Origin of the sequence: Chromobacterium haemolyticum, assembly GCF_009936155.1 — a bacterium.
Classification (GTDB): domain Bacteria; phylum Pseudomonadota; class Gammaproteobacteria; order Burkholderiales; family Chromobacteriaceae; genus Chromobacterium; species Chromobacterium haemolyticum.
Genome location: NZ_AP019312.1, coordinates 739,048 through 962,891 on the forward strand (window position 1 = coordinate 739,048; position 223,844 = coordinate 962,891).

Here is a 223,844-nt window from a genome sequence, read left to right on the forward strand (position 1 = left end):
AGCAGGCTGGCAGCGGGCCCGCCCATGGGCGGGCCCTGCGCTTATTGCAGCAGCGCGGCCGCTTGGCGCGCCATCTCGCCCTCCTCGTCGGTGGGCAGCACATAGGCGGCGCGCGCGCTGGCGGCGGTGGTCAGCCGCCTGGCCTGGGCCAGGTTGGCCGCCTGGTCGGCTTCAAAGCCCAGCCAGGCCAGCTGTTGCAGCACCCGGCCGCGCACCTCCGGCGAGTGCTCGCCCACGCCGGCGGTGAATACCAGCGCGTCCAGGCCTTTCATCGCCGCGGCCAGACTGGCCACTTCGCGCGCCACCCGGTAACAGAACAGCTCGATGGCTTCGCGCGCCGCCGGCAAATCGCTGGCCAGCAGTTCGCGCATATCGGATGACAGGCCGGAGACGCCGAGCAGGCCGGAGTTCTTGTACAGCTCGCGCCGCACATCGGCCACGCTCATGCCGGCCTGTTCCTGCCAGTAGAGAATGACTTCAGGGTCGATATAGCCGGGACGGCTGCCCATCATCAGTCCGTCCACCGCGGAGAAGCCCATGCTGGAGGCCATGCTGCGGCCGGCGTCCAGCGCGCAGGCGCTGGCGCCGCTGCCCAGGTGGCAGACCACCACCTTGGCGCGGTCCAGGCCCAGTTCCGGCAGCCGCCGCGCGATGGCGGCGTAGGACAGTCCGTGGAAGCCGTAGCGGCGCACCCCGTCGTCGTGCCAGTGGCGGGCAATGCCGAAGCGGGTGGCCACTTCCGGCTGCTGAGCGTGGAAGGCGGTGTCGAAGCAGGCGAACTGCGGCAAACGGGCGTCGTACTCTTCGAAGGCGGAAATCACGGACAGGCTGACCGGCTGATGCAGCGGCGCCAGCGCCACGTAGTCCTCCAGCTGGGCGCGGATGTCGGCGTCCAGCCGCACGGCGGCGGTGAAGCGGCCGCCGCCGTGCACCACCCGGTGCACCACGGCCAGCGGCTCCAGCTGCTGGTCGGCCAGGCTGTTGATCACCGCGGCGATGGCGTTGGCGCGGCCGCCGTCGTCCAGCGCGTGGCGGCTTAGCGTCTGGCCCTTGCCGTCCAGCAATTGCAGTTCCGGTTTGGCCTGGCCGAAGCGGTCCACCATGCCGCGCGCCAGCAATTGGCGCCCATCCGGTGCGAAGGCGCGGAATTTCAGCGTGGAGGAGCCGGCGTTGACGGCGAGCAGCACCCTGCTCATGGCCGCGGCCCGCTTTGCCGGCGCTTGTGCGCCAGCAAATTGGCCACGGCGGCGGAGGCGAGGCGGCCGTTGGCGTCGTCGGCGCGGCTGGTCAGCACGATGGGCGCGCGCGCGCCCATCACGATGCCGGCCGAAGCCGCGGCGGCGAGATAGGTCAGCTGCTTGCCCAGCATATTGCCGGCTTCCAGGTCCGGCACCAGCAGGATGTCCGGGTCGCCGGCCACCGGCGAGACGATGCCTTTGCTGTCGGCGGCTTCGCGCGAGATGGCGTTGTCGAAGGCCAGCGGGCCGTCGAGGATGGCGCCGGTGATCTGGCCGCGATCCGCCATCTTGCACAGCGCGGCGGCGTCCAGTGTGGAGCGCATCGCCGGATTGATGGTTTCCACCGCCGCCAGGATGGCCACCTTGGGCTGGGAAATGCCCAGCGCCTGGGTCAGGTCGATGGCGTTCTGACAGATGTCGCGCTTGGTCATCAGGTCCGGCTCGATATTGATCGCGGCGTCGGTGATGAACAGATAGCGCGGATAGGTTTCCACTTTCATGATCCAAACGTGGCTGATGCGGCGGTCGGTACGGATGCCGGTGCCGCGCGCCAGCGCTTCGCCCATGAATTCGTCGGTGTGCAAGCTGCCCTTCATCAGAATGTCGGCGTAGCCTTCGCGCACCAGGGTCACCGCCTGTTCGGCGGCGGCATGGCTGTGCGGCACGTCGACCAGCTCAAAGCGCTTCAGGTCCACTTCCAGTTCGTCGGCCAACTTGGCCAGCCTGGCGGCGGGGGCGACCAGAATGGGAGTGGCGATGCCGTGGTCGGCTGCCTCCACCGCGCCTAGCAGCGCTTCGCGGCTGCAGGGGTGGGCCACGGCCATCGGCAGCGGGCCCAGGCCGACGGCCTGTTGGAGGATGTCGGAAAAAGCGTGTTCGTCGCGAGTCATGGTGTGTCTCCTCAAGCCTTGATGTGGTGGCCGCCGTCGACATAGATGGTCTGACCGGTCAGGCCGCGGGCGGCTTCGGAGATCAGGAAGGCGCAGGTGGTGCCTACGTCCTCGATTTCCACCAGGCGGTTTTGCGGCGCTCGCGCGATGGCATCTTCGATCAATTGGTCGAAGTGGGCAATGCCGGAGGCGGCGCGAGTGCGCAGCGGGCCGGGAGACACCGCGTGCACGCGGATGTTCTTGGGGCCCAGTTCGCTGGCCAGATAGCGCGACACGCTTTCCAGCGCAGCCTTGACCGGGCCCATGATGTTGTAGTTCTCCACCACCTTGTCGGCGCCGTAATAGCTCATGGTGATCAGGCTGCCGCCCTGAATCATCAAGGGCTCGGCCAGACGCGCCATCTCGATGAAGGAGTAGCAGGACACGCGCATCGCCTGCTGGAAGCCGGCTTGGGAACAGTCGGTGACGCGGCCGTGCAGATCGTCCATGGGGCAGAAGGCGATGGAGTGAATGACGAAATCCAGTTTGCCCCATTGCTGGCGAATCGCCTCGAACACCGCTTCCATTTGCCCCGGCTGTTCCACGTCCAGCGGCAGCACCAGCGGCGAGCCCAGTTGGTCGGCCAGCGGACGCACGTATTTTTCCGCTTTCTGGTTCAGGTAGGTGACGGCGAATTCGGCGCCCAGGTCGCGCAGCACGCTGGCGCAGCCGTAGGCGATGCTGTTTTCATTGGCGATGCCGACGATCAAGCCTTTCTTGCCGGCAAGAATGTTGCGAATGCTTTCCATCTGACCCTCTTGGTAAACCATGTGACCTCCGGGATTTGTAGGGTTGCAGGGCAGTATTGCGGGCTAATGAAGCAAAGGGATTTTTGTATTGACGATTCAGTCGGATATAATCGACGATTTGGCGGGAACGAAGGCTTGATCTCAAGGCGCTTCGTCCGCATCTGTCCGACTAGGCATGCCGAGCGTAAGTTCACGCTCGGATAGTGCAGTGCAGCATGAGTTCGGTTTATTATGCCATCATGATTACTGGTGGGGAAGCAAAGCTATGCCAATCTACGAATACCGTTGCGGCGCCTGCGGCGTCGCCAAAGAGCATCTGCAAAAACTCAGCGACGAGCCGATCGCGCAGTGCCCTGCCTGCGGCAGCGCCGAGTATCGCAAGCAGCTGTCCGCGGCCGGCTTCCAGCTGAAAGGTTCCGGCTGGTACGCCACGGACTTCAAGGGCGGCTCGTCCTCCGCGTCGTCGGACAGCGCGTCTTCTGACAGCGGCGGCGGACATAGTTGCGGCACTGGCTGTGGGTGCGCGTAAACCCCGATGACGCCGCAAATCAAAATGACGCTAAAGGGGTATCTGGTCACCGGCTTGCTGGTGTGGCTGCCCCTGGCCGTGACGCTGTGGGTGTTGAACCTGATCGTCACTTCGCTGGACCAGACTCTGAACCTGTTGCCGCAGGAATGGCAGCCGGAGGCCTTGCTCGGCTTCCATCTGCCGGGCCTGGGCGTGGTGCTGTCGGTGCTGATCCTGCTGGGCACCGGCATGTTGGCCGCCAATGTGCTGGGCCAGCGCGTGCTGGACATGTGGGATGCGCTGCTGTCGCGCATCCCGGTGGTGAAGAGCATTTACAACAGCGTCAAGCAAGTCAGCGACACCTTGCTGTCCGACTCCGGCCAGGCCTTCAAGAAGGCGCTGCTGGTGCAGTTCCCTCACTCCGGCATGTGGACGGTGGCGTTTCAGACCGGCCCGCTGCCTGAAGTCGTGTCCGAATCGCTGTCCGACGACGAGTTCATCGGGGTCTACGTGCCCACCATCCCCAACCCGACTTCGGGTTATTTCGTGATGGTGGCCAAGAAGGACACCCGCGACCTGAACATGAGCGTGGACGAGGCGTTGAAATACGCGATCTCCATGGGCATGGTGGCGCCGAACCCGCCGCCGGCCGCTCAGCGTCCACGTCTGAACGACGAACATAATCGGCAGGGCTAGACCGACACCCTGTCTAGCCCTTAACGCCTTTCTTTCCCCCGGGCGGGGAAGCCTCAACGAATTTGAATAAAAGGGTTTACCCAAATGCGTACCGACTATTGCGGACTTATTGACAAGAAATACCTCGGCCAGACCGTCACCGTGAAGGGCTGGGCTCATCGCCGCCGCGACCATGGCGGCGTGATTTTCATCGACCTGCGCGACCGCGAAGGTCTGGTGCAGGTGGTGATTGATCCGGACACCCCGGAAGCGTTTCAACTGGCCGACAGCAGCCGCGGCGAATACGTGCTGTCCATCACCGGCATCGTGCGCGAGCGCCCGGCCGGCACCGCCAACAGCAAGATGATTTCCGGCGAGATCGAAATCCTGGCCAAGGACATCGAAATCCTCAACGCCGCCGCCACGCCGCCGTTCCAGATCGACGACGAAAACCTGTCCGAGAACGTGCGCCTGACCAACCGCGTGATCGATCTGCGCCGCCCGGCGATGCAGAAAAACCTGCGTTTGCGCTACAAGGTGGCGATGGGCGTGCGCAACCATCTGGACAAGCAGGGCTTCATCGACATCGAAACCCCGATGCTGACCCGCTCCACACCGGAAGGCGCGCGGGATTACCTGGTGCCGTCCCGCGTGCATCCGGGCGAATTCTTCGCGTTGCCGCAATCGCCGCAGCTGTTCAAGCAATTGTTGATGGTGGCCGGCTTTGACCGCTACTACCAGATCACCAAGTGCTTCCGCGACGAAGACCTGCGCGCCGACCGTCAGCCTGAATTCACCCAGATCGATATCGAGACCTCGTTCCTGAACGAGGACCAGATCATGGACATCACCGAGGGCATGACCAAGGAGATCTTCCGCGACGTGCTGGGCGTGGAGCTGCCGCAGTTCCCGCGCATGACTTACGCCGACGCGATGTTCTACTACGGCTCCGACAAGCCGGACATGCGCGTGGACCTGAAATTCACCGAACTGACCGATGTGATGAAGTCGGAAGAGTTCAAGGTGTTCCGCGGCGCCGCCGACATGGCCAATGGTCGCGTGGTGGCCCTGCGCGTGCCGGGCGGTTCCGGCCTCAGCCGTAAGGAAATCGACGACTACACCCAGTTCGTCGGCATCTACGGCGCCAAGGGCCTGGCTTACATCAAGGTCAACGACGCCAGCAAGCCGACTGAAGAAGGCCTGCAGTCGCCCATCGTCAAGTTCCTGTCCGAGGGCGGCCTGAAAGCCATCATCGAGCGCACCGGCGCGCAAAACGGCGACATCATCTTCTTCGGCGCGGACAAGGCCAAGGTGGTGAACGAGGCCATCGGCGCGCTGCGCATCAAGATCGGCCACGAGCATGGCCTGGCCAACGGCTACTTCGTCAAGGAATGGCGTCCGCTGTGGGTGGTGGACTTCCCGATGTTCGAGCACGACGAGGACGACGATCGCTGGACCGCTTGCCACCATCCGTTCACCAGCCCGAAGCCGGGTCACGAGGACCTGATGGCCACCGATCCGGGCGCCTGCCTGGCGCGCGCCTACGATATGGTGCTGAACGGCTGGGAAATCGGCGGCGGCTCCATCCGTATCCATCGCGCCGACATCCAGGAAAAAGTGTTCGGCGCGCTGAAGATCAGCCCGGAAGAGCAACAGAACAAGTTCGGCTTCCTGCTGGACAACCTGAAGTTCGGCGCGCCGCCGCACGGCGGCCTGGCCTTCGGTCTGGATCGCCTGGTGACGCTGATGTGCGGCGCGGAATCCATCCGCGACGTGATCGCCTTCCCGAAAACCCAGCGCGCCCAGTGCCTGCTGACCAACGCGCCCAACGCGGTGGACGACAAGCAACTGCGCGAACTGAACCTGCGTCTGCGCCAGAAGGCCGAGCCGTCCGCTTGATGCCGGTTTGATCCGACGATAACGGCCGTTGCGCAAGCAGCGGCCGTTTTTCATTCGGCGGCTCTCGGCGTCCTTGGCTTGAACCTTGCGCTTTTGGCCCAATCTAATAGCGGCCTCATACTTGACGCGAGCGCCTGCCGGGCCGGCATTGCAAAACTTTATCGCAACGATATGGATTTACAATTTGCCGATATCGGCGGGCCTGATTTATAAAGCCTCGCATTCCGCCGCGTTTCCCGACGCCCGATCAGGGAAGCGCAGTCATACCAAGACCTTTAAGGAGATCCGCAATGGCCGTACTCGTTGGCAAACAAGCCCCCTTCTTCGATGGCGCGAAAACCTTCTCCGCCGTGCTGGGCGATGGTCAGATCGTTGACAACTACTCCTTCAAGCAAGCTACCGCCGGCAAGTACGCGGTAGTATTCTTCTACCCGCTGGACTTCACCTTCGTGTGCCCGTCCGAACTGATCGCTTTCGACCACCGTCTGGCCGACTTCAAAGCCAAGAACGTGGAAGTAATCGGCGTGTCCATCGACAGCCAGTTCACCCACGCCGCATGGCGCAACACCCCGGTGGAAAAAGGCGGCATTGGCCAGGTTGGTTACACCCTGGTGGCCGATATTCAGCACGAACTGTGCAAGGCCTTCGACGTGGAAGCCGATGGCGGCGTCGCTTTCCGCGGTTCTTTCCTGATCGACCGCTCCGGCGTGGTGCAGCACCAAGTGGTGAACAACCTGCCGCTGGGCCGCAACGTCGACGAAATGCTGCGCATGGTTGACGCGCTGCAATTCACCGAAGAGCACGGCGAAGTGTGCCCGGCGGGTTGGAACAAGGGTAAGAAAGGCATGAAGCCGAGCGCCGAGGGCGTGGCTTCCTACCTGGCTGAAAACGCCAAGGACCTGTAATTCGTCGTAAACGGATTGCGTCCGACCCTGCCCCGCGCGCCTTGGCCCGCGGGGCTTTTTCTTGCGCGGCCTTGGCCGACTTGGCGCATTGCTCGCTATAACTAACAATAAGTTACCAAGATAACGACAGGCCCGAGCCATGTCTTTGCCGATCAGCCAGCTGGACAGCTACACCATGCTGCATGTGATGCGCTCCACCCACCTGTCTGTGCCGCACGCCTTGTTGGGCGCGGCTTTACTGACCGGTCTGGAATGGGGAAGGGCGCCGCTCGCGGCCGCCTTGCTGTGGCTGTTGCTTTTCAGCCTGCTGCTGCTGAGCCTGTGGGGCACCACTTGGCGCGCCAGCCGTTGCCCCGAACACGACGATTGGCAGATCGCCGCCTTGTACCGGCGTTTTTCAGCGCAGATCGTCGCCGCGGGCTCGGGCTGGGGCGTCGCGGCCTGGATTCTGATGCCCGGCGACGACCTGACATACAGCCTGATCGTGGTGCTGTGGGGCATTGCGGTCAGCGCGGTGCAAGGCGCGATGCTGTCGGCGCGCCGCGAGCTGTTTTACGGCTTCGTCGGTCCGCTCTGGGGCTTGCTGCTGCTGCGTTTGTTTCTCTCTCCGGAACCGGTGTTGCGCTGGGTGGGCGCTTCCGGCCTCGTCTATTGCCTGTCGCTGACGCTGTTCACTTCTTTGTTGCATCGCTTTGCGCTGGAATCCATGGGACAGCGCGCAGAAAACGCCAGCCTGATGCGAGAGTTGACGTTGGAGCAGGCGCAGTTGGATAGTTACAACGCGATGCTGGAGCAGAAAAACATAGAACTGGACGGGGCGGTGGAGCGCATCAGCGAGCTGGCCTCGCGCGATCCCTTGACCGGCGTGTTGAACATGCGTTCCTTGATGCGGGAAATGGAGCGCTTGCTGGAGCATTCGGAAACCCAGGGCGCGCCTTTCGCCATCGCCATCATCGATCTGGACCATTTCAAGCGCATCAACGACAGTTGCGGCCATGCGCGCGGCGACGAGGTGCTGCAACAGCTGTGCGCGCTGGCGCAGCAGGCGCTGGCGGACGGCGAGCTGTTCGGCCGTTACGGCGGGGAGGAGTTCCTGCTGCTGGCGCCTGCCTGCAGCGGCTCCGAGTTGAACCGGCGCATGGAAGCGCTGCGCGGCAAGGTGGGCGGCTGGGACTGGAGGCGTCTGACCGGCGACTTGCCCGTGACCTTGTCCTGCGGCGTGGCCGCCTGGCGGCGGGGCGTGGACCCGCTGAGTCTGCTGCAACAGGCGGACAAGGCGCTGTATCAAGCCAAGGCGCAGGGGCGCGACCGCGTCTGCCTGGCGAGAGAGGCCGAGGCGTGAGGCGGAGACTGGGCATTCTGATGCCGTTTCCCTGGCAAGCGCCTCATCCGCAGTTGGAGGCGGAATTGGTGCGTCAGTTCGTTTCCATGCTCCAGCTCTCGATTCTGCAATCTTTCATCGCCATCCCGCTGTTTGGTCTGCTGATGTTCGGGCATGCGCCCGGCTGGCGCATCTTGAGCTGGGTGGGGATGTTCCTGTTGATGCAATTGCTGTTCGCGCGCCTGGTTTATCGTTTTCGCCGTGACGCGCATAGCCAGGACCAAGTGTTCCGGCATTATCAGGCGCTGCGGCAGTTGATGCTGTTCAGCGCGCTGGTGTGGAGCATGATGATGTGGTTCATGTTTCCCCAGACGGAGGGGCCTTACCGCATCGTGGTGGTGCTGTGGCTGGCCGGCGGCTTCGCCGCGGTCTGCCTGCTGCTGGCCCCGTGCCGCGATCTGCACCTGACGTTTTTCGTCGGTTACTGGATATACCCGCTGTATCGTTTCCACTGCGAGGGCACTTTGCTGTACAGCGCTTTGCTGGTGGGCGCGGTGATCTTCATCCTGGTGCAGTGGGAATTCCTGTCCAGCTTCAATCCCCTGCTGCGCGACACCGTGAGGCTGCGCGAGCGCAATGCGGTGGTGCTGCGCTGCCTGCAAGCGCTGTACGCGGAAAGCGCGGCCAAGCGGGAACTGCTGGAACAGCGCAGGCAGATGTTGCAGCAGGCGGCAGAGCAGATGAATCTGCTGGCGGACTCCGACGTGTTGACCGGCTGCTTGAATCAGCGGGCCTTGCGTTGCCGGATGGCGGAACTGGATCAGTCCAACGAGGCGGTCTGGAGCCTGGCGATGTTGGATCTGGACGAGTTCAAGCAAGTGAACGACCGCTTTGGCCATTTGGTGGGCGACCAGGTGTTGCAGCAGGCGGCGCAGCTCATTGCCTCCTGTCTGGAGGGCTGGATGACGCTGGCGCGCTATGGCGGAGAGGAGTTTGTGGTGCTGGCCCCTGGCTTGGCGCCTGAGAGGCTGGCGGAGAAGATGGAGGCGGTCAGGCTGCGCCTGGCCCAAGCTCAACTGGACGGATTGCCCGACGGCTACGCGCAGACGGTGTCCATCGGCGTGGCGGGCCAGCCGCCGCTGAACGGCAGCCAGCAGGCTTTGCTGCAGGCGGACGCCGCCTTGTACCGGGCCAAAGCATCCGGTCGCAACCGGGTGTGCGTGTGGGATGCTGAGCCGGAGCGGGGTTAGAACCTGTTCACGATCTGCTGCGCGTCGTGAAGCGTTGCACGGTGAGTACAAGCTCAAAATGCTCATGTACCACGTGTACATTCCGCTTTTTCGCTCGTTTTCGCCTTGTCTCGCTCTTGCTCGCGAGATTTTGAACAGGCTCTAAGACAGTCACCGCCGCAAATGTCACGACGCAACGGAAAACCGCCGCGCGGGAGGTGTTTCAGCTCAGCGGCAGCTTGGCCTTGACCGTGCGCATCATCGCGGGCTGGGCGGCGGCGACAGGGTGCAGCCCGTCCGGTTGGAACTGGGACAAATCGGCCTCGAAGCCGGCCACCAGCAAGGGCACGAAGGAGAGGCGCTCGCGTTTGGCCAAGTCGGCGTAGGCTTTGCGGAACTCGGCGCCATATTGCGGGCCATAGTTCGGGGGCAGGGCCATGCCCACCAGCACCACCTTGGCCTTGCTTTGTTTGGCCAAGGCGATCATCTTGGACAGGTTGCCGCGCATCTGTTCCAGCGGCAGGCCGCGCAGCCCGTCGTTGGCGCCTAGCTCCAGCACCAGGATGTCCGGGCGATGGCGCGCCAGCGCGTCTGGCAACCTGGCCAGGCCGCCGGCGGTGGTTTCGCCTGAGATGCTGGCATTGACGATGCGGTGCTTCGCCCCCATCTCCTTGGCGAGCAGGCTGACCCAGCCCTGGCCGGGAGACAGGCCGTAACCGGCGGACAGGCTGTCTCCGAAGACCAATATCGTGGCGGCGGACGCCGGCAACATCAGCAGGCACAGGCCGGCGGAAAGTAGAACTTTGCTTAGTATCGAGCGCATAAATGAATCCAATTGAAACTCAGGCGGTGTTGGCGGCCAGCGAGCTGGCCAAGCAGGTGCATTTCCACGGCGAGCCGCTGAACATCCTGCGCAGCGCCACGCTAACCCTGTATCCGGGCGAGAGCGTGGCCATCGTCGGCGCTTCCGGTTCCGGCAAGTCTACCCTGTTGTCCCTGTTGGCGGGTCTGGATCATCCGTCCGGCGGCGAGGTGTCCTTGTTTGGCCAAGCCTTGTCCGGCTTGAGCGAAGACGCGCGCGCGCTGCTGCGCAGAGACAAGGTGGGGTTCGTGTTCCAGAATTTCCAGCTGATGCCGCAACTGACCGCGCAGGAAAACGTGATGCTGCCGCTGGAGCTGGCCGGCCGCGCCGACGCGCGCGAAGCGGCGCGCCAGATGCTGGACCGCGTCGGCCTCAGCCATAGGCTGGGCCATTATCCGCGCCACCTGTCCGGCGGCGAGCAGCAACGGGTCGCCTTGGCGCGCGCTTTTGTCATTCACCCCGGGCTGTTGTTCGCCGACGAGCCCACCGGCAATCTGGACCCGCACAGCGGCCGCCAGATCATCGATCTGCTGTTCCAGCTCAACGCCGAGCAGGGCACCGCTCTGGTGCTGGTCACCCACGACACCGAGCTGGCCAGCCGCTGCGACGCCATCTACCGGCTGGTGGAAGGCAAGCTCAACGGGGCGCGCTCATGACTCTCGCCGGCCGCTTAACCTTGGTGTTGCGCTTCATCCGCCGCGAACTGGTGTCCGGCGAGCTCACCATCCTGGCCCTGGCCCTGGTAGTGGCGGTGATGGCGATGAGCAGCGTGGCCTTTTTCTCCGACCGCGTAGAGCGCGCGCTGACCACCCAGGCCACGCAGCTGCTGGCCGCGGACTTGGTGCTCAACGGCAATCAGCCGGCGCCGGAGCCTATCCGCCGCGAAGCGGAGAAGCGGGGCCTGCGGCTGGCCGACAACATCAGCTTTCCTTCCATGGTGTTTTCCGGCGGCCAGGCGGCTTTGGCCACGTATAAATCGGTCAGCGACAACTATCCCCTGCGCGGTGAAGTCAGCGTGAGGCTGGCCGACGGCCGCATCGCCAGCGGCAGCTTGCGACCGGCCGCGGGCACTGCCTGGGCCGACGCCAGGCTGATGCGGCGCTTGAAGCTGAAGCTGGGCGACACCCTGGGCGTGGGAGGCGCGCAACTGCGGCTGGCCGGCGAAATCATCCGCGAGCCGGACGGCGCGATGGATTTGTACAACTTCGTGCCGCGGCTGATGTTCAACCGCGCCGACCTCGCCGCCACCGGCCTGATCCAGGAAGGCAGCCGCGCGCGCTGGCGCTTGATGTTCGCCGGCGACGATCGCGGCATCGCCGATTTCCGCCAGTGGCTGGACAAGGCCAAGCCCAAAGACGCGCGGCTGGAAAACGTCGAGGAGGCGAGGCCGGAGGTGCGCACAGCGCTGGAGCGCGCGCGGCGCTTTCTCGGCCTGACCGCGATGCTGACCGTGGCGCTGGCTGCGTCAGCGGTGGCGCTGGTGGTTCGCCGTTACCTGGCGCGCCATTGGCAGCAGGTGGCGGTGTTGCGCTGCCTGGGTCTGACGGCGGGCGAGGTGTGGGGCTTGTTCGTCAGCCTGTTTCTATTGTTGGGTCTGCTGGCCGGCGCTTTGGGCACCGCCGGCGGCTTCGGCGTGCAACTGGCGCTGATGCGGCTGGCCAGCGGTTATGTCGGCGAGATTCTGCCGGATCCGGGCTGGCTGACCTGGCTGGTGGGGCCGTTGGCCTCGCTGGTGTTGCTGGCCGGCCTGGCTCTGCCGCCCTTGATGGGTATACGCGACGTGCCGCCGGCGGCGGTGCTGCGCGATGAATTGACGCCGACGCGTCAGGGTCTGCTGGCGCCCTTGCTGGCCCTGGTGGCGCTGCTGGGCCTGGCCGCCTGGCAAGTTGGCGACCTGGCTGTGGCCGGCTGGCTGCTGGCCGGCATGCTGGGTTTCTTCGCCGCGGTGGGCGCGCTGGCGCTGGGCGTGGTCTATCTGATGCGGCGGCTGCCGCGCGGACGCCGCGTGGGCTGGCGCTTCGGCATCGCCAATATCGCCCGCCGTCACTGGCTGGCGGTGATCCAGATCGTGTCCTTGTCGGTGGGCCTGATGGCCTTGCTGACGCTGACCATTGTGCGCGACGACCTGATCGGCGCCTGGCAACGCAGCGTGCCGGCGGACGCGCCGAATAAATTCGTCATCAATATTCAGCGCCACCAGCTCGACGGCGTGCGCAACGCCTTCGCCGCGGAGGGACGCGCGGCGCCTGAATTGGCGCCCATGGTGCGGGCGCGGCTGATCGCGATCAACGAGCGCCCGGTGCGGCCATCCGCGTATGAGGACGAACGCGCGCGGCGCTTGGCCGAGCGGGAGTTCAACCTCTCTTGGCGCGATGAGTTGCCGCCGGGCAACAAGCTGACGGCGGGCCAGTGGTGGCCAGTTCAGAAACGGATTCCGCCGCAGTTCTCGGTGGAACGGGAACTGGCCGGCACTTTGGGCATCAAGCTGGGCGATACGCTGGTTTTCGATCTGGCCGGCACCGCTTACCGCGCCAAGGTCACCAGTTTGCGCGAAGTGCCGTGGGACAGCTTCCGCGTCAATTTCTTCGTGATCGGCACGCCCGGTCAGTTCAGTCAGCAGCCGGCCAGTTGGATCACCAGCTTCCGGCTGGAGGCGGCGGACGAGGATTTCGTCAATCGCCTGGTGGGCGAGTTTCCCAATCTGACCGTGATCGACGTCGGGGCGATCCTGACCGAGGTGAGGGCGATGATGGACAAGCTGTCGCGCGGCATCGAGGCCATGTTCGGCCTGGCCTTGGCCGCCGGCGTGCTGGTGTTGTGGGCGTCGCTGGCGGCCACTCGCGACGAGAGGCTGTTCGATGTCGGCCTGATGCGGGCGCTGGGGGCGTCGCGGCGGCAGGTGCGCAGCGTGGTGCTGGCGGAACTGGCCTGGCTGGGCGCGTTTTCCGGTTTATTGGCGGCATTGGGCGCGATGGGCATCGGCGCTTTGGCTTCGGTCAAATTGTTCAACCTGCCCTTGGTGTTCAATCCGTGGCTGTTGCCCGCCGGCATCGCCTGTGGCGCGCTGGTGGTGGTGGTGGCCGGTTGGCCGCTCGTCGGGAGAGTGACCCGGACTTCGCCGATGGCGGTGTTGAGAGCGATTTGAGTTTGGTGGTCAAAGCTGAGAGTCAAGCGGGGCGAAACCCGCAAGGAGACGCATGATGGATGCGATAGTACAGGCGGCAATGGCCAAGTGGCCGAACGTGCCCGCCGTGTTTGGCTGGTTGCGGCTGGACGCGCGCGGCCAGTGGTGGATCAAGGACGAGCGCTTGCAGCATGAGGCGATGACCGAGTTTTTTGGCCGCAACTACAGCCGCGACGGTCTGGGGCGCTGTTATGTGCAGAACGGGCCGCAAAAAGTCTATGTGACGCTGGACGCCGCGCCGCTGGTGGCGCGGCGCACTCCGTCGGGTTGGAGCACGCTGCCGTACGACGACGACGTGCCTGCGCGCTCCGCCTGGCTGACGCCGGAAGGCATGTTGTTGATCGAGATCGGCGGCGAGCTGGCGGCGGTGGATGACCGCGACCTGGCCGCGGTGCTGGAAGAAGGGGCGCCGGGCTGGGACGGCGACATGGCCTCGTTGCCGGACAGGCTGGCGCTGGGCAAGGCGGCGATTCCGCTGGGGAAGGAGAGCCTGCCGGATTTGTGGCTGCGTTACGGCATCGTCGGACGGCCCAAAGGCTGAGCCGTTTCACCGTCAAACAAAACCCCGGGCTTGCCCGGGGTTTTGTTTGGTCCGCGGATGGCTTAGAACCTGTTTACGATCTCGCGAACAAGGGCGAAACAAGGCGAAAACGGCTGAGAACGCCGAATGTACATGGCGTACATGAGCATTTTGAGCTTGCACTCACCGTGCAACGCTCCACGAAGCGCAGCAGACTTTGAACAAGCTCTTAGAGCGGACGCGACTCCACCTGCACCAGACGCTTGCGCCCAGCCAACATGCCCATGGCGAAGGTGGCGGCGGAGATGAGTGTGAATAACAGACCCAGCGGCCACAAGCTGTGGGTCTGGTCGCGGATCAGGCCTACGCTGAGCGGACCGAGAGAAGCCAGTGCATAGCCGACGCCCTGGGCCATGCCGGACAGATGAGCGGCCACATGGGGATCCGGCGAGCGCAACGCCAGCAGGCTCAACGCCATGCTGAACAGGCCGCCTTGGCCCAGACCCAGCAGCACCGCCCAGAACAGCAGGCTGTCTGTCGGCGCGAACAGCATGCCGAGCAGGCCGCTGATCACCAGCGCCACGGTGACGGCGATCGGCGGGCGCTGGTCGCGACAGCGCTGTCCCAGCGCCGGCACCAGCAGCGAGGACACCACCTGCACCATGATGGAAATGGACAGCAGCAGGCCGGCGTGCAGCGCGGTCTCGCCGCGGTCTATCAGGATGGACGGCAGCCAGCCGAACACGATGTAGGCCATCGACGACTGCAAACCCATGAACAAGGTGACTTGCCAGGCCAAGGGATCGCGCAGCAAGCCGCGCACCAGCCATTGACCGTGATGGGACGCCTGCCGGATCCGCGTTTGCGGCCACCACACCAGCAAGGCCAGCAGCGCCGGGCTGGCCCAGATCGCCAACGCGCCTTGCCAGCTGTCGCCCATCCAGCGCATTGCCGGTACGGTGAGACCGGCGGCCAGCGCCGCGCCCAGGCACAGCGCCATGGTGTAGACCCCGGTCATCAGGCTGACCTGAGCGGGGAAGTCGCGTTTGACAATGCCGGGCAGCAATACGCCGATGACGCCGATGCTGGCGCCGGCCAAGGCCGAACCGGCGAACAGGCCGAATTGACCGAACTGAGTGCGCAGCAAAATGCCCAGCGCCAGCGTCACCAGGATGAGCGCGATGGTTTTTTCGCTGCCCCAGAGGCGGGCCAGCCGCGGCGCCAAGGGGCCGAACAGGCCGAGACAGGCGACCGGCAGCGTGGTGAGCAGGCCGGCCATCAGGCCGCTGAGCCCGCGGCTGGCGGCGACGTCGCGCAGCACTGGGGACAGGCTGGACAGCGCCGGCCGCAGGTTGACGCCGACCAGGATCAGGCCCAGCAGCAACAGCCAGGGACGGTGCAGCGCGGGACGTTGGCTTTGCACGCCGGCGTCGTCTATCTCGGCGTCGATCAGCGTGTCTTCGACCGGCAAATGATCCGGCACGGATTTGGGGGTGGACATGGGTTTTCCTTCTGCGCTTTTGTTGTTGTCGGAGCGGGCTCCCCGCGCCAGGGGGCCGACTCGAATCTGGCTCAAGCCGCGGCGGAGCGATTGAGCAAACGGTCCAGCGCCTCCAGCAGGGGTCGGGTGATGGCGGCGGCGGCGCGCGCGGCCTCGTCCGGCCGGCGCAGCCGGATGGCTTCGTAAATGGCGTGGTGGGCGGCGAGGTCAGGGTCCGGCAGGGCCTCATCGAGGATGGATTGCTGCACGTGTTGGCGCACCGCGCGCGAAAAATAAGCGTAGAGTTCCGCCAGTGCCTGGTTGCCGCTGGCGTTGGCGACGGCGAGATGAAATTCAAGATCTCGTTCGATGAAGTTTTCCAGAGGCTCCTGCGGCAGCCGTTCTCCACGCCGCGCGAGCGCGTCCGCTATCGCGCTGAGATCCGCTTCCGGGCAGCGGCTGGCGGCCAGCCGCGCAGCGTTTTCCTCCAGCATGCAGCGCACTTCCAGATGTTCGCGCAGGCTGGCGCGGCTGATGGCGCGCATGGCGTCGCCGGGGTTGACCGTGGCGCGCACATAGCTGCCGTCGCCCTGGCGCACCTCCAGCAGGCCGGCGTACAGCAGCACCCGCACCGCCTCGCGCACCGTGTTGCGACTGACGCCTAGTTGTTCCGCCAGTTCCGGCTCGGTGGGAATGCGAGCGCCCAGCGGCCAATCGCCGTCCGCCAGCCGCTTGGCGATGTTTTCCACAGCGATGTCGACCAGCGAGCGTTTATAGGGAAGCGCCGACATGACTTGCTCCTGATTCATCCAATCATCCGATGAATTTTAGCGGGACAATACAGTGCCGACAATGCTAAATGGAAAACAAATAGCAAATATCAATCATGCATAAGTGGAGATGCCGTTGCCGCTGTTGCCGGACAGGCCCAGACCGTTGTTCAGAATCTGGGAGCTGACCGCATAGGGTGCCCCTAGGGAGTAGACCATCGCGTACAGCGACAGCGCGCTGATCTGTTGCGCGCTCAGCTGGATGGAGCCGGACTGATTGACCGTCAGGGAGGAGAGATTGGCGGGAATGGTGTTGGACGCCGGGGTGGCGGATTGTCTCAGTTGCAGGCTGAACTGCATTTTTTGCAAGGCGGTCAGGGTTTGAGGGATGGTGCCGTTGCCGTAGGAGGCGTAGCTATTGGCCAGCCAGTTCAACGCTCGGGCAGCGGTGTAGAGCAGGTTGGCCACGCCTTGGGAGTCGCCGCTGTAAGCGCTTTGCAGGCTGTTGTTGCTCAGGCTAAGGCTGCCCATCTGGCCGAACTGTTGCGGATACTGGAAGTTAAGGCCGATCTGGTTCAGCTTGACCAGCAGCGAGCTGCCGTTGCTGTAACTGGCGGCGGCCTGCTGGTTCATGCTACTGGCCAATTGCTTGGCGATGGGGTCGCGGCTGAGCAAGCCGCCGCTGACCAGCAGCGCGTTCAGGCTGCCTTGCAGGGTGTTGAAGGCGTCGGCCAGCGATTGCGCCTGTCCGTTGAGGCCGTTCAGGTCCAGCTTGACCGAGATATTGGTGCTGCCGGTGGACAGCAGGTCCATGGACACCGAGGAGCCCAGCGAGATGCCGCTGTTGCCGGCGTTGGAGCCCGAGGCGCCGTTGATCAGGTAGTTGGCGTTTTGCGCGGCCTGGGTCTGGGTCAGGTTCTGGCCGCTGCCCACCGCCTGGGTTTGGTCGAAAGCGAGACGGGACAGGCCGTTTTGGTCTGTATTGTTGCCGTCGTTATCGCTGACCAGGATCTGAAAGTTGTTGCTGGCGCCGGTCTGGGCGGCGCTGATCTGCAACTGATAATTGCCGGAGGCATTCTGCACGATATTGGCCACCATGCCGACGCCGGAGCCGTTGATGGCGGTGGCGATGCTGGACAGCGTGCCGTTGTTGATGGACAGCGTGGCCGAACTGCCGCTGGGAGTGAAGCTGGTGGCCGAGGTGGGCGAGGTGTAGGCGTAGCTGCCGGTCTTGATGGTCAGGGTACCGCTGCCCACCGCGGTGCTGCTGGTGTCCGGCAAGGTAAAGGCGGTGACTGCGCTGTGCGCCTGCGCCAGCTGCGACACCGATACGCTGTAATTGCCGTTTTGCGCGCCGGCGGCGGTGGAAACGCTGGCCACCGACGGATTGCTGCTGCTGCCGCTGATGGAGTTGTTGACCGCGTACGGGGAATAGATCTGTTGCAGGCTGTCCTGGAAGACGTTCAGGCTGGACAGCAACTGGCCCAGCCCGGAAATCAGCACCACATTGGGATCGGTGCCGGCGCTTTGCGAGCTGTTGCTGCTGCGGATCAGCGGCACAATGGGCGACGAGCCCAATAAACCGCTCAAGAATTGATTGTTATTGCCGAAAAGCGATAACAGCGGATTGTAATTTCCGAGGATATTGTTTGCCATGGCTCACCCGCAGAATCCCTGTTGCCACCTCTCAGTGTAGGCGAAGAATCAGGAATTTGCCGGCGAGCGGGCTGTCCCGGCGGACAGGCCGCCGGGAAGGAGACTTACTTGGCCGGGGCCGCGTCCTTCACGCATTTCTTCACGAAGCTGGCTTTGGCCGCGCCGGCCAGTTTCTTCTCGGCGGCTTTGGCGTCACAGCTTTTTTGGGCGTTGGCGGCGGCGCCGTCTTTCTCGCATTTCTTCAGGAAGCTGCTCTTGGCGGCGCCGGCCAGTTTTTTCTCGGCGGCTTTGGCGTCGCAGGCGGCGTCAGCCAGCGCCAGGTTGGCGGAAGTCAGGGCCAAAACAGCGATCATCAGGTATTTGCGCATGATTCATCCTTAGTAGGGCGGGTTGTCGGTCCCATGACGGGCGAGAAAAACGATACTCCAAGTTATAGCGCATGAACACTGCATTTTGTTGACGTCATGTAACGGCTTGCATCAATAGATATCAGTATCGTTAGCAAAATCGACAACGGGTCAAAGCGCGAACAGGTTCTCAGTCGTAGCGGCGCTGACGCGTGTTGAGACGATAAACCAGGGCTAGGGTGGAGAAGGCGAACAAGACCAGCAATAGCCCCAGACGGTGCGCGCTGGCGTAGTCCGCCTGCTCCACATGGTTGTACAGTGCGATGGAAATGACCCGGGTTTCCCCTTCGATATTGCCGCCTATCATCAGCACCACCCCGAACTCGCCCACGGTGTGGGCGAAGCCCATGCTGGCTGCGGCGAGCACGCCGGAACGGCAGCTAGGCAGAATGACGCGGGTCAGCCGCTGCCAGCGGTTGGCGCCCAGCATCATCGCGGTTTCGATTTCCTCGCGCCGCACCGCGTTGAAGCTGACAATGAGCGGCTGCAGCACGAAGGGCAGGGAATACAGCACCGAGGCGATGATCAGCCCCTGAAAGGTGAAGGCGAGGCCGGGCCAGCCCAGCCAGGCGGTCAGCTGGCCGATGGGACCATGCGGGCCGAAGGCCACCAGTAGATAGAAGCCCAACACCGTGGGCGGCAGCACCAGCGGCAAGGTTGCGCCGGCCTCTATCACCGGTTTGAGGCGGGAACGCGTGCGCGACAGCCACCAGCCCAGCGGCACGCACAGCATGAGCAGGATCAGGGTGCTGATGGCGGCCAGCCGCAGCGTGAGGGCGATGGCCGCCCATTCGGAAGCCGTCATTGCGAGAAGTCGTAGCCCGCTTTCTTGATCAGCGCGCGGGCCTTGTCGCCCTTGAGGAAGGCGAGAAAGGCCCTGGCCGCCGGGGTGTCGCGCACGAGCAGCGCGTCCTGGCGGATGGGCTGATGCAGCTTGGCGGGCACCAGCCAGTAGTGCTTGGAGATGCCTTGCTCCAACAATTGCGCATAAGCGACGAAGGCGAAGTCGGCTCCGCCGACTTGGGCGAACTGCATGGTCTGGCTGATATTGTCGCCGGTGACGAACTTGGGTTTGAGCGCGTCGGCGAGCTTCAGCGCTGTCAGGGTTTCCACCGCGGCGCGGCCATAGGGCGCGGCCGCCGGGTTGGCGATGGCCAGTTTGTTGAAGTTGCCGCCGCGCAGCGCGGCTTCGCCCGCGTCGTCGCGCTGCTTGCTCCACAACGCGAGTTTGCCGATGGCGTAGGTGAAGCGGCTGTCGGGTTTGCCTATCTTGTCGCGCAGCAATTCGGCAGGGCGTTCGTCGTCCGCGGACAGGAACACGTCAAACGGCGCGCCCTGACGGATCTGCGCGGCCAGCTTGCCGGAAGCGCCGCCGCTAGCCTTGATGTCGTGGCCGCTGGCTGCCTTGAACTCCACCGCGACCTTGTCCAGCGTCTGCTGGAAATTGCTGGCGACCGCCACGGTGACGGTGTCGGCGGCGGCGAACAGCGGGGACAGCAACAGCAACAAGCTCAAGACTTTGCGCGGCATGGTCTGCTTCCTGACAGGGTATGAGGCGACCATTATGCCGCCAGCCCGGGCGCTAGCCTACTCCCCAAACGGTGTAGCCGCCGCCAAGTGTTGGGCCATCTGCCGCGCGTGATGGCGGCTCCAAAGGTCGACGCGCTGTTGCAGCCACTCCGCGTTGGAGGGTTGCGCGTCGTCCGGATTTAATTCTTTTCCCAGCAGGTTGACGCCGCCGGCCAGCAGCAATCCGGACTCCGAGTCCTCCAGCTGGCCTATGGTGGAGACTTGGGCGAGGTAGGGGTCGATGTCGTCTGCGAAGCGGGCCAGATTGAGTGAGGCCTGCAATGGCCGCCGCGCATCCGGTCCGGCCAGTTCCCTCAGCATGTCGCCCACCGCCACGCGCAGCCGGGCGATGCCCGGTCCGGCCGCGTCGGCCACCGGCAGCCCCTCGAGGCATAGCGCCCGGGCCAGGCTGTTGCGGTAGCAGGCGTCGAGCCGGTTATGCTCATCCGCCGCCGTGGCCTGCCACTGGCCGTCCGCTTGGCGGCCCAGAAAGATCAGCGGTTCGATCAGGATGCCGTGATAGCGTTTCAGATCAACGCCGGGCTGCAGGTACAACACCTGGCCGGCATGATCCGGGCTGGGGTGGAAGGCTTCGCTGGGCAGCAGGACCAGATTCTCCGGCTTGTCCCCGGCGTGACCGATATTGGCCAGTAAGGCGGAAGCCATCAGCGCGCAGGCGAGTTTAAAGAAGGGTTTCATCGTGCGGGCTCAATGGGGATTGCGTGGGAGATGGACTGCGGCCGCCCAGCGGCGTTCCATCGATATTGTTGCAACTTTGTGACGAGGCGGACTATCGTCATGCGGTTTATTGCGCAGGCGAGGCCGCGCCGTGCCGCGCCGTCGGCGTCAATTGCTGGCGCAGCAACGGGGACCAATCCTGGATCAGCAATTGCCGCCAGCCGTCGTCCTCGTCGCTGGCTTCGGCTTCGGCCTGTGACTGCATGGTGACGCCGCCGGCGACCACGCCTCGTCCCATCGCGTCTTCCAATTGAGACACCGAGGACACCAGTTGCAGATACGGTTCTATATTGGAAGCCATGCAAGGCAGCTGCAGGGCCACGTGGCTGCTGCTCAACGGTTGGCTGTCTTGGGCGATCCGAGACTGGCGCGCCGCCACCGCGATGCGCAAGCGCAGCACGCCTGGGGTGGCGACGTCGGTCAGCGCGATTGGCCAGGCTTGCAACAGCGCGGCCACTTGGCGGCGCAGGATCTGGTTGACGATTTCTTGTTCCGCGGCTTGCAGTAACTGCCAGCCGCCGTCCTGTTGCCGGTTCAGCAGCAACAGCGGTTCCACGATCAGCGCGTGGTAGTCGTTCAGCGCCGCGGGCGATTGCAGGTAAGTCAATTGCTGCGCATGCCGGCCTTGCCGGAAGGCCGCCATAGGCAGGCGCCATAAATCCCTGTCGGTCTGCCGGACTGCCGCCAATCTGGCCAGCGCCGTCCAGGCCACCAATGCGCATCCCAGATTGAAGAATGGCTTCATGAAAAGACTCGCATCATTTAAGCAGTCCATTTAATCAGGTATAGAACGCGAGCAAAACTATGCAAAATGGAAAGGTGGACAGTTGATTTGGCGCAAACTTTGCTTGATTGCGGGAGGAAGGCCTGACATGTCGGTCAGGCCGGCTTGTCTGGTATCATGCGCGATCGTTCCGCTGCGCTGCCTGATTCTTTCCGTCAAATGATGAAAACACTGTTTCGCCTGATGTTGCTGTGCCTGGCGCTGGGCTGTGCCTGGCTGGCCTGGGTGGTTCTGATTCCGGTTGGTTTGCCGGAAGCCGGTTACAAGCTGACCGTGGGGCCCAACCGCACCCTGAGCCAGGTGGCGCGCGGGCTGGAACAGGAGGGAGTGGTTCGCAGCCGTCAGGTGATGGTGGCCCTGGCCCGCCTGCAAGGCGTGGACCGCAAGATCAAGGCGGGTCTGTATCGTTTCGACGGCCAGGCATCGATGCTGGACATCTTGAACCGCTTGGCGGATGGCCACCCTGACGAGGCCAGCCTGACGGTGATCGAGGGCTGGACCTTCCGCCAGTTCCGTCAGGCGATAGACCGCAACCCGGATATCCAGCACACCGCCAAGGACTGGAGCGACGAGGAGATCATGCGGCGGCTCGGCTTTGGCGACGCCAAGCCGGAAGGCCTGTTCTTTCCCAGCACCTATTTGTTCAGCCCGGGCATAGAAGACGCTGAACTGTACCGGCAGGCTTTCAGCGCCATGCAGCAACGGTTGGAGGCGGCCTGGGCGGCACGCAAGCCGGAGCTGCCTTACCGCACGCCTTACGAACTGCTGATCATGGCCAGCCTGATCGAAAAGGAAACCGGCGAAGACGCCGACCGCCCAATGGTGGCCGGAGTGTTCGTCAACCGTTTGAAGCAGGGCATGCGGCTGCAGACCGACCCATCGGTGATCTACGGCATGGGCAGCCTGTACCAGGGCAAGATAGGCAAGGCTGATCTGCGCCGCGACACGCCTTACAATACGTATACCCGCGCCGGGCTGACGCCGACGCCCATCGCCTTGCCGGGCAAGGCGGCGCTGGACGCGGCGGCTAATCCGGCCGCAACCAACGCCCTGTATTTCGTCGCCCGAGGCGACGGCACCTCGCACTTTTCCGCGACGCTGGACGAACACAATCAGGCGGTGCGCAAATACATCTTGAAGAAAGGACAGTAATGGCGCTAGAGCAGCAACGCGGCCGCTTCATCAGCCTGGAGGGCATAGACGGCGCCGGGAAGAGCACCCATCTGACCTTTATCCGCGATTGGCTGGCGCAACACGGCGTCGACGCCGTATTCACCCGCGAGCCGGGCGGCACTCCGCTGGGAGAGAAAATCCGCGAACTGCTGTTGGCGGTGGACACCGAGGCCTCGCTGGACGCGGAAACCCTGCTGGTGTTCGCCTCGCGCCAGCAATTGCTGCACAGCGTGATCGAGCCCGCGCTCGCCGCCGGCCAGTGGCTGGTGTCCGACCGTTTCACCGATTCCACCTTCGCCTTCCAGGGCGGCGGCCGCGGCGTGCCCTTCGAGCGCATCGCCGAACTGGAGCAATGGGTGCAACACGGTTTGCAGCCGGATCTGACCTTGCTGTTCGACCTGCCGTTGGAGGTGGCGGCCGAGCGCATGTCCAAGACCCGGCAGCTGGATCGCTTTGAGCAGGAAAAAGCCGATTTCCACGTGCGCGTGCGCGAAGCCTATCTGAGGCGCGCCGCCGGACAGCCGCGTTTCGCGGTGCTGGACGCCAGCCGTTCCATCGCCGAGATCCAGGTGGATATCGCGGCCTGCTTGCAAAAACTGCTGGAGGCCGCGTGATGCTGCTGCCCTGGCAACAAGGCGACTGGGCGCGGCTGAACACCGAGCGCGACCGCCTGCCCAACGCCTGGTTGTTCACCGGCGCGGCGGGCATCGGCAAACTGGAGTTCGCCGAACATCTGGCCCAGTCCTTGCTATGCGAACGCCCCCAAGCCGGTCACCGTCCTTGCGGCGAATGCGAAGCCTGTCGTTGGTATCTGCACGGCACTCATCCGGACTTCCGCCGCTTGTCGCCGCTGGGCGATGAGGACGAAGAAGGCAAGGAGGGCGCGGAGGGCAAGAAGGTCAGCCGCAAGCTGCCGGTGATCAAAATCGAGGCGGTGCGCGAGGTGATCGACTTCGCTCATCTGAGCGCCCATCGCGCCGGCCGGCGCATCGTGCTGGTGGAGCCGGCGGAAAGCCTGAATCCGGCCGCCGCCAACGCCTTGCTCAAAATCCTGGAAGAACCGCCGGCGGAGGTCTTGTTTCTGCTGGTGGCGCATGCGCCCCAACGCCTGCTGCCCACCATACGCAGCCGCTGCCGCCAATTCCCGCTGACGCGGCCGGACCAGGCGCAAGCGCTGGCCTGGTTGCGAGAGCAAGGCGTGGCCGACGCCGAACTGGAGCTGGCCCACAATGGCGGCGCGCCGCTGTTCGACCACGATCCGGCGCTGGCCAAGCTGCGTGGCCAGTTTGTTCAAGGATTGGCCCAGCCCAGCTTCGCCAATGTGCTGCAGCTGGCGGAGGCGGTGGACAAACAGAAACTGCCGCTGCTGCTACCCATCGGCTGGCTGATGAAATGGCTGCATGATCTAGCGAGTTTGAGACTGGCCGGTTTGCTCCGCTATTATCCAGATCAGGAGCGCGCCTTGCAGCAGCTGTCGGCGCGCGCCGACATCGCGCAATTGATGGCGTGCCAGCAAACGCTCAACCAACTGGCGCCGTTTGGCCAGCATACGCTGAACACGCGCTTGCAATTGGAGGCGGTGCTGATGGACTATCTCAAGATATTCGCCAGCGGCAAGGCCGCCTGACACTGAGGGTTAGCAAGTATGGACACTTCCGCCACTCGCCCGGACCTCAACCCCAACCGTCCCGGGGTGCTGTCCCTGCACATCAAGGAGCGCAGCGCGCTGTTCGCCGCCTACATGCCCTTTGTGCGCCACGGCGGCATTTTCATTCCCACCAACAAGGAAATGAAGCTGGGCGAGGAAGTGTTCCTGCTGCTGACCTTGATGGACGACCCGCAGCGCATCGCGGTGCAGGCCAAGGTGGTGTGGCTGACGCCGGCCGGCGCCAATAACAGCCGGGTGCAGGGCGTCGGCGTCGAGTTCGTCGCCGGCGACGCCGGCAAGCAGGCCAAGGACAAGATCGAGGCCCTGCTCAGCGGCGTGCTCAACTCCAGCCGACCCACCCATACCATGTGATTGTTTTCGCGACGCGCTTCCGCGCGCCGCAGCCTGATTGACGCAACTATGTTTATCGATTCCCATTGCCACATCAATTTTCCCGACCTCGCCGCGCGCATGCCGGAAGTGCTGGCCAATATGCAGGCCAACCAGGTCAGCCACGCGCTGGTGATCGGCGTCAGCCGTCCCAAATATCCGCAAGTGCTGGCGCTGGCGGAAAGCCACGGCAATTTGTACGCCACCGTGGGCGTGCATCCGGACGATCCGGAGGCGGAAGAATACAGCGAGGACGAGCTGGTGGCGCTGGCCGCGCATCCGCGAGTGGTGGGCATCGGCGAAACCGGCCTTGACTACCACTGGTGCAAAGGCGATCTGGACTGGCAGCATCAACGCTTCCGCGCCCATATCCGAGCCGCCAAGCGCGTGGGCCTGCCGCTGGTGATTCATACCCGCGAATCCGCCGAGGACACCATCCGCCTGATGCGTGAAGAGAACGCTGAAGTGTGCGGCGGCGTGATGCATTGCTTTACCGAAACCTGGGAGGTGGCGCAGGCGGCGCTGGAGCTGGGCTTCTACATTTCCTTCTCTGGCGTGGTGACTTTCAAGAATGCGGCACAGGTCAAGGAGGTGGCTCAGAAAGTACCGCTGGAACGGATGTTGATCGAAACCGACTCGCCGTATCTGGCGCCGGTGCCCTATCGCGGCAAGATCAATGAACCGGCCTACGTCCGCCATGTGGCCGCGCATATCGCGGAACTGCGCGGCATCGATCTGGAAGAGGTGGCGCGCGTCACCAGCGATAATTTTTTCCGGCTCTTCTCCAAGGCCGGTCGTTGAAGCGGAGAAAGCGCATGAAGCGAATCTTGCTGTCCGGGCTGGCCTTGCTGGCCGTCCTGTTGTCGGCCCAGGCTTGGGCCAATTGCGTCAATCTGAACGGCCGCAGCTATTGTTCCGAAGACGGGGGCATCGCTCTGGTGCAGCGCGGACAGGCGATGTGCGGCAAGGGCGAATGCGCGATTGATGAATTCGGCAACGTATTGTGCTCGCCGTATCCGGGCGGCGGGGTGGTGCGCGCCAATGGCGTCACCTACGCCGGCCCCGGCGCCTGCCTGTTGTCGCGGGATGGCAATCCGTATTGCGCCAAGCAGCCGCGCGGCAGCTGCCAGCAAGACGCGGACGGGAATGTCCGTTGCGACGGCGGCTGGGTGCGCGAGAAGGCGGAACGCCCGGAGCGCTGCCGCTGATGTCTTGTTACTTGGAAAACGTCATTGGGCTCGCTTGAAGTCACCATCCTGGGCTGCGGCTCCAGCTCCGGCACGCCGGCCATAGGCTGCGATTGCGCTACCTGCCGCTCGGCGGATCCGCGCAATCGCCGCACCCGCGCCAGCGCCTACATTAAGGTGGCCGGCCAGGGGCTGTTGATCGACACCGGGCCGGACCTGCGGCAGCAGGCGCTGCGCGAGGGGCTGAGCCGGGTGGACGCGGTGTTGTATACCCATCCGCACGCCGACCACCTGAACGGCATCGACGATCTGCGCGCTTTTTGTTATGTGAAAAAGGGGCCGATCACGCTCTACGGCAACGTCTTCACCCTGGACAACATCAAGCGTCGTTTCGACTACGCCTTGCTGCCGCCGTCCAAGATGTGGGACAAGCCGGTGCTGTTGCCACAGCAAGTGGACGGGCCGGTGGACTGCGGCGGCGTCACGCTGACGCCGGTGCCGCTGCAACACGGCTCCTGGCCTTGCCTTGGCTGGCGCGTTGGCGATATGGCCTGGTTGACCGACGTGTCGGACATCCCGGACAGCAGCTTGTCTTTGCTGCAAGGGCTGAAAGTCTTGTTCCTGGATTGCCTGAACCACGACCCCTATCCGTCCCACCTGGGCGTGAGCCAATCCTTCGCCTGGGCCAAACGCATCGGCGCGGAGCGCACGGTGCTGATCCACATGACCCACCGGCTGGAGTTCGCCGCACTCAGCGCCGAATGCCCGCCCGGCGTGGAAGTGGGCTATGACGGCCTGCGCGTCGAGCTGTCGTTTAGCTGATGCCCGTCATGTCAAGAAATCGTTAATAATCAATCGCTTTTATTTCAGGGCTGTAGCGGGATTTTCTGATCCAGCACCGCCACCGCGGTCAGCGCGTTGTCCGGACTGCCGTCTATCAGCTTGTCGGAGTAGCTGAGGTAGGTCAGCGTATTGCGCTTGGCGTCGACGATGCGCACCACGCGCACATGCTTGAAGATGAAGGACGCGCCTTCCTTGAACACCTGTTCCTGCTTGGGCAGCGGCCGCGAAAACTTGATCGCGCCCACTTGGCGGCAGGCCACGGAGAAGCGCGACGGGTCCTTGGCCAGCCCCAGCGCGCCCTTGTAGCCGCCGGTCTTGGCGCGGGAGATATAGCAGGCCACGCCTTGCACCGCCGGGTCGTCAAAAGCTTCCACCACTACCTTGTCGTTGGGGCTGAGCAGTTTGAAGGTGGTGGACACCTCGCCCACCTCTTCGGCCATCACGGGCGCGGCCAGGCAGGCGAGCAGCAACAGGGCTATCTTGTTCATTCGTGTTCTCCAGCCGCGGGAAAGACGCCGGCCGGGAAGGGCGGCCGACGGTCAGCGGATGGAAGCGATTGTAGGGAAAGCCGGCCTTCGCCTCAATCGCCAGCCGCTTTGGCGCGGAAGACCGCCATTTCATCGGCGACGAAGTACTCTATCATCGTGCGGTAGACCGCCGCGGTCAGCGCCGCGTCGGCCCCCAGTTCGCCGGCCAGACGCTCGACGCGGCGCATCACCTGATCGACGCGTTTGCCGCCTTCCACTTCGTCCCGGCTGTGCTTGAACGCCGCCGCCTGACGCACATAAAGGCCGCGCTCGGCGATTAGCGACACCAGAGCGCGGTCGATGCGGTCGATCTGGCCCCGCACCTCATCCAGGTTTTGGCATTGGTAGATATGTTCCATTAAAAAGCCTTTCGGAATCGGTTTCACAGCCTAACAAGCTAGGGCGAGACAAGGCGTAGGCTGCTGTGTGGCGCATGGGCATGCCGGAGTCGTTCCCAACGCCGCATCGCTGAAGCGCGGCAGACGATGAACAGGTTCTCAGTAGTAGTTCAAGCCCATCGCCGCCTTAACCTCGGCCAGCGTGGCGGCCGCCACCGCGCGTGCGCGCTGGGTGCCGGTCTTCAGCATCTCCATCACCGCGGCCGGATCGCGCGCGTACTGTTCGCGGCGGGTGCGGGTTGGTTCCAGCAAGGCCTGCAGGCATTCCTCCAGCTGTTTCTTGATCACGGTGTCGCCCAGGCCGCCGCGGCGGTAATGATCCTTCCATTCCGCCACTTGCGCCGGGTCGGAATGGAATACGTCCAGATAGGTGAACACCACATTGCCTTCCACCTGGCCCGGGTCGGCGACGCGCAGGTGATTGGGGTCGGTGTACATCATCTTCACCGCCTGGCGGATCTCGTCAGGCGTGGCCGACAAAGTAATGGTGTTGCCCAGGGATTTGGACATCTTGGCCTTGCCGTCGATGCCGGGCAGGCGGGAGCCGTGTTCCGGCACCACCGCGCGCGCTTCCACCAGCACCGTTTGATCTACGCTGGCGTTGAAGCGGCGCACGATCTCATTGGTCTGCTCGATCATGGGAATCTGGTCTTCGCCCACCGGCACGATGCTGGCCTTGAAGGCGGTGATGTCCGCGGCCTGGGCGGCGGGGTAGGTGAGGAAGCCGGCGGGGATGTCGCGCTCGTAGCCGCGCTGCTTGATCTCGTCCTTGATGGTGGGGTTGCGCTCCAGCCGCGCCACGGTGACCAGGTTGAGATAGTAGGAAGACAGCTCGGTCAGCTCCGGCACCAGGCTCTGGATGAAGATGGTGCTTTTTTCCGGGTCTATGCCCACCGCCAGGTAATCCAGCGCCACCTGCAGCACATTGTCGCGTACCTTCAGATAGTTGCCCATATTGTCGGTCAGCGCCTGGGCGTCGGCGAGCAGCAGGAACTGACGGCAACGGTCTTGCAAAATCACGCGGTTGCGCAGCGAGCCTACATAATGGCCCAGATGCAGTTGTCCGGTGGTGCGGTCGCCAGTGAGGATGATGTCTTTGGCTGTGATGTTGTCCAGATTCATATTGGTCTCCAGTGAGCTTGCTGGAAACTGCCGATCCGGGGGAGGAGAGGTACTGCTGGAAACCCTATGCCGCCGTATCGGCAGCTTCCGGGTTTTGGGTGTGCAAACGCCGGTGCCGCCTTAGTTCAGGCGCCACCACCAAAAAAAGGATGCGAATGCGGTTGCGTAGTTCATGGGCTTTATCAGAGCACGGCGAGCAAAGCAGCGTCAAGCGTCTTTTCAGGCCAGGACATGCAGCAGGCTGCCGGCCGGCGGCATGAGGTCTTCGGAATAGGGCGAAACATTCTTGTTTCGGGCCGCGCTCTGAGCTTGGCGCAACAGCCGTTCGAAAGACTCACCGTGGGAAGCGGCATCCCTGTTGGTCGTGGAGGATTGCGGGTGAGGAGCGACGAACTCCGCCATTTCCTTGCGCGGGTCGCTGGCGGCGGCGCGGCTGTCAGTCTTGGCGGCGACCGCGCTCACTTGTCTCAACGGCGAGGCGGCGGCCTTGAGTTGCGCGGTGATGGAGAGGATATGCATCGGGGGGCCCGGTTCAAGGGATCAAGATGCTTGTTTGAGAGCGCCTGCTTGCTATATGTTCCGGGCAAAATTGTAAAAAAGTGATAATAAACAAAGTGCTATATGGATATTGTTGTTGAGCTTCTTAGGCGGTGGGCATGAAAACGGCCGGGCGACGCCGGCCGGTTCCAATGGGATACGGGCAAGGCTTAGAGCCGCTAACAAAACCTCGCAGAGAACCTGAGCCAAGGCGCGCCGACGCAGGCAGTACAAGTGGTACGACAAGGAGGCGCAACGCAGGATCAGGAGTTTTGTTAGCGGGTCTTAGAACCTGTTCAAAGTCTCGCGAGCTAGGGTGAGACAAGGCGAAAACGAGCCAACAAGCGGAATGGTCAAGTGGTGCATGAGCATTTCTAGGATGTTTTCAACGCCGTATCGCCGAAGCGCAGCAGATTTTGAACAGCTTCTTAGAAACGCCGGCCCAGCGCCGCCTTGTGCATGATGGTGGAGGCGATTTCCTCAATGGACTTGTGAGTGGTGCTGATGAAGGGGACGCCGTGATGGCGGAACATCGACTCGGCCTCGTTCACCTCGCGTCGGCAGTTGTCCATGCTGGCGTATTTGGAGTCCGGCCGGCGCTCGGAGCGGATATGGTGCAGCCGCGCCGGGTCGATGGTCAGGCCGAAGATCTTGTCCTTGAACGGCAGCAGCAACTTGGGCAGCGTAGGGCTGCCCAGGTCTTCCGGCGTCAGCGGGTAGTTGGCGGCGCGGATGCCGTATTGCAGCGCCAGATACAGGCAGGTCGGGGTCTTGCCGGAGCGGGATACGCCCACCAGGATCACGTCCGCTTCATGCAAGTCCTTCAGTTTGACGCCGTCGTCGTGGTTCAGCGAAAAGTTGACCGCTTCGATGCGGTGATCGTACTTCTCCTCGTTGACCATGCCGTGGGCCTTGCCCACGCTCAGCGAGGCGCGCTGGCCGATTTCCTGTTCCAGCTGGCCAATGAAGGTGTCGAAGAAATCTATCATCACCGCGTTCTCAACCTGCAGCGCGCTGCGCACGTCCGGGTTGATGATGCTGGTGAACACCAGCGGCTTCAGGTGATCCGTTTCCGACACTTGGCGGATAACCTCCGCCAGCGCTTCGGCCTTTTCCACGGTATCGACAAAGGGAATGGTCTCGCGCTTGAATTCCACAGTGTCGAACTGGGTCAGCAGCGTATGGCCCAGCGATTCGGCGGTGATGCCGGTGCGATCGGAAACGAAGAAGGCGGAGCGGAGATGGTGGGGCATGCAAACACCTGTATTGCGAGTGAACAAGGCCGGAACCGCGCCTGCCGCGCTTTGCGGCGCGCCCGGGGTTCAAAGGATTCTATACTCTGAAAGGCCGCGACGAAACCCGCTAGGAGCGCCGCTTAGCCGTGTAGTGCGTAAATTACACGGTTTTGACAATCATTTTCATCAGGAATGTCTGTCAACTTATTGATTCTGTTGCAATGCTTGTCCTTGTTCGGCCGAAAACCCGTGTTGCGCTGCAAAAGACGCTACGCATCTGGCACGTAATTCGGCTAGAATGCGGCCCTATCGTCCCAATCCAACACAGGAAGTGAAGTGATGGCTGAGAACTACGTCATCTGGTTCGAGAAACTGCGCATGACCGATGTGGAGCAGGTAGGCGGCAAGAACGCCTCCCTTGGTGAAATGATCAGCCAATTGGCCGGCTCCGGGGTTCGCGTCCCAGGCGGCTTTGCCACCACGGCGCAGGCTTACCGGGATTTTTTGCAGCACAACGGTCTGGCCGACAAGATCAGCGCCGCACTGGCCAATCTGGACATCGACGATGTCAGCGAACTGGCCCGAATCGGCAAGGAAATCCGGCAATGGATCATCGACACCCCGTTCCCCGCCAAGCTTGACGCCGATATCAAAGAGGCCTGGGATCAGATGGTGGCCGATGCCGGCGGTGCCGATATCTCCGTTGCAGTTCGCTCCTCCGCCACCGCCGAAGACCTCCCCGACGCCTCGTTCGCAGGCCAGCAAGAAACCTTCCTGAATATCCGCGGCCTTGACAACGTCAAGGATGCGATGAAACACGTTTTCGCCTCCCTCTACAACGACCGCGCCATTTCTTACCGCGTGCACAAAGGCTTTGAGCACGACGTAGTGGCTCTGTCCGCCGGCGTGCAGCGCATGGTGCGTTCCGACTGCGGCGCGGCAGGCGTGATGTTCACCATCGACACCGAATCCGGCTTTGAAGACGTCGTGTTCATCACCGCGTCTTACGGCCTGGGCGAAACCGTGGTGCAAGGGGCGGTAAACCCTGACGAGTTCTACGTGCACAAGCCGACGCTGAAAGCCGGCCGTCCGGCGGTGCTGCGCAAGACCATGGGCTCCAAGCTAATCAAGATGGAGTTCACCGACGCCTCGCAAGCCGGCCGCTCGGTGAAGACCGTGGACGTGCCCCCGCTGGAGCGTCAGCAATTCTCCATCAGCGACGCCGAAGTGGCCGAATTGGCCGAATACGCGTTGATCATCGAGAAGCACTACGGTCGTCCGATGGACATCGAGTGGGGCCGCGACGGCCACGACGGCAAGCTCTACATCCTGCAGGCCCGCCCGGAAACGGTGAAGTCGCAGGAAGACCGCAAGGACACGCTGCGCCGCTATCGTCTGAACAGCAAATCGCAAGTGCTGTGCGAAGGCCGCGCCATCGGCCAGAAGATCGGCCAGGGCGTGGTGCGCACCATCAAGGACGCGTCCGAGATGGACCGCGTCAAGCCGGGCGACGTGCTGGTCACCGACATGACCGACCCGGATTGGGAACCGGTGATGAAACGCGCCGCCGCCATCGTCACCAACCGCGGCGGCCGTACTTGCCACGCTGCCATCATCGCGCGCGAGCTGGGCATCCCGGCCGTGGTGGGCTGCGGCGACGCTACCCAAGTGTTGTCCGAAGGCATGCAGGTCACTGTTTCCTGCGCCGAAGGCGACACCGGCAACATCTATGACGGCCTGCTGGACGTGGAAGTGATCGACCTGGAACTGGACAAGATGCCCAAGGCCCCGGTCAAGATCATGATGAACGTCGGCAACCCGGAACTGGCTTTCGACTTCGCGCAGCTGCCGAACGAAGGTGTGGGCCTGGCGCGCATGGAGTTCGTGATCAACCGTCAGATCGGCATCCACCCGAAAGCGCTGTTGGAGTTCGATAAGCTGCCGGCGGATCTGAAAGCCACCATCAGCGACCGCATCGCCGGCTACGCCAGCCCGGTGGACTTCTACGTCGACAAGATCGCCGAAGGCGTGTCCACTCTGGCCGCCGCCTTCTATCCGAAAAAGGTCATCGTGCGCATGTCCGACTTCAAGTCGAACGAGTACGCCAACCTGATCGGCGGTCAACTGTACGAGCCGCACGAAGAAAACCCGATGATCGGTTTCCGCGGCGCCGCGCGCTACGTGGCCGAATCCTTCCGCGATTGCTTTGAACTGGAATGCCGCGCCATCAAGAAAGTGCGCGACGTGATGGGGCTGACCAATGTGGAAGTGATGATTCCCTTTGTGCGCACCCTGTCCGAAGCCGAGCAAGTGGTGGAGATCCTGGCCGCCAACGGCCTCAAGCGCGGCGAAAACGGTCTGCGCCTGATCATGATGTGCGAGCTGCCGACCAACGCCGTGCTGGCGGACAAGTTCCTGCAGCACTTCGACGGCTTCTCCATCGGCTCCAACGACATGACCCAGCTGACGCTGGGCGTGGACCGCGACTCCGGCGGCCCGATCGCCTCCACCTTCGACGAGCGCAACGAAGCGGTCAAAGCCATGCTGCACATGGCGATCCAGGCTTGCCGCAAGCAGGGCAAGTACATCGGCATCTGCGGCCAGGGCCCGTCTGACCATCCGGACTTCGCCAAGTGGCTGGTGGAAGAGGGCATCGAAACCGTGTCCCTGAACCCGGACACCGTGGTGGAAACCTGGCTGTATCTGGCGCGCGAACTGAACAGCTAAGTTCGCAGTTCCGTCGCTTTCAAACCGCCCGCTTGCCGGGCGGTTTTGTTTTGTCCGGCGTTTCTTGCAAGCTGGCGCGGGAACGGATGCATATGCTGGGCGGCATCAACGATTCGACTCATCACCTTTATCAGGATGCACCCATGCGACTCCCATTTCTCCCGGTTTCCCATCAGACACTGGATGTCTTGATCCCGCGCTATCTGAACGCGCCCCAGGCGAAGGAGGCCAGCGCGCTGGCCAAAGTATTAAAGGCTTGCTCCAATCAGGCCGTGGAGCGCGGCAGCTACGCGGACTTGGGCGCTTTGCGCGATGCCATCGCCGCGGAGATCAAACCGCTGCCGGCCAGCTTCGGGCATAAAGACTTAAGATTGAACGCGGAGTTGCAGCTTGCGCTCAAGGGCGTGGACAAGCGAATCGCCAGCGAACAAGCGCATTACCGTCAACAGGCGCGCTATGCTCAGCATGGCTATGCGGCCGATCCGGACTCTTCGCGCCGCTTGTTGGGGGCCCGGGCGAACGCTTAAGTTTGCGTTAAGCCGGCGCTGTTTTAATGGCACCGTCAACCAACACTTAAGGAGCCACAACATGAAAACCATCACCGTTCTGCTCACTGCCGCCGCCTTGTCCCTGCCGTTCGCCGCTCAGGCGGAATTCGCCGGCCCCGGCGTGCCGGCCGCGGTCACTACCGTAGCCGCCGCGCAGAAAGCCGCCGACGACACCCCGGTCACCCTGGAAGGCAAAATCGTGCGCCAGATCGACCACAAGCGTTATGAATTCCGCGACGCCACCGGTTCGATGACGGTGAAGATCAGCCAGAAACGCCTGCCGGCGAAAAAATTCGACCAGAACAGCAAGCTGCGCATCGTCGGCGAAGTGGACAAGGAACTGACTTCGACCAAGGTGGACGCCAAGCTGGTGGAAGTTTTGCCGTAAGCCGCTTTCCCCTGGCCAATGCGACGGGCCCGGCGCTGCATGAGCAGGCCGGGCCCGTGTCTTTATTGGGGGCTTACTGTGACGGGCCTTCGTCCTTCAACTGCTCCTCGTGCTCCAATTCTTGTTGCGCCTCCAGCGCCTGTTCCTCGGCTTCGCGCAGCAAGTGGTTGATCCTTTCGAAGTCGAACAGATCCTGGGTGTTGCGCAGCCGCTCGGCGTAATGAATGATGTTGCTGCCGTCGGCCAGTAGCAGAGCGGGCGCGGTGTAGCCGCTAAGCGGATATTCGCGGATCAACACCCCGTAATGTTTGTGGAAATCGCGGCCGCGCAGCGTGGACAGCAGGGTAACGTGGGGCAAGCCGTGCTCGCGCCGGGCGCGGGCCAGAGAGGACGGCGAATCCACCGTAATCACCGCCAGGCTGATTTGCGGCCAGCGCTCCAGGAAGCGCCGCGTCTCCTGCAGCAGATATTGGCCGCCATGCTCGTATTCATCCAGCGAGAGCAAGGTCAGAATCAGCTTGGGCACGCCGCCCAAGCCTTCCAGCGACACGTCCTGCTTGCCGTCGCCCACCAGCATGAAGCTGGGTAGATAAGCGCCCACTTCAGGGAAGTCCCCCTCCACCGGCAACAACTCATCGCCGTATTGCAACATGAAGTCGCTCATTCTCGTCTCCCTATGCCCATTCTTCTATCGTGGACCACATGACGGCAAAATCAAGCCGCCGTTTTGCTATGAGCATAAAAAAAGCCCGCGTGGACGCAGGCTGTAAGGGCTGGGAAAACAAAAGTTCAGGATTGGGCGGCTTTCGCGGCGGCCAGCTGAGCGGGCAGCGGCGCGGCGGCCGGCTCCTCCGGTAGAACCGGCTCGCCGGCCAGCACGCGGCGCATGCGTTCTTCGTCCAGCGCCTTCTCCCAGCGCGCCACCACGATGGTGGCCACGCCGTTGCCTATCAAATTGGTGATGGCGCGGGCTTCTGACATGAAGCGGTCGATGCCGATCAGCAGCGCCAGGCCGGACACCGGCAGCTTGCCGCCCAGCGTGGCCAGCGTGGCGGCCAGGGTGATGAAGCCGCCGCCGGTCACCGCCGCCGCGCCCTTGGACGTCAGCAGCAGCACGCCCAGCAGGCCCAGCTCCTCCGCCAGCGTCAGCTCCACATTGGTGGCCTGGGCGATGAAGATGGCGGCCATGGTCAGATAGATGGAGGTGCCGTCCAGATTGAAGGAGTAGCCGGTGGGAATCACCATGCCCACCACCGGTTTGGAGCAGCCCAGGTTCTCCAGCTTCTTCATGATGCCCGGCAGCGCGGATTCCGACGAAGACGTGCCCAGCACCAGCAGCAGTTCTTCCTTGATGTAGACCAGGAAGCGCCACAGGCTGAAGCCGTTGAGTTTGGCGATGGTGCCCAGCACAACGAAGACGAAGGCGAAACAGGTGAGGTAGACACAGAGCATCAGGAAGCCCAACTGCTTGAGCGAACCCACGCCGTACTTGCCGATGGTGAAGGCCATCGCGCCGAAGGCGCCGATGGGGGCCAGCTTCATCAGCATATTGATCACGCCGAACAGCGCATGGGAAAACTCGTCCAGGATGTGGACGATGGTCTTGCCGTTGTCGCCCATCTTGGTCAGCGCCAGGCCCAGCAGCACCGAGAAGGTCAGCACCTGCAGGATTTCGCCGTTGGCGAACGCGCCCACCACCGTGTCCGGGATGATGTGCATCAGGAAATCAATGCTGCTCATTTCCTTGGCGTTGGCCGCGTACTTGGCCACCGAGTGCGCGTCCAGCGTGCTGGGGTCCACATTGAGGCCGGCGCCGGGCTTGAGCACATTCACCACCACCAGGCCGATCACCAGCGCCAGCGTGGTGACGGCTTCAAAGTAGAACAGCGCTTTCACGCCCACGCGGCCCACTTCCTTCATATCGCCCATCTTGGCGATGCCCACCACCACGGTGGCGAAGATGATGGGGGCGATCATCATCTTGATCAGTTTGATGAAGGCGTCGCCCAGCGGCTTCATCTTCGCGCCCAGGTCGGGAACGAAGGCGCCGAGCATCACGCCGAGGAAAATGGCCAGCAGCACCTGGAAATAGAGGCGCTGGTAAAGAGGGGTTTTGGTTCGCATCGCGGTCCCTGTAGCGTTGTCTGACTCCGGCGCGGGGAGGGCCGAAGTTGTTATGCAATCAAAAGCGGGCTCTTGATGGCCCATGACTGCGGATGCTAGCAAGAGGAAGAGCGGCGACGAATTGCCGATATCCCTATGCGGGATATCCCCAACACGAACCAAATCACGCCTGCGCGTTGGCATGGCCGCGTCGTTTTGGCGGAGGCAAGGCTCCATCCAAGCCGTCAGCTTCTATGCTTGGAAGACGCATCGTTAGAATCCAGCGGGAGGCTTGCCGCCATGAGGCACGCATTTGTCTACCTAGCCCTGTTGTTGGGCGCGCTCTCCGTCTGCGTCATGGCGGAATCGGCCTCGCCTCGCCTCCGCTTGCTGACCGAGGACTACCCGCCGTTCAACATCGCGCTGGAGGAGGGCAAGATCGGCGGCCTGTCCACCGACATCCTGCGCGAACTGTTCCAGCGCGCCGGCATTCCGTACAGCATGGAACTGCTGCCCTGGCTGCGCGCCTACGCCATCGCGCAGCAGGAGAGCAATAGCTGCGTTTACTCGACCTCGCGCACGGCGAGCCGGGAGGGGCAGTTCAAATGGGTGGGGCCGCTGGTCAGCAATTCCTGGAGCCTGTTCGCCGGCCCCCACAGCCCCACGGGGGTGGCCACGCTGGAGGACGCGCGCGGCTACACCATAGGCAGCTACAAAGGTTCGGGCACGTCGCAGTATCTGGCCGATCTGGGCTTCAAACTGGAGCTGGCGAGAGCGGACGATTTGAATGCCAAGAAGCTGGTGGCCGGCCATATCGATTTCTGGGCCAGCGGTGAGTTCAGCGGCGCTTACATCGCCTCCGCCAATCGCCTGCCCATCCGCCTGCTGTTCAGCTTCAACACGGTGCAGATGTACCTCGCCTGCAACCTGGGGGTGGATGAGCGCATCGTGCAGAAACTCAACAAGACGCTGCTCAGTATGCAGCGCGACGGCGTGGTCGACGCGCTGCGCAAACACTATCGCTAGGGCGCGCGCTCGATGGATCCGAAGCGTGGAGTCTTCTGAGAGCGTGTTTACGTTTTTGCGAGCTAGGGCGGCACAAGGAGTTGTGACGGAAGAAATGGAATGTATAGGGTCAATAAACATTCAAAAGCCGTTCTTAAAGCCCTTTACTAGTCCTCCCGCCGAGGCGCCGCGGATAATTGACCAACTGCTTAATGGAATTGCTTGATATAGGACGCCACGCCGCCCAATAGCATCTCAATCGAGATCGCGGTCAGCACCAGGCCCATCAACCGCTCCAGCGCGGTGATCGCCTGCTCGCCCAGCAGCTTTTGCAGCTTGCCGGAAAACAGGAATACCAGCAGCGTCACCAACATGCAGATGGTCAAGGCGCCCAGCCATTCCAGCATCCGCTCCGGCTCGCGAGTGGACATCAGCAGCACGGTGGCCATCGCCGAGGGGCCGGCGATCAACGGCACGGCGATCGGCACGATGAAGGGCTCGCCGTGCATCTTGTCGCCGCCGAACACGCTGCCCTCGCCGGGGAAGATCATCTTGATGGCGATCAGGAACAGGATCACGCCGCCGGCCACCCGCATCGAATCGTCGGTCAGATGCATCAGGTCCAGGAAATTGCGGCCAAAGAACATGAAGGCGGACAGCACCAGGAAGGCGATCAGGCATTCGCGGTACACCACGCGCCGGCGGCGTTCCGGCTTGACCTGCTTGAGCGCGGCGATGAATAGCGGAATATTGCCCAGCGGATCGGTGATCAGGATCAGCAGGACGGTGGCGGATAGGAAAGAGGTTTGCATGGTGTGTGCTTGCAGCGTTGTAGGGTAACGATGGCGCGCAGGCCTTGTGGCTAAGGCTCTGGCTTTTAAGCGCGCGTCCGGGCGGGATTATCTCATGGCGATGCCGAATGGGTTAGTCCGGATTGCGACGGTTTTATTCGTTTGGCCTGCTTCTCAGTCCTGCCCGCCAGGCGGGGCTGGCGGGCGTTGACGAGATCAGCTCAGTTCCTGCAAGGCTTTATAAGCTTGTTGCAAGCGGCGGGTGAAGGGTTCGAGCAGGCAATACGCCTGCTCTCGGTCCAGATGCTCGATCTCGGACTGATCCAGCAGCGTCAGCAGCCCGGCCAGCGCGCTGCTGATCTGGCCCAGCTCCAGCGAGGCGGCGTGACAGCTGTCGTGGAGGTATTGGCTGCAATGCGTCAGCCGTTTCCATTCGGATTCGAGAATGGGCGGCGCGTCTTGGCGCAGGCACTGCGCGCGCAGTTGCTGGATCAGGCGGTCTAGTTCAATGAAGCTGGGGATGGGGTTCATGGCTGCGCCTCCTGAACCGGGGCGCGGGCTGGCGTGTCGCAGGGCGGGGGATAGCTGAACAAGGGTAGAACCAACATGGGGAACGCTCCTTTTTCGTGGCTCGCCTGCGGGCTCGCTCTCAAACGGGCTGACAGGCGCGTGACGAGGTTGAGAGACCGGGGAAAAAGGAAGCCGGTAGGCCGTAAAGGCCTCCCCGCCACGGCCCGCCGGATGGCGAAGCAATAGCGTTCTGGACGCGACTGCATACGCAGTGGCATCCCCTTTTTCCCTTTATATGGGCTCTCACACCCAGCGCCGTTAAGTGAAACGGCACGCGGCGATTGTTGCCGATGGGCTGGGTGGGGTCAAGCGGCAGCGTCCAGCACAAACCGGCTCAGGGCCTCACTGCCTGGGTGTCTCAGCATTCGCATGTGATGACTTGCTTCGCGGCGACCATGAGCTTAAAGGCAAGTGGTGTGGTGCTGGGCAAACAGGTGGATCGGAAGTTCAAGATCAGCGGCCCGCCAGATTAAGCATCACGCGGCTTGCGCGATATCAATCGACCTACGCATTCATACCACGCTGCCTTGCTTTTTGAAATGATATAGGCATATGGTGTTTGCGTTTCAATGCAATGTAGGCATTCGCTCGTCGGGAGACGTGAGTACCGCATGGTTTTCTGTGCTGCGTGGCTATTTAGTAGTGACCTTCCTCTCAATGCATCAAGGCTGCGCGCTTTCATGAAGGCCGAGCGCTAAATCCTCACCAGACTGTGGTCAGCATATTGCTAATTTGGCCATCGAGGCGCACCACAATCCCATTTGCCTATGGGGGAGGGACTGGGTCATATGATACCCAATGCCCAGAATCGGATTATTTGTAATGCGATAAGCAGGGGGTTCGTAAAAACTACTTTCATTTGCTTATTTAAATAAGTTTAGGATCAAAATGATATTAAATTGCTTATGATGTATTTTTATTCGTGTTGGAGGGACTATGTTAAGGCTTATTCTTTTGTTTCTATGCATGGGGTTTTATGAGCGCTGTATAGCTGATACTACTTTTCCTTCTGCGGGTATGTCTGCGAGTCAGTGCGCTGCTTTTGCGGCTCACATGGTTGGCCTTCCCGTTTATGAAGTGGTAGGCACTGCTGGTGTACATTGCTACGCTATTCGTATAGATAAGTTTACGGGAAAGCCTGATCCAAACAATATTTTGGGTGGTTGGTCTTTTCCTAGTGAAAAATATTGCCAAGAAAGTTATACACTATCGCCAGACAAACAGCGTTGCATTCGCCCCGACTCCCAGCCGTTGAACAGCGGCAGCCCATCTGGCTCCTTATCCTGTTCCGGAGCGAAAAGTCCTTTGCCTTTCATTGCCGACCCCATCAACTACACGGTTGGCAATACCTTCGAACTCGCTACCGACTGGCAAGGCGCCCATTTTTCCTTTACCCGAGCCTACAACTCCCTGGGGGGCGTGGTCAGCGCTTTGGGGCCCAACTGGCAGCATACTTTTGACCGCTCTATTACCCTGAGTGCTGATGGTAAATTGGCCAGCGTACTGCGCGCCGATGGCAAGACCCTGTCTTTCAGCAATACTGTAGCAGGCTGGGTAACATCCTCTGACATCAAGGATGTCCTGACACCGCAGATGGAGGGCGGGGGCCAGTTGACCGGCTGGACCTATCAATCCTCCATTGATGGTTCCATCGAGAGTTATAACTCTGCGGGCAAGCTAACCCAGCTCAAGCAAATGAACGGACAACTGGTCAATCTCACTTATGACGATGCCGGCAAACTGTTGACCCGTATTACGGATAATTGGGGTAATGCGCTGATTCTGGCCCGTGGCCCCAATGCTCGCATCGCTTCGCTGACTGATGGTGCCGGCAATATCACCCGCTACGCTTACGACAGCAATGACAATCTAGCCCTCGTGACCTACCCGGATGGCAAGTCCATCCGGTATCTGTACGAGAACGCCACCTATACTCACCTGCTGACCGGCCTCATCGACGAAAACGGCGAGCGTTATGCCTCCTGGAGTTACGACGGCCAAGGACGCGCCGTTTCCAATGTGCAAGCCGGCGGCGTGGGCAACTACACTCTCGACTACACCTCCTCGACCAGCACCAGCGTGCTGGACCCTCTCAAGGCTACTCGCACCTACAACTTCACCACCATCAACGGCCTCAAGCTGCCCACCGGCACCAGCCAGCCTGGCGGTTCCGGCTGCGCCGCGGCCAGCTCCGCGATCAGCTATGACGATCAGGCGAACATCGCTGCCCGCACCGACTTCAACGGCGTCAAAACGACTTACCAGTACGACCTGAGCCGCAATCTGGAAACGCAGCGGATTGAAGCCGCCGGCACGCCGCAGGCGCGCACCATCTCCACGCAATGGCATGCCAGCCTGGCGCTGCCGCTCAAGATCGCCAGCCCCAAGAAGCTGGAAACCTACGCCTACGATGGCCAAGGCAAGCTGCTGACGTATACCGAGCAAGCCACGGAGGACGCCACGGGCGGCGCGGGCCTGAATGTGACCGCAATAGGGGAGGCGAGAAGCTGGAGCTACACCTTTAATCGTTATGGCCAAGTGCTGACCATGACCGATCCCGTGGGTGCCAAGACCCGCTATGGCTATGACGACAAAGGCAACCTGACCCAGGTCGTCAATGCGCTGGAGCAAGTGACAACGCTGGACCAGTACGACGCCAATGGCCGGCTGGGACGCCTTACCGACGCGGCCGGCATCGTCACCCGCTACCGTTATGACCCGCGTGGCCGCCTGCTGGAAACCAGCCGCTACGCCAGCGCCAAGCCGGACGCGGTGACGACAACGAGCTACCAATACGACGGCGTGGGAAACCTGAACCAGATCGTCTTGGCGGATGGCTCGCTGCTGTCCTACCGCTACGACGCCGCCCACCGCTTGACCGGCATCACCGACGCGCAAGGCAACCGCATCGATTACCAACTGGACAATGCCGGCAACCGCACCCAGATCAAGGTGAGCGATCCGGCGGGCAAGCTGGCCCGGCAGCAGAACCGGGTGTACGACCAACTGGGCCGCTTGCAACAGATCATCGGCATGGCGGGACAAAGCTACAGCTATCAATACGATGCCAATGGCCGGCTGACGCAAGCCAGCGATGCGCTGAACCGGACCACGATCAATCAATACGATCCGCTGGGCCGCTTGATCAAGCAGACGGACCCGCTGGGCGGCGTGAGTCAGTACGGCTACGACTTGCTGGACCAATTGAGCAGCGCAACCGACCCGCGACAGCTGACCACCCGCTACACCACGGACGGCCTGGGCAAGCGGAGCGTATTGGCCAGCCCGGATAGCGGAGAGAGCCGCTATGTCCATGACGCGGCGGGCCGGCTGACGCAAATGACGGATGCCCGCAAAGTGACCGCGCATTACCAGTACGACGCCTTGGGTCGGATCACCACGACGCGTTACCCGGACCAAACCGTCAACTACGTTTGGGACGACAAGCTGCCGGGCTATCTGAGCCGGATCAGCGACCAAAGCGGCACGCTGGCTTACGGTTACGACGCGCTGGGTCGGATCAGCCAACTGACGCACACCTTGCCGGCCGCGGCCTATGCCGGCGCCCCGGGACTGAGCGTCCAGTACGCCTACAACCCCGCCAACCAAGTGCAGCGACAGACGCTGCCGTCCGGGCAAGTGCTGAACTACCAGTACCAGCACGGCGAAGTCAGCGCCATTGCCCTGGGCGACAAGCCCTTGGTCAGCAACATCGTCTACTTCCCGCTGGGCGGAGTGCGCAGCTACCACTACAACGGCGCGCAAGTGTTTGCCCGCAGCCAGGACGCGGATGGCCGCATCAGCGCCACCTCCAGCCCGGCGCTGAACAAGAGCCAGCATTACGACGCGGCGGATCGCCTGCTGCAGTTGCGGGACGAAGGCGCGCCGGCCCGCACCCAGGAATACGGCTATGACCCGCTGGACCGCCTGCTCAGCCAGCGGCTGGGCACAAGCAACTGGAGCTACCAATACGACGCGAACGGCAACCGCACCCAGGCCGGCAGCAATGGCGGCACGCTGGCGCAGACCCTGGCGGCGGACAGCAACCGCTTGCTGCAAATGGGCGGCAAAACCTACCGCTACCTGGAGGATGGCAAGCAAAGCAGCGACGGCCGGCTGGAAGACAGCTACGACGGCGCGGGCCGCCTGAGCAAGACCATCCAGGGCGGGGCGAGCCACAGCTATCTCTACAGCGCCCACGGACAGCGGAGGGTGAAGAACGACACGCGCTATGTGTACGACCAGTGGGGACACTTGCTGGGCGAATACAGTCTGCAGGGGCAGCCACGGATGGAGTATGTGTGGCTGGGGGATGAAGTGGTGGCGGTGTTGAAATACTGAGGGAGCGGAGCATGATGAAAAGAATGATTGCGCGGCTGGCGCGCTTGGGTGGCTTGGCAGCGCTGGTGTTGATCAGCCACTGGGCGTGGGCGGCAACGCCGGAAGTGTTCTATGTCCACAACGACCAGTTGGGGACGCCACGGGCGGTGGTGGACGGCAATAATGTGGAAGTGTGGCGCTGGGAGGGGGATGCCTACGGCGAACAGCCGCCGGAGCAGGACCCCTCGGGAACGGGCCAGGCGTTTGTGTTCAACCTGAGGTATCCCGGGCAGTATTATGATGTCGAGACCGGCAGGATGTACAACGGCTGGCGGGATTATGATCCGTCGACGGGCCGGTATGTGCAGAGTGATCCTTTGGGTTTAGAGGGAGGGCAGTGGTCGACGTATGCTTATGTGGGGGGGAGTCCGGTTTCTTATAGTGATCAAGAAGGGCTCGCCGTGTTTATTTGCTCTCGCGCCGCTGATCTACCTTGGCCGTTGAGTAAAGTGCATCATCAGTGGATTAAAACTGATACTGTGGAAGCGGGTATGGGGGCTACACCAGGGGTCATTCCTGGTCAAAGAAATATTGACTTACCATTCACGCCAACTCAAGTTGTTAATCATTCCGGGCAGTCTACAAAACCGAATGCAAGTTGTGAGAAGGCTCCTCCGAAAGTCGATGAACAGTGTGTCAATGCTAAATTGAGATTAGGCCGTGAGACTGGGAGATGGGCTCCGTGGAATCAGTGCCAATCGTTTGTTAAAGATGTGATTGCGGAGTGTACGAAATGAGAAAGTCCCCAGAAATTATAAAAACATGTCTTTTGGCCTTTGCCTTGCTTGTAAGCTGTCTAGTGTGTTTGTATTCTATCCTTGGCATGTTTCAGGCTATAAATTTAGCTGCTGGACCCAGCTATTCAAGAGATCGGTTGCTTGCGAATGTCAGCGTATGGGGCTTGCTGTCGATTATTAGTCTTTTTCTGATTTACCGTTTTTTAAAGATGCTATATTTTTCATGGAGAAGACGTAATTCATTGGATAGATCGGCATGATTTTGGTTGGCATGTATATGCCGGAGGGTCTCGGTTGGCTTGATAGGGTATGAAAATAAATTATGTGTTGGGGGACGGGTTAAAGCAGAATGGTATTGCCAACACTCTCTTGGTTTTTCAATCTCGCCAAGCTCAAAAGTAGCCAAGCAAAAAATAATTAGCCAGCCCCGCCAAATCGGCGGGGCTTTTTTTGTCCATTGATAAATGCCACCGCTATCTCTACAGCGCCAACGGACAGCGGAGGGTGAAGAACGACACGCGCTATGTGTACGACCAGTGGGGACATCTGCTGGGCGAATACAGCCTGCAGGGGCAGCCACGGATGGAGTATGTGTGGCTGGGGGATGAAGTGGTGGCGGTGCTGAAATACTGAGGGAGCGGAGCATGATGAAAAGAATGATTGCGCGGCTGGCGTGCTTGGGAGGCTTGGCAGCGCTGGTGTTGATCAGCCACTGGGCGTGGGCGGCAATGCCGGAAGTGTTCTATGTCCACAACGACCAGTTGGGGACGCCACGGGCGGTGGTGGACGGCAATAATGTGGAAGTGTGGCGCTGGGAGGGGGATGCCTACGGCGAACAGCCGCCGGAGCAGGACCCCTCGGGGACGGGCCAGGCGTTTGTGTTCAACCTGAGGTATCCCGGACAGTACTATGATGTCGAGACCGGCAGGATGTACAACGGCTGGCGGGATTATGATCCGTCGACGGGCCGGTATGTGCAGAGTGATCCTTTGGGTTTAGAGGGAGGGCAGTGGTCGACGTATGCCTATGTTGAAGGAAATCCGAGTAATGCGATTGATCCATCTGGTCTGGATGCTGTCCTAATTGGACCTGGAGGGATACCACTTCCTATACCGTTGCCGCCGACTCCTGGAATGAGTGGGAGGGATGTGCTTCCTAGCATACCGGGCTATCACAGGCACGATAGAGGCAGAAATAATGCTTGTAAAGCTAGTGATGAGCCTCCTGTTCCCAATGCGACCCCTGGAAGAAAAACCAGAGGAGTGTCAGATATTTGGAATAAGCCGGGAGGAGTGGAGCAAGCGGATAGGGATTTTGATAGTTTAAACCCAACTGGTGTGAAGGACTTACCTGGAGGGTCTCGTGGTGGTAAATTGGCTGATGGGCGGAAATTGGTGGTCAGGCCCTATAGTGGCACAGATGGAAATGGTCCACCAACATTGGAAATTCAAGATGGTAGAAGTAGAATTAAAGTGAGGTATTGGTGATGCAGCAGTTTTCTTCCGTTTTTCATGATAAATTTGGAATGCACTCATATGATTGCGTTGAGCTAAAAGACTCTAGAGATGGCTTGGAAATTATTTTGATAGATGAAAATGATTGCAAGCTTATTGTTAGATTCGAAACGCATCTTGCATACCGGCGTATTGATGAGGGGGATGCATTGTTAACGCTAGCTTTTTTAAAAAAAATAGGTTGTTCTGGTGGTCCATTTTATCAAATTAAAAACTCTAATTTCCTTAGATGGTTTAATCGGGAGAGTTGTGGTATGCATGATGGACAGTCATTAAAGCACTATGCCCTTATTACAATGAATGATGTGATCGATGTGATTACTTGTGATAAGCCGATTTTTACAAGGTAGCTAGTTGCTATAGTCTGCAGAGTTGTAGGTGGTGTGCCACTGTAATGTAAAGCGGAACACTATCGCCAATGCGCTATTGATTTTTCAATCTCATCAATTTAAAAAAACAACGAAGCAAAAAATAACTAGTGAGCCCCGCCAAATCGGCGGGGCTTTTTCTTGCCCATTGATAAATGCCTCCGCTATCTCTACAGCGCTAACGGACAGCGGAGGATGAAGAACGACACGCGCTATGTGTACGACCAGTGGGGACACTTGCTGGGCGAATACAGCCTGCAGGGGCAGCCACGGATGGAGTATGTGTGGCTGGGGGATGAAGTGGTGGCGGTGCTGAAATACTGAGGGAGCGGAGCATGATGAAAAGAATGATTGCGCGGCTGGCGCGCTTGGGAAGCTTGGCAGCACTGGTGTTGATCAGCCACTGGGCGTGGGCGGCGATGCCTGAGGTGTTCTATGTCCACAACGACCAGTTGGGCACGCCACGGGCGGTGGTGGACGGCAATAATGTGGAAGTGTGGCGCTGGGAGGGGGACGACTACAACCAGGTGCGCCCCCACGGTTCGATTGGCCGCATACCACCAGCAGTGTTTGCGGCGCGCTATCGCCAGCAGCGGATCACCGAACTATCAAGCAGTATCACTACCATGCAAACCTAGGACTTCTCGCCTTATCGCTGGTATGGCTGGAGGGGGCAGATCACTGCGACTCTTAGAGGGGGAGGGGCGCTCCATAAAAAACGGCGAGCCATGGCTCGCCGTTTTGCTGTCCGCGCGCGGAGTTATTCCGCGGCGTGATCGTCCTGCTCGATGGCTTCAGCCTGCTCGCCCGGTTTTTCCTTGCGGGCGCTGCCTTCCACCATATTGATGACGAACAGCCGGCATTGTAGCGAGCCGTTGTACAGCGGGGTGCGGCGCTTGGGCGACAGGTGGATCAGCTTGGCCAGACGCAGGTCGCCGCTGAACAGGTTGGCGTGCCAGCCGGCGAAGTGTGCCTTCAGCCAGTCGCCCAGTTGCGGGTACCATTCAGCCAGCTGGTCCAGTTCGTCCATGCGCACGCCGTAGGGCGGGTTGGCCACCAGGATGCCGTTTTCGCCGTTGGGGCGGGCGTCCAGCACGTCCATCGCCTTCAGTTCCACCAGGCCGGCAAGGCCGGCGCGTTCCAGGTTGTCCTTGGCGACGTTGATGATGGACTGATCGCGGTCGGAGCCGTTGATCGTCAGCTTGGTCAGCGGCTTTTCGGCGTGTTGAGCGTCCAGCAGCAGTTTTTCCCAACTGGCGGAATCGAAGCCGCGCAGTTTCTGGAAGGCGAATTTGCGTTGGCGACCCGGCGCGCGGTTGAGCGCGATGTCGGCGGCTTCCACCAGGAAGGTGCCGCTGCCGCACATCGGGTCCAGCAGCGGCTGGCTGCCGTTGTAGCCGGTCAGCATCAGGATGCCGGCGGCCAGGTTTTCACGCAGCGGCGCGTCGCCGGTTTCCTGGCGCCAGCCGCGCTTGAACAGCGGCTCGCCGCTGGTGTCCAGGTAGATGGTGGCGCTGTCTTCGGTCAGGAATACGTGGACGCGCACGTCCGGGTGACGGGTGTCGACATTGGGACGGCCCAGCTGCGCCTGGCGGAAGCGGTCGCAGATCGCGTCCTTCACTTTCAGCGAGATGAAGTCCAGGCTCTTGAAGTGGCAGCGGATGGCGTCGGTCTTCAGCTTGATGCTGTTGGACACGTCGAACCAGCGCGGCCAGTCCACGTTCATCGCCAGGCGGTAGATGTCCTGCTCGTTGCGGTAGCCGCCTTGGGCCAGTTGCAGCAGCACGCGGCTGGCGGTGCGGCTGTGCAGGTTGGCCACCATCAGCAGGTCGCGGTCGCCGGCGAAGGCCACGCCGCCGTCGGCGGTGGCGATGTCGCGCGCACCCAGGCTGCGCAATTCGTCGGCCAGGATGGCTTCCAGGCCGCGCGGGCAGGGGGCGAACAGGGACAGTACGCTGTCGCGCACCTGGGTCAGGCTGGGGGCCTGACGTTCGGACGGCGCGTGGCGCGGCGCTTCGGCGTGGCGGTGTTCGCCGCGGGTTTCCACGCGGTGCTGGTCGCCCAGCGGCTTCAGGCCGCCGGCGTTCGGCTTGCCGAACAGCTGGCGGGCGTCGCCTTCGCGGCGCTCGTGTCGCGGGCGTTCTTCTTGCTGCCAGCTTTGGCGCGGGGCGCGTTCGGCGTCGTCGCGGCGGACGTCGTTATCGCGATAGGACGGTTTGCTGAACAGCTTGCGCGTGCCGCCTTCGCTGCGTTCGGCCGGCTCGCTTTGCCGCCGGTCCTGACGCGGCGCTTGTTCGCTGTCGTCGCGGCGGAAGCGGTTGTCGCGTTCGGCGGATTTGCCGAACAGCTTGCGCGGGCCGTCCTCACCGCGTTCAGCGGGTTCGTTTTGCTGCCACGGCTTGCGGGGCACTTGTTCGGCGTCGTCGCGGCGGAAACGGTTGTCGCGGTCGCCGTGTTGGCGCTCTTGCCATGGCTTGCGTGGTGTTTGCTCGGCGTCGTCACGGCGGAAGTGGTTGTCGCGGTTGGCAGATTTGCCGAACAGTTTGCGCGGACCATCTTCGCGCTGCTCGCTGTGCTGGCGTTCCTGCCAAGGCTTGCGCGGCGCCTGTTCTGCGTCGTCGCGGCGGAAGCGTTGCTCACGGTCGGCGGACGGATTGAACGGCTTGCGCGGCTGATCCACATGGCGTTCGCCGTCGCGCTGTTGCCAGCGGGGCTTGCCTTGCGGCGCGCCTTGTTCGCCGTCCCGTTCCAGATGCAGCGGTTTGCGGCCGGACGGGCCGCGGTCGCGGCTGTAAGGCTTGCGTTCTTGTTCCACGTCCGCCGTGGCGTTCAGCGGTTTGCGGCCGGATGGGCCTCGGTCGCGGCTGTAATCGCGCAGCTCGCGGTCTTCGCGGTGATGGAAGGGCTTCTTGGGACCGCTGCCTTGCGGGCGCTCTTCGCCGTCGCGGGCGAAGCTGCGCGGCTGCCAGTTGTTGCCGCGCTCTTTATTGAAGCGGTCCTTATTGAAGCTGTCCTGGCTTTCGTTGCGCTCAAAGCGCTGCTGGCCTTGCGGCCGGCGGTCGTTGCCATAGGGCTTGTCGCGCCCGGCTTGTTGGTCGCGTCCCTGGTATGGGCCACGCTTGCCGCCGTCGCGCGGGGCTTGCCCCTGTCCTGGACCGCGGTCTTGCCAATTGGGCTTGGCGTTGCCTGGGCGCGGGCCGGAATAGGGCGCGCGCGGCGCGGTGTCGGCCGACGGCGCTTTTTTCTGGACCAGCGGCCCTTTGCCGGCCGGGTTGTCTCCGCCTGCCGGCGAACTGGCCTCATTGTCGCGGCTATTGAAATCGCGGCGCATATTGGCACGCTGGCGGGAACGGAAACTGGACATGGAACTTCCTTGAGTAAGCAGACTTTTAAGCAATTCTTTGATTTTAACTTATTTGTCCGGAGGCTGCTTGGTGACTGCAAGGGTTTCCGCTACCATATCCGGTTCGATTCAAGATGATAAATGATGTTGCACAGCTCATTCGCCGCGCGGCTGACCGCCTGGCAAAAAATGCATGGACGCCATGATTTGCCATGGCAGGTCAGCGACCCGTACCGGATCTGGCTGTCCGAGATCATGCTGCAGCAGACCCAGGTCAAAAGCGTGCTGGAATATTACCCGCGCTTTCTCGCCCGCTTTCCGGACGTGGCGTCATTGGCCGCCGCGCCGCAGGAGGATGTGCTGACACTGTGGAGCGGCCTGGGCTATTACAGCCGGGCGCGCAATCTGCACAAGGCGGCGCAGATGGTGATGGCTGAGTTTGGCGGCAGCTTCCCGGCCGAGCGCCAGCAACTGGAGCGTCTGCCCGGCGTGGGGCGTTCCACCGCGGCGGCGATTGCTTCTTTTGCTTTTGGCCGGCGGGAAACCATTCTGGACGGCAACGTCAAGCGCGTGCTGACCCGCTGTTTCGGCGTTGCCGGTTTCCCCGGCGAGAAGGCGGTGGAGCAGCGTTTGTGGTGCTTGGCCGAAACATTGTTGCCGCAGGATGAGGCGCTGATGAGCGCCTACACTCAAGGTTTGATGGACTTGGGCGCCACGGTGTGCAGCCGCGGCAAGCCGGCTTGTACCGTCTGTCCGATGGTGGACGGCTGCGTGGCGGCGCGCGAGGGGCGCACCGGAGAGCTGCCGACGCCGCGGCCCAAAAAGGCCGTGCCCACGCGCCATACGGTGATGCTGCTGGCCACGCACCAGGACAAGGTGTGGCTGCAGCGGCGGCCGCCTTCCGGCATTTGGGGCGGACTGTTGTCGTTGCCGGAGTTTGAGACCTCGACGCAGGCCGAGGACTGGCTGCAGTGCGCGGGGCAGGGCGACGCGTTGCCGGCCTGGCCGGAGTTGGAACATGTATTCACGCATTATCGTTTGATCATTACGCCGTTGCCGGCGCGCCTGGATGGCTTGAACGGCGGCGCGGCGATGGAAGACAACGGCCAGTGGCTGCCGTTGGCGGAAGCGCCGGACGCCGGTGTGCCCGCGCCGGTGCGCCGGTTGTTGTTGCGCTTGGCCGAGTAGCCGGGCGCTGTCGAAACACGATTTGATTGAGTTACTGGGTTGATATGGTTTCCGTAGTTCGTTCGATGGCTGACACCCTGGCAGACGCGGCTAATCCGCAGCGCTGGCTGGAGGGCTTGTCTTCTTCGCTGAGCGGCGAAGAGCAGGCGATGATCACCCGCGCCTTTGACGAGGCGCGCGCCCTGTACTGCGGCAAGACCATGGCCCAGACCGGCGAGGATTTGTTCAACCACGCGGTGGCCGCGGCCGCTATCGTGGCGGATCTGAATCTGTTGCCGGACGCCATCGTCGCCACCTTGATGTTCGCCGCTTCGGATTACCGCGATGACTGGCAGGCCTGGCTCTCCGAAACCTTCAATCCGACGGTGGCGGTGTTGGTGGAGGGGGTCAACGGCGTGCGCCGCATCACCGAGCTGGCGCGCATAGACAAGCTCTCCACGCCGGAGGAGCGCGCGCGTCAGGCGGAAACCATGCGCAAGATGCTGCTGGCCATGGTGGCGGACATCCGCGTGGTGCTGATCAAGCTGGCCTGGCGCACCCAGACCATGCACTACCTGGCGGAAGTGGCCGACGAGACGGTGCGCCGCCGCATCGCCACGGAAACGCTGGACCTGTTCGCGCCCTTGGCCAACCGCCTGGGGGTGTGGCAGATCAAGTGGGAGCTGGAGGACCTGGGCTTCCGTCATACCGAGCCGGACAGCTATAAGCGCATCGCCAAACTATTGGACGAGCGCCGGCTGGAGCGCATCGATTATATCGACCGGCTGCTGGACACCTTGCGCACGGAACTGAAGAACGCCGGCGTGAAGGCGGAGGTGGCCGGCCGGCCCAAGCACATCTTCTCCATCTGGAAAAAGATGAAGAAGAAAAAGCTGGATTTCTGCGAGCTTTACGACATCCGCGCGGTGCGTATTCTGGTGGAGCGGCTGCCGGACTGCTACACGGCGCTGGGTATTATTCACGGGACCTGGCAGCCGATTCCCGGCGAGTTCGACGACTACATCTCCCACCCCAAGGCCAATAATTACCGCAGCTTGCACACCGCGGTGATCGGTCCGGAGGACAAGGCGGTGGAGGTGCAGATCCGCACTTTCGAAATGCACGAGCACGCCGAGTTCGGCGTGGCTGCGCACTGGCGCTATAAGGAGGGTGGCAAGGGCGACGCCGCCTACGAGGAGAAAATCTCCTGGCTGCGCCAATTGCTGGACTGGCGCGAGGAGATGTCTGACCGCGAAGGTCTGGCCGAGGCGTTCAAGACCGAGCTGTTCGCCGACACCATCTATGTGTTGACGCCGCAAGGCCGGGTGATCGCCTTGCCCTTTGGCGCCACCCCCATCGACTTCGCCTATTCGGTGCACACCAATCTGGGGCACCGTTGCCGTGGGGCCAAGGTGGAGGGGCAGATCGTGCCCTTGTCCACGCCGCTGCAAAACGGCCAGCGGGTGGAAATCCTCACGGCCAAGGAGGGCGGGCCCTCGGTGAACTGGCTGCACGACGGCTGGGTGAAGAGCCATCGCGCCATTTCCAAGATCCGCCAGCACATCCGCCTGCTTAACGCGGACACCGTGCGCGAAACCGGCAAGATGCTGTTTGAGCGCGAGCTGGCGCGCCACAGCCATATGCAGCCCAATCTGGGCGCGCTGGCGGAGAAGCTGGGCTACGACAAACTGGAAGAAGTGTACGGCGCGCTGGGCCACGGCGAGCTCACCACGCGCGTGGTGTCCAACGCCATCGTCAGCTTCGCGCCGCCGCCGCCGACGGACGTGGCGCCGGAAAGCCTGGTCAAGGCCAGCAAGGGCGGCCACGACGCCAGCGGCGTGCTGATCGAGGGCGTGGACAATCTGATGACGGTGCTGGCCAAGTGCTGCAAGCCGGCGCCGCCTGACGGGGTGATGGGCTTCGTCACCAAGGGGCGCGGCATTTCCATTCACCGTACCAATTGCCTGACTCTGAAAAAACTGTCGGTGGAAGCGCCGGAGCGGCTGATCGCCGCGGAATGGGGCGACCAGCGCAGCAGCGTGTTCCCCATCGACATCGAAATCATCGCAATGGACCGCCCCGGCCTGCTGCGCGACCTCTCCGACGTGCTGTCGCGCGAGAAGCTGAACCTGATCGGCGTCAACACCCTGTCGCGCGACACCCGCGCCCGCATGCGCTTCACTGTGGAGGTGCGCCAGGTGCAGGACATCAGCCGGGTGCTGTCGCGGATGATGGAGTTGAGCGGGGTGCAGGAGGCGCGGCGTTTATAGAGGGGACCTCGCAAACCTACTGCGCTGCTCGATAGCGGCGTTGCGCCGTGCTCGCTCCCTCGCCGTACCATTTGTACTATCTCGGTCGCTGCGCGCGGTGCGCCTTGCTCTCGAACCGCTCGCTACGGTTTGCGAGGTCCCCTAATTGCCGGCGCGGCCGAGTTTGCGTTGGCACAAGTTCACCGTCGCTGTGCATTGCTTTGACTTGAAGAAATTTTCATAATGGGTTTTTTGCGCCGCCGCTGTCCGGCGGCGCTGAGGTTTTGGAATGGTTGGCGAGCGCTGCGCCCGGCTTGCCTGGCTGTTCATCTTTGAAAGGTTTGTTAGCTCATGTCCGAACTGATCGCCGCGGCGCGCCGCGCTCTGTCCCTGATGGACCTCACCACGCTGAACGACGACGACACCAATGATAAGGTCGCCGCGCTGTGCCGCAAGGCCAAGAGCGAAGCCGGCACCGTGGCCGCGGTCTGCGTTTACCCGCGCTTTGTGCCCATTGCCAAGAAAACCTTGCGCGAAGCCGGCTGCCCCGAGGTGAAAGTGGCCACCGTCACCAACTTCCCGGCCGGCGACGAGGACATCGCCATCGCGGTGGCGGAAACCCGCGCCGCGATCGCCTACGGCGCGGACGAGGTGGATGTGGTGTTTCCGTATCGCGCGCTGATGGCGGGCAACCGCGAAGTGGGCGCACAACTGGTGGCGGCCTGCAAGGATGCTTGCGACGGCAAGACCTTGAAAGTCATCATCGAAAGCGGAGAACTGAAGGACGAGGCGCTGATCCGCGAGGCCAGCCTGATTTCCATTCAGGCCGGCGCCGACTTCATCAAGACTTCCACCGGCAAGGTGCCGGTGAACGCCACGCTGGCCGCGGCCGGCGTGATGCTGTCCGCCATCCGTGAAACCGGCGGCGCTTGCGGCTTCAAGGCCGCCGGCGGCGTGCGCACCGCGGCCGAGGCGGTGGAATACCTGGATCTGGCCGAGCATCTGCTGGGCGCGGAATGGGTGAGCGCCGCGCGCTTCCGTTTCGGCGCGTCCGGTCTGCTGGGCAATTTGCAGGCGGAAATCGAAGGGGGCGAGGTTAAGCCGATTAGCGGCTACTGATCGTTCGCTGTTTCATCGCCGCTGACAAAACCCCTGATGCCGCGTTGCACCGACTTGTCGTACTTTAGTACTGCCTGCGTCGGTGCGCCTTGCCTCAGGTGCGCTAAGCGGTTTTGTTAGCGGCTCTTAATTCTTGGCCGTGGCCCGGGTCCCGGCCATTATTTATTGCTCGCGGCGCGTTTCGTCGCGGCAGGCGCAAGGCAGGGAGAATGCCATGTTTTTGCCTCAGGAAATCATTCGCAAGAAACGCGACGGCCAGGCGCTGTCGCAACAGGACATCCAGCAGTTCGTCGCCGGCATCACCGATGGCAGCGTGGCCGATAGTCAAATCTCCGCGCTGACCATGGCGGTGTACTTCAACGGCATGGCCCTGGAAGAAAACGTGCATATGGCGTTGGCGATGCGCGACTCCGGCCGCCGCATGCAGTGGAGTGACCTTAATCTGCCCGGCCCTGTGGTGGACAAGCACTCCACCGGCGGCGTCGGCGACGTGGTGTCGCTGATGCTGGGGCCGATGGTGGCCGCCTGCGGCGGCTTCGTGCCCATGATTTCCGGCCGCGGCCTGGGCCATACCGGCGGCACGCTGGACAAGCTGTCGGCGATTCCCGGCTACAATCCTTTCCCCAGCCCGGACGAGTTCCGCCGCGTGGTCAAGGAAGTGGGCGTGGCCATCATCGGACAGACTTCGGACCTGGCACCGGCCGACCGCCGCGTTTACGCGGTGCGCGACGTGACTGCGACGGTGGAGTCGGTGGCGATGATCACCGCGTCGATTCTGTCCAAAAAACTGGCCGCCGGCCTGGACGCCCTGGTGATGGACGTGAAGGCGGGCACCGGCGCTTTCATGCCGACGATGGAGAAATCCGTGGAACTGGCGGAACGCATCGTCAAGGTGGGCAACGGCGCCGGCGTGGCCACCAGCGCGCTGATCACCGAAATGAGCCAGCCGCTGGCCTGGACCGCCGGCAATAGCATAGAAACCCGCGAGGCGGTGCGTTACCTGAAGGGCGACGAGCGCAATCCGAGGCTGCATGAAGTCACCATGGCGCTGTGCGCCGAGATGCTGGTGGTGGGAAAATTGGCCAAGGACGAGGCCGAGGCGCGCGACAAGCTGCAGACCGCGCTGGATTCCGGCCGCGCCGCCGAGATCTTCGGCCGTATGGTGGCCGCGCTGGGCGGGCCGGCCGACTTCATGGAGAACTATGATTCCCATATGGCGCCGGCGCCCATCGTGCGCCCGGTGCTGGCCGAACGCGCCGGCTTCGTCGGCGGCATGGACACCCGCGGCATCGGCATGGCGGTGTGCGCGCTGGGCGGCGGGCGCCGCCTGCCCAGCGACGAGCTGGATTTCCGCGTTGGCCTGTCCCGCTTCGTCGAGCTGGGCCAGCGCATCGACGCCGGCGCGCCGCTGGCCTTTATCCACGCGGCCGACGAAAACAGCTTCGCCGACGCGGAGCGCCGCCTCAAGGCGGCGATCCAACTGGCGGACGCGGCACCTTCCGCGTTGCCGTTGGTCTATCAGAAGATTCGCCAGCAGTAATCCCGGAGCGGCAATATGAAACGAGCCATCATTCTCATTCTGGATTCGCTGGGCATCGGCGCCGCCGCCGACGCCCCGCAGTTCGGCGACGCCGGCAGCAACACGCTGGGCCACATCGCCATGGAGGCGGCCGCCGGCCGCGCCAACATCGGTCGCAACGGCGCGCTGACCCTGCCCAATCTATCCCGCATGGGCCTGGGTCACGCCTGCCGCTTGTCCTCCGGCTATTTTCCGGAGGGCATGGACCCGGCGGAGCCCGCGGCGGCCTACGGCTACGCGCGCGAGCTGTCCAGCGGCAAGGACACGCCCTCTGGTCACTGGGAAATCGCCGGCGTGCCGGTATTGTTCGACTGGGGCTATTTCAGCGACCACGACAACAGCTTCCCGCAAGAACTGCTGGACGCCATCGTCGCCAAGGCGGAACTACCCGGCTATCTGGGCAACTGTCACGCCTCCGGCACCGAAATCCTGGACCGGCTCGGCGAGGAGCATATGAAGAGCGGCAAGCCCATCTTCTACACCTCGGCGGATTCGGTGTTTCAGATCGCCTGTCACGAAGAAACCTTCGGCCTGGAGCGTTTGTACCAGTTGTGCAAGATCACCCGCGAACTGCTGGAGCCGTACAATATCGGCCGCGTCATCGCCCGTCCCTTCGTCGGCGAAGGCAAAGGCCAGTTTGTGCGCACCGGCAATCGCAAGGACTTGGCGGTGGAGCCGCCGGCGGCTACGGTGCTGGAAAAACTGGCCAAGGCCGGCGGCGACGTGGTGTCCATCGGCAAGATCGCCGACATCTACGCCCATGTAGGCATTACCCACAAGCACAAGGCCACCGGCTTTGATCAATTGTGGGACGCCACTCTGAGCGCGATGCGCGATCACCGCGAGCGGCCGGCCATCATCATGGCCAACTTCGTCGACTTCGACTCCAGTTACGGCCACCGCCGCGACACCGCCGGCTACGCCCGCGCGCTGGAGGAGTTCGACGCGCGTCTGCCTGAGGTGATGGCGGCGCTTGGCGACGACGATATTCTGATCCTGTCCGCGGACCATGGCTGCGATCCCACCTGGGAGGGCACGGACCATACCCGCGAACATATCCCGGTGCTGTGTTACGGCAAGAACGTGCCGGCCGGCTCCCTGGGCGAACGCGCCACCTTTGCCGACATCGGCCAGACCGTGGCGGCTCACCTGGGCCTGAGCCCCATGGATTACGGCCAGTCCTTCCTGTGAGACGCGGCTGAATGCAATACGCCTCGGCGTTGACGCGCCGGGGCTCTTTTGAATTTGGAGACTAAAGACGATGGCGACCCCACATATCAACGCCCAACCGGGCGATTTTGCCGAAACCGTGCTGATGCCGGGCGACCCGCTGCGCGCGAAGATGATCGCGGAAACCTTTCTGGAAGACGCCAAGCTGGTGACCACGGTGCGCAATGTGTTCGGCTACACCGGCACCTACCAGGGCAAACGCCTGTCGGTGATGGCTCACGGCATGGGTATTCCGTCCGCCAGCATATACACCACCGAGCTGATCAAGGACTACGGCGTCAAGAACATCATCCGCATCGGCTCTTGCGGCGCGGTGACGCCTGACATCAAATTGCGCGAGCTCTTCGTCGCCATGGGCGCGTCTACCGACAGCAAGGTCAACCGCATGCGCTTTAACGACCACGACTACGCCGCCATCGCCGATTACGGCCTGCTGCGCGCCGTGGTGGACACCGCGGCGGAGCAGGGTAAGCCGGTGACGGTGGGTAATGTGTTCTCCGCCGATCTGTTCTACGGCGTGCAGCCCATTATGCTGGAAGTGCTGGACAAAATGCAGGTCAAGGTCATCGAAATGGAGCTTGCCGGCATCTACAGCGTGGCCGCGCAATACGGCGCGCGCGCGGTGGGCATTCTGACGGTGTCCGACATCATCCCCACTGGCGAGGCCACCAGCGCCGAAGAGCGTCAAACCACCTTCCGCGACATGATGGAAGTGGCTCTGGCCGCGGCGATCAAGCTGTAAGCGTTGCCGATTGTCTGACAGCGCAACGGGGCCTTTAGGCCCCGTTTTGGCGCCTGGAGGCGCAGGAATTGAGATAAAAGACAAGTCCGCTCCCAGTTTGCCTTGCAGTGCGGTGGTGATTTTGCCATTGATTTAATAGTAGTTTTTGTATTTGTGACGTAAAAAGCCACGATTTATAGTGCGATGCACAAAAAGCCTTGCAATGAAGCAAGTCTCTGCAGATAATGAAACCTGCATCAGGACGTGGCATGCAAAGTGTGCGTTTTGGTGTTGTCTCCTCCATCCTCCTTCTTTAGGTGGAACTTGGCGCAACAAAGCTAGATGTTGCGCTTTTTTTTGCCCCGCCTCCGCCAAACCCTTCATTCCAACCGCATTTTCCCCTCTGCGGGAGCGTCGCCGCCCGGTAGCCGGATTTCTGTTGTCTCACAAGGGTTTGACAGCTGGATCGGGGCTGTAATAGAATCCGTAACTTTCAAGAATTACGATGGAAGAGTTCCATGAAGACCTTTTCTGCCAAGCCGCATGAGGTTAAACGCGACTGGTTTGTGGTCGATGCCAACGACAAGGTTTTGGGCCGCCTCGCTGCTGAGATCGCCCGTCGCCTGCGTGGCAAACACAAGCCGGAATACACCCCGCACGTAGATACCGGCGATTTCATCGTCGTGGTCAACGTCGAGAAGCTGCGCGTTACCGGTGCCAAGGCACAAGACAAGAAGTACTACCGTCACTCCGGCTACCCGGGTGGTATCTACGAGCGCAGCTTCACCGAACTGCAAGACAAGTTCCCGGAGCGCGTTCTGGAAAAAGCCGTAAAAGGCATGCTGCCGAAGGGTCCGCTGGGCTACGCCATGATCAAGAAACTCAAGGTGTACTCCGGTTCCGAGCATCCGCACACTGCTCAACAGCCGAAAGTGCTGGAAATCTGATTTTAAGGCGTAGAAATGAACGGTAAATACTACTACGGCACCGGCCGTCGCAAGAGCTCCGTAGCTCGCGTGTTCATGCAAAAGGGCTCGGGCCAGATCATCGTCAACGGCAAGCCGGTTGATGAATATTTCGCCCGTGAAACCGGTCGCATGGTAATCCGCCAGCCGCTGGCGCTGACCGAAAACCTCGAATCCTTCGACATCAAGGTGAATGTTGTCGGCGGCGGCGAAACCGGCCAAGCCGGCGCGATCCGTCACGGCATCACCCGTGCGCTGATCGACTTCGACACCGCGTTGAAGCCGGCTCTGTCCGCTGCTGGTTACGTGACCCGCGACGCTCGTGAAGTTGAGCGTAAAAAAGTCGGCCTGCGCAAAGCTCGCCGCGCCAAGCAGTTCTCCAAGCGTTAATTCGCCGAATTCTGTTTTCAAGAAAACCGCCTGCGTTTGCCAGGCGGTTTTTTCTTTGCCTGTCGTTTTCCCGCTTCTCCCCTTTCATATTGCAAGGCAGCATCGCAGTGCCTACACTGTCGTTTTTGCGACGCTGTTTTATATAAAGGAATGGGCATGATCAAGGTGGGAATCGTCGGGGGCACCGGTTACACGGGTGTCGAATTGCTGCGCTTGCTGGCAGGCCATCCGTCGGCGCGCGTGACTGCGGTCACCTCGCGCAAGGAGGCCGGCATGAAGGTGGCCGACTTGTTTCCCAGCTTGCGAGGTCGCATCGATCTGGCGTTTTCCACTCCCGACGAAGCCCGGCTGCAGGACTGCGATGTGGTGTTTTTCGCTACACCCAACGGTATTGCGATGAACGAGGCGCGCGAACTGCTGGCCGCCGGCGTGCGGGTGGTGGACCTGGCCGCCGATTATCGGATCCAGGATGTCGCCGAGTGGGAAAAATGGTACGGCATGAGCCACGGCTCGCCGGATCTGGTGGCCGAAGCGGTGTACGGGCTGCCGGAAATCAACCGCGAGGCCATACGCGGCGCGCGACTGGTGGCGAATCCGGGCTGCTATCCGACCGCGGTACAGCTGGGCTTCCTGCCCTTGATCGAAGCCGGCGCGGTGGAGCTGTCCAGCCTGATCGCCGACTGCAAGTCCGGCGTGTCCGGCGCCGGGCGCAAGGCGGAAGTGGGCGCCTTGCTGGCCGAGGCCGGAGACTCTTTCAAGGCTTACGGCGTGGCAGGCCACCGCCATCTGCCTGAAATCCGTCAGGGCCTGGGCCGTGCGGCTGCTCAGCCTGTGGGGCTAACTTTTGTGCCGCACCTGACGCCGATGATACGCGGCATCCACGCCACGCTGTACGCGCGGTTGACGGCCGACGTTGATGTGCAGGCGCTCTTCGAGCGCCGCTACGAGGGCGAAGCCTTCGTCGACGTGCTGCCGGCCGGCAGCCATCCGGAGACGCGCTCGGTGCGAGGCGCCAATGTGTGCCGCATCGCCGCGCACAGGCCGCAGGGCGGCGACACCGTGGTGGTGTTGTCGGTGATAGACAATCTGGTCAAGGGCGCGGCGGGTCAGGCGGTACAGAACATGAACTTGATGTTTGGGCTGCCGGAACAGGCGGGGTTGGGCATCGTTCCCTTGCTGCCATGAGACACCCGCGCATGCGCGGAAAGAACTAGTTCGCTTGAAGACTCGCCATCGGCCCCAATATCCGACTAAAATAGTGGGTGAATGCCGCTCTGCCGGCTTGAGAAGGAGTTTGAGAAACCGCAGCGCGCGCAGCCAGGCCGCTGTGGACTGTTGGCGGGTTTCTCGAGGCCCCGGAACTGAATTGCGAGGTTTGACATGACTAATGCTGCAACTGAAATGCCGTCCCCGATCAACTTCAGCCAAAGCGCTTGTTCCAAGGTGCAGGAGCTGATCGCCGAGGAAGGCAATCCCGATCTGAAACTGCGTGTCTTCGTGACCGGCGGCGGCTGCTCCGGCTTCCAGTACGGTTTCACATTTGACGAAATCGCAAATGAAGACGATACCGCTATAGAGAGACAAGGCGTGACCTTCCTGGTGGATCCGATGAGCTACCAGTATCTGGTCGGCGCCGAGATCGATTACCAGGAAAGCCTGGAGGGCTCCCAGTTCGTGATCCGCAATCCGAACGCCACCACCACCTGCGGTTGTGGTTCGTCGTTCTCGGTGTGATCCGGACGCGGTAGAATACAGGCTCGGGCTATTGCCCGGGCCTTTTTTATGGGGACAACAAAATGAATAAGCTGCCACCCGTCGTCTTGCCGAAGATCGAATTCACGCGTGAATTCGCGTTTAGCGATGCCGACTTCGAGCGCATTCGCAAACTGATCTACAAGGAAGCGGGCATTTCGTTGAACCCGTCGAAGAAAGACATGGTTTACGGCCGCCTGGTGCGTCGCATTCGCGAGCTGAAGCTTCCCGGTTTCGCCGCCTACGTCGATTTTCTGGAGTCGATCAGCGGCAAGCGCGAGTTTGAACAGTTCGTCAACGCGCTGACCACCAATCTGACTTTCTTCTTCCGCGAAGAACATCATTTCCCGCTGCTGGCCGAGCATCTGAAGAAGAAAGCGACGGCAGGCGGAGAACTGGCGATCTGGTGCGCGGCGTCGTCCACCGGGGAAGAGCCATACTCGCTGGCGATCACCGCCTTGGAGGCGGTGCCGGGCGCGCGCATCAGCGTGCTGGCCACCGACTTGGACACCAGCGTGCTGGAAACCGGGCGCAAGGGCATTTACGCCGCCGACAAAGTGGCGCGCCTGCCGCCCGGTTACGCCGCGAAGTACTTCGACAAGCAGCCGGACGGCAGCTTCCAGGCCAAGGCCCAGCTGCGCAATATGATCACCTTTCAGCGTTTGAACCTGGTGGAGAGCAACTGGTCGGTTAAACGTCAGTTCGATGCCATTTTCTGCCGCAACGTCATGATTTACTTCGATCGCGACACCCAGTTTGGCGTGCTAAAGCGCTTTGCGCCGCTTTTGAAGCCGGACGGCCTGCTGTTCGTCGGTCATTCCGAGAATTTCTATTTCGCGTCGGACTATTTCCATCTGCGCGGCAAGACGGTTTACGAGCACGCGAAGAAGCCGTAACGGCAGATCGCGGCTGGCAAGGCTAATGGGCAAGCGGGTCTTGCCCATTGGCTTTTGTGGAGAGTCGATGAGAGTAGTTGTCCTGGGCGCCGGCGTCATCGGCGTATCCACCGCCTGGTTCTTGGCGGAGAGGGGCCACCAAGTGGTGGTGGTGGACCGTGCCAGCGGCGCGGCGAGAGAAACCAGTTTCGCCAATGGCGGCCAGATTTCGGTCAGTCAGTCCGAGCCTTGGGCCAATCCGCGCGCGCCGTGGAGGGTATTGAGTTGGCTGTTGCGCGATGACGCGCCGCTGTTGTTCCGGCCGCGGCTGGATGCGAGGCAATGGCGCTGGGGTTTGGATTTCCTGCGAGAATGCATGCCGGGGCGCAGCGAGCGCAATATGCGCCAGATGGTGGCGCTTGGCCTGTACAGCCGCGATACGCTGCGCGGCTTGCGCCGGGAATTGGGCATCGATTACCAGCAGTTGCAGCGGGGCATCCTGACTTTGCTGTTTTCGCCGGCGGAACTGGCGCAGGCCCGGAACGTCTGCGAACGGATGCGCGCGCTGGGTGTGGAAAAAAGCCTGCTGACGCCGCTGCAGGCGTTGGAGAGGGAGCCGGCCTTGGCGCGCATTCAGCCCAAGCTGAGCGGCGCGTGCTGGAGCCCGGACGACGAGTCCGGCAACGTGCATCTCTTCACCGTCGCTCTGGCCCAGGCCTGTGCGCTGCGTGGCGTGGAGTTCCGCTTTCAGACGCGGATCAATGCGCTGGAGTGCGCCGACGGCGCGGTGAGCGGAGTGTCCGTTACCGCCGCTGACGGCGCTTACGGGCGGATTGAGGCAGACGCCTATGTTTTGGCGCTGGGCTCTTATTCGCCATTGCTGGCGGCGCAGGCCGGTTTGCGCCTGCCGGTGTACCCGGCCAAGGGCTATTCCGCTACTCTGCCGATTCTGGATGCGGCCGCCGCGCCGTTGACCAGCATTACAGACGAGGCCCACAAGGTGGTGGTGTCGCGGCTGGGCAACGAATTGCGCATCGCCGGCACTGCTGAGCTATCCGGCTATTCCACCCACCTTGAGCCGAGGCGTTGCGATTTGTTGCTGCAGCGCGGCCGCGCCTTGTTCGGCGACGCTTGTGATTGGGAGCGCGCCCGTTTCTGGAGCGGCCTGCGGCCGGCCACGCCGGGCAATGTGCCGCTGATCGGCCCCAGCCGCTTGAGGCGTTTGTATCTGAATACCGGCCACGGCACCTTGGGTTGGACCGAAGGCGCAGGCTCCGGGCGCGCGCTGGCCGAGATCATCAGCGGCGAAACGCCAGCGTTGGATTTTGAGTTTTGCCGTGCTTGAGCGATAGGCTCAACTGAAGCGAGTCGATGCCCGACGCATGGTAAAATCGCGCCGATTCGGATTCCCATCGTCCGCCTCCGGCGGGCTAAGCCATTCATATCCAGGAAAGATCGTCATGCGTATCGGAACGCCGCAAAGTCGCAGTGCCGTCAGGGTGATGTTGTTGGGCAGCGGGGAGCTGGGCAAGGAGGTGGTGATCGCCTTGCAGCGGCTGGGAGTGGAAACCGTCGCCGTGGATCGTTACGCCGGCGCGCCGGCGATGCAGGTGGCCCACGCCAGCCATGTGATCGACATGTCGGACGCCGCGGCCTTGCGCCGGCTGGTGGAGCAAGTGCGCCCGCATCTGATCGTGCCGGAGATCGAGGCCATCGCCACCGACGAGCTGCTGCGTATTGAGGCGGATGGCCTGGCCGAGGTGATTCCCACCGCGCGCGCCGCCCACTTGACGATGAACCGCGAAGGAATACGCAGACTGGCGGCGGAGGAGCTGGGGCTGCCCACCTCGCCGTACGCGTTCGCGTCCAGTTTGGAAGAGTTGCAAGCCGCGATAGACGACGGCATCGGCTACCCCTCCCTGGTGAAGCCGGTGATGTCGTCCAGCGGCAAGGGGCAATCCCTGTTGCGCGGGCCGGAGGACGTGGCCAAGGCCTGGCAGTACGCCGCCAGCAGCGGCCGAGTGGACAAGGGCAGAGTGATTGTCGAGGGCTTCATCGATTTCGATTATGAAATCACTCAGTTGACCGTGCGCGCGACGGACGAGGCAGGCGGTATCGCCACGCATTTCTGCGCGCCGGTCGGTCATTTGCAGCGCAGCGGCGATTACGTGGAAAGCTGGCAGCCTCAGCCTATGAGCGAGTTGGCCTTATTGCGCGCGCGCGAGGTGGCCAAGGCGGTAACCGATGCGCTGGGCGGCCGAGGCTTGTTTGGCGTGGAGCTATTCATCAAGGGCGATCAGGTATGGTTCTCCGAAGTGAGCCCGCGGCCGCACGACACCGGTTTGGTGACGCTGGCGACTCAGCGCTGGTGCGAATTCGAACTGCACGCGCGGGCCATTCTGGGGCTGCCGGTGGACGCCGCGTTGTTTAGCGCCGGTGCCTCGGCGGTGATATACGGCGGCCTGGACGAGGCGGGCATCGCCTTTGACGGCGTGGATGCCGCCTTGCGAGTGCCGGGGGCGGACTTGCGTTTATTCGGCAAGCCGGAAAGTTATTTGAAGCGCCGCATGGGCGTGGCTCTGGCTACGGCGGACACGGTGGAACAGGCCCGCGAACGGGCCAGAACGGCGGCCGCGCTGGTGCGGCCGACGACGGGGAATAAAGCGTGAGCGATGAAGTGCGGGAAATGACGCCCTATCAATTATTGGGCGGCGAAGGCGTGGTGCGTTGGTTGACTGACCGTTTTTACGACATCATGGATAGCGATCCGGCGGTCAAGCCGCTGCGCGATATGCACCCGCAGGACCTGAGCGGTTCGCGCCAGAAGCTGTTCATGTTCCTGTCCGGCTGGCTGGGAGGCCCTTCCTTGTACATGGAAGCCTTTGGTCATCCGCGGCTGCGCATGCGCCATATGCCTTTTGCGGTGGACGAGGCGGCGCGGGATCAGTGGATGTCCTGCATGAGCCGCGCGGTGGACGAACTGGTGGCCGAGGATTGGCTGAAACAAAAGCTGATCGAGGCTTTCCATAACACCGCCGATTTCATGCGCAATCAATAAAAAACTTGCAGCCGGCGCGCCAGTGTCCATGATGAGAGGAGGTTCTCGCATTTCATCTGGCGGAGATGGAGCGCATGGCGTGCAAGTTGTTGATATTGTGGCTGGGCTTGTGGGGATGCGCGGGCGTTGCTGAGGCGTGTCTGCCGCAAGCCTGGGCTTGCGCCTCGCCGTCCGACGAGGGAGGCAAATCCGCGCCCCGGAGCGCTGGCAAGGACATCACCATTGGCGGCCTGCGCTTTGAGCGCGAAGCGGTCAGCAATCGTCTGTCGTTGTCCCCGGTGCTGGACTTGAACAAGCAAGCTCAGCTGTCCTTGCGTTTGACGCCCAAGCAGTTTGGCCTGCGTTTGAAAGTGAACACCGACTGAGGCCCGCAGCCGCCTCAGCTTCCTGACAGCGGTGGAATCGAGTAGGTGCCGGTGACATGGGCCACCGGTTCTTCCTGCTCGGCCGACAACAGCAAGACCTCTCCCACCGCCAACCGTTTGCCCAGCTTCAGGATGCGGCCTTCCGCAATCACGTCCGCCGGCGGCGGCTTACGCAGGAAGTTGATGTTGAGGCTGGTGGTGACGGCCAGCTCCACCCTGCCTATCATCCCCAGCACCACGGCGTACAGCGTGGCGTCGGCCAGCGCCATCAGGGCGGGGCCGGCGATGGTCCCGCCCGGCCGGATCAGGTCCGGGTTGAAGTGCATGCGCAATACCGCGCCGCCGTCGGCAATGGACTCGGTCCGGATGCCGAACAGGCGGACCAAGGGCAGTTCCTGATCGATCAGGCTTTGGAATTCCGGGACGGATAGACGAGGCATGGGGCGCTCCAGCGCTATGACCTACACATCATCAAGCGCCGGGGCCCGGACGTCAATGCCCGGAGCTTGGACTCAGCGCGGGCGGTGGCCGCGTTCGATCAGGACGCCGACGCGTTTGACGCCGGGCAGAATGCCCAGCTTGGTAACCGATACCCTGGCCCAAGGCGCGCCGAAGTCCTCGCGGATCACCTTGGCGATGTACTCCGCCAGCGCTTCCAGCAGCAGGAAATGCTGCTCCGCCAGCGCCTTGCGCAAGCGCTCCACCACGACACCGTAATGTATGGTGTCGCCGATATTGTCGCTGTGACAGGGCGCTTCGCTGGGAATGCCGATTTCCAGGTCGATTTCAATGGTTTGCGGGGCTTTCCGCTCCCATTCGTAGACACCGATAATGGTGTCGGCGCGCACTTCGCGCAGGAATATGATGTCCATCAGTTTGTCTGGGAGTTGGGGTTTGCCGCCCGATACCGTAAAATCCGAAGCCTTCTATTCTAATGGATACACCATGACCACGACAGCTTTTGCCTTTGTTGTTGCGGCTTATCTAATTGGCTCGCTCTCGTTCGCGGTGATTGTCAGCAAGGCCATGGGCATGGCCGACCCGCGCAGTTACGGCTCCGGCAACCCGGGCGCCACCAATGTGTTGCGCAGCGGTAAAAAGCTGGCGGCGGTGCTGACCTTGCTCGGCGACGGGGTCAAGGGCTGGGTGGCGGTAGCGTTGACCGCCTGGTTCGGCCCGCAATACGGCCTGGGGGAGCAGGCTATCGCGATGTCGGCGCTGGCGGTGCTGATCGGCCACATGTGGCCGGTGTTCTTCGGTTTCAAGGGGGGCAAGGGCGTGGCCACCGCGGTGGGGGTATTGCTGGGCTTTAGCCCGTGGCTGGCGCTGGCGGCATTGGCCACCTGGTTGTTTGTCGCTTTCGTGCTGAAAATCTCCTCGCTGTCCGCCATCGTCGCCTGTGTGCTTACACCGGTATACGCTTACTTCATTGTCGGGCCGCAAAGCGTTTATTTCGGCAGCTGCATTATCATCGCCATTCTGGTGGTGCATCGCCATAAGTCCAATCTGATCAAGCTCCTGACGGGACAAGAGGACAAGATAGGCGGCAAGGGCACCGACAAGAGCTCCTCCTGAACGGTGTTCCGCCAAACATAGAGGCCGTCAATTGCGACGGCCTTTTGTTTTTGAGCAGCCAGGATCAGCCGTCGGACAGCACCCGCAGGTGGGCGGCCACGCTGCGGCCCAGCGCCGACAGGTCGTAGCCGCCTTCCAGCACCGACACCACGCGGCCGTCGGCGTAGAGATCGGCAATCTGCATCAGGTGGCGGGTCACCCACTCGTAATCGGCCTCCACTAGCCCCAGAGAGCCCATATCATCTTCGCGGTGGGCGTCGAAGCCGGCGGAGATGAACAGGATCTGCGGCTGGAAGTCGTGCAATAGTGGCAGCCAGACCGTCTCCACCGCTTCGCGGAACTCGCGGCCGCCGCTGCCTGCCTTCAGCGGCACATTGTGCATGTTGGGGCCCAGCGGCGCGTCGCCGCAATAGGGGTAGAACGGATGCTGGAAGACGGACACCATCAGCACCCTGGGATCGTCGCGCAGGATTTCCTCGGTGCCGTTGCCGTGATGGACGTCGAAGTCGATCACCGCCACCCGTTCGAACTGATAGTGGGACAGCGCGTGGGTGACGCCGATGGCCAGATTGTTGAAGAAACAGAAGCCCATCGCCTTGCCGCTTTCGGCGTGGTGGCCAGGCGGGCGCACCGCGCAGAAGGCGTTGGGCGCCTTGTCCTCGGCCACCAGCTCCACCGCTTTGACCACGGCGCCGGCGGCGCGCCGGGCGGCTTGCAGCGTGCCGGCGGACATCGCGGTGTCCGGATCCACGCGAAAAGTGCCTATGCTGGGAGAGCAGGACTCCAGATATTCGAGATAGTGCGGAGGATGCACGCGCGCCAGTTGTTGTTCGGTGACCTCCGGCGCTTCGATTTCCTGCAGCCCGTCCAGTATCTGCGAGGCCATGAGCTGGTCGCGGATGGCGATCAGGCGCTCCGGGCATTCCGGGTGGCCCACGCCCATATTGTGCTGCAGACAGTCCGGGTGGGTGATGTAGGCGGTGAGCCCAGAGCGTTGCAAGCGATTTTTCAGCCAGGTCAACACGTGCGATTCCTTGTTGCGTACAATGGGCGCGGGATATGTGATATCGATAAATAGTGCGCGTAAGCGGGTGCAAATGCAATCTCTCTCCATTGCGTATCGTCAACTGAATCAGCTGATCCTGGGCAAGCCGCAGGCGATTCGCCTGGCCTTGACCTGCTTGATCGCTCGCGGCCATTTGCTGATCGAGGACGTTCCCGGCGTGGGCAAGACCACGCTGGCGCACGGCCTGGCCGGGGTGCTGGGCCTGGAGTACCGTCGGGTACAGTTCACCAGCGATCTGCTGCCTTCGGACATTCTGGGCGTCAATATCTACCAGCGAGATTCCGCCTCCTTCCACTTCCATCAGGGGCCGGTGTTTTCCCAGGTGCTGCTGGCCGACGAGATCAATCGCGCGTCGCCCAAGGTGCAATCCGCCTTGCTGGAGGCGATGGAAGAGCGCCAGGTTTCGGTCGACGGCGCGACCTATCCCTTGCCCGAGCCCTTCTTCGTCATCGCCACCCAGAACCCGGCGGAACAGGCCGGCACCTTCCCCTTGCCGGAGTCGCAGCAGGACCGCTTCCTGATGCGCATTTCGCTGGGCTATCCGCCGCGCGAGGCCGAACTGGCCTTGCTGCAAGGCGAAGACCGCCGTCAACTGCTGGCTCAACTGGTGCCGGCCTTGCGTCCCGGCGACTTGGTCGCGCTGCAGCGTCAGGCCGCGCAGTTGACCGTGAGCCCGGCCTTGGCCGGCTATGTGCTGGCTTTGGTGGAGGCCACGCGCCGGGACAGCCGCTTCGCCTCGGGGCTGAGCCCGCGCGCGGGTTTGGCGCTGGCGGCCGCGGCGCGCGCCTGGGCTTTGCTGGAAGGGCGCGATCACGTGTTGCCGGAGGACGTGAAAGCGGTTTTTCCCAGCGTAGCCGGCCATCGCCTGTTAGGCGGCAATGGCGGCGACGCCGCCAGCGGCCTGCTCGCCCATGTTCCCATCCCTTGATCCGCGCCGCCGTCTGCGGCAATGGATGCTGCGCCGCGCGCAGCCGCAGCCGCAGTGCCGGCTGGAACAAAACCGGATCTATCTGTTGCCCACCCGTTTTGGCCTGACGCTTGGCCTGGTGGCGCTGGCGGTGTGGATAGGCGCATTGAACTACGACGTCAGTCTGGCCTACGCCTTATCGTTCTGGGTGGCCGGCTTGCTGCTGGTGGCGGTGCTGCTGGCTTACCGGCAATTGGCCGGTCTGCAGCTGCGCGCGCTGGACGCGGAGCCCATCTTCGCTGGCGATGCCGCGCGTTTTCGCGTGTTGCTGCGGCATGAGGACGACGGCGAGCGTCAACTGAGCTTGGCGCTTGAGGATGGCGTGGAGACCCGGATTGAACGGCTGCCCGGCGGCGCGGAGTTCGAGGTGGAACTGAGCGTCTGCGGCAGCCGGCGCGGTTATATGGCTTTGCCGGCCTGTCAGATCTGGAGCGAGGCGCCGTTTGGTCTGGTGCGCGCCAGCGCTTGGGTCAGGCTGAGGGCTCAGGCGCTGTTGTTTCCCGCCCCTCTGCAGGACGGCCAGCGCGGCCGCAGCCTGGGCGGCGGCGATCAGCCCAGCGATCAGCCGGGCGAGGAAGAGGACTTCTCTCATCTGGACGCGTATCGAGTCGGGGATTCGCCGCGCCGCATTGCCTGGAAAGTGCTGGCGCGCAGAGGCGCGTTGGTCAGCAAGCAATTTGCCGGGGAAGGGCGCGCCGGCTTGCTGGCTTTGGATTGGCAGGATTACGGCCGTGGCGGCGACGTGGAGCTCAAGCTGTCGCGCTTGGCTTGGCGCGTCGAGCAATGCGAGCGCCTGCGCCAACCTTATGTGCTGAAGCTGCCGACACGCAGCGTGGGCCCGCAACCGCAACAGCGTTTATTGGCGCTGACGGCCCTGGCTTTGTATCTGGAGCGCGGCGATGAGCGTCCCTGATCGCGGCAGGGTGTGGCCGACGCTGGCGGCGGTGGCCCTGAGCGCCGCGCCGCTATGGTTGCACCTGCCGTTGTGGCTGGTCGCCTTGGCCTTTGCCTTATTGCTGGGCAAGGCGGTCTTGGTCTGGCGGCGCAGAGCGCCTCCTGCGTTTTGGTGGCTGTTGCCGCCGCTGCTTTTGGCCGCCTGGCTGTCCTGGCGCACGCTCGGCACCCTGGTGGGGCGGGAGGGCGGCGTTGGTATTTTGCTGCTGCTGCTGGGCTTCAAGGCGCAGGAGTGCGCTCAACTGCGGGATTGGCGGGTGTTGATCGCCCTGGGGGTGTTTCTGGCCGCCATGCCCTTGCTGTTTGATCAGTCGCCGGTGGCTGCGGTCTGGCTCGCTCTGAGCCTGTTGGCGCTGACCGGCGCGATGGCGGCGCTGGAGGGCGCGCCGTGGCGAGGCAGCCTGCGTTCGGCCGCGTCGGCCTTAGGCCTGGCGCTGCCCTTGATGCTGGTCTTGTTCGTAGTCATGCCGCGGCTATCCGGCCCGCTGTGGAGCATGCCCAGCGAACCGGGCAGGCAGGCGGTCAGCGGTCTGGGTGACAGTTTGGCGCCGGGCAGCGTCAGTCAGCTGATTCTGAGCCGGGAGCCGGCGTTTTCCGTTGTGTTCCCGCAGCGGCCGCCGCAGCGGGCGCAGATGTACTGGCGGGTCTTGTTGCTGGACCGTTTCGACGGCAGCCGCTGGAGCGGCGGCGAGGCGCGCGGCGAGGCGGAGGAGAGCATCAGCGGCGGCGAGGCGGTGGAGTACGCGATCACGCTGGAGCCGGACAAGGGGCGCGTGCCGGCGCTGGATGTGCCGCAGCCGGGCGAGGGCGCGTCAAGTTTGCGATACGGCATGGTGTTGCGCGGAGACGGCAAGGACAGAAGGACGCAGCGCTTTTACGCCGTCAGCCGCTTAGGCGCGCGCTACCAGGCGGTTTTGTCCGACGCCGAGCGAGCGCTTTACCTGCGCTTGCCGCCCGGCAATTCCCGAGCGCGCGCTTGGGCGAGAGAGTTGGCGGCGAGCGGGGAGGGCGCTTTCGTGCAGGCCGCCTTGCAGGCGTTTCGAAGTCAGGGCTTTCGCTACACGTTGAATCCGCCGTTGTTGGACCAGCAAGACGAGATCGATCAATTCCTGTTTTCCAGCCGGCAAGGTTTTTGCGAGCATTACGCGTCGGCATTGGCATTTCTGGCGCGCGCCGCCGGTATGCCGGCGCGGATTGTCGTCGGTTATCAGGGCGGCGAATACAACCCGGTGGGGCGTTTCTGGCAAGTGAAGTCGTCCGACGCTCACGCTTGGGTGGAGATTTGGCTGGCGGGGAGCCGACAATGGTTGCGCGTCGATCCCACCGGCGCGGTGGCGCCGCTGCGTCTAGCGGACGGCGCGGAACAAGCTGTGCCGGCGTTGAAGGAAGGCGGGGTGACGGGCCTGCCGCCGGCCTGGTTGCGTAATTTACGTCAAAACTGGCAAGCGGCGGGCTTTGCCTGGCAGCAATGGGTGGTGGGCTACGACGCCGCTCGGCAGCGTAACGTGTTTCAACGCTTGGGGCTGGGGGAAGGCGTAAGCGCGACCAGCGTATTGCAGGCTTTGTTTGTCGGCGTCTTGCTGGCGGGGCTGCCCTTGGCTTGGTGGTGGCGGCGGGGCCGCGGGCGAGAGGCGCCGATGGCGCGGGGATGGAGGCTGCTGTTGGAGCAACTGCGCCGGCGCCGGATTGAGGCCAGCTCTTGCGATGGTCCTTTGGAGTTGCTGCGCCGCGCCAAACCCGGTTTGGCGGATGCGGAATACCGACAGCTGAAGGCGCTGGTGAATGATTACGTGGCCTTGCGCTATCGTTCGCGCGCCGTAGACGCCGCTCGGCATATGGACTGGCTGCGCCGCTGCCGCCGTTTTCGTCTGGCGCGCAAATAACGAAGCCCCCGGGAAACCGGGGGCTGCTGGCGGCGAATGACGCTGTCGCGAGCTACAACAGAAAGTCCTTGGAGATGCCCTTGCGGCGCAGGATGCGGCGTAGTTGTTCCAGGCCTTCAATCTGGATCTGGCGCACGCGTTCGCGGGTCAGGCTCAGTGCGGCGGCCAACTCTTCCAGCGTGCAGATCTCGTAGCCGTTGAGGCCGTAGCGGCGCTCGATCACCAGTTTTTGCTTCTCGTTCAGTTGGCCCAGCCATTCATGGACGAAGTGTTCCAACTGGCTGTTGTGCAACTGGATTTCCGGCTCGTCATGCTGCTCGTCCGGAATGGACTCGCCGATAGACAGCATCGGGTCGATATCCAGCGGCGCGTCCAGCGAGGCCATGCGCTCGTTGAGGTTCATCACCTTGCGCACATCGTCCACCGGCTTGCCCACCAGATGGGCGATTTCATCCAGCGTCGGCTCGCGGCCGATCTGGCTTTCCAGATGGCGCGAGGCGCGTAGATAAACGTTGAGCTCCTTGATCACATGCACCGGCAGGCGGATGGTGCGAGATTGATTCATGATGGCGCGTTCTATGCTCTGGCGAATCCACCAGGTGGCATAGGTGGAGAAGCGGAAGCCGCGCTCCGGATCGAACTTCTCCAGCGCGTGCATCAGACCGATATTGCCTTCCTCGATCAGATCCAGCAGCGCCAGGCCGCGGTTGATGTAATGCTTGGCGATGTTCACCACCAGCCGCAGATTGTGTTCGATCATCTTTTGCCGCGCTTCGAACTCGCCGGCCACCACGCGGCGGGCCAGAGCCAGTTCTTCCTGCGGCGTCAACAGAGCGTTGTTGCCGATATCGTTGAGGTAGATTTGGGTGACGTCGGCAACTTCTTCGTATACCGGCTGCGCTTCGCCGACTTCCTCTGCCTCCACTTCAGCAACAGCTTCCTCATTGCTTTCCTCGTCGAGAATTTCTTGCTCTTCGAGAATGTCGAGTTCGCTACTCATGTTCTACCCCCGTCTCTTTCTGATCCTGGACGGGGGCCCCGGCCGCCCGTCAGGACTTATGGTCAAGGTACTGCATCGGATCCACCGGTTTACCGAGGCGGCGGATTTCAAAGTGCAGTTTCACTTGGTCGGCGTCGGAATTGCCCATTTCGGCAATCTTCTGCCCTCGCTTGACAGACTGGCCCTCCTTTACGAGCAACTGGCTATTGTGGGCGTAGGCCGACAGGAAGGATTTATTGTGCTTGATGATGATCAGCTTGCCGTAGCCGCGCAGGCCGGTGCCGCTGTACACCACTTTGCCGTCTCCCGCCGCCAACACCGGCTGGCCGCTGCGGCCGCTGATGTCTATGCCCTTGCTGCTATCGGAATACCCCCGGATCATCTTGCCTTCGGTAGGCCATAGCCACGGCACCGCGTCTTCGTCCGCTTTCGCCGCGGGCTTGCTGGCCTCTGGCTTGCCGGACGGCGTCGCCGCCGGGGCTTCGGCCTTGGCCGGAGCGCTTGCCGCCGCCGGCGAGCCGGCGGAGCTGATCGGGGCTTGAGCGTTCTTGTTGTTGCCCGGTCCACCCTCGCTCTGGGCGGACAAGGATTTTGCTGCTTCTGCGCTATAAGGCAGTTTCAGGGCTTTGGGGTAGGCCTTGACACCGCCAGCTTGGACAGTTGCGCTTTCCACCGGAGCGCTTGACTGGGCCGGCGCGGCGGCCGCCGTCGGCTGGCCGGCGCTGGCCGCCGGGGAGGCGTCTCCGCCGGGCGGGGTCAAGCGCAGCACTTGTCCTACTTTGATATTGTTGTCCGGCAGGTTGTTCCAGGCCGCGACATCCTTGTATTTCAGGCCGTTGTTCAGGGAGATGCGGAACAGATTCTCCCCCGGCTGAACCACATGGGTCTTTTCTCTTGTTGTCGCGCCCGCTGCCGAGGCGGAACCTATCGGCGCGGCGGACACTCCTCCGTTATCTTGGTACGGCGTTGCCACCGCCGCACCGCTGCCGGTTGTAGCGACGGGCGCCGAAGGCGGCGCGTTGCGAGTGGCGGCAGGTGTTGCGCTTTCCACGGGGGCCGGCTGCTGGACGATGCTGCTGCATCCGCTCAGAGCGATGCCGATCGAGGCCGTGAATATATATGCATAGCTGCAATGCATTTTTAGCATACTTTTGTTTTTTATAGTCTGTTTAAGTGATTTGATAAATTGTCGGACAAAGAAACTGTTGTGTTTTTGCAGTTTTAACTGCGTCCGGCAAGCAAGGGTACGAATTTCACCGGGTCCAGCCGGCTTTTCTGCAGGCCTTGCGCGGTTTTCTCTATCAGCCACAAGTACTGTTCCTCTTCGCCTATCGGCATGATCATGCGGCCGCCGTCGTTGAGTTGTTCGACCAAGGCCTGGGGAATGTTGCGCGCGGCGGCGGTCATGATGATGCCGTCGAAAGGCGCGGCCTCGGCCAGGCCGAAGTGCCCGTCGCCGTGAACCAGGCGGGCGTGTACCAGCTTGGCGGCGCGCAAATTGCGTCTGGCTTTGTCAAGAATGACGCCCAAGCGTTCAATGGAGTAGACCTCGGCGCCGGTCTTCAGCAGCACCGCGGTCTGGTAGCCGCAGCCGGTGCCGATTTCCAGAACCTTGCCCGGCTTCTTGCCATTCAACAGGATTTCCGTCATCCGCGCCACGGTGAAGGGCTGGGATATGGTCTGGCCGTGGCCTATGGGCAGCGACACGTCGTCATAGGCGCGGGTGGCCAGCGCCTGGTCTACAAACAGGTGACGCGGCACGTCCGACATCGCGGTCAGCACGCGTTCGTCGGCCACGCCGTTTTGGCGCAATCGCTCGACCATGCGGCGTCGGGTGCGGTCGGAAAGCATGCCGTAGGCCGGCTGGCCCGGCGTCAGCTGTGGTGTAGCCATGTTTTGATTCCGTCTAGTTGGCCATAGGCGGTTAAATCCAGCATCAGCGGCGTCACTGAAATATCGTTGTTGGCCAGCGCGCCGAAATCCGTGCCCGCGCCGGCGTCCTGCACGTTGCCGACCGGTCCTACCCAGTATATCGTCTCGCCGCGCGGATTCTGAGACTTGATCACCGGCTGCGCGCAGTGGCGGCGGCCCAGGCGGGTGACGGTCAATTGGCCCAGCGCTTCCGGGGCGATGTCGGGCACATTGACGTTGAGCAGCACCGGCTCGCGGAACGGGGTCCGTTTGCAGCGTTCCACCAGTTGATCGACGACCAGCCCGGCGCTGGCGAAGTGCTGGCCGCTATAGCCCGCCAGCGACACCGCGATGGAGGGGATACCCAGCATGAAGCCCTCGGTGGCGGCGGCCACGGTGCCGGAGTACAAGGTATCGTCGCCCATATTGGGGCCGTGGTTGATGCCGCTGAACACCATGTCCGGTTTGAAGTCCAGCATGCCGGTCACGGCGAGGTGCACGCAGTCGGTGGGAGTGCCGTTGACGTAGTGAAAGCCGTTGGCGGCCTTGCGCACGGTCAAGGGGCGATCCAGGGTCAGGGAGTTGCTGGCGCCGCTGCGGTCCCGCTCCGGCGCGACAATGACGACTTCGCCATGGCGGGACAGGGTTTGCGCCAGCATGGCCAGTCCCGGAGCGAAATATCCGTCGTCGTTGCTGATGAGAAACTTCATGCTGTCTTTCTATTGTTTTGGCCGGCAAAGGTGGCCCGGCTGATTGTATCGCTCCAACGATGACGCGGAAAAGTCCGGCGTGGAAGACCGATAAACAAAACCCGCCGGTGGGCGGGTTGGGGAAGGCGGCTCAGGCGTAATAACGCTGGCTGAATTCCAACATGCGCTCGATCGGCAGCCGCGCCGCGTCCATTTGCTCCCGGCTGAGGTAGTCGATGCGCAAGCCCACGCCCTGTTGCGCGCGCTTCACCGCTTCTATGGTGTTCATCTTCATGTACGGACAGGAGTTGCATTGGCAGCCGGCGTAGATCGGCGCCTGGCGCAGGTCCAGATCTGGGCGGGCCAGGCCCATGTTGTAGAGGATGCCGTCTTCGGTAGCGACAAAGATCACCGCGTCGGAGCTGCCGGAGAATTGCTTGACCCAGTTGAGCATGCCGGAGGTGGAGCCTACGTAGTCGGCCTTCTTCAGCACCGGCAGCGGGCTTTCCGGGTGGGCGATCAGATATTTTTCCGAGCCGGCAACCGCGAAGGCCTCGTCCAGCGCCGCTTCGTTGAATTTGTCGTGCACTTCGCACACTGCCGACCACAGCGGCATGTTGTAGCCGTACTGGTAGTTGAGGTAGCCGCCCATATTGCGGTCCGGCGAGAAGATGACTTTTTTGCCTTCGGCGTACAGGTGGGCAATGATGTCGTCGACATTGCGGCTGGTGACGATCCAGTCGGACAGCGCTTTATGCTCGGCGCTGGAGTTGATGTAGGACACGTGCACGTGATCCGGGTGCTGCTTGCGCCATTTGGCCAAGGCGGCCACGTCGGTCTGGGTCACCAACGAGCAGGTGGAGCCCGCGTCGGGCAGAATCACTTCCGCCTGGGGATTGAGAATTTTCGCGGTTTCCGCCATGAAGCGCACGCCGGCAAAAACGATGATGTCGGCATTGGCTTCCTTGGCGTACAAAGAAAGCTCCAGGCTGTCGCCAACCTTGTCGGCCATTTGCTGGATTTCAGGCTGGGTATAGTAATGAGCAAGCGTGACGACGCGTTTCGTCATGATGGATCGACTCCCGCCGCCATTCGGCCTCTGATGTAACCAGAGCGTGGGCGACTTTGTGCGGTGCAGTAAAGAGCTATTGCTAAACAGTAAAGATTAACAATATTGTAGTGTCCGCGCCAGTCCATTCTTGTTAGGCCGCTCGCGGCGGAGCGGAGCCAGATGGATTCGGCTTGCCGGAGGTCAATATGACGTCAAGGTTCAGTCTGCATGATGATGGCTCGGCGGGCGGCGAGCACGACGACGAGCACGATTACAATCACCCGCATCGTCATCCCCATGGCGGGGTGACGGGGGCCGCGGCGCGCGCCGCCAGCATGCGCGCTTTGCGCTGGGTGGCGCTGCTGACGGTAGGTTTTGCCTGCGTGGAGGCGGTGGGCGGCTGGATGACGGGGTCCCTGGCCCTGCTGTCCGACGCCGGCCATATGCTGACAGACTCCATATCGCTGCTGCTGGCCTTGTGGGTTGCGCATATAGGCCGCCGTCCGGCGGACGAGTCGCATTCCTTCGGCCATGGCCGCGCGGAGGTGATCGGCGCGTTTCTGAACAGCTTGTTCATGTTCGGCGTCATCGTCTTCATTTCGGTGGAGGCGGTGCGGCGTTTGCTGGAGCCGCATCCGGTCAACGGCCTGGGCGTGATGGGCATCGCGGTGGTGGGCTTGATGGTGAATGTGCTGGCCGCGTGGATTCTGAGCCGCGGCGCGCACAGTCTGAACAGCAAGGCGGCGCTGCTGCACGTCATGGGAGATTTGTTGGGCTCGCTGGCGGCGATCGCGTCCGGGGCCATTGTGTTTTGGACCGGCTGGACGCCGGCGGACCCGATCTTGTCCATGCTGGTGGCCTGCCTGATCCTGTCGTCGACTTGGAGGTTGTTGCGCAAGTCGTTGGCGGTGTTGATGGAAGAGGTGCCGGCGGAGCTGGATTTCAACCGCATCGGTCGCGCCTTGGGCGGCATCGCCGGGGTGAGGTCGGTGCATGATCTGCACATCTGGACCATGGCTGCCGACCGCGTGGCCTTGTCTGCGCATTTGCAGGTGAGCGCGCCGCAGGATTGGCCGCGCATCCTGGCCGCCTGTCAGCGCATGCTGTCGCGCGAGTTCGGCATCGATCATGTGACTTTGCAGCCGGAGTGGCCCCTGCCGCCGCCGGCGGGGAAAACCGTGCCGGTTACCATTATTTCCGAGGATAAGCATCAATGAGGCCGCATTACCTGACACCGTTGTTTTCGCCTCGCAGCGTCGCCGTGATCGGCGCCAGCGACACGCCGGGCTCGATCGGGCAGGCGGTGTTCGCCAATCTGCTGGCGGGCAACTTCCAGGGCAAGCTGTTTCCGGTCAATCTCAACCACAAGGTGGTGGCCGGGGTGCCCGCGGTGGCTTCGGTGCGGCAGATCAGCGAACCCGTGGACCTGGCGGTGGTGGTGACCGCCACGCGGACTTTGCCGGCGATCATGAAGGATTGCGGCAAGAAGGGCATCAAGGCGGTGCTGCTGGCCAAGGAGTTCGCGGACAGCGAGCAGCTGGAGCGGGAGATCATCAACGAGACGCTGTCGATCAGCCGTCATTTCGGCATCCGCATCCTGGGGCCCAACGTGCTGGGCCTGATGCGGCCGGTGGCGGGCTTCAATGCCAGCAATTACACCAGCAAGGTGAGGCCGGGCAATCTGGCGCTGGTGTCGCAGTCGTCGGCGTTGTGCACGGCGATGCTGGACTGGGCGGACAGCAAGGGCATCGGTTTTTCCAGCGTGATTTCGGTGGGCAACGCCTTGGACGTCGGCTTTGGCGAAATTCTGGATTACCTGGTGGCGGACAACTTCACCCAGGGCATTCTGTTGCATGTCCACCACATTCACGACGCGCGCCGTTTCATGTCTGCCTTGCGCGCCGCGGCGCGGACCAAGCCGGTGGTGGTGATCAAGTCCGGGCGTTACGAAGACGCGGTGACCGGGGTCACGCACTCAAGCAATCTGGTGGAAAGCGGCGATGTGTTCGACGCCGCGCTGGCGCGTGCAGGCGTGCTGCGCGTGGACACCATTGCCCAGTTGTTCACCGCCGCCAAAGTGCTTGCCGCCAACTACCGGGTGGGCGGCAAGCGGTTGGCCATCGTCACCAACGGCATCGGCCCCGGCGTGCTGGCCGCGGACAGCGCCTATTCCAACCGGGTGGAGCTGGCCAAGCTATCCGACGCCACCATGGAACTGCTCAACGGCGTCTTGCCGCGCAATTGGTCGCGAGGCAATCCGCTGGACATCATCGGCGACGCCAGTCCCTCGCGTTTTCGCACCGCGGTGAAGGCCTGTTTGGACGATCCCAATGTGGACGGCGTGATGGTGGTGTTTACTCCGCAGGCCGGCACGGATCACCTGACAACCGCGCAGTTGATGATTGGCTTGCAACGCGAATCCAGCAAGCCGCTGTTTTTGTCCTGGCTGGGCGACGCCAAGGTGTCGGAAAGCCGCGAACTGTTTTCCAAGGCCAAATGCGCGCACTTCCGCGCGCCGGAGTACGGCATTGAGGTATTCCGCAATCTGGCGGCCTACCAGCGCAACCAGCAGTTGCTGTTGCAGACCCCGGGGCCGCTGGAAGGCAAGCGCGCGGATCCGGATGTGGCCAAGGCGCGCAAGGTCATCGCTGCCGCGCTGAAGGATGGGCGGGATATCTTGTCCGAGCGGGAGTCAAAGGAAGTGCTGGCCGCTTTTCAGATCCCGGTCAATCCCACCCGGCTGGCGCGTACCGCCAACGAGGCGGTCAAGCAGGCCGACAAGATTGGTTACCCTGTGGTGCTGAAGATCGATTCGCCGGACATTATTTATAAGTCCGACGTTGGCGGAGTGGAACTGAACATCAGCAACGAGGCGACGCTGCGCGAGGCATTCGACGCCATCATCAGCCGTACGCGGCAGGCAAGATCGGAGGCGCGCATTGACGGGGTCTCGGTGCAGCCGATGCGCAAGCGCCGCTTCGCCCGCGAAGTGATGGTGGGCGTTACCCACGACGAGGCCTTCGGTCCAGTGATCACTTTCGGCGCCGGGGGCATCGCGGTGGAGGTGATGCACGACCGCGCGCTGTCGCTGCCGCCGCTCAACGGTTATCTAGTGGCCAGCATGATCCGCCATACCCGCATCGGCCAGTTGCTGGGGGCGTTCAAGAACCTGCCGGCGGTGGATCAGGACGAATTAGAGGATGTGCTGCTGCATGTGTCGGAAATGGTGTGCGAACTGCCGGAACTGCGCGAAATGGACATTAATCCGTTGGTGGCCGACGAGCAGGGGGTGATCGCGCTCGACGCCCGCATCATCGTGCGGCCGCGGCGGCCGGATTTGAAGCGCTACGGTCATATGGCGATCATGCCTTATCCCAGCCACATGGTGGTGTGCGCCAAACTGAACGACGGCACCAATGTAATGGTGCGGCCGGTGCGGCCGGAAGATGCGGATATGCAACAGGAGTTTGTGCGCAATCTGTCCGAGGAAAGCCGCTACAACCGCTACCTGTCCAGCATCAAGCAATTGTCGCAAAGCATGTTGGTGCGTTTCACCCAGCTGGATTACGACCGCGAAATGGCGTTGGCGATGACGCGGGAACACAAGGACGGCGAGGAAATGCTGGCGGTGGCCCGCTTCATCACCGATCCGGACAACGAAGGCTGCGAGTTCGCGCTGGAAGTGGCCGACCGTTGGCAGGGCAAGGGCATAGGTTATTTATTGATGAGCGCCTTGTTCGACGCGGCGCGCGAGCAGGGCCTGAAAGTGATGCGCGGCGAGGTGTTGGCCGGCAACAAGGGTATGCTGAAACTGATGCACAAGCTGGGGTTTTCCGTTGAGCCTCACCCGGAAGACCGGGCCCTGACCATGGTGTCCAAGAGCTTGTAACGGCGGGCTTGACAGCCGTCTTGCATTAAGCGCTTGCAAGATAAGGGAAAACTGACCTAAAATCGTGGGCTTTTCTACATACCGTTTTTATTCAAGGACAATCGACAATGGTAGTGATTCGTCTGGCACGTGGCGGCGCCAAGAACCGTCCGTTCTACAACATCGTGGTGACCGATTCCCGTAACCGTCGTGACGGTCGCTTCATCGAGCGCGTTGGCTTCTACAACCCGGTTGCCAACGAGAAGCAAGAGCGCGTCCGTTTCACCATGGACCGCCTGAACCACTGGGTAGGCGTTGGCGCTCAAGTTTCCGACGCCGTTGCCAAGCTGCTGAAAGAGCAGAAGGCCGCTGCCTAAGCGTTCGTTGATACATCAACTGACGGACTAGGCGCATGCGCAGCGAAGATCTCGTAGTGATGGGGTTTGTGCGTGGCGCCTTTGGTGTCAAGGGCTGGGTAAAAGTCCAGGCCGACACCGAATACGCTGACGGTCTGTTCGACTACCCGGTCTGGTGGCTGGGCAAGGAGAACGACTGGAAGCCGTACACATTTGAAAATGGCGCTCTCCAGCCCAAGGCGCTTGCCGCCAAGCTGGAAGGCGTGGAAGACCGCGATGCGGCCGAAGCCTTGCGCGGCATGCAGATCGCTGTGCCGCGCGCAGAGTTGCCGGCCGCTGAAGAAGGCGAATACTACTGGGCTGATCTGATCGGCCTGGAAGTCGTCAATCAGCAAGGCGAAGTGCTGGGCAAAGTCAGTGAATTGATGGAAACCGGCGCTCATGATCTGTTGGTAGTGCAGGGCGCGGACGCTCAGCGCATGATTCCCTTTGTGGATCAGTATGTGCTGGAAGTCCAGCTTGCCGAAGGCAAGATCCAGGTGGACTGGGGTCTGGACTACTGATGCAAATCGACGCGGTAACGCTGTTTCCGGAGATGTTCGATTCCATCGCCCGCTTTGGCGTTAGCCAGCGGGCGCTTGATTTGGGCATTTGGGGTTTTCAGGCTTGGAATCCTCGCGATTTCACGCACGACAACTACCGCCGGGTTGACGACCGGCCTTATGGCGGCGGCCCCGGCATGGTGATGCAGATTGAGCCATTGGCGCAGTCGATCGCTGCGGCCAGGGCGAGGCAGGCGCAAGCCGGAGCCGAGCGCAGCCATGTGATTTATCTTTCACCCCAAGGCCGTCCGCTTACGCATGAGAAGGCGGCGGAGCTGTCGCAGCGAGCGGGCTTGATCCTGCTGTGCGGCCGCTACGAGGGCGTGGATGAAAGGTTGATCCAGCGCGAAGTCGACGAGGAGATTTCCATCGGCGACTACGTTTTGTCCGGCGGCGAGCTGCCGGCCATGGTGTTGATGGATGCGGTGGTGCGTTTGCTCCCAGGCGTCCTGAACGACGCGCAGTCGGCTTACGAAGATTCATTTGTGGACGGGCTTCTTGATTGTCCGCACTATACCCGACCCGAAGACTATCAGGGCATGCGGGTGCCGGATGTGTTGTTGTCCGGTAATCATGCGCTGATCGCTAAATGGCGGCTGAAACAGGCGCTGGGCAGGACGATGCAACGTCGCCCGGATTTGCTGCAAGGCCGTATTTTGACAAAACAGGAATCTCGGCTGCTGGCGGAGTACCAGCAGGAACAAGATCTCCAGAAAAACCAGGAGTGAATCATGGATCTGATCCAGAAACTCGAGCAAGAAGAAATCGCCCGCCTGGGCAAGACCCTGCCGGAATTCGCACCGGGCGACACCATCGTCGTTCAGGTGAAGGTTAAGGAAGGCAACCGCGAACGTCTGCAGGCTTACGAAGGCGTGGTTATCGCCAAGAAAAACGCTGGCCTGAACAGCGCTTTCACCGTGCGCAAGATGTCCGCCGGCGAAGGCGTAGAGCGTACTTTCCAAACCTACTCCCCGCTGGTGGCTTCCGTTGAAGTGAAGCGCCGCGGCGACGTGCGTCGCGCCAAGCTGTACTACCTGCGCGGCCGTACCGGCAAATCCGCACGCATCAAGGAAAAACTGCCGGCTCGCAAGCAAGGTTAAGCCTTGTCGAGTCAGGCTTAGGCTTGATGACGGTTCAAAGCGCAAGGCGATGCCTTGCGCTTTTTTATTGCCGGAGCATCGGAGGCGGAAAATGGAATACAGCGCGGTAATCGACGCGCCGTTCGGGCAGCTGGGCATTTTGTGTCTCGACGGCGCGCTTGTGAATCTGGAATTCTTGGCTGAGCAGCAAGCTCTCAGACCGCCGATGCCGCGCAGCCTGGAGCAAGAGGTGGCGGAGCAACTGCGCGCTTATTTCGTTGATCCGCGTTTCGGCTTCAGCCTGCCCTACCGTTTGCAGGGCAGCGAACACCAACTGCGTGTTTGGGGCGAGATAGAGCGGATTCCTTGCGGGCAGATGAGGCGCTATCAGGATATCGCCACGGCGCTGGGTTCGTCGGCGCGGGCGGTGGGCAATGCTTGCGGACGCAATCCTGTGCCCATCATCGTGCCTTGCCACCGCGTGGTGGCTCGCAATAGCCTGGGCGGCTTTAATCGCTCATTGGGCCGGGAAACCGTCGACATCAAGCAGTGGCTGCTGGCGCATGAGTTTGGGTGTTGAGCAGCGCTGAGATAGGCGCAAGACGGATATTTTGCGCGCCGTTCTGGATATCTTTCCGCCAGGCCCGGCTCGCGCGTGATGAAGAGGTAGGACTTGCGAGGGAATGTTTTGCCGGTGAGTCGGACAAAGACTGAAGATTATTCGGCATGAGTGTTCCGCGCGGGCGGCTTGACGCGCACTTCAGCGGACGACGACAAAATGGATGCGAGCAGCGAAGAGATGAAGGCGGCCGAGGAGGCCATCGATGCGTTTTTGGACCAGCTATGGCTGAGCGATGGTTTGTCCAAGAACACCCTGGCCGCGTATCGACGCGATCTTGGCAAGCTGGCCGCGCGTCTGGGGGATAGCGGCGCGCGTTTGACGGAGGCTGGCCCCGAGCAGCTGGAGCAGGCGTTATTGCTGGGGGTGGATCGAGAGAAACCGGCGACCCGGGCGCGGATGGTGTCGGCGATGAAGCGCTTTTATCAATATCTGACGCAGGCGGGGTTGCGCGATGACGACCCTTGCGCCCGCTTACGCGCGCCCAAGCAAGGGCCGCGTTTGCCCAAGTCTCTGTCCGAGCGGCATGTGGAAGCCTTGCTGGAGGCGCCCGATGTGGCCACGCCCTTGGGCCTGCGCGACCGGGCGATGCTGGAGCTGCTTTACGCCAGCGGCCTGCGCGTGTCCGAGCTAGTAGGCCTGACGCTGCAGCAGGTGAACTTGCTGGACGGCTTGGTCAAGACCATGGGCAAGGGCAATAAGGAAAGATTGGTGCCCTTGGGCGAACTGGCTCAGGAGTGGTTGCAGCGCTATTTGGTAGAGGCGAGGCCGCTCTTGTTGGCGGGAGCGGTCTGCGACACCGTGTTCGTGACCCAGCGCAAGGCGGGCATGACGAGGCAGATGGCTTGGCATTTGATTTCGCAGTACGCCAAACGGCAGGGCTTGCCGGCAGTGAGCCCGCATGTGTTGCGACATGCTTTCGCCACCCATCTGGTCAATCACGGCGCGGATTTGCGCGTGGTGCAGCTCTTGCTGGGGCATTCGGACATATCCACCACGCAGATTTATACCCATGTGGCGCGGGAGCGCTTGAAACAGCTGCACGCCAAGCATCATCCGCGCGGTTGAGACGAAAAGAAAAACGCCCGCTTTAGCGGGCGTTGCGTGTTGCGTAAGCAAAATCAGGCGGGTTCGGGCGTCAGAGCCTGGTGGTCGAATTGCAGCTCCACCTTGTCGTCCACCACGGTGACGGTGACTTCACCGCCGGTGACCAGCCGGCCGAACAGCAACTCGTCTGCCAGCGCCTTGCGCAGCGTGTCTTGAATCAGACGCGCCATCGGGCGGGCGCCCATCAGCGGATCGAAACCGTTCTTAGCCAGGTAGCGGCGCAGTTCGTCGGTGAAGTGGATATCCACCCGCTTCTCGGCCAGCTGCTGTTCCAACTGCATCAGGAACTTGTCCACCACTTGCAAGATGATCTGCTCGTCCAGCATCTTGAACGGGATGATGGCGTCCAGACGGTTGCGGAATTCCGGACTGAACTGCTTCTTGATGTCTCCCATCTCGTCGCCGGTCGCCTTGGTCTGAGTGAAGCCCAGAGTGGGCTTGGACAAAGACTCGGCGCCTGCGTTGGTGGTCATGATGATCACCACGTTGCGGAAATCCGCCTTGCGGCCGTTGTTGTCGGTCAGCGTGCCGTGGTCCATCACCTGCAGCAGCACGTTGTAGATGTCCGGATGTGCTTTTTCGATCTCATCCAGCAACACCACCGCGTACGGATGCTTGTTGATCGCTTCCGTCAGTTGGCCGCCCTGTTCGAACCCGACATAGCCCGGAGGCGCGCCGATCAGCCTGGACACCGCATGGCGTTCCATGTATTCGGACATGTCAAAGCGGATCAACTCCACGCCCAGAATATAGGCTAGCTGGCGCGCCACCTCCGTCTTGCCAACACCGGTGGGGCCGGAGAACAGGAAGGATCCGATTGGCTTTTGCGGATTGCCCAAGCCGGATCGCGTCATCTTGATGGCGCTGGCCAGTCCTTCGATGGCCTTCTCCTGCCCGAACACCACGTTTTTCAGATCGCGCTCAAGGTTCTTCAGCACGTTCTTGTCATCGGACGATACGGTCTTGGGCGGAATGCGCGCGATCTTGGCGACGATGTCCTCGATCTCGGTCTTGTTGATGACCTTTTTCTGCTTGGACTTGGGCAGAATTTTCTGCGCGGCGCCGGCCTCGTCTATCACGTCGATGGCTTTGTCCGGCAGATGGCGATCGTTGATGAAGCGCGCCGACAGCTCTGCCGCGGTGGATAGCGCGGATTGCGTGTACTTGACGCCGTGGTGAGCCTCGAAGCGCGACTTCAGCCCCTTGAGGATTTCCACGGTTTGTTCCACCGTCGGTTCGTTGACGTCGATCTTTTGGAAACGGCGCGACAGCGCGTTGTCCTTTTCGAAGATGCTGCGGTACTCGTTGTAGGTGGTCGCCCCGATGCAGCGCAGGCTGCCGTTGGAGAGGGCTGGCTTGAGCAGATTGGACGCGTCCAGCGTGCCGCCCGAGGCCGCGCCGGCACCGATCAGGGTATGAATCTCATCGATGAACAGAATGGCGTTGCTGTCCTCGGTCAGTTGCTTGATCACCGCCTTCAGCCGCTGTTCGAAGTCGCCGCGGTATTTGGTGCCGGCCAGCAGCGCGCCCATGTCCAGTGCGTAAACGGTGGATTTGGCCAGAATCTCCGGCACTTCGCCGTTGACGATGCGGCGCGCCAAGCCTTCGGCGATGGCGGTTTTGCCCACGCCGGCTTCGCCCACCAGCAGCGGGTTGTTCTTGCGGCGGCGGCACAGGATCTGAACGGTGCGTTCCAACTCGGATTCGCGGCCGATCAGCGGATCTATCTTGCCTTCGCGCGCCTGCTGGTTGAGGTTCTGCGTGTAGTTTTCCAAGGCGCCGCCCGGACCGGTGGCCTGTTCCTCGCTCTCCGCTTCGCCGCTGCTGTCGCGCGGCTCTTGCGGTTGCTGCTGCGAGCGCTGCTTGGTGATTCCATGAGAAATGAAATTCACCACGTCCAGCCGCGAAATGCCTTGCTGGTGCAGGTAGTACACCGCGTGGGAGTCCTTCTCGCCAAAGATGGCCACCAGGATGTTAGCCCCGGTCACCTCTTTTTTGCCGGAAGACTGCACGTGCAGGATGGCGCGCTGAATCACGCGCTGGAAGCCGAGTGTGGGTTGAGTTTCCACCTCCGCCTCTCCAGGCACGGTGGGGGTGTGCTCATCGATAAAATCGCCCAGCTGTTTTTTCAGCTGGTCGATATTGGCTCCACATGCGCGCAGTACTTCGGCAGCCGACGGGTTGTCGGTCATCGCGAGTAACAGATGCTCCACGCTGATGAACTCGTGGCGCTTGCGCCTTGCGTCCATGAACGCCATGTGCAGGCTTACTTCAAGCTCCTGGGCAATCATCAGTTTTCCTCCATAACGCACTGGAGCGGATGCTGGTGCGCTTTCGCATATTGCAACACCTGCTCGACCTTTGTTGCAGCCACGTCTTTGGTATAAACGCCACACACGCCGTGACCTTGCGTGTGGACTTGCAGCATGATGTGAGTGGCCTTTTCGCGGTTCATGTAGAAGAACTGCTGGAGAACCTGGATCACAAAATCCATTGGGGTGAAATCATCGTTCAATAACAAGACCTTATACATCGGGGGTGGGTTTTCCCTAACCCGGGACGCCTCTTGTATGGCATCGTCCTTGAACTGCGTAGACATGTCGGCTTTCGTGGAATCTGCGTCTTACTTCAATTTGGGTTCCCCGAGAGTTTTTTTCAAGGGGACTGGCACTTTTCCTCTTCGACTTGACGATGAGCGGCGGGTTGCGTAGAAATGCAGCTGGTGCTTGGCTTAACTGTTTGGCATTTTTTTGCGCTAGGCAAGCCAGACAACTCTTATTAAGCTCTAAGTTGGTCGGCTTCACCAGCCTTTTTTTGCAAGGAAGTAAGAATGGCATTAGGTACCGTTAAGTGGTTCAATGACGCTAAAGGTTTTGGCTTCATTACTCCGGATGAAGGCGGCGAAGACTTGTTCGCTCACTTCTCGGCCATCAACATGCAAGGCTTCAAAACCCTGAAAGAAGGGCAGCGTGTAAGCTTTGAGGTGGTGTCCGGTCCGAAGGGCAAGCAAGCGTCTAATATTCAGAACGCGTAACACCGGTTTTACTGTCTGTCTGCCGTAAGGCAAACAGCCCAGCTGATTGATGAAAAGCCCGCCATCCGGCGGGCTTTTGTTGTTGTCAGACCGCTGCTTTGGCCGCTCTTGGCGCGGCTGGGCCAAATTGGCGCGCCAGCGCGATAAAGGTGAGCGCGCCCGCGGCGGCCAGCAGCAACCAGGGCAGGCCGGCTTGATGCTGGTTCTGAGCAAAGTCGTACAGCCAGCCGCCAGCGAGAAAGCCTCCGCCGCCGCCTAAGGCCAGCCCCAGCCTGCTGGCGCCCATATAGCTTGCTCTGGCTTCCGGACGAGCCAGGCTGGCGACCAGGGTTTCCCGCGCAGGTTCGGTGATGAGGGTGCCGAGAAAGAACACCGCCAGGATGACGAAGGCGGCCAGTGGTTGCCGCACCGCGGTCATGCAGGCCAGGCTGAGGCTCATCAGCGCAATGCCGGCCAGTACTCGGGTTTCCAGGCGGAAATGGCGTTCGCCCAGCCGCGCCAGCGGGTAAAGCAGGCTGAGCGACAAGGCGGTTTCCAGTCCGTACATCCAGCCGACGGCCTGAGGGGTGCCGGTCAATTGCTTGATTGCGATGGGCAGCAGCAACATGATCTGCACGCTGAGCAGGTAGTAGCCGCTGAGCGTGAGCACCAGTTTCAGAAAGCGGCGGTCGTTCAGCACCGTGCGGATAGAGGCCAGCGCCGGCGCGCGCCGCGCGGCAACGCGATAATCCGGCAGCAGGCAGGCGTTTGTCGCCGCCGCGGCCAAGAACGCGGCAGCGCCGCCCAGACAGACCCAGCGGAAGTCGAACTGCAGCAGCCAGGAGCCGAACAGGGCGCCGCCTACTGCGCCGGCGCTGTCCTGCATCATCAGCAGGGAATAAAAGCGATTGCGCTCGCGGGGTCTTGTCAATTTGGCCACCAGCGCGGAGCGGGGCGGATCGAACAGCGTGCCGCCCAGGCCGGAGAGCAAGCAGGACAGCCAGAGCTGCCACGGCGAGTCCGCCAGCGCCATGGCGGCGAAGCCGGCGGCGCGCAGCAGCATGCCGGCCACAATCAGGGGTTTGGCGCCGAAACGGTCAGCCAAGGATCCGCCGAACAGGCCTAGCCCCTGCTGGGTGAATTGACGCAGGCCCAATCCAAAGCCCACCGCGGCGGCGGTCCAGCCGAGTTGATCGACGAAATGAAGGCTGATCAAGGGAAAAACCATGAAGAAACCGAATACCACGATCAGGTTGTCCACCAGGATGAAAGCTTTGCCCAAGGTCCGGGCCCGCTTTAGCAGTGCCATGAAATCTCCTTATTTTCATGTCATTCTATGAGTGCCCCTGATATTCTGTAACTGATTAATCTGTAATAGTTAATATTGGATTTTCTTATGTCTATCGTCCTCTCGGATTTGAGCCTGCTGCTGGATATCGCTGAGTTGGGCAGCTTCAGTCAGGCTGCCGCCAAGCGCGGCTGGTCGCAGCCACAGGTCAGTCAGAGAGTGCAAGCGTTGGAGTTGGAACTGGGGGTATGCCTGTTTCATCGCCATCGGCGTGGCGCGGAACCCACAGCGGCCTGCCTGGCCTTTTTGCCATCGGCACAGCAGGCGGTGTCGGCTCTGGAGCAGGGGAGGGAAATCCTGCAGGGCACGCCGGCCTTACCCTGCTTGCGGCTTTCTTGTCTGCCATCGCTGACATCGGCGGTTTTTGGCCCCTTGTTGTTGGATCTGGCCGAAGCGCCGCTGGAAATCCGCTGCGACACCGACCATTCATCGCAGATCATGCAGAACCTGTTGTCCGGTTTGGTGCAGGTGGGTTTTGTGCTGCGTTGCCCGGCGATGGCGGGCATTCAGATGGAAACGCTGTGGCGCTCTCCCATCGTGGCGGTGGCTGCGGCCGGGCATCCCTTGGCGGAGCGCGAACAGCCGCTGTATCTGGAGGAGGCGGCGGCTTACCGGATTGCGCCCCAGTACTGGGGTGTGGAGTGTGACGAGTTGATACGACGGCTGCGTCTGGCTCGCACCGTCGCCCAGCCCATCCATGCGGTGCAGCCGGCGTCAGCGGCCAGGGAACTGGCTTTGCGCCACGGCTTTCTTTGCTTCATGCCGGAGTTGTCGATTCAGTCTGATCTGGCCGACGGTGTTTTGCGCCGGCTGAAAATTGCAGATCTACCTGCCTGGCAGTGGGAGGTGACAATGGCTTGGCGCGCAGGCAAACGCAGGGACGAGGGGAAGGAGTTGGTGTTGGACGCCGCCCGGGCCTTGGCCGGGCGGTGGGCGTCAATGGCGTCCGGCTAGCGACTCGGCTGCGCTCTGCGCCAGCTGGCTGTATTGTTGGCCGAATTCGGCCACCATCTGGCGTAATTTGGCGGTGTCGCGGGCGATGATGGTCTTGAGCAGGTTTTCCAGGAAGAGTTGGGTCTGTTCCATTTGGCTCTTGCCGGCTCGCAAAATGGCGAACAGACAACGCTGGGTCAGCGGCAGCAAATCCTTCAGGGTGTGCTCCAAGTAGCGGTTGCCGGCATAGAGGTACAGGGTGTCGAGGAAATCGACGCCGTGTTCGTAAAAGCCTTGCAAATCGTCTTTGCGGTTGCATTCGGCCAACTGGGTGGTGACTTCGAAGAAGTGGGCCAGGTCGTCGTTCTGCCAAGAGGTGGCGAGGTTACAGACGGCTTGATCCAGCAGTAGAAACCACAGTTCGAAGAAATGGCGCACATCCTGACCCGTGATGCTGGACACCACCGCGCCGCGGCGCGGGAAAATCTCCACCAGATGGCGGCGTTGCAAAATCAATAAAGCTTCGCGCACGGACCCGCGGCTGACTTCCAGCTCCGACGCAATGCGCAATTCCTGAATGCGCTCCCCTGCTTGCATCGTGCCTTGTATGATTTGTTTGCCCAGGTATTGGGCGATTTGTTCGGTCAGTGAGTCGTTCGCTTTGAACGTCATCTTGCTCTCCGGAATAGAATATTATTATTTTCCTATGTTTGATATGCGAGGGCAATCAAACTGCAATGTTTGTCTGGCAGTAGTTTGTCCGACAGATTGTTGTTATCAAAACATTATCAGTGGTTTTGAGGCCAACTGTTGTCAACTTGCCGCACTAGACAAGCATTACTGAGGTTTTGCTTGCGCATTCATCATATCAATCATACGATTAAAACGCTTGTTTGAAATCGCTGACACGAGAGGGGCTATCAGAATAAGCGAGAGGCGTCGGAGAGGTATTTCCGCCGTCTCGCGGACTCGGCCGGCGGCCGGCCCGCGCGGGGAAAGCAGCCTAGCAGGCGACGAGCGGCGCAAGCCTAATGTCGCCGCAAGCGGGCCGTCCCGCGAGGGCGTTGAAGCCGGCGCGGCGTTCGCGAACTTTAGCGGGTTGTGTCCGGTGTGGAACCGGGAGTGTGATTCAGGCCTTCGCCTTTGGCGAAGGCCTTTTTTCTTGCCGCCTATTCCGGGCGACGGCAGGCCATCAGATAGTTGACGGCGGTATCTTCGCCCAGCGAGTAGATGCGGGCCAGCGGGTTGTAGCTCATGCCGCGGACCGCGTCCATATCCAGACCGGCGTTGCGGGCCATGCGCGATAACTCCGAGGGCTTGAGGAAGCGCGCGTACTCATGGGTGCCGCGAGGCAGCATGTTCAGCACGTATTCGGCGCCGACCACCGCCAGCAGGTAGGATTTGGCATTGCGGTTGAGCGTGGAGAAGAACACCCAGCCGCCGGGTTTGACCAGGCTGGCGCAGCTGCGCACCACGCTTTGAGGGTCCGGCACGTGCTCCAGCATTTCCATGCAGGTGACCACGTCGAAGCTTGCCGGGGCTTCCTCCGCCAGTTCCTCTACCGCCACGCAGCGGTAATCCACCGCCACGCCGGACTCCAGGCTGTGTAGTTGGGCCACTTTCAGCGACTTTTTGGCTAGGTCTATGCCGGTGACGGCGGCGCCGCGCGCGGCCATGCTCTCCGCCAGGATGCCGCCGCCGCAACCCACGTCCAGCACTTGCTTGCCGGCAATGGCCGCGCGTTCGTCGATGAAGCCCAAGCGCAGCGGGTTGATTTCATGCAGCGGCTTGAATTCGCCGCTCATGTCCCACCATTTGTGCGCCAGTTGGCTGAATTTGTCGATTTCGGTTTCGTCTACATTGATCATGATTATTTCGCCAGGATGCGATGACGCCAGTCTTCGGCGCGAGCCTTGAGCGCGGCTTCGTCCAGGGTCTTGAGTTGGCGTTGCTCCAAAAGAGCCTGACCTTTGACCCAGACGTGGCTGACTTGTTCGCGGCCAGCCGCGTAGACCACATGGGAGATTGGATCGAAGGCCGGGGCGGTTTCGATGGCGGAGAGGTCGATGGCGATCAGGTCGGCCTGTTTGCCGGCCTTGATCGAGCCAACCTTGTCTGCGATGCCCAGCGCGCGAGCGCCGTTGAGCGTGGCCATGCGGATGGCCGCGGCGGCCGGCACCGAGGTGGGGTCCAGGGTGCCCACTTTGGCCAGCAGCGCCGCCAGCCGGGTTTCCGCCAGCATGTCCAGCTTGTTGTTGGAGGCGGCGCCGTCGGTGCCTATGCCCACGGCGATGCCTGCCTGCAGCATTTTGGGAATGGGGGCGATGCCGGAGGCAAGTTTCATATTGGACGAGGGATTGTGCGCTACCGACACACCGTGCTTGGCGGCGATTTCAATTTCCTCGTTGTTCAAATGCACCATATGGGCGGCGATCAGACGCGGGGACAGCAAGCCCAATTGTTGCAGGCGGGCCAGCGGGCGCTGGTGGTGTTCCTTGACGCTGTTGTTCACCTCGTCCGCGGTTTCGTGGATGTGGCAGTGGATCAACATGTCTTCTTGCTCGGCCAGCGTCACCACTTTGGCGAAGGTGTCGTCCGACACCGTATAAGGCGCGTGCGGCGCCAGCGTGAAGGTGATCAGTTCTTCTCCCAGGAACTGGCGACGTTCGGCCAGCGATTTGCTGATGTAGTCGTCGGCGTTGCTGGCGTAGTTGGTGGGGAACTCCAGGATGGAACAGCCCACGAAGGTGCGCATGCCGGAGGCCAGGCCGGCGCGAGCCATTGCGCCGTGATAGAAATACATGTCGTTGATGGTGGTGGTGCCGCCGCGGATCATTTCCCCCATTGCCAGCAGCGCGCCGTCAAACACGAAGTCGTCGCGGACATGTTTGCCTTCGGCCGGCCAGATATGGTTGGTCAGCCAATCCATCAGCGCTTTGTCGTCGGCCAGGCCGCGCAAGAGCGTCATCGCGGAGTGGCCGTGAAGATTGATCAGGCCGGGCATCAGTACGTGGTTGGGTAATTCCACGCGTTGATCCGCCTCCAGCGCGCCGGCTTGGTCGGCTGGAATAATCGCGGCAATCCTGCCATTCTTCAAAGCAATGGCGTGGTTTTCCAGGATTTCACCGTCTTCCTCTACGGTAATGATCCAGCGGGCGGTGATAACTTTGTCATAACGGGACTGGGACATGGGGCAATCCTGGCGCGATTTTGAAGTGACGTGGATTGTAGGCCGAGGCTAAATTCAAGGCAATGACGGAGCGTGGGAAGCGGCGCCGGAGCGTGCCTGCGGAAGGCTTGCCGGATCCGAACTTGACAAGGCGATGACTAGTGAATATTCCAGCATTTTGCCGGGATTATCCGGTGTATACTTTTGAAAATATGAACAACTGACGCATGGGCTCAATTGCCTGCGGCTAATGGCGAGCGATAATAAACGCAAACATGGCACACCACGCTGACGATAAATCCACAGCCAGTACCGGCCTATCCCTTAGGGCTGTCTTTCTCATCGCCGTAGTGCTCGGCTTGCTGATTCCCGCGTCCATCATCAGTTATCTGAGCTTCAATATTCAAAGGGATGCACTGACCGCCCAGCTGGAAACCGATCAAAAACGCCTGCTGGACATTGTGGCCCTAGGTATGCAGGAGCCTTTGTGGAACCTGAGCCGCCAGGCGGGCAATCCCTTGATCGCTTCGGTGATGGAAGACGCGCGGGTGGTTTCCATCCGCGTCACAGATACCCAGTCCAATCAGATATTCTTGTCCTCGGTACGCGCGGAGCGCCGCATCGGCAGCGTGTCCTTCGTGGAAAAACCAGTGATTTATCGCGGCGAGGAAATCGGCCAGGTGACGCTGGAATTCGATAATGAGCATCTCGCCATCGCTCTCAATAACCAGATCAAGAACATCCTGATGATTCTGGCGGCGCAACTGGTGTTGTCCATCCTGCTGATCATGAGCATTTTGCATTCGCGTTTCCTCAGCCCGATGAAGGCGCTGACCGAGCAGGCGCGTTTGCTGGCCGAGCTCAAGCTGGACCGGCCGTTCGAATGGCAGCGCCGAGATGAGATCGGCCATCTCGGAAAGCATTTGGAATGGACTCGAGCCGAGCTTAAGCGCTTGCTGGACGAGCTGCGCGCCAAGACGCTGGCGCTGGAGGCGGATATTTCCCGGCGCCGCGAGGTGGAGGACGCGCTGCGCCGCTCCGAGAACAAATACCGCGAGTTGTTTTGGTCCAACCTCGACGGTATCGTGATCAGCTCACTGGACGGCCAGGTGATAGACGCCAACCCCGCCTTCCTCAACCTGATGTGTTACAGCCTGGATCAGCTCAAACTGCAGAATTTCTGGACTTTGGTGGGGCCGGAGAGCGAGGCGCTGGAGCGCTTCAATCTGGACAACAAGGTGCTGCGTTTCGGCTATTGCGACGAGTTCGAGGCCACCTATATCAACCGCTTCGGCAATCCGGTGCCGGTCAGCGTCAAGACCGTGGCGATGCGCGACGCCTTCGGCCGCATCAACGCGGTATGGCGCATGGTGCGAGACATCTCCGAGAAACGCGCGGCGGAGGAGAGGGTGCAACTGGCGGCCAAGGTGTTCGAGAACACCGTGGAAGGCATCATGATCACCGACGCGGACAAGCGCATTCGCAGCGTCAACCGCGCCTTCACCGAAATCACCGGCTACACCCAGCATGAAGTGCTGGGCCAGAAGACCAGCGTGCTGTCCTCCGGCCGCCACGACCAGCCGTTCTACGAGCAGATGTGGCAGTCCATCGCCGACCACGGCTCCTGGCAGGGCGAATTGTGGAATCGGCGCAAGAACGGGGAGGTGTTCCCGGAATGGCTGGCGATCAACGCGGTGCGCAACAGCCTGGGTGAAATCACCCACTATGTGGCGATTTTCAGCGACTTGACTGAACGCAAGGCGGCTGATGAGCGCATTCAGTTCCTCGCGCATTTCGATGTATTGACCAGCCTGCCCAACCGCGTGCACATGCAGGACCGGGTGGAGCTGGCGATCCACAATGCCGGCCGCGACAATGAGCGGCTGGCGCTGTTGCTGCTGGACCTGGACCGCTTCAAGACCGTGAACGAATCGCTGGGCCATACTGCCGGCGACACCCTGCTACAGGTGGCGGCGGACCGCATCAAGGGCGTGCTGGGGCCGGGAGAGATGCTGGCGCGTCAGGGCGGCGACGAATTCATCGTCTTGCTGCCGGTGATTTCCGATCCCGGCGAAGCGGCGCTGGCGGCGGAGCGCATCCGCGATGCTTTCTCCGCCTCGATAGAACTGCACAACCATGTGATCACCATCACGCCGTCGATAGGCATTAGCGTTTACCCGGACGATGGCCGCGACTACGAAACTTTGGTGCGCAATGCCGACGCGGCGATGTACCACGCTAAATCTTCGGGCCGCAACAGTTACAAGTTCTACACTGCCGATCTCAACGCCCGCGCTCGCGAAATCCTGGCGATCGAAAGCCAGCTGCGTTTTGCGCTGGAGCGCGAGGAGTTCGTGCTGCATTACCAGCCGCAGGTGGAAATGGCCAGCGGACGCATCATCGGCGCGGAGGCGCTGATTCGCTGGAATCACCCATCACTGGGCGTGCTGGGGCCGGTGCGCTTCATCGAAGTGGCGGAAGAACGCGGCTTCATCGTTCAGATCGGCAACTGGGTGATAGGCGAGGCTACGCGCCAGTTGGCCGCCTGGCGCAGCCAGGGCCTGCCGGAATTGACTCTGGCCATCAATCTGTCCGCCTTGCAGTTCCGCCAGTCCGATCTGGCCGAGCAGATCACCTCGGCGCTCGCCGCCAACGGCCTGCCCGGCCATGCGCTGGACATCGAGGTGACCGAGAGCGTGGTGATGGAGGATGCGATGGCCACCATCCAGGCCATCGACAATATGAAGAATATGGGGTTGAAGCTGTCCATCGACGACTTCGGCACCGGCTATTCCAGCCTGTCCTACCTGAAGCGCTTCAAAGCGGACAAGCTGAAGATCGACCGCTCCTTCGTGCGCGACATTCCGCACGACGCCGACGACACCGCCATTGCCCGCGCCATTATCAATATGGCCAAGAACCTGAATATGAAGGTGGTGGCTGAAGGGGTGGAGACGATAGAGCAATGGCACTTCCTGCAACGCGAGGGCTGCGAGTACGTGCAAGGCTACTTGATCGCCCGGCCGCTACCGGCGGACGAGTTCGTCAAACTGCTGGCTCAGGACTGCCTGTTGCCGCAGGAATGAGCTGACCCAAGGCTGGGCGGGAGTGCGCTGATGACTTTCAGGATTGGCGACGATGCGGTGGATATCGGCAAGGAAGTGTTGTCGCGCAGCCTGGACTTCGTGCCTATTCCCATCCTGATTTCTGAGTCTGGCACCAAGCTGGACCAGCCCGGCCAGCGCATCCATCGATACCTCAACCGAGCGTTCCTGCAACAGATAGGTTACACGCTGGAGCAGATGCCGGACATGGAGGCCTGGTTCCGTTTGGCTTATCCCGATCCGGCTTACCGCTTGGAGGTGGAGCAGAGCTGGTTGCAGGCGGTGAAGGACAGTCTGGCGCTGGGCCGCAACCTGGCGGAGATGACGGTGCATGTGTGCTGCGCCGATGGCCGGATGCGTTGGTTCATCGTCACCGCGCAACTGCACGCCGACCTGCTGCCTAATTGGCACATCGTCACCTTTCGCGACGTGGACGAACTCAAGTGCATGATGGACGATAACGCGCGTCTGTCGCGCACGGATTTTCTCACCGGATTGATCAATCGCCGCGAGGCGGTGCGCCAGTTGGAGTCCGCCTGGCTCCAATGGCTGCAGACGCGTCGGCCGTTCGCCGTGCTGCTGTGCGATATCGATCACTTTAAGCTGGTGAACGACCGTTTTGGCCATGACGGCGGCGACTATGTGCTGGTGGAAGCAACGCGTTTGTTGCGTGAGGCGTTTCCGGACTTGATCTGTTCGCGCTGGGGCGGGGAGGAGTTCCTGCTGTTGGCCCCGGACGCCGACCATGCCAAGGCGGCGGCGCTGGCGGAGCGTGTCCGGCAGCGGCTCGCCTGCGCCAATCTGCTGTGGCAGCAACAGCCAGTGCCATTGACGTTGAGCATAGGCCATGTCTGTGTAAAGCCGGGTCTGGAAGTGGAAGCTTTGCTCCAGCGCGCAGATGTCGCCTTGTATCGGGCCAAGGCGGCCGGGCGCAATTGTTGCCGGGAGGGATGATGCCGGCGGGCTGTCAGTGAGCGGCTGTCGTGGGGCTGGCCATGGCCTGTCTCAAGTAGTCGATGAACACTCGCAGTTTTGCCGGCTGATGCAGGTGGTGGGGATAGTACAGGTAAAAGGCCTCCGCAGGCGGCATCCAAGCCTCCAACACGCTCACCAGACTTCCGTCGGCCAGATGAGGCGCCGCCATCGCTTGCGGCAAATAAACGAGACCGAGACCGCCCAGCGCGACGTGCAGCGCCGCCGCGGTGTCGTTGGCGGTTAGCGGGCCTTGCACCGAGACTTCGAATGGCCGCCCTGCGTCGACGAATTGCCAGCGGTAGATCTGGCCGCTGCTGGCGAAGCGATAGCGCAGGCAATCATGTTGTCGTAACTGGGACGGATGCTCGGGCGTGCCGCGCGCCTGCAGGTAGCCAGCGCTTGCCGCCACGCAGAAGCGGAGCGGAGCGCTGACCGCCACCGCCTGCATGTCTTGTTGCAGGCTCTCGCCAAAGCGCAGGCCGGCATCCAGGCCCCGCTCCACGATATCCACCAATTGATTGTTCACGTCCAGCTCCAGCCGCAGCTGCGGGTGCGCGCGCATGAAGCCGGGCAACAGCGGATACAGCAGCAGGCTGGCGGCGGTGTGAGGCAAGGTCAGTTTCAGCGTGCCGCTGACCTGTCCTTGCCACTGGCGGGTGTCGTCCAGCGCGCTATCCAGCTGTTCCAGCAGCGGCGTTATCCGCGCCAGCAGCGCTTGGCCTGCCTCGGTGAGCCCAACCTTGCGGGTGGTGCGATTCAATAGGCGCACGCCCAATTGGGCCTCCAACTGACGCAGAGTCTGGCTGAGGGCCGAGGGCGTGATTTCTTGCTGGGCGGCTGCGCGGGTGAAGCTGCCGTGCCGGGCTATCAAGCGGAAAGCTTGCAGCGCATGCAGGGAGTTTTGCGTCATTGTGAAGTTTTTCTACGTAATACATGTAGATTAAGCCTATTTTTCCGGTGATGGCAAGCGCATATGCTTCAGGCATCTCAACCGATCACGAAAGATGGCAGACATGAAGCAACGAACCCTGGGCCGTAATGGTCCTTCCGTTTCCACGCTGGGCTTGGGTTGCATGGGCATGAGTGCTTTTTACGGCGCGCATGACGATGCGGAATCGCTGCGCACGCTGAATCACGCGCTTGATCGCGGTGTCAATCTGCTGGACACCGCCGATATGTATGGCCCCTATCGCAATGAGGAATTATTGGCGCAAGTGTTGAAGTCGCGCCGTCAGGAGGTGGTGTTGGCCACCAAGTTCGGCATCGTGATGGACCCAGCCAATCCGGCCGCGCGCGGTGTCAACGGCCGGCCCGAGTACGTGCGCAGCAGCTGCGAGGGTAGTCTCAAGCGCTTGGGCGTCGACGTCATCGACCTTTACTACCTGCACCGCGTGGACCCGCAAGTGCCGATCGAAGAAACGGTGGGCGCGATGGCGGAGCTGGTGTGCGCCGGAAAGGTGCGTTATCTGGGCTTGTCCGAAGCCGCGCCCGAGACTCTGCGTCGCGCGCACGCCGTCCACCCCATCCATGCGCTGCAAAGCGAATACTCCTTGTGGACGCGGGATCCGGAACAAGAGGCGCTGGCCTTGTGCCGGGAACTGGGCGTCGGTTTCGTCGCCTACAGCCCGCTGGGCCGCGGCTTTCTGACCGGGGCGATCCGCAGCCCGGACGATTTCGACTCCGATGACTACCGGCGCGCCAATCCGCGCTTCCTCGGCGAGGATTTCCAACGCAACCTGGCGCTGGTAGACCGGGTGAAGGCCTTGGCCGAGGCCAAGGGCTGCTCGCCGGCGCAATTGGCGCTGGCCTGGGTGCTGGCGCGCGGCGATCACATCGTCGCCATTCCCGGCGCGCGCCGCATCCGCAATCTGGACGACAACCTGGGCGCGCTGGCGGTGGAGCTGAGCGCGGCGGAGCGGGCGGAGATCGACGCGCTGTTTCCACCGGAGGCGGTCAGCGGCCTGCGCTACGCGGCCGAAGTGATGGCGACGGTGCAGCGCTGAGCGGGGCCCTAGCGGTCTCGCCGCCAGTCGCGGCGGTCGCGCTCATGGCCGCGGCCATGGTCGTGATCGTCGCCGCCGCGCCACTCGCGCCGATCATGTTCGCGCCAGTGCTCATGGCCGTGCCGGACCTGCTGGTAACGCGGCACATAGACTTGGCGGTACCACTCGTCGCGGACGAAGTAGACCGGGCGGCCGCAGGCGCCGTAGCGGCCGCAGTAGCGACGCCAATCCTTCATGTGACCGGGCGGCACCCGCAGATACATCGGCGCCGCCGATACCGGAGCGGGCTGGATGAGCACCGGTTGCGGATAGATCAGTTGCGGCGGCGGGAAGCCGCCAAGGGTGAGTTGGCCGTAGAAACCGGGCTGGCCGATGGCGATGGAGACGCCGGCCTGGGCCGGCATGGCGCAGAACCATGCCGAGGCGGTCAGCGCGGCGAATGCGAATAGGCGTTTCATGGCGAATGTCCTTCTGGTCGTACAAGCGAGTGTTGTACTGCCAATATCGTCCGGGACTATTGCGCATGCGCGAAGTTGCACGGCGGAATGATGTCTAATGTTGGCGGCAAAGGGGTTTGGCAAACAAAAGCAAAACTTTCCGGCCGCTCAGCCCTGGACCGGGTCGCAGACGAAATCCGCGTGGTTGATCTGGCTGAGCGCCGGGTTGACGTCGAAGATTCTGCCGCTCACCTCGCTTACGCCCAAGGCCTTCAATCTGGCGCTATGCATGCGCAAATAGGCTTGCGCGCTTTCCTCGTCGGCGAACAGATAAACGCCGCCGGCTTCTTGCCGGTGCGGATTCTCCGTCCATATCTTCCAGATGAAGCCGGGTTCCTGATTGATGGAGGCCGCCAGCGCTTGCAGTTGCGCGCTCATGTCGTCGCCGAAGGGGCCGGGGTAGTCGAAGTGGACTTGCAGCAGTTTGGGCATGAAAGCGTTTCCTTGGGGATGAAGAACCCTATGGGGAGCGGGCCTGCACGGCTTGCGACGCCGGGCAGGGCGCCGCGTCGCGCATCGCCATGATACTCGCCTGGCGCGGGCGCGCTCTGGCCGAGATCAAGCAAGCGAGGGGGACAGGGGGGCGGCCCGATCAGAATCGGCAGCGCTGTGGGCGGGGCTGGTTCGAAACGCGGCTTCGGCCTTGGCGCGGCCTTGAACGAGCGCGAATGAAAAAGCCGCTCGCGGTTGGCGAGCGGCTTCATCGTGCCGGAGGCGGGAGGCGCTTATTCCGGACGCATTTGCGGGAACAGGATGACGTCGCGGATGGACGGCGCGTCGGTCAGCAGCATCACCAGGCGGTCGATGCCGATGCCGCAACCGCCGGTCGGCGGCAGGCCGTATTCCATCGCGCGGATGTAGTCGGCGTCGTAATGCATCGCTTCGTCGTCGCCGGCGTCCTTTTGCGCCACTTGGGACAGGAAGCGCGCGGCTTGGTCTTCCGGGTCGTTCAACTCGGAGTAGCCGTTGGCGTGTTCGCGGCCGACGATGAACAGTTCGAAACGCTCGGTCAGGCCCGGCTTGCTGTCGGAGCCGCGCGCCAGCGGGGACACTTCCACCGGGTAGTCGATGATGAAGGTCGGGTTCCACAACAGGCTTTCGGCACATTCCTCAAACAGCGCCAGTTGCAGGCTGCCCAGGCCCGGCGCGGGAGGAAGCTTGCCGCCCAGGCGCTTGATCTCGCTGGCCACCCAGGCCGCGTCGGCCAGTTGAGCGTCGGTGTACTGCGGGTTGTAGTGCTTGATCGCGCCGACGATGGTGAAGCGGTCGAAAGGCTTGCCCAGATCCACTTCCTTGCCTTGATAGCTGACGGTGGTGGAACCGCAGGACACCAGCGCGCATTCGCGGATGATGGTCTCTGTCATCTCCATCATGCGCTGATAATCGCTATAGGCCTCGTAGAACTCGATCATGGTGAACTCGGGGTTATGGCGGGTGCTCATCCCCTCGTTGCGGAAGTTGCGGTTGATTTCAAACACGCGTTCCAGGCCGCCCACCACCAGGCGCTTCAGATACAGCTCAGGCGCGATGCGCAGGTACAAGGGCATGTCCAGCGCATTGTGGTGGGTGACGAAAGGCTTGGCCGCGGCGCCGCCCGGAATCGGGTGCATCATCGGGGTTTCCACTTCCAGATAGCCTTCGCCCACCATCACGTCGCGAACCTTCTGGATGATCTTGGAACGCTTGATGAAGGTCTGGCGGCTGTCTTCGTTCATGATCAGGTCGGCGTAGCGCTGACGGTACTTGGTTTCCTGATCGGTGATGCCGTGGAATTTCTCCGGCAGCGGGCGGATGTTCTTGGACAGCAGGCGCACTTCGCTGGCTTGTACCGTCAGTTCGCCGGTCTTGGTCTTGAACAGGGTGCCTTTGACAGCGACGATATCGCCCAAGTCCCAGTGCTTGAACTCGGCGTGCAGTCCTTCGCCCACGCCGTCATTGGAGATGTAGGCCTGAATGCGGCCGCTGCCGTCTTGCAGCGTGGCGAAGCTGGCCTTGCCCATCACACGTTTCAACATCATGCGGCCGGCGACGGCAACCTCGATCTTTTCGGCTTCCAGCGCTTCTTTTTCCTTGCCGGCGTGAGTGTCCTGCAGGACTTGCGCGAAGTGGCTGCGCTTGAAGTCGTTGGGGAAGGCGATACGCTGTTCGCGGATGCTTTTCAGCTTTTGACGGCGTTCCGCCATGATCTGGTTTTCGTCCTGGCTAGGCGATGTTTGCTCGTGTTCAGACATGTTCACTCCGTAATTCAATGCAATGGCTGTTGGCCGCCGCTCGGGCGACGACCGGGTTAAGCGAGTTTAGGCTCAGACGCCTTGTTTCAGGCTGGCCTCGATGAAGCCGTCCAGGTCGCCGTCCATGACGCCCTTGATATTGCCCACTTCGTAGCTGGTGCGCAGGTCCTTGATTCGGGACTGGTCGAAGACGTAGGAGCGGATCTGATGGCCCCAGCCCACATCGGTCTTGGTGTCTTCCAGCGCCTGCTTGGCCTCGTTGCGCTTTTTCAGTTCCAGTTCGTACAGCTTGGCGCGCAGCATTTGCATCGCTTCGTCGCGGTTGCGGTGCTGGGAGCGGTCGTTCTGGCACTGCACCACGATCCCGGTGGGATTGTGGGTGATGCGCACGGCGGAGTCGGTCTTGTTGATGTGCTGACCGCCGGCGCCGGAGGCGCGGTAGGTGTCGACGCGCAAATCGGCCGGATTGATGTCGATCTCGAAGCTGTCGTCCACTTCCGGGTAGACGAAGACGGAGGAGAACGAAGTGTGGCGACGCGCGTTGGAGTCAAACGGGGACACTCGTACCAGGCGGTGCACGCCGACTTCGGAGCGCAGCAAGCCGTAGGCGTATTCACCGCTGATCTTCAGTGTGGCGCTGGTGATGCCGGCCACTTCGCCTTCGGATTCTTCCAGCACTTCCACGCTGAAGCCCTTGCGTTCGGCGTAGCGGATATACATGCGCAGCAGCATGCCGGCCCAGTCCTGAGCCTCGGTGCCGCCGGCGCCGGCCTGGATATCCAGGAAGCAGTTGTTCGGGTCCATCGGGTCGTGGAACATCCGGCGGAATTCCAGCTGCGCGAGCTTGGCTTCGGCTGTGTCCAGATCGGCCTGTACGGCCAGGATGGTGTCGTCGTCGTTTTCGGCGCGGCCCATCTCGAACAGTTCGGCGCTGTCGCTGACCATGGCGCTGATCTCGTCGATCACCAGCACCACGTCTTCCAACTGTTTGCGCTCGCGGCCCAGTTCCTGAGCGCGCTTGGGGTCGTTCCAGATATCCGGGTCTTCGGTCAGGCGGGATACTTCTTCCAGACGGTCTTTTTTACCGTCGTAGTCAAAGATACCCCCGGATATCGGCGCCACGGGTGGCCAGGTCGTCGATCTTGGCCGCGATTTGGTTCAGTACTTCGACTTCAATCATGCTCAACTCCAAATGGCAGTCTGTTAAATATAGGCAGTCGGGAAATCGGGTCTTGATCAAAGACAAAAAAGCGCACCGTAAGGTGCGCTTTTGCTGAAAAGACTTGGGATGGATCAGCCAAACAGGTGAGCGATGGCGGCGCGCTCTTCTTCCAGTTCGGCCAGGGTGAAGTTCATCCGCTCGCGGCTGAACTCGTCGATTTCCAGACCTTGCACAATCTTGTATTCGCCATTTTCGCATACAACCGGGAAGCCGTACATCACGCCTTCCGGGATGCCGTAGGAGCCGTCGGACGGAATGCCCATGGTCACCCACTTGCCGTTGCTGCCCAGCACCCAGTCATGGACGTGGTCGATGGCGGCATTGGCTGCGGAAGCGGCGGAGGAGAGGCCGCGCGCTTCAATGATGGCGGCGCCGCGTTTGCCCACGGTGGGCAGGAATACGTCGCGGTTCCAGGCTTCGTCGTTGATCATGGCCTTGACCGGCTGGCCGGCGATGCTGGCGAAGCGGTAGTCGGCGTACATGGTCGGCGAGTGGTTGCCCCATACCGCCAGCTTCTCGATGGCGGCCACCGGCTTGCCGGTTTTGGCGGCGATCTGGGACAGCGCGCGGTTGTGGTCAAGACGCAACATGGCGGTGAAGTTTTTCGGATTCAGATCCGGAGCGGACTTCATCGCGATCCAGGCGTTGGTGTTGGCCGGGTTGCCCACCACCAGCACTTTCACGTCGCGAGCGGCGTGGTCGTTCAGCGCCTTGCCCTGCACCGTGAAGATGGCGCCGTTGGCTTCCAGCAGATCCTTGCGCTCCATGCCCTTGCTGCGCGGGCGGGCGCCTACCAGCAGCGCGACCTTGACGTCCTTGAAGGCCACGTTCGGATCGTCGGTGGCGACCATGCCGGCCAGCAGGGGGAAGGCGCAGTCTTCCAATTCCATCATCACGCCCTTGAGGGCGGTTTGAGCTTGCGGCAGGTCCAGCAGTTGCAGGATGACCGGTTGATCCTTGCCGAGCATTTCGCCGCTGGCAATGCGGAACAGCAGACTGTAGCCGATTTGGCCGGCTGCGCCGGTGACGGCGACGCGAACGGGAGCTTTCATTGGCGGACTCTCCTTTGATGTATCCGATAATGACGATATGCAGATGTTGCTCTGCAGCATTGAATGCTTTTGTGCGGCTGAGTGTAACACGGAGTATAGCCAATGTGGGGGTGGAATCCTCATCAGAAAAGCTGATAGGGGCGGCAAAGTCTTATGTCTTATATAAGACTTGTCTTTACGCTTGATTTGTTTGGTGATACAACAGAGAACATGACAGATCGACCGCTGCGTAGACAGCCGCTGTACAGCCAGATCAAGCAGCAGTTGCTGCGACGGATCGGCGATGGCGAGTGGCAGGAAAACGATGCCTTGCCCAGTGAATGGGATTTGGCGGACGAGCTGGGCGCAAGCCAGGGCACGGTGCGCAAGGCTTTGAGCGAACTGGTGGCCGATGGTCTTTTGTATCGCGCGCAGGGCAGGGGCACTTTCGTGGCGCCGGCGCCCAGCGAATGGGGCGAAGGCCTGCTGTTGACGCCGGGGCTGTTCAACGAGCAGCCGGACGATCTGGCGAGGGAGTTCCTCGGTATTTCGCGAGGCAACGCCAGCGATGACATGGCCGCGGCATTGCAATTGCGGCGCGCTGCGCCTTTATTGAGAGTTCGGCAGTTGTGGCGCTGGCACGGCATCCCGGTCGCGGTGGATGAGGCCTTCTTGCCGGCCGACGAGTTTGAGGGGCTGGACGCGCGCTGGCTGCGCGGTTCGTCCGGGGTGTATCAGGCGCTGCAGCAGCGCTTCGGCATCCGTTTGAAAGTATTGTGCGAGCAGTTCCGCGCGCTGATGCTGCCGCGCGAGGAAAGCGCGTTGCTCGGCGTCACCGGCATGGTGGCCGAGGCGCCGGCCTTGAGCCTGATACGGATTTCAGGCTCGATGGAGGGCGTGCCGCTGGAGTGGCGGCAGCGTTACTGTTTGACGCACAACTGGGCTTATACCGCCCGCCGGGCTTGACGCGGCGGGCTTTTGACGTGACGTGGACGGCTGGGCCGGCGGCGAAAGGCAGGCCGCGGCCAGCCAGTTTTGCTAGAATCCCCGGGTCATATTGCACCGCGATATTCCTGGTGCGGCATGAGCGGTAATGACGGGCATCCAGCCATAACAAAAACGGAGCCCTTCAGGCGGGCGGCCTCGTAGCGGGTCGTCTGTTGTGTAACCTCTTGGTTCTAAAAACATCCAAGGAAGCCATATGCAGAAGCAACGACCAAAGCACCTGGATCTGGCCAAGATCAGATTGCCGATTCCCGGCATCGTCTCGATCTTGCACCGGATCAGCGGTGTTGCGCTGTTCTTTTCTCTCCCACTGTTGATTTACCTGTTGCACGGTTCGCTGAGTTCGGCCGAATCTTTCGAAACCTACCGCGCCGTGGTGGGCAACCCGCTGATGAAGCTGGTGTTGCTCGGCCTGTTGTGGGCGTATATGCACCATTTCTGTGCCGGTATCCGTTTCCTCTTCCTCGATATTCATAAAGGTCTTGAACTGCAGACCGCCCGCGCCACCGCCAAGACCGTTGTGGCAGTCAGCCTGGCGCTGACCGTGGTTCTGGGAGTTGCTCTATGGTAAACCGCAATGTCGTCGGCGCCGGCTATGGCCTGCGCGATTGGATCATGCAGCGCGTCACCGCGGTGATCATGTTGATCTACACCGTGGCTTTGGCTTTGTTCCTGTTGACCATGCCGTCCGGCTACGAAGGTTGGAAGGCGTTCTTCGGCCAGTTCTGGGTGCAACTGCTGACCCAGGTGAGCTTGATCGCCCTGTTCCTCCACGTATGGGTGGGCATCCGCGATCTGTGGATGGACTATGTGAAGCCGGTGGGCGTTCGCCTGGCGCTGCACGTGTTCACCATCGTTTGGCTGGTTTCCTGTTTTATCTATTCCGTTAAAGTGGTCTGGGGGCTGTAATGGGTATTCCTGTTCGTCATTTCGACGCCGTTATCGTTGGGGCAGGCGGAGCAGGCATGCGCGCGGCCTTGCAATTGTCCGAGGCCGGCCTGAAGACAGCTGTGCTGTCCAAGGTATTCCCGACCCGCTCCCACACCGTTGCCGCCCAAGGCGGCGTGTCCGCTTCGCTCGGCAATTCCGAGGAAGATCATTGGCACTGGCATATGTACGACACCGTCAAGGGGTCGGACTGGCTGGGCGATCAGGACGCCATCGAATTCATGTGCCGCGAAGCGCCCAAGGTGGTGGTGGAGCTGGAACACTTCGGCATGCCGTTCGACCGCAACGCCGACGGTTCCATCTATCAGCGCCCGTTCGGCGGCCATATGTCGAACTTCGGCGAGAAGCCGGTGCGTCGCGCTTGCGCCGCGGCCGACCGGACCGGCCACGCCATGCTGCACGCGCTGTACCAGCGCAATGTGCGCGCCAACACTCACTTCTTCGTTGAATGGATGGCGCTGGACCTGATCCGCGATGCCAACGGCAATGTCCAGGGCGTGATCGCCATGGAAATGGAAACTTCGGAAATCGTCGTGTTCCAGGCCAAGGCCACCCTGTTCGCCACCGGCGGCGCCGGCCGCATCTTCTCCTCGTCCACCAACGCCTTCATCAATACCGGCGACGGCCTGGGCATGGCCGCACGCGCAGGCATTCCGCTGGAAGACATGGAGTTCTGGCAGTTCCACCCGACCGGCGTGGCTGGCGCGGGCGTGTTGATCACCGAAGGCGTGCGCGGCGAAGGCGGCATTCTGCGCAATGCGCAGGGCGAGCGTTTCATGGAACGCTACGCGCCCAACGCCAAGGATCTGGCGTCCCGCGATGTGGTGTCGCGCGCGATGGTGACCGAGATCAACGAAGGCCGCGGCTGTGGCCCGAACAAGGATCACGTGCTGCTGGACATCACTCATCTGGATCCGGAAGTGATCATGTCCAAGCTGCCGGGCATCCGCGAGATCTCGATCAAGTTCGCCGGCGTGGACCCGATCAAGGCCCCGATTCCGGTGGTGCCGACCTGCCATTACCAAATGGGCGGCATTCCCACCAACTACCACGGTGAAGTGGTGGTGCATGGCGAAAAAGTGCAGGGCTTCTATGCCGCGGGCGAATGCGCGTGCGCGTCGGTGCACGGCGCCAACCGCCTGGGCACCAACTCATTGCTGGATTTGCTGGTGTTCGGCAAGAGCTCGGCTAATTCGATGATCGAGTTCATCAAGCAGCAGCCGGAAGATCTGCCGGAGCTGGCGCTGGCGGATGTTGAACGCTCGCTGGCCCGTGTTGAGCGTCTGAACACCCAGACCGGCGGCGTGCAGGTCAACGATGCGCGTGAAGCCATGCAGCGCACCATGCAGGCGCACTGCGGCGTGTTCCGCTTCAAGGACATGCTGGCCGAAGGCGTGGAGAAGATTCTGGAAGTGGAGAAGATGGTGCAGCGCACCGAGATTTCCGACAAGTCCAATGTCTTCAATACCGCCCGTATCGAGGCGCTGGAGCTGGAAAACCTGATCGAAGTGGCCAAGGCCACGATGATCTCGGCCAATGCCCGCACCGAGAGCCGCGGCGCCCATGTGCGCGACGACGCCAAGGACACCGAGGAAACCCCGAACGGCCGCGACGACAAGAACTGGCTGAAGCATACCCTGTGGTATCGCGAAGCCAACCGTCTGGACTACAAGCCGGTCAACCTGAAGCCGCTGTCGGTCGACACGATCGCGCTGAAGACCCGCTCCTACTAAGGGTTCCATCAAGATGACTACCGAAACCGTCAAATTCCGCATCTACCGCTACAATCCGGAAACCGATGCCAAGCCGTACATGCAGGACATCAGCGTGGAGATGAGTTCCACCGAGCACAAGCTGCTGGACGCGCTGGTCAAGCTGAAGGTGAAGGACGACACGCTGAGCTTCCGTCGCTCCTGTCGCGAAGGCGTCTGCGGTTCCGACGCGATGAACATCAACGGCAAGAACGGCCTGGCCTGCCTGACCGACTTCCGCGACCTGAAACAGCCGATCGAGCTGCGTCCGCTGCCGGGTCTGCCGGTGATCCGCGATCTGATCGTGGACATGACTCAGTTCTTCAAGCAGTACCACTCGATCAAGCCCTACGTGATCAACGACACGCCGCCGCCGGAGCGCGAACGCAAGCAGTCGCCGGAAGACCGCAAGGAACTGGACGGCCTGTATGAGTGCATTCTGTGCGCTTGCTGCTCGACGTCCTGCCCGTCCTTCTGGTGGAACCCGGACAAGTTCGTCGGCCCGGCCGGTCTGTTGGCCGCCTACCGCTTCATCGCGGACACGCGCGACGAAGCCACCAAGGAGCGTCTGGACAACCTGGAAGATCCGTACCGCTTGTTCCGTTGCCACACCATCATGAACTGCGTGGACGTGTGTCCCAAGGGCCTGAATCCAACCAAGGCGATTGGCAAGATCAAGGACCTGATGGTCAAGCGTGCAGTATGACCGCCTACGATCCGATTGAACTCAAGCGGATCCGTTGGCGGTCCCGGCGGGGGCTACTGGAGCTGGATCTGGTGTTGGAGAAGTTCTTCGCCGGCCCCTTCGACCAGTTGGCCCCGGCTGAGATTGAGGCTTATAGGCGGTTGCTAGATTTGCCCGATACCGATTTTCTGGATGTCGTCAGCGGCAAGGCCGATCTGGACGATCCTGAAGAGATGGCCATCGTGGCGATTCTCCGCTCGCTCTGACGGCTATGCATCACCCCAATTACAACGACCATAAACCGACTGGGAGTATTGCTGTGGAAACTAATCGCAAAGTAACGCTCACATACAACGAGGGTAAGGAAACTCTGGATTTGCCGGTCCAGAGCGGCACTTTGGGGCCGGATGTCGTAGACATCCGCACCTTCTCCAAAACCGGCATGTTCACGTTCGACCCGGGCTTCCTGGCCACCGCCAGCTGCGAGTCCGGCATCACCTTTATCGACGGCGATCTGGGACAGCTCTACTACCGCGGCTACCCGATCGAGCAACTCGCCGAGAAAAGCGATTATCTTGAAGTCTGCTACCTGCTGTTGAACGGCGAGCTGCCGACCGCGGCGCAGCGCAAGGAATTCGAACGCGGCATCATGCGCCACAATATGCTGCATGATCAGCTGATGAGCCTGTTCAAGGGCTTCCGCCGCGACGCGCATCCGATGGCCGTGATGGTGGGCGTGGTGGGCGCGCTGTCCGCCTTCTACCATGACTCCTTGGACATCTCCAATCCGGAACATCGCCGCATTTCCGCGCATCGCCTGGTGGCCAAGCTGCCGACCATCGCCGCGCAAGCTTACCGCTACAACAAGGGCCTGCCGTTCTCCTACCCGAAAAACGGCCTGACCTACGCGGAAAACTTCCTGCACATGATGTTCTCCACCCCGTGCGAAGAGTACAAGGTGAACCCGGTGCTGGCGCGCGCGCTGGACCGCATCTTCACTCTGCACGCGGACCATGAGCAGAACGCTTCCACCTCCACCGTGCGTCTGGCCGGCTCTTCCGGGGCCAATCCCTTCGCCTGCATCGCCGCCGGCATCGCCTGCCTGTGGGGCCCGTCTCACGGCGGCGCCAACGAAGCCGTGCTGAAGATGCTGGACGAGATCGGCAGCGTGGAAAACGTGGCCGACTTCATGCAGGGCGTGAAGGACAAGCGCTACAAGCTGATGGGCTTTGGCCACCGCGTGTACAAGAACATGGACCCGCGCGCCTCCATCATGAAGCAGACCTGCGACGAAGTGCTGAACGAACTGGGCCTGCACAACGATCCCAAGTTCAAGCTGGCGATGGAGCTGGAAAAGATCGCCTTGTCCGATCCGTACTTCATCGAGCGCAAGCTGTACCCGAACGTGGACTTCTACTCCGGCATCGTGTTGTCGGCGATCGGCATCCCGGTGTCGATGTTCACCCCGATCTTCGCGCTGGCCCGCACCGTGGGCTGGATCGCCCACTGGAGCGAGATGATCTCCGATCCGGCGATGAAGATCGGCCGTCCGCGCCAGTTGTACACCGGCGCTCCCCGCCGCGATTTCACCCCGGTGGAGAAACGCAAGTAAGCAGGAACGAGGGTTGGCTGGAGCAGGGCTTCAGTCAGCCTTTTTTTCCGGCCCGAAGGCGGGCCGGGGCAGGGTCAGAATGTTATGGGAAGCACAACAAGAAAGTTTTTCCGATAGCGTTTTCCCCATGCTGCAACAGGGAGTTCGCGCCAGGGCGTAGCTGGCCGGATTCCGAACAGAAACGACAAAGGGTAGCCCCATGATGCAATCCATGTACAGCCATTCTTACCTGTTCGGTGGGAATGCACCGTTCATCGAGGAGCTGTACGAACAGTACCTCGCTGACGCCAATTCCGTTCCGAATGAGTGGCGCGACTATTTCGACAAGCTGGCGCAAGCGCCGGGCGCTGCCGAACGCGATGTGCCGCACATGCCGATCCAGGAATCCTTCATTCAGCTGGCCAAGAAGCCGGCCGCCGGCCAGCGCGCCAGCAGCGGGGCTGAATGGGACACCATGCAAAAGCAGGTGGGGGTGCTGAAATTGATTTCCGCCTACCGCGTGCTGGGCAGCCGCCAGGCCAACCTGGACCCGCTCAAGCGCATGGATCAGGAACTGGTGCGCGAACTGGATCCGGCTACCCATGGACTGACCGGGGCCGACATGGCTGTGCAATTCAACGCCGGCTCGCTGGTGGGCCCGCAGAAGATGCCGCTGTCCGACATTCTGGCGCGTTTGAAGCAGACCTACTGCGGCAATATCGGCGTCGAGTACATGCACATCACCAAGTCGGATGAAAAGCATTGGGTGCAAAAGCGCTTCGAGGGCGACCTGTCCACGCCGCATTACGACGCGGCCAAGAAGCAGCGCATCCTGAAGCAGATCACCGCCGCCGAGACGCTGGAACGCTATCTGCACACCAAATACGTCGGCCAGAAGCGCTTCTCGCTGGAAGGCGGCGAGTCGGCTATCGCCGCGCTGGACCATCTTATCCAGAACGCCACCGGCCAGGGCGTGCAGGAACTGATCATCGGCATGGCTCACCGCGGCCGTTTGAACGTGCTGGTCAACACCCTGGGCAAGCTGCCGCGCGACCTGTTCGCCGAGTTCGAAGGCAAGGCCGCCCAGCAAATGGCTTCCGGCGACGTGAAGTACCACATGGGCTTCTCGTCGGACATCCCGACCGCCGACGGCCCGATGCATGTGTCGCTGGCCTTCAACCCTTCTCATCTGGAGATCGTCAACCCGGTGGTGGAGGGCTCGGTGCGCGCGCGTCAAGAGCGCCGCAAGGACACGGAACGCAAGACCGCGGTACCGGTATTGATTCACGGCGACTCCGCCTTTGGCGGTCTGGGCGTCAACCAGGGCACTTTCAACCTGTCGCAGACCCGCGGCTACGGCACTGGCGGCACCATCCATATCGTGATCAACAACCAGGTGGGCTTCACCACCTCGGACACCCGCGATATCCGTTCGACGATGTACTGCACCGACGTGGCCAAGATGATCGAAGCGCCGATCTTCCACGTCAACGGCGATGATCCGGAAGCTGTCTGCTATGTGATGCAGGCCGCGCTGGACTACCGGATGACCTTCAAGAAGGACGTGGTCATCGATCTGGTGTGCTATCGCAAGCTGGGCCACAACGAGGGCGACGATCCCTTCCTGACCCAGCCGATGATGTACAAGAAAATCGCCAAGCATCAGGGCGTGCGCGCGATGTACGCCGAGCGTCTGGTGCAGGAAGGCGTGCTGAAGGCGGAAGAAGCCGACGCGCAAATCCAGGCCTACCGCGACGCGCTGGACAAGGGCGAGCACGTAGAGCAGACCGCGCTGACCAACTACAAGCGCGAGCACGCGCTGGACTTCAGCCAGTACCTCGGCACCCACTGGGCGCACCCGACCGACACCTCCTTGCCGCAGGCCGACATCCAGCGCCTGACCGACAAGTTCACCTCGCTGCCGGAGGGCTTCAAGCTGCACCCGACGGTGCAGAAGGTGCTGGCCGCGCGCAAGGCGATGGCCGCCGGCGAGCAGAACGCGGACTGGGGCATGGCAGAGACCTTGGCTTACGCCAGCCTGGTGACCAACGGTTTCGGCGTGCGCCTGTCCGGTGAAGACTCCGGCCGTGGCACTTTCTCCCACCGCCATTCGGTGTTGCACGACCAGAACCGTGAGAGCTGGGACCAGGGCAGCTATGTGCCGCTGCGCAATATGTCCGACAACCAGGCTGATTTTCTGGTGATCGACTCCATCCTGAACGAAGAAGCGGTGCTGGCCTATGAATACGGTTATGCCTGTTCCGCTCCGGATCAGTTGGTGATTTGGGAGGCTCAGTTCGGCGACTTCGCCAACGGCGCCCAGGTGGCCATCGACCAGTTCATTTCCTCCGGCGAGACCAAGTGGGGCCGTCTGTGCGGCCTGACCACCATCCTGCCGCATGGCTACGACGGCCAGGGCCCGGAGCACTCGTCCGCGCGCCTGGAGCGTTGGCTGCAACTGTGCGCCGAGCACAATATGCAAGTGGTGATGCCGTCCGAAGCTTCGCAGATGTTCCACATGCTGCGTCGTCAGGTGCTGCGTCCGTACCGCAAGCCGCTGGTGATCTTCCTGTCCAAGCGCCTGCTGCGCTTCAAGGATTCGATGAGCCCGATCGAAGCGTTCACCAGCGGAAGTTTCCGCCCGGTGATCGGCGACTCGGTGGTGCAGGACGCCAAGAAGGTCAAGCGCGTGTTGCTGTGCGCCGGCCAGGTGTATTACGACCTTGCCGCCGCCCGCAAGGAGCGCGGCCTGGACGACGATATCGCCATCGTCCGCATCGAGCAGCTGTACCCGTTCCCGACCGAGCAGGTGGCCGCTGAGCTGGCGCGCTTCCCGCAGGCTCGCGAAGTGATGTGGGTGCAGGAAGAGCCGCGCAACCAAGGCGCGTGGTACCAGATCCGTCACCGCCTGGAAGGCCTGCTGGGGGCCAAGCAGTCCTTGTCGTTCGCCGGCCGTCCGTCGTCCGCTTCCCCGGCCGTAGGCTATATGAGCAAACACGTCGCCCAACTCAAGGCTTTCGTTGAAGAAGCCATGTCGGTCGCCAAATAACCACTGAATGAGTTCGAGGCAGCCGGAGGGCTGCCTCTACATGGAGAAGAACATGCTGATTGAAGTCACCGTCCCGCAACTGCCCGAGTCCGTATCCGAAGCCACGCTGATGAGCTGGCACAAGAAGGTTGGCCAAGCCGTCAGCCGCGACGAGAACCTGATCGATCTGGAAACCGACAAAGTGGTGCTGGAACTGCCGGCGCCCCAGGCAGGCGTGATCGTTGAAATCATCGTGGAAGACGGCGTCACCGTGGTGTCCGGCCAACTGATCGCCAAGATCGACACCGCCGCCAAGGCCGGCGACGTGGCTCCGGCGGCAGCGGCCGCTCCGGCCCCGGCAGCTGCTCCGGCTCCCGCCGCCGCCCCGGCAGGCGCCGCCGCCATGCCGTCCGCCGCCAAACTGGCCGCGGAAACCGGCGTCGACCTGTCCAAGGTGGCCGGTTCCGGCCGCGACGGCCGCGTGCTGAAGGAAGACGTGCAGGCCGCTAAGCAAGCCGCCCCGGCACAGGCCGGTCCGGTGCTGGCTCCGGCCGCAGCCGGCGCCGCGCTGTCCGCCACCCCGGCCGCGGTCAATGTCGCCGCCATCCTGTCCGACCGTCCGGAACAGAGCGTGCCGATGTCTCGCCTGCGTCAGCGCGTGGCCGAGCGCCTGATCCTGTCGCAGCAGACCAACGCCATTCTCACCACCTTCAATGAAGTGAACATGAAGCCGGTGATGGACCTGCGGGCCAAGTACAAGGATCGCTTCGAGAAGGAACACGGCATCAAGCTGGGTTTCATGGGTTTCTTCGTCAAGGCCGTGGTCGCCGCGCTGAAGAAATACCCGATCGTCAACGCCTCGGTGGACGGCAATAACATCATCTATCACGGCTACTTCGACATCGGCGTGGCCGTGGGCAGCCCGCGCGGCCTGGTGGTGCCGGTGATCCGCAATGCCGACCAACTGAGCCTGGCAGACATCGAGAAGCAGATCGCCGACTTCGGCAAGCGCGCCCAGGAAGGCAAGCTGACCGTGGAAGAACTGACCGGCGGCACCTACACCATCTCCAACGGCGGCACCTTCGGTTCGATGATGTCCACCCCCATCATCAACCCGCCGCAGTCCGCGATTCTGGGCATGCACGCCACCAAGGAGCGCGCCGTGGTTGAGAACGGTCAAGTGGTGGTGCGTCCGATGATGTATCTTGCCCAATCCTACGACCACCGCATCATCGACGGCCGCGAAGCCGTGCTGAGCCTGGTGGCGATCAAGGACGCGATTGAAGATCCGGCCCGCCTGATCCTCGACTTGTAATCACCCGCGGCCGGGGGCGCGCTCCCGGCCTGTCTTGCGATGAATGGAGCTTGAATGCAGTTGCCCGACTGGTTTTACGGAATTGCCGCCATCCTGGCCGGCGTGGCCATAGGCTGGCTGACCTGGAAAAAACGCCAAAACGGTGTGCGCGAAGACCTGTACAGCTTGATCGGCAAAAGCATTCTCTGTCTGTTCATGATCGCATTCGGCATTCTGCTGCTGAAGGTCGGCAAGTAGACCCGGCAGCCGGCGGGCCGCGCGCCCGCCACCGACAAAGGAAAACAAGATGAGCCAATCGTTTGATGTAGTGGTGATCGGCGGCGGCCCCGGCGGTTACGTAGCCGCCATCCGCGCCGCCCAGCTGGGTTTCAACACCGCCTGCGTGGATGCGTTCAAAAACCCGGAAGGCAAGGCGTCGCTGGGCGGCACCTGCCTGAACGTCGGTTGCATTCCGTCCAAGGCGCTGCTGCAGTCGTCGGAAAACTTCCACGCGGTGCAGCATGATTTCGCCAAGCACGGCATCAGCGTCTCCGGCGCCAAGATGGACGTGGCGCAGATGATTTCGCGCAAGACCGACATCATCACCAAGAACGCCGCGGGCATCAGCTTCCTGTTCAAGAAGAACAAGGTCGCCAATATCCACGGCCTGGCCAGCTTCAAGGGCCGTCAAGGCGAGAAGTGGGTGATCGAGGTCAGCGACGGCGGCAAGGTGGTGGACACCCTGGAAGCCGGCCATGTGATCGTGGCCACTGGTTCCAGCCCGCGCGCGCTGCCGGGCCTGGCCACCGACAACAAGCTGGTGTTGGACAACGAGGGCGCGCTGGCGCTGACGGACGTGCCCAAGCGCCTGGGCGTGATCGGCGCCGGTGTGATCGGCCTGGAAATGGGCTCCGTCTGGAAGCGTTTGGGCGCCGAAGTGACCATCCTGGAAGCGATGCCGACCTTCCTCGCCGCGGCCGACCAGCAGATCGCCAAGGAAGCCTTCAAGACCCTGACCAAGGACACCGGCCTGGACATCAAGCTGGGCGTCAAGATCGGCGAAGTGAAGGCCGGCAAGAAGAGCGTCACCGTCAATTACGAACTGAACGGCGAAGCGGTCAAGGCCGAGTTCGACAAGCTGATTGTCTCCATCGGCCGCGTGCCCAACACCCAGGGCCTGGGCGCCGACGCGGTGGGCCTGCAACTGGACGAGCGCGGCTTTGTGGCGGTGGACGATCATTGCCACACCAATCTGCCCAATGTATGGGCGATCGGCGACGTGGTGCGCGGCCCGATGCTGGCGCACAAGGCGTCGGAAGAGGGCGTGGCCGTGGCCGAGCGCATTGCCGGCCAGAAGCCGCACGTGGATTTCGGCGTGATTCCGTGGGTGATCTACACTTCTCCGGAGATCGCCTGGGTCGGCAAGACCGAGGAGCAGCTGAAGGCCGAGGGCGTAGAGTACAAGAAGGGCACTTCGGGTTTCGGCGCCAACGGCCGCGCGCTGGGCCTGGGCCAGGCGCAAGGCACGGTGAAGATCCTGGCCTGCGCCAAGACCGACCGCATCCTGGGCCTGCACATGATAGGCCCGATGGTGTCCGAGTTGGTCAGCGAAGGCGTGGTGTCGATGGAGTTCAAGGCCGCCAGCGAAGACCTGGCGCGCATTGTCCACGCCCACCCGTCCTTGTCGGAAGTGATACACGAAGCCGCTCTGGCCGCCGACAAGCGCGCTTTGCACGGCTAAGCGTTCGCCGGGTCGTGTACAATCGCGCACGGCTCGGCAAAACGGCTCCCTTGGGGGCCGGTTGACGGAGTATGCGGCGACGCCGGTCAGCCTGGGGGGTGACGGCGCGCGCCAGATACATTAAAGGTTTACAAGCGACTCAAAGAAATAGGGGCGTCGGTTTCAGCCCGCCATCCATTTCTCCGAAAGGAAACCATAGATGAACCTGCACGAATACCAAGCGAAAGAGCTGCTGGCCAAATACGGCCTGCCGGTGCAACAGGGCATTCTGGCCGCTACGCCGGAAGAAGCCGCTGCCGCTTACGATAAACTGGGCGGTAAATTCGCCGTCGTCAAGGCTCAGGTGCATGCCGGCGGCCGCGGCAAGGCCGGTGGCGTGAAAGTGGTGAAAAGCCGCGAAGAAGCCGCCGAAGTGGCCAAAGGCCTGATCGGCAAGAACCTGGTGACCTACCAGACCGACGCCGCCGGCCAGCCGGTGAACAGCGTGCTGGTGTGCGAAGACATGTACCCGGTGCAGCGTGAACTCTACCTGGGCGCCGTGGTTGACCGCGGCAGCCAGCGCGTGGTGTTCATGGTGTCCACCGAAGGCGGCGTGGAAATCGAGAAAGTAGCCGAGGAAACCCCGGAAAAGATCATCAAGATCGAGATCGATCCCTTGGTGGGCATGCAGCCGTTCCAGGCTCGCGACGCCGCTTTCGCGCTGGAACTGAAGGGCGAGCAAGTTGCCGCCTTCACCAAGCTGATGCTGGGCGCCTACAAGGCCTTCGTCGAAAACGACTTCGCCCTGTTCGAAGTGAACCCGCTGGCACTGCGTGAAAACGGCCAGCTGGCCTGCGTGGACGGCAAGATCAACCTGGACTCCAACGCGCTGTACCGCCACCCGGAACTGCTGGCGCAACGCGACAAGAGCCAGGAAAACGAACGCGAAGTGAAAGCTTCCGAGTTTGACCTGAACTACGTGGCGCTGGAAGGCAATATCGGCTGCATGGTGAACGGCGCCGGCCTGGCGATGGCCACCATGGACATCATCAAGCTGAAGGGCGGCCAACCGGCCAACTTCCTGGACGTGGGCGGCGGCGCCACCAAAGAGCGCGTGATCGAAGCCTTCAAGCTGATCCTGGCGGATACCTCGGTGCAGGGCGTGCTGATCAACATCTTCGGCGGCATCGTGCGTTGCGACATGATCGCCGAAGCCATCATCGCCGCGGTGAAGGAAGTGAACGTGACCGTGCCGGTCGTGGTGCGTCTGGAAGGCAACAACGCCGAGCTGGGCGCCAAGATCCTGGACGACTCCGGTCTGAAACTGACTTCCGCCCAGGGTCTGAACGACGCTGCCGAGAAGATCGTCGCCGCCGTCAAGGCCGCTGCCTGAGACCCGCACTGAGCTGAGGAATACAAAATGAGCGTATTGGTAAACAAAGACACCAAAGTGCTGGTGCAAGGCTTCACCGGCAAGAACGGCACTTTCCACGCCGAGCAGGCGTTGAAAGTGGGCACCAAGGTCGTAGGCGGCGTAACCCCGGGCAAAGGCGGTTCCGAGCACCTGGGCCTGCCGGTGTTCAACACCATGAAGGACGCCGTGCGTCAGACCCAGGCAGACGCCTCGGTGATCTACGTGCCCGCGGCCTTCGCTAAGGATTCCATCCTGGAAGCCATCGACAGCGGCGTGAAGCTGATCGTCTGCATCACCGAAGGCGTGCCCACCCTGGACATGCTGTACGTGAAGAAAGCCGTGGACGAAGCCGGCATCCGCCTGATCGGCCCGAACTGCCCCGGCATCATCACCCCGGGCGAGTGCAAGATCGGCATCATGCCGTGGCACATTCACAACCCGGGCCGCATCGGCATCGTGTCCCGTTCCGGCACTCTGACCTATGAAGCCGTGGCGCAAACCACCGCGCTGGGTCTGGGCCAGTCCACCTGCATCGGTATCGGCGGCGACCCGATCCCGGGCACCAGCCACATCGACGCGCTGAAACTGTTCCAGGATGATCCGGACACCGACGCCATCGTGATGATCGGCGAAATCGGCGGTTCCGCCGAGGAAGAGGCGGCCGAGTTCGCAAAGTCCTACGTGACCAAGCCGGTGGTCGGCTACATCGCGGGCGTGACGGCTCCCAAGGGCAAGCGCATGGGCCATGCGGGCGCCATCATCTCCGGCGGCAAGGGCACGGCGGAAGAGAAGTTCAAGGCCTTCGAGAAGGCCGGCATCGCCTACACCCGCAGCCCGGCGGAAATCGGCAAAACCATGTTTGAGCTGCTGAAAAGCAAGGGCATGATCTAAGAACCTGTTCACGATCTGCCGCGCTTCAGCGATACGGTGTTGAAAGCGACTGCGAAATGCTCATGTACCAGATGTACATTCCGCTTTCTTGGCCGCTTTCGCCTTGTCTCGCTCTAGCTCGCGAGATCGTGGATGGATTCTAAGGCCGCATGCAAAACACCCCTGGCTCGCCAGGGGTGTTTTTTTATGCGTCGCCGTTCAGGCGTAGCGCGCGCAGACGCGGTCGAACGGCGGCCGGTAGCGCGGATCGACGTAAGGCGTCAGCAGATAGAGCAGGCTGCGACAGCCGTCTTTTACCATGCGCTCCAGCTCGCTGGGCGTGGCGGAGTGCTTGAGCGTGGTTACCCAGCCAGTCTGCACCATCTGAAAGTGCTGGACCAGATGAGCCAGTTGCTTGTCGTCGCCCAGCAGCACACCCTGTTCGCGCAGGCGGGCGAACAATTGGGCCAGCTTGCCGGCCAACTGGCCACGGGACAACTGCTGGTGATTTTCCGCCAGTTCCGGGTGCAGGTAGTACAGGCTGGGCATGCTTTTGGGCAGGAAGCGGAAGCTCCAAATGTGCCGCAGCGTTTTTTCCATAGCTCCCACCATCGCCTCGATCGAGTTGCTGTGCCGGAGCGCGGCCGACAGCTGCTCCGCCATGCCTTTGACGTAGCGCTGGTATAGCTCGCTGATGATCTCTTCCTTATTGCGGAAGTGATAGTACAACTTGCCGGTGCTGATATTCATCCGCTCGGCGATATGATTGGTGGTGATGACGCGCTCGCCCTCCTGATTGAACAGCTGCAGGCTGGCGTCAATGATGTTTTGAAAGGTTTGCGACCGTTCGCCGCTTTTACTCATCTTGGCCCCTTTCTGTCTAATAACCGGGCGCAGCCCATTGCCGTGGCCGCGTCCAGGCGCAAGTATCGCTCAAATTGAGGTGAAATTGTCGTGGTTAGGGCAAATTGTCGACATTTTGTGACGCAAGCGTGGGCAAGGTAGGGTTTACAGGCCTTGCGAGTATTTGAAACGCATGATTGATGTAGTTGTTTGATTTAAAACATGCGCAAATATTTAAAGACATTGTTATTTTTAACAATGCATGACATCTCGTATGACGGATAATAACGCTTTTATCAGCAACGGCTTATCATGCGCTCCATCCGTCACAAGCTCACGCTGCTGACAGCGGTGTCCATTCTGGTCGCCACGCTCAGCATCACCATCACCGCCTGCCTGAATATCCGCTCCCACGCTTATCAAGAAGCGGAGCGGGAGATCAACCAGGTCGCCCAGCTACAGGGCGGCTTCGTGTCCGAATGGCTGTCGGTTCGCAAGAATCTGATCAGCGCCAGCCTCAGCCACGCCGACGACGCGCAGGTCAGCTACTATCTGCAGCAGTTGGCCAAGGGTGGCGGCTTCAACGTGATTTACGCCGGCAACGGCGCGACCGGCGACATGAAATACTCGGTGCCGGGACGTCCCAAGCCCAGCGCCGACTACCAGCCGGCGCAGCGTCCGTGGTTCCAGCAGTCCAAGGCCCAGGACGGCCTGATCGTCACCGATCCGTACAAGGACTCCGAGCCGGAAACCAAGGACAAGCTGGTGATCACCATCGCCGACAAGGTCAAGGGCCAGGACATCGTGGTGGGCGGCGACATCCTGATCGACAAGCTGGTCAAGTCGGTGCTGGACATCAAGCTGGCCGGCAAGGGCCATGCCTTTCTGCTGACCAAGCAGGGCAAGATCATCGCTTATCCCAAGCCGGGCAATGAGCTCAAGCCCATAGGCAGCGTGATTCCGGCCTTGGACGAGGCCGCGTTCGCCAGCCTGCTGCAAAGCGACCAGGCCAAGAGCGTGGACATCGACGGCGGCGCCTATATGGTGGCCTTGCGACCTATCGCCGGCTCCGACTGGGTGATGGGCGTGGCCGCGGACGAGGAGGTGATTTCCTCCCAGGTCAACGGCATCATCTGGCTGATCGCTGGCGCCGTCGCCATCGTGCTGGCGGTGATGCTGACCTTCAGCTCAGCCTATCTGGGCCGCCTGCTCAAGGGCCTGTTCCAGGTGCGCGACGCGATGCGCGAAATCTCCCAGGGCGAAGGCGATCTGACCCGCCGCATCGAAGTGGCCGGCGAGGACGAGGTGGCGCAGACCGCGCAGGCCTTCAACCAGTTCGTGCAACGCCTGAACGGCATGTTCCGCGAATTGCGCGACGAGGCCGGACAACTGACTCAGGGCGTGATCGAAGTCAGCGGCGCGGTGAAGCGCCTGGCCGACGACTCCCACGTGCTGGCTGACATTTCCAGCTCCAACGCCGCGGCGATCGAGGAAGTGACGGTGAGCATCTCCCACATCGCCGACGCGACCCGCGAAACCGACAGCCTGGCGCGCAATACCGGCGAGCATTCGCGCGAAAGCGCCAACGACATGCAGCGCATCAGCAGCGAGATGTCACGCACCAGCGAATCGGTGGGCGAGCTGTCCGGCCTGCTGGCGTCCTTGGAGCAGCGTTCGCAGGAGATTTCCAAGATCACCAACGTGATCCGCGACATAGCCGACCAGACCAATCTGTTGGCCTTGAACGCGGCGATCGAAGCCGCGCGCGCCGGCGAGCAGGGCCGCGGCTTCGCTGTGGTGGCCGACGAAGTGCGCAAGCTGGCCGAGCGCACCGGTCAGGCCACGGTGGAAATCAGCCAGATGGTGGAAAACATCTTGGGCGAAACCGGCAAGGCGGTGCAGAACATGAACAGCACCGTCGGCGCGGTGGACAATAGCGTGGAGTTGACCGCCCAGGCGCGCGCGCGCCTGACCGCGATCAGCGAGGCGATGCAGCAGGTGGTGGACAAGATCGGCGACGTGGCCCTGTCCACCAGCGAGCAGCACAACGCCACCACGGCGATGGCGCAGAGCACCGAGTCGATCAACAACCAGATCATCGATTCCGACTCCGCGCTGCAATCGGCGATGCAGACCCTGGGCGCCTTGAACGATCTGGCGCGCGGGATGCAAAGCACCTTCAACCGTTTCCGTCTGTAAACCAGCGGATTGTCCGCGCAAGGAAACTCTTGCGCGGCCCCATGGTCAGTCACACTGCGCCGGCTCCGTTCAGGGGCCGGCGTTTTGTTATGCTATGGATAGTGAAACGGGGATTGAAGGATTTCGGATGAAAAGACTGATGATGGTGTCGGCGCTGCTGCTGACCGCCTGCGGCACCTTTCCGACGCAGGAAGGCTATGCGCAGAAGGCGTACTACTGGCAGGGCCGCGACGTGAATCAATTGCTGGCGGAGTGGGGCGCGCCGCAGAAAACGCTGAAGATGCCGAACGGCAACATGCTCTACACCTACAGCAAAGAGTTCACCCAGCGCGAGCCGCTGCGCGAAAACCGCGTGTACGAGCCGGGCGCCAAGGTGACTTACAACGAGAATGGCCAGACCAAGACCATAGAAACGCCGGGACGCTGGGTCAATACCGGCATGATAGGCGGCGGCTCCACCCATTACAGCTGCACCACCAACTTCGTGGTCAATCCCAAGAGCCAGCTGGTGGAAACCGTCAGCTTCGAGGGCAACAACTGCGTGGCGGTGCCGCGGCAGTGAGTGTCGGCCCCGTCGTCGACGGGGCCGCGGGCAGATAGCAGCGGTCCGGAAGCGCCGGCAAGACCGCGCAAGGCGGCGACGGGGCGTTTACTGGCCGGGCAGCTTCCACTCGCCCTTGCTGCGGAAGGGCACTCGGCCCATGCCGTTCAAGTCTTCCAGCGTGCCATTCAGTTGATATTCCAGCATGCCGCCGTTGCCGGCCTCCATTGCCTTGCCTATCTGCTTCAGCCAGCCGGCCAGCGAGGTGTGCAATTGCAGCGTGACCACGCCTTCGCCCAGCGCAGGTACGGCGATGGCCTGATTGCTGACTCCCGTGGCCAGCTTCTCTCCCGCCACGTTCAGTTCCAGGGTCATGCCCTTGGCGTTCAAGGCCAGATTGTTGGGGTTGCTGACCCGCAGGCTGACTTCGAAGCTTTGTTCGAACAGCGTGGCCTTGCCAGGTTTGACGTCGGCGATGCTGACTTGTGGTTTCTGGTAGTTCAAGGCCGCGCAGCCGCTTAGCAGCAGGGCGAACAGGGCGACGCTCAGATATCGTTTCATATTCGGTGTTCCTTGGGTTGACCGGCGTTATTCCAAACCGCCCAGCACATCGCGGGTTACCGCCAGCCAGGCGCGTGCCGCATGCGACAAGTATCCGTTCTTTTGCCAGATCAGCGCCAGGTGCCAGACCAGCTTGGGTTCCGCCAGCGGGATGACGTCGTAGGCTGCGCGGTCCAGCCGTTCCACGATGGAGCGCGGCAGCAGGGTGACGCCCATGTGGGCCGAAACCAGTTCGACGATGAAGTCCCAATGCGCGCTGCGGCCCACCACATGCAGCGGGCGGCCCAGCTCGCGGAAGGCGTCGCTGACCCGGCGCGCCAGCGTGAAATCCTGCGGGTAAAGCACAAAGGGCTGATTGGCGATTTGCTCCAGCCGCACCACGCTCTGCCCCCGCCACTTCGAGCCGGCCGGCGCCACGAGGCATAGCGGGTCGCGCACCACGGCGAATTGATCGAAAGCCTGGTTGTCCACCGGCAACACCGCCACGCCGATTTCCAGTTCGCCGCTGCGCACGCTGCTCTCGATCGCCAGCGCGCCGTCTTCCACCATTTTCAGTTCGATCTGCGGATAGCGTTGGCGGAAGCTGCTGACCACCGGAGCGAAGAAGGCCACGCCCACCATGGGGGGCAGGCCGACCACCAGCTCGCCGCGTTTGAGCGCAGACAGGTCGGACAGCTCGGTTTTCAACTGGTTCATCGCCGACAGCACGTCCAGGCCGCGCTCATAAGTGGCGCGGCCGGCGTCGGTGAGTCGGAAGCTGCGGCCCTCGCGCAGGATCAGCGGGCAGCCCAATTCCTCCTCCAGCTGGCGCACCATCTTGCTGATGGTGGGTTGAGTCACATAGAGGGCTTCGGCCGCCTTGGTGAAACTTTGGCGTTTGACCACCTCGATGAAATAGCGCAGCGCGCGGATGTCCATATGTGCTTGTCCGGATCATGCATTCCAGATTGGAATGCGTGAAATAATTTTAATTCATTTTTTGAATGCATGTCGGCGCTCTATACTCGAACCACTCCCTGTGTTGTGTAGTGGCTCAATCATGGCAAATCCGACTCTTTCCGCATTCAAGCAAGTGGCGCTGACCATCGGTCAGGTGGCCTTGCTGAGCTTGGTGTGGATCGCGGCCAGTCAATTGAGCAGCCATTTCCTGCCTGTGGTGCCTGCCGGCGTGCTGGGGATGTTCCTGGTGCTGGCGGCGCTCTGGCTGGGCTGGTTGCCGCTGGACTGGTGCCGCAGCGGCGCCCGCTGGTTGTTGGCTGAAATGTTGTTGTTCTTCATCCCCGCCGTAGTGGCGGTGATCCAGTACCCGGACGTGATCATGGCCGCCGGGCTGCGGATTGTGGCGGTGATCGTGTTGTCCACCTTGTTGGTGATGGCGGCGACCTCCTGGGTGGTGGATAAATGTTATCGCTTGGAAGTGGCCCTGCGTTGGCAAGGCCGCCAGAAGCAGGTGAAGACGCATGGAGCATGAGATTGCACTGGCCAGCTTGCTGATTACCGTTGTTTTGTACGGGCTGGTCAAAAAGTTTTATCTGAAAAAGCGCAGCTGGTGGAGCGCCCCGATTTTGGCGGTGCCGCTGTTGGTGATTGCGCTGGTGGTCTTGGCCAAGGTGCCGTACCGGGTGTATTTCGAAGACACCCGTTGGCTGACCTGGATGCTGGGACCGGCCACGGTGGCTTTCGCGGTGCCGATCTACGAGCACCGGGCGATGATACGCCGGCACTGGTTGTCGCTGAGCTGCGGCGTGCTGGTGGGCATGCCGGTGGCGGTATTCAGCTCGATCTGGCTGGCACGCCTGCTGGGCTTGTCCGACTTGTTGCAGCGCAGCCTGGCGCCGCGATCGATCAGCACTCCGTTCGCTTTGGCCACGGCCTCGGGCATTGGCGCTTCGCCGGATTTGACGGCGGTGTTCGTGGTGATGACCGGGGTGTGCGGCATGTTGTTGGGCGAAGTGATGCTGGCTTGGATGCCGCTGCGCTCCAGTCTGGCGCGCGGAGCCTTGTTCGGCGCCGCCGCCCACGCGGCCGGCACCGCCAAGGCCAGCGAACTGGGCGCGGAAGAAGGCGTGGTGGCCAGCCTGACCATGATGCTGGGCGGTTTGGCGACGGTGTTCGCCGCGCCGCTGATAGGTTTGTTGTTGTAGTTTGTGTGTGTACTTGTTGTGACCGCATTCCCGTGGGGTGGCGTGCGGTGGTTTCTCCTCATCTCCCCAAACGAGCGTTGTTAGGGCCGACCCAGTGGGTTGGCCCATTTTTTTTGCCCATCAGCCGCCTGGGGCGTGAAAAAACCCGGCCGGAGCCGGGCTTGGATGCCTGCCGTGGGTTCAACCCATTTGCTGCGGCGTGATCATGATCTCCACGCGGCGGTTTTTGGCTTTGCCGCTTTCGCTGGCGTTGCTGGCCACCGGTTGGGTCGCGCCGTAGCCCATGGTGCGCACCCGCACCGAGTTGACGCCCTGACCCTGCAGGTATTCGGTCACCGACTGAGCGCGTTTCTCCGACAGCGTCTGGTTGTAGGCGGCGGCGCCGGTGCTGTCGGTGTGGCCGGCCACGGTGATCGAGGTGTCGGGGAATTGCACCAGCACGCCGGCGATATCGCCCAGCGGCTTTTGCACCCTGGCGTTCAACTGATAGCCGTTGGTGGGGAAGGTGATGTTGTCGGGCAGGGAGAGTTTGAGCTGGTCGCCAATGCGCTCGACCGCGATCTGGCTGTTCTTCAGCTTCTCGCGCAGTTGTTTTTCCTGGTAATCCATATAGCCGCCGATGCCGGCGCCGATCGCGCCGCAGGCCAGCGCCGAATTGCGGGCGCCTTTGCCGCCATGAGTCAGCGCGCCCACCAGGCCGCAGGCCGCCGCGCCGCCCAGGCCGTAGAGCGCGGTCTTGCTGATTTCGGTCTGGCCGGTTTGAGGGTTGGTGGTGCAGGCGGACAGGGCCAGCGCGGCTAGAGTCGCGGCGGCGGTGGCGGGCTTGAACAAACGGGTCATTGCTTCTCCACGGAATGGGGGTGAGGGTGCGGATCCTGGCCGAAGGGCGTGTGACAGACGCAAGGTTCGCCTTCGGACGCTTCCACCAGGGTTTGCAGAATGCCGCATTCTGCCACGGTGTGATGGTCGTGGCAGCGGTCGCGCAGCGCCAGCAGCTGTTGTTCCAGCAGACGCAAGCTTTCCACCTGCTGATGGACCTTGCTGACCTGACGGTCTATCAGCTGGTTGATGTCGTCGCAGGCCAGCGAGGAGTCGGCCTTGAACGCGGCTAGTTGGCGGATGTCGGCCAGCGACATGCCCAAGGAACGGCAGTGCAGGATGAAATTCAGTTCGCCCAATTGCTCGGCGTTGTAGCGGCGATAGCCGGAGGCGCTGCGCAGCGGCGCGGACAGCAGGCCTTCACGCTCGTAATAACGTATGGTTTCCACCTCGCAGCCAGTCTGGCGCGCCAGTTCTCCAATCAGCATCTCAGTCCTCCCGCAAGACGCCCGGCAATGGGGCGATGGCGGCGGTTTTCCGCCGGATAATGGAATTTTAGCAAAAAAGCTTGACCCTGTAGCGACTATAGGGTTTGCAATGAGGCTATATTAATCCGACCAAGGGAGGCAACCATGTTCCAACCAGCGCAAAAACAGCGACGCGGGCTTGCGCCGCATGTCGGCCATGCTTCTTGCCGGGGAGGAGAGGGCAAGCCGGATCCGCGCCAGGCGGACGATTGCTGCGGCCACAAATTAGAGGCGGCGATGCCGGCGCGTGAGCGTGATCATGACCACGATCATGGTCACACGCACGACCACGGACACGATCATGCCGGCAAGTCCTGCTCAGGCCATGATCACGGCGCGGAAGCGCCGCGCGCGGTGGCGCTGGGCGAGGGCGGCCGGCAGCAAGCGCGCTTGCATATCCAGGCGATGGACTGCCCGACCGAGGCCAAGCTGATTGAAAAGGCTTTGGGCGGCATGGTCGGGGTGGCCGCGCTGGAGTTCAACTTTATCGAGCGGGTGTTGTTGGTGCGTCACGACCTGCCCAATCTGGACGGCGTTAAACAAGCCATCGCCAAGGTGGGCATGAAGGCGGTGGAGCTGAGCGACGCCTCGGCGCCGGTGGAGCAGCCCAAGGCTTCGCGCCGGGGCAACTGGCTGCTGGCCTTGTCCGGCCTGGCTGCGGCGGGTTCGGAAGGCGTGGCCTGGCTCAGCGGAGCAGACCAGGGCTGGGGCAGCGCGGCGTTGGCTTTGGCCTCCATCTTGCTGGGCGGCATTCCCACGCTGAAAAAGGGCTGGATCGCGCTGTCCACCCGCACGCTCAATATCCATTTCCTGATGTCGGTGGCGGTGATAGGCGCGATGCTGATTGGCCAATGGCCGGAGGCGGCGATGGTGTTGTTCCTGTTCGCCATCGCCGAGCGGCTGGAGGCGATGTCGCTGGCGCGCGCCGGCGAAGCGGTCAAAGCCTTGATGTCGCTGGCGCCGGAAACCGCCTGGGTACAGAGCGGCGGCGAATGGGTGGAGCGCCCGGCCGCCGACGTGGCGCCGGGCAGCCGAGTGCGGGTGCGTCCGGGCGAGCGAGTGCCGCTGGACGGCCGCATCGAACAAGGCCACAGCGCGTTCAACGAAGCGCCTATCACCGGCGAGAGCCTGCCCGTGGACAAGTCTCCGGGCGAGGCGGTCTTCGCCGGCAGCATCAACGGCAGCGGCGTGGTGGAAGTGCTGACCACGGCGGGGGCCAACGGCAGCGTGCTGGCGCGCATCATCGACACTGTGCGCAATGCTCAGGCCAGCAAGGCGCCGACGCAGCGTTTTATCGACCGCTTCGCCGAGGTTTACACCCCGGTGGTGTTGGCGGCCGCGCTGCTGTTTGCCGTGTCTACCCCTATGCTGGGGTGGCTGAGCTGGAACGAGGCGGTCTACAACGCGCTGGTGATGCTGGTGATCGCCTGCCCGTGCGCGCTGGTGATCGCCACGCCTGTGACCGTGGTCAGCGCCTTGGCCTCCGCCGCCAAGCACGGCCTGCTGATCAAGGGCGGCGCGCCGCTGGAAATGGCGGCCAGGATAGATGCGGTGTGTTTCGACAAGACCGGCACCCTGACCGAGGGCGAACCGCAAGTGACGGGCGTGGTGACGCTGGCCGAGGTGGATCAGGATCAGTTGTTGCGTTGGGCAGCGGCTCTGGACGCGCACTCTACTCATCCGCTGGCCAAGGCGGTGCTGGCGGCGGCGAACGCGCGAGGCCTATCCTGGCCGGAGGCGGAACAGGTCAGCGAGCAGGCCGGGCGCGGCGTCAGCGGCTTGGCGGACGGCCGGAAGCTGGCTTTGGGCAGCAGCCGGCTGGCTCGGGAGCAGGGCGCTTTGAGCGAGGCCTTGCAGGCCGAGCTGTCGCGCTTGGAGTTGGCGGGACAGGGCGCCTTGGTGTTGCTGGAGGGCGAGCGGGCGCTAGGCGTGATCGCGGTGGCGGACCGGATTCGTCCGGAAGCGCCGGCGGCTCTGCGTCAATTGGCCAAGTTGGGCGTGGCGACGGTGATGTTGAGCGGCGACAACCAGCTGGTGGCGCAGGCGGTGGCGGCGCAGACCGGCATCGTAGAAGCCCACGGCGGTTTGTTGCCGGAAGACAAGCTGGAGCGCATTGTCCGTTTGCAAGCCTCCGGCAAGATGGTGGCGATGGTGGGCGACGGCGTCAACGACGCGCCGGCGCTGGCCCGGGCCGACCTGGGCATCGCCATGGGGGCGGCCGGTTCTGACAGCGCGCTGGAAACCGCCGGCGTGGCCTTGATGGATGACAAGCTGGCCAAGCTGGCTGATTTGCTCAGCCACGCCCGGCGCACTTCGCGGGTGCTGAAAGCGAACATCGCGGTGGCCTTGTTGACCAAGCTGGTGTTCTTCGTATTGGCGATGCTGGGTATGGCCAGCTTGTGGATGGCGGTGTTCGCCGATGTGGGCACCAGTCTAGTGGTGATCGCCAACGGTCTGCGGCTGGCGCGCGGCGTGCGCAAGGCGGAGTGAGGGAGATGGCGTGGGATGTCGCCTGAATCTGGCACGTGTTTACGATCTGGCGAGCTAGGGCGAGACAAGGGCTTGCCACTGAAGAAGCGGAATGTACATGCGGTATATGAGCATTTTGAAGCGGGTTTCGACGCCCTTGCCTGACGATCCCGCCGCAGCGTAGCGGAGCGTAAACAGGCTCTCAGGCGTAGGTATCGATGTTGGACCCCAGCCCCGGGCCTTGTTGCTCGGGGCTGTTGATTTTCTGCCGCGCTTGAAGCGGGCTCAAGCCCTGCTTGCCGGCTTGCTGCTGCATCAGTTCAATGCGCGCCTGCTGTTCCATCTGGGCGGCGGCGGCAGCCACCGCGCGGTCCTGGCCGGAGGGGTCGGCCGGCGCCAGCGCGGCGCGCTGCACGGTCTGGGCATTGCTTATGGTTTCTTGCGGGGTGCTGCCCCGCGCCAGGCGGATGCCGACTTCGCCGCCTATCGCATATTGCTTGCCGTCCGGGCCTTGCTGATAGCTATAGGTGGCGCCGCCGCCGGCCAGCGCGCCGCCGGCCGCCAGATGCGCTTGTTCGTGCTGGCGCACATCGCTGTCGCGGGCCTTCAGCGCTTCCACTTGTTTTTGCTGCTGCTCGTCCAGCGGCTTGCCGTCGATGCCGCGCGCGGCATTGGGTTTGGCTTGATCCGGTTGATCTGGAGCGGCATCGGCGTTGCTGGCGCGGTTTCCGGATGCGGCTGTCCCCACCGGCGCTGCGGCGCTTGCCAGGCTTTGCTGGCAAGCCGGGCACTGGCAGTTGGGGCCGTGGCTGGTCTGTAATGCGTAGCCGCCATAACCGCCGTAGCTGGATATTCCGGAAAGGCTCATGAATTCACGGTTTTAGCTTGATATTTCTCAGTTTAGCCGCTATGGGCCGGCTTTGCCCAAGTCAAAAGTCTTACCAAGCAGCATGGGCAAAAACTGTTTAAAAAGGAGGGATGGGGGCACAATAGGCGGTTTCGGATTTTTTGGGAGCGAAACATGGCGCAGCAAGTGGAGCAGGCGAGTCAGCGCGAGTTGGTAATGTCGGTGTTGATGACGCCGGACATGGCCAATTTTTCCGGCAATGTCCACGGCGGAGTGTTGTTGAAGCTGCTGGACCAAGTGGCTTACGCCTGCGCCAGCCGTTACGCCGGCTGTTACGTGGTGACGCTGTCCGTGGATCAGGTGCTGTTCAAGCAGGCCATTCACGTTGGCGAACTGGTGACCTTTCTCGCCAGCGTCAATCATGTGGGGCGCACCTCGATGGAGGTGGGCATCAAGGTGGTGGCGGAAGACATTCAGAAGCGCACGGTGCGCCACACCAATAGCTGCTACTTCACCATGGTGGCGTTTGAGAACGGCAAAGCGGTGCCGGTGCCGCCGCTGTCGTTGGAAACGGCGGAGCAGCAGCACCGTTTCCGCGATGCGGAAATCCGCAAGAAGATGCGGATGGAAACCGAGCAGCGCATGCGCCAAGCCTCCAGCCAGGACGGGGCCGATGCCTGAGGCGGCGTTCACCCTCTTGCACGTGGAGCCGCGCTTCTACCTGGTGGACAAGGCGCCCGGCGTCAGCTTTCACCGAGACGGCGAGGAGGCCGGCTTGATGGAGGCCTTGCGCGCCGGTCTGGGCGACGAGGCTTTGTGGCCGGTGCACCGCTTGGACCGCATCACTTCCGGCTTGATCCTAGTGGCGCGTTCGGCAGAGACGGCGGCGCGGCTGGGCGAAGCCTTCGCCGGGAGAGAGATCGAGAAATATTATCTGGCGCTGTCCGACCGCAAGCCGAGCAAGAAACAGGGCAAGGTGGCGGGGGACATGGGCAAGGGGCGCGGAGGCGCCTGGCGTTTGCTGAACAGTCAGGAAAACCCGGCGGTGACGCAGTTCTTCAGCTATTCGTTGCAGCCGGGCCTGCGCTTATTCCTGTTGCGGCCGCGCAGCGGCAAGACCCATCAGTTGAGAGTGGCTTTGAAATCGCAATCCGCGCCTATCCTGGGCGATCTGCTCTACGGCGGCGCGCCGGCGGACAGGGGCTATCTACACGCCTACGCCTTGCGCTTCGAACTGGAGGGAGAGCAGTTCAGCTTTGTCTGTCGGCCGAGCCAGGGGGAGGCCTTCCTGTCCGATGTCTGTAGTGCGATGTTGCAAGGCTTGGGCGCCCCCTGGGATTTGAGCTGGCCGGCAGTGTGAGGGCCGGCCGCGGCCTGCTCAGGCCGCCAGCGTAGTGGTGGGAGCGGCCTTGTCGAAACGGGCCAACTCCACGCCGTACTGGCCGCAGAGGTCGGAGAAGGCCTGGCTGGCGAGGAAGCGGAATTCCTTGTCCCGCGTCGCGGCAATCGGGTCGTCTTTATCCACGGCCAAGTGGCCGGGATGGCACATGATCAGGCCCCGGTCCGGGCTGCGAGCCAGCCACTGCTGCATCAGCCCGGCGAAGTCCGCTTGCGGCGTCAGCGAGTACATGCCGCCAAACCAAGGCGTGGTGCTGAAGCCCTGCTCGCGAGCGCCGTCGTCGAAACCGGTGCTGACGCTGCGCAGCACCAGCGCCTTGAGCCGGTTGTCGCCGGGGTGGCCCAGACGATCCGGCGCGCGCAGATAGGGCAGCGCCTGGCCCTGCCAGCGTTGGGCAATGGCTTCGAACAAGGCGTCGCGAACCACCGGCAGCGCGTGCACATGCTGGTGGCCGTCGATGAAGTCCGGCAGCCGGCCGTAATGTTGGCAGAACAGATCGATTTGCATGGCGGCGGCATCACGCAGCGTCGGGCGCGACAGCTGCCGCAACTGGCTCTTCATCAGCCAGTGCGATAAGGGGCGGGCCTGATCGCCAAAGGGATGGCTCAGATTGAAATGCAGGCCGATGTCGGCTTTGCCGTCAAAGGCTTTGAGATCGGAGGCGTGGCTGGCCCAGCTGGGCGCCTGGCTCATCACGCTGGTGGCGGACAGGCGGCCGGCGGCCAGCAGCTCCAGAATGCCGGCGCTGATGGCGTCGGACTGTGCGAAGTCGTCGGCGCAGAGTGTCAGTCGTTTTGTCATGGGGGTGTGACCGGGGCAAGCGGATAAAGTTTTATATCCGTTTGTGCTGGAAATTAAGGGTTTATGTGTGGTTTTTGTATCGGCTCCTCGCCGCGGAAGGCCCACAACTTGCTGAGCGCGAAGGTCAGCGCCGCCACGACGATCAGCACCAGCAAAAGCGCGGCGCGATAATTCAGCGACGTGAAGCGCAGCAGCAAGCCGTACATCGCCTCGTTGACGATGAAGCTCAGGCAGGCAACGCCGAAGAAGCGCGGCAAGGCCTGGCGATGGGGGATATGCCGAGCCTGGAAGGTCTGCTGCCGGTGACCCCAGTAGCTGACCTGGAAAGCGATCAGGAAGCCCTGCACATTGGCTAGCAGCGGCGCCATGCCGAGCGGCACCAGCACCCAAGCCACCATGGCGAAGTGCACCAGCATGGCGGAAACGCCGACCACGCCGAACCAGAACAATTCGCGGCTCATTCGGCGGGGTTCCCCGCATCCCTCGCACCCTGGCCGCTGATGCGGCTGACCAGATAGGTGGGGCGTTGTTTGACCTCGTCGAAAATGCGGCCGACGTATTCGCCGAGGATGCCGATGGACAGCAGTTGCACCCCTCCGAGAAAGCTGATGGCCACCGCCAGCGTTGGCCAGCCGCTGACCGGATTGCCGAACAGCAGGGTATGGGTCAGCTCCCAGGCCGCGTAAGCGATGGAGCACAGCGAAATCAGGCAGCCGATCACGGTCCAGATGCGCAGCGGCATATTGGAGAAGGCGGTAAGGCCGGTGATGCCCAAATCCAGCAGCCGGCGGTAGTTAAAGCTGCTTTGGCCGGCGCGGCGCTCCCGGGTCTGGGTCGGCATCGGACGTTGGGTGAAGCCCACCCAGTGATACAAACCCTTCATGAAGCGGTTGCGCTCCGGCATCTGGCGCAAGGCTTCCACCACGCAGCGGTCCAGCACGCGGAAGTCCTGGGTGTCGGCGGGCATCTTATGGCGGCTGCCGCTGTTGGCCAGGCGGTAAAAGGCATGGGTGAACAGGCGCTTGGCCAGCGACTCGTCTTCGCGGCTGCTGCGCACGCTGTAGACCATGTCGTAGCCTTTGCGCCATTCCTCCAGAAACACCGGCACCATCTCCGGCGGGTGTTGGAAGTCGCTGTCGATCAGCACGGCTACGTCGCCTTGTACATGGTCGACGCCGGCGGTGAGCGCGATCTCCTTGCCGAAGTTGCGGGACAGCTGGATTAGCGTCACCGGCAGTTCCGCGGCGTGGGTCAGCACCTGCTCCACGGTGTCGTCGCGGCTGCCGTCGTCCACCACCACCAGTTCGTGGCGGTAGCCGGCGTCGTTCAGCAACTGATGCAGGGTCTGCAGCATCGGCACGATGTTGGCGGATTCGTTGTAGGCGGGCACCACGCAGCTGACCAGCGGGTCGGCCGGACGTTCTTTGGCGCGCAGGCCAAGCAGATAAGGAGGGACGAAGGCGTTGCTCATATTAATTGGCCTCGGTCGGGGCCGCCGGCGCGGTATCGGCCAGCAGCAACATGGTGTCGCTCATGATGTTGAAGCGGGCGCGCTCGGTGAAACGAGCGCGAACGTCGGCGGGCAGCCGTTCGAGACCGTTGACGTCGCAGACGATGAAGCTGCCGGCCTTGCCGGCCAGCCAAGCGCGCAGTTGCTGAGGATCCTGCGTGGTGCGCGCGCGGCCGTGGGAGTAGAACTCCGCGGAAAATTCACGGCGGCCACTCCAATAAATCAGGGCGCTGTCCGCGCTCGGCTGTTGTGCCAGCCAGCCCGCGACCACCTGTTTTTGAGTGCGCAGGTAGCGGTTGCCGTCGTAGTGGTTGAAGGCCAGGAGCGTCAGCATCAACAGTGCGCCGATCGCGGCTATCCCGGGCAGCGCGCTGCGCTTCGCGTCGCCGCCGCGCGCGCGGTGCCACAGCTCGGCGAATAGCAGCGCGCAGCCGGGCAGCATGGGCAGCGAGTAGGGGAAGATAATGTTGCCGGACAGGCTGAAGAACAGCAGCGTCATCAGCGTCCACAAGGCCAGATAGAGCAACCAGCCGTCGTCGTCTCGGCGAAGGCGAGGCAGCTTGGCGCCGTGGCGCGCCAGCCAGGCCAGCATGGCGACGGACCAGGGGAAAATGGCCCCCAGCGTGTACAGCCAGATCATCCCGCGCGGGGTGGCGTGGGCGAAGCCGTATTTGTCGCCCTTCCAGCCGGAGTCCAGGAAGCGGCTGACATGCTCGCCCATGATGAAGTAATCCAGGAAGCCAGGCGTGCGCAGCTCCGCCAGCGCATACCAAGGCGCGGCGATGGCGAACATCAGCAGAGTGCCGCGGATCCATGGCAGCTTGTGCCACAGCGCCAGCCACTGATTGCGCAGCAATACCCAGAAGAAGATGGGCATGCCCACCAGCACTACCGCCAGCGGCCCTTTGGCCAGCAAGCCCAGCCCCAGGCCGGCGAAGAACACATAGCCCCAGCCACGGCTGCCCCGTGCAATAGCGTGCCAGAAGGCGGCCTGGCTCAGCGTTACACAGAACAACAGCGCCGGATCTGTCATCACCGTGCCGGCGGCGCCGAGGAAGAGCAGGCTGCTGGCCAGGATCAGCGCGGCGGCCATGGCGGCTTCGCGGCCGCTGCGGCGCAGCATCAGGTGAGCGCAGAGTCCCAGGGTGGCGATGGCCAGCAGCAGCGAAGGCAGCCGCGCCGCGGCTTCATTGACGCCGAACAGCGCCATGCCGGCGGCGGACAACCAGCTGGAAAGCGGCGGCTTGGCCCAGAAGGGGATGCCGTAATCGTGCCACAGTGTTACCCAGTTGCCGGTTTCCAGCATCTTGCGGGCGATTTCGCCGTAGCGCGCCTCGGTGGTGTCGGTCAGCGGAATCGTCCACAGGCCGATGAGGCGGAACAGCAGCAACAGCAGCAAGACGGCGATGCCGCATTGCTGCCAGCGGGGAAGGGTCGATAGTTTCATTCGGGATGCGGTGCCGTCGGCGCGCGCGGGCGCGGCGGCGAGTATGAGTCAGGAGCCGGAAGCTCCGTATGATAAAGCCTTTTCCCGCTCCTGTGTGGATGGCGGAATAAGCGAAAAGCCGGCGGAGGCCGGCTTTGGGATCTTGCTGGCGGCCCCGGCTTGCGGGGCCGCGCGGCGCTTATTGCAGGCCGTGCATCATTTTCTTCAGTTTGTACGACAGTGCGAACAGCACTAGCGAGCTGACGCCGGCCATGGCCACGAACAGCATGAAGAAATCATGCAGATTGTTGATGGCATAGCCGAGGAAGTGCGGCACCGGCTTGCTCGGGTCCGGATACAGTTCCGACAGGGTGCCGGCGAACTTGTTGGCCGCGGCGTTGGACAGGAACCAGATGCCCATCATCAGGCCGGTGAAGCGGGCTGGGGAGAGTTTCACCACCAGCGAGAGGCCGATGGGGGACAGGCACAACTCGCCGAAGGTGTGCAGCACGTACAGGCTGACCAGCCACAGCATGCTGACCTTAACGCCCGGCTCCAAGCCTTCGACGCCGAAGGCGATCACCAAGTAGCCCAGCGCAAGGAAGAACAGACCCAGCGCCATTTTAACCGGCGAGTTCGGCTCGCGGTTGTTCTGGCCCAGCTTGGTCCAGATGAGGGCGAAGATGGGCGCGAAAATCACGACCGAGATCGGGTTGATCGACTGGAAGTAGGAGGCCGGCACGGTGAAGCCGAGCACATTGCGATTGGTCTGTTCTTCGGCGAAGAAGGTCAGCGAGGCGCCTGCCTGCTCAAAGGCGGACCAGAAGAAGATCACGAAGGCGGACACAAGCAGGATCACCGCCAGGCGCTCCTTCTCCACGCGGGTCAGCGGGGCGTGTACGACTTTCTCGCCGCTGTCGTGGTGACGCTTGGGCGCCATGCCGATGGGCTTGCCTTGCGGGGTCACCAGATATTTGTTCTTGAACAGCGAGAAGATCACCAGGCTCAGCAGCATGCCGAAACCGGCGGCCATGAAGCCCCACTTGAAGTCGGCGGGGTGGCCGGTGTCGCCCAGGGTGCCGCACACCAAGGGCGCGATCAGCGAGCCCGCGTTGATGCCCATGTAGAAGATGGTGAAGGCGGAGTCGACGCGTTTGTCGCCCTCAGGATAGAGCTGGCCCACCATCGAGGAAATATTCGGCTTGAACAGGCCGTTGCCGGCGATCAGCATGCCCAGGCCGCCGTACAGCAGCCAGGCGGCGCTTTGCACATTGCTGTCGTGCAAAGAGCCGGAGAAGAACAGCATGAACTGGCCGATGGCCATCAATACGCCGCCCACCAGGATGGAACGGCGGTTGCCCCAGTAGCGGTCGGCGATATAGCCGCCTATCAGCGGAGTCAGATAGACCAGGCCGGTATAAGTGCCGTAGATGTCGGCGGCGTGAGCCTTGTCGAACATCAGGGCCTTGATCATGAACAGCACGAAAATGGCGCGCATGCCGTAATAGCTGAAGCGCTCCCACATTTCGGTCACAAAAAGCAGGTAGAGCCCTTTGGGATGCGAAGTGGTCGACATAGATTATTTCCTTGTGTGACTTGAGTGACACCACTTGAACGAGCAAGGTCGAGTGAGGTGTTGTTGTATTTTTTAATTGCCTTGGATTTTGTAGGCAATTTTTGATAATAACTAGGAAATGTTTGTATGTGAAAATTTTTTAATCTTTACTGCCATACAATCGTAATTAATAGAGTAAATGCGTCACTAACTGTCCTCATTTGTCATATTTATTTGTAAGTAAAATGACATGAATGCAGTGAGGGTTCGTATTTGGGCTATTGTCGAAAATCCCGTTGGGAGAGGGGTTTATGTGTATTTGCAGCTGGATGGAGGCGTGCGGAACGGGTTGTGTTTCGATTCGCCGACTCTGAGGCAAAACAGCAACACTCGTCTGGGCGGTGGAGGAGGGGCAAAGAAAAAGCCCTGCCAGAGGCAGGGCCGGGAGGCGGACGGCTTAGTTGCCGCCGACGGTGTCCAGCCTCAGTTGCGGATGTTCGTCGGCGCCGGCGCGCAGCACCTCGGTCTGGCGGCTACTGTTGTAGCGCAGTTCACCGTTCACAAAGATCTGGCCTTCCACCACATAGCGACCATCGGGCTTGATCGCCTGCTTGTCGTAACACAGGGAGAAGTCCGCCGGAATGCTGCGTGGTTTTTCCAGGATCTGCTCCGCCAGCAGTTGGGGCGGCGCGTCTTGGCGGCTTTGATCCAATAGGCGCACTTTGACGAGCACGTCCTTGGCCTGGGACAGCGTGGCGCTCTGTTGAGGCGCGATATTGCCGGTCAGATAGGCTGGCACGAAACCGCCGGCGTGGGCTGCGCTCAAGGCCAGGCCTAGAGCCAATGCGCATAGGGAGCGGGTCAGTCGCTTCATCATCAGTCCGCCGGCTCCAGGTTTTGATGGCCGAGGGAGACGGTCTGGCCTTCGGCGGGTTTCCATTCGCCCTGCAGCCGCCATTGCTTGGCCTGGTCTTCCAGCAGGATGTACCAATGATTGGCCTTGACCGGCACCGCCGGCAGCACGGCCTGGTAGAGGTTGGGGCCGGCCTGGCGCATTTCCACCTGTTGGTCGAAGTCGTCCTGCGCCGGGTGAACCATGCGCATGGTGATGACGGCGGGCAGCGGCACCTTGCTGGTGGTGATCAGCCGCAGCGTGCGCTGGTCCGTGCCCACCATCAGCTGCGCGCTCAAGCCCATATTGAAGGCTTGCTTGTCGCGGCGCAGTTCCATATTGATGGCCTTGCCCTTCTTGTAGTAGTCGTCGGTGACCAGGCCGTCGTCGGTGCGGATCGCGGTGGCGAGGAACATCACGCCGACGATGACGGACACCAGCGGCAGGCCGAACAGAATCCAGGGCCAGGGTTCGCGGTACCAGGGGCGCGGAGCGGGGGCGGTATGCTGCATGTATTACTCTCCGATGAAGCTGGACTTCTCTTCCACTTGCAGGGAAGGGTGGTTGATGGACTGGATCAGGAAGCGGATTTCATGGCTGCCTTTGGTCGCGTACTGCGGGTCGGCCTGCACGTGGACGGTGACGTCGGTGTTGCCGGTGGCGGCAACGGCGATATCGCCGCGGTCGGCCTGCACTTTCAGGCCGGGCAAGCCCGATGCTGTGATCCTGAAATGCTGATTCTGTTCCGTAGTATTGATAATTTTAATGATATAGGTGTTTTCCAGCCAGCCGGCATCGGTTTCGCGCACCAGCGAGGCGCGGTCGCGGATCACATCCACTTTGAACGGCTTGCGCATCCACATGGAGCCGATGGCGGTGGCGATGACGATGGCGAGCACCAGCGTATACAGTATCACGCGAGGACGCTTGAGCCGGGAGGCGATGGCTTTCTCAGGGTATTTGCCTTCCAGCGCATTTTCCGTGGTGTAGCGAATCAGGCCGCGCGGATAGGCCATTTTGTCCATCACTTCGTCGCAGGCGTCGATGCAGGCGGCGCAGCCGATGCACTCGTATTGCAGACCGTTGCGAATGTCGATGCCCACCGGACAGACTTGAACGCAGATGCTGCAGTTGATGCAGGCGCCCAGCCCTTGCTCCTTGGGATCGCTGCCTTTCTTGCGCGCCCCGCGTGGCTCGCCCCGCTTCTCGTCGTAGGAAATGATCAGGGTGTCGGCGTCGAACATCACGCTCTGGAAGCGCGCGTATGGGCACATGTATTTGCAGACCTGTTCGCGCATGAAGCCGGCCAGCAGATAGGTGAAGCCGGCGTAGAAGAACATCCAGAAGGTTTCCCACGGCCCGTAGTCGAAGCGGGGCGCGGCGGCGACCAGATCGCGGATCGGCGTGAAGTAGCCCACCAGCGTGAAGCCGGTCCACAGCGAGAACAGGATCATCAGGCCGTGCTTGGTGAATTTGAGGCGGAACTTGCGCGCGCTCATCGGCGCCTTGTCCAGCTTGATGCGCTTGCCGCGGTCGCCCTCCACCCATTGTTCTATCCACAGCATGATTTCGGTGTAAACCGTCTGCGGACAGGAGTAGCCGCACCAGAGCCGGCCGGCGATGGTGGTCCAAGTGAACAGGCCGAAGGCGCAGCACATCAGCAGCGCGGCCAGATAGACGAAGTCCTGCGGCCAGATGGTGAGACCGAACAGATAGAACTTGCGCTCGATCAGATCGAAATGCAGCGCCTGGCGTCCGTTCCAGTTCAGCCAGGGCAAGCCCAGGAAAACCAACTGGGTGCCGACGACGAAGAGCACGCGCAGATTGTTGAACAGGCCTTTGACGGCACGCGGATAAATCTTGGTTTGCGACTCGTACAGAGAAACGGTCTCGGTGGCCTCGGGCTGCGAGCCGGCTTGGCGCGGCGGTTCTACCTTGATCGGGATTTCCTTGAGCGAATCGGACATGGGCGTTTCCTTCTCTGCGGATTTGGCCAAGGCCATGGGGATATGGGCTTGGCGAAATGCGCGGCTGCATCGGAGCGGAGATGTTATATGAAATCATATAACATCCTCGCGAAAGAATACTGCCCGCATGAGCGGGCAGTAGATCAGTACCGGTTTATTGCGGCGCTTTGGGGTTGTTGGACAAGCCCCAGACGTAAGCGGTCAACAGATGCACCTTGCCTTCACCCAGGAAGTCTTTCCAGGCCGGCATCTGGTTGTTGCGGCCGTTGGTGATGGTTTCGATGATGGTTTTCTCGCTGCCGCCGTACAACCAGTTGTTGTCGGTCAGGTTGGGGGCGCCCAGTTGCGGGTTGCCCTTGCCGTCCGCGCCGTGGCAGGCGATACAGACCGTGGCGAAGGTTTCCTTGCCGCGCACCGCGCGCTCCGCGTCATGCTTGCGCTTGGATAGGGATAGCACGTAGTTGGCCACGTCCTTGACCTTTTCCTCGCCGAACGCCGCGCCCCAGGCCGGCATCTGGCCGTGACGGCCTTCGGAGATGGTGGTGTGGATGGTCTTGATATCGCCGCCCCACAGCCACTTATTGTCGGTCAGGTTGGGGAAGCCCTTGGCGCCGCGGGCGTCGGAACCGTGGCACTGCACGCAGTAGGTCTGGAACAGGCGCTTGCCCATTTCCTGAGCTTTGGGGTCGGCGGCCACGGCCTTGACGTCCTGTTTCAGGAATTGGTCGTACAGCGGCTGATACTTGGCTTCCGCCTGCGCGCGTTCCTTCTTGTACTGGTCTACCGAGGTCCAGCCGAACACGCCTTTCCAGGTGCCCAGGCCAGGGTACAGGATCAGATAGACCACGGCGAAGGCCAGGGTCACGTAGAACATCAACATCCACCAGCGCGGCAGCGGGTGGTTGTACTCGGAAAGGTCGCCGTCCCACACGTGGCCGGTGATCTCAACCTGTTCGCCCTTTTGCACCTTGATCTTGGATTGTGAAAACACCAGATAGGTCAGCCAAACGAGGCCGCCCAGCACGATCGCGGTGATCCAGATGTTCCAGAATTCGCTCACGAAATCACTCATTTTTTTGCTCCGTTGGAAGCTTGGTCTTGTTCCGCTTCCTGCACCTTGTCGTCGTCGAGGAAGGGCAAGTTGGCCGCATCCTCATACCGGTTCTTGGAGCGCTTGCTGTAGGCGATGCCCAGCACCACGATGAAGAATGCAAAGCACACTACCGTGAACAGCGAGCGCCCGATGGTTACCCAGTCCATGGCTTAACGAACGTTCTTCAAGGCAAGGCCCAGGCCTTGCAGGTAAGCGACCAGCACGTCCATTTCCGACTTGCCTTCCACCTGGGCTTTGGCCTCGGCGATGTCTTTGTCGGTATAGGGAACGCCCACCAGGCGCAGCGCCTTCATCTTGGTCGGCACGATGTCGGCGTCGGCCAGATTCTTGGCCAGCCACGGGAAGGCCGGCATATTGGACTCGGGAACCACGTCGCGCGGGTTGATCAGGTGCACGCGATGCCATTCGTCGGAGTAGCGGGCGCCCACGCGGGCCAGGTCCGGGCCCGTGCGCTTGGAGCCCCACAGGAAGGGGTGGTCGTAGACCGACTCGCCGGCCACGGAGTAATGACCGTAGCGTTCGGTTTCAGCGCGGAACGGACGTATCATCTGCGTGTGGCAGGTGTGGCACCCTTCGCGGATGTAGATGTCGCGGCCAGCCAGTTGCACGGCGGTGTAGGGCTTGACGCCGGCCACCGGCTGAGTGGTCGATTTCTGGAAGGCCAGCGGCAGGATTTCCACCAGGCCGGCCACGCTGACGACCAGCAGGGTGAACACGATCAGATAGCCGACGTGTTCTTCGATCAGTTTTTGTATCTTATCCATGATGTTTCCTTGCGCCTCAATGAGCGTGGGCGGTGATGGCCGGGATCTTGGCGTCTACGGCACGGCCCGCGGTTACGGTGCGGAAGGTGTTGTAGGCCATCAGGAACATGCCGAGCAGGTACAGGAAGCCGCCGAGCAGACGCACGAAGTGGTACGGATAGGTGGCTTTGACCGCCTCAACGAAAGCGTAGGTCAGGGTTCCGTCCGGGTTCAGCGCGCGCCACATCAGGCCCTGGGTCACGCCGGAGATCCACAATGCGGCGATGTACAGCACCACGCCGACGGTGGCGAGCCAGAAATGGGCTTCAACCAGCTTCAGGCTGAACATGGATTCGCGGCCGAACAGGCGGGGAATCAGGTAGTACATGGAACCGATGGTGATGAAGCCCACCCAGCCCAGCGCGCCGGAGTGCACGTGGCCGATGGTCCAGTCGGTGTAGTGAGACAAGGCGTTGACGGTCTTGATCGACATCATCGGGCCTTCGAAGGTGGACATGCCGTAGAAGGACAGCGATACCACCAGGAATTTCAGCACTGGGTCGGTGCGCAGCTTATGCCAAGCGCCCGACAGGGTCATGATGCCGTTGATCATGCCGCCCCAGCTCGGGGCCAGCAGCACCAGGGAGAACACCATGCCTACGGATTGGGTCCAGTCCGGCAGGCTGGTGTAGTGCAGGTGGTGAGGGCCGGCCCACATATAGGTGAAGATCAGCGCCCAGAAGTGCACTACGGACAGGCGGTAGGAGTAAACCGGACGGCCAGCCTGTTTCGGGATGAAGTAGTACATCATGCCCAGGAAGGCGGCGGTCAGGAAGAAGCCCACGGCGTTATGGCCGTACCACCATTGCACCATGGCGTCCACGGCGCCGGAGTAGGCGGAGTAGGATTTCCACAGCGACACCGGCACGAAGGCGGAGTTGACGATGTGCAGCAGGGCCACGGCCAGGATGAAGGCGCCGTAGAACCAGTTGGCCACGTAGATGTGTTTGACCTTGCGGATGGCGATGGTGCCAAAGAAAACAATGGCGTAAACAACCCAGATCACCGCGATCAGGAGCTTGATCGGCCATTCCAGCTCGGCGTACTCCTTGCTGGTGGTCAGGCCCAGCGGCAAGGTGATGGCGGCCAGCACGATCACCAGTTGCCAGCCCCAGAAGGTGAAGGCGGCGAGCTTGTCGGAGATCAGCCGGACGTTACAGGTACGCTGCACTACGTAGTAGGAAGTGGCGAACAAACCGCAGCCGCCGAAGGCGAAGATGACCGCATTGGTGTGCAGCGGGCGCAGGCGGCCGAAGTGGAACCATGGGCCGAAGTTCAAATCGGGCCAGACCAGTTGGGCCGCAATGATGACGCCCACCAACATGCCGACAATGCCCCACACGACGGTCATGATGGCAAATTGGCGCACCACCTTATAGTTATAAGTGGATTGCGTTTCCATTTAGGGTTTTCTCCAAGGTTGCTAACTCAGAACGTGACATATCTAATCGACGGCTTGAAGTCCGGGCGACTGTCCCAATCTGTACTGATGTGACTGTATCCAGACGAAGCCGTAGGGAAAACGACTTTTATTAAAATCAAGCGCTTGACCCAGATCGCAGCGGTACTGATGTCTGTATTAGCAGTTCATCCCGTATTGCGACAGCGCAATTTCCCCATTTAGTTAACCCGGCATTCTAAATCAATTACCCATATCGGGCCAGTTTGGACGGCCGGGGATGTCGCTTTCCCATTTGTCTTTATTTATGTCTCAAGCGAGCGTGACAGTTCTTGCAAATACTGTTGCTACTGGCGAGATTGTATTGTCTGGCGGCCCAGCCTTCTTGACCTGGATCAAGATGTCATAAAACGCAGCGTTTACCCGCGGCAAGTGCTAAAATAAGAAGGTTTTGCAACGATTGCAGGCAGATCATGACCGTTTCCGTCCGCTACACCCTATGTCCCCGCGCCCCTGAGGCGCATCTTTTCGAGGTCGTCCTGACCGTTTCCAAACCCGCAAAGAACGGCCAGATTTTCTCCTTGCCGGCTTGGATTCCCGGTAGTTACATGATCCGGGAGTTCTCCAGGCATATTGTGGAAATTCGCGCGGAATCCGCGGGAAAAGCGGTGCAGCTGGTCCAGTTGACAAAAAACAGCTGGCAAGCCGCGCCGGTCAAGGGCGTGCTGGTTCTGCGCTATAAAGTTTATGCGTTTGATCTGTCCGTGCGCGGAGCGTATCTGGACGCGGAGCGCGGCTTCTATAACGGCAGCAGCGTTTTCCTGGCGGTGGACGGCTATGAAAACGAGGCCTGCGCGGTGGAGATCCTGCCGCCGGAAGGCAAGGCCTACGCCGATTGGAAAGTGGCGACCAGTCTGCCGGCGCGCGGCGCGGACAAGAAAACCGGCTTCGGCGGCTATCAGGCGGCTTCCTACGACGAGTTGATCGACCATCCTGTGGAGTTGGGCGCCTTCGAGCGAGTCAGCTTCAAAGCCTGCGGCGTACCGCACGAATTCGTTGTCTCCGGTCGTTTCCGCGCCGACCTCAAGCGCTTGGCGCGCGACACCAAGAAAATTTGCGAATACCAGATCAAATTGTTTGGCGAGCCGGCTCCGTTCGAGCGCTATGTGTTCATGCTTTTCGTCGGCAAAGACATCTACGGCGGTCTGGAGCATCGCGCTTCCACCGCGCTGGTGGCCAACCGCGACGATTTGCCGCAACAGGGCGTTGAGGAGATCGGCGACGGCTATCTGAAACTGTTGGGTCTGATCAGCCACGAATACTTCCACAGTTGGAATGTCAAGCGGATGAAGCCGGCGGCGTTCACGCCCTATGATCTGAACCAGGAAGGCTACACCCGTTTGTTGTGGGCCTTTGAGGGCATCACTTCCTATTACGACGACCTGAGCCTGGTGCGCTGCGGTCTGATCGATGAAAAGCGCTATCTGGGCCTGCTGGCGGAAACCATCAGCGGCGTGGAGCGCGGCGCCGGCCGCCTGAAGCAGACCTTGGAGCAATCCAGTTTCGAAGCCTGGACCAAATATTACCGGCAAGACGAAAACAGCCCCAACAGCATCGTCAGCTATTACACCAAGGGCGCGCTGGCCGCGTTGGCGCTGGACTTGACCATACGCCGCGACAGCCAGGGCCGTCAGTCGCTGGACGATGTGATGCGGGCGCTGTGGCGCAAGTGGCTGGACGACGGCAAGGGTTTGGCCGAGGACGAGTGGGAAAAACAGGCGCAGGCCGTTACCGGCCTGGATCTCAAGGCCTTTTTCGATCGCGCGCTGCGCGGCGTTGAGCCCCTGCCGCTGGCCGAACTGTTGGCGGCCCAGGGCGTGGAGCTGCGCTTCGAGCCGGCGGCCAACGCCGGCGACCGTGGCGGTCTGGCGCTGAGCGGCAAGCCTGCGCCGGCCAGCCTGGGGGTCAAGGCTGTGGCCGAGGCCCAGGGCGTGCGTGTGCTCAATGTCTACGACGGCGGCGCGGCGCAAAGCGCCGGCCTGTCCGGCGGCGACGTGATCGTGGCGATAGACAAGCTCAAAGCGGTGGATCTGGACAAGGCGCTGGCGCGTTATCAGCCGGGCGATAAGCTTAAACTGCATTGGTTCCGCCGCGACGAACTGATCAGCGCGCAAGTGGAGCTGCAAGCCGCGCCTGCCGACGCCTGCCGGTTGCTGTTGCAGGACGACGGCGCCCGGTGGCTGCGCCGCTAACATTCATCGGGACGGTGCCGTTCCCCGGCGCGGTTCCCCTCCAGCCAAGACCGGCGCAGCCGGCATCGAAGGAGACGTAGACATGGCTCAACAGCCGCAAGTCAAGTATCGCAACGATTACGCAGCCCCCGCTTTTCTGATCGACCGGGTCGATCTGAGCTTCGACATCGAAGACGACGCCACCCGCGTGCATGCGCGCCTGGTGGTGACCCGCAACGACAAGGCCGCGCGCCAGGACGATCTGGTGCTGGACGGCAGTGCCGCGCTGGTGGCGGTAACGCTGGACGGAGAGCGCCTGGACGAAAGCGGCTACGCGCTGGCCGACGAACAACTGACCGTGCGCGGCGTGCCCGACAGCTTCATCCTAGAGGTGGAGACCGAGATCGACCCGGCGGCCAACACCAGCCTGATGGGTTTGTACGCGTCCAACGGCAATCTGTTCACCCAATGCGAGCCGGAAGGCTTCCGCAAAATCACCTATTACCTGGACCGTCCCGACGTGATGGCCAAGTTCACCACCACCATCATGGCGGACAAGCACAAATTCCCGGTGCTGCTCTCCAACGGCAACAAGGTGGGCGAGGGCATGGTGGACAAGAAGCGCCACTGGGTGAAGTGGGTGGACCCGTATAAGAAACCGTCTTATCTGTTCGCCTTGGTGGCCGGCAAGCTGACGGCGCTGAAGGACAAGTTCGTTACCATGCGCGGCCGCGAAGTGGCGCTGGAGATCTGGACCGAACCGGCCGATCAGGACAAGACCCAGCACGCGATGGAGTCTTTGAAGCACTCTATGAAGTGGGATGAGCAGCGCTTTGGCCTGGAATACGATCTGGACATCTATATGATCGTCGCCGTCGGCGACTTCAATATGGGGGCGATGGAGAACAAGGGCCTCAACGTCTTCAACACCAAGTACGTGCTGGCGCGCAAGGACACCGCCACCGACGCCGACTTCCAGGGCGTGGAGCGGGTGATCGGCCACGAATACTTCCACAACTGGACCGGCAACCGCGTCACCTGCCGCGACTGGTTCCAGCTGTCGCTGAAAGAAGGCCTGACCGTGTTCCGCGACCAGGAGTTCGGCGCCGACATGAGCAGCCGCGCGGTCAAGCGCATTGAGGATGTCAAGGGCCTGCGCGCTCACCAGTTCCCGGAGGACGCGGGCCCCACCTCGCACCCCATCCGCCCGGACAGCTATATCGAGATGAACAACTTCTACACCATGACGGTGTATGAAAAAGGCGCGGAAGTGGTGCGCATGTATCACACCCTGCTGGGCGAGGCCGGCTTCCGTAAGGGCATGGACCTGTACTTCAAGCGCCATGACGGCCAGGCGGTGACCTGCGACGACTTCCGCGCGGCGATGGCCGACGCCAACGACGTGGACCTGGGCCAGTTCGGCTTGTGGTACAGCCAGGCCGGCACCCCGGTGCTCAGCGTCAGCGGCCGCTACGACAGCGTGGCGCGTAGCTACACGTTGAATGTGCGTCAATCCTGCCCGCCCACGCCGGGGCAAGAACTGAAGCAGCCGTTCCACATCCCGCTGGCTTTGGGCCTGGTGGGCGCCGACGGCGCCGACCTGCCGCTGCAGCTGGAGGGCGAAGCCGAAGCGCAGGGCGGCACCCGCGTGCTGGACGTCAAGGCGGCGGAGCAGAGCTTCACCTTCGTCGGCGTACCGACCGAGCCGGTGCCTTCGCTGCTGCGCGGTTTCTCCGCGCCGGTGAAGCTGGATTTCGATTGGCGCGACGACCAACTGGCTTTCCTGATGGCCAACGACAGCGACAGCTTCAGCCGTTGGGAAGCCGGTCAAACCTTGGCCGAGCGTCTGTTCAAGCAGCTGTTGGCGACGCTGGCCGCCGGCGGCGAACTGAAGCTGCCGGAGACCTTTGTCGCCGCTTTCCGCGCGGTGCTTAAGGATCATGTAGCCGATCCGGCGTTCAAGGCTCTGATGCTGGCCCTGCCTTCCGAGGCGGAAATTCTGGAGATGGTGGAGGTGGCCGATCCGGCAAGCATCCATCAGGTACGCGATTTCGTGCTGGACGAGTTGGCGCAGGCGCTGCGCGGCGAGTGGCGCGAGGCGTACGAGCTGAGCCAGACCCGCGATTACAAGCCGCAAGACGCGGGTAAGCGCGATCTGAAAAACCGCGCGTTGGCCATGTTGAACCGCCTGGACGACGCCTGGCCGGCGGAAGCCGCCGCCAAGCAGTGCCGGGAGGCGGACAATATGACCGATCAGATGGGCGCGATGCTGGCCTTGCGCGATCGCGACGGCGCCGAACGCGACGATTGCTTCACCGCTTTCGCCTCCCGTTGGCAGGGCGACGCCCTGGTGATGGACAAGTTCTTCATGCTGGTGGCCAGCAGCCAGCTGCCGGGCACGCTGGAGCATGTGCAGGCGGCGATGCAGCATCCTGCCTTCACCTTGAAGAACCCCAATAAGGCGCGCGCGCTGATTGGCACCTTTGGCGCCAATATGGCCTTGTTCCACGCCGCCGACGGCAGCGGCTACCGCTTCCTGGCCGATCAGGTGCTGGCGCTGGACGCGATCAATCCGCAAGTGGCCAGCCGCATCGTCAACGCCTTCCGCCGGCTGAAAAAGCTGGAGCCTGCGCGTCAGGCGCTGATGCGCGAGCAATTGCAGCGTCTGGCCGGGCAGCCGCTGTCCAAGGACGTGTACGAGATCGTGTCCAAGATTTTGGAAGCCTGAGCCGCCTCGCGCTGCTGAAAACAAAGCCCCGGTTTCAAACCGGGGCTTTTTTCATGGCCGACGAGGCGTATTTGCCGCGAGGCTTATTCTATGCGCAGCCGCTGCCCGCCTTGGCTGCCTTGTTTCTTCGGCAGCGTCAGGCTGAGCACGCCGTTTTCGTATTTGGCGCTGGCCGCGTTGCGTTCGATTTCCGCCGGCAGTTGGAAGCTGCGCGATACCGCGCCGTAAAAACGCTCGGTGCGTAGTTGGCGTTCGTCCTTGCGCTCGCTGTCCGTCTGGCGCACCTCCGCCTTAATGGTAACCAGCGGGCCGTCCACTTCCACGTGGATGTCGTCTTTGCTGACGCCGGGAATATCCGCGTGAACGATGAACTGGGTTTCGGACTCCTTCACGTCGATCTTGATCTGGCTGGGCAGCGGATCGCCGTGCAGCGGTTTGATGAAGAAGCCTGGGGTGAAGTCGCGGAACAGTTCGTCAAACAGGCTAACATTGCCGCGGGAAGGCAGGATGTTCATCTTACTCTCCTTTTCGATCAATGGTTTAGGTGTGAAGCGGGCCCTGTTGTCGATATAGGGACGTCGCTGGGATTCTCAAGTCCCCAAGAAGGGAAAATTCATCGGGATTCATGCCGGCCAGTCCGATTGGACAGGCCGCAGCCACAGGCCGGCGAAATCGGTCCAGCCGTTTTCACTCATTTGCAGGCCGGCCAGTTGCGGGCTGGCCTGATGCCCCTGGCGCTCATGAGACAGCGGCAGCACCCAGCCTTCCGCGCACAGCCAATCTCCGATGGCGGCGTATCCGGCCATGCGCCGCCTGCTGTCCGCTTGGCGCTGAATATCCCGCAACTGCGCGTTCAGCCGCGCCTGTGCCTCCGCGCTCAGGCCGCGCTGCAACGGTTGCCGGGTGCCCAGCCACTCGTGGCAACTATAGTCGCGATCGTCGTGAAGTACCTCGCTGCACAGCATGAGATCGGCCTGTCGCCACCAGTCCTGGTCGTGAAAAAAAGCGCGTCGGCTGAGGGCGTGGATCTCCAACTCAATGGCCAGTCCGGCCAGGCGTTGACGGATGGCGGCGGCCAGCGGCGGGAAGCAGGGCAGGTCGTAATGGAACAGGCGCAGCCGGGTACGGTCGAGCCGAGGCCGGCGCCCTGCTTGCGGCAATGGATGGCGCCAGCCTGGTAGCAGGCCTAGCGCCGGTGTTTGCAGGGCGTCGTTGGCCTGGACCAGCGTCGGCTCCGCCAGCCAGCGCATCAGCGGTGCGCGCTCGCTGTCAGGCAGTGCTGGATTCAGCAGCAAATAAGTGCAAGCGGATTGCAGCCTGCCGTTGGCGTCGTCGTTGGCGTAATCCAAACGCAGGTGGAAGTCTTGGCCGTCGTTGCCGGAGGGAATGAACCACAGTTCGATCTCATCCAGCAGCGCCCGTTCGCGGTAATGGTTGGCGAAGGCGGCCAGGCTCAGACGCTGCTCGCTGTGACGCAGCGCCCGGAACGGCCCGCTGCCTATCGGGAGGCGGTCGAAGTCGGCATTGCGCCGCAAGGGGACGATGGAACTGTTGGCGGTGGCCAGCCGCTGCGGCCAGAGAAAATCGGCGTCGTCCAAGCTGCAGCTGAAGGACTGCACGTCGTGGACCTCGACCGAGCTTAGATGGCGGTATTGCCGCTGATAGGGGTTGTCCGGTTCGCGCAGGCGCAACAGGCTGGCGGCCACAGCGTCGGCTTGCAAGGGCGCGCCATCGTGGAATTGCAGGCCGGGGCGCAGCCAGAAGCGCCAGCGTCGGGCCTCGGCGTCGCTCTCCCAGTGGTGAGCCAGGCCGCCCTGCAGGCTTTGCAAGGCGCGGTCGAAGCGACACAGGCGGTCGAAAATCTGCCGGACCAGATGGGACTCAAGCCGGCCGCTGACGGTGATCGGGTCCAGGCTCAACGGCGCATGCGGTATCGGGATGCGCAGGCAGCGGCCTTGCGCGGCGCTGCCCAGGTATTGTGGCAGCGCGCTCAGCAATTGTTCACGCCGCTGCGGCGGCAATTGGGCGAAAGCCTGCTCCAGTTTGCCGTCGCGCAGTAGGTGTTGCAGACGCTCCCATTCCAACTGTTCCGGCCGGCAGAGCAGGCTTAGCCGCGATTTGCGGCCGCGTCCCCGGCCAGGCTCCCAGGACAGCCAGCCGCGCGCGCGCATCTTGGCCAGTTGCAAACGGGCGTTGCGCTCGCTGCACTTCCACAGTGCGCACAGTTCGGCCAGCCCCGGCTGCGCGGGCTGCCGGTCGGCGTAGGCCTGATGCAGCGCCTGATATTGTTGTTCCAGCTTCATGTCTGCTTCCCGCTGAGGACTCCGCTAAAAGCGGAAGCGATTTGTTCTGTTTTTATCCATTTTTGCATTCCGCTTTTAGCAGGATACTGGGGGAACTTCCTGTTTGCATAGGCGTTGGCATGATTGACGAAAAAGAAATCCAGGTGCGTTGCTTGCTGGCCAGCTCCTGGTTGTTGACGATGAGCCGGGCGGTGATCGCGCCCTTGCTGGTGCTGACTCTAGGGCGGCAACTGAACTTGAACGGCGAGCAGACCGGTTTGCTGCTGGGCGGAGTCTTGCTGCTGTCCGCCTTGATGGGCTTGTACGGCGGCCATTTGCTGGATCATTGGCCGCGGCGGCCGGTGCTGTTGGGCTCCGTGGCGTTGATCGCGCTGAATTATCTAGTGCTGCCGCTGAGCCAGCAGTTGTGGTGGAGCGCGTTGGCGCTGGCGCTCAGCGAGATCGGCCAGGCGGTGCACAGCATCGCGATCAAGGCCTTGATCAGCGATTTGCTGCCGCCGGAGCGGCGCGGCAAGGCTTTCTCCTTGCGCTACACCCTGGCCAACGTGGGCTGGGCGCTGGGGCCGCTGCTGTGCAGCCTGCTGCTGGCCTGGGGAGGCGACTGGCCGTTCTGGTGCGCGATCGTGTTGGCCGCGGCGGGAGGCCTGGCGACCCCGCGCGGCTCCTGTGCGCCTCGCCGGGAGGCCGGCGCGCCGGCTCCGGGCTTTCTGGCGACGCTGGGCCGTTTGCGGCAAGACCGGGTGCTGGTCTTGTTCACCTTGAGCTGTGCCTTGGCCAACTTGGTGTACGCCCGTTTTTCCAGCTATCTGCCCTTGTATCTGATGCAGTCGCTGCCGGAGGCCGAGGTGTTGCGTTGGATGTCGGCGCTGATCAGCTGCAACGCGGTTGGCGTGGTTTTGCTGCAATATCCGCTGGGCCGGCGGATCAGGGGCTCCGGTTTGATGAAAGCCATCGGCGCCGGCTTCCTCCTGCTGGGGCTGGGGACTTTGGGCTTGGGCTGGGCGCCCGGCGGGCTGCTGGGCATGTGCGCTGCGATGCTGGTGTTCACCGTGGGGGAGATCGTGCTGGTGCCGGCCGAATACCTGTACATAGACGCGATCGCGCCGGAGGACTGCAAAGTCGTCTACTATGGCGCGCAGAATCTGGCCAGCCTGGGCGGGGCGTTGGGGCCGATGTTGGCCGGCTGGATGCTGGCCCGCGCGTCCGGCGGGGTGTTGTTCGCTGTGATGGCGAGCTTGTGCGCGCTGGCCTGGTGGCTGGCGTTGCGCGGCGAGGCCTTGCGACAGGCCCGGAGCATTGGGTGCTGGCAGGCTGCGGCTTTGAAGATCTGAGAACCTGTTTACGATCTGCTGCGCGTCGGCGATACGGCGCTGAAAACCCCTTCGAAATGCTCATGTACGGTGTGTACGTTCCGCTTTCTCCGCCGTTTTCGTCTTGGCTTGCGAGATGGAGTACCGGTTGTGACGCGTGGCGAGCTTTCTCTTTGACGACTTTTTTGTCATGATCAAGCGCTTGTTTGAATCGTCGCGCAGACGACGAAGCAGACGCCGATACGAGGAGAACGCATGGAAAAGCGCCAGCAAGACCACTTTGTCGCGGTGGGCGACGAGCAACTGTATCTGAAACGCATTTATTGCCGGGAGGACGGCCCGCCGGTGTTGCTGCTGCACGGGGTGATGGCCAACGGCCGCACTTTTTACAGCGAGTCCGGTCGAGGGCTGGCCCATTACTTGGCCGAGGCTGGCTGCGATGTATTTGTGGCCGACCTGCGCGGCCGCGGCCGCAGCCAGCCCAAGATCAGCCGCGCTTCGCGCCACGGGCAGACCGAGACCATTTGCGAGGATCTGCCGGCGCTGCATCGCCACATTCGCGAACTCAAGAACGGCGCGCCGTTGCATTGGATGGCGCATTCCTGGGGCGGCGTGCACATGTCCAGCTGCCTGATCCGTTTTCCCGAGCTGGCGGAGCAAGTGGCCAGCCTGGTCTACTTCGGCAGCAAGCGCAGCGTGAGGGTGCGCAATCTGAACAAGCTGGTGGAGGTGGACTTCATGTGGAATATCGCCTCGCGTGTGTTGATACGCCTGTTCGGCTACCTGCCGGCGCGGCGCATCCGGCTGGGGGCGGACGATGAGAGCGACAAGAGTCATCTGCAAAGCAAGCTGTGGGCGCAGCCCAAGCCCTGGGTGGATAGCGACGACGGCTTCGACTACGGCGCCGCCGCCCAAAGCGCGCGCTTGCCGCCAGCCTTGTACTTTGCCGCCGGCAACGATCCCTGTCGCGGCCATCCTGAAGACGTGCGCCGTTTTCGCGATGAATCCGGCCCGCATCTGTCGCGGCTGTGTCTGCTGTCGCGGCGCGCCGGCCACCTGCACGACTACAACCATGTGTCATTGTTGACCCATCCTGATGCCATCCGGGACCATTTCCCGCTGGTATTGGCATGGCTGCATGGGCGTTACGAGGAGGTCGTCGAAAATTACTGATAAATCACATTTTCCTGGAAGCGCGACTGTGGTAGAAATCGCGCCTGGGAGAATGAACCATGACACAAGATTTTGAAGTTTCGCCCTATTTGCTGGGGCCCGTTATCGACAACCTTGCCGAACAGGGCTGGGTCGTGGACCGCAGCCTGTTCACCGTTGAAGAAATCCGCCTGCTGCGCGAGGAGTGCCTGATCAACTGGCAGCAGGGAAAATTCCATGAGGCCGCTGTTGGGCGCGCCGCGCAGCAGAACCGCCGCAGTGAAATCCGTTCGGATTCGGTGCTGTGGCTGGAGCCGGAGCAAGCGGACTCCGCCGCCTCCTTGTATTTCTCCAAGCTGGATGCCGTCCGACAGGCGGTCAACCAGGCGTTTTACATGGGCCTGGAAGACTTGGAGTCCCACTTCGCCGTGTATCCGCAGGGCGCTTTCTATAAAAAACACCTGGACCGCTTTCGCGACGACGACGCGCGCGCGCTGACGGCGGTGCTTTATCTGAACGATGACTGGCCGGCCGAGGCCGGCGGCGAGATGCGCCTGTACCTGGACGAGGAGGGCGAGCGTCATGTCGATGTCCGGCCGGAAGCCGGCACCCTGGCGCTGTTTTTGTCCGACCGCTTCTGGCATGAAGTGTTGCCGGCCGGCCGGCAGCGTTTGTCCATCACCGGTTGGTTTCGCCGCCGCATGGCGACGGCGGCCGGCTGGTAGCCTGGCGGGTCGTGCTAGAATCTTCGCCAAGGATTCCGAATACAAAGGACAGTGAAGATGTCAGGCAATACCATGGGGTTGTTGTTCACGGTGACTTCCTTCGGCGAAAGCCACGGCCCGGCCATTGGCTGCGTGGTGGACGGCTGCCCGCCGGGGCTGGAGATCAACGAAGCCGACATCCAGGCGGAACTGGACCGGCGCAAGCCCGGCACCAGCCGTCACGTCACCCAGCGCCGCGAGCCGGACTCGGTGGAAATCCTGTCCGGCGTGTACGAGGGCAAGACCACCGGCACGCCGATCGCGCTGCTGATCCGCAATACTGATCAGCGCAGCAAGGACTACGGAAATATCGCCGACACCTTCCGTCCCGGTCATGCGGATTATTGCTATTGGCATAAGTACGGCATCCGCGACCCGCGCGGCGGCGGCCGTTCTTCCGCCCGCGAAACGGCGGTGCGGGTGGCCGCCGGCGCCATCGCCAAGAAATGGCTGCATGAACGCTACGGCATCGTTATCCGCGGCCATATGACTCAGATCGGGGAAGTGGCCATTCCCTTCAAAGCTTGGGAGCATGTGTCCGGCAATCCCTTCTTTGCAGCAGACCCCGAGGTGGTGCCGCAGCTGGAGAGCTATATGGACAGCGTGCGCAAGAGTCTGGACTCCATCGGCGCGCGGCTGCGGGTGGTGGCCGAGAACGTGCCGGTGGGCTGGGGCGAGCCGGTGTTCGACCGTCTTGACGCCGACATCGCCCACGCAATGATGAGCATTAACGCGGTCAAGGGCGTGGAAATCGGCGCCGGCTTTGGCTGCGTGACCCAGCGCGGCAGCGAGCACGGCGACGAACTGACGCCACAGGGCTTTGCCAGCAATCACGCCGGCGGCGTGCTTGGCGGGATCTCCACCGGCCAGGACATCGAGGTGTCCATCGCCATTAAGCCGACGTCTTCCATCGCCCAGCCGCGCCGCTCGATAGACAAGCAAGGCCAGCCGCTGACCATGGAAACCCACGGCCGCCACGATCCTTGCGTCGGCATCCGAGCCACCCCCATCGCAGAGGCGATGCTGGCGCTGGTGTTGATCGACCACGCTATGCGTCATCGCGCGCAATGCGGCGATGTTTCGGTAGATACTCCCAGAATTGCCGGCCGAATCGGCTAGACTGTAAACCGTAAGCCGGGACGACGCCGGCATATCCGGTAGGATGGAACATGCTGAAAAATCTGATCAGCGGCCTGACCGGCCGTATGAAGAAATCTTCGGACTCCACGAGCGACGAACAGCCTGTGCCCGCGCCGTTCACCGAGCTGGCTCACGACTCGCCGGCCAGCCGGCAGTTGGAGAACGCGCCGCCGCTGGATTTGCCGCCCACTTTGGGCTTCGTTTCCCATCAGCCGGTGATGGACAGGCTGCAGCGGGTGGTGGCTTACGATTTCTTTGTGCGTCAGGGCAAGCGCAATATCGCAGCCGGCAAGCAGCAGGAGTTTGACAGGCTGATGCTCAGCACCCTGCAGAATATGGACATTTTCCGCTTGCTGGCCTTCCGCCGCGCCTTTGTCCATATCTCTATCGACACCCTGGACGAGCCGATGCTGTCGAATATGCCGGCCAGCAGCGTGATCTTCGTGCTGGAGCCGTCGCAGACCGGTTCGGTGTCCGAGGATATGATCAAGCGGCTGGACGCGCTCAAGCAAAAAGCGATGCGTTTCGCGCTGGAGCCGGCCGCCTATGATCCGGGCTGCTTGCCGGCCCATCTGCAGAACGATCTTTTCAGCCGCATGGACTTCATGATTCTGGATTTCGACGCGCCGTCGGCCAAGGTGTTGGAGCCCATCCTGGATCAATTGCCCAAGCGTTACCCCACTGTGCGCTGGATGGCGCGCAATGTCGGCACCGCGGAGGATCTGGATGTCTGTCTGCGCGGGCCGGGACATAATCGCTTCGCCCTGTTCCACGGGCCTTTCATCGCCACCGTCCGCGCGCTGGAAGGCGGCAAGGTGGATGCCAGCCAGACCCGGGTGCTGCAAATCATGCGCATGTTGCGCGCCAATGCCGCGGCCGCCGAGATCGAAACCCAGTTCAAGCTGGACTCCGTGCTGCTGTTCAAATTGCTGCGTTTCATGAATTCGCCGGTGCACGGCCTGTCGCGCAAGGTGCAGACCATTGAGGAAACCTTGCTGCTGCTGGGCCGGGAAACCTTGTTCAAGTGGCTGTCCATGCTGCTGTTCACCTCGCGCAAGGACGACGGCACCGCGGTGTCGCTGCTGGAAAAATCACTGATCCGCGCCCGCTTGCTGGAGCGCATGGGCAGCTACCGCGGTAACCGTGTGGAGGCCGAGCATCTATTCCTCACCGGCATGTTTTCCATGCTGGACGTTTTGCTGGGCGCGCCTTTCCCCGATGTACTGGACCCACTGGAGCTGGCCTCGCCTGTGCGCGAGGCGGTGGTGGAACAACGCGGCATGTTCGCGCCTTTCCTGTCGATGGCGCTGGCTTGCGAGCAGGGTGACACTGAACAGATCGAGGCGTTGGCCAAGGTGCTGGATTTCGACGTCGATTTGGTCAACCAGTACTATATGGATGCTGCGGTATGGGCGCAGGTAGTGTTGCGCGATAGCGAGGTTCATAACAATGTGGAGGCGGTCTGAGAGGGGGTTAGCTATCGCCTCCGGACCATAAACAAGGCCGCGCCTTTAGGCGCGGCCTTGTTCTATCCGCCGGCTTATTGCTGGCCTTTGTTCTGAGCGGCCGCGTCGTCGGCGCCTGGCGCCGCGCGACGATCTCCCGGAGGTTCGCCATGAGGCGCTCCGCCGGGAGGGGCCCCATGCTGCGGGCCGCCGTCGGCATTGCCGGGAGCATGGCCGCCTTGCGGGCCTCCCTCGTGATTGCCGCCGGAGCCTGGGCCGCCACCTTCATGTCCACCTCCGCCGGAACCGCCCCCGCCACCGTCATGTCCGCCGCCACCGGAACCGCCGCTTCCGCCGTCATGTCCGCCTCCGCCGGAACCGCCCCCGCCGCCGTCATGCCCACCTCCGCCAGAACCGCCGCCTCCGCCTTCATGTCCACCGCCGCCGGAACCTCCTCCTCCGTCATGTCCACTGCCACCTGCCTGGCTGAACAGCGGGCCGTGTGGAAGAGAGAAGGGCAAGGCAGGCGTGGACAGCGAACCTAAGGCGCAAACCAGCGCGGTCAGCAAGGGCAGGCGTTTCATTGGGCAGTCTCCTTGAACGGTGGCCGGCCAGCCGTGAAAGCGGCGCCGGCGCGGATGAAGTCCGAACGCTTCAGCATAGCCGCTAAACCGCGATGACGCCGTGGCGAGCAAGGAGGAATGCGTGTGGCGTCAGCCGCCCCTCAACCCTAGCGCGTAGCGTATCGCTTCGCGCTTCAGCGGGCCGGCGTGATTGGCCAGGCGCATCCCCAGCTTGCGCGCCAGCCGCAGCGGGGCAATGTCGTTGCCAAAACCATAGCAGAAGGCGTCCATCGTGGTTTGCATGGCCAGATTGGCCGGTTTGCGCGCGCGCTGGTAGCGCTGCAGCGCGTCGACGGCGGCAAAATCCCGGCCTTGGGCCGCGGCTTCAAGGATCACTTCGGCCAGTTTGGCCGCGTCCTGGAAGCCCAGGTTCACGCCTTGGCCGGCCAGCGGGTGGATGGTGTGGGCGGCGTCGCCCACCAGAGCCACGCCGTCCTTGACATAGCGCTGCGCGTGACGGCGGGTCAGCGCAAAGCTGCCCTTGGCCACGATGCGGCGGATATTGCCCAGCTTGCGCGGAAAGGCAGCGTGAAAGGCCGCGGCCAGTTCCGCCTCGTCCAGCGCCAGCAAACGCTGGACTTCCGGAGGGCGGTGATACCAGACCAAGGATCCGTATTGGCCGGTCAGCGGTAAAAAGGCTTGCGGGCCAGTGGGGGTGAAGTGTTGCCAGGTGATGTCCTGCTGTGTTTGTTCCTGCTCGCAGCAGGCCACCAGCGCGTGCATTGGATAATCCCAACTGGTGACGCCGATCCCGGCGGCATCGCGCACCGATGAGCGCGCGCCGTCGGCGGCGACCAGCAAGCGGGCGCTCAACTGACGGCCGTCCTCCAGTTCCACGCGCGAGGCGAAGGGCTGGTAGACGATGCGGCGGATGGCGGCCGGCGCCAGATAGTCGATGTCCGCTTTTCCCAGCAGGGCTTGGGTGGCGGCCAATTGCGCCACTCGGTTTTCCACGATGTGCCCGAGCGCCGCTTCGCCGGCCTCCTCGGCGGTGAACAGCGTGCCGTCGGTTTCCTCGCCTTCCCACACCTGCATGCGCAGATAGGGGGCCGCGCGCATTTCCAGGACCGCGTCCCAGGCGCCGATGCCCGCCAGAAAACGCGCCGAGGCGGGGCTGATCGCCGAAACCCGCAGATCCGGCGGCTGAGTCGCGTCGAACGGGGCGGGCGGCGTCTGCTCCAGCACCGCAATGCTCAGGCCGTGGCCGGACAGCGCGGCGGCAAGCGCCGAGCCCACCATGCCGCCGCCGACGATGAGAATATCGCTGTGTTGCATAAATCCCTTTCCAATCGTTTGCCCGCGCTTTTCCCGAGCGCCTGGTCGCGCGCCAGCATAGCCCATAGGAGGTGCCGCGCGTTTTGGTCTGGATCAAGCCGTTTGCGGTTCCGCCGCCAGCAGCGCGCGCAGCCGCGGCACCACGTGTTGGATGAATACCTCGTTCTTGCGCGGCAACGGGTGCCGGTAAGGGTAGACCAGAAAAGCCGGCCAGCAGTCGTGGCTCCAGCCCGGCAGCACCGGCACCAACTGGCCGGTGGCGAGAAAGCTGTTGGCCACGTAGTGGGGCAGCAGCGCCAGGCCACAGCCGGCCACCGCGCCGGAAACCAGCGGAGAATACTGATTGCAACTGAGCACCGGCCGTACCGGCATGCGCACATAGACGCCGTCTTTTTCCAGCGCCCATTCCACTGTTTCGCTGGGGGCCTTGCTGGAGTCGTACAGCACGCGGTGCAGGCACAAGTCCTCCGGGTGTTCCAGTCTGGGGGCTTGCGCAAGGTAGCCGGGCGAGGCGTAGACGGTTTCGCGCATGAAGCCCAGCGGTTTGGCCACCAGTCCGTCGTCGTAGACATTACGGGTGCGCACGCAAAAATCCAGTCCTTCGGCCACAGGGTCTTGCAGCCGGTTTTCCACTTGCAACTGCATCTCCAGCCCCGGGTACTGATTGGAGAGCTCCGACAAAATGGGCACCAGCAGGAACTGGGCGAAGGCCGAGGCGGAGCTGATCACCAGAGGGCCTTCCACGCAATCCTGAACATTGCCCACGTCGCCGCGCACCCGGTCCAGCATCTCGCGCAATTGGCGCGCGTGTATGGCCAGCCGTTGGCCGGCCTCGGTCAGCGCCACGCGCCGGGTATTGCGCAGCACCAGCACCGTGCCCAGCTCCAGTTCCAGTTGTTTGACCAATTGGCTGACGCGGCTTTTGGCGCAGCCTAACGAGTCGGCCGCCGCGGTGAAGCTGCCGTGGCGGGCCAGCGCGTCGAAGGCCAGCAGAGCATCCGGAGAGGGAGGGTGGTTTGTTTTCATTTCAGAACAGTGTGTGGGTATTTCACGGATTTTATTGTATGGGCATGTAGATTAGCATGCTTTCTTGATCAATAGCAGAACAATTGGAGCGCATCATGGCATGGGGGATCAAGGGGGCTTGGGGTCGGTTTTGGGGGCGGCTGGGCCGCTTGTGGTGGGAGGGCATGCGGGCCCACGCGCAGCGCGCGCTTCGCGACGAAACCGAGGAGCTGGAGCGCGTGAGGTATGCGGCGTTGAGCGGGGGGCGGCAGTGCGCCAATCCGGTCGATTGCGCCCGGAACCGACGAGTATTTCATTAACCGTGATGTTGAATCGAGGAGAAACGAAAATGCGGGATACCAGAGCGGTAGTAACGGGGTTTTTGAACGAGGTGCGTTCCGGACGCAATCCGGATGCGGCGAGCGACTATCTGGCGGCTAAGGTATTGGCGCATCAACTGGTGGCGGAGTCGCCGTACACGCTGGAGCGCAGCCCGGCGGATTACGCGGCGCACGTGCGCGAGTTCCTGCGCGACTACGGCGCTTTCGAACTTCGGGTGGACGAACTGCTGGTGGACGGAGACAAGGCGTACGCGCGCTGGACTCAGATTGGGCGAAATCTGGCCGGCAGCGGCGAGCCGGTGCGGCAAATCGGCAGTGCCTGCTATCGGGTGGAGGAGGGACGCATTGTCGAGTATTGGATACAAAGCAGCTGAGTCGTAGTCGCGGTTTGCATGTGGAGCATCTCTTGTTTAACTTATTGTCATAATTTTGTGTTAATTGCAGGTCAATTAATATCGTCTTTCAGTTTTATCAAACATGGCCGATATTGCATAAATATAATGACCGCCAAGATGACAATAAGGAGCTGTAAATGGGGATGCTTGGACGCAAGCGCCAACTGGCGCTTTGTCTGCTGTTGTTGACGGCTCAGGTTTGGGCGGAAGAGGCCGCGCCGGCCGAAGGGTCTCAACCCAAGACGGTGATCAAGTTGCCGCTGAAGTTGAAGCCGGCGGCGCCTGACGCCCATAAGGCGGAACCGGCCAAGCCGGCAACTCCGGCGGCGGAACACAAGCCCGAAGCCAAGCCGGCCGCTAAAGCGGAGGCCAAGCCCGAAGCGAAACACGCGGAAGCCAAGCCGGCCGAGGGCAAGCCCGCTGAAGCCAAACATGCCGAAACCAAGCCGCCGGAGAAATTGGAGCCGGCGGTGAAGATGGCGCCGCCGCCGGCGGCCAAGAATTTGAGCGAGCCCAGCCCGGAAGTGCATGCGCCGGTGAAAAAGCGCCGCGTGGCCAAGCCCAAGCGCAAGGCGGCTCCGGCCGAGCACGGCGACGCGCACGCCGGTGCGCATCTCGCCTCCGAAGCCCAGCAAGTGCGCGGCGTGGTGGACGCTATCGTCGAAGCCAACGCCCGCTATATGAAGTCGCACGACAAGGCCTATTTCGAGCGATTCTCCGAGCATCAGAGCCCGCGCGCCACCGTGGTGACCTGCTCGGACTCCCGGGTGCAAACCAACGCCTTTCACGCCGACGCGGTCAACGATCTGTTCATGGTGCGCGACATCGGCAATCAACTGGCCACCGCCGAGGGCTCGGTGGAGTACGGGGTGAGGCATTTGCATACCCCCTTGCTGATCATCATCGGCCATGCCGCCTGCGGTGCGATCAAAGCCGCCTCCGGCGACTACGGCGCTCTGGAGCCGGCGATACGCAAAGAGTTGGCCACCATCGATATTCCCAAGGGCATTGACCCCACCAACGGCGCGCTGCTGAACGTCAACAACCAAGTGGAAACTGCGATCATGACCTACGCCGGCGAAGTGGAGGCCGGCAAGCTGGCGGTGCTGGGCGCGTTCTACGACTTCCGCAACGATCTGAAGCAAGGCTATGGCAAGCTGGTGATCACCAATCTGAACGGCGAGACCGATCCGGCCAAGATCCGCGAAATGACCCGCGCCGGCCAGTTCTTTAAATACAGCTTTATGAAATAGCGGCACGCCGCTTTTTTGCTTCGCCGCCATGGCCGCCGTCAGGCGGCCATTCTATTTGCGCGGCGTCGGCGCGGTAGCGTCTCCATTACAGCGGATGCGCGCGTTTTTCCCCTGATGATTCCGGTTGGGACATTTTTTCTCCGCTTAATCCGTATTTGTTTGGCAATGCGCAAAAACGAATATCGTTTTTTCGCTTAGCATGAGCTTATTGATGCCGCCGCTATGGTTTCGCGTTTGCGGGCGACAGGGTTTTCTGCGTTGAAAGTGTATTGATGTAATGCGCTTGCTACAAAAAGTTTTTAAGCGATGAGAATGAGCGGTGAATGGACAATAATATTGTCTAGATTATATTTTCATAAATGAAAATAGATTGTCACCAATTAGTCATTCTCTCGTCGCAACAGGTTTAACTGTTTGGGAGACTTGAAATGACCGTAGGCAATGAATTGGAACTGGATGCGCTGGTGGCGCGGGTGAAAAAAGCGCAGGCCGCGTTTGCCGGCTTCAGCCAGGAGCAGGTGGACCACATCTTCCGCTCGGCGGCGCTGGCCGCCGCGGACGCGCGGATACCGCTGGCCAAGATGGCGGTGGCGGAAACCGGCATGGGCGTGTTGGAGGACAAGGTGATCAAGAACCACTTCGCCTCCGAATACATCTACAACAAGTACAAGGAGGATAAAACCTGCGGCGTGCTGGCCGAGGACGACACCTTCGGCACCATCACCATCGCCGAGCCGATCGGCTTGATCTGTGGCATCGTGCCCACCACCAATCCCACCTCCACCGCCATTTTCAAGGCCTTGATTTCCTTGAAGACGCGCAACGGCATCATTTTCTCGCCGCACCCGCGCGCCAAGCGCTCCACTTGCGAAGCGGCGCGTTTGGTGTTGCAGGCGGCGGTGGCGGCCGGCGCTCCGCCGGATATCATCGGCTGGATAGACGAGCCTTCGGTGGCCTTGTCCAATCAGCTGATGCACCACCCTGACCTCAATCTGATCCTGGCCACCGGCGGGCCGGGCATGGTGCGGGCCGCTTACTCCTCAGGCAAGCCGGCTATCGGCGTCGGCGCCGGCAATACCCCGGCGGTGATAGACGAGACCGCCGACATCAAGCGCGCCGTCGCCTCCATCCTGATGTCCAAGACCTTCGACAACGGCGTGGTCTGCGCGTCGGAGCAGTCCGTCATCATCGTCGACGAAATCTACGAGGCGGTGCGCGAGCGCTTCGCCAAGCACGGCGGCTACATCCTGTCCAAACGCGAAGCGGAGGCGGTGCGCAAGGTGATTCTGCAGGACGGCGGCCTCAACGCCGCCATCGTCGGCCAGAGCGCGGCCAAGATCGCAGCGATGGCTGGCATCGAAACGCCGCCGGCCACCAAGGTGCTGATCGGCGAAGTCAGCGATGTATCCGCCGCCGAAGCCTTTGCCCATGAAAAACTGTCGCCGACATTGGCGATGTACCGCGCCAGCGACTTCATCGACGCTTGCGACAAGGCCGCGGCGCTGGTGGCGATGGGCGGCATCGGCCACACCTCGGCGCTGTACACCGATCAGGACTTGCAAGGAGAGCGCATCCGCTACTTTGGCGACAAGATGAAAACCGCGCGCATCCTGATCAACACGCCGTCCTCGCAAGGCGGCATCGGCGATCTCTACAACTTCAGCCTGGCGCCGTCGCTGACCCTGGGCTGCGGCTCCTGGGGCGGCAACTCTATCTCGGAAAACGTAGGCCCCAAACACCTGATCAACAAGAAGACCGTGGCCAAGAGGGCCGAAAACATGCTGTGGCATAAGCTGCCCAAGTCCATTTATTTCCGCCGCGGCTGCCTGCCGGTGGCGCTGGAAGACCTGTCCGGCAAACGCCGCTGCCTGATCGTCACCGGCCAGTATCTGTTCGACAATGGTTTCGTGGACGAGCCTATCCGTCTGCTGAAGAAAATGGGTTTGGAGGTGGAGGTGTTCTTCGAGGTGCCTGCCGATCCGACGCTGGCGGTGGTGCGCAAGGGCGCGGACCTGGCGCATGCTTTCAAGCCTGACGTGATCATGGCTTTGGGCGGCGGGTCGCCGATGGACGCGGCCAAGATCATGTGGGTGATGTATGAGCATCCGGAAGTACATTTCGAAGACTTGGCGCTGCGCTTCATGGACATCCGCAAACGGATTTACCAGTTCCCTAAACTGGGGCGCAAAGCGGAGTTGGTGGCGGTGCCCACCACCTCCGGCACCGGTTCGGAAGTGACGCCGTTCGCCGTGGTCACCGATGAGAACACCGGGGTCAAATACCCGATCGCCGACTACGAACTGACGCCGAACATGGCCATTGTCGACGCCAATCTGGTGATGAATATGCCCAAGTCGCTGACCGCCTTCGGCGGCATCGACGCGGTGACTCATGCGCTGGAAGCCTACGTTTCTGTGATGGCCAACGAGTATTCGGACCCGCAGGCTTTGCAGGCGCTGAAGCTGTTGAAGGATTACCTGCCGTCCGCCTATCGCAACGGCGCCGGCGATCCCAAGGCGCGCGAGCAGGTGCACAACGCCGCCACCATCGCCGGCATCGCCTTCGCCAACGCTTTCCTCGGCGTTTGCCATTCGATGGCGCACAAGATTGGCGCCGAATTCGGCCTGGCCCACGGCCTGGCCAACGCGCTCTTGATCAGCAATGTGATTCGCTACAACGCCGCCGATGTGCCGACCAAGCAGACCGCCTTCAGCCAGTACGACCGGCCCAAGAGTGTGGCGCGCTACGCTGAAATCGCCCGCCACCTGGGCCTGGAAGCCAGTCGCGACCACGAGCGGGTGGAGAAGCTGATCGAATGGGTGGACGCGCTCAAGCGCACGCTGGACATTCCGGCGTCCATTCAGGCCGCCGGTGTGGCCGAGGCGGACTTCCTGGCCAAGGTGGACTTGCTGGCGGAAGCCGCTTTCGATGACCAGTGCACTGGCGCCAACCCGCGCTACCCGCTGATCAGCGAATTGAAGCAGCTGCTGTTGGACAGCTATTACGGCCGCGCCTACAAGGAAAGCTGGGAGCGCGAAGCGGGCGCGGAAGCCAAGCCCGAGGAGCGCCCGGCCAAGGGCAAGCTCAAGGCGGTGTGAGCCCCGCAGCCGCCCTTCAAGCCGCCGCGCGTCAGCCCGGCGGTTTTTTCTTTGCGCAACGGCCGGCTCAGTATTTGAAATAGCCTATGGTCTGCGCCAGCTCCACCGCCTGCTCGCTCATGCCGCGCGCGGTGGCGGTCAGTTGTTCCGACGCCGCGGCGTTGGCTTGCATCGACCGGCTGATTTCGCTGACGCCCTGATTGATCTGTTCCACCTGCAGCGCTTGCTGGTTGGATGACTGGTTGATGTCTTGCACGAAGCTGGCGGTGCTTTGTATCGTCGGCAACATCTGGTTGAACAGTTCGCCCGCGTGTTCGGCGCGGCGCACGCTGCTTTGCGTCAGCTGGCTGATTTCCTTGGCCGCCTGCTGACTGCGCGCCGCCAGCTTGCGCACTTCTCCTGCCACCACCGCGAAGCCGCGGCCGTGTTCGCCGGCGCGCGCGGCCTCTATCGCCGCATTCAGCGCCAGCAGATTGGTTTGATAGGCGATATCGTCGATGATCAGCACTTTATTGGCGATATCCCACATCGCGGCGATGGTTTCGTCCACCGCTTGGCCACCGGCAGCCGCATGCCTGCTGCTGTCGCTGGCCATCTGGTTCGTGGTGCGGGCATCGTCCCGATTCTTCCACACGAAAGCGGAGATCTGTTCGAGACTGGCGCTGTTCTTGTCGATGTTGTTGGCCTGCTCTGCCGCTTGCTGGCTCAGTGTGTCCACTGCCTGGCTGATCTGACGCGCGGCGTTGGCCAGGTCCGAGGAGAAGGCGTCGATATGTCCCAGAATGCCGGCCAGCTTAGCCACCAGCCGGCGCGTGGATTCTGCCAGGTCGCCCAGCTCGTCCTGGCTGGTGTAGCGCGGAGGTGCGGTCAGATCGCCATCGGCGATGGCGTGCAGGGCTTGGCTCACTTCGCGGATGGGCTGATGCAGCAGGCGGCGCACCAGCAGGGACAGCACCATGACGGTGACCAGATCCAGCAGCAGGATTTCCGCCGATACCCGCCACAGTACCGCGTGCAGTTTCTCGCGGATTTCTTCCGTGGACACTTGCAGGCTTAGTTTGCCGACAGTGCGCGCGGTCGCGCCGTCGTGAAAGACCACGATGCGTTCGCGGGTCATATCCGCATCAGAGGCCGGCTTTCCGACGCGAAGCAGCGAGCCGTCGGCCTCGCGGCGGTAACCTGCGAACGGCGCGCCGTTGGCGTCGCGGACGAAAATGCCGCGGAGCGCGCGTTTTCCCATCTCCGCCTCCAGCACCCGCAAGCCTTGGGCGCTGTCGAAATTCCACATCGGCCCGGCCAGGTTTGTCGCCAGCCGCGCGCCGATCGCGGCGATTTCGCTGTCCAGCGCCTGGCGCAATTCCTGTTGGGTGCGCCAGTAGTCCAGCGCGCCGAACGCCGCCAGCAGGACGGACATGATGAGCATGAAGGCCAGGTTGAGCTTCAGGCTGAGGCTGTGGTGCCGCATAGGTGCATGCTCCCGGCTCGATAAACCGATTCAACGCTTTATTGATAGCACCTGTCGGCTTTGGTAGGACTATTGGATGCCGAAGATCAAGACCGGTGGTGGGCTGCGCGCAGGGGGATGTTGGCGCCGATGCGGGGGAATCGGCATTAAGAGTCGTATTTATGCTTCTTGCGCGTATCTATATTCTGAAACATGACATGACAAAAGTCTTGAGGTAATCTCCTGCCCCATGTGTTATGGGTTACAACGACAATCCCAAGCCATAACATCGGCGGCGGCGCTGCTCTTGAACCTGTTTACGACCTGCTGGGTGTTGCGGAGCGTTACACCGTGAGTGCCTTTTCCGAAATGCTCTCCCGAGATCGTGAACAGGCTCTAAGAACGTGTTTACGATCTCGCGAGCAAGAGCGAGACAAGGCGAAAACGACCGAAAAAGCGGAATGTACTCGTGGTACATGAGCATTTTTAGGGTGTTTTCAATGCTGTATCGCCGAAGCGCAGCAGATGGTAAACGGGTTCTAAGCGCCAAGGCCTCAACCCTTACGCAATACAAAGACAGTTAAAGGAGCAACTATGCAACCTGCTCAGGACTCCCTGCACAGGGGACTGGAAGAGCGGCATATCAACCTCATGGCTCTTGGCGCCACCATTGGCGTCGGCCTGTTTCTGGGGTCGGCCACCGCCATCAAAATGGCCGGCCCCGCCATCATGCTGGCTTACGCCCTAGGCGGCTTCGCCATCTTCCTGATCATGCGCGCGCTGGGAGAAATGGCCATTCATAACCCGGTGGCCGGATCGTTTAGCCGTTACGCGCTGGATTACCTCGGCCCCTTGGCCGGCTACCTGACTGGCTGGAACTATTGGTTTCTGTGGCTGGTGACTTGCATGGCGGAAATCACCGCCGTCGGCGTCTACATGGGTATCTGGTTCCCGGACATTCCGGCCTGGTATTGGGCCCTGGCCGCGCTGGTGGCCATGGGCGGCGTCAACTTCATCGCGGTCAAGGCCTATGGCGAATTCGAGTTCTGGTTCGCACTGATCAAAATCGTCACTATTGTGTTGATGATCATCGGCGGCCTGGGCATGATCGTGTTCGGCCTGGGCCACGGCGGGGTGGCCACCGGCATCTCCAATCTATGGAGTCACGGTGGCTTCATGCCCAACGGCTTCAGCGGCGTGCTGATGTCGCTGCAAATGGTGATGTTCGCTTATTTGGGCGTGGAAATGCTGGGCCTGACTGCCGGCGAAGCCAAGAACCCGAAAAAAGCGCTGGCTCGCGCGGTGGATTCGGTATTCTGGCGCATTCTGATTTTCTACATCGGCGCGCTGTTCGTCATTCTGGCTATTTACCCGTGGAATGAACTGGGCACCCGCGGCAGCCCCTTCGTGCTGACTTTCGAGCAGTTGGGCATCCCCGCCGCCGCCGGCATCATCAACTTCGTGGTGCTCACCGCCGCGCTGTCTTCGTGCAATAGCGGTATTTTCAGCACCGGCCGCATGTTGTACAACCTGGCCCAGCAACAGCAGGCGCTGCCTGTGTTCGCCAAGGTGTCGCGCCAAGGCGTGCCGGTGTTCGCCTTGCTGATGTCGGTATTCGCGCTGCTGATGGGCGTGCTGCTCAACTACCTGGCGCCCAAGGAGGTATTCACCTGGTTGACCGCGATTTCCACCTTTGGGGCGATCTGGACCTGGGTGATCATTCTGCTGGCCCAACTGCGCTTCCGTCGCACTCTGAGCCGCGAGCAGCTGGCGGCGCTGGCCTACAAGATGCCGTTTTGGCCGTATGGTTCTTACATCGCAATGGGATTCTTGATCCTAGTGGTGGGCTTGATGGCTTATTTCCCGGACACTCGCATCGCCTTGATTATTGGCCCGGGTTGGCTGGCCTTCCTTGTGGTGGCCTACTATCTGCTGGGCTACCACAAGCGCAGCGCCGAGGAAGTGGCGCGGCTGGCGCAAAACGCCCGCTGACGTTTGCCCGCTTCCAGCCGCAATGAAAAACCCGCTCGCAAGGAGCGGGTTTTTTGCGTCTCAACGCGGCAGCCAGCTGCCGCGCAGCGAGTAATCTCCCGGCTGCTGCCGGGTGGGGCCGCTGAGCGGATGAGCCGGCGGGGGGGCGTGTTGCTCGCAATTGCTCTGGCCGAAGCAACGCGGCAGCGGGTTGAAGCCGGCGCTGGGGCAACCCGGGGGCGGGTTGATGCCGATGCAATGCTGCATCCGCTCTCTTTGCCTCCGTTCCCGCAAGCTGGGCGTGCTCAGATCCGCTTTGACCGAAAAATCAGGGCCGGCGTCCAGGTCTTTCAACTGCACCGCGCTTTTGAACTTGAGCGGCTTGTTCTTTTTATCCGTCGGCTTCATTGATGGTTTGGCGCGAGCGTCCCACGGATCTTTCAAGGCGAAGTCGTAAGAAGGCAGGGGAGCCGCCGTCAGGCTCGCGCTCAAGGCGGCCAGCGACAGCAATAGGGCGTGTCTACACTGCATGATGAATCTTTGTCCTGCGATGGCAATGCCGCCGACGCCCGGCTGCTGCCAGGCAGGGAGGGGCGCGCGGAATGCTCTTGTTGGGGGATCTGGCTAGCGCGGCGGTAGCCGCGGTGGCTGTGCGCCGCTCACCGAAATTTCAATGGGAGCGGGCGGATGCTTTTTATAACATCAAAGTTTTTCAGCTGGCAATAAGATGCAATGACATGTGAAGCCGAGCGCGGCTTAATCTGGAGGACGCGGCTTCGGCTGTTCATACTCATGGAGACCCTAAATGGCGCATTATCTGGTGGAACTGTACAGCCCAAAGCCGGCTTGGCTGGCTTTGAGTTTTTTGCACCGCACCGATTTCCTGGACCAAGTCAAAACTAATATCGAGGCGCTGCCTGGCTTGGGCATTCAATTGCTGACTTTAAGCCAGATTTCCGCCGACGCGGATCAGGCTGTGCCCTATCGTTTCCTGGGCGTGTGGAGCCTGCCGAGCCAAGAGGCCTGCGAGGCGATGCTGGCCGGTATCCGCGCCAGCGGTTGGTACGATTATTTCGACCACGTCAACGCGGTGGGCGCGGCCGGCGGCGTGGACGTTCATCTGGCGGACCTGTTGCAGGTCAAGTAAGGCAGGCCGCGGGTTGCCGGCTCATAGGCGGCCAGGATGTGTTCGAAGGCTCCGCTAGATTCGGGCATGGGGGGCTCCGGCAGGCGCGGACTTGGCCGGCCGCTGTACCCCCACGAAAACCCGCAATGCCATGGTTGCGAGAGCGGCAACCGTTTTTCAGGAATATTTGGCGGCGACGTAGCTACGGCAGAAGCGTGCGGTCATGCCCGCGATCAGCGCGCTGGCGTCGTCGATATCGGTGAGCGCGCGCTTGGGCGGCGGGTTCTCCGACGCGCCGTGACGGGCGTAGATGCCCAGGATGCTGGTGTTGTTGCAGGCGGCGGTGAACAGGCTGAGCTGCTCCGGGTCGGCGAAGGCGTCGTAGTGTTTGACGCTGTCCAGTATCTTGTACAGCGTGCTCCAGGCCAGCACATTTTCCAGCGTGGTGTTGGTGGAGATCAGCCCCAGCAGGAACAGCAGATCGCGCAGGCAGGGGTCGTGCTTGGCCAGGTAGAGCAGATAGGACGGGTAGCGTTGGCGGGGATTCTCGTAGCGGGTGTGAATCTGGTCGATCCTGGGGTTGTGGCTGAACGGTTCTTCTTCGATCCGATGGGCGCTGATGGGATAGCGGCAGCCGTTTTCGTAAGCGCTGAAGCCCAGAAACTGGACCGGCATGCTGCTGACGCTGCCGGCGGCGGCGCGCAAGGCGTCGTTGAGCAGCAGCTGCAAGAGACGTTGGGAAACGTGCTCGGGGTCGTCCAGTTCGTCGATATGGCGAGAATAGGCGTAGAACTGCATGCCGATGTGGTCGTTTTCGTAGCCCAGATCGATGTCGTTGCCGAAGAAATTATGGGCGAGGTCGGGATAGTAGCCGCTGGCGGCGACGGTGATTTCCCATTTGTGTACCGGCGACATGAAGCTTCCCTGGCTGCGGTAAAAAGCTGTTCAAAGTCTGCTGCGCTTCGTGAAGCGTTGCACGGTGAGTACAAACTCAAAATGCTTATGTGTCACTCGTACACTCCGCTTTTTCGCTTGTTTTCGCCTTGCCTCGCCCTTGCTCGCGAGATCGTAAACAGACTCAAAGACGAATGGGCAAGACGCGCTTGGCGTTATTTCCCGCGCCGGATGCTAGCGCAGTTAAATGTCGAATGAGTAAACGTTTTGGCATCTAAAGCTAATCGTCATTGTCTTGCGGCTTGGCGCCGCGGGGATATTCAGGCTGCGCCGAAGCTCTGGCGAACGGGGGCCACGGCCCCCATTCTCTTTTGGCTGCGCAGCTTGGGTTCAGAACAAGCTGGGCTGCGCGCCTTGTGGATGGTCAATCACAGCCTCGGTGCTGCCTTCGGCCAGAAGCAGGCTGACGCGTTCGTGGTTGCGGAGCTCTTTCGGGGACTTGACCGCGGTGCCGTCCTGTTTTTGCACGATGGCGTAGCCGCGGGCCAGCACCGCTTCAGGGTTGAGCGCCAACAGGGTGGCGGCCAGGGTGTCCAGCTTCTGCGTTTGCCGGATGAGCAGGTCCTGGCGCGCGCGTTGCAACCGGGTTTGCAAACGGTCCATGGCTTGGGCTGCATGCACCAGGTCCGGCCGCCGGCGCTGCAGCTTGCTGTCCGCCAGTTGCAGCGCCCAGCGCCGTTGTTCGAACAGACCGCTCAGCTGGCGTTGCAGCCGTTCTTGCTGACGCTGGAGCGTCTCGCGCTGGCGTTGCAGCTTTTCGCCCGGATGAGCCAGCCGACGCGCCAGGTAATCCAGTTGCTGAGACTTGTCGGTGAGCAGGCGGCCGAGTGCGCGTTCCAGGCCGCGCTTGGCGGTTTCGAGCTGAGCGTTCAGGTGTTCGCGGCTGGGGGAAACCAGTTCCGCGGCGGCGGTGGGCGTGGGGGTTCGCTTGTCGGCGACGAAGTCGCAGATGGTGAAGTCGGTTTCGTGGCCGACGCCGCTGACGGTGGGAATGGGGCTGGCGGCCACCGCGCGGGCGACGATTTCCTCGTTGAACGACCACAGGTCTTCAATGCTGCCTCCGCCGCGGCAGACGATGAGCACGTCCACCTCGCGCCGTTCGCCGGCGCGGCGGACGGCGTCGGCCACTTGCTGGGCGGAGCCTTCACCCTGCACCTGGGCCGGGTAGAGAATCACCGGGATGCCGGGCATGCGCCGGCGCAGGGTGCTGACCACGTCGCGCAAGGCGGCAGCGGCCGGCGAGGTGACGATGCCGATGGCGGCTGGGTGGGCAGGCAAGGGGCGCTTGTTCGCGGGATTGAACAGGCCCTCGGCTTGCAGCTTGGCCTTGAGCTTTTCAAAGGCCTCGTACAGGCGGCCCAGGCCGGCGGAACGCATCTGATCGACGTTGATCTGGAAGTCGCCGCGGGCCTCGTACAGGGTGACGGTGCCCTTGAGCTCCACCTGCATGCCTTCGGCCGGGCGGAAGGGCAGTTGCGACACCTTGCCGCGGAACATCACGCAGCGGACCTGGGCGCCGCCGTCCTTCAAGGAGAAATAGGCGTGCCCGGACGCGGCCAGGGTGAGGTTGGAGATTTCTCCGCCTATCCACATCGGCGGTAGTCCGCTTTCCAGCAGATCGCGCGCCATGCGGTTGAGGGAGGAGACGCTGATGACGTCGTTCTGGGGTGCGGTAAAAAACATGGTTGTCAAGTGATCCACAGCGGTGGGTGGAAAATATTTTCAGCTAAAGCGAGTTGCAGCTTGGCTTGCGTAGCGTTTGATATCTCTAAAAAATTCAACAAAATCAATAACTTGATTGTTTTCTTATCCAGGGCGGGCTCCGGCCCAAAACGGCTTGGCGCTTGGCTTGAGAGCATATTTGCACAGTTTTATCAACAAAGTTATCCACAGGGTTTTCGGTTTCAATCCTGTGACGTTAATTTTTCCTGTAAAAACAAGGGGCAAGGCTTTTTGCCTCAGAGTCGCTGTCCTCGTTTGTCTTGATATTGCTCAAGTAAGCGCTTTCTTCTTTCGTCCGGGGCGGATGCCGACGGCTTGGTTTTGCCGGACGGTTATGCTTTTGGCTTGACCGTCGCTGGTGCACCGAAGGAAAGATTCATGATCCGTCGCGAGATCGTGAACCTCTTCTTCAGATCGGCTAACAACAATCAGTTTCACGGCTGAGGCAAGGCGGTGCAACGCAAGATCAGACGTTTTGTTGGCCGCTCTTAGAACGTGTTTACGATCTCGCGAGCAAAAGCGAGACAAGGCGAAAACGGCTGAGAAAGCGGAATGTACGAGTGGTACATGAGCATTTCGAAGCGGTTTTCAACGCCGTATCGCTGCAGCGCAGCAGATCGTAAACAGGTTCTTAGGCGCTCAGCTCCTTCAGCAGTTCCTTGACCCTGACCACGCGCAGCGCCACGTCCTGGATATCGGCCTCCACGCGCAGCTTGTCCTGGCCCGCCAGCCGGTAATTGCGCTTGGTTTGCAGCAACTGGATGATCTTCATAGGGTCTATCGGCGGGTTCTTGACGAAATGAACCTGAATGGCTACCTCGCTGGCGTCCAGCTTTTGCACGCCCAGCGGCTTGGCCAGCAGGCGCAGGCGGTGGCTGTCTATCAGGGTCTTGACGGTTTGCGGCGGCAAACCGAAGCGGTCGATCAGCTCTTCGTGAATGTCGTCGATTTCCTGCTCGCTCTCGCAGGTGGCCAGCCGCTTGTACAGCACCAGCCGTTCGTGCACGTCGGGGCAATAACCGTCCGGCAGCAGCGCCGGGCTGTGCATATTGATTTCAGTGGTGACGCCCAGTGGCGCGTCTAGGTCCGGAGTGCGTCCTTTTTTGAGGTCGCGCACCGCCTGTTTGAGCATTTCGGTGAACAGAGAGAAACCCACTTCCTGCATTTCGCCGGATTGGCCTTCGCCCAGCACCTCGCCGGCGCCGCGGATTTCCAGGTCGTGCATCGCTAGGTAGAAGCCCGCGCCCAGCTCCTCGGACATCTGGATGGCCTCCAGCCGTTTCATCGCGTCTTTGGTGATGCCTTCCGGCGTCAGCAGATAGGCATAGGCCTGGTGGTGGCTGCGGCCGACGCGGCCGCGCAGCTGGTGCAGCTGGGCCAGGCCGAACTTGTCGGCCCGATTGATCAGAATGGTGTTGGCGTTGGGGATGTCGATGCCGGTTTCAATGATGGTAGAGCACAGCAGCACATTGAAGCGCTGCTGCAGGAAGTCGCGCATCACTTGTTCCAGCTCGCGCTCGCGCAATTGACCGTGGGCCACGCCAATGCGTGCTTCCGGCACCAGTTCCGCCAGTTTTTCCCGCATGTTTTCTATGGTGTCCACCTCATTGTGCAGGAAGAAAACCTGGCCGCCGCGCTTGAGTTCGCGGAGTACCGCTTCGCGTATCACGCCGTTGGCCATCGGGCTGACAAAGGTTTTCACCGCTAGCCGGCGGCTGGGGGCGGTGGCGATGACGGAGAAGTCGCGCAACCCTTCCAGCGCCATTGACAGGGTGCGCGGAATCGGCGTCGCGGTCAGCGTCAGCACGTCCACATTGGCGCGCAACCGTTTGAGCTGTTCTTTCTGGCGCACGCCGAAACGGTGCTCCTCATCGATAATAACCAGGCCCAGGTTCTTGAATTGGATGTCCGGCTGCACCAGCTTGTGGGTGCCGATGACGATGTCGACGCCGCCGTCGGCCAGGCCGGCCAGCGAGGCCTTGCTTTCCTTGGCGCTGCGGAAGCGGGAGAGTTCTGCGATTTTCACCGGCCAGTCGGCAAAGCGGTCGGAGAAATTCTGGAAATGCTGTTCCGCCAGCAGGGTGGTGGGCACCAGCACTGCCACCTGTTTGCCGCCAAGGACAGCGACGAAGGCGGCGCGCAGCGCCACTTCGGTCTTGCCGAAGCCGACGTCGCCGCAGACCAGCCGGTCCATCGGCTTGCCGGAGCACATGTCTTGAACCACGGCTTCGATGGCGCTGGCCTGGTCCGGGGTTTCTTCGAAGCCGAAACCGGCGGCGAAGGCGTCGTAGTCTTGATGGGACAGGCTGAAGCTGTGGCCTTCCCGCGCGGCGCGTTGCGCGTAAAGGTTGAGCAGTTCCGCGGCCGTGTCGCGGGCTTTTTCCGCGGCGCGTTTCTTGGCTTTTTCCCAGGCTGGATTGCCCAGCTTGTGCAGGTGGATCTGGTCCGCCGCGCCGCCGGCGTAGCGGGAGATCAGGTGCAGTTGGCTGACGGGCACATAGAGGGTGGCGCTGTCCGCGTACTCCAGTTGCATCAGTTCGGTTTCGCCTTCGCCCAGGTCCATGGACACCAGGCCCACGTAGCGGCCGATGCCGTGCTGCTCATGCACCACCGGATCCCCCGCCTTGACTTCGGCCAGGTCGCGCAGCATGGAGTCGGAACCGGCGCGCGCGCTTTTGCGGCGGGTGTGGCTGCGCGCCACATGTTGGTACAACTCGGATTCGGTGACTACGGCGATGCCGGCGCCGGGCAGGGCGAAACCGGTGTAGAGCGGTGCCACGCAGAGCGCCAGCGGCATCTCGCCGGCGATGAATTCGGCCCAGCCGTCCACCGGGCGCGGCTTAATGCCGTGCTCTTGCAGGAACTGGTGGACGGTTTCGCGGCGGCCCAGGCTTTCCACTGTAATCAGGATGCGCTGACGGCCGCTGCGGATGAAGGCGTCCAGCTTGTGCAGTGGCTGCTCGGCGCGGCGCTCCACCGCCAGCTCCGGCAGCGGGGCGCAGCCTTCCGCGAGCTCGCCGTCGCCGGCCAGTTCGATGCGGGCGTAGGGTTTGAGCCGCGCCATCAGTTCGTCCGGGCGCAGGAAAATGTCGGCCGGCGGCAGTACCGGGCGTTCCAGATCGCCGCGCGCCATGTCGTAGCGGCTTTCCACGTCTTGCCAGAAGACGTTGGCGGCGTGTTGCACATCATGGTGCAACACAATCAGCGCGTCGTCGCCCAAGTAGTCGAACAGAGTGGCGGTGTCGTCGAAGAACAGCGGTAGGAAGTATTCGATGCCGGCCGGCCACAGGCCTTGAGAGACGTCTTTATAGATGCGGCTTTTGCTGGGGTCGCCTTCGATGCGTTCGCGGTAGCGCTGGCGGAAGGCGGTGACGCCGCTTTCATCCGCCGGGTACTCGCGCGCCGGCAGCATCCGGATTTCCGGTACCGGGTACAGGGTACGCTGGTTGTCCGGATCGAAGGTGCGCAGGCTGTCGATTTCGTCGTCGAACAGATCGATGCGGTAAGGCAGCGCCGAGCCCATTGGGAACAGATCGATCAAGCCGCCGCGGATGGAGAATTCTCCCGGGGCCATCACCTGAGTGACGTGGTGGTAGCCGGCGGTGACCATATTGGCGCGCAGCTGTTCCACGTCCAGCCGCTGCTTGGCTTGCAGGAAAAAGGTGCGTCCCAGCAAATAGCTTATCGGCGCCAGCCGCGTCATCGCAGTGCCGACCGGGGCGATGATCACATCGCATTCGCGCTGATGGATCTGCCACAAGGTGGCCAGCCGTTCGCTGACCAGTTCGCCGTGGGGGGAGAAGTGGTCATAGGGCAGGGTTTCCCAGTCCGGCAGCAGCGCCACGCGCAGCGAGGGCGCAAAGAATGGGGCCTCGGCTTGCAGGCGTTGGGCGGATTGCGCGTCGGCGGCGAGGATGAGCAGCGGACGCCGCTGGGCTGCGAGGCGGGCGACGATGTTGGCGTCCAGCCCGGCGGGCAGGCGTCCGTGACGAGTTTTCTGACTGGCGGGAGGTATCCGCGGGAGATTATCCAACATGCTGCTTCACTAGTTTTGGCGGTTTCGGGCTTGGCGGTTTCGGGATTATAGCAGCCGTCCGCCGCGCGCCGTTCGCTGGGCTTGCGCAAGGTCGGCGCGGCTTGTGTTCGGCGGGGTGAATATTTTCATCGGCATTGTCTGGCTGCATCCGGCAATTGCATATATTGTATGTCAGTCGGGTGGTTTTGTTTTTCATTTGGCATATATGCATTTGATTTTTTAATGCAAAGTTAATTGCGGCGCGCGGCAGAGCGCCGGCGCGAACGGGAGCGGGGTGGTGTGACAGTCGGATCGGCTTGCCGGGACGCGGCGGTGTTTCTCGGGTTTTTGGCGTGCACGGCATTCTGGCCGCGCGAGCCGGTATTGGGGTTTTCGCTGGCGGCCTTTCTGGCTCACGGCGTATGGAGTTATCGTCTTTTGCGTCGCGGCTGGCGGCAGTCCTGGTGGTGGCCGGTGGCCGCCGCCGCGCTGGCCGCTCAATGGTCGTCGCCGCAATGGGCCGCTCTGCTGCTGATCAGCCTGTACGCGTTGGCGCCCGGTCTGTACGCGGCCGGCTTGCGCGGAGGGCTGGCGGTGCGTCAGCCGGCGGACTTGTTGCGGCTGCTGCTGCGCTTGGCCTGCTATCCGTCGGTTCTGCTGGCCGGTCTGGCCGCCGGCGCCGGATGGCGCTGGTTCGGCATGGAGGGCTTGTGGTCGTGGGCGGCGCAGGCTTGGGGCGTGTCCGGGCTGGCCCTGTCCTTGTGCGTGCCGCCGGCCTTGTATGCGTCCGGCGCAACGCCGACGCGGCGTCAGGTGTTGGAAACCGGCCTGATCCTGGCTTTGGCCTGCGTGGCGTGGCTTAGCCTGCTGGGCAGTAGCCTCGCTTATTCGCTGCCCTGCCAACTGGTGTTCTTTCCTCTGATGTTGTGGGCTGCTTTCCGCGTGGGTTTCCGCGGCGCGGCGCTGGTGGGGGCCTGGGTGCTCGGTCTGCTGTCGCTGTACGTGCTGGCGCCGGAGTTGACCATGCACGCTAGCGCGCTTAACGGCGCCAGCGAGGTGGCGCTGACCTTGGCCTTGAGTTGCGCGACTCTGCTGGTATCGGTGTTGGCCGATGGCCATCGCCAGAACGAGAGCGCGCTGCGTGAATTTCGCGCCAGAGTGGAATCCCTGGTCAACAACAGCCCCAATATGATGTCGCTGAAGGGTCTGGACGGCAGCTTTCTGCTGGCCAACGCCGCCTATGCGCGTCGGGTGGGCCGCTCGCCGCAGGGCATGCAGGGCTTGACGGTGGAAGAGTTGTTCGATGTGGTGGACGCCGCGCAAATCCGCGCGCAGGACGCTGTGGTGCTGTCCTGCCTGGAGCCGCGCCAGTTTGAAGAGAGCTTCCTGTTCAACGGGGTGCTCAGCCATTTGTTGGTCACCAAGTTTCCCCTGTTCGACGCTCATGGCCGCCCGGCCGGGGTGGGCAGCGTGGATACCGACATCACTCAGACCCGTCAGGAGCAAAAGGCCAAGCGCGAGGCGGAGGAGCGTTACCGCGCTCTGGTGGAGCAATCGCTGGTAGGCATTTACATCCTGCAGGACGAGAAGCTGATCTACGCCAATCCCAAGCTGGCGGCCATTGTCGGCTATCAGCCCAAGGAGCTGGAAGGCATGCCGATGGACCTGTTGCTGGTGCCGGGCGAGGCGGTGCGCATCCGCCAGCAGATCGTCAAGCGCTACCGCGAGAACATCGCGGTGCTGCAGTACGGCACCCGCGCGGTGCGCAAGGACGGCGTGGTGGTGGACGTGGAGATCCACAGCCGCTTGTTCGATTACGAGGGCAAGAAGGCCATCATCGGCGTGGTGATGGATATTTCCGAACGGTTGGCGGCGGACGCCAATCTGCGGCTGGCGGCCAAGGTGTTCGAAAACTCGGCGGAAGGCATTCTGCTGATGGACGCCGAGGCGCGCATCATCGCGGTCAACCACGCTTTCAGCCGGATTACCGGCTACGCCGAGGACGAGGCGCTGGGCAAGGTGTCGCGCATCTTTGGAGATCAGAAGCAGCTGGGCCGGCAGGCGATGCTGGAAGCGCTGGCGGACCGCGGCCATTGGCAGGGCGAGATGCAGGACCGCCGCAAGAGCGGCGAGTGGTATCCGGCAGAGCTGGCGATCTCGGCGGTGCGCGACGCCGGCGGCGCGCTCAGCAACTACGTGGCGGTATTTTCCGACATCACCTTGCGCAAGCAATCCGAGGAACGCTTGCAGTTCCTGGCCAATCACGATCCGCTGACGCAACTGCCCAACCGCAGCAGCCTGACCGCGCGGCTGGACGAAGCCATCATCAGCCTGGATTGCGCCAGCGGCTCGCTTGCGGTGATGTTCATCGATCTGGACCGTTTCAAGCTGATCAACGACTCCTTCGGCCATCAGGCCGGAGACGAATTGTTGCGCGAGACGGCGCTGCGTTTGCAGCGGGCGGTGGGCGCGCGGGGTTTGCTGGCGCGGCTGGGCGGCGACGAGTTCACCCTGGTGATGACAGGGTTCAAGGACGCCGCCGCCCTTGTGGCCGCCGCAGAAGACACGCTGGCGGCGCTGGGCCAGCCGCTGCGGCTGGAAAACCACGAGGTCTACGTCACCGGCAGCATAGGCATCAGCGTCTATCCCAACGATGGCACCGACGCCCAGACCCTGCTCAAGAACGCGGACGTGGCGATGTACCGCGCCAAGGAGGCGGGCAAGAACACCTATCAGTTCTTCGCCGCGGAAATGAACACCCAGACCTTCGAACGCCTGCTGCTGGAGAACGGCCTGCGGTTGGCGCTGGAGCGCGGCGAACTGGAGCTGCACTACCAGCCGCAGGTGGACGCGGTCAGCCGCCGGGTGCTGGGCGCGGAAGCGCTGATCCGCTGGCGCCATCCGCAACTGGGCCTGGTGCCGCCGGGCCGCTTCATCCCGCTGGCGGAGGAAACCGGCCTGATCAAACCCATCGGCGACTGGGTGCTGCAAGAGGCCTGCCGCCAGTTGGCGGCCTGGGACCGTCAGGGCCTGACGGTGCCGCGGCTGGCGGTGAACCTGTCCGCGCGCCAGTTTGAACAGCAGATGCTGCCGTTCAAGGTGGCGGACGCGCTGAGGGCCGCGGGCCTGTCCGCCGCGCGGCTGGAGCTGGAAATCACCGAAAGCATGATCATGCTCAACCCGGTGGAGGCGGTGCGCCAACTGGGCGAGTTGAAGGCCTTGGGCGTGGGCTTGTCCATCGATGATTTCGGCACGGGTTATTCCTCATTGTCCAATCTGAAGCGTTTCCCGCTGGACACTTTGAAGATTGATCAATCCTTCGTTGAAGGCTTGCCGGACGACGGCGACAACGCCGCCATCGCCGAGGCCATCCTGGCGATGGCGCGCAAGCTGCAATTCCAGGTGGTGGCGGAGGGGGTGGAGAGCGAGCGCCAGGCGCAATTCCTTACCAGCAAGGGGTGCGCCTTGCTGCAGGGCTATCATTTTGGCCGCCCGGTGCCGGCGGCGGAATTGCCTGCCTTGCTGGCCGGCATCGTCGCCGTGGGCGAGCAGCGGCAACTGGAGCTGATGTCCGGCGTGGAGGTGCTGGGCAGCTGAAAGCAAGCCGGTTTTGCCCTGAACCGCCGCGCGCTCTAAAATGGCGGGATTGTCATTAGAGAATCGCCATGAGCAACAAACGCCTGATCCACGGCTTTCACGCCATCAATGCCCGTTTGTGGCAGAACCCCAAGAGCCTGCTGGAAATCTGGCTGGCCGGCGGCCGCCACGACGCCCGCGCCAAGGCGGTGATAGACAAGGCCGCCGAGGAAGGCATCAAGCTGCACATCGTCGACAAGGAGCGCCTGGACAGCATGACCGGCAACGCCCGCCACCAGGGCGTGGCGGCCACCATAGACGCCAGCCGCAATTTCGTGCACCTGGACGACGTGCTGGATAATCTGAGCGAGCCGGCCTTGCTTCTGATTCTGGATGGCGTGACTGATCCACACAATCTTGGCGCCTGCCTGCGGGTGGCGGACGCGATGGGCGCGCACGCGGTGATCGCGCCCAAGGACCGTTCCGCCGGCCTCAACGCCACTGTGTCCAAAGTAGCGTGCGGCGCGGCGGAAGTGATTCCCTATATCACGGTCACCAATCTGGCGCGCACTTTGCGAGACCTGAAAGACGCCGGCATCTGGATCGCCGGCACCACCATGGAGGCGGACACCGACCTCTATCACTGCGACGCCGCCGGCCCGCTGGCCTGGGTGATGGGCTCGGAGGGCGAGGGCATGCGCAGGCTGACCCGCGAACACTGCGACGTGCTGGTGTCCATTCCGATGTTCGGCACCGTGGAGAGCCTGAACGTGTCGGTGTCCGCCGGCATGGTGTTGTCGGAAAGCCGTCGCCAGCGCACGCTGGCCCAGGCCAAGGCCGACTGATTCCGGTTGTCCCGAAAACCAGGCCCCCGCAACGCGGGGGCTTTTCTTTGGGCGCTCGGTTTGACTGTGATCAGATGCCGGCCTAAAAAAGTAGACAGAATTTGGAACCGATCTGGCGCAGCCATAGTCTTGTTGATACCTTACCTGGGTATCCTATTAAGAGAGGAGTGCAGTGATGGATAGACGTGGATTCATCGGCGCCGGCGCGGCGTTGGCCTTGGTTCCGCTGCTGCGGCAGGCCTGGGCGGCGCAGCCGTCAGCCGTCGATCATGGCGCGATGGGGCATGGCGCGATGGGCGCGGAGACGGCGCCGGCCGCGGCCGGCCTTGGCCTGCCGGCGGGCCTTGCCTTGCCGGTCCTGCCGCTGCTGCGCAATCAGAGTGCGGCCCCCGGCGTGTTTCAAGCTGGTTTGAGCGCCGGCGCGCAAGCGTTGCCGCTGCTGCCGGGCAAGCCCGCTACCGTGTTCTGGAGCTATAACGGCCAGGTGCCGGGACCTACGATAGAAGTGTTTGAAGGCGACGAGGTGCGGCTGCATTTCGAAAACCGCCTGTCCCAGCCCACCACCATTCATTGGCACGGCCTGCCGATTCCGGCGGACCAGGACGGCAATCCGCAAGACCCAGTGGCGCCGGGGCAGAGCCGCGAATACCGTTTCACCTTGCCGCAAGGCTGCGCCGGCAGCTATTGGTATCACCCGCACCCGCACGGCCATACCGCCGAGCAGGTGTATATGGGGCTGGCCGGCGTGTTCGTGGTCAAGAGCCGCAGCGATCCGCTGGCGCATCTGCCGGAGCAAAGGCTGGTGTTGTCGGACCTGAAGTTGGACGCCGAAGGCAAGATAGCGGCCAGCAGCGAAGCGGATCGCATGGACGGCCGCGAAGGCCAGTTCGTGCTGGTCAACGGCGCTTGGAGACCGCATTTGACGCTGGGCGCGGGCGAGCGTCAACGCTGGCGGATCTGGAACGCGACCAGTGCGCGCGTGCTCAAGTTGGCCTTGCCCGGCCATGAACTGGAACTGGTCGGCAGCGACGGCGGCCTGCTGCAGCGGCCGCGCCGCATCGACAGCCTCTCGCTGCCGCCCGGTGCCCGCGCCGAGCTGGTGGTGACCGGACGCTTCGCGCCTGGTCATGGCGCCGGCCTGTTGGCCCTGCCGTATCGGCGCGGCAAGATGATGTCGGCCGAGCAGGAAGACACCTTGACGCTGCTGGAGCTGCGCCGCGGAGCCGCGACCGAAACCACTGCGCAGCTGCCGGCGAGACTGCGCGAGATCGAGCTCTTGGGCGAGCCCGCGGTGCGGCGCAAAGTGGTGCTGTCCGAGGATATGGCCAATCCCGCCGCGATGTTCCTGATTAACGGCAAAACCTTCGATATGGGACGGGCTGACTTTGTGGGCAAGGTGGGGTTGGTGGAAGAGTGGGAGATCGTGAACCAAGCGGATATGGACCACCCCTTCCACATTCACGGCACCCAGTTCCAGGCGCTGGCGCGCCGCAAGGACGGCGTCTGGCGCGATGAACCGTTCCTGGCCTGGCGCGACGTGGCCAATGTCTCCGCCGGGGAGACGCTGCGACTGCGTTTCCGTCAGGACATGCCAGGCCTGCGCATGTTCCACTGCCACATCCTCGAACACGAGGACGCCGGGATGATGGGCATGCTGAAAGTAGAGGCCTAGGCGGCCGTGCGCAACTGCGTCACAATGGCTGTTGCCCGGCCTGTTTTAAGCATGGCCGGGCTCGCTTTGAACCCGCTTGGATTAGGATGGACATGACGCAAGAAAAACCGCAGGACGGCTGTTGCGACGCAGCGGCCCCGCTTTCCGATAAAACCGTGGTGCAGCCGGGGAAGAGCGCGCTGGTCAAGAGGCTGGCGCGCATTGAGGGCCAGGTGCGCGGCATCAGCGGCATGGTGGAGGCGGATCGCTACTGTGTGGATATCCTGACCCAAGTGGCGGCGGTGAAGTCGGCGTTGGACGCGGTGTCCATGCAACTGCTGGAAAATCACATGAAAGGCTGCGTGGCGCGCGCGCTGCATCAGGGCGACGCCACCGGCATGGTGACCGAACTGATAGATGTGGTCAAAAAAGTGCGCTGAACCGCGCCGTCGCAAAGGAGTACGTATGAAAACCCCGCTCGCTGTTTTGCTTTCTCTCGTTTCCGCGCTGGCCACGGCGGGGCCTATCCCGTTCGAGGTCTACATCAAGCTGCATAAGGGCATGTCCGAGGCCGAGTTGGTATCTCAGACCGGTGCCCCCGACTACAGCAGCAACGGTCCGACGGTCAAAACCAAGGGCGCCAACACGGTGGTGGAAACTAGTACCCGTACGCTGTCCTGGCTTGCCAACGACGCGGTTCCCTACACCACCACCGTGACCTTGAGCAATGGGGTGGTGGTGGACATCTCGCGTGACAAAAAGCTCTGAGAGCTTGTTCAAAGTCTGATGCGCTTCGTGGAGCGTTGCACGGTGAGTACAAGCTCAAAATGCTCATGTACCCCTCGTACACTCGGCTTTTTCGCTCGTTTTCTCCTTGTCTCGCCCTGGTTCGCGAGCCTTTGTACAGGCTCTGAGAATCCGTTTGTCCACGCCCTCGGGACTCTTGCAGACGCCAAGCCGCCGTTTTTGCCACATACGCATACCCCGCGGCGCGGAAGGCACTGATTTTATTTGCTTGTCACCGCCTAAGCGCGTAGAATGCTGCGGTTTCAACCCCTTGCCTTTTGCAACTGCATGGCAAAAGGCTTCAATAGCCACAAGGAGTTAACATGCGTCATTACGAAATCGTGTTCATCGTCCACCCGGACCAGAGCGAACAGGTTCCGGCCATGATCGAGCGCTACAAGGGCATGGTTCTGGCCGCTGAGGGCAAGATCCATCGTCTGGAAGACTGGGGCCGCCGTCAACTGGCTTACCCGATCCAGAAGCTGCACAAAGCTCACTACGTTCTGATGAACGTAGAGTGCCAGTCCGAAACCCTGGCCGAGATCGAACACGCCTTCAAGTTCAACGACGCTGTTCTGCGTCACCTGACCATCAAGCTGGATCGCGCGGTTACCGAAGCGTCCCCGATGATGAAGGACGAAAAGGCCAAGAACCTGCTGGACGCCCAGCAGCCGGCAGCCGAGGCTGAAGCTTCCGCCTAATCGGCGAGGAGCGAGGTCTTGCAGAACCGTCTGGCTCTGACCGCCACGGTCGACCGCGAGGATGCGCTGAGATACACCCCCGCCGGCTTGCCGGTATTGGAAATGTGGCTCAAGCATCAGTCCAGACAGACAGCTCACGGTTTTGATCGGGATGTGGCCTGCGAAATACAGGCCGTGCTGATAGGCGAAGAAGCCCGGAAGTTTTCCGGGAAACTGGCGGGAAACACGGTGAACCTCACCGGCTTTCTGTCCCAGCGCAGCCTCAGGAATCCGCGGTTAGTGCTCAATATCGAATATGTTGAATTTGTAAAAGGTTAGTCAAAATGGCTCGTCAACTCTTCAAGCGCAAGAAGTTCTGCCGCTTCACGGCAGAAGGCATCAAGGAAATCGACTACAAATCCGTTGATCTCCTGAAGGACTTCATCGCCGAAAACGGCAAAATCATCCCGGCTCGCATCACCGGCACCAAGGCCCGCTACCAGCGTCAGCTGACCACTGCTATCAAGCGTGCTCGCCTCCTGGCCTTCCTGCCGTACACCGACCAGCACTAAGCCGGGAAAGGAACTTAAAAGATGCAAATCATTCTGCTCGAAAAAGTTGCCAACCTGGGTCAACTGGGTGATGTGGTTAAAGTCAAGGATGGTTACGGTCGTAACTTCCTGATTCCGCAAGGCAAAGCCAAGCGCGCTACCGAAGCCAACCTGAAAGAGTTCGACGCTCGCCGCGCCGAACTGGAAGCCAAGCAAGCCGAGATCCTGGCTGACGCCAAGGTCCGCGCCGAGAAGCTGAACGAAGCGGTTGTCACCATCGCTCAGAAAGCCGGCGTTGACGGTCGTCTGTTCGGTTCCGTGACCAACGTCGACGTTGCTGAAGCCGTGACCGCCTTCGGCGTGCCGGTTAAGCGTTTCGAAGTTCGCCTGCCGAACGGCCCGTTCAAGGCCATCGGCGAGTACGACATCGAGATCGCTCTGCATCACGACGTTGTTACCCCGATCAAGATCGTGGTTGTTGCCGAAGCTTAATTTCCGCTTTCGGGAATCGCTTTACGAAAAAGCCCGCTCATCCGAGCGGGCTTTTTGTTTGGGCGCGCGGGGCGTTTCAGTCGTCCTGATTTAGTACCAGGCGCGCTCGCAGGCCGGGGGCGTCGGCCTCGGCGATGGACAGCAGGCGGTCGATATTGGGGTGCTTGCCCGGATTGGCGCGGGCGTCCGGCGTATGTTCAGCGTAAAGCGCCAGCCCTTCGCGCGCGGCCTTGCGGTCAATGTGGCCGTGGTTCTTGATCAGGGCATGGTAGACGCGTACCGAACCGGCGGTGCCGGGCTGATTCTCCAAACGGCCGACCGGCTCGCCGCTGGCGTCCAGCAGCACGATGGCGCGGATATCGTCGACGGCGGGCAGGGTGTTGAGAATGTCCTTGAAAACGCTTGCTTGCATGATGTGCTTTCCTATTGTCGTTATCGTGGCGGGCTGCGGCGGCTGCCCGTTGAGTGGCGGGGTGTTGCAGGTGGCCTGTGGAGCAGATCTGGGCCGGATGCAAAACCGCCGAGTGTAGTCGGATATTAGGCGTAGGAGAGGTTGAGAAAGTTCAGACCGTCGCCGCGCATTGCACTTTTTTGGTGCGCCCTATTGGGGTTTTTGCCTTTATTTGGTGCAACTTGTGCCCGCAGGCATTCATTACACCATGCTTTGAGCGGTCTTGTGTTGCAAAGGTATTAATTAATCAATGGCTTGGCCAGTTACTGTTAACTTGGCACGGCAATTGCTAAATATAAAGCGATCTGGTGACGCCAGGGCATGGCCCGGTGTCTCGCGCCAGTCTCCAAAGGGGATAAGAGAGCGGCAAAGCCGCCTTGGATCGGGGTCGATCGGCGAAGCCGACGGCCCCGTTTCATTTTTGCGTTATGGCTGCTCGCCCACCAGGTAACGCTGGCTCATTCGTTTGAAGTGCTCTCCGCCGGCTTGGCGCAGGCATTCGAACAACACCATTTCCTTGCTGACGATGACGGTGCCGGCGTCTCGCATCCGCTGCAAACCCAGCTCAATGTCGGACACCTTGCGGCTGGATACCGCGTCCGCCACCACGAAGACCTGTTTATCCAGTTCCAGCAGTTCCAGCACGGTTTGCAGCACGCAAACGTGGGCCTCCATGCCGCAAACGATGGTTTGAGGCCGGACTAGGACTGTTTCCGGCAGACAGTTCGCCGCAACGCAGGAGAAGTGGGTTTTCTCTACCACTTGCGAGTCGGGCGCTTGGGCGAGCAGTTCCGGCAGGGTATGCCCCAGGCCGCGCGGGTATTGCTCGGAAAACACTACCGGCAGGCCGTGATCGGCGGCCACGCCTATCAGCCAGCGACAGCGCGCCGCCATGCCGGCCGCGTCCACTACCGCCGGCGCCAGCTTTTCCTGGATGTCCACCACTAGCAGGCTGGCCTGTTCCTTGTGCATCAGCATCCTATTCTCCTTTTGCTTATTGGTCTTGGTCGCGGTGTTCAGGATACCGCTTTTGGCCCGGACATGCGCCATCACGGCATCTGAATGTCATTGTTCTTGCCGTTGCAAGCTTCTCCCAGTCATGATGGTGATTTCTGAATTGCAATTTTCGGGGGAATGTTATGCACGATTTACTGATCAGGAAGGTTGAGCCGGAGGATGCGCCGGCCTTGGCGGCGATGATGGTGTTCGAGGAGGTGGTGGCCAATACCTTGCAGCTGCCTTACCAATCGGTTGAAGACTGGCGGCGCAAGCTGGCGCAAGCGCAGCCACATGTGCATTCCCTGGTGGCCTGTAACAGCGATGGCCGGGTGATAGGCAATGCCGGTTTGATTTGTGGTGAACGCCCGCGCATCCGGCATACGGCCAGCCTGTTTATCGTGGTGCATCCGGAATGGCACGGTCGCGGCGTGGGATCGGCATTGCTGAGGGCGGTGCTTGGGCTAGCGGATAATTGGCTGGGGCTGCTGCGGGTGGAACTGGCCGTGGTGCACGACAACGAGCCGGCTATAGCGTTGTACCGCAAGTTCGGCTTCGAGCTGGAGGGACGCAGACGCAAGGAGCAATTGCGCGCCGGACGCTATGAGGACACGCTGATCATGGCGCGGCTGCGCGGGCTGGAATGACAAAGCGCCTGCGTAGGCAGGCGCTGGCTGAGTGTCGCGCGGCTTACTTGCCTGCGGCGTCTTGCGCTTGCGGCGCTTGCTGCTGCTGTCCTTGCAATTGCGCGTCCATGCGCGCGCGCATTTCCCACATATTGGACAACCCTTCGCCCGCCATCGCGGCGCTGGACAGCAGGATAAGGGACAGAGTGGTCAGTACGGTTTTCTTCAGCATGATGTTTCCTTTCATGGCAAATCGACCGGTCGACCGGCTCGGCGCAGGGCGTCGACGGAGGTCGGCTAAGGGCCTGGCGAGGCTTGTCGCTGTGCTAGCGGCCTGCATCGCCATTGAATTCTAGTGAGTGCCGGGACTTTGTCCGGTCATGGCGGCGATCAATTTGCAAACGAGTGTGAATCGCGTTTCGCGGGGGGGGCTTGGCCTCCCGCCGCGGAGCGCGGGCGGGAGGGGCGGCTTGCCATCTTAGCTGGCGGACTGGTTGGTCTGAGCGCCGGCTGTTGGGGTTTGCTGCGAAGCGGCGGCTTGCTTGGCTGCGATCTGGGCATCCATGCGCTCGCGCATTTCGCGGGCGTTATTGGCGCCTTCGCCGCCGGCCATGGCTGCGCCGGACAAGATGATCAGGGATAGTGCGGTGAGTACGGTTTTCTTCATGGTGATTTCCTTTCATTGCGATCTTGCCGCGGCCGGATTGTTTGGGGCCGGCGACAGGGCTTGAGTCGACATTCTATGGCGGGCTTTGCCGCAGTGCGGTAAACGATTGTGATCGTGTGCTAATGAACTTTGATCGCGTTTACAAAGCTGGATTAGCGGCCTGCCTGGCTGGTCTGGGCCGGAGCCGGAGCTTGCTTGGCGGCGATCTGGGCTTGCATGCGTTCGCGCATTTCGCGGGCGTTGCTGGCGCCTTCGCCGCCGGCTGTGGCGGCGCCGGACAGAACGATCAGAGACAGGGCGGCGATAACGGTGTGTTTCAACATGGGGAATTCCTTGTAAAGTGTGGGGTGCGCGCTTATTTGGCTTGCTGAGCCTGGGCCGGGGTTTGCGCCTGCTTGGCGGCGATCTGGGTTTGCATGCGCTCGCGCATTTCACGGGCGTTGCTGGCGCCTTCGCCGCCGGCTGCGGCGGCGCCGGACAGAACGATCAGGGACAGGGCGGCGATAACGGTTTGCTTCAACATGGTCAAAATCCTTGTGTGATTAAGTGGCTTGGCGGCAGCCTGGATGTTCAAAATGCTAGAATCGATCCGGCGTTCCGCTAAGGAGTCAGGCTGCCCGCTCTGGCAGGCTGCGCGACTTAGTGACTGAATATTAAGGATGTTTTTTGGCCGCAGATAGCGGAATGATTTGCACTGAACCATCAGTAAATTTGAATATGAAACTATCACTCGATGCTTTGCTGGTGCTGGACGCCATCGACAACCACGGCAGCTTCGCCGCCGCAGCGGACGCTTTGTTCCGGGTGCCTTCCGCGGTGACTTACACCGTGCAGAAGCTGGAACAGAGTTTGGGCGTGCAGATATACGATCGCAGCGGACACCGCGCCCGGCTGACGCCGGCCGGCGAGCGTCTGCTCAAGGACGGCCGCCATCTGCTGGACGCGGCGCGTCAGCTGGAGCTGAGGGTTAGCAAGCAAGCCCAGGGCTGGGAGCATCAGTTGCGCATCGTGATCGGGGATCTGGTGGACTTTGGCCAGGTAATCCCGTTGATCGCGGAATTCGATCAACTGGCTTCGGCCACGCGACTGATTTTCCGCAGCGAGATTTTTGGCGGCACTTGGGACGCCCTGTACGACGACCGCGCCGATCTGGTGATAGGCGCGCCTAATATGCCGCCTCCCGGCGACTATTTCACCCGCACCATAGGCAGTTACGATTTTGTGCTGGTGGTGGCCGCCGGTCATCCGCTGGCGGCGGAGGATAAGCCGCTGCCGCCGCATGTGCTGCGTCAGCACCGCGCGGTGGCGATAGGCGACACTTCACGACGCTTGCAGCCGCGCACCGGAGGTTTGCTCGATGGTCAGGATGTGCTGACCGTGCATAGCAGCCTCGCCAAGCTGGATGTGATCCTGGCCGGCCTGGGCAGCGGCTATCTGCCGCGCTCCATGGTGGGGCCTTATCTGGCCAGCGGTGATCTGGTGGCCAAGGAAGTGGCCGAGGACAGTCCGGACCACCAGATGTGCTTTGCCTGGAAGCAGGCACAGCCTGGCAAGGCGTTGCAGTGGTTCATTCAGCGTTTGGAGCAGGCGGTGGAAGCGGGCGAACTCCGGCCGTGAAAAAGCCGGCGTCCGTGAGGAGGCCGGCTGGTCATGCGTGCCGCGGGCAGATTCTTAGAGCCAGTTCAAAATCTGGCGAGCCAGAGCGAGACAAGGCGAAAACCGCTGAGAAAGCGGAATGGTCGAGTGGTACATGAGCATTTCGAAGCGGTACTCACCGTGTCACGCCTCACGAAGCGCAGCAGATTATGAACAGACATCTTAGATGTCCTGGCCCTCGACGATGCCGTCGTGACTGGTGGCCTGCTTGGGCAGCAACAAGTTCAGCACGATGGCCAGCAGCGAGCAAAGGCCAACGCCGGCCAGCTCGAAATCGCCCAGCTTCAGGCTGAGGCCGCCGATGCCGGAGGTGAGCACCACCGAGATGATCACCAGATTGCGCGGTTCCATCAGGTCCACCTTGGCCTCGATCAGGGTTTTCAGGCCGATGGAGGCGATGGTGCCGAACAAGAGCACCATGATGCCGCCCATCACCGGCAGCGGGATGGACTGCAATAGCGCGTTGAACTTGCCGAAGAAGGCCATGGCGATGGCGAACAGCGCGGCCCAGGTCATGGTGACCGGGTTGAAGTTGCGGGTGATCATCACCGCGCCGGTGACTTCGGCGTACGTGGTCACCGGAGGGCCGCCGATCAGGCCGGCTACGCAGACACCCAGGCCGTCGCCGGACAGGGTGCGGTGCAGGCCGGGCGATTGGGTGTAGTCCTTGCCTGTGACGCCGCCTATCGCCATCACGCCGCCGATATGTTCAATCGCCGGGGCGATGGCCACCGGAAGCATGAACAGCGCGGCCGCCCAGTTGACTTCCGGGCTGTGGAAGGCCGGCATCGCGAACCAGGGCGCGGCCGCCAGTTTGGCGAAGTCCACCACGCCAAACAGCGCGGCGGCGATATAGCCGACGATGACGCCGGCCAGAATGGGCACCAGTTTGAACAGGCCGCGCGCGAAGATGGACACGATGATGGTGGTGGTCAGGGAGATCGCCGCCAGCAGCATGGACACCGCGTAAGGCGTGACCTGCTTGCCGCCGGCGAGGCCCATAGCCATGCCGGAGGCCGCGGTGGCCACCGACAGGCCGATGATCATGATCACCGGGCCGATCACCACCGGGGGCAGCAGCCGGTTGACGAAGGCCATGCCGCGCCAGCGGACCACGGCGGAAAACAGGAAGTACATGAAGCCGGCACAGAACAGGCCGAACTGCGTCGCGCCCTGGCCCCAGGTGTGCATCGAATAGATGATGGGGCCGATGAAGGCGAAGGAGGAGCCGAGGAAGATCGGCACTTGGCGCCCGGTGTACAACTGGAACAGCAGGGTGCCGATGCCGGCCCCCAGCAGCGCCATCGCCGGATTGAGGCCGGTCAGCAGCGGCACCAGCACCAGCGCGCCAAAGGCGACGAACAGGATCTGGGCGCCGGACACGGCCAGCTTGATTTGTTGGAGCATGATTTTAGCCTCTGGGGTCGTCTCTGTCTGAATGGGGGGCATGGCCTAAAGCAGCCGTTTACCGAGAATGCGCGCTTGCGGTTCCAGGCCTCGGCGCAAGTAGAAGTTCAACGCGGCTTGGTTGAAATCCTTCACCTCTAGCCGGATCTCGTCGGCCGAATGTCGCCGCGCCCAGTCTTCGGCCGCGTTCAGCAAGGCTGAGCCTTGGCCCTGCCCACGCCGCTCCGCCGTGACCACTAGCGTGGCGACGCGGCAAATGCGTCGAGGCAGCAGGAAGGGGAGGGTGAGGTCCAGCAGGGTCAAGGCGACGAAGGCGGTGACCTCGCCATCGGTCTCCGCTAGTAGCAGCGCGGCGTTGGGCGTGTTCAGCTGACCGGCCCAGAACGCGCTGTCGCGGTCTGCGGCGCCGTTGTCGGCGAAAGTGTGCGGCAACGCAAGATGGTGTTGCAGATTGATTTCGTCGGCAAGACGGCAGATGGCGGGCAAGTCGCTGGCGGCCGCGGGGCGTATTGTCATGGCTGAGACCGGATGAGGCACGCAAAAAAACGCCGCGTCCGGAACGGGGCAGCGGCGCTGGAATGGCTCATGATCAGGCTTGCTTGGTGCCGAAGATCTTGTCGCCGGCGTCACCCAGGCCGGGAATGATGTAGCCGTGCTCGTTCAGGTGGCTGTCGAGGGAAGCGGCGTAGATCTGCACGTCCGGATGGGCGTCGTTGACGATCTTCACGCCTTCGGGCGCGGCCACCATCACCACGGCCTTGATCTGTTTGCAGCCGTTGCGCTTGAGCAGGTCTATGGTGGCGACCAGCGAGCCGCCGGTGGCCAGCATCGGATCGATGATGATGGCGATGCGTTCGTCCAGATTGCCGACGAACTTCTCGAAATAAGACACCGGCTCCAGCGTTTCCTCGTTGCGGGCCAGTCCAACCACGCTGATCTTGGCGGAAGGCACCAGGTCGAGCACGCCGTCCAGCATGCCGATGCCGGCGCGCAGGATGGGCACCACGGTAACTTTCTTGCCCTTGATTTGCTGGACGTCGATCTTGCCGCACCAGCCGTCTATGGTGACGCTTTCCAGTTCGAAGTCGCGGGTGGCTTCATAGGCGAGCAGGCGCGCCAGCTCTTGGGTCAACTGGCGGAATTTCATGGTGCTGGTGTCGGCTTCGCGCAGCAGGCCGAGTTTGTGTTGCACCAGCGGATGCTGGACGACGGTGATGTTCATGAGACGTTCCCATACCTTGGCAAAAAGCTGCTTTCGGCGCGGGCGCGCCAAAAGCAGCTCTTGGTATTAATTATATGAAGCCGACAGCCTTGGAAGGTCTTGGGCTGCCGGTGCGGGGTATTTGGTATGGGGCCGTATTTTACCCCTTTTCCCATTCCGAAATCCACTGCAAGAATTCGGCGGCGGCCCGCGGCGGGCTGCAGATATAGCCCTGCACCGCGTCGCAGCCTAGTTCGGCCAGCGTGGCCAGGTCGGCGGTGTCCTCCACGCCGATGGCCACAGTGGTGAGCCCGGACGCTTTGGCCAGGCTTATGTCTTCGCGCAGGATGGCTTGCAGATGCTGGTTGGAGCTGACGCCTTGGACGAAGGCGCGATCCACTTTCAACAGACTGAAATGGCTGATCAGCAGTTTATCGGTCAGGGTGACGCCGATGCCGAATTCGTCGATGCCGATGCCGAAGCCGGCGGTGCGCAACTGGGACAGCTGCGCGTCGGCTTTCTGCCAGTGCTGTCGCAACGTGGATTCGGAGAACTCCAAGGTCAGCTTGGCTGGCTCCAGGCCCAGAATGCGCACTTTCTGCAGCAGTTGCTCGCACAGGCTGTCGTCGTCCAGCGACATCGAGGTCAGGTTGATGGTGACCGGAATGTCATGGCCGCGTTCCTGCCAATCGCTGCAGGCGTACAGCGATTTTTCCAGGATCAGTTCGGTGAGTTCGCGGATCATGCCGCGCTCTTCCATCGCCGGCACGAAGCTGACCGGCGACAACACGCCAAGCGCCGGATGCTGCCAGCGCGCCAGCGCCTCGGCGGCGATCACCTTCCGGCTGGAGATTTCGACTATCGGTTGGAACCAGGGGATGAGCTGATCGTTGACCAGCGCGCGCCAGATCTCTTCGATAGGCATGGCGCTGGCGGGGCTGAGGACGGCTTTGGTTTCCTGATGTGTCGGCATGGGGCGGTTTGGGTTGGGCAAGCGGATGTCACCCTGATTGTATGACATGGCGGGTGTTTTCGAAACGGTAAATTCCGCTGCAAAAACAAAGGTCCCGGCCATGGCCGGGACCTGGGAGAGGTGCTTACAGGTCTTTCAGCAGCTCTTGCAATTCACCGTTCTGGAACATTTCATACATGATGTCGGAGCCGCCGATGAATTCGCCTTTGACATACAGTTGCGGAATGGTGGGCCAGTTGGAGAAATCCTTGATGCCCTGACGGATGTCGGCGTCCTGAAGCACGTCTACGGTCGCGAACTGTTCAAGGCCACAGGCTTTGAGAATTTGCACCGCGCGGGAGGAAAAGCCGCATTGTGGGAATTGGGCCGAGCCCTTCATGAACAGCACCACCGGGTTGTCGGTCACGGTTTGCTGGATGGTTTGTTGCGCGCTCATTCAGTGGTCCTTGCTTGGATCGTCAATGTGGCTGCGGGCACCGCTTGCGCGGAGAAATACCCGAGCGTTTCAATAGGTTATTTTACTTTTCGGCCGCCCGCGGGTCAATTTGCTTCGCAGCGGACGCGGCCTGGCCCGCGTGCCATTGCCGCAGGAAGATGTGCACCTGTCCGTCGTACAGCGCGCGGCGGGTGATCAGCCGCGATACATTGGACGCCAGCAGGGCGGTGGCCATCAACGGGATGATCATGGCGGAGGAGTCCGTCATTTCCATCACGATGATGAAGCCGGTCATCGGCGCGCGGGTCATGCCGGCGAAGAAGCCCACCATGCCCAAGAGCACGATCAAGGTTTGCGGCAGGAAGGGCAGCAGATTGGCCATGTTCAAGCCAAAGCCGGCGCCTACCGCCAGCGATGGGGCGAACATGCCGCCGGGCACCGCGCTGATAAAGCTGATGAACATGCTGAGCAGCTTGAGCAGGCCGTAGCCCTGCATGCCGGCGCCGCTGCCCTCGATGATTTCGCGGGCGCGAAAATACCCGGTGCCGAAGGTGATGCCGTCGCTGGCGATGCCGATCACCGCCAAGGCCAGGCCGCAGCCGGCGGCGAACACCACCGGTTTTTTCAGACGCCAGTCGTGCAGCGGGCCGGGCAAGCGCAAGGTCAGCGCTAGCATGATGCGGCAGCAGACGCCGCCGAGCAGGCCGCCGATGATGCCGCAGACCGGGATGGCGAGCCAGGACTGCTCCAGCTCCATATTCACCGACACCATGCCGAAATAGCTGTAATTGCCGAGGATGGCGGTGGCGGTGAGACCGGACACGATCACCGAGAGCAAAATGGTGGAACTGGCGCGCAAGTCGAAGGTGCGGCCCATTTCCTCGATGGCGAACACGATGCCGGCCAGCGGCGCGTTGAAGGCGGCGGCCACGCCGGCGGCGCCGCCGGCCAGAATGAAGCTGCGCGCCGCGCCTTCATGACGCAGCGCCGCGTGGCGGTTCAGCGAATATTTGATGGCCGCGCCCACCTGCACGATGGGGCCTTCGTAGCCGAAAGTGGCGCCGGAGCTGATGCCGATCAGGGTCAGCAGCATTTTGCCGATCGCGGCGCGTATGGTCAGAATGCGTTCGCGCAGCGCCTGCATGCCGCCTTCCAGCGCGGCGATGGATTGCGGGATGCCGCCGCCGGCGGAGCCGGGAAAGTAATGTCGCATCAGCCAGATGGCCAGCGCCAGGCCGGCCGGGGTGATCAGCAGGCTCCAGTAAGGCGAATTGTCGTAGATGCGGGTGAAGATGGCGTGCGACAGATGGCTGCCGTTGGCGAAAACGCTGGCCATCAGGCCAATCAGAATGGCGGCGGTCCAGATCGGGATGTGGCGGCGCCACAGGACTGCGGACAAGTAGAGGTAGCGCAGACGGCGCTGGACGCGGCTGCGGACTTGTCTGGCAGTGGGGGAGTCTGGCATGGAGCCGGCCTTTGCGGATGAATATGTGAGTTTTTTCTAATATTCAATGGTAAGGCGTATTGAGTTGAAAGACAAACCCCGGGCGCATCAGCGGCCGGGGTTGAGGCATGCTCAGGCGTTTTTTTCTAGTACGGCGGCGAAGAAACCGTCGGTATTGTGCAACTGTGGCTTCAGTTCCAGGTAGTCGCCCATTTGTAGCGGGATCTTCTGTTCCGCCAACACCTCGTCCATTTTCACCAGTTTGAAATCGGGGTGGTCCGCCAGGAAGGCGGCGACGATGTCTTGGTTTTCTTGCGGCAGCAAGCTGCAGGTGGCGTAGACCAAGCGGCCGCCGGCGCGGACCAGGCGGGAGGCGGAAGCCAGGATGGAGGCCTGCTTGGCGTTCAGTTCGGCCACGCTGTCCGGGCTTTGGCGGAATTTCAGGTCCGGATTGCGGCGCAGGGTGCCCAGGCCGGAGCAAGGCGCGTCCACCAGCACGCGGTCGGCCTTGCCGGCCAGGCGTTTGACCTTGGTGTCGTTTTCCGAGGCCAGCAATTGCGGGTGGACATTGGACAGGCCGGAGCGCGCTTGGCGCGGCTTGAGCTTGGCCAGCCGTTTTTCCGAAACATCGAAAGCGTACAAGCGGCCGCTGGAGGCCATCTGCGCACCCAGCAGCAGGGTTTTGCCGCCGGCGCCGGCGCAGAAGTCGACAACCATTTCCCCGCGACGCGCGCCGGTGATCAGGCCCAGCAGTTGGCTGCCTTCATCCTGCACCTCGAACACGCCGGCTTTGAACAGCTCGTGTTTGGCCAGCGAAGGCTTGGTTTTCAGGCGAATGCCCAACGGTGAGTAGGGCGTGGCCTCGCATTCGAGGCCGTCCGCCTGCAAGCGGCCCAGCAATTCGTCGCGCTTCATCTTCATGGTGTTGACGCGCAGGTCCAGCGGCGCGCCTTCCGCCAGGCCCTTGCCCAACGCGATCACCTGCTCAGGCGTTTGCTCGCCCAGGCGCTCAATCACCCATTGCGGCAGCTCGGCGTCCACTTCCAGGCTGGCCGGCAGGACTTTGCCCTTGATCTGGCCCAGCCATTCCTTTTCGCCGGCGCTGGCGGCGTCGCCCAGCTCCTTGACGTTGAGCTTGTGGATTTTCAGCAGGGCCACCAGAGCCAGCCGGCGCGGGGTGGCCTTGTCCGGCGAGATCAGCGCGCGCAATTGCAGCAGGCGACGCAGCGCGCCGAAAGCGGTTTCCGCGATGATGTGGCGGTCGTTGGCGCCCAGCTTGCTGTGTTCGCGGAAATAAGCCGACAGCACCGCGTCGGCCGGACGGTCGAAGCGGATCATCTGGCCGATGACGGTTTCGATATGTTTCAGTTGATGGTGATTAATAGTCATTCTTGTGTTTTCTCGTGGGTTGCGGCGGCAGCTTCCATTGCGGCGCGCCGTTCACGTCGATGCGGACGGCCCGGAGGTCGATCCGTTTATCCTTGTCGATGCGCTGGATGCGCACCGGCAGATTGGAGAATTCCGGCGCCAGCCAGAATTCATTAATGTCGCCGTCGCCCTGGGCGCGGAACACGATAACCCGAATCTTGCCGGCGCCGGTGTCGTAATCGGCCTCGCCGCTGGGGCGCATCGGGTATTCGTACACTTTCTTGCCGGTGGTGATCTGGATGGGTTCGGGTCCCAGTTCGCCGCCTTTCAGCCCCAGCTGGAAAGCGAGGCTGAACACATCTTGCGCGCCGGGCTTCAGATCCAGCAGTTTGTCGCCTTGATCGCCGTAGCGCAGCTGACCCGCATTGTAGTCGAAATGCGCGGACTCTTTGACTTGGCCGCCGCGCCAGGCTTGCAAGCTGTCCGGAAGCAAGCCGGTCTTGCTCTTGAAATGGCCTTCGGAAAGATAGCGCAGCTTGGGGCCGATAAAGGGGTTGGCGTTGATGTCCAGCCGGTAGCCGCCGTCCCCGCGGCTCCAGTCCAGCGTGCCGGTGCCCAGCATCGCCGAGCCGTAGAACACCTGGTAGCCCAGCGTGGCTTGACGGGGGAAGCCGCGCAGCTTGCTCTTGGGGTGGAGATAGCCATCGTCGGCGGCGGCGGCTTCGGCCGTCGGCGCGCTGGCCTCGTCCTTGTCGTTCGCCGCCATATTATCGGCGACCGGCGCCGATGAGGCGGTTTTGCTTTCCGCGCTGGGCATGGAGGCGTCGGGTTTGGGCTCCGCCGCCGGCGCGCTGCTGGCCTTCTTGCTTGGCCGCGCCTGAGCGACGACCGGTTCCGACGCCGCCTGCGGCGCCGAGGCTTCCGCCTTCTTGGCGGCGGGCTTGGGCTTGGCCGGCGCCGGTTTGGGCGCTGCCGGCCGCAATTGGGCCACGGCGCCTTGCGGCGCTGTCTTGGCCGCCGGTTCGTCGGCGTCCAGCGCCTGCATCTTGACGCTGATGTCGCGCAAATCCTGGTCCGGCGGCAGCTCCAGCCGCACCTCCGGCAGCAGGCCGGAGCCCAGCACGCCAAGATGAATGGCGAGCGACAGGGCCAGGGCCAGCAGGATCAGACGACGGCTTTTCATGGATTCAGGGCGCGGGCGCCATCAGGCTGCCGGCAACGGAGGCGCGGCTGGAGGTCTTCCCGGCGACGATGTTCAGTTCGCCGGCGACGAAGCGGCGCACGGCGGCCGGGTAGAGCTGGTGTTCCAGTTTCAGCACGCGCTCGGCCAGTGTGTCGGCATCGTCGCTGTCCAGCACTTCCACCACGCCCTGGGCGACGATGGGGCCGTGGTCCAGTTCGGCGGTGACAAAGTGCACGGTGCAGCCGGCTACCTTGCATCCCATTTCCAGCGCGCGCTGGTGGGTGTTTAGGCCGGTGAAGGCCGGCAACAAGGACGGGTGCACGTTCAGCATGCGGCCTTCGTAGCGGCGGGTGAAGCCGGCGCTGAGAATGCGCATGAAGCCGGCCAGCACCACGAGATCCGGCTGGTGGCTGTCTATCAGCTGCGCCAGCGCGGCGTCGAAGTCCTCGCGGCTGGCGAAGGTTTTGTGGTCCAGCGCCGCGGTGGCGATGCCGCGCTCGGCCGCCCAGGCGAGGCCGGCGGCATCCGGGCGATTGGAAATCACCGCGGCGATGCGCGCGCCCGCGATATTGGCGTCGACGATGGCCTGCATATTGGAGCCGCGGCCGGAAATCAGGATGACGATATTCTTCATGTTGGAATCGACGGAGACGTTGCCAGATAGTGTTCCCAGTCGGCGGCATCGGTGATGCAGCGCAACTGCTGTTCGTGCCAGCTGCCGCCCTGGTCCAGGCAGCGGTCAAGATCGGCCAGGATGACGGCCTCGCGATAAATGACAAACGCCGCCAGCAGGGCCAGCGGCGCCAGTAGCATCCAACGCAGCGCTTTAGGCGATCTGGGTTTGATGCTCGTCACCATTGCGGGCGCGTACCGCGCCGATCCGGTACACGGTTTCGCCTTCGCCCTGCAGCAGCGCGGCGGCCTGGTCGGCGTGCTCCGCCGCCACTATCACCACCATGCCGATGCCGCAGTTGAAAGTGCGGTACATTTCCTGGCTATCCACCTTGCCCTCCTGCTGCAGCCACTGGAACAACTTGGGTTGCGGCCAGGCGGCGGCGTCGATCTGCGCGACGACATGCTCCGGGAGCACGCGCGGGGTGTTCTCCGTGATGCCGCCGCCGGTGATGTGGGCCATGCCCTTGACCGGCAGCGCCTGCATCAGTTTGAGCAAGGGCTTCACATAGATGCGGGTGGGGGCGATGATGGCGTCGCGCAGGCTGCGTCCGTCCTCGAACGGCGCGTCCAGATCGGGTTGAGCGCGCTCGATGATCTTGCGCACCAGCGAGTAGCCGTTGGAGTGCACACCGTTGGATTTCAAGCCCAGCACTACGTCGCCTGGGGCGATGTCGCGGCCGCTGATCACGGCGCTCTTCTCCACCACGCCGACGGCGAAGCCCGCCAGATCGTATTCGCCGGTCGGGTACATGCCGGGCATTTCGGCCGTCTCGCCGCCGATCAGCGCGCAGCCGGCCTGTTCGCAGCCGGCGGCGATGCCTTTGATCACGTCGGTGGCTTGAGGCACGTCCAGTTTGCCGCAGGCGAAGTAGTCGAGGAAGAACAGCGGTTCCGCTCCTTGCACCAGGATATCATTGACGCTCATTGCCACGAGGTCGATGCCCACGGTATCGTGACGATTCCAGTCAAAGGCCAGTTTCAGCTTGGTGCCGACGCCGTCGGTGCCGGAAACCAGCACCGGCTCCTTGTACTTCTTGGAAATCTCCACCAGTGCGCCGAAACCGCCGATGCCGCCGATGACCTCCGGGCGCATGGTGCGCTTGGCATAAGGCTTAATGTTCTCGACCAGCGCGTCGCCGGCATCAATGTCGACGCCGGCATCACGGTAACTGAGGGAAGTGGTGTTCAAGGTAAACTCGCTTTCTGCAAACTTGAAGTATTTTTACATCAAGCTTTCGCCGACGCGAAAGCAGCACATTTTAACTGAAGTCGCGATGAAACGCTCCCAAAACCGTCTGATTCCCTGGGTCATCGGCGCAACAGCCTTGCTGTTCGCCGGCTGGCTGTTGCAGCAGTTGGCGGCCGCGCTGACGCCGTTCGCGGTGGCCGCGGTGCTGGCTTATGTGCTCAACCCGGCGATGCGCTGTCTGGCCGGGAAAGGCTTGCCGCGGCCTTTGGCCGCCGGCCTGTTGACGTTGGCCGGCATGGCAGCCACCATCGCCCTGTTGCTGGTGGTGGCGCCCATGCTGTTCAAGCAGACCCAGGGCTTGATAGACCGCTTGCCTGTCTTGGCGGATTTCGCCCAGGGGCGGGTGCTGCCCTGGCTGCGTACCGAGTTCGCCATCCATCTGGAACTGGACGCGGCCGGCTGGAAGCGAGTGCTGGCCGCCAACGCCGGCGCTTTGAAGGGCGCGCTGTCGGCGGTGGCGCTGCGGGCGACCCAGAGCGGCTTCATGCTGGCCGGCCTGTTGTTCAACCTGCTGTTGTTGCCGGTGCTGCTGTTTTATTTCCTGCAGGATGGGCCGCGGATGGCCGCGACGCTGGCCACGCTGGTGCCGCGGCGCTGGGCGGGCGAGGTGGAGTCCCTGGCGGGGGAGTTGGACCGGGTATTGGGCGAATTCCTGCGCGGGCAACTGTCGGTGATGCTGATCATGGCGCTGATTTTCGCGTCCAGTCTGGCCTTGCTGGGGCTGGAGTCCGGCATCGCCATCGGCGTGGTGGCCGGTTTGTTGGTGTTTATCCCTTATCTGGGCACTTTTCTCGGCTTCGCTCTGGCCGGGCTGGCCGCCGCGCTGCAGTTTGATTCCGCCGGCGATGTGCTGCTGGTGCTGGGCGTGTTCGGCGCGGGCCAGTTGCTGGAAAGCTTTTTGATCACCCCTTGGCTGGTGGGCGAGCGCATCGGCCTATCGCCGGTGGCGGTGATCTTTTCCTTGCTCGCTTTCGGCCAGTTGCTGGGCTTCGCAGGCCTGCTGCTGGCCTTGCCGATGGCGGCCGCCACCTTGGTGATATGCCGCTTTCTGGCGCGCGCGTATTTCAACACACGCTTTTATCAGCGTAAAATCAGAAATAGACATCAAAACCCAGTTTGATCGCCTTCACTTGGACCAGTTAATACTTGATTTGACGCCCACCCCCTTGCCGGCCTTCGATAATTTCCTGGCCGAACGCAACCGCGAGGTGATCACAGCGCTGACGGCCGAGGCCGGCGAGCGCTTCATCTATCTGTGGGGCGAGCCCGGTTGCGGCAAGACGCATTTGCTGCAGGCTTGGATCGCCCACGCCGAGCGGCTGGGGCGCGCCTCCATCTATCTGGACGGCAAGACCGAGCATCTGCCTGACTTTGCGCGCGAGGCCAGCTTTATCGCCGTCGACCACGTCGACGACCTGGCGCCGGACGACCAGATTACCCTGTTTTCCTTCTACAACTCGCTGAAAGAAAGCGGCGAGTCGCGGCTGTTGATGGCGGGCCGCCAGCCGCCGATGGCCCTGGCGGTGCGCGACGATCTGCGCACCCGGCTGGGCTGGGGCCTGGTGTTCGAGGTCAAGGCGCTGTCGGACGAGGACAAACTGGCCGCGCTGCGCAGCCACGCCGCCAGCCGTCAGTTGTCGATCCCGGACGATGTCTACCGCTACTTGCTGACGCATTGGCGGCGCGACCTGTCCAGCCTGATCGGCATGATTGACATATTGGACCGCTACTCTCTGGCCATGAGGCGGCCGATCACCGTGCCGCTGGTGAAAAACGTTTTGCAAACCGCAAGCCCGGAACCATGACCAATACCACCGCATTGCGCAACTTGGCGCTGTTCGACCTCGACCACACCCTGATCGCGGGCGATTCCGACTTCGAATGGCCGCGTTTTCTGATCCAGCGCGGCATTCTGGAGCAAGCGCATTACGACGAGCGCAACAATTATTTCTATCAGCAGTACCAGCAGGGCACGCTGGACATCCACGAGTATCTGGCTTTCGCGCTGGAGCCCTTGAAGCGCTTCAGCCGCGCAGAGCTGGACGCCTTGCACGCGGACTACCTGGAGCAGCACATCAAGCCCATCATTACCCGCAAAGCGCGCGATTTGCTGGCGGCGCACGCGGCTCAGGGCGACGAGATCATCATCATCACCGCCACCAACCGCTTTATCACCGGGCCGATCGCCCGCGAGCTGGGCGTGGAGCACCTGATCGCCATCGAGCTGGAAGAAGAGGAGGATGGACGCTTTACCGGCCGCGTTAGCGGCGTGCCCAGTTTCCAGGAGGGCAAGATCACCCGTTTGCAGCAGTGGCTGGATGAGCGTGGCTTGAGCATGAACAGCTACGGCCAGAGCTTTTTCTACAGCGATTCGCACAACGATCTGCCCTTGCTGAAGCTGGTCGACCACCCCGTGGCGGTGGATCCGGACGACACCTTGCGCGCTTACGCGGAGCAGCAGGACTGGCGCGTGATTTCCTTGCGCGATTGAGGCGAGGCAATTATCCACAGCGGCGGCTGAATAACCTTGTGGATAACAGTGTGGATTGCTTGCCGGGGCTTGGCTTTTGCTGGCAAAGGTTAAAAAAGCGGCAGTGCCCAATCATGGTCGCGAAATTGATAGATTTGCTTGAAATCCTTGCCTGGCGCGGCTTTCGTCAAGTTGAGTTTCGAGCGCCGCCGACGAAATAAGGCGAGTATTCGAAAGTCTTTATAAAAGATGGGTTTAGGCGGCTTTGTTGACAACTCTGCGCAGTTTTCGCCGCTAAGAACGTGTTTACAATCTCGCGAGCTAAGGCGAGACAAGGCGAAAACGGCTGAGAAAGCGGAATGTACGCGTGGTACATGAGCATTTCGAAGCGGGTTTCAACGCCGTATCGCCGACGCGCAGCAGATCGTAAACAGGTTCTAAGCGTCTGTTTGCGGTTGCGGCGACGGCCGCGCGCGGCGGCGCCGGTTGCTGAATCTGCATGGATGCCGCTAAAGTTCAGGGTCTGTCGCTCCGGGTTTCGCAAGAGTCGAGCCGGCGCGGCGGACCCTAGTGTTTGCAATCGTTTTTCGGAGAACCCCCTCGTGTGGTCAATCATTGAAGCGGCCGGCTGGCCGATCTGGACCATCATCGCCGCCTCGGTCGTGTCGCTGGCGATTATCTTTGAACGGTTGTTCAGCCTGAGAAAGGGCAGCGTGGCGCCTGAGGGCCTGCTGGGGCAGGCCTTGCAGGAATACCGCCGCGCCGGCGCCAGCGAGGAGCTGTTGCGCAAACTGCAGGCGCATTCGCCGCTGGGCCGCCTGTTTTGCGCCGGCCTGCGCAATGTCGGCGGCAACCGCGAAGTGATGAAAGAGGCGATTGAGGACGAGGGCCGCGTGGTGGCGCACCAGTTGGAGCGCTTGCTGACCACCTTGGGCACCATCGCCGCGATGGCGCCCCTGTTGGGCCTGTTGGGCACGGTGATAGGCATGATTGAGATCTTCGGTTCGCAGTCGCCGGCCGGCAACAACCCACAGGCGCTGGCGCACGGCATTTCCATCGCGCTGTACAACACCGCCTTCGGCCTGATCGTGGCCATTCCCAGCATGATGTTCTATCGTCATTTCCGCTCCAAGGTGGATGGCCTGTTGGTAGAGATGGAGTCGCAGGCGGTCAAGCTGGTGGAAGTGCTGCACGGCGAGCGTAAAAACGGGAGTTGAGCATGAATTTCCGCCGAGGCCGCAGCCGCGAAGAGCCCGAGATCAACTTTATTCCGCTGATCGACGTGCTGCTGGTGATCCTGATCTTTCTGATGGTCACCACCACTTATTCCAAGTTCGCCGAACTCAAGATCAATCTGCCGGCCGCTCAGGGCGAGCAGGCCAAGACCAAGTCGTCGGAAATCACCGTGGCGGTAGCCGCCAACGGAGAGATGGCGGTGGGCGAAGCGAAACTCGCCGCCGGCGACAAGGCGGCTTTGTTGAATAAATTGAAGGACGACGCGGCGGGCAAGAGCGACGTCATCGTCATTGTCAACGCCGACGCCAAGGCCACACACCAATCCGTGGTGACGGTGATGGAGGCGGCGCGCGAGGCCGGGCTCAACCAGTTGACCTTCGCCACCCGTTCGCAATAGCAGCATGCATTGGATAGAACGGCAATGGTATCGGCCGCGTTGGTGGCTGACAGCCCTTCTGGCTCCGCTGGAAGGGCTGTTTGCCCTGTTGGCGGCGGCCAGGCGCTTTGCTTACCGCCGCGGCTGGCTGCGCGCCGAACGTTTGGACGCGCCGGTGGTGGTGGTGGGCAACATCAATGTCGGCGGCGTCGGCAAGACGCCGCTGACCTTGGCCTTGTTGCGCGATTTGCAACAAGGCGGCGTCAAGGCGGGCGTGATCAGCCGCGGCTACGGCGGCAGTCATCGCCAGCCCACGCTGGTGCGGCCGGATAGTTCGCCGGAGGAGGTGGGCGACGAGCCGCTCCTGCTGGCCGCCGGCGGCGCGCCGGTAGTGGTGGGGCGGGACCGCGTCGCCGCCGGCCGCCATCTGCTGGCGCTGAACCCTGATGTGCAGCTGTTATTGACCGACGACGGATTGCAACATTATCGGCTAAGCCGCGATCTGGAGATTGTGGTGCTGGATGGCGCGCGCGGAGGGGGCAACGGCCGCTTGTTGCCCGCCGGGCCTTTGCGAGAACCGTGGTCGCGGCTAGGGTCGGTGGATGCGGTGGTGGTCAATGGCGGCGATGCCGCCGGCCTGGCTCTGCCGGCCGGGCCGCGACGTTTTGCAATGCGTCTGCGACCCGCACCCTTGCAGCGGCTGGATGCGCCCGACGAGACGCGAGCGGCGGCGGATTTCTCCGGCTTGCGCTTGGCGGCGATGGCCGGCATCGGCCACCCGCAGCGCTTTTTCGACACGCTGGCCGGCTTGGGCTTGCGGCCGGAGCTTTGTCTGGCCTGGCCAGATCATCATCAGTTCGAAGCCGCCGACCTGCCGGCCGGCATGGACGCGGTGATCGTCACTAGCAAGGACGCGGTCAAGCTGCGGCGGGTGATTCATGATGCAGCGCAGCGTGCTAGACTATGGGTTTTGCCGGTTCAGGCGGAGTTGGAGCCTGATCTGAGCGCTTGGATTCTGGATCGACTGAAGATAAAACATGGACGCTAAATTCCTGGATATTCTGGTGTGCCCGTTGTGCAAGGGACCGCTGGTTTTCGACAAGGCCAAGCAGGAACTGATCTGCAAGGGCGACCGGCTGGCTTACCCGATCAAGGACGGAATTCCGATGATGCTGGAAGCCGAGGCCCGCGAACTGGCGCCGGAAGAAGAGATAAAATGAGCCGCGGCTTTTGCGTGGTGATTCCCGCGCGTCTGGCATCCAGCCGCTTGCCGGGCAAGCCGCTGGCCGACATCGCCGGCAAACCCATGGTGGCGAGGGTTGCCGAGCAGGCGGCCAAGAGCGGCGCAAGCCGGGTGATCGTGGCCACCGACCACGACGATGTGCTGTCCGCTTGCCGCGCTCACGGCATTGAAGCGCTGATGACGCGCGCCGACCACGCCAGCGGCACCGACCGGCTGGCCGAAGTGGCGCAGGCGCTGAACTTGGCCGACGATGAGATCGTGGTCAATGTCCAAGGCGACGAACCGCTGATCAACCCGGCACTGATCGACCAACTGGCGGCGCTCTTGGCCGCCGGCGACGCGCCGGTGGCGACCTTGGCGCATCCGTTCCGCGATGCCGCCGACATGTTCAATCCCAACGTGGTCAAGACGGTGCTGGACCACGCCGGCCGCGCGCTGTATTTCAGCCGCGCGCCGATTCCCTATGCCCGCGACGCCTTTGCACAAGATGCGAGCGCGTTGCCCGTGGACCTACCAGTGCTGCGGCATATCGGCATGTACGCCTATCAGGCGGGTTTTCTGAAGACCTATAACCGTTTGGAACCGGCGCCGCTGGAGCGGTTTGAAGCGCTGGAGCAGTTGCGGGTGTTGTGGCACGGCTTCGCCATCAAGGTGGCGGTGGTAGAGTCCGCGCCGCCAGCCGGCGTGGATACGCCGGAGGACCTGGAACGCGTGCGCCGCTTGCTGGGCGACGGACGGAACCCATAAGCCGGGCCGCCTCGGCGCGGCCCGGATTTCGATATCAAATCATCTTATTCAAATTGACGGAGCGATCTTCATGCGACTGATCCTGTTGGGGGCGCCTGGCGCCGGCAAAGGTACCCAGGCCAATTTCATCAAGGAAAAATTCGGCATCCCGCAAATCTCCACTGGCGACATGCTGCGCGCCGCGGTCAAGGCCGGCACGCCGCTGGGCCTGGAAGCCAAGGCGATCATGGACGCGGGCGGCCTGGTGCGCGACGACATCATCATCGGCCTGGTGAAGGAGCGCATTGCCGACGCGGATTGCGCGAATGGCTTCCTGTTTGATGGTTTTCCGCGCACGATCCCGCAAGCGGAGGCGATGATCGCCGCCGGCGTGGACATCGACTACGTGGTGGAGATCGACGTGCCGGACGCGGCCATCGTCGAGCGCATGGCCGGTCGCCGCGTGCACCTGGCCTCCGGCCGCACCTACCACATCAGCTTCAATCCGCCGAAAGTGGCCGGCAAGGACGATGTGAGCGGCGAAGAGCTGGTCCAGCGCGACGACGACCGGGAAGAAACCGTGAAGAAGCGCCTGGCGGTTTACCACGAACAGACTGCGGTGCTGGTGGGCTTCTACGGCGAGCGCGCCGCCAGCGGCGACGCTAAGGCGCCGAAATACATCAAGATCGACGGCACCCGCGCGGTGGAAACCGTGCGCGACGAGGTGCTGAAGGCGCTGGGCGCCTGAGCCGCGGCCGGTTGGCGATCCGCTGAGCGATCGTCGACAGGCGCCGGATTCGCCGTGTAAGCAAAAGCGGGCCTGCGGCCCGCTTTTGTTTTGGCGCGTCGAGAAAGGGCTGGCGCGCCGGCGGCAACAGGCGGACAATTGAACCCGGAGCCCGCTAGCGGCTCCAAAAGTTTTTGCACGTCAAGCCGGAGCGATGCCGGCGCAAGGATAATACCTATGTATCACGGGGAACGTTTCAACGGGATTTCCCATTTGATCGGCACCTTGCTGGCCATTACCGGCCTGGTGGTGCTGGTGACCATGGCCGCGCGTGAGGGCGACCCCTGGAAAGTGGTCAGCTTCAGCCTGTACGGTGCCACTTTGGTGGCTTTGTATCTGATTTCCACGCTGTATCACAGCTTTCGCGGACGCGCCAAGGCGGTGCTGCAGAAGTGCGACCATTCGGCGATCTATCTGCTGATCGCAGGCAGTTACACGCCGTTCGCGCTGGTGACCCTGCGCGGCGCTTGGGGCTGGAGCCTGTTTGGCGTCAGCTGGGGCTTGGCCGTGTTCGGCATCATTCAGGAGCTGACATTGGGGCGGCGCACCCGTTTGCTGTCGATGATTCTCTACGTGGTGATGGGCTGGCTGGTGTTGGTGGCGTTGCCGCCTCTGATTGAATCGCTGCCCAGCGGCGGGCTGTTTTGGCTGGCCTTGGGCGGGATTCTGTACAGCGTGGGCATTTATTGGTTTCTCAACGACGAGAAAATACGCCACGGTCACGGCATCTGGCATTTGTTCGTGCTGGGCGGCAGCGTCTGCCAGTTTGTCAGCGTCTTGTTCTACGTGGCCTGAGCCACGGCTTGAAGTCCTCCCGTAGCGGCGGGCCGGAAGAAGGGCGAAATCAGCGCAAGCGCTGTTTTCGCCCTGTTTTATTCCGGCTTTGCTCAGCGCCCGAGGCGCGCTTACTCATCCGGCAAATCCTGCAACCGGCGTTCTTTGACCAGGGTTTCCAGAGCGCGCACCACTTCCGGATCGAACTGGCTGCCGGCGCGGCCGGAGATGTAGTCCATGGTGTCGCGCAGCGTCCACGGTTCCTTGTAGGGCCGCTTGTTGAGCAGGGCGTCGAACACGTCGACCACCGCGACGATACGCGCCGACAGTGGAATTTCCTGGGCTTTCTGCTTTCTGGGGTAGCCGTTGCCGTCGAAGTGCTCGTGGTGGCCGCCGGCGATTTCCGAGCCTAGCGACAGATAGCTCATGCCTTCCACCATGCTGGCTGATCTGGCCAGTATCTGCGCGCCTATGGTGGCGTGCTGTTCCATGATCACCCGCTCGTCCGGGTCCAGCTTGCCTGGTTTGAACAGAATGTGGTCCGGGGTGCCCACCTTGCCCACGTCGTGCAAGATGCTGGCCATGCCCACCATGTCCATGAACTCCTTGCCCATCAGCTCCGGATAGGCGCCGTTGTCGCGCATCTGCCAGGCGATGGCGTCGGTCAGCCTCTGCACGCGCAACACATGGTTGCCGGTGTCGGTATCGCGGAATTCCGCCAAGTCCGCCAGCGCCACTACCGTGGCTTCCTGCGCGCTGCGTAGCTGGCTATAGAGATAGAGGTTGTCGTAGGCGGCGGAAATACGCTGGCAGAATACATCGAGCAGGTCGCGCTCTACTTCTTCAAGCGGCCACTGCGGGGTGAAGTGGATGATGAATTCGCGGCCGTTGCGCGAGGTGATGTAGAGCACGTCGTAAGGGTGCTGGTAGATGCTGCGTTTTTCGGCGAAGGAGCGCAGGATCACCTGCTCCAGCTCGGGGAAGGGGCTCAGATCGCCGCTTTGCCCCAACGATTCATAGTTGCCGGAGGCGGCCAGGATTTCCAGTTCCGGCCGGCCGTTGCTGTTGTCGTTGCGCACGCACAGGATGCCATCGCTGCCGATGTCCAACAGCGCGCTGATCTGGCGAAGCACGCCGGAGGCGAACTCGCGCAGCGAATACAGCTGGTACAGGTCGGAGGCGCTTTCCAGTATCTTGGACAGGCCTTGGCGGTTTTTCTCCAGCGACAGCAGGTTTTCGTAGGCGCGCAGCGAGGAGATGATGGTGGTGAACAGCTTTTGCACCGTCAGCTCGGTCTTGGTCTTGTAGTCGTTGATGTCGTAGTTGAGGATGACTTCCTGTTCGGGCGCCTGCCCGGGCTGGCCGGTGCGCAGCACGATGCGCACCAGGCCGTTTTTCAGGTCCTGGCGGATCTGATGCACCAGCTTCAGCCCGGCGTCCTCGCTTTCCATCACCACGTCCAGCATGATCAGCGCGATGTCCGGATGCTGGCGCACCACTTCATAAGCTTCCTTGCCGGAGTGAGCGCTGAGTAGTTCCAGCGGTCGTTCTTTGTAGCGGATATTGCGCAGCGCGATGCGGGTGGCGGTGTGGACGTCCTTTTCGTCGTCGACGATCAGGATTTTCCATGGATGACGGCCATCGTTCACGACGGACGCGGGTTCTGCTGGAGCGTCATCGTCCAGCAGCCAGTCGTCTTCCTGGTTGGTGATGTCGCTCATGCTATGTTCTCCTTGCTCTGATTGACCGGGGCGGAACAGGGCATGGTGATGGTGAAAGTGGTGCCTTTGTTCACTTCGCTGTGCACCTCGATCGACCCGCCCAAGCGTTGCCGTACGATGTTGTAGACGATGTTGAGCCCGAGGCCGCTGCCGCCGCTGCCGCGGCGGGTGGTGAAGAAGGGATCGAATACACGGCTCAGGTTTTCCGGCGGGATGCCCTTGCCGTCGTCGCTAAGCGTCAGCGTGATGTAATGAGGGTTATTGCGCCGGGCTTCGATCAGGATTTTGCCGCTGCTGCGATTTTCGAAGCCGTGTACCAGGGAGTTGACCATCAAATTGGTGACCACTTGGGCGAAGGAACCGGGATAGCTGTCCAGCAGGATGTCTTCCTCGCACTGTACGCTGATGGTGGTATTGGCATGCTTGAAGCGCGGCTTCAGGCTGGTGATCACTTCATTCAGATAGTCTTGCAGTTGGAAGCTGCGCCGCGCTTCGCTGGTCTGATCCACCGCCACCTGTTTGAAGCTGTGTATCAGGTTGGCCGCGCGCTCGGCATTGGACAGAATCAGGTCGCTGCATTCCTTGGCGGTGTCAAGATAGGCTTGGAAGTCGCTTTTCTTGACGGTGCCGCCGTCCACTTTTTCTATGATGTGGCTGGTGGCGGTCCCCAGGTGGGAGGCCGTGGTCAGGGTGATGCCCACCGGGGTGTTGATCTCGTGGGCGACGCCGGCCACCAGGCTACCCAGCGAGGCCATCTTCTCGGTTTCCACCAGGGTTTGCTGCGCTTCCATCAACTGGCGATAAGCCTCTTCAGCGCGGTCGCGTTCGGCGCGGGCCACGGCTTCGGCCTCGGTGCGTTTGGCCAGGTCGCCGGCGGTGCGCGCCACGATGCGGTTGAAGCCGTTGACGATGCCGCCGATCTCGTCGTCGGCGACATGGGTGACTTGAGCGCCGCTGGCGTCCGGCGCTCGAATGGCGGTGTTCAAGGCCTGCTGCAGCCGAGCCAGCGGTTGGAACAGGAAGCGTTGCAGGTTGAAGGACATGATCATGAAGATCATCACGTCCAGCAGCAGGATCTGGGCGGACAGTTCGATCAGTTGGTCGCGCTGATGCTTGGCCAAAGCCTGGCGCGACAGGTAGACGGTGGCGTTGCCCAAGTGCTCCTTGCCCTGATAGATGATGGGGATGTTCAGCATATCGTCCGAACGCGGCTCCTCCGACGGCGGCATGTCGCGGATGCTGCCGTCGGTATCATGGCTGCGGCCCAGGCTGAGCCCGGATTCCCCCTTGACGCTGATGGCGATGATGGAGGGCCAGCTCAGCTCGCTGTCCAGCGTCAGCCTGACGTTCTCGTCGTCCAGCTGCCAGACGCTGTGCGGCAGCGACATCGCCAAGCGGGCTTTGACCGCGGCGCGTTGGGATTGGTAGTCGGCCTCATTGCGTTCTTGGTTGTGCAAATAGGAAAACAGGCCTGTCGTCCCCAGAATGGCGGTGATCCAGGCCATCAACCAGAACATCAATTTGGTTTTTATGCTTTTCATTATGTTCACAGTTCCAAGTGCCCACACTGAATCCTAGGCAGTTCTGGCGCGAATACCAAATCCGGATGAGTCCGGTCAGCCGCCGCTGTCGGCGCTCAGCGTCGCGGGGGGCTTGGCGCGCGGGGCAAGCTTTTGCAGCGCCAGTCCGCTCAGGATCAGGCCCAGTCCGACCAGAGTGGAGGGCAGGATGGCTTCGCCGATCAGGAAATGGATTAGCGCCAGCGATAGCAGAGGCGACAGGAAAATCAGGTTGGCGATGCGGGCGGTGCTTGGCGTCAGTTTCATCGCTGTCAGCCACAAGACGAAGGTGAAGCCCATTTCGAAGGCGCCGACGTAGGCGGCGCCGGCCAGGCCTTGCCAGGCTACCGGGCCCAGTTGACCGGTATAAGCGCACCAAGCCAGGCTCAGCGGCAGCGAAAAGGCGAAATTGAGCGTCAAGCCGATGACCGGCTCGCGCGTGTCGCGGGCGTTGAAGATCCAGTAACCGGCCCACAGCAGGGTGGAGGCCAGCGCCAGCGCCACGCCGAGCGAATCGGAAAACCGCAGTTCCAGCACCTGGCCGCGGGTGCCTATCACCAGCACGCCCAGATAGCAGACCAAGGCGGCGGCGATGTCGCGGCGCTGCAGTTTCTGCTTGAGCAGCGGCACCGCCAGCAGGCTCATGGTCAAGGCCCAAGTGTAGTTGATGGCCTGGGCTTCCTGCGCCGGCAGCAGCGCGTAGGCCTGGAACAGGATCAGGTAGTACAGCGCCGGGTTGACCGCGCCGAAGATAAGAGAGGCGCGCCAGTGGCGGCGCAAGGCCGGCGCAAGCTCCGGCAGCCGGCCCTGGACGGCCAGCAAGCCAAGCAGGCAGAGCAGGGAGGCGGCGCTGGCGTAGAGCACCAGTTGAGCCGGGCTGAGATGGGCGAGGCTGATCTTGAAGGCGCTGGCCACCGTGGACCAGGCCAGGACGGCGGCGAGTCCGTAGGCGTAAGCTTTAGATTGTGACTGCAAGGTAATCCCCAGGGTGACGGATGAGGGGCCGCGGGACGGCCATGCCGCCGGCCCGCGCGCCGATGACTCATTCTAATGCAAATGGATTTTCACCGGGGAGCTCGCCTGGGTTTCAGCTTGCCTGTTCCTGCGCCCGTTCCTGGATCAGCCGGTTCAGCATCAGGCTGGCGCGCCAGGCGGTGTCGGAAGCGGACAGGCCGATGGGGCCGCCGGTTTCCATTTCAAAATCATCGCCGGCCAGGCCGTGGATGTGCACCGCCAGGCTGGCGGCTTCGAAAGGCTCCATGCGTTGGGCCAGCAGCGCGGCGATGATGCCGGTCAGGACATCGCCCTGGCCTGCCACCGCCAGCGCCGGGCCGCCGCTGGTGTTCAAGTGGTAAAAGCCGTCCGGGCCGACGATCAGGCTGCCGGCGCCCTTGAGCACGACCACGCAGTTGAAGTGGTTGGCCAGCCGGCGCGCGGCCAGCAGGCGGTCCTTTTGCACCGTTTCGGTGCTTTGTCCCAGCAGGCGCGCGGCTTCCGCCGGGTGAGGGGTCAGGATGGTCCCGGCCTGGCGTTTGGCGATCAGCGCGGCGGCGGCGTGGTCGTTGGCCAGCAGGTTGAGCGCGTCGGCGTCCAGCACCAGCGCCTGCGGCTGCTGGATGACTTGGTCCAGCAGGCGGCTGGCCAGCTCTTGCAGGCCGAGGCCGGGGCCGACGGCGAGCACGTCCGCGTCGGGCAGATCGGCGACTTCGTCCAGCGCGGAGATCATCAGTTCCGGCACCACCGGATCCACCGGCAGCCGGTCGTCCAGCGGGCAGACATGGACCTTGCCGGCGCCGCAAGCCAGCGCGCTGCGTCCGGCCAGCAGCGCCGCGCCCAGCATGCCCGGCGCGCCGCCAATCACGCAGACGGTGCCGAACAGGCCCTTGTGACTGTTGCGCGGCCGCAGCAGCGCGCGGACGTCCGGCTGGTTAATGCTGCCGTCCGCCGCGGGAATCAGCCTAGGCGGGCAGTCCAGCAGGTCCAGCTCCACGTTGCCGGCCAGGTCGGCGCCCGAGGCGCTGAACAGGCCGGGTTTCTGGCATAGGAAGGTCAGGGTGTGGCTGGCCTGGATCGCGGTGTTGGCGGGCACGCCGGTATAGGCGTCCAGACCGCTGGGACAGTCCAGCGCCAGGATGGGGCTGCCCAGTTGGTTGATGCGGTCGATCAGGGTGGTCCATTCTAGGTCGAAGTCCCGGCTCAGGCCCACGCCAAACAGACCATCGATGACCAGATGCGGCGCGCGGTAGTCGCGCGGCAGGTCGAACATCACATGGCCTTGCGCTTGTTCCAGCTCATGCAACGCTTCCGAGGTGGCGGGGCTGGTGGGCTGGGTGGGCACCAGCACATCGACGCGGAAGCGGCGGCGCATCAGTTCCAGCGCCGCGTACAAGGCGTCGCCGCCGTTATTGCCGGGACCGGCGCAGATCAGCAGTCGGGAGGTGCTGGGCAGGTGGTGGCTGACCCAGTCGGCGGTAGCCATCGCCGCGCGCTGCATCAGGTTGTAGCCGGCGTCGGTGGCTTGGCGCTCCAATTGGCGCAAGGCGTCCAGGCTGAGAATGCTTTGGTCTTGTGTCGGCATCCCGATGCTCCTCGTTGGCCGGGCCGCAAGCGGCGCGGCGGCTGGTTAGGGCGCCGCGGGGTTGTCCGAGGCGGGCTCGCCCCAGCGCGGCGTCAATTGATTGTCTATGCGGAGCTGATCCAGAATTCGCGCCACCACGAAGTCGATCATGTCGTCCACGGTCTTGGGATGAGTATAGAACCCCGGAGACGGCGGCAGGATGACAACGCCAAGACGGGCCAACTTGAGCATGTTTTCCAGATGAATGGCGGAGAACGGGGCTTCGCGGGGCACCAGCACCAGTTTGCGCTGTTCCTTGATGCTGACGTCGGCGGCGCGCTCGATCAGGTTGTCGCTGCTGCCCTGGGCGATGGCGGCCAGCGTGCCCATCGAGCACGGGCAGACCACCATGGCGTCGGCTGGGTTGGAGCCGGACGCCACCGGCGCGAACCATTCTTCGCGGCCGAACACCGCCAGCTGGCCGTCAAGGGCGCCGCTGCGTTGCATCAGCCACTGTTGGGCTTCTGCCGAGCGCGACGGCAGGGTCAGGTCCATTTCCTGTTTGGCCACTACCTGGGCGGCTTGCGAATACAGCACCCAGACGCGGATGCCGGCGGCGATCAGGCAATCGATCAGCCGCAAGCCGTAGGGCAGGCCGGAAGCGCCGGTCAGGGCGACGGTGACGGTTTTGATCGGGCGCATGAATGTCTCCTTTAGGCGGGCGGCCCGAACGCGTTCAGTTCTGGCGGTAGAGCTGGCGATGGCGCACCAACACCTGTTCGGCGGCGAACAGGCGGGCAAGTTGTTCCGTGATGTAGACCGAGCGGTGCTGGCCGCCGGTACAGCCAACGGCGACGGTCAGATAACTACGGTTTTCCATGCTGAAACAGGGCAGCCATTTGCTGACCAGCTGCTGGATGTCGCCCACCATCTGTTGCACTTCCGGCGTTTGCTGGAAGAAGTCGATGATGGGCTGGTCGCGGCCGGTGAAGGGGCGCAGCTGCGGGTCGTAATAGGGGTTGGGCAGGCAGCGTACGTCGAAAACGAAGTCGGCGTCCCGCGGCAGGCCGTGTTTGAAGCCGAAGGATTCAAAGATCAGCGTCAACCGGCTGCTGTCGGCGTCCACCAGTTCACGCACCCAGCTGCGCAGCGCGTTGGCGGATAGCTCGCTGGTGTCGATGCGGGTGCCCAACTCCATGATCTCGGCCAGCATGTCCTGTTCCAGCAGAATGCTTTCCTCCACCGTGACGTCGGCGCCGGACAGCGGATGGCGGCGACGGGTTTCGGAGAAGCGCTTGACCAGGGTGGCGGGCGTGGCTTCCAGGAATAGCAGGCGCACGTCCACCTGCTGGGCCCGCAGTTTTTCCATTTCCGCCGGCAAGGCGCCCAGCGACGGGCCGGAGCGGGTGTCCACGCTGATGGCGATCTGCTCGTAGCCGTAGTCGGCGTACAGCGACATCGCCTCGTGCAGCATGGTGGCCGGCAGATTATCCACGCAGTAGAAGCCGGCGTCTTCCAGGGCGCGCAGCGCCACCGACTTGCCGGAACCGGACAGGCCGCTAATCAATATCAGGCGCATTTTCCTGGTCTCTGAGGAAGTTGGTGTGGCGTTCGATGAACTCGCGCGTGCTGTCGATGCCGCGCAGCTGCAGAATGTAGTTGCGCACCGCGGCCTCCACCAGCACCGCCAAGTTGCGGCCGGCGGCCACCGGCAGCACGACCTTGCGGATGGTGACGCCGATGATGTCCTGGGTTTCCGACTGGATGTTGAGGCGGTCCAACGCCTGCATCGCCTGATCATTGGCCTTGACCAGATGAATGATCAGCCGCAGCACCTTCTTGGGCCGCACCGCGGTTTCGCCGAAGATGGTGCGGATATTGAGGATGCCAAGGCCGCGCACTTCCAGGAAGTCGCGCAGCAGGGGAGGGCATCGGCCTTCCAGCGTGTCCGGACCGATGCGGTACAACTCCACCGCGTCGTCTGCCACCATGCCGTGGCCGCGGGAAATCAGTTCCAGCGCCAGCTCGCTCTTGCCCATCGCCGAATCGCCCATGATCAGCACGCCGATCTCGAACACGTCGAGGAAGACGCCGTGCAGCACGGTGGACACCGCCAGCGCCCGCGCCAGATAGATGCGCAGCACATCCATCAGGTAGGGGCTTTCCAGCTTGGTGGTCATCAACGGGACGTTGTGGGTGTGGCAGTAGTCGCGCAGCAGCTTGGGCACGGGCTGGTCGTTGGCCACCATCACCACCGACATGCTCTTGTGGAACAGCTGATCAAGCGCGGTCTTGGCGGCGGACTGCTCCAGCCGGTTCAGATAGTCCACCTCGGCGAGGCCCAGCACCTGGACCCGGTTGGGGTGGATGAAGTTGAGGTGGCCGACCAGCGCCTGAGTCGGGCGCTGTTCGTCGTTGCCTATCATATTGTCGGCGCCGCCGGTTCCTGCAACCCAGGTGAGGTTGAGCTTCTGCTGGTTTTCCTGGTACAGCCGGCGGACACTGATGCTAGGCATTGGGCACCCAATTGTTGAGCAGCTGGTAAAGCTCGTCGCGAATGGAGATGCCCAGCATCTGCTCGCGCATCTGGCGGCTGGAGAACAATTGCGCCAGCTCGGACAGCACTTGCAAGTGCAGGTCCGTGGCCTGTTCCGGCACCAAGAGCACAAACAGGCACTGCACCGGTTTGCCGTCGGGGGCGTCGAACGGAATAGGCGCTTTCAGGCGGATGAACACGCCCATTGCTTCCTTCAGGCCGCGCGCGCGGCCATGGGGAATCGCCACTCCCTGGCCAAGGCCGGTGGAGCCGAGTTTTTCGCGGGCAAACAGGCAATCGAAGATTTCGCTGCGCGCGATGCCCCGGGTATTTTCAACCAAGAGGCCGACCTGCTCGAACACACGCTTCTTGCTGGCGACATCGAGATCCAGCAACACGTGTTCGGGGGTCAGGATTTTGCCGATGAGGTTCATATTGGATTATGCATGCGGCTGAGAAAAACCCGGCAATTCTACGTTGCCTTGATAGTACTGAAAACGGGCAAGTGCAAAGAAAAGCGGGAACCCGCAGGCTCCCGCCTTCCAATTCAAGGGATTACAGGCTGGCTTCAGGCGCCGGAGCACGGTGTTCAGACTGCTTTTCCTTGTGTTTCAGCACTTGGCGGTCCAGCTTGTCGATCAACAGATCAATGGCGGCGTACATATCGGATTCGGTGGCTTCCACGTGAATGTCCTTGCCGGACAGATGCACGTTGACTTCAGCCTTTTGCACCAGTTTATCAACAGACAGAGTAACGGAAATGTCGATCACATGGTCGACATGTCGAGTAACGCGCTCCATTTTGGTTTCAACGTATTCGCGCAGGGCGGGAGTTACTTCCAGATGCAGTCCAGTTACTTTGAGGTTCATACCCTAGCTCCTTCTGGTGTTGACAGTCCGGTCGGGTCGGCCGGATCGCTGTATTCCGCCGCCTGGCTCACAACGTCTTGCGTTGGTTGACCGGCGGTATCTGCATGGCTTCACGATACTTGGCTATCGTGCGTCTGGCAACTTGTATTCCCTGTTTGGACAGCGCTTCGACCAGAGCGCTGTCGGACAGCGGTTTGCTCGGCGATTCGGCGTCTATCAGGCTGCGGATATGCGCCTTGATCGCGGTAGCGGAGCACTCGCCGCCGCTGTCGGTTTCCAGCGCGCTGCCGAAGAAATACTTGAGCTCGAACAGGCCGCGCGGGCAGAGCAGGTATTTCTGGGTGGTCACTCTGGAAACCGTGGATTCATGCAAACCCAGCTCGTCCGCGATGTCGCGCAGGATCAGCGGGCGCATGGCCACTTCGCCGTGTTCAAAGAACGATTGCTGCCGTTCAACGATAGCTTCCGCCACTTTCAGGATAGTGTCAAATCGCTGCTGGATGTTCTTCACCAGCCATTTCGCCTCTTGCAGACGTGAGGACATTTCGCCGTTGCCGCCGCGGTTTTCCGCCAGCAGCCGCGCGTACATCTGGTTGACGCGCAGCCTGGGCACGGCGCCGCCGTTCAGGGCGGCCACCCAGCGGCCCTTGCGCTTTCTGACCGAGACGTCGGGGATCACGTATTGGGTGTCGCTGGCGCCGAAACCGGCGGTGGGGCGGGGGTTGAGGCGGGCAATCAGCGCCTGGGCGGCGCGCAGCGCGGCGTCGTCCACGCTCAGCTGCTTTTTCAGCCGGGTGTAGTCTCGGTTGCCCAGCAAGGTCAGGTGGTCGCGGACGATGGCCAGCGCCAGCTCGCGCTGGGGCTCGTCCGGATCCAGCCGCTGCAATTGCAGCGCCAGCGCTTCCGGTAGCGAGCGCGCGCCGACGCCGGGCGGGTCGAACTGTTGCAGTAGGCGCAGGCCTATCATCAGTTCGTCGGCTTCGATTTCCAGTTCCAGCGGCAGGTGGCTGGCGATGTCTTCCAGCGTTTGACCCAGGTAGCCGTCGTCGTCCAGCTCTTCGATCAGCAACTGAACGATGGCCTGGTCGCGCGTGGGCAGCGCCACTTCGCCCAGTTGCGCCAGCAGGTGCTCGCGCAGGCTGACCGGACAGGGTACGTTCAGCATCGGGTCCAGTTCGTCGTCGCCGTCGCCGCGGCGGCCACCGCTGCCCCAGTCGCTCAGTTCGCCGGCCTCGGCGCCGCGCTCGCCGTCGTCGCCGGAGGCCTCGTCGCGGGTTTCCGCGGCGCCGTCCTGTTCCTGGCCGGCGGTGGTGTCAGCCGCTTCGCCCTGCGGCGCTTCGTCGCCGCGCTCAAGCAAGGGATTATCCAGCAAGAAGCGCTCGACTTCGGTCTGCAGGTCGAGAGTGGACATCTGCAGCAGCTTGATCGACTGCTGCAGCTGCGGCGTCAGGGTCAGCTGCTGCGATACCTTGAGCTGAAGGGTCTGTTTCATCGCTTACAGGTGGAAGTGTTCGCCAAGGTAGACTTCGCGCACCTTCTCGTTGTTGACCAGTTCTTCCGGTTCGCCGGAGGCGAGCACCGAGCCTTCGCTGATGATGTAGGCGCGGTCGCAGATGCGCAAGGTTTCGCGGACATTATGGTCGGTGATCAGCACGCCGATGCCGCGTTCCTTCAGGAAGGAGATGATTTTCTGGATGTCGATCACCGCGATCGGGTCGACGCCGGCGAAGGGTTCGTCCAGCAGGATGAAGCGCGGCCGGGTGGCCAGCACGCGAGCGATCTCGACGCGGCGGCGTTCGCCGCCGGACAGCGACAAGGCGCTGCTGTCGCGCAGGTGGCCGATGTTGAGGTCGTCCAGCAGCAGGTCCAGCTCTTTTTCCAGTTCCTTGCCCTTGAGGCCGGACACTTCCAGGATGGCGCTGATGTTCTCTTCCACCGTCATGCGGCGGAAAATGGAGGCTTCCTGCGGCAAGTAGCCCAGGCCCAGGCGCGCGCGCTGGTGGATGGGGTAGTGGGTGATCACCTGATCGTCCAGGCGGATTTCACCGTCGTCGGCGCCGATCAGGCCGACGATCATGTAGAAGCTGGTGGTCTTGCCGGCGCCGTTGGGGCCGAGCAGGCCCACCACTTCGCCGCTGGCGATTTCCAGCGCCACGTCCTTGACCACGGTGCGTTTTTTGAAGCGCTTGCGCAGGCGCTCAACCTTGAGCACGCTTTGCGTCATTTGCTGGCTCCGCTGGCGGGTTTGGCCGCCGCCGGCTGCGAGGCGGTGTTTTTCGGCTGCAGGATCACGGTGACGCGGCCCTTGTTGGGGCCGGTGGCGGTGCCGCCGGTCACTTGGTAGGTTTCGTTCTGGGTGTTGTAGGTGATCACATTGCCCACCACCAGATCGCCTTCGCGCTTGACCCGGGCGTTGCCGGTCAGCACCGCGAGGTTGGCGGCGCTGCTATAGTCCAGGCGGCTGGACTGGCCCTCCACCCATTCGTTTTTGCCGTCCATTTTTTGGCGGAAGGTGACGATGCGGCCGGTGGCCACCAGGGTCTGTTGGCCTTGCTTGTCCTGAGTGGCGACGACTTTGTCGGCGTTCAGGCGCAGCGTGCCCTGAATCACCACCACATTGCCTTCGCAGGTGGACACGCCTTTGATCTGGTCCATGGTGCAACCGTTGTCGCTCGTGATTTCCATCGGCTTGGTGCGGTCGGCCTGTTCGGCGTGGGCGACGGAAGCGGCGGCCAGCGCCAGGCCGGCCAGCAGGAGACGGAGCTTATTTTTCATAAATGATCTTGGTGTGAGACAGCAGGTTCAACAAACCTGTCTGTTGCTGATAGACGAAGCCCACGGAGTTGCCGTGCGATTTACCGTGATAGAACACGGTGGGCGCGGCGGAGCGGGCGATTTTCTTGGCGGTGTCGACGTGCATGGCGCTGGTGACGACCTTGGTTTCCGGCTTGTCCGCGGCGGCGGGCTGGATCATGGTCGCCTTCTTGTCGAAATAGGCTTGCTGGGTCTTGTTGTTGTAACGGCCGACGTCGCCGATCAACTGGTATTGCAGCGCGCCTTGCTGGTACTGGTAAAGCTCGGGGTTCTCGAAGAAGGCGTCGTCCTTGCCCGGGTACTGCCACATACGGGTGGCGATCAGCCGTTCATTGAGCTTGCCTTGCGCGTCGAAGCGGGTGGCGGTCAGGTGTTCGGCCACGTATTCGGGCTTGTCCGGGTCCAGTTCGCGTCGGTTGCTGTCCCAGCGCGAGACTTGGTCCAGCCACACGGTCAAGAGGCCGGTCAGGCCCACTAGCAGCAGCGGGAACAGGCGGTGGGAGCGCAGCAGGCGGATCATGCCAGATACCTTGCCAGGATCGGATCGAAGGAGCCCTGAGCCTGCATGATCAGTTCCGCCAGTTCGCGCACCGCGCCTTTGCCGCCGGAGCAGCCGGTGACGTAGTGCGCGCGCTGACGCACCAGGGCCGGCGCTTCCGGCACCGCGACGGCCAGGCCGACGCGGGTGATGATGGGTAGGTCGATCAGGTCATCGCCGATGAAGGCGCATTCCTCGGCCGTCAGGCCGGTGAGTTCCAGCAGTTCGCCCAGCGCCAGCTTCTTGTCGTGCACGCCGCCGTAGTAATGATCGATGTGCAGCGCGCGGGCGCGATGTTCGACGCAGCGGTCGGCGCGGCCTGAGATGATGGCCAACTGGACGCCAGTGGATTGCAGCAGGCGCAGGCCCAGGCCGTCTTGTACGTTGAAGGATTTGCTTTCTTCGCCGTGGGCGTTGTAGTAGATGCGGCCGTCGGTCATCACGCCGTCCACATCCATGATCAGCAGCTTGACCTTGCGGGCCTGCTCGAAAATGCTTTGCATGCTTGTCCTTGCTAATACCGGCGATTCAGATCACGCCGGCCTTGAATAGATCGTGCAGGTGCAGCGCGCCGATCAGCTTGTTGTCTTCGTCTACGACCAGCAGGCTGGTGATCTTGTTCTGTTCCATCAGGAACACCGCCTCGGTTGCCAGTTTTTTCGGGCCTATGGTGCGCGGCGAGGGGCTCATCACCTGATCTATGGTCAGATCGTATAGATTGGCGGAGCGTTCCAGGGTGCGGCGCAGGTCACCGTCGGTGTAGACGCCCAGCAGGGCGTTGTCTGCGGAGCAGACGGCCAGCATGCCCAGCCGCTTGCGCGACAATTCCAGCAAGGCGTCCTTCAGCGGCGTGCCCGGCGCCACCCGCGGCAATTCGTCGCCGCTGTGCATGATGTCGGAAACGTGAACCAGCAGCTTGCGGCCCAGGCTGCCGCCCGGATGCGATAGCGCGAAATCGCCCTGACCAAAGCCGCGCGCGTCCATCAGCGTGACCGCCAGCGCGTCGCCCAACGCCATTTGCACTGTGGTGCTGGTGGTGGGCGCCAGCCCCAGAGGACAGGCTTCCTTTTCCACACGGGCGTCCAGATGGATGTCGGCCTCCTGCGCCATGGTGGAGCTTTCGCGTCCGGTCATGCAGATCAAGCGCACGCCCTTGCGCTTCAAGGCCGGCAGCAGCGCGATGATCTCGTCGCTTTCGCCGGAGTTGGACAAAGCCAGCACGATGTCCTGAGCGGTGATCATGCCCAGGTCGCCGTGGGCGGCCTCGCCCGGATGGACGAAAAAGGCCGGCGTGCCGGTGCTGGCCAGGGTGGCGGCGATCTTGCGCGCCACGTGGCCGGACTTGCCCATGCCGGTGACCGCCAGACGGCCGGGGCTGGACAGGATCAGGTCCACGGCGGCGAGAAAGTCGCCGTTCAGGCTGCGCGACAACGCGGTGATGGCTTCGGATTCTATCTGCAGGACTTCCCGGGCCAACTGGAGCCGGGACGGAGCTTGTACTTTTTCCATAATTCGAAAGTATATCAAAGGTTATAATCGCTGAACGCAGGCTGGTGCATCTTTTGCTTGGCATGTGTTAAAAATTGCAGCCTTCCATCCCATCAGCCTCAGGAGTTCCGCCGCGCGATGCATTCGTCTCTTGCCCCTATCGTCTTGGTTTTGCTGGCCGCGGTGTTGTCGGTGACTTTGTGCCGCAGCCTGAAAGTGCCGGCCATGCTTGGCTATCTGGTGGTGGGCTTCCTGGCCGGCCCCGGCGTGATGAATTTGATTCCGCAAGGCGAGGAAACCGCCTTTCTCGGCGAGATCGGCATTGTCTTCATGATGTTTTCCATCGGCCTGGAGTTTTCCCTGCCCAAGCTGCGCGCGATGCGGCAACTGGTGTTCGGCGTCGGCTTTGGCCAGGTGGCGGTCACCATGCTGTTGGTGGGCCTGGCGGTGGGCTGGATCAGTGGCAGCCCGCTGACCGGTTTCGCCGTAGGCGGCGCGCTGGCGATGTCTTCCACCGCCATCGTCAGCAAGCTGCTCAATGAGCGGCTGGAGTTGAACCAGGCTCACGGCCAGTTGGCCATTGGCGTGCTGCTGTTCCAAGATATCGCGGTGGTGCCTTTGCTGATCCTGTTCCCGGCCTTCGCCGGCGGCAGCGATACCTTATGGATGGATCTGGGCCTGGCGGCGTTGAAGGTGGTGGTGGTGCTGGCCCTGTTGTTGTTCTTCGGCCAGCGCCTGCTGCGTCCGTGGTTCCACCTGGTGGCGCGGCAGCGCTCGGGCGAGCTGTTCATGATCAATGTGTTGCTGGTGACCTTGGGCGTGGCTTGGCTCACCGAGCTGTCCGGCCTGTCGCTGGCCTTGGGCGCCTTCGTGGCCGGCATGTTGATTTCGGAAACCGAATACCGCTATCAGGTGGAGGAGGACATCCGGCCGTTCCGAGACATCCTGTTGGGTTTCTTCTTTGTCACAGTCGGCATGAAGCTGGAGCTGACGGTGTTGTTCGAGCGTTTCGGCGAAGTGCTGCTGATGTTGGCTCTGCTGCTGCCGATCAAGGTGGCGGTGGTGTTCGGCGTGGCGCGCGGCTTCCGCCACAAGTCCAATGAGTCCATGCGGGCGGCCCTGGCCCTGGCGCAAGGCGGCGAATTCGGCTTCGTGCTGTTGGCGCTGGCCTTGAACCTGCATTTGGTGCCGGCCGGCACCGCCCAGGCGGCTATCGCCGCGATTCTGATCTCGATGCTGATTGCGCCTTTCCTGATCCTGTACGGCGACAAGATCACCCGCCGCCTGATCAAGCAGGACTGGATGTTCCAGGCGCTGGACTTGCACCATATGCTGGTGGAGAGCATGTCCAAGAACGACCATGTGGTGATCTGTGGCTACGGTCGCAGCGGCCAGGCGCTGGCGCGGCTGTTGGAGGCGGAGGACATTCCGTTCTTCGCGCTGGACATGGATCCGGAGCGGGTGCGCGAGGCCGGAGAAGCCGGCGATCCAGTGGTGTTCGGCGACGCCGGCAAGCACGAGGTGCTGGTGGCTGCCGGCCTGATGCGCGCCAAGGCGGTGGTGGTGACGTTTGCCGACACCCACGCGGCCTTGCGCATTCTGAGTTCGGTGGAGCATGCGCGGCCGGGGCTGCCGGTGATTGTGCGCACCGTGGACGACAGCGATATGGATCAGCTGCGCCACGCCGGCGCCGACGAGGTGGTGGCCGAGGTGATGGAGGGCAGCCTGATGTTGGCCTCGCAGGCGCTGCTGGTGGTCGGCGTGCCGCCGAGCCGGGTGGTGCGCCGCATCCGCGCGGTGCGCGAGGAGCGCTACGGCCTGTTCCGCGGTTTCTTCCGCGGTGTCAGCGACGAGGGCGAGGGCATGGACGAGGCTTTGGTGCCGCGGCTGCAGAGCATTCAGGTCTGCACCGGGGCGGCGGCGGTGGGCCAGCCGCTGGCTAATCTGCATCTGTGGGATTTGGGCGTGGAATTAAAGGCGATTCGCCGTCAGCGGGTGCGGCGCACCGATTTCGACGACAGTTTCGAGGTGGAGCAGGGAGACGCGCTGGTGTTGCTGGGCACGCCGGAGCAGCTGGCGCTGGCCGAGTACCGGATTCTGCAGGGGGACTAAGGTCCGACGAGAGAAAGCCGAAACGGCCCCCGCGACTCACGCTGCGGGGGCCGTTCGTGTTAATGCGGGTTCTCAGAACGTGTTTAGGATCTTGCGAGCTAGGGCGAGACAAGGTGAAAACGGCTGAGAAAGCGGAATGTACGTGTGGTACATGAGTCTTTCGAAGCGGGTTTCAACGCTCTTTATCTATCCATCCCGCCGAAGCGCAGCAGACTTTGAACAAGCTCTAAGGCAGGATGGTGGTGATCTGCTTTTGCAACTGCTGCTTCAGCGCCTGCTGTTTTTCCACTTCGGTTTTCTTGCCCTTGACCATGGCGTTGAAGTCCAGCGCGTACACCGGGGCGTTCAGCGGGCCGGTGATCTTCAACGGCACGTTGACGCCCTTGAGGCGGGCGAAGGCCAGCGGGTTGGCCTGCACGTCCATGGTGTAGTCGACAATGCTCTGCTTCAGGTCTATCTTGCCGCCGCCGCCCACATTCATCAGCTGAGAAGCCAGTTTCAGGTCCTGGCTGCGCGCCACGCCCTTGTCCAGGCGGAAGCTGCTGGACAGTGTGGAGAAGGTGGTTTTCTGGTCGTTCTGCGCGGCGCTGTTCCATTCCTTCAGCTCGGCCGGCAGGTTTTTCAGCGCGGCCACCAAGTCGATCCCTGTCAGCGCGCCGTTGTTCAGGCTCATTTGCACATTGCCGCTCAGAGTGTTGCGCAGCTGGGCGAAGGATTTGCCGTCGGCGTTGATATCTATCTTGCCGTTACCCTTGCCGTCCAGGCGGCTGAAGTTGAACAAGTCAACCAGCAGCGGGCGGATCTTCATGCCTTGCAGGGTCTGGTTCACCTTCAGCTGAGGCACGTCGCGGCGGCTGAGGCTGGCGTCGCCCTGCAAGCGGCCTTCGTAAATGTCCGCCGACATCTGGTCCAGCTCCAGTTCGCGCGGGTTGATGCGCACATTGCTGCTGATCTGCTTGATGCGGAAGCGCCCCACCGCCAGTTCGCCTATCGCCACCTTGCCGGTGAGGTCGAACAGGTCCAGCCAGTCCAGCGGGATGTCGCCAGTGTTTTGGAAGATGGCCACCGGGTCGCCCTTGCTTTCCGGCAGGTAGCGGTTGAGGTCCAGCCGGCCCACGGACACTGTTGCCTCATGGCGCGGTTTGATCAGCCCGTACTGGCTGACGGTGACCGCCAGGTCGGAACCGTCCATCTTGCCGGCGACGCGCAGATTGAAGCGCGGTTCGTCCAGGTCGCCGTCCAAAGCGCCGTCCATGGTGGAGACCAGCTTGCCGCGCGGCAGCAGCGGAGTGGTGATGGTGGAGGTCAGCGCCAGCGGCTGCATTCGCAATTGGTTCATGCCGGCCATCGACAGCGGCGCGTTGAGTTTGACGTTGACCTTGGTGGAGCCGGCCTGCCAGTTGAAGTCGCCGTGCAGCTTGTCGGCGTACAGGCCTGCCTCGTTGAGCTTGAGGTTTTCCAGCGCGGCTTCCAGCTGGTACTGGCTGCGCGCGTAACTGAGCTTGGCGCTCAGTTGGCCGGAGGGCATGGTGAGCTCGTCGAAACTGGCGTTGATTTGAGGCAGCGCCAGGTGGACTTCGCTGCTGGGCCGCTCGCTGCTGAAGGCGAGCGCCACATTGCTGCCGGTGGCTTGCAAGGTGGCGAAGTTGAGCTTGTACTGGCCGCTGACGGTGAGCTTGCTTTCGCCCAGGCCGGGCACTTGGGTCATCGCCACCGCGTCCAGCGCTTCCAGGCTGACCTGATCGTCCTGGATGGACAACGGGGTGTTGACCGCCAGCCGCACCGGGCGCGAGCCCTGTTCCAGGATGGCGCCGGCGCTGAGGCTGGCACCGCCTCGCAGATCCTCGGCGTCCAGGCTGATGCTGGCGACGCGGCTGTCGGTATGGGTCATTTGGTCGGACAGCACCAGAGTGCCTTCGCGTATTTTCAGCGTGTCCAGCTTGATGGAGAAGCTGCTCTGGCTATGGCGTTGAAACAGATCGGCGATGGATAGGCGGCCGTCTTCGCCGCGGCTGATATTGGCGCTGGGGCCGTACAGCGCCACTGAGCTGACTTCGCGGTTGCCGAACAGCAGCGGCCACCAGGCCAGGCCGACGCGTAGTTCTTCCACTCGGGCGAAGGGCGTTTGCTGGCCCGGCTCGGAGACGGAGAGCTTTTCAATCTGGATGCCGGGGGCGGGAAACAATACGGGGGTGACACGGCCTTCGATGCTGATGACGCGGCCGGTATCTTGCAGGGCGTGGGACAGGGTGCCGCGCACTTGGGCTTCATCGAACTGCCAATAGATCAGCGATTGCACCAGCACGACGACCGCGACCAAGGCGGTGAGGCTGTAAACAGTGATGCGAAGCCACAGCCGGCCGGAGTTCAATTTCATGGGTGGATGCTCGGATGGGCCATGCCAGCGGTTTGATCTAGGTTACGGGTTGGGGAATCGGACTGGAGCGGGTGAAGGGAATCGAACCCTCGTCGTAAGCTTGGGAAGCTTCTGCTCTACCATTGAGCTACACCCGCGCGTTTTCGGCTAGAGCGCCCGAATGTAGCGTTTTTTGTCTGTTTTGGCAAGGCGCGCGGCGGCCCCACAGGGGGCTGGCGACAGCGATTGGAGCTAAGCGATTGATAAAAAAAGAATACGTGCTCAATGCTCTGCGCGCAGTCCGGCCAGCAAGGCTTCCAATTGATCGGTGGCCTGGCCCCAGCCGCTGGCGAAGCCCATCGCCTCGTGTTCACGCAAGTCGGCCTCGGTCCAATGCAAAACGTCGGCGCGGTAATGGGTCTTGCCGTCGAGGGGCTCGAATTCCAAGGTCACGGTCATGAAGGGCTTGGCCGACGGCAGCCAGGCTTCGGTATAGGCGTCGGTGAAGACCAGGCGGCGTCCCGGCTTCACTTCCAGATAGACGCCGCGATTGGGGAAGTCCTGTCCTTCCGGGCTGCGCATTACCACGAGGCTGGAGCCGCCGGGCCGGACGTCCAGTTCGGCCGAGGCCACGGTCCACGGACGCGGGGTGAACCATTGGCATAGCAGTCGGGCTTCGGTCCAGGCGCGGTAAACCAGTTCCGGCGGGGCGTCGATCAGGCGTTCCAGCGTGAGCCGGTAAGGGCCATTGGCGTGGTTCATGGCGGATCTTTCAGGCGGGGTATCGGCTCAGATTAGTTCTTCGTCATGACGACTGCAATCCCGCCGCTGGAATTTGCCGGCGCAGCGCCTGAGCCAGACGAGCGACGCCTTGTTCCAGTTGCGCCGGTTCCAGCGCGCCAAAGCCCAGACGCAGCGCGGGGATGTCGCGGCCGTCGCTGCCAAAGGCGCCGCCGGGCAGGAAACGCACGCCGGCGCTCCGCGCGTCCGCGCTTAGCCGCGGCATGTCCACCCAGGACGGCAGCCGCAGCCACAGCGCCAGCCCGCCTTCCGGTAGCTCGTATTCGGCCAGGCCGGCCAGGTGGCTGTCTATCGCGTCGGCCAGCGCCTGGCGGCGCGCGCGGTAGACGCGCAGCGCGCGGCGGAGATGACGCTTCAGCTCGCCGCTATGCATCAATTCCGTCACCGCCAGCTCGGTGACGGCGTTTCCCTGGCGGTCTATCAGCATGATGTCGGCGGCGAAACGCTGGATGAGGGCGGGGTCGGCCACCAAGTAGCCTACGCGCAGGCCAGGCGCCAGCACTTTGGACAGGGAGCCCACGTAGACGATGCGTTCGGCGGCGTCCAGGCTGGCCATGGGCAGCACCGGGCTGTGGCTGAAATGGAATTCGTGGTCGTAGTCGTCTTCGATGATGGCGAAACCGTAGCGCCGCGACAGGGCGAGCAGTTGCAGTCGGCGTTCTGCCGGCATCATCAGAGTGGTTGGGTACTGGTGGTGCGGGGTCAGGTAGATGGCCTTGACTGCTTGAGTCCGGCATAGCCGTTCCAGCGCGTCCGGCCGCATGCCGGCGGCGTCTTGCTCCACGTCCAGCGGTTGCGCGCCCAGAGAGCGAAAGGCTTCGCGCGCCGGCGGATAGCTGAGCGCGTCCAGTCCCACCGCGTCGCCGGGCC

Annotated in this window: 218 protein-coding genes and 1 tRNA gene (1 of these 219 running past the window's edge); 113 read left to right on the forward strand and 106 right to left on the reverse strand. The window is 62.3% G+C overall.

The genetic code is table 11. From position 1 onward, the window contains the following. Window positions 1–41: 41 nt before the first annotated feature. The 3 genes from GYH29_RS03270 to fabI are packed head-to-tail and all read right to left on the reverse strand — an operon-like array spanning window position 42 to window position 2,916. A complete protein-coding gene (locus GYH29_RS03270) occupies window positions 42–1,196 on the reverse strand; it encodes an acetate/propionate family kinase (protein WP_043592843.1) in 1,155 nt (384 codons plus the stop codon). Beyond that, the gene (locus GYH29_RS03275) at window positions 1,193–2,128 is read right to left on the reverse strand and encodes a phosphate acetyltransferase (protein WP_019103354.1); all 936 of its coding nucleotides are present in this window, start codon (window positions 2,126–2,128) and stop codon (window positions 1,193–1,195) included. The genes GYH29_RS03270 and GYH29_RS03275 overlap by 4 nt, the downstream gene beginning before the upstream one ends. A gap of 11 nt (window positions 2,129–2,139) precedes the next feature. Further along, window positions 2,140–2,916: an enoyl-ACP reductase FabI gene (fabI, locus tag GYH29_RS03280; protein ID WP_039756093.1), complete on the reverse strand. Its 777-nt coding sequence runs from the start codon at window positions 2,914–2,916 to the stop codon at window positions 2,140–2,142. Between the two features lie 265 nt (window positions 2,917–3,181). On the opposite strand from fabI, the gene GYH29_RS03285 reads away from it, so the two are divergent. From GYH29_RS03285 to GYH29_RS03310, 6 genes are all read left to right on the forward strand, one after another. Then, window positions 3,182–3,445 (forward strand): FmdB family zinc ribbon protein, encoded by a 264-nt coding sequence (locus GYH29_RS03285; RefSeq protein ID WP_019103356.1) that lies wholly within the window; start codon window positions 3,182–3,184, stop codon window positions 3,443–3,445. Window positions 3,446–3,469: 24 nt separating this feature from the next. Next, a complete protein-coding gene (locus tag GYH29_RS03290) occupies window positions 3,470–4,120 on the forward strand; it encodes a DUF502 domain-containing protein (RefSeq protein ID WP_232060504.1) in 651 nt (216 codons plus the stop codon). Between the two features lie 84 nt (window positions 4,121–4,204). Beyond that, window positions 4,205–5,998 (forward strand): aspartate--tRNA ligase, encoded by a 1,794-nt coding sequence (gene aspS, locus GYH29_RS03295; RefSeq protein ID WP_019103358.1) that lies wholly within the window; start codon window positions 4,205–4,207, stop codon window positions 5,996–5,998. A gap of 290 nt (window positions 5,999–6,288) precedes the next feature. Further along, window positions 6,289–6,903, forward strand: coding sequence for a peroxiredoxin (locus GYH29_RS03300; protein ID WP_019103359.1), 615 nt, complete (start codon window positions 6,289–6,291; stop codon window positions 6,901–6,903). A 139-nt stretch (window positions 6,904–7,042) separates the two neighbouring features. Next, window positions 7,043–8,245 (forward strand): GGDEF domain-containing protein, encoded by a 1,203-nt coding sequence (locus GYH29_RS03305; protein WP_107732815.1) that lies wholly within the window; start codon window positions 7,043–7,045, stop codon window positions 8,243–8,245. After that, the gene (locus tag GYH29_RS03310; protein ID WP_141113294.1) at window positions 8,242–9,474 is read left to right on the forward strand and encodes a GGDEF domain-containing protein; all 1,233 of its coding nucleotides are present in this window, start codon (window positions 8,242–8,244) and stop codon (window positions 9,472–9,474) included. Before GYH29_RS03305 ends, GYH29_RS03310 begins: the two co-directional genes overlap by 4 nt. A gap of 202 nt (window positions 9,475–9,676) precedes the next feature. Here the strand turns inward: GYH29_RS03310 and GYH29_RS03315 are convergent, their stop codons facing one another. Beyond that, window positions 9,677–10,276, reverse strand: a complete 600-nt coding sequence (locus GYH29_RS03315) for an arylesterase (protein WP_161523177.1) — start codon at window positions 10,274–10,276, stop codon at window positions 9,677–9,679. A 2-nt stretch (window positions 10,277–10,278) separates the two neighbouring features. Between GYH29_RS03315 and GYH29_RS03320 the strand changes: the two genes are divergently transcribed. The 3 genes from GYH29_RS03320 to GYH29_RS03330 are packed head-to-tail and all read left to right on the forward strand — an operon-like array spanning window position 10,279 to window position 14,040. Further along, window positions 10,279–10,971 carry an ABC transporter ATP-binding protein gene (locus GYH29_RS03320; protein ID WP_019101893.1) on the forward strand — a complete coding sequence of 231 codons (693 nt, stop codon included), beginning with the start codon at window positions 10,279–10,281 and terminating at the stop codon, window positions 10,969–10,971. After that, window positions 10,968–13,460, forward strand: coding sequence for an ABC transporter permease (locus GYH29_RS03325; protein WP_043592834.1), 2,493 nt, complete (start codon window positions 10,968–10,970; stop codon window positions 13,458–13,460). Before GYH29_RS03320 ends, GYH29_RS03325 begins: the two co-directional genes overlap by 4 nt. Before the next feature lie 55 nt (window positions 13,461–13,515). Further along, complete coding sequence (locus GYH29_RS03330) at window positions 13,516–14,040, forward strand: DUF2946 family protein (RefSeq protein ID WP_043592832.1); 525 nt, start codon at window positions 13,516–13,518, stop codon at window positions 14,038–14,040. A gap of 208 nt (window positions 14,041–14,248) precedes the next feature. Here the strand turns inward: GYH29_RS03330 and GYH29_RS03335 are convergent, their stop codons facing one another. The 8 genes from GYH29_RS03335 to GYH29_RS03370 all read right to left on the reverse strand — a co-directional run bounded on the left by GYH29_RS03335 (window position 14,249) and on the right by GYH29_RS03370 (window position 21,384). After that, window positions 14,249–15,520 (reverse strand): CynX/NimT family MFS transporter, encoded by a 1,272-nt coding sequence (locus GYH29_RS03335; protein ID WP_019101890.1) that lies wholly within the window; start codon window positions 15,518–15,520, stop codon window positions 14,249–14,251. Between the two features lie 71 nt (window positions 15,521–15,591). Next, entirely contained in the window at window positions 15,592–16,290 is a 699-nt protein-coding gene (locus tag GYH29_RS03340) for a FadR/GntR family transcriptional regulator (protein WP_043592880.1), read from the reverse strand. A 93-nt stretch (window positions 16,291–16,383) separates the two neighbouring features. Further along, window positions 16,384–17,859: a flagellar filament capping protein FliD gene (gene fliD / locus GYH29_RS03345; RefSeq protein ID WP_161523178.1), complete on the reverse strand. Its 1,476-nt coding sequence runs from the start codon at window positions 17,857–17,859 to the stop codon at window positions 16,384–16,386. 170 nt (window positions 17,860–18,029) lie between these two features. Next, window positions 18,030–18,293 (reverse strand): hypothetical protein, encoded by a 264-nt coding sequence (locus tag GYH29_RS03350; protein WP_019101887.1) that lies wholly within the window; start codon window positions 18,291–18,293, stop codon window positions 18,030–18,032. Between the two features lie 169 nt (window positions 18,294–18,462). After that, complete coding sequence (modB, locus tag GYH29_RS03355; protein ID WP_081576302.1) at window positions 18,463–19,137, reverse strand: molybdate ABC transporter permease subunit; 675 nt, start codon at window positions 19,135–19,137, stop codon at window positions 18,463–18,465. After that, window positions 19,134–19,862 (reverse strand): molybdate ABC transporter substrate-binding protein, encoded by a 729-nt coding sequence (modA, locus tag GYH29_RS03360; RefSeq protein ID WP_107732809.1) that lies wholly within the window; start codon window positions 19,860–19,862, stop codon window positions 19,134–19,136. The genes modB and modA overlap by 4 nt, the downstream gene beginning before the upstream one ends. Window positions 19,863–19,919: 57 nt before the next feature. Continuing rightward, on the reverse strand, window positions 19,920–20,600 hold the full coding sequence (locus GYH29_RS03365) for a DUF3313 family protein (RefSeq protein WP_019101884.1): 681 nt from the start codon (window positions 20,598–20,600) through the stop codon (window positions 19,920–19,922). Between the two features lie 106 nt (window positions 20,601–20,706). Continuing rightward, window positions 20,707–21,384 carry a DUF3313 family protein gene (locus tag GYH29_RS03370; protein WP_019101883.1) on the reverse strand — a complete coding sequence of 226 codons (678 nt, stop codon included), beginning with the start codon at window positions 21,382–21,384 and terminating at the stop codon, window positions 20,707–20,709. A 198-nt stretch (window positions 21,385–21,582) separates the two neighbouring features. On the opposite strand from GYH29_RS03370, the gene mltG reads away from it, so the two are divergent. From mltG to GYH29_RS03405, 7 genes are read left to right on the forward strand one after another with little or no spacing between them, the layout of a single operon-like run. Then, window positions 21,583–22,575 carry an endolytic transglycosylase MltG gene (gene mltG, locus GYH29_RS03375; protein ID WP_039755172.1) on the forward strand — a complete coding sequence of 331 codons (993 nt, stop codon included), beginning with the start codon at window positions 21,583–21,585 and terminating at the stop codon, window positions 22,573–22,575. Further along, window positions 22,575–23,210 (forward strand): dTMP kinase, encoded by a 636-nt coding sequence (tmk, locus tag GYH29_RS03380; protein ID WP_019101881.1) that lies wholly within the window; start codon window positions 22,575–22,577, stop codon window positions 23,208–23,210. Before mltG ends, tmk begins: the two co-directional genes overlap by 1 nt. After that, window positions 23,210–24,223: a DNA polymerase III subunit delta' gene (locus tag GYH29_RS03385; protein ID WP_019101880.1), complete on the forward strand. Its 1,014-nt coding sequence runs from the start codon at window positions 23,210–23,212 to the stop codon at window positions 24,221–24,223. Before tmk ends, GYH29_RS03385 begins: the two co-directional genes overlap by 1 nt. An 18-nt stretch (window positions 24,224–24,241) precedes the next feature. Continuing rightward, window positions 24,242–24,616, forward strand: coding sequence for a PilZ domain-containing protein (locus GYH29_RS03390; RefSeq protein ID WP_019101879.1), 375 nt, complete (start codon window positions 24,242–24,244; stop codon window positions 24,614–24,616). Window positions 24,617–24,664: 48 nt separating this feature from the next. Further along, the gene (locus tag GYH29_RS03395; RefSeq protein ID WP_161523179.1) at window positions 24,665–25,435 is read left to right on the forward strand and encodes a TatD family hydrolase; all 771 of its coding nucleotides are present in this window, start codon (window positions 24,665–24,667) and stop codon (window positions 25,433–25,435) included. Between the two features lie 14 nt (window positions 25,436–25,449). Continuing rightward, on the forward strand, window positions 25,450–25,842 hold the full coding sequence (locus tag GYH29_RS03400) for a hypothetical protein (RefSeq protein ID WP_043592816.1): 393 nt from the start codon (window positions 25,450–25,452) through the stop codon (window positions 25,840–25,842). A 24-nt stretch (window positions 25,843–25,866) separates the two neighbouring features. Next, window positions 25,867–26,643: an MBL fold metallo-hydrolase gene (locus tag GYH29_RS03405; protein WP_019101876.1), complete on the forward strand. Its 777-nt coding sequence runs from the start codon at window positions 25,867–25,869 to the stop codon at window positions 26,641–26,643. 44 nt (window positions 26,644–26,687) lie between these two features. Here GYH29_RS03405 and GYH29_RS03410 read toward each other — a convergent pair whose 3' ends face one another. The 5 genes from GYH29_RS03410 to ppsR all read right to left on the reverse strand — a co-directional run bounded on the left by GYH29_RS03410 (window position 26,688) and on the right by ppsR (window position 30,501). Continuing rightward, window positions 26,688–27,152, reverse strand: coding sequence for a CreA family protein (locus GYH29_RS03410; protein WP_019101875.1), 465 nt, complete (start codon window positions 27,150–27,152; stop codon window positions 26,688–26,690). 92 nt (window positions 27,153–27,244) lie between these two features. Then, window positions 27,245–27,550, reverse strand: coding sequence for a chorismate mutase (locus GYH29_RS03415; RefSeq protein WP_161523180.1), 306 nt, complete (start codon window positions 27,548–27,550; stop codon window positions 27,245–27,247). A 138-nt stretch (window positions 27,551–27,688) separates the two neighbouring features. Then, complete coding sequence (gene trpS, locus GYH29_RS03420; RefSeq protein ID WP_081555455.1) at window positions 27,689–28,711, reverse strand: tryptophan--tRNA ligase; 1,023 nt, start codon at window positions 28,709–28,711, stop codon at window positions 27,689–27,691. Window positions 28,712–28,930: 219 nt separating this feature from the next. After that, the gene (locus GYH29_RS03425) at window positions 28,931–29,230 is read right to left on the reverse strand and encodes a hypothetical protein (RefSeq protein WP_114152659.1); all 300 of its coding nucleotides are present in this window, start codon (window positions 29,228–29,230) and stop codon (window positions 28,931–28,933) included. A 446-nt stretch (window positions 29,231–29,676) separates the two neighbouring features. After that, window positions 29,677–30,501, reverse strand: a complete 825-nt coding sequence (gene ppsR, locus GYH29_RS03430; protein ID WP_043592814.1) for a posphoenolpyruvate synthetase regulatory kinase/phosphorylase PpsR — start codon at window positions 30,499–30,501, stop codon at window positions 29,677–29,679. Window positions 30,502–30,822: 321 nt separating this feature from the next. On the opposite strand from ppsR, the gene ppsA reads away from it, so the two are divergent. The 3 genes from ppsA (at window position 30,823) to GYH29_RS03445 (ending at window position 34,146) form a co-directional block, all read left to right on the forward strand. Continuing rightward, window positions 30,823–33,210, forward strand: a complete 2,388-nt coding sequence (ppsA, locus tag GYH29_RS03435) for a phosphoenolpyruvate synthase (RefSeq protein WP_081576306.1) — start codon at window positions 30,823–30,825, stop codon at window positions 33,208–33,210. A gap of 143 nt (window positions 33,211–33,353) precedes the next feature. Next, window positions 33,354–33,737, forward strand: coding sequence for a hypothetical protein (locus tag GYH29_RS03440; RefSeq protein WP_141113301.1), 384 nt, complete (start codon window positions 33,354–33,356; stop codon window positions 33,735–33,737). A 61-nt stretch (window positions 33,738–33,798) separates the two neighbouring features. Next, window positions 33,799–34,146, forward strand: a complete 348-nt coding sequence (locus GYH29_RS03445; RefSeq protein WP_019100345.1) for a NirD/YgiW/YdeI family stress tolerance protein — start codon at window positions 33,799–33,801, stop codon at window positions 34,144–34,146. A 73-nt stretch (window positions 34,147–34,219) separates the two neighbouring features. On the opposite strand, the gene GYH29_RS03450 is transcribed toward GYH29_RS03445, so the two are convergent. Continuing rightward, window positions 34,220–34,810, reverse strand: coding sequence for a hypothetical protein (locus GYH29_RS03450; protein ID WP_019100346.1), 591 nt, complete (start codon window positions 34,808–34,810; stop codon window positions 34,220–34,222). A gap of 125 nt (window positions 34,811–34,935) precedes the next feature. Next, a complete protein-coding gene (locus tag GYH29_RS03455; RefSeq protein ID WP_043592808.1) occupies window positions 34,936–36,270 on the reverse strand; it encodes a dicarboxylate/amino acid:cation symporter in 1,335 nt (444 codons plus the stop codon). 279 nt (window positions 36,271–36,549) lie between these two features. On the opposite strand from GYH29_RS03455, the gene GYH29_RS03460 reads away from it, so the two are divergent. Further along, window positions 36,550–37,275: a substrate-binding periplasmic protein gene (locus GYH29_RS03460; RefSeq protein WP_043592806.1), complete on the forward strand. Its 726-nt coding sequence runs from the start codon at window positions 36,550–36,552 to the stop codon at window positions 37,273–37,275. Window positions 37,276–37,463: 188 nt separating this feature from the next. Here the strand turns inward: GYH29_RS03460 and GYH29_RS03465 are convergent, their stop codons facing one another. Then, window positions 37,464–38,066, reverse strand: a complete 603-nt coding sequence (locus tag GYH29_RS03465; protein ID WP_019100349.1) for a MarC family protein — start codon at window positions 38,064–38,066, stop codon at window positions 37,464–37,466. Window positions 38,067–38,261: 195 nt separating this feature from the next. Further along, on the reverse strand, window positions 38,262–38,576 hold the full coding sequence (locus GYH29_RS03470) for a DUF1484 family protein (protein ID WP_043592804.1): 315 nt from the start codon (window positions 38,574–38,576) through the stop codon (window positions 38,262–38,264). Window positions 38,577–39,920: 1,344 nt separating this feature from the next. Between GYH29_RS03470 and GYH29_RS03475 the strand changes: the two genes are divergently transcribed. The 7 genes from GYH29_RS03475 to GYH29_RS03500 all read left to right on the forward strand — a co-directional run bounded on the left by GYH29_RS03475 (window position 39,921) and on the right by GYH29_RS03500 (window position 46,252). Next, entirely contained in the window at window positions 39,921–42,956 is a 3,036-nt protein-coding gene (locus tag GYH29_RS03475) for a DUF6531 domain-containing protein (protein WP_161523181.1), read from the forward strand. 11 nt (window positions 42,957–42,967) lie between these two features. Continuing rightward, the gene (locus GYH29_RS03480) at window positions 42,968–43,732 is read left to right on the forward strand and encodes an RHS repeat domain-containing protein (protein WP_161523182.1); all 765 of its coding nucleotides are present in this window, start codon (window positions 42,968–42,970) and stop codon (window positions 43,730–43,732) included. 450 nt (window positions 43,733–44,182) lie between these two features. Further along, on the forward strand, window positions 44,183–44,365 hold the full coding sequence (locus GYH29_RS03485) for a hypothetical protein (protein WP_161523183.1): 183 nt from the start codon (window positions 44,183–44,185) through the stop codon (window positions 44,363–44,365). 11 nt (window positions 44,366–44,376) lie between these two features. Further along, window positions 44,377–45,219 carry an RHS repeat-associated core domain-containing protein gene (locus GYH29_RS03490; RefSeq protein ID WP_161523184.1) on the forward strand — a complete coding sequence of 281 codons (843 nt, stop codon included), beginning with the start codon at window positions 44,377–44,379 and terminating at the stop codon, window positions 45,217–45,219. Beyond that, window positions 45,219–45,596 carry a hypothetical protein gene (locus GYH29_RS03495; protein WP_152596950.1) on the forward strand — a complete coding sequence of 126 codons (378 nt, stop codon included), beginning with the start codon at window positions 45,219–45,221 and terminating at the stop codon, window positions 45,594–45,596. The genes GYH29_RS03490 and GYH29_RS03495 overlap by 1 nt, the downstream gene beginning before the upstream one ends. Before the next feature lie 213 nt (window positions 45,597–45,809). After that, window positions 45,810–45,938, forward strand: coding sequence for a hypothetical protein (locus GYH29_RS24970; RefSeq protein ID WP_267882017.1), 129 nt, complete (start codon window positions 45,810–45,812; stop codon window positions 45,936–45,938). 11 nt (window positions 45,939–45,949) lie between these two features. Further along, the gene (locus GYH29_RS03500) at window positions 45,950–46,252 is read left to right on the forward strand and encodes a hypothetical protein (protein ID WP_152596949.1); all 303 of its coding nucleotides are present in this window, start codon (window positions 45,950–45,952) and stop codon (window positions 46,250–46,252) included. A 122-nt stretch (window positions 46,253–46,374) separates the two neighbouring features. Here GYH29_RS03500 and GYH29_RS25095 read toward each other — a convergent pair whose 3' ends face one another. Beyond that, window positions 46,375–48,978, reverse strand: a complete 2,604-nt coding sequence (locus GYH29_RS25095) for a THUMP domain-containing protein (RefSeq protein WP_161523185.1) — start codon at window positions 48,976–48,978, stop codon at window positions 46,375–46,377. Window positions 48,979–49,104: 126 nt separating this feature from the next. Here GYH29_RS25095 and mutY point away from each other — a divergent pair, with 126 nt between their 5' ends. From mutY to GYH29_RS03580, 15 genes are all read left to right on the forward strand, one after another. Next, on the forward strand, window positions 49,105–50,145 hold the full coding sequence (gene mutY / locus GYH29_RS03510) for an A/G-specific adenine glycosylase (protein ID WP_161524550.1): 1,041 nt from the start codon (window positions 49,105–49,107) through the stop codon (window positions 50,143–50,145). 44 nt (window positions 50,146–50,189) lie between these two features. Continuing rightward, window positions 50,190–52,394, forward strand: coding sequence for a RelA/SpoT family protein (locus tag GYH29_RS03515; RefSeq protein WP_161523186.1), 2,205 nt, complete (start codon window positions 50,190–50,192; stop codon window positions 52,392–52,394). Between the two features lie 330 nt (window positions 52,395–52,724). Then, window positions 52,725–53,492, forward strand: coding sequence for a deoxyribose-phosphate aldolase (gene deoC / locus GYH29_RS03520; protein ID WP_043592765.1), 768 nt, complete (start codon window positions 52,725–52,727; stop codon window positions 53,490–53,492). 214 nt (window positions 53,493–53,706) lie between these two features. Next, the gene (gene deoA / locus GYH29_RS03525) at window positions 53,707–55,032 is read left to right on the forward strand and encodes a thymidine phosphorylase (RefSeq protein WP_019100355.1); all 1,326 of its coding nucleotides are present in this window, start codon (window positions 53,707–53,709) and stop codon (window positions 55,030–55,032) included. 15 nt (window positions 55,033–55,047) lie between these two features. After that, complete coding sequence (locus GYH29_RS03530) at window positions 55,048–56,262, forward strand: phosphopentomutase (protein ID WP_019100356.1); 1,215 nt, start codon at window positions 55,048–55,050, stop codon at window positions 56,260–56,262. A 70-nt stretch (window positions 56,263–56,332) separates the two neighbouring features. Then, window positions 56,333–57,043, forward strand: a complete 711-nt coding sequence (deoD, locus tag GYH29_RS03535; protein ID WP_043592761.1) for a purine-nucleoside phosphorylase — start codon at window positions 56,333–56,335, stop codon at window positions 57,041–57,043. A 497-nt stretch (window positions 57,044–57,540) separates the two neighbouring features. Beyond that, the gene (rplM, locus tag GYH29_RS03540) at window positions 57,541–57,969 is read left to right on the forward strand and encodes a 50S ribosomal protein L13 (protein WP_019102901.1); all 429 of its coding nucleotides are present in this window, start codon (window positions 57,541–57,543) and stop codon (window positions 57,967–57,969) included. A gap of 15 nt (window positions 57,970–57,984) precedes the next feature. Beyond that, window positions 57,985–58,377, forward strand: a complete 393-nt coding sequence (gene rpsI, locus GYH29_RS03545; RefSeq protein ID WP_019102900.1) for a 30S ribosomal protein S9 — start codon at window positions 57,985–57,987, stop codon at window positions 58,375–58,377. Between the two features lie 156 nt (window positions 58,378–58,533). Next, on the forward strand, window positions 58,534–59,562 hold the full coding sequence (gene argC / locus GYH29_RS03550; protein ID WP_019102899.1) for an N-acetyl-gamma-glutamyl-phosphate reductase: 1,029 nt from the start codon (window positions 58,534–58,536) through the stop codon (window positions 59,560–59,562). Between the two features lie 216 nt (window positions 59,563–59,778). Next, window positions 59,779–60,111: an iron-sulfur cluster insertion protein ErpA gene (gene erpA, locus GYH29_RS03555; protein WP_019102898.1), complete on the forward strand. Its 333-nt coding sequence runs from the start codon at window positions 59,779–59,781 to the stop codon at window positions 60,109–60,111. A gap of 62 nt (window positions 60,112–60,173) precedes the next feature. Next, complete coding sequence (locus tag GYH29_RS03560) at window positions 60,174–61,025, forward strand: CheR family methyltransferase (protein WP_019102897.1); 852 nt, start codon at window positions 60,174–60,176, stop codon at window positions 61,023–61,025. A 67-nt stretch (window positions 61,026–61,092) separates the two neighbouring features. Continuing rightward, window positions 61,093–62,349 (forward strand): D-amino acid dehydrogenase, encoded by a 1,257-nt coding sequence (locus tag GYH29_RS03565; protein WP_019102896.1) that lies wholly within the window; start codon window positions 61,093–61,095, stop codon window positions 62,347–62,349. 115 nt (window positions 62,350–62,464) lie between these two features. Next, window positions 62,465–63,673: a formate-dependent phosphoribosylglycinamide formyltransferase gene (gene purT, locus GYH29_RS03570; RefSeq protein WP_161523187.1), complete on the forward strand. Its 1,209-nt coding sequence runs from the start codon at window positions 62,465–62,467 to the stop codon at window positions 63,671–63,673. Continuing rightward, window positions 63,670–64,062 (forward strand): group II truncated hemoglobin, encoded by a 393-nt coding sequence (locus tag GYH29_RS03575; RefSeq protein WP_231138240.1) that lies wholly within the window; start codon window positions 63,670–63,672, stop codon window positions 64,060–64,062. Before purT ends, GYH29_RS03575 begins: the two co-directional genes overlap by 4 nt. Before the next feature lie 74 nt (window positions 64,063–64,136). Then, complete coding sequence (locus tag GYH29_RS03580; RefSeq protein WP_152596948.1) at window positions 64,137–64,427, forward strand: hypothetical protein; 291 nt, start codon at window positions 64,137–64,139, stop codon at window positions 64,425–64,427. Between the two features lie 14 nt (window positions 64,428–64,441). Here the strand turns inward: GYH29_RS03580 and GYH29_RS03585 are convergent, their stop codons facing one another. Together GYH29_RS03585 and GYH29_RS03590 are read right to left on the reverse strand one after the other, a co-directional pair. Next, complete coding sequence (locus GYH29_RS03585) at window positions 64,442–64,867, reverse strand: PaaI family thioesterase (RefSeq protein WP_019102892.1); 426 nt, start codon at window positions 64,865–64,867, stop codon at window positions 64,442–64,444. A gap of 72 nt (window positions 64,868–64,939) precedes the next feature. Beyond that, window positions 64,940–65,299, reverse strand: a complete 360-nt coding sequence (locus GYH29_RS03590; protein ID WP_019102891.1) for a dihydroneopterin aldolase — start codon at window positions 65,297–65,299, stop codon at window positions 64,940–64,942. Between the two features lie 73 nt (window positions 65,300–65,372). Here GYH29_RS03590 and plsY point away from each other — a divergent pair, with 73 nt between their 5' ends. Then, window positions 65,373–66,002 (forward strand): glycerol-3-phosphate 1-O-acyltransferase PlsY, encoded by a 630-nt coding sequence (gene plsY / locus GYH29_RS03595; RefSeq protein ID WP_019102890.1) that lies wholly within the window; start codon window positions 65,373–65,375, stop codon window positions 66,000–66,002. A gap of 64 nt (window positions 66,003–66,066) precedes the next feature. Here plsY and GYH29_RS03600 read toward each other — a convergent pair whose 3' ends face one another. Beyond that, entirely contained in the window at window positions 66,067–67,026 is a 960-nt protein-coding gene (locus GYH29_RS03600; RefSeq protein WP_019102889.1) for a histone deacetylase family protein, read from the reverse strand. 73 nt (window positions 67,027–67,099) lie between these two features. Here GYH29_RS03600 and GYH29_RS03605 point away from each other — a divergent pair, with 73 nt between their 5' ends. From GYH29_RS03605 to GYH29_RS03615, 3 genes are read left to right on the forward strand one after another with little or no spacing between them, the layout of a single operon-like run. Further along, entirely contained in the window at window positions 67,100–67,996 is an 897-nt protein-coding gene (locus GYH29_RS03605) for an AAA family ATPase (RefSeq protein WP_019102888.1), read from the forward strand. After that, window positions 67,980–68,948, forward strand: coding sequence for a DUF58 domain-containing protein (locus tag GYH29_RS03610; protein WP_039755735.1), 969 nt, complete (start codon window positions 67,980–67,982; stop codon window positions 68,946–68,948). Before GYH29_RS03605 ends, GYH29_RS03610 begins: the two co-directional genes overlap by 17 nt. Continuing rightward, the gene (locus tag GYH29_RS03615; RefSeq protein ID WP_161523188.1) at window positions 68,935–70,872 is read left to right on the forward strand and encodes a transglutaminase family protein; all 1,938 of its coding nucleotides are present in this window, start codon (window positions 68,935–68,937) and stop codon (window positions 70,870–70,872) included. The genes GYH29_RS03610 and GYH29_RS03615 overlap by 14 nt, the downstream gene beginning before the upstream one ends. 52 nt (window positions 70,873–70,924) lie before the next feature. Here the strand turns inward: GYH29_RS03615 and rpoS are convergent, their stop codons facing one another. The 5 genes from rpoS to nadA all read right to left on the reverse strand — a co-directional run bounded on the left by rpoS (window position 70,925) and on the right by nadA (window position 75,541). Further along, a complete protein-coding gene (rpoS, locus tag GYH29_RS03620; RefSeq protein ID WP_019102885.1) occupies window positions 70,925–71,872 on the reverse strand; it encodes an RNA polymerase sigma factor RpoS in 948 nt (315 codons plus the stop codon). Window positions 71,873–71,921: 49 nt separating this feature from the next. After that, the gene (locus GYH29_RS03625; RefSeq protein ID WP_232060505.1) at window positions 71,922–73,181 is read right to left on the reverse strand and encodes a peptidoglycan DD-metalloendopeptidase family protein; all 1,260 of its coding nucleotides are present in this window, start codon (window positions 73,179–73,181) and stop codon (window positions 71,922–71,924) included. After that, the gene (locus tag GYH29_RS03630; protein ID WP_019102883.1) at window positions 73,094–73,765 is read right to left on the reverse strand and encodes a protein-L-isoaspartate(D-aspartate) O-methyltransferase; all 672 of its coding nucleotides are present in this window, start codon (window positions 73,763–73,765) and stop codon (window positions 73,094–73,096) included. The genes GYH29_RS03625 and GYH29_RS03630 overlap by 88 nt, the downstream gene beginning before the upstream one ends. Then, window positions 73,747–74,493: a 5'/3'-nucleotidase SurE gene (surE, locus tag GYH29_RS03635; RefSeq protein WP_019102882.1), complete on the reverse strand. Its 747-nt coding sequence runs from the start codon at window positions 74,491–74,493 to the stop codon at window positions 73,747–73,749. The genes GYH29_RS03630 and surE overlap by 19 nt, the downstream gene beginning before the upstream one ends. 130 nt (window positions 74,494–74,623) lie before the next feature. Beyond that, window positions 74,624–75,541, reverse strand: a complete 918-nt coding sequence (gene nadA, locus GYH29_RS03640; protein ID WP_039755732.1) for a quinolinate synthase NadA — start codon at window positions 75,539–75,541, stop codon at window positions 74,624–74,626. A 188-nt stretch (window positions 75,542–75,729) separates the two neighbouring features. Here nadA and GYH29_RS03645 point away from each other — a divergent pair, with 188 nt between their 5' ends. The 8 genes from GYH29_RS03645 to xerD all read left to right on the forward strand — a co-directional run bounded on the left by GYH29_RS03645 (window position 75,730) and on the right by xerD (window position 83,115). Further along, window positions 75,730–76,740 (forward strand): cation diffusion facilitator family transporter, encoded by a 1,011-nt coding sequence (locus tag GYH29_RS03645; RefSeq protein WP_043632778.1) that lies wholly within the window; start codon window positions 75,730–75,732, stop codon window positions 76,738–76,740. Then, on the forward strand, window positions 76,737–79,412 hold the full coding sequence (locus GYH29_RS03650) for a bifunctional acetate--CoA ligase family protein/GNAT family N-acetyltransferase (protein WP_161523189.1): 2,676 nt from the start codon (window positions 76,737–76,739) through the stop codon (window positions 79,410–79,412). The genes GYH29_RS03645 and GYH29_RS03650 overlap by 4 nt, the downstream gene beginning before the upstream one ends. Before the next feature lie 107 nt (window positions 79,413–79,519). Then, window positions 79,520–79,768 carry a 30S ribosomal protein S16 gene (gene rpsP, locus GYH29_RS03655; RefSeq protein ID WP_019102878.1) on the forward strand — a complete coding sequence of 83 codons (249 nt, stop codon included), beginning with the start codon at window positions 79,520–79,522 and terminating at the stop codon, window positions 79,766–79,768. Between the two features lie 35 nt (window positions 79,769–79,803). After that, window positions 79,804–80,310 (forward strand): ribosome maturation factor RimM, encoded by a 507-nt coding sequence (gene rimM / locus GYH29_RS03660; protein WP_114151988.1) that lies wholly within the window; start codon window positions 79,804–79,806, stop codon window positions 80,308–80,310. Beyond that, window positions 80,310–81,077, forward strand: coding sequence for a tRNA (guanosine(37)-N1)-methyltransferase TrmD (gene trmD, locus GYH29_RS03665; RefSeq protein WP_019102876.1), 768 nt, complete (start codon window positions 80,310–80,312; stop codon window positions 81,075–81,077). The genes rimM and trmD overlap by 1 nt, the downstream gene beginning before the upstream one ends. A gap of 3 nt (window positions 81,078–81,080) precedes the next feature. Continuing rightward, window positions 81,081–81,449 carry a 50S ribosomal protein L19 gene (gene rplS, locus GYH29_RS03670; RefSeq protein WP_019102875.1) on the forward strand — a complete coding sequence of 123 codons (369 nt, stop codon included), beginning with the start codon at window positions 81,081–81,083 and terminating at the stop codon, window positions 81,447–81,449. 91 nt (window positions 81,450–81,540) lie between these two features. Continuing rightward, window positions 81,541–82,008 carry a methylated-DNA--[protein]-cysteine S-methyltransferase gene (locus GYH29_RS03675; protein ID WP_161523190.1) on the forward strand — a complete coding sequence of 156 codons (468 nt, stop codon included), beginning with the start codon at window positions 81,541–81,543 and terminating at the stop codon, window positions 82,006–82,008. A gap of 198 nt (window positions 82,009–82,206) precedes the next feature. Further along, window positions 82,207–83,115: a site-specific tyrosine recombinase XerD gene (xerD, locus tag GYH29_RS03680; protein WP_370551732.1), complete on the forward strand. Its 909-nt coding sequence runs from the start codon at window positions 82,207–82,209 to the stop codon at window positions 83,113–83,115. A 53-nt stretch (window positions 83,116–83,168) separates the two neighbouring features. Here xerD and clpA read toward each other — a convergent pair whose 3' ends face one another. Further along, window positions 83,169–85,445: an ATP-dependent Clp protease ATP-binding subunit ClpA gene (gene clpA, locus GYH29_RS03685; protein WP_043632262.1), complete on the reverse strand. Its 2,277-nt coding sequence runs from the start codon at window positions 85,443–85,445 to the stop codon at window positions 83,169–83,171. Next, window positions 85,445–85,753, reverse strand: coding sequence for an ATP-dependent Clp protease adapter ClpS (gene clpS, locus GYH29_RS03690; protein WP_019101854.1), 309 nt, complete (start codon window positions 85,751–85,753; stop codon window positions 85,445–85,447). The genes clpA and clpS overlap by 1 nt, the downstream gene beginning before the upstream one ends. A gap of 231 nt (window positions 85,754–85,984) precedes the next feature. On the opposite strand from clpS, the gene GYH29_RS03695 reads away from it, so the two are divergent. Then, complete coding sequence (locus GYH29_RS03695) at window positions 85,985–86,188, forward strand: cold-shock protein (protein ID WP_019101271.1); 204 nt, start codon at window positions 85,985–85,987, stop codon at window positions 86,186–86,188. 85 nt (window positions 86,189–86,273) lie between these two features. On the opposite strand, the gene mdtH is transcribed toward GYH29_RS03695, so the two are convergent. Further along, window positions 86,274–87,476, reverse strand: a complete 1,203-nt coding sequence (gene mdtH / locus GYH29_RS03700) for a multidrug efflux MFS transporter MdtH (RefSeq protein WP_161523191.1) — start codon at window positions 87,474–87,476, stop codon at window positions 86,274–86,276. A gap of 87 nt (window positions 87,477–87,563) precedes the next feature. Here mdtH and GYH29_RS03705 point away from each other — a divergent pair, with 87 nt between their 5' ends. Next, complete coding sequence (locus GYH29_RS03705; RefSeq protein WP_043632267.1) at window positions 87,564–88,469, forward strand: LysR family transcriptional regulator; 906 nt, start codon at window positions 87,564–87,566, stop codon at window positions 88,467–88,469. Here GYH29_RS03705 and GYH29_RS03710 read toward each other — a convergent pair. The 3 genes from GYH29_RS03710 to GYH29_RS03720 all read right to left on the reverse strand — a co-directional run bounded on the left by GYH29_RS03710 (window position 88,452) and on the right by GYH29_RS03720 (window position 91,638). After that, a complete protein-coding gene (locus GYH29_RS03710) occupies window positions 88,452–89,120 on the reverse strand; it encodes a GntR family transcriptional regulator (protein ID WP_019101268.1) in 669 nt (222 codons plus the stop codon). The two genes, GYH29_RS03705 and GYH29_RS03710, sit on opposite strands and share 18 nt — an antisense overlap. A gap of 497 nt (window positions 89,121–89,617) precedes the next feature. After that, window positions 89,618–90,316: a bifunctional 2-polyprenyl-6-hydroxyphenol methylase/3-demethylubiquinol 3-O-methyltransferase UbiG gene (gene ubiG, locus GYH29_RS03715; RefSeq protein WP_043632269.1), complete on the reverse strand. Its 699-nt coding sequence runs from the start codon at window positions 90,314–90,316 to the stop codon at window positions 89,618–89,620. 2 nt (window positions 90,317–90,318) lie between these two features. Next, window positions 90,319–91,638: a TRZ/ATZ family hydrolase gene (locus GYH29_RS03720; protein WP_019101266.1), complete on the reverse strand. Its 1,320-nt coding sequence runs from the start codon at window positions 91,636–91,638 to the stop codon at window positions 90,319–90,321. 254 nt (window positions 91,639–91,892) lie between these two features. Between GYH29_RS03720 and GYH29_RS03725 the strand changes: the two genes are divergently transcribed. After that, window positions 91,893–94,703: a bifunctional diguanylate cyclase/phosphodiesterase gene (locus GYH29_RS03725; RefSeq protein WP_043592742.1), complete on the forward strand. Its 2,811-nt coding sequence runs from the start codon at window positions 91,893–91,895 to the stop codon at window positions 94,701–94,703. 30 nt (window positions 94,704–94,733) lie between these two features. Next, the gene (locus GYH29_RS03730) at window positions 94,734–95,675 is read left to right on the forward strand and encodes a GGDEF domain-containing protein (protein WP_052052155.1); all 942 of its coding nucleotides are present in this window, start codon (window positions 94,734–94,736) and stop codon (window positions 95,673–95,675) included. 13 nt (window positions 95,676–95,688) lie between these two features. Here the strand turns inward: GYH29_RS03730 and GYH29_RS03735 are convergent, their stop codons facing one another. Beyond that, a complete protein-coding gene (locus GYH29_RS03735) occupies window positions 95,689–96,606 on the reverse strand; it encodes a LysR family transcriptional regulator (RefSeq protein WP_043592740.1) in 918 nt (305 codons plus the stop codon). A gap of 103 nt (window positions 96,607–96,709) precedes the next feature. Here GYH29_RS03735 and GYH29_RS03740 point away from each other — a divergent pair, with 103 nt between their 5' ends. Further along, window positions 96,710–97,699, forward strand: coding sequence for an aldo/keto reductase (locus tag GYH29_RS03740; protein WP_043592738.1), 990 nt, complete (start codon window positions 96,710–96,712; stop codon window positions 97,697–97,699). An 8-nt stretch (window positions 97,700–97,707) separates the two neighbouring features. Here the strand turns inward: GYH29_RS03740 and GYH29_RS03745 are convergent, their stop codons facing one another. The 5 genes from GYH29_RS03745 to GYH29_RS03765 all read right to left on the reverse strand — a co-directional run bounded on the left by GYH29_RS03745 (window position 97,708) and on the right by GYH29_RS03765 (window position 102,701). Continuing rightward, window positions 97,708–98,157: a fimbrial biogenesis chaperone gene (locus GYH29_RS03745; RefSeq protein WP_161523192.1), complete on the reverse strand. Its 450-nt coding sequence runs from the start codon at window positions 98,155–98,157 to the stop codon at window positions 97,708–97,710. 147 nt (window positions 98,158–98,304) lie between these two features. After that, window positions 98,305–98,628 (reverse strand): monooxygenase, encoded by a 324-nt coding sequence (locus tag GYH29_RS03750; protein WP_161523193.1) that lies wholly within the window; start codon window positions 98,626–98,628, stop codon window positions 98,305–98,307. 293 nt (window positions 98,629–98,921) lie between these two features. Beyond that, complete coding sequence (gene lysS, locus GYH29_RS03755) at window positions 98,922–100,427, reverse strand: lysine--tRNA ligase (RefSeq protein WP_161523194.1); 1,506 nt, start codon at window positions 100,425–100,427, stop codon at window positions 98,922–98,924. A gap of 72 nt (window positions 100,428–100,499) precedes the next feature. Further along, window positions 100,500–101,604, reverse strand: a protein-coding gene (prfB, locus tag GYH29_RS03760) for a peptide chain release factor 2 (protein ID WP_114152232.1) whose coding sequence is annotated in 2 segments (ribosomal slippage) — window positions 100,500–101,522 and window positions 101,524–101,604 — 1,104 coding nt in all. Because the reading frame shifts where the segments join, the coding sequence is not laid out codon by codon here. 116 nt (window positions 101,605–101,720) lie between these two features. Next, on the reverse strand, window positions 101,721–102,701 hold the full coding sequence (locus GYH29_RS03765) for a malate dehydrogenase (RefSeq protein WP_019103266.1): 981 nt from the start codon (window positions 102,699–102,701) through the stop codon (window positions 101,721–101,723). A gap of 210 nt (window positions 102,702–102,911) precedes the next feature. Between GYH29_RS03765 and GYH29_RS03770 the strand changes: the two genes are divergently transcribed. The 13 genes from GYH29_RS03770 (at window position 102,912) to sucD (ending at window position 117,007) form a co-directional block, all read left to right on the forward strand. Then, window positions 102,912–103,646, forward strand: coding sequence for a GntR family transcriptional regulator (locus GYH29_RS03770; protein ID WP_043632316.1), 735 nt, complete (start codon window positions 102,912–102,914; stop codon window positions 103,644–103,646). Between the two features lie 235 nt (window positions 103,647–103,881). Beyond that, window positions 103,882–104,256, forward strand: coding sequence for a succinate dehydrogenase, cytochrome b556 subunit (gene sdhC / locus GYH29_RS03775; RefSeq protein WP_019103264.1), 375 nt, complete (start codon window positions 103,882–103,884; stop codon window positions 104,254–104,256). Continuing rightward, window positions 104,250–104,594, forward strand: a complete 345-nt coding sequence (sdhD, locus tag GYH29_RS03780; protein WP_043592734.1) for a succinate dehydrogenase, hydrophobic membrane anchor protein — start codon at window positions 104,250–104,252, stop codon at window positions 104,592–104,594. The genes sdhC and sdhD overlap by 7 nt, the downstream gene beginning before the upstream one ends. Continuing rightward, entirely contained in the window at window positions 104,594–106,366 is a 1,773-nt protein-coding gene (sdhA, locus tag GYH29_RS03785; protein WP_161523195.1) for a succinate dehydrogenase flavoprotein subunit, read from the forward strand. The genes sdhD and sdhA overlap by 1 nt, the downstream gene beginning before the upstream one ends. Window positions 106,367–106,379: 13 nt before the next feature. After that, entirely contained in the window at window positions 106,380–107,090 is a 711-nt protein-coding gene (locus tag GYH29_RS03790) for a succinate dehydrogenase iron-sulfur subunit (RefSeq protein ID WP_019103261.1), read from the forward strand. Beyond that, window positions 107,087–107,335, forward strand: coding sequence for an FAD assembly factor SdhE (locus GYH29_RS03795; RefSeq protein WP_019103260.1), 249 nt, complete (start codon window positions 107,087–107,089; stop codon window positions 107,333–107,335). The genes GYH29_RS03790 and GYH29_RS03795 overlap by 4 nt, the downstream gene beginning before the upstream one ends. Before the next feature lie 53 nt (window positions 107,336–107,388). Further along, window positions 107,389–108,681 (forward strand): citrate synthase, encoded by a 1,293-nt coding sequence (gltA, locus tag GYH29_RS03800; protein ID WP_039756047.1) that lies wholly within the window; start codon window positions 107,389–107,391, stop codon window positions 108,679–108,681. Between the two features lie 199 nt (window positions 108,682–108,880). Continuing rightward, window positions 108,881–111,709 carry a 2-oxoglutarate dehydrogenase E1 component gene (locus GYH29_RS03805; RefSeq protein WP_039756046.1) on the forward strand — a complete coding sequence of 943 codons (2,829 nt, stop codon included), beginning with the start codon at window positions 108,881–108,883 and terminating at the stop codon, window positions 111,707–111,709. Window positions 111,710–111,761: 52 nt separating this feature from the next. Next, a complete protein-coding gene (gene odhB, locus GYH29_RS03810; protein ID WP_161523196.1) occupies window positions 111,762–113,003 on the forward strand; it encodes a 2-oxoglutarate dehydrogenase complex dihydrolipoyllysine-residue succinyltransferase in 1,242 nt (413 codons plus the stop codon). A gap of 54 nt (window positions 113,004–113,057) precedes the next feature. Then, window positions 113,058–113,240: a hypothetical protein gene (locus GYH29_RS03815; protein WP_019103256.1), complete on the forward strand. Its 183-nt coding sequence runs from the start codon at window positions 113,058–113,060 to the stop codon at window positions 113,238–113,240. 49 nt (window positions 113,241–113,289) lie between these two features. After that, a complete protein-coding gene (lpdA, locus tag GYH29_RS03820) occupies window positions 113,290–114,723 on the forward strand; it encodes a dihydrolipoyl dehydrogenase (RefSeq protein ID WP_019103255.1) in 1,434 nt (477 codons plus the stop codon). A 199-nt stretch (window positions 114,724–114,922) separates the two neighbouring features. Next, complete coding sequence (gene sucC, locus GYH29_RS03825; protein WP_019103254.1) at window positions 114,923–116,095, forward strand: ADP-forming succinate--CoA ligase subunit beta; 1,173 nt, start codon at window positions 114,923–114,925, stop codon at window positions 116,093–116,095. Window positions 116,096–116,122: 27 nt separating this feature from the next. Further along, on the forward strand, window positions 116,123–117,007 hold the full coding sequence (gene sucD / locus GYH29_RS03830; protein WP_043592732.1) for a succinate--CoA ligase subunit alpha: 885 nt from the start codon (window positions 116,123–116,125) through the stop codon (window positions 117,005–117,007). 198 nt (window positions 117,008–117,205) lie between these two features. On the opposite strand, the gene GYH29_RS03835 is transcribed toward sucD, so the two are convergent. Then, the gene (locus tag GYH29_RS03835) at window positions 117,206–117,850 is read right to left on the reverse strand and encodes a TetR/AcrR family transcriptional regulator (RefSeq protein WP_019100709.1); all 645 of its coding nucleotides are present in this window, start codon (window positions 117,848–117,850) and stop codon (window positions 117,206–117,208) included. A 291-nt stretch (window positions 117,851–118,141) separates the two neighbouring features. Between GYH29_RS03835 and GYH29_RS03840 the strand changes: the two genes are divergently transcribed. Together GYH29_RS03840 and GYH29_RS03845 are read left to right on the forward strand one after the other, a co-directional pair. Further along, the gene (locus GYH29_RS03840) at window positions 118,142–120,028 is read left to right on the forward strand and encodes a methyl-accepting chemotaxis protein (RefSeq protein ID WP_161523197.1); all 1,887 of its coding nucleotides are present in this window, start codon (window positions 118,142–118,144) and stop codon (window positions 120,026–120,028) included. A gap of 127 nt (window positions 120,029–120,155) precedes the next feature. After that, window positions 120,156–120,590 carry a hypothetical protein gene (locus tag GYH29_RS03845; RefSeq protein WP_081574618.1) on the forward strand — a complete coding sequence of 145 codons (435 nt, stop codon included), beginning with the start codon at window positions 120,156–120,158 and terminating at the stop codon, window positions 120,588–120,590. A gap of 87 nt (window positions 120,591–120,677) precedes the next feature. Here the strand turns inward: GYH29_RS03845 and GYH29_RS03850 are convergent, their stop codons facing one another. Beyond that, window positions 120,678–121,130: an LEA type 2 family protein gene (locus tag GYH29_RS03850; RefSeq protein WP_043592726.1), complete on the reverse strand. Its 453-nt coding sequence runs from the start codon at window positions 121,128–121,130 to the stop codon at window positions 120,678–120,680. A gap of 27 nt (window positions 121,131–121,157) precedes the next feature. Then, window positions 121,158–122,048, reverse strand: coding sequence for a LysR family transcriptional regulator (locus GYH29_RS03855; protein ID WP_043592724.1), 891 nt, complete (start codon window positions 122,046–122,048; stop codon window positions 121,158–121,160). Between the two features lie 121 nt (window positions 122,049–122,169). Between GYH29_RS03855 and GYH29_RS03860 the strand changes: the two genes are divergently transcribed. Next, window positions 122,170–122,601 (forward strand): CidA/LrgA family protein, encoded by a 432-nt coding sequence (locus GYH29_RS03860; RefSeq protein WP_107731562.1) that lies wholly within the window; start codon window positions 122,170–122,172, stop codon window positions 122,599–122,601. Next, window positions 122,591–123,274 carry an LrgB family protein gene (locus tag GYH29_RS03865; protein ID WP_052370280.1) on the forward strand — a complete coding sequence of 228 codons (684 nt, stop codon included), beginning with the start codon at window positions 122,591–122,593 and terminating at the stop codon, window positions 123,272–123,274. Before GYH29_RS03860 ends, GYH29_RS03865 begins: the two co-directional genes overlap by 11 nt. 180 nt (window positions 123,275–123,454) lie before the next feature. On the opposite strand, the gene GYH29_RS03870 is transcribed toward GYH29_RS03865, so the two are convergent. Both GYH29_RS03870 and GYH29_RS03875 read right to left on the reverse strand, forming a co-directional pair. Beyond that, window positions 123,455–124,114 carry an OmpA family protein gene (locus GYH29_RS03870; RefSeq protein WP_114152214.1) on the reverse strand — a complete coding sequence of 220 codons (660 nt, stop codon included), beginning with the start codon at window positions 124,112–124,114 and terminating at the stop codon, window positions 123,455–123,457. After that, window positions 124,111–124,581: a Cd(II)/Pb(II)-responsive transcriptional regulator gene (locus tag GYH29_RS03875; protein ID WP_019103421.1), complete on the reverse strand. Its 471-nt coding sequence runs from the start codon at window positions 124,579–124,581 to the stop codon at window positions 124,111–124,113. The genes GYH29_RS03870 and GYH29_RS03875 overlap by 4 nt, the downstream gene beginning before the upstream one ends. Window positions 124,582–124,725: 144 nt before the next feature. Here GYH29_RS03875 and GYH29_RS03880 point away from each other — a divergent pair, with 144 nt between their 5' ends. Then, the gene (locus GYH29_RS03880) at window positions 124,726–127,110 is read left to right on the forward strand and encodes a heavy metal translocating P-type ATPase (protein WP_232060506.1); all 2,385 of its coding nucleotides are present in this window, start codon (window positions 124,726–124,728) and stop codon (window positions 127,108–127,110) included. 181 nt (window positions 127,111–127,291) lie between these two features. On the opposite strand, the gene GYH29_RS03885 is transcribed toward GYH29_RS03880, so the two are convergent. Continuing rightward, complete coding sequence (locus GYH29_RS03885) at window positions 127,292–127,957, reverse strand: putative metalloprotease CJM1_0395 family protein (protein ID WP_161523198.1); 666 nt, start codon at window positions 127,955–127,957, stop codon at window positions 127,292–127,294. A gap of 153 nt (window positions 127,958–128,110) precedes the next feature. Here GYH29_RS03885 and GYH29_RS03890 point away from each other — a divergent pair, with 153 nt between their 5' ends. Together GYH29_RS03890 and GYH29_RS03895 are read left to right on the forward strand one after the other, a co-directional pair. Next, window positions 128,111–128,617 (forward strand): acyl-CoA thioesterase, encoded by a 507-nt coding sequence (locus GYH29_RS03890; RefSeq protein WP_019103425.1) that lies wholly within the window; start codon window positions 128,111–128,113, stop codon window positions 128,615–128,617. Then, a complete protein-coding gene (locus tag GYH29_RS03895; protein WP_161523199.1) occupies window positions 128,610–129,296 on the forward strand; it encodes a TIGR01621 family pseudouridine synthase in 687 nt (228 codons plus the stop codon). The genes GYH29_RS03890 and GYH29_RS03895 overlap by 8 nt, the downstream gene beginning before the upstream one ends. Window positions 129,297–129,314: 18 nt before the next feature. Here GYH29_RS03895 and GYH29_RS03900 read toward each other — a convergent pair whose 3' ends face one another. From GYH29_RS03900 to ccoN, 12 genes are all read right to left on the reverse strand, one after another. Further along, window positions 129,315–130,136 (reverse strand): ChbG/HpnK family deacetylase, encoded by an 822-nt coding sequence (locus GYH29_RS03900; RefSeq protein WP_161523200.1) that lies wholly within the window; start codon window positions 130,134–130,136, stop codon window positions 129,315–129,317. 53 nt (window positions 130,137–130,189) lie between these two features. Beyond that, window positions 130,190–130,597 (reverse strand): GtrA family protein, encoded by a 408-nt coding sequence (locus GYH29_RS03905; protein WP_161523201.1) that lies wholly within the window; start codon window positions 130,595–130,597, stop codon window positions 130,190–130,192. Continuing rightward, window positions 130,594–131,607 carry a glycosyltransferase family 2 protein gene (locus GYH29_RS03910; protein ID WP_161523202.1) on the reverse strand — a complete coding sequence of 338 codons (1,014 nt, stop codon included), beginning with the start codon at window positions 131,605–131,607 and terminating at the stop codon, window positions 130,594–130,596. The genes GYH29_RS03905 and GYH29_RS03910 overlap by 4 nt, the downstream gene beginning before the upstream one ends. Before the next feature lies 1 nt (window position 131,608). Further along, window positions 131,609–133,093 (reverse strand): ArnT family glycosyltransferase, encoded by a 1,485-nt coding sequence (locus GYH29_RS03915; protein WP_161523203.1) that lies wholly within the window; start codon window positions 133,091–133,093, stop codon window positions 131,609–131,611. 178 nt (window positions 133,094–133,271) lie between these two features. Continuing rightward, entirely contained in the window at window positions 133,272–134,648 is a 1,377-nt protein-coding gene (locus GYH29_RS03920) for a peptide MFS transporter (protein WP_019102795.1), read from the reverse strand. Window positions 134,649–135,084: 436 nt separating this feature from the next. Continuing rightward, a complete protein-coding gene (locus tag GYH29_RS03925) occupies window positions 135,085–135,504 on the reverse strand; it encodes a YbaY family lipoprotein (protein WP_019102686.1) in 420 nt (139 codons plus the stop codon). Next, complete coding sequence (locus GYH29_RS03930; protein ID WP_019102685.1) at window positions 135,504–136,031, reverse strand: FixH family protein; 528 nt, start codon at window positions 136,029–136,031, stop codon at window positions 135,504–135,506. Before GYH29_RS03930 ends, GYH29_RS03925 begins: the two co-directional genes overlap by 1 nt. Window positions 136,032–136,034: 3 nt before the next feature. Then, the gene (gene ccoG / locus GYH29_RS03935) at window positions 136,035–137,486 is read right to left on the reverse strand and encodes a cytochrome c oxidase accessory protein CcoG (protein WP_043632367.1); all 1,452 of its coding nucleotides are present in this window, start codon (window positions 137,484–137,486) and stop codon (window positions 136,035–136,037) included. A gap of 154 nt (window positions 137,487–137,640) precedes the next feature. Continuing rightward, window positions 137,641–138,558, reverse strand: a complete 918-nt coding sequence (ccoP, locus tag GYH29_RS03940) for a cytochrome-c oxidase, cbb3-type subunit III (protein WP_019102683.1) — start codon at window positions 138,556–138,558, stop codon at window positions 137,641–137,643. Then, complete coding sequence (locus GYH29_RS03945) at window positions 138,555–138,746, reverse strand: cbb3-type cytochrome oxidase subunit 3 (RefSeq protein ID WP_019102682.1); 192 nt, start codon at window positions 138,744–138,746, stop codon at window positions 138,555–138,557. Before GYH29_RS03945 ends, ccoP begins: the two co-directional genes overlap by 4 nt. Before the next feature lie 3 nt (window positions 138,747–138,749). Then, window positions 138,750–139,364 carry a cytochrome-c oxidase, cbb3-type subunit II gene (gene ccoO, locus GYH29_RS03950; RefSeq protein WP_019102681.1) on the reverse strand — a complete coding sequence of 205 codons (615 nt, stop codon included), beginning with the start codon at window positions 139,362–139,364 and terminating at the stop codon, window positions 138,750–138,752. A 16-nt stretch (window positions 139,365–139,380) separates the two neighbouring features. After that, window positions 139,381–140,805: a cytochrome-c oxidase, cbb3-type subunit I gene (gene ccoN, locus GYH29_RS03955; RefSeq protein WP_019102680.1), complete on the reverse strand. Its 1,425-nt coding sequence runs from the start codon at window positions 140,803–140,805 to the stop codon at window positions 139,381–139,383. A gap of 470 nt (window positions 140,806–141,275) precedes the next feature. Here ccoN and GYH29_RS03960 point away from each other — a divergent pair, with 470 nt between their 5' ends. Beyond that, window positions 141,276–143,054, forward strand: a complete 1,779-nt coding sequence (locus GYH29_RS03960) for a M61 family metallopeptidase (RefSeq protein WP_039755622.1) — start codon at window positions 141,276–141,278, stop codon at window positions 143,052–143,054. Window positions 143,055–143,136: 82 nt separating this feature from the next. Continuing rightward, entirely contained in the window at window positions 143,137–145,761 is a 2,625-nt protein-coding gene (gene pepN, locus GYH29_RS03965) for an aminopeptidase N (RefSeq protein ID WP_043592703.1), read from the forward strand. A gap of 83 nt (window positions 145,762–145,844) precedes the next feature. Here pepN and GYH29_RS03970 read toward each other — a convergent pair whose 3' ends face one another. Next, window positions 145,845–146,276 (reverse strand): Hsp20/alpha crystallin family protein, encoded by a 432-nt coding sequence (locus GYH29_RS03970; protein ID WP_019102677.1) that lies wholly within the window; start codon window positions 146,274–146,276, stop codon window positions 145,845–145,847. Between the two features lie 108 nt (window positions 146,277–146,384). After that, a complete protein-coding gene (locus GYH29_RS03975) occupies window positions 146,385–148,064 on the reverse strand; it encodes an ABC transporter substrate-binding protein (protein WP_161523204.1) in 1,680 nt (559 codons plus the stop codon). Window positions 148,065–148,183: 119 nt separating this feature from the next. Here GYH29_RS03975 and GYH29_RS03980 point away from each other — a divergent pair, with 119 nt between their 5' ends. The 5 genes from GYH29_RS03980 to GYH29_RS04000 all read left to right on the forward strand — a co-directional run bounded on the left by GYH29_RS03980 (window position 148,184) and on the right by GYH29_RS04000 (window position 153,896). Continuing rightward, window positions 148,184–149,395, forward strand: a complete 1,212-nt coding sequence (locus tag GYH29_RS03980) for an MFS transporter (RefSeq protein ID WP_161523205.1) — start codon at window positions 148,184–148,186, stop codon at window positions 149,393–149,395. Window positions 149,396–149,629: 234 nt separating this feature from the next. After that, on the forward strand, window positions 149,630–150,547 hold the full coding sequence (locus GYH29_RS03985; protein WP_161523206.1) for an alpha/beta hydrolase family protein: 918 nt from the start codon (window positions 149,630–149,632) through the stop codon (window positions 150,545–150,547). A gap of 59 nt (window positions 150,548–150,606) precedes the next feature. After that, window positions 150,607–151,251, forward strand: a complete 645-nt coding sequence (locus GYH29_RS03990) for a 2OG-Fe(II) oxygenase (protein ID WP_052052151.1) — start codon at window positions 150,607–150,609, stop codon at window positions 151,249–151,251. Window positions 151,252–151,308: 57 nt separating this feature from the next. Next, entirely contained in the window at window positions 151,309–152,409 is a 1,101-nt protein-coding gene (aroC, locus tag GYH29_RS03995; protein ID WP_043592693.1) for a chorismate synthase, read from the forward strand. 50 nt (window positions 152,410–152,459) lie between these two features. Further along, window positions 152,460–153,896, forward strand: coding sequence for an EAL and HDOD domain-containing protein (locus GYH29_RS04000; protein ID WP_043592691.1), 1,437 nt, complete (start codon window positions 152,460–152,462; stop codon window positions 153,894–153,896). Window positions 153,897–153,903: 7 nt separating this feature from the next. Here GYH29_RS04000 and GYH29_RS04005 read toward each other — a convergent pair whose 3' ends face one another. The 3 genes from GYH29_RS04005 to GYH29_RS04015 form a co-directional block, all read right to left on the reverse strand. Then, window positions 153,904–154,341, reverse strand: a complete 438-nt coding sequence (locus GYH29_RS04005) for a hypothetical protein (RefSeq protein ID WP_161523207.1) — start codon at window positions 154,339–154,341, stop codon at window positions 153,904–153,906. A 247-nt stretch (window positions 154,342–154,588) separates the two neighbouring features. Next, window positions 154,589–155,773, reverse strand: coding sequence for an FAD-dependent monooxygenase (locus tag GYH29_RS04010; RefSeq protein WP_161523208.1), 1,185 nt, complete (start codon window positions 155,771–155,773; stop codon window positions 154,589–154,591). A 93-nt stretch (window positions 155,774–155,866) separates the two neighbouring features. Beyond that, window positions 155,867–156,799: a LysR family transcriptional regulator gene (locus GYH29_RS04015; protein ID WP_081574633.1), complete on the reverse strand. Its 933-nt coding sequence runs from the start codon at window positions 156,797–156,799 to the stop codon at window positions 155,867–155,869. A 328-nt stretch (window positions 156,800–157,127) separates the two neighbouring features. Here GYH29_RS04015 and GYH29_RS04020 point away from each other — a divergent pair, with 328 nt between their 5' ends. The 3 genes from GYH29_RS04020 to adhE all read left to right on the forward strand — a co-directional run bounded on the left by GYH29_RS04020 (window position 157,128) and on the right by adhE (window position 161,865). Beyond that, window positions 157,128–157,493 (forward strand): ester cyclase, encoded by a 366-nt coding sequence (locus GYH29_RS04020; RefSeq protein WP_081574635.1) that lies wholly within the window; start codon window positions 157,128–157,130, stop codon window positions 157,491–157,493. A 158-nt stretch (window positions 157,494–157,651) separates the two neighbouring features. Further along, entirely contained in the window at window positions 157,652–158,767 is a 1,116-nt protein-coding gene (locus GYH29_RS04025) for a carbonic anhydrase (RefSeq protein ID WP_232060507.1), read from the forward strand. 428 nt (window positions 158,768–159,195) lie between these two features. Beyond that, window positions 159,196–161,865, forward strand: a complete 2,670-nt coding sequence (adhE, locus tag GYH29_RS04030) for a bifunctional acetaldehyde-CoA/alcohol dehydrogenase (RefSeq protein WP_161523209.1) — start codon at window positions 159,196–159,198, stop codon at window positions 161,863–161,865. Window positions 161,866–161,932: 67 nt separating this feature from the next. Here adhE and GYH29_RS24975 read toward each other — a convergent pair whose 3' ends face one another. Further along, a complete protein-coding gene (locus tag GYH29_RS24975) occupies window positions 161,933–163,330 on the reverse strand; it encodes a methyl-accepting chemotaxis protein (protein ID WP_107731570.1) in 1,398 nt (465 codons plus the stop codon). 573 nt (window positions 163,331–163,903) lie between these two features. On the opposite strand from GYH29_RS24975, the gene GYH29_RS04040 reads away from it, so the two are divergent. After that, window positions 163,904–165,301: an amino acid permease gene (locus GYH29_RS04040; protein ID WP_043592678.1), complete on the forward strand. Its 1,398-nt coding sequence runs from the start codon at window positions 163,904–163,906 to the stop codon at window positions 165,299–165,301. Window positions 165,302–165,361: 60 nt separating this feature from the next. Here GYH29_RS04040 and GYH29_RS04045 read toward each other — a convergent pair whose 3' ends face one another. Then, the gene (locus GYH29_RS04045) at window positions 165,362–165,811 is read right to left on the reverse strand and encodes a hypothetical protein (protein ID WP_141111020.1); all 450 of its coding nucleotides are present in this window, start codon (window positions 165,809–165,811) and stop codon (window positions 165,362–165,364) included. A 274-nt stretch (window positions 165,812–166,085) separates the two neighbouring features. Between GYH29_RS04045 and GYH29_RS04050 the strand changes: the two genes are divergently transcribed. Then, complete coding sequence (locus tag GYH29_RS04050) at window positions 166,086–166,427, forward strand: DUF6616 family protein (RefSeq protein WP_019100242.1); 342 nt, start codon at window positions 166,086–166,088, stop codon at window positions 166,425–166,427. A gap of 156 nt (window positions 166,428–166,583) precedes the next feature. On the opposite strand, the gene GYH29_RS04055 is transcribed toward GYH29_RS04050, so the two are convergent. The 3 genes from GYH29_RS04055 to mfd form a co-directional block, all read right to left on the reverse strand. Beyond that, on the reverse strand, window positions 166,584–167,321 hold the full coding sequence (locus GYH29_RS04055) for a hypothetical protein (protein ID WP_161523210.1): 738 nt from the start codon (window positions 167,319–167,321) through the stop codon (window positions 166,584–166,586). Between the two features lie 369 nt (window positions 167,322–167,690). Beyond that, entirely contained in the window at window positions 167,691–169,043 is a 1,353-nt protein-coding gene (gene xseA / locus GYH29_RS04060; protein ID WP_161523211.1) for an exodeoxyribonuclease VII large subunit, read from the reverse strand. A 670-nt stretch (window positions 169,044–169,713) separates the two neighbouring features. Next, the gene (gene mfd, locus GYH29_RS04065; protein ID WP_161523212.1) at window positions 169,714–173,118 is read right to left on the reverse strand and encodes a transcription-repair coupling factor; all 3,405 of its coding nucleotides are present in this window, start codon (window positions 173,116–173,118) and stop codon (window positions 169,714–169,716) included. Window positions 173,119–173,397: 279 nt separating this feature from the next. Between mfd and GYH29_RS04070 the strand changes: the two genes are divergently transcribed. The 9 genes from GYH29_RS04070 (at window position 173,398) to rplI (ending at window position 181,678) form a co-directional block, all read left to right on the forward strand. Next, on the forward strand, window positions 173,398–176,694 hold the full coding sequence (locus GYH29_RS04070) for a sensor domain-containing protein (RefSeq protein ID WP_232060508.1): 3,297 nt from the start codon (window positions 173,398–173,400) through the stop codon (window positions 176,692–176,694). Window positions 176,695–176,762: 68 nt separating this feature from the next. Continuing rightward, window positions 176,763–177,518 (forward strand): 23S rRNA (guanosine(2251)-2'-O)-methyltransferase RlmB, encoded by a 756-nt coding sequence (rlmB, locus tag GYH29_RS04075; protein ID WP_019103594.1) that lies wholly within the window; start codon window positions 176,763–176,765, stop codon window positions 177,516–177,518. A 175-nt stretch (window positions 177,519–177,693) separates the two neighbouring features. Then, window positions 177,694–179,190 (forward strand): multicopper oxidase family protein, encoded by a 1,497-nt coding sequence (locus GYH29_RS04080; RefSeq protein ID WP_161523213.1) that lies wholly within the window; start codon window positions 177,694–177,696, stop codon window positions 179,188–179,190. Between the two features lie 92 nt (window positions 179,191–179,282). Beyond that, window positions 179,283–179,609, forward strand: a complete 327-nt coding sequence (locus GYH29_RS04085) for a metal-sensitive transcriptional regulator (protein ID WP_043592068.1) — start codon at window positions 179,283–179,285, stop codon at window positions 179,607–179,609. Between the two features lie 25 nt (window positions 179,610–179,634). After that, window positions 179,635–179,937: a hypothetical protein gene (locus tag GYH29_RS04090; RefSeq protein WP_081574638.1), complete on the forward strand. Its 303-nt coding sequence runs from the start codon at window positions 179,635–179,637 to the stop codon at window positions 179,935–179,937. A gap of 341 nt (window positions 179,938–180,278) precedes the next feature. Continuing rightward, window positions 180,279–180,656 (forward strand): 30S ribosomal protein S6, encoded by a 378-nt coding sequence (gene rpsF, locus GYH29_RS04095; RefSeq protein WP_043592023.1) that lies wholly within the window; start codon window positions 180,279–180,281, stop codon window positions 180,654–180,656. A gap of 18 nt (window positions 180,657–180,674) precedes the next feature. After that, on the forward strand, window positions 180,675–180,974 hold the full coding sequence (gene priB / locus GYH29_RS04100) for a primosomal replication protein N (RefSeq protein ID WP_019103684.1): 300 nt from the start codon (window positions 180,675–180,677) through the stop codon (window positions 180,972–180,974). A 5-nt stretch (window positions 180,975–180,979) separates the two neighbouring features. Continuing rightward, a complete protein-coding gene (rpsR, locus tag GYH29_RS04105) occupies window positions 180,980–181,207 on the forward strand; it encodes a 30S ribosomal protein S18 (protein WP_043592020.1) in 228 nt (75 codons plus the stop codon). Between the two features lie 21 nt (window positions 181,208–181,228). Then, window positions 181,229–181,678: a 50S ribosomal protein L9 gene (gene rplI, locus GYH29_RS04110; protein WP_043592018.1), complete on the forward strand. Its 450-nt coding sequence runs from the start codon at window positions 181,229–181,231 to the stop codon at window positions 181,676–181,678. Between the two features lie 76 nt (window positions 181,679–181,754). Here the strand turns inward: rplI and GYH29_RS04115 are convergent, their stop codons facing one another. Both GYH29_RS04115 and GYH29_RS04120 read right to left on the reverse strand, forming a co-directional pair. Continuing rightward, window positions 181,755–182,090 (reverse strand): DUF2322 family protein, encoded by a 336-nt coding sequence (locus tag GYH29_RS04115; RefSeq protein WP_043632431.1) that lies wholly within the window; start codon window positions 182,088–182,090, stop codon window positions 181,755–181,757. A gap of 465 nt (window positions 182,091–182,555) precedes the next feature. Next, on the reverse strand, window positions 182,556–183,107 hold the full coding sequence (locus GYH29_RS04120; RefSeq protein WP_161523214.1) for an isochorismatase family protein: 552 nt from the start codon (window positions 183,105–183,107) through the stop codon (window positions 182,556–182,558). 161 nt (window positions 183,108–183,268) lie between these two features. On the opposite strand from GYH29_RS04120, the gene GYH29_RS04125 reads away from it, so the two are divergent. Further along, window positions 183,269–183,772, forward strand: coding sequence for a GNAT family N-acetyltransferase (locus tag GYH29_RS04125; RefSeq protein WP_161523215.1), 504 nt, complete (start codon window positions 183,269–183,271; stop codon window positions 183,770–183,772). 43 nt (window positions 183,773–183,815) lie between these two features. Here the strand turns inward: GYH29_RS04125 and GYH29_RS24580 are convergent, their stop codons facing one another. The 4 genes from GYH29_RS24580 to GYH29_RS24590 all read right to left on the reverse strand — a co-directional run bounded on the left by GYH29_RS24580 (window position 183,816) and on the right by GYH29_RS24590 (window position 184,941). Continuing rightward, on the reverse strand, window positions 183,816–183,983 hold the full coding sequence (locus GYH29_RS24580) for a hypothetical protein (RefSeq protein ID WP_019100733.1): 168 nt from the start codon (window positions 183,981–183,983) through the stop codon (window positions 183,816–183,818). Between the two features lie 246 nt (window positions 183,984–184,229). Beyond that, window positions 184,230–184,418 (reverse strand): hypothetical protein, encoded by a 189-nt coding sequence (locus GYH29_RS24535; RefSeq protein WP_081554316.1) that lies wholly within the window; start codon window positions 184,416–184,418, stop codon window positions 184,230–184,232. 152 nt (window positions 184,419–184,570) lie between these two features. Beyond that, complete coding sequence (locus GYH29_RS24585; protein ID WP_174243633.1) at window positions 184,571–184,741, reverse strand: hypothetical protein; 171 nt, start codon at window positions 184,739–184,741, stop codon at window positions 184,571–184,573. 32 nt (window positions 184,742–184,773) lie between these two features. Continuing rightward, window positions 184,774–184,941, reverse strand: a complete 168-nt coding sequence (locus GYH29_RS24590) for a hypothetical protein (RefSeq protein WP_019100730.1) — start codon at window positions 184,939–184,941, stop codon at window positions 184,774–184,776. A 194-nt stretch (window positions 184,942–185,135) separates the two neighbouring features. On the opposite strand from GYH29_RS24590, the gene GYH29_RS04130 reads away from it, so the two are divergent. Further along, entirely contained in the window at window positions 185,136–186,035 is a 900-nt protein-coding gene (locus tag GYH29_RS04130) for a LysR family transcriptional regulator (protein WP_039754100.1), read from the forward strand. A gap of 201 nt (window positions 186,036–186,236) precedes the next feature. On the opposite strand, the gene GYH29_RS04135 is transcribed toward GYH29_RS04130, so the two are convergent. From GYH29_RS04135 to purM, 11 genes are all read right to left on the reverse strand, one after another. Beyond that, window positions 186,237–187,481 (reverse strand): uracil-xanthine permease family protein, encoded by a 1,245-nt coding sequence (locus tag GYH29_RS04135; RefSeq protein ID WP_043632440.1) that lies wholly within the window; start codon window positions 187,479–187,481, stop codon window positions 186,237–186,239. Between the two features lie 45 nt (window positions 187,482–187,526). Further along, window positions 187,527–187,997, reverse strand: coding sequence for a GNAT family N-acetyltransferase (locus GYH29_RS04140; protein WP_161523216.1), 471 nt, complete (start codon window positions 187,995–187,997; stop codon window positions 187,527–187,529). 73 nt (window positions 187,998–188,070) lie between these two features. Continuing rightward, the gene (gene upp / locus GYH29_RS04145) at window positions 188,071–188,703 is read right to left on the reverse strand and encodes a uracil phosphoribosyltransferase (protein WP_019100726.1); all 633 of its coding nucleotides are present in this window, start codon (window positions 188,701–188,703) and stop codon (window positions 188,071–188,073) included. Between the two features lie 139 nt (window positions 188,704–188,842). Beyond that, window positions 188,843–189,655, reverse strand: a complete 813-nt coding sequence (locus tag GYH29_RS04150; RefSeq protein WP_161523217.1) for an EAL domain-containing protein — start codon at window positions 189,653–189,655, stop codon at window positions 188,843–188,845. Between the two features lie 124 nt (window positions 189,656–189,779). Next, window positions 189,780–190,091, reverse strand: coding sequence for a Grx4 family monothiol glutaredoxin (grxD, locus tag GYH29_RS04155; protein ID WP_043592002.1), 312 nt, complete (start codon window positions 190,089–190,091; stop codon window positions 189,780–189,782). 82 nt (window positions 190,092–190,173) lie between these two features. Further along, window positions 190,174–191,556: a chloride channel protein gene (locus tag GYH29_RS04160; protein ID WP_052370291.1), complete on the reverse strand. Its 1,383-nt coding sequence runs from the start codon at window positions 191,554–191,556 to the stop codon at window positions 190,174–190,176. A 111-nt stretch (window positions 191,557–191,667) separates the two neighbouring features. Beyond that, entirely contained in the window at window positions 191,668–192,918 is a 1,251-nt protein-coding gene (locus GYH29_RS04165) for an RsmB/NOP family class I SAM-dependent RNA methyltransferase (protein ID WP_043592064.1), read from the reverse strand. Further along, the gene (locus GYH29_RS04170; protein ID WP_161523218.1) at window positions 192,914–194,086 is read right to left on the reverse strand and encodes a DUF3108 domain-containing protein; all 1,173 of its coding nucleotides are present in this window, start codon (window positions 194,084–194,086) and stop codon (window positions 192,914–192,916) included. Before GYH29_RS04170 ends, GYH29_RS04165 begins: the two co-directional genes overlap by 5 nt. A 4-nt stretch (window positions 194,087–194,090) precedes the next feature. Further along, a complete protein-coding gene (purN, locus tag GYH29_RS04175) occupies window positions 194,091–194,720 on the reverse strand; it encodes a phosphoribosylglycinamide formyltransferase (protein WP_019100720.1) in 630 nt (209 codons plus the stop codon). Next, complete coding sequence (locus GYH29_RS04180) at window positions 194,717–194,899, reverse strand: hypothetical protein (protein ID WP_019100719.1); 183 nt, start codon at window positions 194,897–194,899, stop codon at window positions 194,717–194,719. The genes purN and GYH29_RS04180 overlap by 4 nt, the downstream gene beginning before the upstream one ends. 13 nt (window positions 194,900–194,912) lie before the next feature. Further along, window positions 194,913–195,950 (reverse strand): phosphoribosylformylglycinamidine cyclo-ligase, encoded by a 1,038-nt coding sequence (gene purM / locus GYH29_RS04185; RefSeq protein WP_019100718.1) that lies wholly within the window; start codon window positions 195,948–195,950, stop codon window positions 194,913–194,915. A gap of 85 nt (window positions 195,951–196,035) precedes the next feature. Here purM and GYH29_RS04190 point away from each other — a divergent pair, with 85 nt between their 5' ends. The 10 genes from GYH29_RS04190 to trhA all read left to right on the forward strand — a co-directional run bounded on the left by GYH29_RS04190 (window position 196,036) and on the right by trhA (window position 203,643). After that, window positions 196,036–197,130 (forward strand): AI-2E family transporter, encoded by a 1,095-nt coding sequence (locus GYH29_RS04190; protein WP_019100717.1) that lies wholly within the window; start codon window positions 196,036–196,038, stop codon window positions 197,128–197,130. 10 nt (window positions 197,131–197,140) lie between these two features. Beyond that, window positions 197,141–197,815 carry a DnaA regulatory inactivator Hda gene (hda, locus tag GYH29_RS04195; protein WP_043591991.1) on the forward strand — a complete coding sequence of 225 codons (675 nt, stop codon included), beginning with the start codon at window positions 197,141–197,143 and terminating at the stop codon, window positions 197,813–197,815. Next, window positions 197,812–198,501, forward strand: a complete 690-nt coding sequence (locus tag GYH29_RS04200; RefSeq protein WP_043591988.1) for a histidinol-phosphatase — start codon at window positions 197,812–197,814, stop codon at window positions 198,499–198,501. Before hda ends, GYH29_RS04200 begins: the two co-directional genes overlap by 4 nt. Before the next feature lie 581 nt (window positions 198,502–199,082). After that, window positions 199,083–199,697, forward strand: a complete 615-nt coding sequence (locus GYH29_RS04205; RefSeq protein ID WP_107731578.1) for a MotA/TolQ/ExbB proton channel family protein — start codon at window positions 199,083–199,085, stop codon at window positions 199,695–199,697. Window positions 199,698–199,699: 2 nt separating this feature from the next. After that, the gene (locus GYH29_RS04210; RefSeq protein ID WP_043591986.1) at window positions 199,700–200,113 is read left to right on the forward strand and encodes an ExbD/TolR family protein; all 414 of its coding nucleotides are present in this window, start codon (window positions 199,700–199,702) and stop codon (window positions 200,111–200,113) included. Between the two features lie 4 nt (window positions 200,114–200,117). Then, window positions 200,118–201,140, forward strand: a complete 1,023-nt coding sequence (gene lpxK, locus GYH29_RS04215; protein ID WP_043591985.1) for a tetraacyldisaccharide 4'-kinase — start codon at window positions 200,118–200,120, stop codon at window positions 201,138–201,140. Next, window positions 201,130–201,312 carry a Trm112 family protein gene (locus GYH29_RS04220; RefSeq protein WP_043591984.1) on the forward strand — a complete coding sequence of 61 codons (183 nt, stop codon included), beginning with the start codon at window positions 201,130–201,132 and terminating at the stop codon, window positions 201,310–201,312. The genes lpxK and GYH29_RS04220 overlap by 11 nt, the downstream gene beginning before the upstream one ends. Beyond that, entirely contained in the window at window positions 201,309–202,082 is a 774-nt protein-coding gene (kdsB, locus tag GYH29_RS04225) for a 3-deoxy-manno-octulosonate cytidylyltransferase (RefSeq protein WP_043591981.1), read from the forward strand. The genes GYH29_RS04220 and kdsB overlap by 4 nt, the downstream gene beginning before the upstream one ends. Window positions 202,083–202,152: 70 nt before the next feature. Continuing rightward, window positions 202,153–202,809 (forward strand): adenylate kinase, encoded by a 657-nt coding sequence (adk, locus tag GYH29_RS04230; RefSeq protein ID WP_019100471.1) that lies wholly within the window; start codon window positions 202,153–202,155, stop codon window positions 202,807–202,809. A 216-nt stretch (window positions 202,810–203,025) separates the two neighbouring features. After that, window positions 203,026–203,643 (forward strand): PAQR family membrane homeostasis protein TrhA, encoded by a 618-nt coding sequence (gene trhA / locus GYH29_RS04235; protein WP_019100472.1) that lies wholly within the window; start codon window positions 203,026–203,028, stop codon window positions 203,641–203,643. 110 nt (window positions 203,644–203,753) lie between these two features. On the opposite strand, the gene GYH29_RS04240 is transcribed toward trhA, so the two are convergent. From GYH29_RS04240 to GYH29_RS04310, 15 genes are all read right to left on the reverse strand, one after another. Further along, window positions 203,754–205,343 carry a DUF3369 domain-containing protein gene (locus GYH29_RS04240; RefSeq protein ID WP_081574647.1) on the reverse strand — a complete coding sequence of 530 codons (1,590 nt, stop codon included), beginning with the start codon at window positions 205,341–205,343 and terminating at the stop codon, window positions 203,754–203,756. Continuing rightward, window positions 205,340–206,884: a sensor histidine kinase gene (locus GYH29_RS04245; protein ID WP_043591975.1), complete on the reverse strand. Its 1,545-nt coding sequence runs from the start codon at window positions 206,882–206,884 to the stop codon at window positions 205,340–205,342. Before GYH29_RS04245 ends, GYH29_RS04240 begins: the two co-directional genes overlap by 4 nt. A gap of 75 nt (window positions 206,885–206,959) precedes the next feature. Further along, the gene (locus tag GYH29_RS04250; RefSeq protein ID WP_161523219.1) at window positions 206,960–207,877 is read right to left on the reverse strand and encodes a DMT family transporter; all 918 of its coding nucleotides are present in this window, start codon (window positions 207,875–207,877) and stop codon (window positions 206,960–206,962) included. A gap of 112 nt (window positions 207,878–207,989) precedes the next feature. Continuing rightward, entirely contained in the window at window positions 207,990–209,480 is a 1,491-nt protein-coding gene (locus GYH29_RS04255; protein WP_019104264.1) for a bifunctional ADP-dependent NAD(P)H-hydrate dehydratase/NAD(P)H-hydrate epimerase, read from the reverse strand. A gap of 45 nt (window positions 209,481–209,525) precedes the next feature. Further along, the gene (locus tag GYH29_RS04260) at window positions 209,526–210,161 is read right to left on the reverse strand and encodes a flavin prenyltransferase UbiX (RefSeq protein ID WP_019104263.1); all 636 of its coding nucleotides are present in this window, start codon (window positions 210,159–210,161) and stop codon (window positions 209,526–209,528) included. Between the two features lie 34 nt (window positions 210,162–210,195). After that, a complete protein-coding gene (gene rapZ / locus GYH29_RS04265; protein WP_019104262.1) occupies window positions 210,196–211,038 on the reverse strand; it encodes an RNase adapter RapZ in 843 nt (280 codons plus the stop codon). Then, complete coding sequence (gene hprK, locus GYH29_RS04270) at window positions 211,019–211,975, reverse strand: HPr(Ser) kinase/phosphatase (RefSeq protein ID WP_019104261.1); 957 nt, start codon at window positions 211,973–211,975, stop codon at window positions 211,019–211,021. The genes rapZ and hprK overlap by 20 nt, the downstream gene beginning before the upstream one ends. Then, a complete protein-coding gene (ptsN, locus tag GYH29_RS04275) occupies window positions 211,968–212,429 on the reverse strand; it encodes a PTS IIA-like nitrogen regulatory protein PtsN (protein ID WP_019104260.1) in 462 nt (153 codons plus the stop codon). Before ptsN ends, hprK begins: the two co-directional genes overlap by 8 nt. A gap of 121 nt (window positions 212,430–212,550) precedes the next feature. Then, window positions 212,551–212,865: a ribosome hibernation-promoting factor, HPF/YfiA family gene (gene hpf / locus GYH29_RS04280; RefSeq protein WP_019104259.1), complete on the reverse strand. Its 315-nt coding sequence runs from the start codon at window positions 212,863–212,865 to the stop codon at window positions 212,551–212,553. Window positions 212,866–212,932: 67 nt separating this feature from the next. Next, window positions 212,933–214,357 (reverse strand): RNA polymerase factor sigma-54, encoded by a 1,425-nt coding sequence (locus GYH29_RS04285; protein ID WP_019104258.1) that lies wholly within the window; start codon window positions 214,355–214,357, stop codon window positions 212,933–212,935. A gap of 3 nt (window positions 214,358–214,360) precedes the next feature. Further along, complete coding sequence (gene lptB, locus GYH29_RS04290; protein ID WP_019104257.1) at window positions 214,361–215,089, reverse strand: LPS export ABC transporter ATP-binding protein; 729 nt, start codon at window positions 215,087–215,089, stop codon at window positions 214,361–214,363. Further along, window positions 215,086–215,640 (reverse strand): lipopolysaccharide transport periplasmic protein LptA, encoded by a 555-nt coding sequence (gene lptA / locus GYH29_RS04295; RefSeq protein ID WP_043591966.1) that lies wholly within the window; start codon window positions 215,638–215,640, stop codon window positions 215,086–215,088. The genes lptB and lptA overlap by 4 nt, the downstream gene beginning before the upstream one ends. Beyond that, window positions 215,630–216,199, reverse strand: coding sequence for an LPS export ABC transporter periplasmic protein LptC (gene lptC / locus GYH29_RS04300; protein ID WP_019104255.1), 570 nt, complete (start codon window positions 216,197–216,199; stop codon window positions 215,630–215,632). Before lptC ends, lptA begins: the two co-directional genes overlap by 11 nt. After that, window positions 216,196–216,720: a KdsC family phosphatase gene (locus GYH29_RS04305; RefSeq protein WP_019104254.1), complete on the reverse strand. Its 525-nt coding sequence runs from the start codon at window positions 216,718–216,720 to the stop codon at window positions 216,196–216,198. Before GYH29_RS04305 ends, lptC begins: the two co-directional genes overlap by 4 nt. A 25-nt stretch (window positions 216,721–216,745) precedes the next feature. Continuing rightward, entirely contained in the window at window positions 216,746–217,726 is a 981-nt protein-coding gene (locus GYH29_RS04310; RefSeq protein ID WP_039756662.1) for a KpsF/GutQ family sugar-phosphate isomerase, read from the reverse strand. Between the two features lie 117 nt (window positions 217,727–217,843). Between GYH29_RS04310 and GYH29_RS04315 the strand changes: the two genes are divergently transcribed. Further along, window positions 217,844–219,817 carry a cation:proton antiporter domain-containing protein gene (locus GYH29_RS04315; protein WP_161523220.1) on the forward strand — a complete coding sequence of 658 codons (1,974 nt, stop codon included), beginning with the start codon at window positions 217,844–217,846 and terminating at the stop codon, window positions 219,815–219,817. A gap of 226 nt (window positions 219,818–220,043) precedes the next feature. Here GYH29_RS04315 and GYH29_RS04320 read toward each other — a convergent pair whose 3' ends face one another. From GYH29_RS04320 to pdxR, 4 genes are all read right to left on the reverse strand, one after another. Then, complete coding sequence (locus GYH29_RS04320; protein ID WP_161523221.1) at window positions 220,044–222,194, reverse strand: AsmA family protein; 2,151 nt, start codon at window positions 222,192–222,194, stop codon at window positions 220,044–220,046. Window positions 222,195–222,257: 63 nt separating this feature from the next. Then, a tRNA-Gly gene (locus GYH29_RS04325) sits at window positions 222,258–222,331 on the reverse strand. 124 nt (window positions 222,332–222,455) lie between these two features. Beyond that, window positions 222,456–222,935 (reverse strand): SRPBCC family protein, encoded by a 480-nt coding sequence (locus tag GYH29_RS04330; protein ID WP_019104250.1) that lies wholly within the window; start codon window positions 222,933–222,935, stop codon window positions 222,456–222,458. A 43-nt stretch (window positions 222,936–222,978) separates the two neighbouring features. Then, window positions 222,979–223,844 carry the 3' portion of a MocR-like pyridoxine biosynthesis transcription factor PdxR gene (pdxR, locus tag GYH29_RS04335; protein ID WP_081574650.1) on the reverse strand. Its footprint extends 583 nt past the window's final position, so 866 of the gene's 1,449 nt are visible here — the last part of the coding sequence; its start codon lies off the right edge, out of view; the stop codon is at window positions 222,979–222,981.

Coding starts and splice junctions, on each gene's coding strand:
- GYH29_RS03270 (WP_043592843.1), bottom strand. CDS start 1,196: ATGAGCAGGGTGCTGCTCGCCGTCAACGCCGGCTCCTCCACGCTGAAA.
- GYH29_RS03275 (WP_019103354.1), bottom strand. CDS start 2,128: ATGACTCGCGACGAACACGCTTTTTCCGACATCCTCCAACAGGCCGTC.
- fabI (WP_039756093.1), bottom strand. CDS start 2,916: ATGGAAAGCATTCGCAACATTCTTGCCGGCAAGAAAGGCTTGATCGTC.
- GYH29_RS03285 (WP_019103356.1), top strand. CDS start 3,182: ATGCCAATCTACGAATACCGTTGCGGCGCCTGCGGCGTCGCCAAAGAG.
- GYH29_RS03290 (WP_232060504.1), top strand. CDS start 3,470: ATGACGCTAAAGGGGTATCTGGTCACCGGCTTGCTGGTGTGGCTGCCC.
- aspS (WP_019103358.1), top strand. CDS start 4,205: ATGCGTACCGACTATTGCGGACTTATTGACAAGAAATACCTCGGCCAG.
- GYH29_RS03300 (WP_019103359.1), top strand. CDS start 6,289: ATGGCCGTACTCGTTGGCAAACAAGCCCCCTTCTTCGATGGCGCGAAA.
- GYH29_RS03305 (WP_107732815.1), top strand. CDS start 7,043: ATGTCTTTGCCGATCAGCCAGCTGGACAGCTACACCATGCTGCATGTG.
- GYH29_RS03315 (WP_161523177.1), bottom strand. CDS start 10,276: ATGCGCTCGATACTAAGCAAAGTTCTACTTTCCGCCGGCCTGTGCCTG.
- GYH29_RS03320 (WP_019101893.1), top strand. CDS start 10,279: ATGAATCCAATTGAAACTCAGGCGGTGTTGGCGGCCAGCGAGCTGGCC.
- GYH29_RS03325 (WP_043592834.1), top strand. CDS start 10,968: ATGACTCTCGCCGGCCGCTTAACCTTGGTGTTGCGCTTCATCCGCCGC.
- GYH29_RS03330 (WP_043592832.1), top strand. CDS start 13,516: ATGGATGCGATAGTACAGGCGGCAATGGCCAAGTGGCCGAACGTGCCC.
- GYH29_RS03335 (WP_019101890.1), bottom strand. CDS start 15,520: ATGTCCACCCCCAAATCCGTGCCGGATCATTTGCCGGTCGAAGACACG.
- GYH29_RS03340 (WP_043592880.1), bottom strand. CDS start 16,290: ATGTCGGCGCTTCCCTATAAACGCTCGCTGGTCGACATCGCTGTGGAA.
- GYH29_RS03350 (WP_019101887.1), bottom strand. CDS start 18,293: ATGCGCAAATACCTGATGATCGCTGTTTTGGCCCTGACTTCCGCCAAC.
- modB (WP_081576302.1), bottom strand. CDS start 19,137: ATGACGGCTTCCGAATGGGCGGCCATCGCCCTCACGCTGCGGCTGGCC.
- modA (WP_107732809.1), bottom strand. CDS start 19,862: ATGCCGCGCAAAGTCTTGAGCTTGTTGCTGTTGCTGTCCCCGCTGTTC.
- GYH29_RS03365 (WP_019101884.1), bottom strand. CDS start 20,600: ATGAAACCCTTCTTTAAACTCGCCTGCGCGCTGATGGCTTCCGCCTTA.
- GYH29_RS03370 (WP_019101883.1), bottom strand. CDS start 21,384: ATGAAGCCATTCTTCAATCTGGGATGCGCATTGGTGGCCTGGACGGCG.
- mltG (WP_039755172.1), top strand. CDS start 21,583: ATGATGAAAACACTGTTTCGCCTGATGTTGCTGTGCCTGGCGCTGGGC.
- tmk (WP_019101881.1), top strand. CDS start 22,575: ATGGCGCTAGAGCAGCAACGCGGCCGCTTCATCAGCCTGGAGGGCATA.
- GYH29_RS03385 (WP_019101880.1), top strand. CDS start 23,210: ATGCTGCTGCCCTGGCAACAAGGCGACTGGGCGCGGCTGAACACCGAG.
- GYH29_RS03390 (WP_019101879.1), top strand. CDS start 24,242: ATGGACACTTCCGCCACTCGCCCGGACCTCAACCCCAACCGTCCCGGG.
- GYH29_RS03395 (WP_161523179.1), top strand. CDS start 24,665: ATGTTTATCGATTCCCATTGCCACATCAATTTTCCCGACCTCGCCGCG.
- GYH29_RS03400 (WP_043592816.1), top strand. CDS start 25,450: ATGAAGCGAATCTTGCTGTCCGGGCTGGCCTTGCTGGCCGTCCTGTTG.
- GYH29_RS03410 (WP_019101875.1), bottom strand. CDS start 27,152: ATGAACAAGATAGCCCTGTTGCTGCTCGCCTGCCTGGCCGCGCCCGTG.
- GYH29_RS03415 (WP_161523180.1), bottom strand. CDS start 27,550: ATGGAACATATCTACCAATGCCAAAACCTGGATGAGGTGCGGGGCCAG.
- trpS (WP_081555455.1), bottom strand. CDS start 28,711: ATGAATCTGGACAACATCACAGCCAAAGACATCATCCTCACTGGCGAC.
- GYH29_RS03425 (WP_114152659.1), bottom strand. CDS start 29,230: ATGCATATCCTCTCCATCACCGCGCAACTCAAGGCCGCCGCCTCGCCG.
- ppsR (WP_043592814.1), bottom strand. CDS start 30,501: ATGCCCCACCATCTCCGCTCCGCCTTCTTCGTTTCCGATCGCACCGGC.
- ppsA (WP_081576306.1), top strand. CDS start 30,823: ATGGCTGAGAACTACGTCATCTGGTTCGAGAAACTGCGCATGACCGAT.
- GYH29_RS03440 (WP_141113301.1), top strand. CDS start 33,354: ATGCGACTCCCATTTCTCCCGGTTTCCCATCAGACACTGGATGTCTTG.
- GYH29_RS03445 (WP_019100345.1), top strand. CDS start 33,799: ATGAAAACCATCACCGTTCTGCTCACTGCCGCCGCCTTGTCCCTGCCG.
- GYH29_RS03450 (WP_019100346.1), bottom strand. CDS start 34,810: ATGAGCGACTTCATGTTGCAATACGGCGATGAGTTGTTGCCGGTGGAG.
- GYH29_RS03455 (WP_043592808.1), bottom strand. CDS start 36,270: ATGCGAACCAAAACCCCTCTTTACCAGCGCCTCTATTTCCAGGTGCTG.
- GYH29_RS03460 (WP_043592806.1), top strand. CDS start 36,550: ATGAGGCACGCATTTGTCTACCTAGCCCTGTTGTTGGGCGCGCTCTCC.
- GYH29_RS03465 (WP_019100349.1), bottom strand. CDS start 38,066: ATGCAAACCTCTTTCCTATCCGCCACCGTCCTGCTGATCCTGATCACC.
- GYH29_RS03470 (WP_043592804.1), bottom strand. CDS start 38,576: ATGAACCCCATCCCCAGCTTCATTGAACTAGACCGCCTGATCCAGCAA.
- GYH29_RS03480 (WP_161523182.1), top strand. CDS start 42,968: ATGATGAAAAGAATGATTGCGCGGCTGGCGCGCTTGGGTGGCTTGGCA.
- GYH29_RS03490 (WP_161523184.1), top strand. CDS start 44,377: ATGATGAAAAGAATGATTGCGCGGCTGGCGTGCTTGGGAGGCTTGGCA.
- GYH29_RS03495 (WP_152596950.1), top strand. CDS start 45,219: ATGCAGCAGTTTTCTTCCGTTTTTCATGATAAATTTGGAATGCACTCA.
- GYH29_RS24970 (WP_267882017.1), top strand. CDS start 45,810: ATGAAGAACGACACGCGCTATGTGTACGACCAGTGGGGACACTTGCTG.
- GYH29_RS03500 (WP_152596949.1), top strand. CDS start 45,950: ATGATGAAAAGAATGATTGCGCGGCTGGCGCGCTTGGGAAGCTTGGCA.
- GYH29_RS25095 (WP_161523185.1), bottom strand. CDS start 48,978: ATGTCCAGTTTCCGTTCCCGCCAGCGTGCCAATATGCGCCGCGATTTC.
- GYH29_RS03515 (WP_161523186.1), top strand. CDS start 50,190: ATGGTTTCCGTAGTTCGTTCGATGGCTGACACCCTGGCAGACGCGGCT.
- deoC (WP_043592765.1), top strand. CDS start 52,725: ATGTCCGAACTGATCGCCGCGGCGCGCCGCGCTCTGTCCCTGATGGAC.
- deoA (WP_019100355.1), top strand. CDS start 53,707: ATGTTTTTGCCTCAGGAAATCATTCGCAAGAAACGCGACGGCCAGGCG.
- GYH29_RS03530 (WP_019100356.1), top strand. CDS start 55,048: ATGAAACGAGCCATCATTCTCATTCTGGATTCGCTGGGCATCGGCGCC.
- deoD (WP_043592761.1), top strand. CDS start 56,333: ATGGCGACCCCACATATCAACGCCCAACCGGGCGATTTTGCCGAAACC.
- rplM (WP_019102901.1), top strand. CDS start 57,541: ATGAAGACCTTTTCTGCCAAGCCGCATGAGGTTAAACGCGACTGGTTT.
- rpsI (WP_019102900.1), top strand. CDS start 57,985: ATGAACGGTAAATACTACTACGGCACCGGCCGTCGCAAGAGCTCCGTA.
- argC (WP_019102899.1), top strand. CDS start 58,534: ATGATCAAGGTGGGAATCGTCGGGGGCACCGGTTACACGGGTGTCGAA.
- erpA (WP_019102898.1), top strand. CDS start 59,779: ATGCCGTCCCCGATCAACTTCAGCCAAAGCGCTTGTTCCAAGGTGCAG.
- GYH29_RS03560 (WP_019102897.1), top strand. CDS start 60,174: ATGAATAAGCTGCCACCCGTCGTCTTGCCGAAGATCGAATTCACGCGT.
- GYH29_RS03565 (WP_019102896.1), top strand. CDS start 61,093: ATGAGAGTAGTTGTCCTGGGCGCCGGCGTCATCGGCGTATCCACCGCC.
- purT (WP_161523187.1), top strand. CDS start 62,465: ATGCGTATCGGAACGCCGCAAAGTCGCAGTGCCGTCAGGGTGATGTTG.
- GYH29_RS03580 (WP_152596948.1), top strand. CDS start 64,137: ATGGCGTGCAAGTTGTTGATATTGTGGCTGGGCTTGTGGGGATGCGCG.
- GYH29_RS03585 (WP_019102892.1), bottom strand. CDS start 64,867: ATGCCTCGTCTATCCGTCCCGGAATTCCAAAGCCTGATCGATCAGGAA.
- GYH29_RS03590 (WP_019102891.1), bottom strand. CDS start 65,299: ATGGACATCATATTCCTGCGCGAAGTGCGCGCCGACACCATTATCGGT.
- plsY (WP_019102890.1), top strand. CDS start 65,373: ATGACCACGACAGCTTTTGCCTTTGTTGTTGCGGCTTATCTAATTGGC.
- GYH29_RS03605 (WP_019102888.1), top strand. CDS start 67,100: ATGCAATCTCTCTCCATTGCGTATCGTCAACTGAATCAGCTGATCCTG.
- GYH29_RS03610 (WP_039755735.1), top strand. CDS start 67,980: ATGTTCCCATCCCTTGATCCGCGCCGCCGTCTGCGGCAATGGATGCTG.
- GYH29_RS03615 (WP_161523188.1), top strand. CDS start 68,935: ATGAGCGTCCCTGATCGCGGCAGGGTGTGGCCGACGCTGGCGGCGGTG.
- rpoS (WP_019102885.1), bottom strand. CDS start 71,872: ATGAGTAGCGAACTCGACATTCTCGAAGAGCAAGAAATTCTCGACGAG.
- GYH29_RS03630 (WP_019102883.1), bottom strand. CDS start 73,765: ATGGCTACACCACAGCTGACGCCGGGCCAGCCGGCCTACGGCATGCTT.
- surE (WP_019102882.1), bottom strand. CDS start 74,493: ATGAAGTTTCTCATCAGCAACGACGACGGATATTTCGCTCCGGGACTG.
- nadA (WP_039755732.1), bottom strand. CDS start 75,541: ATGACGAAACGCGTCGTCACGCTTGCTCATTACTATACCCAGCCTGAA.
- GYH29_RS03645 (WP_043632778.1), top strand. CDS start 75,730: ATGACGTCAAGGTTCAGTCTGCATGATGATGGCTCGGCGGGCGGCGAG.
- GYH29_RS03650 (WP_161523189.1), top strand. CDS start 76,737: ATGAGGCCGCATTACCTGACACCGTTGTTTTCGCCTCGCAGCGTCGCC.
- rpsP (WP_019102878.1), top strand. CDS start 79,520: ATGGTAGTGATTCGTCTGGCACGTGGCGGCGCCAAGAACCGTCCGTTC.
- rimM (WP_114151988.1), top strand. CDS start 79,804: ATGCGCAGCGAAGATCTCGTAGTGATGGGGTTTGTGCGTGGCGCCTTT.
- trmD (WP_019102876.1), top strand. CDS start 80,310: ATGCAAATCGACGCGGTAACGCTGTTTCCGGAGATGTTCGATTCCATC.
- rplS (WP_019102875.1), top strand. CDS start 81,081: ATGGATCTGATCCAGAAACTCGAGCAAGAAGAAATCGCCCGCCTGGGC.
- GYH29_RS03675 (WP_161523190.1), top strand. CDS start 81,541: ATGGAATACAGCGCGGTAATCGACGCGCCGTTCGGGCAGCTGGGCATT.
- xerD (WP_370551732.1), top strand. CDS start 82,207: ATGGATGCGAGCAGCGAAGAGATGAAGGCGGCCGAGGAGGCCATCGAT.
- clpA (WP_043632262.1), bottom strand. CDS start 85,445: ATGATTGCCCAGGAGCTTGAAGTAAGCCTGCACATGGCGTTCATGGAC.
- clpS (WP_019101854.1), bottom strand. CDS start 85,753: ATGTCTACGCAGTTCAAGGACGATGCCATACAAGAGGCGTCCCGGGTT.
- GYH29_RS03695 (WP_019101271.1), top strand. CDS start 85,985: ATGGCATTAGGTACCGTTAAGTGGTTCAATGACGCTAAAGGTTTTGGC.
- mdtH (WP_161523191.1), bottom strand. CDS start 87,476: ATGGCACTGCTAAAGCGGGCCCGGACCTTGGGCAAAGCTTTCATCCTG.
- GYH29_RS03705 (WP_043632267.1), top strand. CDS start 87,564: ATGTCTATCGTCCTCTCGGATTTGAGCCTGCTGCTGGATATCGCTGAG.
- GYH29_RS03710 (WP_019101268.1), bottom strand. CDS start 89,120: ATGACGTTCAAAGCGAACGACTCACTGACCGAACAAATCGCCCAATAC.
- ubiG (WP_043632269.1), bottom strand. CDS start 90,316: ATGATCAATGTAGACGAAACCGAAATCGACAAATTCAGCCAACTGGCG.
- GYH29_RS03720 (WP_019101266.1), bottom strand. CDS start 91,638: ATGTCCCAGTCCCGTTATGACAAAGTTATCACCGCCCGCTGGATCATT.
- GYH29_RS03725 (WP_043592742.1), top strand. CDS start 91,893: ATGGCACACCACGCTGACGATAAATCCACAGCCAGTACCGGCCTATCC.
- GYH29_RS03730 (WP_052052155.1), top strand. CDS start 94,734: ATGACTTTCAGGATTGGCGACGATGCGGTGGATATCGGCAAGGAAGTG.
- GYH29_RS03735 (WP_043592740.1), bottom strand. CDS start 96,606: ATGACGCAAAACTCCCTGCATGCGCTGCAAGCTTTCCGCTTGATAGCC.
- GYH29_RS03740 (WP_043592738.1), top strand. CDS start 96,710: ATGAAGCAACGAACCCTGGGCCGTAATGGTCCTTCCGTTTCCACGCTG.
- GYH29_RS03745 (WP_161523192.1), bottom strand. CDS start 98,157: ATGAAACGCCTATTCGCATTCGCCGCGCTGACCGCCTCGGCATGGTTC.
- GYH29_RS03750 (WP_161523193.1), bottom strand. CDS start 98,628: ATGCCCAAACTGCTGCAAGTCCACTTCGACTACCCCGGCCCCTTCGGC.
- lysS (WP_161523194.1), bottom strand. CDS start 100,427: ATGTCTGAACACGAGCAAACATCGCCTAGCCAGGACGAAAACCAGATC.
- GYH29_RS03765 (WP_019103266.1), bottom strand. CDS start 102,701: ATGAAAGCTCCCGTTCGCGTCGCCGTCACCGGCGCAGCCGGCCAAATC.
- GYH29_RS03770 (WP_043632316.1), top strand. CDS start 102,912: ATGACAGATCGACCGCTGCGTAGACAGCCGCTGTACAGCCAGATCAAG.
- sdhC (WP_019103264.1), top strand. CDS start 103,882: ATGCAGAAGCAACGACCAAAGCACCTGGATCTGGCCAAGATCAGATTG.
- sdhD (WP_043592734.1), top strand. CDS start 104,250: ATGGTAAACCGCAATGTCGTCGGCGCCGGCTATGGCCTGCGCGATTGG.
- sdhA (WP_161523195.1), top strand. CDS start 104,594: ATGGGTATTCCTGTTCGTCATTTCGACGCCGTTATCGTTGGGGCAGGC.
- GYH29_RS03790 (WP_019103261.1), top strand. CDS start 106,380: ATGACTACCGAAACCGTCAAATTCCGCATCTACCGCTACAATCCGGAA.
- GYH29_RS03795 (WP_019103260.1), top strand. CDS start 107,087: ATGACCGCCTACGATCCGATTGAACTCAAGCGGATCCGTTGGCGGTCC.
- GYH29_RS03805 (WP_039756046.1), top strand. CDS start 108,881: ATGATGCAATCCATGTACAGCCATTCTTACCTGTTCGGTGGGAATGCA.
- odhB (WP_161523196.1), top strand. CDS start 111,762: ATGCTGATTGAAGTCACCGTCCCGCAACTGCCCGAGTCCGTATCCGAA.
- GYH29_RS03815 (WP_019103256.1), top strand. CDS start 113,058: ATGCAGTTGCCCGACTGGTTTTACGGAATTGCCGCCATCCTGGCCGGC.
- lpdA (WP_019103255.1), top strand. CDS start 113,290: ATGAGCCAATCGTTTGATGTAGTGGTGATCGGCGGCGGCCCCGGCGGT.
- sucC (WP_019103254.1), top strand. CDS start 114,923: ATGAACCTGCACGAATACCAAGCGAAAGAGCTGCTGGCCAAATACGGC.
- sucD (WP_043592732.1), top strand. CDS start 116,123: ATGAGCGTATTGGTAAACAAAGACACCAAAGTGCTGGTGCAAGGCTTC.
- GYH29_RS03835 (WP_019100709.1), bottom strand. CDS start 117,850: ATGAGTAAAAGCGGCGAACGGTCGCAAACCTTTCAAAACATCATTGAC.
- GYH29_RS03840 (WP_161523197.1), top strand. CDS start 118,142: ATGCGCTCCATCCGTCACAAGCTCACGCTGCTGACAGCGGTGTCCATT.
- GYH29_RS03845 (WP_081574618.1), top strand. CDS start 120,156: ATGAAAAGACTGATGATGGTGTCGGCGCTGCTGCTGACCGCCTGCGGC.
- GYH29_RS03850 (WP_043592726.1), bottom strand. CDS start 121,130: ATGAAACGATATCTGAGCGTCGCCCTGTTCGCCCTGCTGCTAAGCGGC.
- GYH29_RS03855 (WP_043592724.1), bottom strand. CDS start 122,048: ATGGACATCCGCGCGCTGCGCTATTTCATCGAGGTGGTCAAACGCCAA.
- GYH29_RS03860 (WP_107731562.1), top strand. CDS start 122,170: ATGGCAAATCCGACTCTTTCCGCATTCAAGCAAGTGGCGCTGACCATC.
- GYH29_RS03865 (WP_052370280.1), top strand. CDS start 122,591: ATGGAGCATGAGATTGCACTGGCCAGCTTGCTGATTACCGTTGTTTTG.
- GYH29_RS03870 (WP_114152214.1), bottom strand. CDS start 124,114: ATGACCCGTTTGTTCAAGCCCGCCACCGCCGCCGCGACTCTAGCCGCG.
- GYH29_RS03875 (WP_019103421.1), bottom strand. CDS start 124,581: ATGCTGATTGGAGAACTGGCGCGCCAGACTGGCTGCGAGGTGGAAACC.
- GYH29_RS03880 (WP_232060506.1), top strand. CDS start 124,726: ATGTTCCAACCAGCGCAAAAACAGCGACGCGGGCTTGCGCCGCATGTC.
- GYH29_RS03885 (WP_161523198.1), bottom strand. CDS start 127,957: ATGAGCCTTTCCGGAATATCCAGCTACGGCGGTTATGGCGGCTACGCA.
- GYH29_RS03890 (WP_019103425.1), top strand. CDS start 128,111: ATGGCGCAGCAAGTGGAGCAGGCGAGTCAGCGCGAGTTGGTAATGTCG.
- GYH29_RS03895 (WP_161523199.1), top strand. CDS start 128,610: ATGCCTGAGGCGGCGTTCACCCTCTTGCACGTGGAGCCGCGCTTCTAC.
- GYH29_RS03900 (WP_161523200.1), bottom strand. CDS start 130,136: ATGACAAAACGACTGACACTCTGCGCCGACGACTTCGCACAGTCCGAC.
- GYH29_RS03905 (WP_161523201.1), bottom strand. CDS start 130,597: ATGAGCCGCGAATTGTTCTGGTTCGGCGTGGTCGGCGTTTCCGCCATG.
- GYH29_RS03910 (WP_161523202.1), bottom strand. CDS start 131,607: ATGAGCAACGCCTTCGTCCCTCCTTATCTGCTTGGCCTGCGCGCCAAA.
- GYH29_RS03915 (WP_161523203.1), bottom strand. CDS start 133,093: ATGAAACTATCGACCCTTCCCCGCTGGCAGCAATGCGGCATCGCCGTC.
- GYH29_RS03920 (WP_019102795.1), bottom strand. CDS start 134,648: ATGTCGACCACTTCGCATCCCAAAGGGCTCTACCTGCTTTTTGTGACC.
- GYH29_RS03925 (WP_019102686.1), bottom strand. CDS start 135,504: ATGATGAAGCGACTGACCCGCTCCCTATGCGCATTGGCTCTAGGCCTG.
- GYH29_RS03930 (WP_019102685.1), bottom strand. CDS start 136,031: ATGCAGCATACCGCCCCCGCTCCGCGCCCCTGGTACCGCGAACCCTGG.
- ccoG (WP_043632367.1), bottom strand. CDS start 137,486: ATGTCCGATTCGCTCAAGGAAATCCCGATCAAGGTAGAACCGCCGCGC.
- ccoP (WP_019102683.1), bottom strand. CDS start 138,558: ATGAGTGATTTCGTGAGCGAATTCTGGAACATCTGGATCACCGCGATC.
- GYH29_RS03945 (WP_019102682.1), bottom strand. CDS start 138,746: ATGGACTGGGTAACCATCGGGCGCTCGCTGTTCACGGTAGTGTGCTTT.
- ccoO (WP_019102681.1), bottom strand. CDS start 139,364: ATGGATAAGATACAAAAACTGATCGAAGAACACGTCGGCTATCTGATC.
- ccoN (WP_019102680.1), bottom strand. CDS start 140,805: ATGGAAACGCAATCCACTTATAACTATAAGGTGGTGCGCCAATTTGCC.
- GYH29_RS03960 (WP_039755622.1), top strand. CDS start 141,276: ATGACCGTTTCCGTCCGCTACACCCTATGTCCCCGCGCCCCTGAGGCG.
- pepN (WP_043592703.1), top strand. CDS start 143,137: ATGGCTCAACAGCCGCAAGTCAAGTATCGCAACGATTACGCAGCCCCC.
- GYH29_RS03970 (WP_019102677.1), bottom strand. CDS start 146,276: ATGAACATCCTGCCTTCCCGCGGCAATGTTAGCCTGTTTGACGAACTG.
- GYH29_RS03975 (WP_161523204.1), bottom strand. CDS start 148,064: ATGAAGCTGGAACAACAATATCAGGCGCTGCATCAGGCCTACGCCGAC.
- GYH29_RS03980 (WP_161523205.1), top strand. CDS start 148,184: ATGATTGACGAAAAAGAAATCCAGGTGCGTTGCTTGCTGGCCAGCTCC.
- GYH29_RS03985 (WP_161523206.1), top strand. CDS start 149,630: ATGGAAAAGCGCCAGCAAGACCACTTTGTCGCGGTGGGCGACGAGCAA.
- GYH29_RS03990 (WP_052052151.1), top strand. CDS start 150,607: ATGACACAAGATTTTGAAGTTTCGCCCTATTTGCTGGGGCCCGTTATC.
- aroC (WP_043592693.1), top strand. CDS start 151,309: ATGTCAGGCAATACCATGGGGTTGTTGTTCACGGTGACTTCCTTCGGC.
- GYH29_RS04000 (WP_043592691.1), top strand. CDS start 152,460: ATGCTGAAAAATCTGATCAGCGGCCTGACCGGCCGTATGAAGAAATCT.
- GYH29_RS04005 (WP_161523207.1), bottom strand. CDS start 154,341: ATGACGGAGGAGGAGGTTCCGGCGGCGGTGGACATGAAGGCGGAGGCG.
- GYH29_RS04010 (WP_161523208.1), bottom strand. CDS start 155,773: ATGCAACACAGCGATATTCTCATCGTCGGCGGCGGCATGGTGGGCTCG.
- GYH29_RS04015 (WP_081574633.1), bottom strand. CDS start 156,799: ATGAAAACAAACCACCCTCCCTCTCCGGATGCTCTGCTGGCCTTCGAC.
- GYH29_RS04020 (WP_081574635.1), top strand. CDS start 157,128: ATGCGGGATACCAGAGCGGTAGTAACGGGGTTTTTGAACGAGGTGCGT.
- GYH29_RS04025 (WP_232060507.1), top strand. CDS start 157,652: ATGGGGATGCTTGGACGCAAGCGCCAACTGGCGCTTTGTCTGCTGTTG.
- adhE (WP_161523209.1), top strand. CDS start 159,196: ATGACCGTAGGCAATGAATTGGAACTGGATGCGCTGGTGGCGCGGGTG.
- GYH29_RS24975 (WP_107731570.1), bottom strand. CDS start 163,330: ATGCGGCACCACAGCCTCAGCCTGAAGCTCAACCTGGCCTTCATGCTC.
- GYH29_RS04040 (WP_043592678.1), top strand. CDS start 163,904: ATGCAACCTGCTCAGGACTCCCTGCACAGGGGACTGGAAGAGCGGCAT.
- GYH29_RS04045 (WP_141111020.1), bottom strand. CDS start 165,811: ATGCAGTGTAGACACGCCCTATTGCTGTCGCTGGCCGCCTTGAGCGCG.
- GYH29_RS04050 (WP_019100242.1), top strand. CDS start 166,086: ATGGCGCATTATCTGGTGGAACTGTACAGCCCAAAGCCGGCTTGGCTG.
- GYH29_RS04055 (WP_161523210.1), bottom strand. CDS start 167,321: ATGTCGCCGGTACACAAATGGGAAATCACCGTCGCCGCCAGCGGCTAC.
- xseA (WP_161523211.1), bottom strand. CDS start 169,043: ATGTTTTTTACCGCACCCCAGAACGACGTCATCAGCGTCTCCTCCCTC.
- mfd (WP_161523212.1), bottom strand. CDS start 173,118: ATGTTGGATAATCTCCCGCGGATACCTCCCGCCAGTCAGAAAACTCGT.
- rlmB (WP_019103594.1), top strand. CDS start 176,763: ATGAGCAACAAACGCCTGATCCACGGCTTTCACGCCATCAATGCCCGT.
- GYH29_RS04080 (WP_161523213.1), top strand. CDS start 177,694: ATGGATAGACGTGGATTCATCGGCGCCGGCGCGGCGTTGGCCTTGGTT.
- GYH29_RS04085 (WP_043592068.1), top strand. CDS start 179,283: ATGACGCAAGAAAAACCGCAGGACGGCTGTTGCGACGCAGCGGCCCCG.
- GYH29_RS04090 (WP_081574638.1), top strand. CDS start 179,635: ATGAAAACCCCGCTCGCTGTTTTGCTTTCTCTCGTTTCCGCGCTGGCC.
- rpsF (WP_043592023.1), top strand. CDS start 180,279: ATGCGTCATTACGAAATCGTGTTCATCGTCCACCCGGACCAGAGCGAA.
- rpsR (WP_043592020.1), top strand. CDS start 180,980: ATGGCTCGTCAACTCTTCAAGCGCAAGAAGTTCTGCCGCTTCACGGCA.
- rplI (WP_043592018.1), top strand. CDS start 181,229: ATGCAAATCATTCTGCTCGAAAAAGTTGCCAACCTGGGTCAACTGGGT.
- GYH29_RS04115 (WP_043632431.1), bottom strand. CDS start 182,090: ATGCAAGCAAGCGTTTTCAAGGACATTCTCAACACCCTGCCCGCCGTC.
- GYH29_RS04120 (WP_161523214.1), bottom strand. CDS start 183,107: ATGCTGATGCACAAGGAACAGGCCAGCCTGCTAGTGGTGGACATCCAG.
- GYH29_RS04125 (WP_161523215.1), top strand. CDS start 183,269: ATGCACGATTTACTGATCAGGAAGGTTGAGCCGGAGGATGCGCCGGCC.
- GYH29_RS24580 (WP_019100733.1), bottom strand. CDS start 183,983: ATGCTGAAGAAAACCGTACTGACCACTCTGTCCCTTATCCTGCTGTCC.
- GYH29_RS24535 (WP_081554316.1), bottom strand. CDS start 184,418: ATGAAGAAAACCGTACTCACCGCACTATCCCTGATCATCTTGTCCGGC.
- GYH29_RS24585 (WP_174243633.1), bottom strand. CDS start 184,741: ATGTTGAAACACACCGTTATCGCCGCCCTGTCTCTGATCGTTCTGTCC.
- GYH29_RS24590 (WP_019100730.1), bottom strand. CDS start 184,941: ATGTTGAAGCAAACCGTTATCGCCGCCCTGTCCCTGATCGTTCTGTCC.
- GYH29_RS04130 (WP_039754100.1), top strand. CDS start 185,136: ATGAAACTATCACTCGATGCTTTGCTGGTGCTGGACGCCATCGACAAC.
- GYH29_RS04135 (WP_043632440.1), bottom strand. CDS start 187,481: ATGCTCCAACAAATCAAGCTGGCCGTGTCCGGCGCCCAGATCCTGTTC.
- GYH29_RS04140 (WP_161523216.1), bottom strand. CDS start 187,997: ATGACAATACGCCCCGCGGCCGCCAGCGACTTGCCCGCCATCTGCCGT.
- upp (WP_019100726.1), bottom strand. CDS start 188,703: ATGAACATCACCGTCGTCCAGCATCCGCTGGTGCAACACAAACTCGGC.
- GYH29_RS04150 (WP_161523217.1), bottom strand. CDS start 189,655: ATGCCGACACATCAGGAAACCAAAGCCGTCCTCAGCCCCGCCAGCGCC.
- grxD (WP_043592002.1), bottom strand. CDS start 190,091: ATGAGCGCGCAACAAACCATCCAGCAAACCGTGACCGACAACCCGGTG.
- GYH29_RS04160 (WP_052370291.1), bottom strand. CDS start 191,556: ATGCCAGACTCCCCCACTGCCAGACAAGTCCGCAGCCGCGTCCAGCGC.
- GYH29_RS04170 (WP_161523218.1), bottom strand. CDS start 194,086: ATGAAAAGCCGTCGTCTGATCCTGCTGGCCCTGGCCCTGTCGCTCGCC.
- purN (WP_019100720.1), bottom strand. CDS start 194,720: ATGAAGAATATCGTCATCCTGATTTCCGGCCGCGGCTCCAATATGCAG.
- GYH29_RS04180 (WP_019100719.1), bottom strand. CDS start 194,899: ATGCTACTGGCGCCGCTGGCCCTGCTGGCGGCGTTTGTCATTTATCGC.
- GYH29_RS04190 (WP_019100717.1), top strand. CDS start 196,036: ATGAAACGCTCCCAAAACCGTCTGATTCCCTGGGTCATCGGCGCAACA.
- GYH29_RS04200 (WP_043591988.1), top strand. CDS start 197,812: ATGACCAATACCACCGCATTGCGCAACTTGGCGCTGTTCGACCTCGAC.
- GYH29_RS04210 (WP_043591986.1), top strand. CDS start 199,700: ATGAATTTCCGCCGAGGCCGCAGCCGCGAAGAGCCCGAGATCAACTTT.
- lpxK (WP_043591985.1), top strand. CDS start 200,118: ATGCATTGGATAGAACGGCAATGGTATCGGCCGCGTTGGTGGCTGACA.
- GYH29_RS04220 (WP_043591984.1), top strand. CDS start 201,130: ATGGACGCTAAATTCCTGGATATTCTGGTGTGCCCGTTGTGCAAGGGA.
- kdsB (WP_043591981.1), top strand. CDS start 201,309: ATGAGCCGCGGCTTTTGCGTGGTGATTCCCGCGCGTCTGGCATCCAGC.
- adk (WP_019100471.1), top strand. CDS start 202,153: ATGCGACTGATCCTGTTGGGGGCGCCTGGCGCCGGCAAAGGTACCCAG.
- trhA (WP_019100472.1), top strand. CDS start 203,026: ATGTATCACGGGGAACGTTTCAACGGGATTTCCCATTTGATCGGCACC.
- GYH29_RS04240 (WP_081574647.1), bottom strand. CDS start 205,343: ATGAGCGACATCACCAACCAGGAAGACGACTGGCTGCTGGACGATGAC.
- GYH29_RS04245 (WP_043591975.1), bottom strand. CDS start 206,884: ATGAAAAGCATAAAAACCAAATTGATGTTCTGGTTGATGGCCTGGATC.
- GYH29_RS04255 (WP_019104264.1), bottom strand. CDS start 209,480: ATGCCGACACAAGACCAAAGCATTCTCAGCCTGGACGCCTTGCGCCAA.
- GYH29_RS04260 (WP_019104263.1), bottom strand. CDS start 210,161: ATGCGCCCGATCAAAACCGTCACCGTCGCCCTGACCGGCGCTTCCGGC.
- rapZ (WP_019104262.1), bottom strand. CDS start 211,038: ATGCGCCTGATATTGATTAGCGGCCTGTCCGGTTCCGGCAAGTCGGTG.
- hprK (WP_019104261.1), bottom strand. CDS start 211,975: ATGCCTAGCATCAGTGTCCGCCGGCTGTACCAGGAAAACCAGCAGAAG.
- ptsN (WP_019104260.1), bottom strand. CDS start 212,429: ATGAACCTCATCGGCAAAATCCTGACCCCCGAACACGTGTTGCTGGAT.
- hpf (WP_019104259.1), bottom strand. CDS start 212,865: ATGAACCTCAAAGTAACTGGACTGCATCTGGAAGTAACTCCCGCCCTG.
- GYH29_RS04285 (WP_019104258.1), bottom strand. CDS start 214,357: ATGAAACAGACCCTTCAGCTCAAGGTATCGCAGCAGCTGACCCTGACG.
- lptB (WP_019104257.1), bottom strand. CDS start 215,089: ATGACGCAAAGCGTGCTCAAGGTTGAGCGCCTGCGCAAGCGCTTCAAA.
- lptA (WP_043591966.1), bottom strand. CDS start 215,640: ATGAAAAATAAGCTCCGTCTCCTGCTGGCCGGCCTGGCGCTGGCCGCC.
- lptC (WP_019104255.1), bottom strand. CDS start 216,199: ATGATCCGCCTGCTGCGCTCCCACCGCCTGTTCCCGCTGCTGCTAGTG.
- GYH29_RS04305 (WP_019104254.1), bottom strand. CDS start 216,720: ATGCAAAGCATTTTCGAGCAGGCCCGCAAGGTCAAGCTGCTGATCATG.
- GYH29_RS04310 (WP_039756662.1), bottom strand. CDS start 217,726: ATGGAAAAAGTACAAGCTCCGTCCCGGCTCCAGTTGGCCCGGGAAGTC.
- GYH29_RS04315 (WP_161523220.1), top strand. CDS start 217,844: ATGCATTCGTCTCTTGCCCCTATCGTCTTGGTTTTGCTGGCCGCGGTG.
- GYH29_RS04320 (WP_161523221.1), bottom strand. CDS start 222,194: ATGAAATTGAACTCCGGCCGGCTGTGGCTTCGCATCACTGTTTACAGC.
- GYH29_RS04330 (WP_019104250.1), bottom strand. CDS start 222,935: ATGAACCACGCCAATGGCCCTTACCGGCTCACGCTGGAACGCCTGATC.